Source organism: Enterobacter pseudoroggenkampii, from assembly GCF_026420145.1.
Taxonomy (GTDB): domain Bacteria; phylum Pseudomonadota; class Gammaproteobacteria; order Enterobacterales; family Enterobacteriaceae; genus Enterobacter; species Enterobacter pseudoroggenkampii.
Genome location: NZ_JAPMLV010000002.1, coordinates 115,344 through 346,029 on the forward strand (window position 1 = coordinate 115,344; position 230,686 = coordinate 346,029).

212 protein-coding genes, 4 tRNA genes, 3 pseudogenes, 1 riboswitch and 1 other annotated feature (2 of these 221 only partly in view) are annotated in these 230,686 nt (G+C 56.5%); of the genes and pseudogenes, 95 read left to right on the forward strand and 124 right to left on the reverse strand.

All coding sequences use genetic code 11. The features are described 5' to 3' along the window. The 22 genes from secA to leuO form a co-directional block, all read right to left on the reverse strand. Positions 1-225, reverse strand: partial view of a preprotein translocase subunit SecA gene (gene secA / locus OTG14_RS13765; RefSeq protein WP_267215246.1) — the start only. It extends 2,481 nt beyond the left edge of the window; only the first 225 of its 2,706 coding nucleotides appear in the window; it begins with the start codon at positions 223-225; its stop codon lies beyond the left edge, outside the window. 58 nt (positions 226-283) lie between these two features. Continuing rightward, entirely contained in the window at positions 284-787 is a 504-nt protein-coding gene (gene secM, locus OTG14_RS13770) for a secA translation cis-regulator SecM (protein WP_073961640.1), read from the reverse strand. A gap of 279 nt (positions 788-1,066) precedes the next feature. Then, entirely contained in the window at positions 1,067-1,984 is a 918-nt protein-coding gene (lpxC, locus tag OTG14_RS13775; protein ID WP_008501977.1) for a UDP-3-O-acyl-N-acetylglucosamine deacetylase, read from the reverse strand. Between the two features lie 101 nt (positions 1,985-2,085). After that, on the reverse strand, positions 2,086-3,237 hold the full coding sequence (ftsZ, locus tag OTG14_RS13780) for a cell division protein FtsZ (RefSeq protein WP_267215247.1): 1,152 nt from the start codon (positions 3,235-3,237) through the stop codon (positions 2,086-2,088). 63 nt (positions 3,238-3,300) lie between these two features. Next, a complete protein-coding gene (gene ftsA / locus OTG14_RS13785; protein WP_023334508.1) occupies positions 3,301-4,557 on the reverse strand; it encodes a cell division protein FtsA in 1,257 nt (418 codons plus the stop codon). Further along, complete coding sequence (gene ftsQ, locus OTG14_RS13790) at positions 4,554-5,396, reverse strand: cell division protein FtsQ (RefSeq protein ID WP_024907461.1); 843 nt, start codon at positions 5,394-5,396, stop codon at positions 4,554-4,556. Before ftsQ ends, ftsA begins: the two co-directional genes overlap by 4 nt. A gap of 1 nt (position 5,397) precedes the next feature. Beyond that, positions 5,398-6,318, reverse strand: coding sequence for a D-alanine--D-alanine ligase (locus OTG14_RS13795; protein WP_267215248.1), 921 nt, complete (start codon positions 6,316-6,318; stop codon positions 5,398-5,400). Next, positions 6,311-7,786, reverse strand: coding sequence for a UDP-N-acetylmuramate--L-alanine ligase (murC, locus tag OTG14_RS13800; protein ID WP_032649810.1), 1,476 nt, complete (start codon positions 7,784-7,786; stop codon positions 6,311-6,313). Before murC ends, OTG14_RS13795 begins: the two co-directional genes overlap by 8 nt. 56 nt (positions 7,787-7,842) lie before the next feature. After that, positions 7,843-8,907, reverse strand: coding sequence for an undecaprenyldiphospho-muramoylpentapeptide beta-N-acetylglucosaminyltransferase (gene murG / locus OTG14_RS13805; RefSeq protein WP_023334504.1), 1,065 nt, complete (start codon positions 8,905-8,907; stop codon positions 7,843-7,845). After that, positions 8,904-10,148, reverse strand: coding sequence for a cell division protein FtsW (gene ftsW / locus OTG14_RS13810; protein WP_048989648.1), 1,245 nt, complete (start codon positions 10,146-10,148; stop codon positions 8,904-8,906). The genes murG and ftsW overlap by 4 nt, the downstream gene beginning before the upstream one ends. After that, positions 10,148-11,464, reverse strand: a complete 1,317-nt coding sequence (gene murD / locus OTG14_RS13815) for a UDP-N-acetylmuramoyl-L-alanine--D-glutamate ligase (RefSeq protein WP_267215249.1) — start codon at positions 11,462-11,464, stop codon at positions 10,148-10,150. The genes ftsW and murD overlap by 1 nt, the downstream gene beginning before the upstream one ends. Before the next feature lie 2 nt (positions 11,465-11,466). Then, positions 11,467-12,549 (reverse strand): phospho-N-acetylmuramoyl-pentapeptide-transferase, encoded by a 1,083-nt coding sequence (gene mraY / locus OTG14_RS13820; RefSeq protein WP_008501985.1) that lies wholly within the window; start codon positions 12,547-12,549, stop codon positions 11,467-11,469. Next, entirely contained in the window at positions 12,543-13,901 is a 1,359-nt protein-coding gene (gene murF / locus OTG14_RS13825; protein WP_267215250.1) for a UDP-N-acetylmuramoyl-tripeptide--D-alanyl-D-alanine ligase, read from the reverse strand. Before murF ends, mraY begins: the two co-directional genes overlap by 7 nt. After that, positions 13,898-15,385, reverse strand: coding sequence for a UDP-N-acetylmuramoyl-L-alanyl-D-glutamate--2,6-diaminopimelate ligase (murE, locus tag OTG14_RS13830; protein WP_032649816.1), 1,488 nt, complete (start codon positions 15,383-15,385; stop codon positions 13,898-13,900). Before murE ends, murF begins: the two co-directional genes overlap by 4 nt. After that, positions 15,372-17,138, reverse strand: coding sequence for a peptidoglycan glycosyltransferase FtsI (locus OTG14_RS13835; protein WP_024907454.1), 1,767 nt, complete (start codon positions 17,136-17,138; stop codon positions 15,372-15,374). The genes murE and OTG14_RS13835 overlap by 14 nt, the downstream gene beginning before the upstream one ends. 15 nt (positions 17,139-17,153) lie before the next feature. Then, positions 17,154-17,519 (reverse strand): cell division protein FtsL, encoded by a 366-nt coding sequence (gene ftsL, locus OTG14_RS13840; protein ID WP_008501989.1) that lies wholly within the window; start codon positions 17,517-17,519, stop codon positions 17,154-17,156. Further along, positions 17,516-18,457 (reverse strand): 16S rRNA (cytosine(1402)-N(4))-methyltransferase RsmH, encoded by a 942-nt coding sequence (gene rsmH, locus OTG14_RS13845; RefSeq protein WP_021240527.1) that lies wholly within the window; start codon positions 18,455-18,457, stop codon positions 17,516-17,518. The genes ftsL and rsmH overlap by 4 nt, the downstream gene beginning before the upstream one ends. 2 nt (positions 18,458-18,459) lie before the next feature. Then, positions 18,460-18,918, reverse strand: coding sequence for a division/cell wall cluster transcriptional repressor MraZ (gene mraZ, locus OTG14_RS13850; protein ID WP_021240528.1), 459 nt, complete (start codon positions 18,916-18,918; stop codon positions 18,460-18,462). Between the two features lie 600 nt (positions 18,919-19,518). Then, positions 19,519-20,526, reverse strand: a complete 1,008-nt coding sequence (cra, locus tag OTG14_RS13855; protein WP_008501993.1) for a catabolite repressor/activator — start codon at positions 20,524-20,526, stop codon at positions 19,519-19,521. 179 nt (positions 20,527-20,705) lie between these two features. Beyond that, positions 20,706-21,197 carry an acetolactate synthase small subunit gene (ilvN, locus tag OTG14_RS13860; protein WP_008501994.1) on the reverse strand — a complete coding sequence of 164 codons (492 nt, stop codon included), beginning with the start codon at positions 21,195-21,197 and terminating at the stop codon, positions 20,706-20,708. Position 21,198: 1 nt separating this feature from the next. Next, on the reverse strand, positions 21,199-22,923 hold the full coding sequence (gene ilvI / locus OTG14_RS13865; protein WP_267215251.1) for an acetolactate synthase 3 large subunit: 1,725 nt from the start codon (positions 22,921-22,923) through the stop codon (positions 21,199-21,201). A gap of 380 nt (positions 22,924-23,303) precedes the next feature. Then, positions 23,304-24,248 (reverse strand): transcriptional regulator LeuO, encoded by a 945-nt coding sequence (gene leuO / locus OTG14_RS13870; RefSeq protein WP_267215336.1) that lies wholly within the window; start codon positions 24,246-24,248, stop codon positions 23,304-23,306. Positions 24,249-24,854: 606 nt separating this feature from the next. Here leuO and leuL point away from each other — a divergent pair. From leuL to OTG14_RS13900, 7 genes are all read left to right on the forward strand, one after another. Then, positions 24,855-24,941, forward strand: coding sequence for a leu operon leader peptide (leuL, locus tag OTG14_RS23840; RefSeq protein WP_071787438.1), 87 nt, complete (start codon positions 24,855-24,857; stop codon positions 24,939-24,941). A gap of 91 nt (positions 24,942-25,032) precedes the next feature. Further along, positions 25,033-26,604 carry a 2-isopropylmalate synthase gene (leuA, locus tag OTG14_RS13875; RefSeq protein ID WP_024907451.1) on the forward strand — a complete coding sequence of 524 codons (1,572 nt, stop codon included), beginning with the start codon at positions 25,033-25,035 and terminating at the stop codon, positions 26,602-26,604. Then, on the forward strand, positions 26,604-27,695 hold the full coding sequence (gene leuB / locus OTG14_RS13880; protein WP_063143340.1) for a 3-isopropylmalate dehydrogenase: 1,092 nt from the start codon (positions 26,604-26,606) through the stop codon (positions 27,693-27,695). The genes leuA and leuB overlap by 1 nt, the downstream gene beginning before the upstream one ends. Positions 27,696-27,697: 2 nt before the next feature. After that, on the forward strand, positions 27,698-29,098 hold the full coding sequence (gene leuC, locus OTG14_RS13885; protein WP_032649821.1) for a 3-isopropylmalate dehydratase large subunit: 1,401 nt from the start codon (positions 27,698-27,700) through the stop codon (positions 29,096-29,098). Between the two features lie 10 nt (positions 29,099-29,108). Further along, complete coding sequence (gene leuD / locus OTG14_RS13890) at positions 29,109-29,714, forward strand: 3-isopropylmalate dehydratase small subunit (RefSeq protein ID WP_048989656.1); 606 nt, start codon at positions 29,109-29,111, stop codon at positions 29,712-29,714. 163 nt (positions 29,715-29,877) lie between these two features. Continuing rightward, complete coding sequence (locus tag OTG14_RS13895; protein WP_267215252.1) at positions 29,878-30,768, forward strand: cation diffusion facilitator family transporter; 891 nt, start codon at positions 29,878-29,880, stop codon at positions 30,766-30,768. 106 nt (positions 30,769-30,874) lie between these two features. Next, positions 30,875-31,456, forward strand: a complete 582-nt coding sequence (locus OTG14_RS13900; RefSeq protein ID WP_267215253.1) for a cytochrome b/b6 domain-containing protein — start codon at positions 30,875-30,877, stop codon at positions 31,454-31,456. 48 nt (positions 31,457-31,504) lie between these two features. Here the strand turns inward: OTG14_RS13900 and OTG14_RS13905 are convergent, their stop codons facing one another. Together OTG14_RS13905 and sgrT are read right to left on the reverse strand one after the other, a co-directional pair. Continuing rightward, the gene (locus OTG14_RS13905; RefSeq protein ID WP_267215254.1) at positions 31,505-32,683 is read right to left on the reverse strand and encodes a sugar efflux transporter; all 1,179 of its coding nucleotides are present in this window, start codon (positions 32,681-32,683) and stop codon (positions 31,505-31,507) included. Between the two features lie 120 nt (positions 32,684-32,803). Further along, on the reverse strand, positions 32,804-32,956 hold the full coding sequence (gene sgrT, locus OTG14_RS13910) for a glucose uptake inhibitor SgrT (RefSeq protein WP_032644049.1): 153 nt from the start codon (positions 32,954-32,956) through the stop codon (positions 32,804-32,806). A gap of 88 nt (positions 32,957-33,044) precedes the next feature. Here sgrT and sgrR point away from each other — a divergent pair, with 88 nt between their 5' ends. From sgrR to thiQ, 4 genes are all read left to right on the forward strand, one after another. Beyond that, positions 33,045-34,700, forward strand: coding sequence for an HTH-type transcriptional regulator SgrR (sgrR, locus tag OTG14_RS13915; protein ID WP_267215255.1), 1,656 nt, complete (start codon positions 33,045-33,047; stop codon positions 34,698-34,700). A 36-nt stretch (positions 34,701-34,736) separates the two neighbouring features. Further along, positions 34,737-34,837, forward strand: a riboswitch (TPP riboswitch). Positions 34,838-34,868: 31 nt separating this feature from the next. Next, complete coding sequence (gene thiB, locus OTG14_RS13920; protein WP_090419077.1) at positions 34,869-35,852, forward strand: thiamine ABC transporter substrate binding subunit; 984 nt, start codon at positions 34,869-34,871, stop codon at positions 35,850-35,852. Continuing rightward, positions 35,828-37,438: a thiamine/thiamine pyrophosphate ABC transporter permease ThiP gene (gene thiP, locus OTG14_RS13925; RefSeq protein WP_090419080.1), complete on the forward strand. Its 1,611-nt coding sequence runs from the start codon at positions 35,828-35,830 to the stop codon at positions 37,436-37,438. Before thiB ends, thiP begins: the two co-directional genes overlap by 25 nt. Then, positions 37,422-38,123, forward strand: a complete 702-nt coding sequence (gene thiQ, locus OTG14_RS13930; RefSeq protein WP_024907442.1) for a thiamine ABC transporter ATP-binding protein ThiQ — start codon at positions 37,422-37,424, stop codon at positions 38,121-38,123. Before thiP ends, thiQ begins: the two co-directional genes overlap by 17 nt. A gap of 33 nt (positions 38,124-38,156) precedes the next feature. On the opposite strand, the gene OTG14_RS13935 is transcribed toward thiQ, so the two are convergent. Together OTG14_RS13935 and araC are read right to left on the reverse strand one after the other, a co-directional pair. After that, positions 38,157-38,924, reverse strand: a complete 768-nt coding sequence (locus tag OTG14_RS13935) for a DedA family protein (RefSeq protein ID WP_024907441.1) — start codon at positions 38,922-38,924, stop codon at positions 38,157-38,159. A gap of 128 nt (positions 38,925-39,052) precedes the next feature. Beyond that, entirely contained in the window at positions 39,053-39,898 is an 846-nt protein-coding gene (araC, locus tag OTG14_RS13940) for an arabinose operon transcriptional regulator AraC (protein WP_023310373.1), read from the reverse strand. A 337-nt stretch (positions 39,899-40,235) separates the two neighbouring features. Between araC and araB the strand changes: the two genes are divergently transcribed. The 6 genes from araB (at position 40,236) to rluA (ending at position 50,379) form a co-directional block, all read left to right on the forward strand. Continuing rightward, entirely contained in the window at positions 40,236-41,945 is a 1,710-nt protein-coding gene (gene araB, locus OTG14_RS13945; protein WP_267215256.1) for a ribulokinase, read from the forward strand. A 10-nt stretch (positions 41,946-41,955) separates the two neighbouring features. Further along, a complete protein-coding gene (gene araA / locus OTG14_RS13950) occupies positions 41,956-43,458 on the forward strand; it encodes an L-arabinose isomerase (RefSeq protein ID WP_032649842.1) in 1,503 nt (500 codons plus the stop codon). Positions 43,459-43,544: 86 nt separating this feature from the next. Then, the gene (gene araD, locus OTG14_RS13955) at positions 43,545-44,240 is read left to right on the forward strand and encodes an L-ribulose-5-phosphate 4-epimerase (RefSeq protein WP_024907438.1); all 696 of its coding nucleotides are present in this window, start codon (positions 43,545-43,547) and stop codon (positions 44,238-44,240) included. A gap of 74 nt (positions 44,241-44,314) precedes the next feature. Next, positions 44,315-46,672: a DNA polymerase II gene (polB, locus tag OTG14_RS13960; protein ID WP_267215257.1), complete on the forward strand. Its 2,358-nt coding sequence runs from the start codon at positions 44,315-44,317 to the stop codon at positions 46,670-46,672. A gap of 128 nt (positions 46,673-46,800) precedes the next feature. Continuing rightward, positions 46,801-49,707, forward strand: coding sequence for an RNA polymerase-associated protein RapA (rapA, locus tag OTG14_RS13965; protein WP_267215258.1), 2,907 nt, complete (start codon positions 46,801-46,803; stop codon positions 49,705-49,707). Between the two features lie 12 nt (positions 49,708-49,719). Beyond that, positions 49,720-50,379: a bifunctional tRNA pseudouridine(32) synthase/23S rRNA pseudouridine(746) synthase RluA gene (gene rluA / locus OTG14_RS13970; protein ID WP_008502014.1), complete on the forward strand. Its 660-nt coding sequence runs from the start codon at positions 49,720-49,722 to the stop codon at positions 50,377-50,379. Positions 50,380-50,408: 29 nt separating this feature from the next. On the opposite strand, the gene djlA is transcribed toward rluA, so the two are convergent. After that, entirely contained in the window at positions 50,409-51,224 is an 816-nt protein-coding gene (djlA, locus tag OTG14_RS13975; protein WP_008502016.1) for a co-chaperone DjlA, read from the reverse strand. A 239-nt stretch (positions 51,225-51,463) separates the two neighbouring features. Here djlA and lptD point away from each other — a divergent pair, with 239 nt between their 5' ends. The 6 genes from lptD to apaH are packed head-to-tail and all read left to right on the forward strand — an operon-like array spanning position 51,464 to position 58,199. Next, positions 51,464-53,821, forward strand: a complete 2,358-nt coding sequence (gene lptD / locus OTG14_RS13980) for an LPS assembly protein LptD (protein WP_024907434.1) — start codon at positions 51,464-51,466, stop codon at positions 53,819-53,821. A gap of 53 nt (positions 53,822-53,874) precedes the next feature. Continuing rightward, positions 53,875-55,161, forward strand: a complete 1,287-nt coding sequence (gene surA / locus OTG14_RS13985; RefSeq protein WP_267215259.1) for a peptidylprolyl isomerase SurA — start codon at positions 53,875-53,877, stop codon at positions 55,159-55,161. Then, the gene (gene pdxA / locus OTG14_RS13990; RefSeq protein WP_024907432.1) at positions 55,161-56,147 is read left to right on the forward strand and encodes a 4-hydroxythreonine-4-phosphate dehydrogenase PdxA; all 987 of its coding nucleotides are present in this window, start codon (positions 55,161-55,163) and stop codon (positions 56,145-56,147) included. The genes surA and pdxA overlap by 1 nt, the downstream gene beginning before the upstream one ends. Then, positions 56,144-56,965 carry a 16S rRNA (adenine(1518)-N(6)/adenine(1519)-N(6))-dimethyltransferase RsmA gene (rsmA, locus tag OTG14_RS13995; RefSeq protein ID WP_023310362.1) on the forward strand — a complete coding sequence of 274 codons (822 nt, stop codon included), beginning with the start codon at positions 56,144-56,146 and terminating at the stop codon, positions 56,963-56,965. The genes pdxA and rsmA overlap by 4 nt, the downstream gene beginning before the upstream one ends. Positions 56,966-56,968: 3 nt before the next feature. Continuing rightward, positions 56,969-57,346, forward strand: a complete 378-nt coding sequence (gene apaG / locus OTG14_RS14000) for a Co2+/Mg2+ efflux protein ApaG (RefSeq protein ID WP_267215260.1) — start codon at positions 56,969-56,971, stop codon at positions 57,344-57,346. 4 nt (positions 57,347-57,350) lie between these two features. Then, on the forward strand, positions 57,351-58,199 hold the full coding sequence (apaH, locus tag OTG14_RS14005) for a bis(5'-nucleosyl)-tetraphosphatase (symmetrical) ApaH (protein ID WP_032649852.1): 849 nt from the start codon (positions 57,351-57,353) through the stop codon (positions 58,197-58,199). A gap of 38 nt (positions 58,200-58,237) precedes the next feature. Here the strand turns inward: apaH and folA are convergent, their stop codons facing one another. The 13 genes and pseudogenes from folA to OTG14_RS14070 form a co-directional block, all read right to left on the reverse strand. Next, positions 58,238-58,717, reverse strand: a complete 480-nt coding sequence (folA, locus tag OTG14_RS14010; protein ID WP_008502023.1) for a type 3 dihydrofolate reductase — start codon at positions 58,715-58,717, stop codon at positions 58,238-58,240. A gap of 114 nt (positions 58,718-58,831) precedes the next feature. Beyond that, positions 58,832-60,697 (reverse strand): glutathione-regulated potassium-efflux system protein KefC, encoded by a 1,866-nt coding sequence (kefC, locus tag OTG14_RS14015; RefSeq protein WP_061715984.1) that lies wholly within the window; start codon positions 60,695-60,697, stop codon positions 58,832-58,834. After that, a complete protein-coding gene (gene kefF / locus OTG14_RS14020; protein ID WP_024907429.1) occupies positions 60,690-61,220 on the reverse strand; it encodes a glutathione-regulated potassium-efflux system oxidoreductase KefF in 531 nt (176 codons plus the stop codon). Before kefF ends, kefC begins: the two co-directional genes overlap by 8 nt. 103 nt (positions 61,221-61,323) lie before the next feature. After that, complete coding sequence (locus OTG14_RS14025) at positions 61,324-61,557, reverse strand: YgdI/YgdR family lipoprotein (RefSeq protein ID WP_267215261.1); 234 nt, start codon at positions 61,555-61,557, stop codon at positions 61,324-61,326. Positions 61,558-61,696: 139 nt separating this feature from the next. Continuing rightward, positions 61,697-64,921 carry a carbamoyl-phosphate synthase large subunit gene (carB, locus tag OTG14_RS14030; RefSeq protein WP_024907428.1) on the reverse strand — a complete coding sequence of 1,075 codons (3,225 nt, stop codon included), beginning with the start codon at positions 64,919-64,921 and terminating at the stop codon, positions 61,697-61,699. 18 nt (positions 64,922-64,939) lie between these two features. Next, on the reverse strand, positions 64,940-66,088 hold the full coding sequence (carA, locus tag OTG14_RS14035) for a glutamine-hydrolyzing carbamoyl-phosphate synthase small subunit (protein WP_024907427.1): 1,149 nt from the start codon (positions 66,086-66,088) through the stop codon (positions 64,940-64,942). 454 nt (positions 66,089-66,542) lie between these two features. Then, positions 66,543-67,364 (reverse strand): 4-hydroxy-tetrahydrodipicolinate reductase, encoded by an 822-nt coding sequence (gene dapB, locus OTG14_RS14040; RefSeq protein ID WP_024907426.1) that lies wholly within the window; start codon positions 67,362-67,364, stop codon positions 66,543-66,545. A gap of 205 nt (positions 67,365-67,569) precedes the next feature. After that, positions 67,570-68,520: a 4-hydroxy-3-methylbut-2-enyl diphosphate reductase gene (ispH, locus tag OTG14_RS14045; RefSeq protein WP_024907425.1), complete on the reverse strand. Its 951-nt coding sequence runs from the start codon at positions 68,518-68,520 to the stop codon at positions 67,570-67,572. Between the two features lies 1 nt (position 68,521). Then, positions 68,522-68,971 carry an FKBP-type peptidyl-prolyl cis-trans isomerase gene (gene fkpB, locus OTG14_RS14050; RefSeq protein WP_003856450.1) on the reverse strand — a complete coding sequence of 150 codons (450 nt, stop codon included), beginning with the start codon at positions 68,969-68,971 and terminating at the stop codon, positions 68,522-68,524. 93 nt (positions 68,972-69,064) lie between these two features. After that, entirely contained in the window at positions 69,065-69,565 is a 501-nt protein-coding gene (lspA, locus tag OTG14_RS14055; protein ID WP_008502034.1) for a signal peptidase II, read from the reverse strand. After that, positions 69,565-72,381 carry an isoleucine--tRNA ligase gene (gene ileS / locus OTG14_RS14060; protein WP_061715985.1) on the reverse strand — a complete coding sequence of 939 codons (2,817 nt, stop codon included), beginning with the start codon at positions 72,379-72,381 and terminating at the stop codon, positions 69,565-69,567. The genes lspA and ileS overlap by 1 nt, the downstream gene beginning before the upstream one ends. 45 nt (positions 72,382-72,426) lie before the next feature. Then, positions 72,427-73,353 carry a bifunctional riboflavin kinase/FAD synthetase gene (gene ribF / locus OTG14_RS14065; protein WP_024907423.1) on the reverse strand — a complete coding sequence of 309 codons (927 nt, stop codon included), beginning with the start codon at positions 73,351-73,353 and terminating at the stop codon, positions 72,427-72,429. A gap of 7 nt (positions 73,354-73,360) precedes the next feature. Next, positions 73,361-73,579: pseudogene (locus OTG14_RS14070) on the reverse strand (DUF2575 domain-containing protein). Between the two features lie 101 nt (positions 73,580-73,680). Here OTG14_RS14070 and rpsT point away from each other — a divergent pair. Then, a complete protein-coding gene (rpsT, locus tag OTG14_RS14075) occupies positions 73,681-73,944 on the forward strand; it encodes a 30S ribosomal protein S20 (RefSeq protein WP_003856458.1) in 264 nt (87 codons plus the stop codon). Between the two features lie 57 nt (positions 73,945-74,001). Here the strand turns inward: rpsT and nhaR are convergent, their stop codons facing one another. From nhaR to dnaK, 4 genes are all read right to left on the reverse strand, one after another. Next, positions 74,002-74,901 (reverse strand): transcriptional activator NhaR, encoded by a 900-nt coding sequence (gene nhaR / locus OTG14_RS14080; protein ID WP_003856462.1) that lies wholly within the window; start codon positions 74,899-74,901, stop codon positions 74,002-74,004. A gap of 58 nt (positions 74,902-74,959) precedes the next feature. Then, positions 74,960-76,135, reverse strand: coding sequence for a Na+/H+ antiporter NhaA (nhaA, locus tag OTG14_RS14085; RefSeq protein WP_267215262.1), 1,176 nt, complete (start codon positions 76,133-76,135; stop codon positions 74,960-74,962). Positions 76,136-76,307: 172 nt separating this feature from the next. Next, the gene (dnaJ, locus tag OTG14_RS14090) at positions 76,308-77,453 is read right to left on the reverse strand and encodes a molecular chaperone DnaJ (protein WP_023310347.1); all 1,146 of its coding nucleotides are present in this window, start codon (positions 77,451-77,453) and stop codon (positions 76,308-76,310) included. An 87-nt stretch (positions 77,454-77,540) separates the two neighbouring features. Further along, positions 77,541-79,454: a molecular chaperone DnaK gene (gene dnaK, locus OTG14_RS14095; protein WP_024907421.1), complete on the reverse strand. Its 1,914-nt coding sequence runs from the start codon at positions 79,452-79,454 to the stop codon at positions 77,541-77,543. A 296-nt stretch (positions 79,455-79,750) separates the two neighbouring features. Here dnaK and satP point away from each other — a divergent pair, with 296 nt between their 5' ends. Beyond that, positions 79,751-80,317, forward strand: a complete 567-nt coding sequence (satP, locus tag OTG14_RS14100; protein ID WP_008502042.1) for an acetate uptake transporter — start codon at positions 79,751-79,753, stop codon at positions 80,315-80,317. Here satP and OTG14_RS14105 read toward each other — a convergent pair. From OTG14_RS14105 to tal, 3 genes are all read right to left on the reverse strand, one after another. After that, a complete protein-coding gene (locus OTG14_RS14105; RefSeq protein ID WP_267215263.1) occupies positions 80,294-81,640 on the reverse strand; it encodes an MFS transporter in 1,347 nt (448 codons plus the stop codon). The two genes, satP and OTG14_RS14105, sit on opposite strands and share 24 nt — an antisense overlap. 122 nt (positions 81,641-81,762) lie before the next feature. Next, the gene (mog, locus tag OTG14_RS14110; protein ID WP_061715986.1) at positions 81,763-82,350 is read right to left on the reverse strand and encodes a molybdopterin adenylyltransferase; all 588 of its coding nucleotides are present in this window, start codon (positions 82,348-82,350) and stop codon (positions 81,763-81,765) included. A gap of 110 nt (positions 82,351-82,460) precedes the next feature. Next, positions 82,461-83,414: a transaldolase gene (gene tal, locus OTG14_RS14115; RefSeq protein ID WP_024907418.1), complete on the reverse strand. Its 954-nt coding sequence runs from the start codon at positions 83,412-83,414 to the stop codon at positions 82,461-82,463. 262 nt (positions 83,415-83,676) lie between these two features. Here tal and OTG14_RS14120 point away from each other — a divergent pair, with 262 nt between their 5' ends. Beyond that, complete coding sequence (locus tag OTG14_RS14120) at positions 83,677-85,107, forward strand: alanine/glycine:cation symporter family protein (protein WP_267215264.1); 1,431 nt, start codon at positions 83,677-83,679, stop codon at positions 85,105-85,107. Positions 85,108-85,173: 66 nt separating this feature from the next. Further along, complete coding sequence (yaaA, locus tag OTG14_RS14125) at positions 85,174-85,947, forward strand: peroxide stress protein YaaA (protein ID WP_061715988.1); 774 nt, start codon at positions 85,174-85,176, stop codon at positions 85,945-85,947. A 32-nt stretch (positions 85,948-85,979) separates the two neighbouring features. Here the strand turns inward: yaaA and OTG14_RS14130 are convergent, their stop codons facing one another. From OTG14_RS14130 to yjjY, 7 genes are all read right to left on the reverse strand, one after another. Next, on the reverse strand, positions 85,980-86,282 hold the full coding sequence (locus OTG14_RS14130) for a DUF2502 domain-containing protein (protein ID WP_045327616.1): 303 nt from the start codon (positions 86,280-86,282) through the stop codon (positions 85,980-85,982). Positions 86,283-86,527: 245 nt separating this feature from the next. Continuing rightward, entirely contained in the window at positions 86,528-87,814 is a 1,287-nt protein-coding gene (thrC, locus tag OTG14_RS14135) for a threonine synthase (RefSeq protein WP_024907414.1), read from the reverse strand. A 3-nt stretch (positions 87,815-87,817) separates the two neighbouring features. Beyond that, entirely contained in the window at positions 87,818-88,747 is a 930-nt protein-coding gene (thrB, locus tag OTG14_RS14140) for a homoserine kinase (RefSeq protein WP_032660770.1), read from the reverse strand. Position 88,748: 1 nt separating this feature from the next. After that, a complete protein-coding gene (thrA, locus tag OTG14_RS14145) occupies positions 88,749-91,211 on the reverse strand; it encodes a bifunctional aspartate kinase/homoserine dehydrogenase I (protein WP_267215265.1) in 2,463 nt (820 codons plus the stop codon). Between the two features lie 24 nt (positions 91,212-91,235). Continuing rightward, positions 91,236-91,353, reverse strand: a sequence feature (Thr leader region). Next, complete coding sequence (thrL, locus tag OTG14_RS14150) at positions 91,292-91,360, reverse strand: thr operon leader peptide (protein WP_015572623.1); 69 nt, start codon at positions 91,358-91,360, stop codon at positions 91,292-91,294. (Overlaps the previous feature by 62 nt.) Before the next feature lie 211 nt (positions 91,361-91,571). Continuing rightward, complete coding sequence (locus OTG14_RS14155) at positions 91,572-92,258, reverse strand: tRNA/rRNA methyltransferase (protein WP_267215266.1); 687 nt, start codon at positions 92,256-92,258, stop codon at positions 91,572-91,574. A 399-nt stretch (positions 92,259-92,657) separates the two neighbouring features. Beyond that, positions 92,658-92,798, reverse strand: a complete 141-nt coding sequence (yjjY, locus tag OTG14_RS14160; RefSeq protein WP_085928893.1) for a YjjY family protein — start codon at positions 92,796-92,798, stop codon at positions 92,658-92,660. A 95-nt stretch (positions 92,799-92,893) separates the two neighbouring features. Here yjjY and arcA point away from each other — a divergent pair, with 95 nt between their 5' ends. Beyond that, on the forward strand, positions 92,894-93,610 hold the full coding sequence (arcA, locus tag OTG14_RS14165; protein WP_003856501.1) for a two-component system response regulator ArcA: 717 nt from the start codon (positions 92,894-92,896) through the stop codon (positions 93,608-93,610). 45 nt (positions 93,611-93,655) lie between these two features. Here the strand turns inward: arcA and creD are convergent, their stop codons facing one another. The 4 genes from creD to creA are packed head-to-tail and all read right to left on the reverse strand — an operon-like array spanning position 93,656 to position 97,663. Continuing rightward, a complete protein-coding gene (gene creD / locus OTG14_RS14170) occupies positions 93,656-95,008 on the reverse strand; it encodes a cell envelope integrity protein CreD (protein ID WP_267215267.1) in 1,353 nt (450 codons plus the stop codon). Positions 95,009-95,064: 56 nt separating this feature from the next. Further along, positions 95,065-96,489 carry a two-component system sensor histidine kinase CreC gene (creC, locus tag OTG14_RS14175; RefSeq protein ID WP_267215268.1) on the reverse strand — a complete coding sequence of 475 codons (1,425 nt, stop codon included), beginning with the start codon at positions 96,487-96,489 and terminating at the stop codon, positions 95,065-95,067. Then, positions 96,489-97,178 carry a two-component system response regulator CreB gene (creB, locus tag OTG14_RS14180; RefSeq protein ID WP_267215269.1) on the reverse strand — a complete coding sequence of 230 codons (690 nt, stop codon included), beginning with the start codon at positions 97,176-97,178 and terminating at the stop codon, positions 96,489-96,491. Before creB ends, creC begins: the two co-directional genes overlap by 1 nt. Positions 97,179-97,192: 14 nt before the next feature. After that, positions 97,193-97,663: a protein CreA gene (creA, locus tag OTG14_RS14185; RefSeq protein ID WP_024907407.1), complete on the reverse strand. Its 471-nt coding sequence runs from the start codon at positions 97,661-97,663 to the stop codon at positions 97,193-97,195. A 211-nt stretch (positions 97,664-97,874) separates the two neighbouring features. Here creA and robA point away from each other — a divergent pair, with 211 nt between their 5' ends. Further along, on the forward strand, positions 97,875-98,744 hold the full coding sequence (robA, locus tag OTG14_RS14190; protein ID WP_024907406.1) for an MDR efflux pump AcrAB transcriptional activator RobA: 870 nt from the start codon (positions 97,875-97,877) through the stop codon (positions 98,742-98,744). On the opposite strand, the gene gpmB is transcribed toward robA, so the two are convergent. After that, a complete protein-coding gene (gene gpmB, locus OTG14_RS14195) occupies positions 98,741-99,388 on the reverse strand; it encodes a 2,3-diphosphoglycerate-dependent phosphoglycerate mutase GpmB (RefSeq protein ID WP_048989680.1) in 648 nt (215 codons plus the stop codon). The two genes, robA and gpmB, sit on opposite strands and share 4 nt — an antisense overlap. A 50-nt stretch (positions 99,389-99,438) precedes the next feature. On the opposite strand from gpmB, the gene yjjX reads away from it, so the two are divergent. After that, positions 99,439-99,954, forward strand: a complete 516-nt coding sequence (gene yjjX / locus OTG14_RS14200; protein WP_267215270.1) for an inosine/xanthosine triphosphatase — start codon at positions 99,439-99,441, stop codon at positions 99,952-99,954. Here the strand turns inward: yjjX and trpR are convergent. Further along, complete coding sequence (gene trpR, locus OTG14_RS14205; protein WP_024907404.1) at positions 99,945-100,274, reverse strand: trp operon repressor; 330 nt, start codon at positions 100,272-100,274, stop codon at positions 99,945-99,947. The two genes, yjjX and trpR, sit on opposite strands and share 10 nt — an antisense overlap. A gap of 55 nt (positions 100,275-100,329) precedes the next feature. Then, entirely contained in the window at positions 100,330-102,267 is a 1,938-nt protein-coding gene (sltY, locus tag OTG14_RS14210) for a murein transglycosylase (RefSeq protein ID WP_267215271.1), read from the reverse strand. A gap of 227 nt (positions 102,268-102,494) precedes the next feature. Between sltY and ettA the strand changes: the two genes are divergently transcribed. Beyond that, positions 102,495-104,162, forward strand: a complete 1,668-nt coding sequence (ettA, locus tag OTG14_RS14215; RefSeq protein ID WP_032660788.1) for an energy-dependent translational throttle protein EttA — start codon at positions 102,495-102,497, stop codon at positions 104,160-104,162. 91 nt (positions 104,163-104,253) lie between these two features. Here ettA and OTG14_RS14220 read toward each other — a convergent pair whose 3' ends face one another. Further along, positions 104,254-105,153, reverse strand: a complete 900-nt coding sequence (locus OTG14_RS14220) for a LysR family transcriptional regulator (protein WP_024907402.1) — start codon at positions 105,151-105,153, stop codon at positions 104,254-104,256. Between the two features lie 108 nt (positions 105,154-105,261). Here OTG14_RS14220 and OTG14_RS14225 point away from each other — a divergent pair, with 108 nt between their 5' ends. Then, entirely contained in the window at positions 105,262-106,263 is a 1,002-nt protein-coding gene (locus OTG14_RS14225) for a zinc-binding alcohol dehydrogenase family protein (protein ID WP_157188584.1), read from the forward strand. A 54-nt stretch (positions 106,264-106,317) separates the two neighbouring features. Here OTG14_RS14225 and nadR read toward each other — a convergent pair whose 3' ends face one another. The 3 genes from nadR to serB form a co-directional block, all read right to left on the reverse strand. Then, positions 106,318-107,550: a multifunctional transcriptional regulator/nicotinamide-nucleotide adenylyltransferase/ribosylnicotinamide kinase NadR gene (gene nadR / locus OTG14_RS14230; protein WP_024907400.1), complete on the reverse strand. Its 1,233-nt coding sequence runs from the start codon at positions 107,548-107,550 to the stop codon at positions 106,318-106,320. A gap of 35 nt (positions 107,551-107,585) precedes the next feature. After that, positions 107,586-108,971 carry a DNA repair protein RadA gene (gene radA / locus OTG14_RS14235; RefSeq protein ID WP_014068810.1) on the reverse strand — a complete coding sequence of 462 codons (1,386 nt, stop codon included), beginning with the start codon at positions 108,969-108,971 and terminating at the stop codon, positions 107,586-107,588. A gap of 74 nt (positions 108,972-109,045) precedes the next feature. Continuing rightward, positions 109,046-110,014 carry a phosphoserine phosphatase gene (serB, locus tag OTG14_RS14240; protein WP_267215272.1) on the reverse strand — a complete coding sequence of 323 codons (969 nt, stop codon included), beginning with the start codon at positions 110,012-110,014 and terminating at the stop codon, positions 109,046-109,048. Between the two features lie 117 nt (positions 110,015-110,131). Between serB and OTG14_RS14245 the strand changes: the two genes are divergently transcribed. Both OTG14_RS14245 and lplA read left to right on the forward strand, forming a co-directional pair. After that, positions 110,132-110,776, forward strand: a complete 645-nt coding sequence (locus OTG14_RS14245; RefSeq protein ID WP_061715993.1) for a YtjB family periplasmic protein — start codon at positions 110,132-110,134, stop codon at positions 110,774-110,776. 39 nt (positions 110,777-110,815) lie between these two features. Continuing rightward, positions 110,816-111,832: a lipoate--protein ligase gene (gene lplA / locus OTG14_RS14250; protein ID WP_061715994.1), complete on the forward strand. Its 1,017-nt coding sequence runs from the start codon at positions 110,816-110,818 to the stop codon at positions 111,830-111,832. 61 nt (positions 111,833-111,893) lie between these two features. Here lplA and deoD read toward each other — a convergent pair whose 3' ends face one another. The 4 genes from deoD to deoC form a co-directional block, all read right to left on the reverse strand. Beyond that, entirely contained in the window at positions 111,894-112,616 is a 723-nt protein-coding gene (deoD, locus tag OTG14_RS14255; protein WP_032649888.1) for a purine-nucleoside phosphorylase, read from the reverse strand. An 89-nt stretch (positions 112,617-112,705) separates the two neighbouring features. After that, positions 112,706-113,929 (reverse strand): phosphopentomutase, encoded by a 1,224-nt coding sequence (deoB, locus tag OTG14_RS14260; RefSeq protein WP_048991061.1) that lies wholly within the window; start codon positions 113,927-113,929, stop codon positions 112,706-112,708. A 53-nt stretch (positions 113,930-113,982) separates the two neighbouring features. Further along, a complete protein-coding gene (gene deoA / locus OTG14_RS14265; protein WP_267215273.1) occupies positions 113,983-115,305 on the reverse strand; it encodes a thymidine phosphorylase in 1,323 nt (440 codons plus the stop codon). Between the two features lie 109 nt (positions 115,306-115,414). Further along, positions 115,415-116,194 (reverse strand): deoxyribose-phosphate aldolase, encoded by a 780-nt coding sequence (gene deoC, locus OTG14_RS14270; protein ID WP_003856543.1) that lies wholly within the window; start codon positions 116,192-116,194, stop codon positions 115,415-115,417. A 262-nt stretch (positions 116,195-116,456) separates the two neighbouring features. Here deoC and OTG14_RS14275 point away from each other — a divergent pair, with 262 nt between their 5' ends. Both OTG14_RS14275 and OTG14_RS14280 read left to right on the forward strand, forming a co-directional pair. Next, positions 116,457-118,004: a YjjI family glycine radical enzyme gene (locus OTG14_RS14275; protein ID WP_267215274.1), complete on the forward strand. Its 1,548-nt coding sequence runs from the start codon at positions 116,457-116,459 to the stop codon at positions 118,002-118,004. Then, entirely contained in the window at positions 117,979-118,839 is an 861-nt protein-coding gene (locus OTG14_RS14280) for a YjjW family glycine radical enzyme activase (protein WP_248272771.1), read from the forward strand. Before OTG14_RS14275 ends, OTG14_RS14280 begins: the two co-directional genes overlap by 26 nt. Here OTG14_RS14280 and OTG14_RS14285 read toward each other — a convergent pair. From OTG14_RS14285 to OTG14_RS14320, 8 genes are all read right to left on the reverse strand, one after another. Beyond that, positions 118,834-119,616 carry a TatD family hydrolase gene (locus tag OTG14_RS14285; RefSeq protein WP_024908267.1) on the reverse strand — a complete coding sequence of 261 codons (783 nt, stop codon included), beginning with the start codon at positions 119,614-119,616 and terminating at the stop codon, positions 118,834-118,836. The genes OTG14_RS14280 and OTG14_RS14285 overlap by 6 nt on opposite strands. After that, the gene (locus OTG14_RS14290) at positions 119,613-120,665 is read right to left on the reverse strand and encodes a patatin-like phospholipase family protein (RefSeq protein WP_024908268.1); all 1,053 of its coding nucleotides are present in this window, start codon (positions 120,663-120,665) and stop codon (positions 119,613-119,615) included. The genes OTG14_RS14285 and OTG14_RS14290 overlap by 4 nt, the downstream gene beginning before the upstream one ends. Positions 120,666-120,785: 120 nt before the next feature. Further along, positions 120,786-120,947: a DUF1328 domain-containing protein gene (locus tag OTG14_RS14295; protein WP_003856556.1), complete on the reverse strand. Its 162-nt coding sequence runs from the start codon at positions 120,945-120,947 to the stop codon at positions 120,786-120,788. Positions 120,948-121,074: 127 nt separating this feature from the next. Beyond that, positions 121,075-121,692, reverse strand: a complete 618-nt coding sequence (gene osmY / locus OTG14_RS14300) for a molecular chaperone OsmY (protein ID WP_008502075.1) — start codon at positions 121,690-121,692, stop codon at positions 121,075-121,077. Positions 121,693-121,991: 299 nt separating this feature from the next. Next, positions 121,992-123,581: a peptide chain release factor 3 gene (prfC, locus tag OTG14_RS14305; protein ID WP_024908269.1), complete on the reverse strand. Its 1,590-nt coding sequence runs from the start codon at positions 123,579-123,581 to the stop codon at positions 121,992-121,994. 91 nt (positions 123,582-123,672) lie between these two features. Further along, positions 123,673-124,350, reverse strand: coding sequence for a pyrimidine 5'-nucleotidase (gene yjjG / locus OTG14_RS14310; protein ID WP_267215275.1), 678 nt, complete (start codon positions 124,348-124,350; stop codon positions 123,673-123,675). 20 nt (positions 124,351-124,370) lie between these two features. Then, the gene (gene rimI / locus OTG14_RS14315) at positions 124,371-124,814 is read right to left on the reverse strand and encodes a ribosomal protein S18-alanine N-acetyltransferase (RefSeq protein WP_023334424.1); all 444 of its coding nucleotides are present in this window, start codon (positions 124,812-124,814) and stop codon (positions 124,371-124,373) included. Further along, positions 124,783-125,196, reverse strand: coding sequence for a DNA polymerase III subunit psi (locus OTG14_RS14320; protein WP_032649897.1), 414 nt, complete (start codon positions 125,194-125,196; stop codon positions 124,783-124,785). The genes rimI and OTG14_RS14320 overlap by 32 nt, the downstream gene beginning before the upstream one ends. Before the next feature lie 102 nt (positions 125,197-125,298). On the opposite strand from OTG14_RS14320, the gene rsmC reads away from it, so the two are divergent. The 4 genes from rsmC to OTG14_RS14340 all read left to right on the forward strand — a co-directional run bounded on the left by rsmC (position 125,299) and on the right by OTG14_RS14340 (position 126,833). Beyond that, positions 125,299-126,327 carry a 16S rRNA (guanine(1207)-N(2))-methyltransferase RsmC gene (rsmC, locus tag OTG14_RS14325; protein ID WP_267215276.1) on the forward strand — a complete coding sequence of 343 codons (1,029 nt, stop codon included), beginning with the start codon at positions 125,299-125,301 and terminating at the stop codon, positions 126,325-126,327. Between the two features lie 171 nt (positions 126,328-126,498). Then, positions 126,499-126,585 (forward strand) — tRNA-Leu (locus tag OTG14_RS14330). 28 nt (positions 126,586-126,613) lie between these two features. After that, positions 126,614-126,700: transfer RNA gene (locus tag OTG14_RS14335), tRNA-Leu, on the forward strand. A gap of 47 nt (positions 126,701-126,747) precedes the next feature. Then, positions 126,748-126,833: transfer RNA gene (locus OTG14_RS14340), tRNA-Leu, on the forward strand. Positions 126,834-126,871: 38 nt separating this feature from the next. On the opposite strand, the gene OTG14_RS14345 is transcribed toward OTG14_RS14340, so the two are convergent. Then, positions 126,872-127,141 carry a DUF1435 domain-containing protein gene (locus OTG14_RS14345; RefSeq protein ID WP_048991757.1) on the reverse strand — a complete coding sequence of 90 codons (270 nt, stop codon included), beginning with the start codon at positions 127,139-127,141 and terminating at the stop codon, positions 126,872-126,874. Positions 127,142-127,356: 215 nt separating this feature from the next. On the opposite strand from OTG14_RS14345, the gene OTG14_RS14350 reads away from it, so the two are divergent. Both OTG14_RS14350 and fhuF read left to right on the forward strand, forming a co-directional pair. Continuing rightward, the gene (locus OTG14_RS14350) at positions 127,357-128,421 is read left to right on the forward strand and encodes a GGDEF domain-containing protein (protein WP_032649902.1); all 1,065 of its coding nucleotides are present in this window, start codon (positions 127,357-127,359) and stop codon (positions 128,419-128,421) included. Between the two features lie 95 nt (positions 128,422-128,516). Further along, a complete protein-coding gene (gene fhuF, locus OTG14_RS14355; protein WP_267215277.1) occupies positions 128,517-129,305 on the forward strand; it encodes a siderophore-iron reductase FhuF in 789 nt (262 codons plus the stop codon). 83 nt (positions 129,306-129,388) lie between these two features. Here fhuF and OTG14_RS14360 read toward each other — a convergent pair whose 3' ends face one another. Continuing rightward, positions 129,389-130,735 carry a PTS sugar transporter subunit IIC gene (locus OTG14_RS14360; RefSeq protein ID WP_208763495.1) on the reverse strand — a complete coding sequence of 449 codons (1,347 nt, stop codon included), beginning with the start codon at positions 130,733-130,735 and terminating at the stop codon, positions 129,389-129,391. Positions 130,736-131,063: 328 nt separating this feature from the next. Between OTG14_RS14360 and OTG14_RS14365 the strand changes: the two genes are divergently transcribed. Then, complete coding sequence (locus tag OTG14_RS14365; protein WP_008502085.1) at positions 131,064-131,522, forward strand: YbaK/EbsC family protein; 459 nt, start codon at positions 131,064-131,066, stop codon at positions 131,520-131,522. Positions 131,523-131,560: 38 nt separating this feature from the next. On the opposite strand, the gene bglJ is transcribed toward OTG14_RS14365, so the two are convergent. Further along, the gene (gene bglJ, locus OTG14_RS14370) at positions 131,561-132,196 is read right to left on the reverse strand and encodes a DNA-binding transcriptional activator BglJ (protein ID WP_024908276.1); all 636 of its coding nucleotides are present in this window, start codon (positions 132,194-132,196) and stop codon (positions 131,561-131,563) included. Further along, on the reverse strand, positions 132,193-132,930 hold the full coding sequence (locus OTG14_RS14375; RefSeq protein WP_024908277.1) for a helix-turn-helix transcriptional regulator: 738 nt from the start codon (positions 132,928-132,930) through the stop codon (positions 132,193-132,195). The genes bglJ and OTG14_RS14375 overlap by 4 nt, the downstream gene beginning before the upstream one ends. A gap of 411 nt (positions 132,931-133,341) precedes the next feature. Between OTG14_RS14375 and OTG14_RS14380 the strand changes: the two genes are divergently transcribed. The 10 genes from OTG14_RS14380 to OTG14_RS14425 all read left to right on the forward strand — a co-directional run bounded on the left by OTG14_RS14380 (position 133,342) and on the right by OTG14_RS14425 (position 141,355). Beyond that, positions 133,342-134,118: a threonine/serine exporter family protein gene (locus OTG14_RS14380; RefSeq protein ID WP_024908278.1), complete on the forward strand. Its 777-nt coding sequence runs from the start codon at positions 133,342-133,344 to the stop codon at positions 134,116-134,118. Then, positions 134,109-134,582, forward strand: a complete 474-nt coding sequence (locus tag OTG14_RS14385; RefSeq protein WP_024908279.1) for a threonine/serine exporter — start codon at positions 134,109-134,111, stop codon at positions 134,580-134,582. The genes OTG14_RS14380 and OTG14_RS14385 overlap by 10 nt, the downstream gene beginning before the upstream one ends. A gap of 67 nt (positions 134,583-134,649) precedes the next feature. Next, on the forward strand, positions 134,650-135,291 hold the full coding sequence (locus OTG14_RS14390) for a TetR/AcrR family transcriptional regulator (RefSeq protein WP_024908280.1): 642 nt from the start codon (positions 134,650-134,652) through the stop codon (positions 135,289-135,291). 41 nt (positions 135,292-135,332) lie between these two features. Then, positions 135,333-135,785, forward strand: coding sequence for a MarR family winged helix-turn-helix transcriptional regulator (locus OTG14_RS14395; protein WP_023293337.1), 453 nt, complete (start codon positions 135,333-135,335; stop codon positions 135,783-135,785). 83 nt (positions 135,786-135,868) lie between these two features. Next, positions 135,869-136,297, forward strand: coding sequence for an organic hydroperoxide resistance protein (locus OTG14_RS14400; RefSeq protein WP_006174091.1), 429 nt, complete (start codon positions 135,869-135,871; stop codon positions 136,295-136,297). Positions 136,298-136,432: 135 nt separating this feature from the next. Beyond that, a complete protein-coding gene (gene dnaT, locus OTG14_RS14405) occupies positions 136,433-136,978 on the forward strand; it encodes a primosomal protein DnaT (protein WP_024908281.1) in 546 nt (181 codons plus the stop codon). After that, the gene (gene dnaC / locus OTG14_RS14410) at positions 136,975-137,712 is read left to right on the forward strand and encodes a replicative helicase loader DnaC (RefSeq protein ID WP_013095461.1); all 738 of its coding nucleotides are present in this window, start codon (positions 136,975-136,977) and stop codon (positions 137,710-137,712) included. The genes dnaT and dnaC overlap by 4 nt, the downstream gene beginning before the upstream one ends. An 83-nt stretch (positions 137,713-137,795) precedes the next feature. Then, the gene (locus OTG14_RS14415) at positions 137,796-138,278 is read left to right on the forward strand and encodes a YjjA family protein (protein ID WP_267215278.1); all 483 of its coding nucleotides are present in this window, start codon (positions 137,796-137,798) and stop codon (positions 138,276-138,278) included. Between the two features lie 270 nt (positions 138,279-138,548). After that, the gene (gene opgB / locus OTG14_RS14420; protein WP_267215279.1) at positions 138,549-140,840 is read left to right on the forward strand and encodes a phosphatidylglycerol--membrane-oligosaccharide glycerophosphotransferase; all 2,292 of its coding nucleotides are present in this window, start codon (positions 138,549-138,551) and stop codon (positions 140,838-140,840) included. Beyond that, on the forward strand, positions 140,840-141,355 hold the full coding sequence (locus tag OTG14_RS14425; protein ID WP_090419156.1) for a GNAT family N-acetyltransferase: 516 nt from the start codon (positions 140,840-140,842) through the stop codon (positions 141,353-141,355). Before opgB ends, OTG14_RS14425 begins: the two co-directional genes overlap by 1 nt. A gap of 92 nt (positions 141,356-141,447) precedes the next feature. Here OTG14_RS14425 and tsr read toward each other — a convergent pair whose 3' ends face one another. Both tsr and hpaR read right to left on the reverse strand, forming a co-directional pair. Further along, on the reverse strand, positions 141,448-143,112 hold the full coding sequence (tsr, locus tag OTG14_RS14430; protein WP_048991744.1) for a methyl-accepting chemotaxis protein: 1,665 nt from the start codon (positions 143,110-143,112) through the stop codon (positions 141,448-141,450). Between the two features lie 83 nt (positions 143,113-143,195). Next, a complete protein-coding gene (hpaR, locus tag OTG14_RS14435; protein ID WP_023334396.1) occupies positions 143,196-143,636 on the reverse strand; it encodes a homoprotocatechuate degradation operon regulator HpaR in 441 nt (146 codons plus the stop codon). 270 nt (positions 143,637-143,906) lie between these two features. Between hpaR and hpaG the strand changes: the two genes are divergently transcribed. From hpaG to yjiA, 14 genes are all read left to right on the forward strand, one after another. Next, positions 143,907-145,184 carry a 4-hydroxyphenylacetate degradation bifunctional isomerase/decarboxylase gene (gene hpaG, locus OTG14_RS14440; RefSeq protein ID WP_267215280.1) on the forward strand — a complete coding sequence of 426 codons (1,278 nt, stop codon included), beginning with the start codon at positions 143,907-143,909 and terminating at the stop codon, positions 145,182-145,184. Beyond that, the gene (gene hpaE / locus OTG14_RS14445) at positions 145,181-146,647 is read left to right on the forward strand and encodes a 5-carboxymethyl-2-hydroxymuconate semialdehyde dehydrogenase (protein ID WP_063614415.1); all 1,467 of its coding nucleotides are present in this window, start codon (positions 145,181-145,183) and stop codon (positions 146,645-146,647) included. Before hpaG ends, hpaE begins: the two co-directional genes overlap by 4 nt. 2 nt (positions 146,648-146,649) lie before the next feature. Beyond that, the gene (hpaD, locus tag OTG14_RS14450; RefSeq protein WP_267215281.1) at positions 146,650-147,501 is read left to right on the forward strand and encodes a 3,4-dihydroxyphenylacetate 2,3-dioxygenase; all 852 of its coding nucleotides are present in this window, start codon (positions 146,650-146,652) and stop codon (positions 147,499-147,501) included. A gap of 9 nt (positions 147,502-147,510) precedes the next feature. Then, complete coding sequence (locus OTG14_RS14455) at positions 147,511-147,891, forward strand: 5-carboxymethyl-2-hydroxymuconate Delta-isomerase (RefSeq protein ID WP_024908289.1); 381 nt, start codon at positions 147,511-147,513, stop codon at positions 147,889-147,891. A gap of 64 nt (positions 147,892-147,955) precedes the next feature. Continuing rightward, a complete protein-coding gene (hpaH, locus tag OTG14_RS14460) occupies positions 147,956-148,759 on the forward strand; it encodes a 2-oxo-hept-4-ene-1,7-dioate hydratase (protein WP_267215282.1) in 804 nt (267 codons plus the stop codon). A 9-nt stretch (positions 148,760-148,768) separates the two neighbouring features. Continuing rightward, positions 148,769-149,566 carry a 4-hydroxy-2-oxoheptanedioate aldolase gene (gene hpaI, locus OTG14_RS14465; RefSeq protein ID WP_267215283.1) on the forward strand — a complete coding sequence of 266 codons (798 nt, stop codon included), beginning with the start codon at positions 148,769-148,771 and terminating at the stop codon, positions 149,564-149,566. Between the two features lie 21 nt (positions 149,567-149,587). Next, complete coding sequence (gene hpaX, locus OTG14_RS14470; protein WP_267215284.1) at positions 149,588-150,940, forward strand: 4-hydroxyphenylacetate permease; 1,353 nt, start codon at positions 149,588-149,590, stop codon at positions 150,938-150,940. Continuing rightward, positions 150,912-151,802 carry a 4-hydroxyphenylacetate catabolism regulatory protein HpaA gene (gene hpaA / locus OTG14_RS14475; RefSeq protein WP_024908293.1) on the forward strand — a complete coding sequence of 297 codons (891 nt, stop codon included), beginning with the start codon at positions 150,912-150,914 and terminating at the stop codon, positions 151,800-151,802. The genes hpaX and hpaA overlap by 29 nt, the downstream gene beginning before the upstream one ends. 196 nt (positions 151,803-151,998) lie before the next feature. Then, complete coding sequence (gene hpaB, locus OTG14_RS14480; RefSeq protein WP_267215285.1) at positions 151,999-153,561, forward strand: 4-hydroxyphenylacetate 3-monooxygenase, oxygenase component; 1,563 nt, start codon at positions 151,999-152,001, stop codon at positions 153,559-153,561. Between the two features lie 17 nt (positions 153,562-153,578). After that, positions 153,579-154,091, forward strand: coding sequence for a 4-hydroxyphenylacetate 3-monooxygenase reductase subunit (locus OTG14_RS14485; protein WP_024908295.1), 513 nt, complete (start codon positions 153,579-153,581; stop codon positions 154,089-154,091). Between the two features lie 178 nt (positions 154,092-154,269). Then, a complete protein-coding gene (locus OTG14_RS14490) occupies positions 154,270-155,187 on the forward strand; it encodes a helix-turn-helix transcriptional regulator (RefSeq protein ID WP_267215286.1) in 918 nt (305 codons plus the stop codon). A 191-nt stretch (positions 155,188-155,378) separates the two neighbouring features. Continuing rightward, positions 155,379-157,532 carry a carbon starvation CstA family protein gene (locus OTG14_RS14495; RefSeq protein WP_024908297.1) on the forward strand — a complete coding sequence of 718 codons (2,154 nt, stop codon included), beginning with the start codon at positions 155,379-155,381 and terminating at the stop codon, positions 157,530-157,532. 65 nt (positions 157,533-157,597) lie between these two features. Next, on the forward strand, positions 157,598-157,801 hold the full coding sequence (locus OTG14_RS14500) for a YbdD/YjiX family protein (RefSeq protein WP_003856610.1): 204 nt from the start codon (positions 157,598-157,600) through the stop codon (positions 157,799-157,801). A 10-nt stretch (positions 157,802-157,811) separates the two neighbouring features. Further along, positions 157,812-158,765 carry a GTPase gene (gene yjiA, locus OTG14_RS14505; RefSeq protein WP_090419174.1) on the forward strand — a complete coding sequence of 318 codons (954 nt, stop codon included), beginning with the start codon at positions 157,812-157,814 and terminating at the stop codon, positions 158,763-158,765. A gap of 289 nt (positions 158,766-159,054) precedes the next feature. Here the strand turns inward: yjiA and OTG14_RS14510 are convergent, their stop codons facing one another. Beyond that, positions 159,055-160,413, reverse strand: coding sequence for an esterase-like activity of phytase family protein (locus OTG14_RS14510; RefSeq protein ID WP_267215287.1), 1,359 nt, complete (start codon positions 160,411-160,413; stop codon positions 159,055-159,057). Between the two features lie 411 nt (positions 160,414-160,824). Between OTG14_RS14510 and OTG14_RS14515 the strand changes: the two genes are divergently transcribed. Both OTG14_RS14515 and OTG14_RS14520 read left to right on the forward strand, forming a co-directional pair. Further along, on the forward strand, positions 160,825-161,370 hold the full coding sequence (locus OTG14_RS14515; protein ID WP_047746519.1) for a YfaZ family outer membrane protein: 546 nt from the start codon (positions 160,825-160,827) through the stop codon (positions 161,368-161,370). Then, a complete protein-coding gene (locus OTG14_RS14520) occupies positions 161,370-161,690 on the forward strand; it encodes a hypothetical protein (protein ID WP_048992924.1) in 321 nt (106 codons plus the stop codon). The genes OTG14_RS14515 and OTG14_RS14520 overlap by 1 nt, the downstream gene beginning before the upstream one ends. Positions 161,691-161,735: 45 nt before the next feature. Here OTG14_RS14520 and OTG14_RS14525 read toward each other — a convergent pair whose 3' ends face one another. Then, positions 161,736-163,106, reverse strand: coding sequence for an NAD-dependent succinate-semialdehyde dehydrogenase (locus tag OTG14_RS14525; RefSeq protein WP_267215288.1), 1,371 nt, complete (start codon positions 163,104-163,106; stop codon positions 161,736-161,738). A gap of 150 nt (positions 163,107-163,256) precedes the next feature. Between OTG14_RS14525 and OTG14_RS14530 the strand changes: the two genes are divergently transcribed. After that, the gene (locus tag OTG14_RS14530) at positions 163,257-164,000 is read left to right on the forward strand and encodes a helix-turn-helix domain-containing protein (protein ID WP_032649933.1); all 744 of its coding nucleotides are present in this window, start codon (positions 163,257-163,259) and stop codon (positions 163,998-164,000) included. A 47-nt stretch (positions 164,001-164,047) separates the two neighbouring features. Further along, a complete protein-coding gene (locus tag OTG14_RS14535; protein WP_248272785.1) occupies positions 164,048-164,674 on the forward strand; it encodes a LysE family translocator in 627 nt (208 codons plus the stop codon). Between the two features lie 21 nt (positions 164,675-164,695). On the opposite strand, the gene tssD is transcribed toward OTG14_RS14535, so the two are convergent. The 3 genes from tssD to OTG14_RS14550 are packed head-to-tail and all read right to left on the reverse strand — an operon-like array spanning position 164,696 to position 166,062. Next, complete coding sequence (tssD, locus tag OTG14_RS14540; protein ID WP_024908304.1) at positions 164,696-165,187, reverse strand: type VI secretion system tube protein TssD; 492 nt, start codon at positions 165,185-165,187, stop codon at positions 164,696-164,698. Next, positions 165,188-165,700 (reverse strand): hypothetical protein, encoded by a 513-nt coding sequence (locus tag OTG14_RS14545; protein WP_267215289.1) that lies wholly within the window; start codon positions 165,698-165,700, stop codon positions 165,188-165,190. After that, positions 165,700-166,062 (reverse strand): tlde1 domain-containing protein, encoded by a 363-nt coding sequence (locus OTG14_RS14550; protein ID WP_090419189.1) that lies wholly within the window; start codon positions 166,060-166,062, stop codon positions 165,700-165,702. The genes OTG14_RS14545 and OTG14_RS14550 overlap by 1 nt, the downstream gene beginning before the upstream one ends. Positions 166,063-166,304: 242 nt before the next feature. On the opposite strand from OTG14_RS14550, the gene OTG14_RS14555 reads away from it, so the two are divergent. Further along, on the forward strand, positions 166,305-167,573 hold the full coding sequence (locus OTG14_RS14555; protein ID WP_267215290.1) for a DUF445 domain-containing protein: 1,269 nt from the start codon (positions 166,305-166,307) through the stop codon (positions 167,571-167,573). Here OTG14_RS14555 and OTG14_RS14560 read toward each other — a convergent pair. After that, complete coding sequence (locus OTG14_RS14560; protein ID WP_267215291.1) at positions 167,563-168,426, reverse strand: LysR substrate-binding domain-containing protein; 864 nt, start codon at positions 168,424-168,426, stop codon at positions 167,563-167,565. The two genes, OTG14_RS14555 and OTG14_RS14560, sit on opposite strands and share 11 nt — an antisense overlap. Positions 168,427-168,523: 97 nt before the next feature. Here OTG14_RS14560 and OTG14_RS14565 point away from each other — a divergent pair, with 97 nt between their 5' ends. Further along, positions 168,524-168,832: a carboxymuconolactone decarboxylase family protein gene (locus OTG14_RS14565; RefSeq protein ID WP_061716019.1), complete on the forward strand. Its 309-nt coding sequence runs from the start codon at positions 168,524-168,526 to the stop codon at positions 168,830-168,832. Further along, the gene (locus tag OTG14_RS14570; protein WP_061716020.1) at positions 168,832-169,212 is read left to right on the forward strand and encodes a tautomerase family protein; all 381 of its coding nucleotides are present in this window, start codon (positions 168,832-168,834) and stop codon (positions 169,210-169,212) included. Before OTG14_RS14565 ends, OTG14_RS14570 begins: the two co-directional genes overlap by 1 nt. Here OTG14_RS14570 and OTG14_RS14575 read toward each other — a convergent pair. From OTG14_RS14575 to OTG14_RS14605, 7 genes are all read right to left on the reverse strand, one after another. Beyond that, positions 169,203-170,267: a DUF2955 domain-containing protein gene (locus OTG14_RS14575; protein WP_267215292.1), complete on the reverse strand. Its 1,065-nt coding sequence runs from the start codon at positions 170,265-170,267 to the stop codon at positions 169,203-169,205. The two genes, OTG14_RS14570 and OTG14_RS14575, sit on opposite strands and share 10 nt — an antisense overlap. A gap of 4 nt (positions 170,268-170,271) precedes the next feature. Then, positions 170,272-171,339 (reverse strand): HlyD family secretion protein, encoded by a 1,068-nt coding sequence (locus OTG14_RS14580; protein WP_267215337.1) that lies wholly within the window; start codon positions 171,337-171,339, stop codon positions 170,272-170,274. Further along, positions 171,336-171,806 carry a MarR family winged helix-turn-helix transcriptional regulator gene (locus OTG14_RS14585; protein WP_024908312.1) on the reverse strand — a complete coding sequence of 157 codons (471 nt, stop codon included), beginning with the start codon at positions 171,804-171,806 and terminating at the stop codon, positions 171,336-171,338. Before OTG14_RS14585 ends, OTG14_RS14580 begins: the two co-directional genes overlap by 4 nt. 150 nt (positions 171,807-171,956) lie before the next feature. Further along, a complete protein-coding gene (locus OTG14_RS14590) occupies positions 171,957-172,652 on the reverse strand; it encodes an ArsR/SmtB family transcription factor (RefSeq protein ID WP_267215293.1) in 696 nt (231 codons plus the stop codon). Next, complete coding sequence (locus OTG14_RS14595; protein ID WP_208763481.1) at positions 172,645-173,022, reverse strand: amino acid-binding protein; 378 nt, start codon at positions 173,020-173,022, stop codon at positions 172,645-172,647. Before OTG14_RS14595 ends, OTG14_RS14590 begins: the two co-directional genes overlap by 8 nt. Then, positions 173,015-173,338, reverse strand: a complete 324-nt coding sequence (locus OTG14_RS14600; RefSeq protein WP_126545533.1) for an antibiotic biosynthesis monooxygenase family protein — start codon at positions 173,336-173,338, stop codon at positions 173,015-173,017. Before OTG14_RS14600 ends, OTG14_RS14595 begins: the two co-directional genes overlap by 8 nt. 152 nt (positions 173,339-173,490) lie before the next feature. Further along, positions 173,491-174,906, reverse strand: a complete 1,416-nt coding sequence (locus OTG14_RS14605) for an aldehyde dehydrogenase family protein (RefSeq protein WP_267215294.1) — start codon at positions 174,904-174,906, stop codon at positions 173,491-173,493. Positions 174,907-175,006: 100 nt separating this feature from the next. Here OTG14_RS14605 and OTG14_RS14610 point away from each other — a divergent pair, with 100 nt between their 5' ends. After that, on the forward strand, positions 175,007-175,909 hold the full coding sequence (locus OTG14_RS14610) for a LysR family transcriptional regulator (RefSeq protein WP_048992906.1): 903 nt from the start codon (positions 175,007-175,009) through the stop codon (positions 175,907-175,909). Here the strand turns inward: OTG14_RS14610 and OTG14_RS14615 are convergent. After that, complete coding sequence (locus OTG14_RS14615; protein ID WP_024909883.1) at positions 175,896-176,375, reverse strand: carboxymuconolactone decarboxylase family protein; 480 nt, start codon at positions 176,373-176,375, stop codon at positions 175,896-175,898. The genes OTG14_RS14610 and OTG14_RS14615 overlap by 14 nt on opposite strands. Before the next feature lie 101 nt (positions 176,376-176,476). Between OTG14_RS14615 and pdxR the strand changes: the two genes are divergently transcribed. Further along, complete coding sequence (gene pdxR, locus OTG14_RS14620; protein WP_267215295.1) at positions 176,477-177,865, forward strand: MocR-like pyridoxine biosynthesis transcription factor PdxR; 1,389 nt, start codon at positions 176,477-176,479, stop codon at positions 177,863-177,865. Positions 177,866-177,905: 40 nt separating this feature from the next. Here the strand turns inward: pdxR and OTG14_RS14625 are convergent, their stop codons facing one another. After that, positions 177,906-178,067 (reverse strand): DUF1127 domain-containing protein, encoded by a 162-nt coding sequence (locus OTG14_RS14625; RefSeq protein WP_032645487.1) that lies wholly within the window; start codon positions 178,065-178,067, stop codon positions 177,906-177,908. Positions 178,068-178,243: 176 nt separating this feature from the next. Between OTG14_RS14625 and OTG14_RS14630 the strand changes: the two genes are divergently transcribed. Next, positions 178,244-179,662 carry an aminotransferase-like domain-containing protein gene (locus OTG14_RS14630; RefSeq protein WP_024909502.1) on the forward strand — a complete coding sequence of 473 codons (1,419 nt, stop codon included), beginning with the start codon at positions 178,244-178,246 and terminating at the stop codon, positions 179,660-179,662. 61 nt (positions 179,663-179,723) lie between these two features. Here OTG14_RS14630 and OTG14_RS14635 read toward each other — a convergent pair whose 3' ends face one another. Both OTG14_RS14635 and OTG14_RS14640 read right to left on the reverse strand, forming a co-directional pair. Then, the gene (locus tag OTG14_RS14635; protein ID WP_061716027.1) at positions 179,724-180,845 is read right to left on the reverse strand and encodes a ribosomal protein uL16 3-hydroxylase; all 1,122 of its coding nucleotides are present in this window, start codon (positions 180,843-180,845) and stop codon (positions 179,724-179,726) included. A gap of 135 nt (positions 180,846-180,980) precedes the next feature. Next, positions 180,981-181,583, reverse strand: coding sequence for an ATP-dependent Clp protease proteolytic subunit (locus OTG14_RS14640; RefSeq protein WP_024909504.1), 603 nt, complete (start codon positions 181,581-181,583; stop codon positions 180,981-180,983). Between the two features lie 283 nt (positions 181,584-181,866). On the opposite strand from OTG14_RS14640, the gene OTG14_RS14645 reads away from it, so the two are divergent. Beyond that, positions 181,867-182,484: a response regulator transcription factor gene (locus OTG14_RS14645; RefSeq protein ID WP_048028672.1), complete on the forward strand. Its 618-nt coding sequence runs from the start codon at positions 181,867-181,869 to the stop codon at positions 182,482-182,484. A gap of 3 nt (positions 182,485-182,487) precedes the next feature. Here the strand turns inward: OTG14_RS14645 and OTG14_RS14650 are convergent, their stop codons facing one another. From OTG14_RS14650 to OTG14_RS14670, 5 genes are all read right to left on the reverse strand, one after another. Next, positions 182,488-188,070, reverse strand: coding sequence for a trifunctional serine/threonine-protein kinase/ATP-binding protein/sensor histidine kinase (locus tag OTG14_RS14650; protein WP_267215296.1), 5,583 nt, complete (start codon positions 188,068-188,070; stop codon positions 182,488-182,490). 9 nt (positions 188,071-188,079) lie between these two features. After that, positions 188,080-188,460 carry a response regulator transcription factor gene (locus OTG14_RS14655; protein ID WP_008501346.1) on the reverse strand — a complete coding sequence of 127 codons (381 nt, stop codon included), beginning with the start codon at positions 188,458-188,460 and terminating at the stop codon, positions 188,080-188,082. A 20-nt stretch (positions 188,461-188,480) separates the two neighbouring features. Continuing rightward, entirely contained in the window at positions 188,481-188,744 is a 264-nt protein-coding gene (locus OTG14_RS14660; RefSeq protein ID WP_024909507.1) for a XapX domain-containing protein, read from the reverse strand. Beyond that, positions 188,741-188,962, reverse strand: a complete 222-nt coding sequence (locus OTG14_RS14665) for a DUF1427 family protein (protein WP_219366719.1) — start codon at positions 188,960-188,962, stop codon at positions 188,741-188,743. The genes OTG14_RS14660 and OTG14_RS14665 overlap by 4 nt, the downstream gene beginning before the upstream one ends. 61 nt (positions 188,963-189,023) lie before the next feature. Then, positions 189,024-189,710 carry a hydrolase gene (locus tag OTG14_RS14670; protein ID WP_008501349.1) on the reverse strand — a complete coding sequence of 229 codons (687 nt, stop codon included), beginning with the start codon at positions 189,708-189,710 and terminating at the stop codon, positions 189,024-189,026. A gap of 219 nt (positions 189,711-189,929) precedes the next feature. Here OTG14_RS14670 and OTG14_RS14675 point away from each other — a divergent pair, with 219 nt between their 5' ends. Genes OTG14_RS14675 through OTG14_RS14690 form a run of 4 tightly spaced genes read left to right on the forward strand, consistent with a single transcriptional unit; the run spans position 189,930 to position 194,676 of the window. After that, a complete protein-coding gene (locus OTG14_RS14675; RefSeq protein ID WP_267215297.1) occupies positions 189,930-191,801 on the forward strand; it encodes an amidohydrolase in 1,872 nt (623 codons plus the stop codon). Then, positions 191,801-192,208, forward strand: a complete 408-nt coding sequence (locus tag OTG14_RS14680) for a DoxX family protein (protein WP_248272796.1) — start codon at positions 191,801-191,803, stop codon at positions 192,206-192,208. The genes OTG14_RS14675 and OTG14_RS14680 overlap by 1 nt, the downstream gene beginning before the upstream one ends. Beyond that, positions 192,205-193,824 carry an MFS transporter gene (locus OTG14_RS14685; RefSeq protein WP_024909511.1) on the forward strand — a complete coding sequence of 540 codons (1,620 nt, stop codon included), beginning with the start codon at positions 192,205-192,207 and terminating at the stop codon, positions 193,822-193,824. Before OTG14_RS14680 ends, OTG14_RS14685 begins: the two co-directional genes overlap by 4 nt. Positions 193,825-193,854: 30 nt before the next feature. Beyond that, positions 193,855-194,676: an alpha/beta fold hydrolase gene (locus OTG14_RS14690; RefSeq protein WP_039265314.1), complete on the forward strand. Its 822-nt coding sequence runs from the start codon at positions 193,855-193,857 to the stop codon at positions 194,674-194,676. Positions 194,677-194,717: 41 nt separating this feature from the next. Here OTG14_RS14690 and OTG14_RS14695 read toward each other — a convergent pair whose 3' ends face one another. Next, on the reverse strand, positions 194,718-196,112 hold the full coding sequence (locus OTG14_RS14695; protein WP_267215298.1) for an MFS transporter: 1,395 nt from the start codon (positions 196,110-196,112) through the stop codon (positions 194,718-194,720). A gap of 50 nt (positions 196,113-196,162) precedes the next feature. Then, positions 196,163-197,251 carry a cellulase family glycosylhydrolase gene (locus OTG14_RS14700; RefSeq protein WP_267215299.1) on the reverse strand — a complete coding sequence of 363 codons (1,089 nt, stop codon included), beginning with the start codon at positions 197,249-197,251 and terminating at the stop codon, positions 196,163-196,165. A 185-nt stretch (positions 197,252-197,436) separates the two neighbouring features. Between OTG14_RS14700 and OTG14_RS14705 the strand changes: the two genes are divergently transcribed. Beyond that, positions 197,437-198,444, forward strand: coding sequence for a LacI family DNA-binding transcriptional regulator (locus tag OTG14_RS14705; RefSeq protein ID WP_214580047.1), 1,008 nt, complete (start codon positions 197,437-197,439; stop codon positions 198,442-198,444). Here the strand turns inward: OTG14_RS14705 and fosA are convergent. Continuing rightward, a complete protein-coding gene (fosA, locus tag OTG14_RS14710) occupies positions 198,430-198,855 on the reverse strand; it encodes a FosA/FosA2 family fosfomycin resistance glutathione transferase (protein WP_061716035.1) in 426 nt (141 codons plus the stop codon). The genes OTG14_RS14705 and fosA overlap by 15 nt on opposite strands. Positions 198,856-199,054: 199 nt before the next feature. Here fosA and trpS point away from each other — a divergent pair, with 199 nt between their 5' ends. The 5 genes from trpS (at position 199,055) to OTG14_RS14735 (ending at position 202,224) form a co-directional block, all read left to right on the forward strand. Continuing rightward, the gene (gene trpS / locus OTG14_RS14715) at positions 199,055-200,059 is read left to right on the forward strand and encodes a tryptophan--tRNA ligase (RefSeq protein ID WP_267215300.1); all 1,005 of its coding nucleotides are present in this window, start codon (positions 199,055-199,057) and stop codon (positions 200,057-200,059) included. Positions 200,060-200,231: 172 nt separating this feature from the next. Next, positions 200,232-200,915: a hypothetical protein gene (locus OTG14_RS14720; protein WP_208763468.1), complete on the forward strand. Its 684-nt coding sequence runs from the start codon at positions 200,232-200,234 to the stop codon at positions 200,913-200,915. Further along, positions 200,908-201,255, forward strand: coding sequence for a hypothetical protein (locus OTG14_RS14725; protein ID WP_248272803.1), 348 nt, complete (start codon positions 200,908-200,910; stop codon positions 201,253-201,255). The genes OTG14_RS14720 and OTG14_RS14725 overlap by 8 nt, the downstream gene beginning before the upstream one ends. Positions 201,256-201,257: 2 nt before the next feature. Then, a complete protein-coding gene (locus tag OTG14_RS14730) occupies positions 201,258-201,737 on the forward strand; it encodes an Hcp family type VI secretion system effector (protein ID WP_267215301.1) in 480 nt (159 codons plus the stop codon). A 115-nt stretch (positions 201,738-201,852) separates the two neighbouring features. Continuing rightward, positions 201,853-202,224 carry a hypothetical protein gene (locus OTG14_RS14735; RefSeq protein ID WP_248272805.1) on the forward strand — a complete coding sequence of 124 codons (372 nt, stop codon included), beginning with the start codon at positions 201,853-201,855 and terminating at the stop codon, positions 202,222-202,224. A 74-nt stretch (positions 202,225-202,298) separates the two neighbouring features. Here the strand turns inward: OTG14_RS14735 and OTG14_RS14740 are convergent. Then, a pseudogene (locus OTG14_RS14740) lies at positions 202,299-202,771 on the reverse strand (SymE family type I addiction module toxin). 300 nt (positions 202,772-203,071) lie between these two features. Here OTG14_RS14740 and OTG14_RS14745 point away from each other — a divergent pair. Continuing rightward, positions 203,072-203,275 (forward strand): annotated as a pseudogene (locus OTG14_RS14745) (phosphorothioated DNA-binding restriction endonuclease family protein); the annotation flags it as partial. Positions 203,276-203,453: 178 nt separating this feature from the next. Further along, on the forward strand, positions 203,454-203,816 hold the full coding sequence (queD, locus tag OTG14_RS14750; protein WP_248272806.1) for a 6-carboxytetrahydropterin synthase QueD: 363 nt from the start codon (positions 203,454-203,456) through the stop codon (positions 203,814-203,816). A gap of 35 nt (positions 203,817-203,851) precedes the next feature. Here queD and dpdD read toward each other — a convergent pair whose 3' ends face one another. The 15 genes from dpdD to rraB form a co-directional block, all read right to left on the reverse strand. Further along, positions 203,852-206,023: a protein DpdD gene (gene dpdD, locus OTG14_RS14755; RefSeq protein ID WP_248272807.1), complete on the reverse strand. Its 2,172-nt coding sequence runs from the start codon at positions 206,021-206,023 to the stop codon at positions 203,852-203,854. Then, the gene (gene dpdK / locus OTG14_RS14760; RefSeq protein WP_248272808.1) at positions 206,023-206,568 is read right to left on the reverse strand and encodes a phospholipase D-like domain-containing protein DpdK; all 546 of its coding nucleotides are present in this window, start codon (positions 206,566-206,568) and stop codon (positions 206,023-206,025) included. The genes dpdD and dpdK overlap by 1 nt, the downstream gene beginning before the upstream one ends. Beyond that, positions 206,565-211,079: a protein DpdJ gene (dpdJ, locus tag OTG14_RS14765; RefSeq protein ID WP_267215302.1), complete on the reverse strand. Its 4,515-nt coding sequence runs from the start codon at positions 211,077-211,079 to the stop codon at positions 206,565-206,567. Before dpdJ ends, dpdK begins: the two co-directional genes overlap by 4 nt. After that, positions 211,079-211,816 carry a protein DpdI gene (gene dpdI, locus OTG14_RS14770; protein ID WP_267215303.1) on the reverse strand — a complete coding sequence of 246 codons (738 nt, stop codon included), beginning with the start codon at positions 211,814-211,816 and terminating at the stop codon, positions 211,079-211,081. Before dpdI ends, dpdJ begins: the two co-directional genes overlap by 1 nt. Beyond that, positions 211,800-214,952, reverse strand: coding sequence for a protein DpdH (dpdH, locus tag OTG14_RS14775; RefSeq protein ID WP_342453703.1), 3,153 nt, complete (start codon positions 214,950-214,952; stop codon positions 211,800-211,802). The genes dpdI and dpdH overlap by 17 nt, the downstream gene beginning before the upstream one ends. Before the next feature lie 2 nt (positions 214,953-214,954). Beyond that, positions 214,955-215,854: a protein DpdG gene (dpdG, locus tag OTG14_RS14780; RefSeq protein WP_267215305.1), complete on the reverse strand. Its 900-nt coding sequence runs from the start codon at positions 215,852-215,854 to the stop codon at positions 214,955-214,957. Then, the gene (gene dpdF, locus OTG14_RS14785) at positions 215,854-218,304 is read right to left on the reverse strand and encodes a protein DpdF (RefSeq protein ID WP_267215306.1); all 2,451 of its coding nucleotides are present in this window, start codon (positions 218,302-218,304) and stop codon (positions 215,854-215,856) included. The genes dpdG and dpdF overlap by 1 nt, the downstream gene beginning before the upstream one ends. A gap of 12 nt (positions 218,305-218,316) precedes the next feature. After that, positions 218,317-221,367 carry a protein DpdE gene (dpdE, locus tag OTG14_RS14790; RefSeq protein WP_248272815.1) on the reverse strand — a complete coding sequence of 1,017 codons (3,051 nt, stop codon included), beginning with the start codon at positions 221,365-221,367 and terminating at the stop codon, positions 218,317-218,319. 302 nt (positions 221,368-221,669) lie between these two features. After that, entirely contained in the window at positions 221,670-222,797 is a 1,128-nt protein-coding gene (gene dbpB, locus OTG14_RS14795) for a DGQHR domain-containing protein DpdB (RefSeq protein WP_248272816.1), read from the reverse strand. Next, positions 222,794-224,044 (reverse strand): tRNA-guanine transglycosylase DpdA, encoded by a 1,251-nt coding sequence (dpdA, locus tag OTG14_RS14800; protein ID WP_248272817.1) that lies wholly within the window; start codon positions 224,042-224,044, stop codon positions 222,794-222,796. Before dpdA ends, dbpB begins: the two co-directional genes overlap by 4 nt. Before the next feature lie 73 nt (positions 224,045-224,117). Continuing rightward, on the reverse strand, positions 224,118-225,074 hold the full coding sequence (locus OTG14_RS14805; protein ID WP_267215307.1) for a hypothetical protein: 957 nt from the start codon (positions 225,072-225,074) through the stop codon (positions 224,118-224,120). 681 nt (positions 225,075-225,755) lie between these two features. After that, positions 225,756-225,840 (reverse strand) — tRNA-Leu (locus tag OTG14_RS14810). 106 nt (positions 225,841-225,946) lie between these two features. After that, positions 225,947-226,669 carry a topoisomerase II gene (locus tag OTG14_RS14815; RefSeq protein WP_248272819.1) on the reverse strand — a complete coding sequence of 241 codons (723 nt, stop codon included), beginning with the start codon at positions 226,667-226,669 and terminating at the stop codon, positions 225,947-225,949. Between the two features lie 30 nt (positions 226,670-226,699). Beyond that, positions 226,700-227,458, reverse strand: a complete 759-nt coding sequence (gene miaE, locus OTG14_RS14820) for a tRNA isopentenyl-2-thiomethyl-A-37 hydroxylase MiaE (RefSeq protein WP_248272820.1) — start codon at positions 227,456-227,458, stop codon at positions 226,700-226,702. Positions 227,459-227,504: 46 nt separating this feature from the next. Next, the gene (gene rraB, locus OTG14_RS14825; protein WP_023324077.1) at positions 227,505-227,930 is read right to left on the reverse strand and encodes a ribonuclease E inhibitor RraB; all 426 of its coding nucleotides are present in this window, start codon (positions 227,928-227,930) and stop codon (positions 227,505-227,507) included. Positions 227,931-228,029: 99 nt separating this feature from the next. Between rraB and argL the strand changes: the two genes are divergently transcribed. From argL to xynR, 5 genes are all read left to right on the forward strand, one after another. After that, on the forward strand, positions 228,030-228,125 hold the full coding sequence (argL, locus tag OTG14_RS14830) for a putative translational regulatory protein ArgL (protein ID WP_213014347.1): 96 nt from the start codon (positions 228,030-228,032) through the stop codon (positions 228,123-228,125). Beyond that, entirely contained in the window at positions 228,095-229,099 is a 1,005-nt protein-coding gene (argF, locus tag OTG14_RS14835) for an ornithine carbamoyltransferase (protein ID WP_248272821.1), read from the forward strand. Before argL ends, argF begins: the two co-directional genes overlap by 31 nt. 278 nt (positions 229,100-229,377) lie before the next feature. Next, a complete protein-coding gene (locus OTG14_RS14840) occupies positions 229,378-229,740 on the forward strand; it encodes a CHAP domain-containing protein (protein WP_248165870.1) in 363 nt (120 codons plus the stop codon). 1 nt (position 229,741) lies between these two features. After that, positions 229,742-230,176: a DUF3828 domain-containing protein gene (locus tag OTG14_RS14845; RefSeq protein ID WP_090419287.1), complete on the forward strand. Its 435-nt coding sequence runs from the start codon at positions 229,742-229,744 to the stop codon at positions 230,174-230,176. Positions 230,177-230,351: 175 nt separating this feature from the next. Continuing rightward, positions 230,352-230,686 carry the 5' portion of a DNA-binding transcriptional repressor XynR gene (gene xynR, locus OTG14_RS14850; RefSeq protein ID WP_267215308.1) on the forward strand. Its footprint extends 424 nt past the window's final position, so only the first 335 of its 759 coding nucleotides appear in the window; the start codon lies at positions 230,352-230,354; its stop codon lies beyond the right edge, outside the window.

The window sequence follows — 230,686 nt, forward strand, 5'->3', positions numbered from 1 at the left end:
ACTTGCTTCACGCACAACAGCAAACGCTTCCGGGATCAGGCTTTCTAAGGTTTCGCCTTTTTCCAGACGCGCACGGAATTCCGCCGTTTTCGCTTTCAGCTCATCATCAGAGAGCTTCTCCATCGCCGGTTCCATACCGTTGATGACAGCAACAGCTTTGCGCATACGGCGCAGGGTACGATCGTTACGACTACCAAAAACTTTAGTTAACAATTTGATTAGCATAATAAATTCTCAAACGCCCCATCGTGGGCAGATAAATTAAGGTATTGAAAAAGTTAATTTAGCTGAGGCGTTGCGGCCCGGCACGAATGCCGTGAGTCTGGCTAATCCAGGTTGAAACAGAGAATGAGACAGGCGGAACGAGCGCGAGCTGCGTCGTCTGGCGAACCATAACCGGCGGCTGGCTGTCCTGCGTGAGCAGAGCGTTGAGCGTGTCCAGCAGCGCAAGATGCTGTGCCTGCACCGGAAGCGTCTCTTCCGCCACAGGCATGGCCTGTGGTGCCATCGCGAAGGAGAGATGACGGATAACCGTGCGGATAGCGTGCTGGTGCCAGTAATCAACGGAGAAATTCGGGCGGCGGCTGGCTTCAAGCCACGCGAGGTTTGTAAAGTTAACCCGCGTGTTGAGATCGTGTTTGGTGGTAGAGGTTTTCGCGGGCGTCGCCGCTTCGGCACTGTTGCTGAGCGCAGGCAAGCCGAAACTCGCCGCGACCATCCCTAATAAGAGATGCGGCCAGAAGTAACGTCTGCCAAATTGTCGCCAGCGCGTCAGTATTCCGCTCACCTGCTCCACCCAATAAGCCAGCCTTGCAGAGGCTGAGTTCAGTTATTCTTTTTAGCGCCCAGATAGTACCACTAAAGCTAATGTACATCAGCAGGAATGAGGTGCCGCCGCGGGGAAAAACGGTCAAGAATGCAGCTAACGCACACATTTTCTGCGTAAGACAAACGAGAGATAACGCCGGGGCAAACGAAGAAGGGTAAAAATAAAAACGACTGGTCTTCCTGGTCGGAGAGAGTACCAGGTTAACCAGTCGATTTTTTTACGAAACGGTCTGAACCGTTACGCCAGAACCATGCTTGGTGCTTTGAAAGCCAGCGGCAGTTCAGCTTCGTCTTCGAAGGTCACATATTCCCAGGCTTCCTGTTTTGCCAGGACGGCCTGCAACAGTTTGTTGTTCAGCGCATGACCGGATTTGAACGCGGTAAATGCACCAATGATGTTGTGACCACACATGAACAGGTCGCCGATAGCATCCAGCATTTTGTGACGAACGAATTCATCTTCGAAACGCAGGCCGTCTTCGTTCAGTACGCGATAATCGTCAACAACGATGGCACAATCGAAGCTGCCGCCCAGGCACAGGCCGCGGGACTGCAGATATTCGATATCACGCATGAAGCCAAATGTACGGGCTCGGCTGATCTGGCGCATAAACGCATCCGCAGAGAAGTTCATCGCATAGCGTTGGGTGCTGGAGTCAATCGCCGGATGGTTAAAGTCGATGGTAAAGTCCAACGAGAAACCATTGTACGGTTTGAATTCAGCCCACTTGTCGCCATCTTCGACGCGAACGGTCTCTTTGATGCGTACAAATTTCTTCGCGCAGTTCAGTTCTTCGATGCCGGCATCCAGCAACAGATAGACGAACGGTGCAGCACTGCCATCCATAATCGGGATTTCTGGCGCATCGACTTCAACAATAATGTTGTCGATACCCAGCCCCGCCAGGGCGGCGTTCAGGTGCTCTACGGTAGAAATCCGCACGTCATGCTCGTTCACCAGACAAGTACAGAGCATAGTATCACGCACAGATTTGGCATCGGCCGGAAAATCTACCGGTGGATTCAAGTCGGTGCGACGATAGATGACCCCGGTATTGGCCGGCGCAGGGCGTAACGTCAGCGTGACTTTCTTGCCGGTATGTAAACCGACACCTGTCGCCTGAACGATACGTTTAAGTGTCCTTTGTTTGATCATCGTATAATCTCGCCAAATTAACTATCCAACCGAGAGTGTATATCACTAACGGTGGGCCAGTTTAGCACAAAGAGCGCAAATCCCCTAATTCCAGCCAATTCTTAGTCAGCTTGCTTACGCAGGAACGCCGGGATATCCAGATAATCTGGCTCTTTCGCCGTTTGCGGCGTTGGGTCGTTCACCACTTTCGCGGCCGGTTTCTGCTCCTGAGTCAGAGGAGACATACCGTGCTGCTGGTAACGATCCATTACCGGTTGCTGAGCCTGCTTGTTGGTCACTAAGGTGATCTCAGGACGTTTGTCCATACCGATACCGGTCGCAACAACGGTAACACGCAGCTCGTCGTTCATTTCAGGGTCAAGGGAAGTACCGATTACCACGGTAGCGTTGTCAGAGGCGAACGCACGGATAGTGTTACCCACGGTTTCGAACTCATCCAGACGCAGGTCAAAGCCAGCGGTAATGTTGACCAGCACGCCGCGCGCACCAGACAGATCGATATCTTCCAGCAGTGGAGAAGAGATAGCCATTTCAGCCGCTTCTTCTGCACGGTCTTCACCGCTCGCCACGCCAGAGCCCATCATCGCGTAGCCCATTTCGGACATCACGGTGCGAACGTCTGCAAAGTCAACGTTCATCAGGCCAGGACGGGTAATCAGTTCAGCGATACCCTGAACCGCACCTTTCAGCACGTCGTTTGCTGCACCGAATGCGTCCAGCAGGGAGATACCGCGACCCAGAACTTTCAACAGCTTATCGTTCGGGATGGTGATCAGCGAGTCCACATGCTTGGACAGCTCGGTGATACCCTGCTCCGCGAAAGCCATACGCTTCTTGCCTTCAAAGTTGAAAGGCTTGGTCACGACAGCAACGGTCAGGATACCTAAATCTTTTGCCACTTCAGCCACAACAGGTGCTGCGCCGGTACCGGTACCGCCACCCATACCTGCTGCGATGAAGACCATGTCCGCACCTTCCAGTGCAGCGCGCAGGGCTTCACGATCTTCTTCAGCCGCATTGCGACCCACTTCCGGGTTAGCCCCTGCTCCCAGCCCTTTGGTGATACCACCGCCGATCTGGATAGTCTGGCCTACAGCCGTTTTACGCAGTGCCTGTGCATCGGTGTTAACTGCGAAGAACTCAACACCCTCAATGCGTTCACGCACCATATGCTCTACGGCGTTACCGCCGCCGCCACCGACGCCGATGACTTTAATCACCGCGTCGTTGGTCAGTTCCATAGGTTCAAACATAATTTCTCTCTCCGTTGTGCCTGTCGCCCGAGACCGCTAATTCTCTCCGGTCTCTTAAAAAAATTAAAACTCTTTTCGCAACCAGTTGTTCAGTCGTTTGACCCACGACCCCACTGAGACGCGTTTTTCCACTTCTGCTTCACCACTGAGATGAGATTCCTTCCCGTAGTGGAGCAGGCCCACGGCCGTTGAATAATACGGCTCCTGAGCATAATCCGTTAAACCGGTGATATTCAGCGGCGCACCAATACGCACCTGCGTATGGAACACGCGCTGTGCACAGGCCGCAAGACCTTCAATTTGCGCTGCGCCGCCGGTTAATACAATCCCCGCCGCAAGATGATGTTTAACGCCCTGCTGACGAAGCTGTTCCTGTAACTGTAAAATCTCTTCGTTGACCAGGTTGAGCAGCTCGGTATAGCGCGGCTCAATCACCTCTGCCAACGTCTGGCGCTGCAGGCTGCGCGGTGGACGACCACCAACGCTCGGCACTTCAACGCTCTCATCTTTGCCAACAATAGACCCCAGCGCACAGCCGTGGCGCACTTTAATCGCTTCTGCATCGCTCGGCGGCGTACCAAAAGCGTAAGCAATATCGCTGGTCACGACGTTCCCTGCGTACGGGATCACTTTGGTGTGGCGCAACGCACCGCCGGTATATACGGCGATATCCATTGTACCACCACCAATATCGACCACACAGACACCCAGTTCACGTTCATCTTCGGTCAGCACGGAATAACTTGCCGCCAGACCCGCGAAAATAAGTTGGTCAACTTTCAGGCCACAACGTTCAACGGCTTTTACAATGTTCTTCGCCATATCGTTGTGACATGTGATCAGGTGCACTTTTGCCTGCATACGTACGCCGGAAAGACCCACCGGGTTCTTAATCCCTTCCTGGTAGTCAATCGCATATTCCTGCGGGATGACATGCAGCACGCGATGCTCATCGCGGACGCGCACGGACTTCGCCGTGTGCACGACGTTTTCAACGTCTTCCTGCGTCACTTCTTCCTCAGAAATCGGCACCATACCAATTTCGTTCTGGCAGCTAATGTGCTTACCAGAAAGGGCCAGATAGACAGAAGAAATCTGGCAATCTGCCATCAATTCAGCCTGATCGATGGCGCGCTGAACGCATTTCACCACCGATTCAAGATCGTTTACCCCACCTTTATCCATACCACGGGACGGGCAACTGCCTACGCCAATGATATTGACCATACCGTCGGGCAGAACTTCCCCTACTAAAGCGGCAACCTTCGCGGTGCCAATCTCCAGTCCAACTACCAGTTTTCTGTCCGTCGCCTTGATCATTGTTGTTCTGCCTGTACCTGTGCCTGATTCTGTTGCTGATTAGGTTCCTCGACCGGAGCCGGTACCCAACCGACTGCTGCGCCTGAGTCATAGCGCAAATCAACGTAGCTTATCCGTTTGCCGTCAGTCTGTGCCTGCTGCTGTAAAACCGGGTAAAGTTCGACAAAACGCGCCAGACGCTTCATTGTGTCTCCGCGTCCCAGGTTGAGCTTAATGCCGTTCGTTAACGTCAGCTGCCAGGAACGGCGCGCCGTCATGGCAGCATCTTTTAACGTAAACCTGTCCTTCGCCAGCACCTGACCCATCTCGCGAAAACCCTGTAACACTTCGTTTTCGCTGCCTTCAGGGCCATACAACATCGGTAAATTTTGCTTGTTGACACGATCGGTCGGGACGCTGAAGGAATTTCCGTCTACGTCAACCATGTGCTGATCATTCCAACGCGCAATGGGCACATATTCAACCAGATGAATCTTCAATTCATCAGGCCATTGCTTTCTTACGCTCGCCTGTTTTATCCATGGCAGACGTTCTATCTGGCTCTGGATAATATTGACGTCCTGCGTCATAAAGGTGCCAGGCGAGCCCAGCGCCAGTATTGACTGACGAATATCGTCGTTACGCGTGTAGTGGCGCTCGCCGGTGACCACCAGCTTAGAGAGCGGCAACCGCTGCGCATCTTCCATCCAGCCCAGGACCATCCAGCCGCTGATAAACACAGTGCACAACACCCCGAGCAGGAAAATGATGCCTGCAAGACGCGTTCCATTACTGCGGCGTGAAGAGGTGTATTCGTCCTCGTCATCGCGGTTGCGCGTGTTCAATGCAGCCTGAGACATATCAGCCCGCCTGGTCCAGAATGCGTACGACTAACTGCGAGAAACTCATCCCCGCCTGACGTGCAGCCATCGGCACAAGGCTGTGACTGGTCATTCCCGGAGAGGTATTGGCTTCCAGCAAATAAAATTGCCCATCACTGTCCTGCATCACGTCGATGCGTCCCCAGCCGCGGCAACCCAGAACATGCCAGGCTTTAAGCACCAGGGACTGTAAATCTGCTTCACGCTCGGCTTCAAGACCACAAGGGCAGAAATATTGCGTCTCATCAGAGAGATACTTCGCCTCATAATCATAGAAGGTTCCGGCCGGTTGGATACGGATTGACGGTAAAATTTCTTCGCCAAGCATCGCGACGGTAAATTCTGGCCCGCTGAGCCATTTTTCAATCAGAACTTCTTCATCATGTTGAAATGCCAGTGCTAAAGCGGACGAAAAATCTTCAGCTTTGTCGACTTTGGACATTCCCACACTGGAGCCTTCCCGGCTGGGCTTTACAATAACCGGTAAGCCCAGTTCAGCAATGCGTGTATTAACGCTATCCGGCAGGCCCAATTTAAATTCGCGACGCGTCAGCGCAACCCATGGCGCAACGGGTAACCCCGCGCCCTGCCACAGGAGTTTGCTGCGCAGTTTATCCATAGAGATAGCGGAGGCCATCACGCCGCTGCCGGTGTACGGCATGCCGATCAAATCCAGAAGCCCCTGCAGGGTGCCATCTTCACCGCCGCGACCATGCAAAGCGATAAAGACTTTATCGAAACCCATGGCTTTTAATTGCGTCAAGTCGACCTCTTTTGGGTCGACCAGGTGCGCATTGACGCCCCCTTCACGCAGGCCCGCGAGCACAGCCGCGCCGGAATTCAGGGAAACCTCACGCTCTGCTGAGGCTCCGCCAGACAGGACAGCAATCTTATCAGCCATGATGCTCATCCTCCTGAGTTTGCGGCTTCAGTTTGATTTCAGCTAAGGTACGGGCGATTTTGCCGATATTTCCCGCCCCCTGAATCAGAATCAGATCGTTACCTGTCAGGACCGGTGCCAGAATTTCCGCCACCTGTGCAGGGTCAGAAACCAGAATAGGGTCCACTTTACCGCGTCCACGGATGGTTCGACATAAAGAACGACTGTCTGCGCCCGGAATCGGAGTTTCGCCCGCTGAATAAACATCCAGCATTAACAGTGTATCGACCTGTGAAAGGACGCTGGCGAAATCGTCGTACAGATCGCGCGTACGCGTGAAGCGGTGCGGCTGGAAGATCATCACCAGATTCTTGTCAGGCCAGCCTGCACGTGCGGCTTTGATGGTGGCGTCCACTTCGGTCGGATGGTGGCCGTAGTCGTCCACCAGCATCGCTGTGCCGGCTTTACCGTTCACGGCGTCCAGCGGGAATTCACCGAGGAAGTCGAAGCGACGGCCGGTGCCCTGGAAGCTTTCCAGCGCGCGCAGAATCGCATCATCATCAATGCCTTCTTCCGTCGCGACGGCCACTGCCGCTGCGGCATTGAGGGCGTTATGACGACCTGGCGCATTCAGCGTGACGTGCAGCAGTTCTTTGTCCTGACGCGCCAGCGTGAAATGCCCCTGCGCACCAATCTGTTTGTACTCTTCCACGCGAACGTCAGCGTCTTCGCTGAAGCCGTAAGTGGTGATTTGACGACCCACGCGCGGCAGCAGCTCGCGGATCACCGGATCGTCTACGCACATCACCGCGCGTCCATAGAACGGCAGGTTGTGCAGGAAGTTGATGAAGGTCTGCTTTAGGTTTTCGAAGTCGCCCTGGTAGGTATCCATATGGTCAGCTTCGATGTTGGTGACAATCGCCACCATTGGCTGCAGGTGCAGGAACGACGCGTCGCTCTCATCCGCTTCGGCAATCAGATAACGGCTGTGGCCCAGACGCGCATGTACGCCTGCGGCTTTGACCAGACCGCCGTTGACGAAGGTCGGATCGAGACCCGCTTCCGCATAAATACTGGAGACCATCGCCGTGGTCGTGGTTTTACCGTGGGTCCCGGCAATAGCGATGCCGTGACGGAAACGCATCAGTTCCGCCAGCATTTCTGCACGGCGGATCACCGGAATGCGCGCTTCATGCGCGGCAACGATTTCCGGATTGTCAGAGGAGATGGCGCTTGAGACCACCACCACGCTCGCATCGCGCACGTTTTCCGGACGATGGTTGAAATAGATAGTCGCCCCAAGCGACGCCAGCTGCTGCGTAACAGGGTTTGGCGCCAGGTCAGACCCGCTGATCTGATAGCCTTCGTTAGCTAACACTTCGGCAATACCGCCCATGCCAGCACCACCGATGCCAACAAAGTGAATGTGCCGGACGCGACGCATCTCGGGCACGATTGAACGCAGTTTTGCCAGTTGTTGTGTATTCATTCTCTAAACGCCATCGACTACTTAAAATTCGTGCCGCGCTTCACGCGCTGCGAGGGTTAAGCCTGGGCTGCCAGGCTCACTTCTTTTGCCACCCGTTCCGTCGCATCAGGGATAGCGGCCGCGCGCGCGCGTTGCGCCATCTCCAGCAGTGCGTCTCTGTTCCAGCCCGCCAGGGTGGTGGCGACCGCGTCGGCGGTAAATTGTGGCTGTTCAAATATCTTCGCGGCACCGGCTTTCTCAAGCGGCAGCGCATTCCAGTACTGCTGTCTGTCTTTGTGCTGGAAAGGCACAAACAGGGCAGGCAGACCGGCGGCGGCGATCTCGCTCACCGTCAGGGCGCCTGAACGACAGACCACGACATCGGCCCAGGCATACGCTGCCGCCATGTCGTCGATAAACTCTGTGACTTTATGCTGCGGCTGACCTTCGTCTGCGTAAGCCTGCTCAACGGTCTGCTGAGCGCCTTTTCCGCTCTGGTGCCAGATCGTCACGGCATCCCCCAGCTTTGCGGCAACCTGCGGCATCGTCTGGTTTAGGATGCGCGCGCCCTGAGAGCCGCCGACGACCAGTACACGCACCGGCCCTTCACGGCCCGTCAGACGAGCGTCCGGCAGCGGCAGCGCCAGCACGTCCACACGCACCGGGTTACCTACGACGTCCGCTTTCGGGAACGCGCCGGGAAACGCCTGCATAACTTTGGTGGCGATTTTCGCCAGCCACTTGTTGGTCAGACCGGCAATACCGTTCTGCTCATGCAGCACAACGGGAATACCTAACGACCACGCCGCCAGCCCGCCAGGACCCGAGACATAGCCGCCCATGCCCAGCACCACATCCGGCTTAAAGCGCTTCATGATGGTGCGCGCCTGACGCCAGGCGTTAAAAATACGCACCGGTGCCAGCAGCATTGCCTTGAGGCCTTTGCCCCGAAGGCCGGAAATACGAATAAAGTCGATCTCGATACCGTGCTTCGGTACCAGATCGGCTTCCATGCGGTCTGCGGTTCCCAGCCAGCGTACCTGCCAGCCCTGATCCATTAAATGGTGCGCAACCGCCAGTCCCGGGAACACGTGTCCGCCGGTACCGCCTGCCATCACCATTAACCGCTTCGGTTGATTCATCGTGAACCTCGTGTAAACGCCTGGGCTTTTTCCAGACGCGTCTCATAATCTATACGCAACAAAAACATGATGGCCGTCGACATAATCAACAGACTGGAACCACCATAACTGATCAACGGCAACGTCAGACCTTTGGTCGGCAGCATACCCGCTGCGGCCCCGACGTTAACCAATGCCTGGAAGCTAAACCAGATACCAATTGAACAGGCTAAGAATCCTGAGAAGCGGTGATCGATCTCCAGCGCTTTCCGGCCGATGGACATGGCGCGGAAAGCGACGAAGAATACCATTAATAGCGCTAATACCACACCGATATAACCCAGTTCTTCCGCAATAATGGAGAAGATGAAGTCAGTGTGCGCTTCCGGTAAATACTCCAGTTTCTGTACCGAGTTACCCAGACCCTGTCCCCAGACTTCGCCGCGACCAAAGGCCATCAGCGACTGAGTCAGCTGATAACCGCTGCCGAACGGATCTTCCCACGGGTTCCAGAACGAGGTTACACGGCGAATACGGTAAGGCTCGGCGAGGATCAGCAGCACAACCGCCGAAATCCCCATTCCGATGATAGCGATGAACTGCCACAGCTTCGCGCCCGCCAGGAACAGCATCGCCAGGGTGGTAACGAACAGCACGACAACGGTACCGAGGTCAGGCTGCGCCAGCAGTAATACCGCCAGCACCAGAATCACGCCCATCGGTTTTAAGAAGCCGCGCAGGTTGTTACGCACTTCATCTACCTTACGCACCAGGTAGTTAGCCAGGTAGCAGAACAGGGAGAGCTTGGTAAATTCCGCAGGTTGAATACGCAGCGGGCCAAAGGCGATCCAGCGCGATGCCCCGTTAACAGAGCTCCCCACCACCAGTACGATCAGCAGCATAATAATCGAGGCGATCAGCATCGCCGTACTGTGCCGCTGCCAGAACTCCATTGGCAGACGCAAGGTCACCAGCGCCAGGCAAAACGCCAGGATGATGTACAGACCATCACGCTTGGCAAACAGGAAAGGATCGTTCGCCAGACGCTGCCCGACAGGCATTGAGGCTGACGTCACCATAATAAAGCCGACCGCTGCCAGCCCCATCGTGAGCCAGAACAGCGTGCGATCGTACATGACCAGGCTATCGTTATCTTTTTGACGAGAGCCCATCACCCAGCCTTTGAGTGCCGCAAACAACCACACCAGGATCCCAAATCCTGGCAGGCGCGGCATTTTCAGGCGAGGGAGAGATAAACGCATCAGCCTAACTCCTTCGCCAGGCGGGTAAAGACATCACCACGCTGTTCGAAATTCTTGAATTGATCGAGGCTGGCGCAGGCCGGAGAGAGCAGCACCATATCGCCTGGCTTCACGCGAGGAGCAATCAGCCGCATCGCCTGTTCCATGGTTTCGGTTTGCTCGGCGACCTCAGGGCGCAGTGCAGCCAGCTCGCTGCCGTCACGGCCGAAGCAGTACAGACGGACGTTATCACCGGAAAGATACGGTTTCAGGGAGGAGAAATCCGCTGATTTACCGTCGCCGCCCAGCAGCAAATGCAGCGTGCCGTCAACGTGCAGGCCGTTCAGCGCGGCCTCCGTGCTGCCCACGTTGGTGGCTTTAGAATCGTTGATCCAGCGTACGCCGTTGTGCTCCAGCGCCAGCTGGAAACGGTGTGCCAGCCCAGAAAACGTGGTTAATGCTTTCAGGCTGGAGGAGCGTGGCAACCCTACTACATCTGCCAGCGCCAGCGCCGCCAGGGCATTGGTATAGTTGTGCTGACCAGTGAGCTTCATCTCTTTCACGTTCAGCACTTTCTCACCCTTCACGCGCAGCCAGGTTTCGCCCAGCTGGCGGTTCAGGTGGTAATCCCCCATCGTAATACCGAAGCTGATGCAGCGATCGTCTGCGCCACGCACCGGCATGGTCAGCGCATCATCGGCATTCACTACGCAGACTTTGGCATTCTCATAAACGCGCAGCTTGGCGGCACGGTACTGCTGCAGACCAAATGGATATCTGTCCATGTGATCTTCAGTCACGTTGAGGATTGTCGCAGCCGCAGCGTGCAGGCTGGAGGTTGTTTCCAGCTGGAAGCTGGAAAGCTCGAGAACATACAGCTCACAGCCTTTGTCCAGCAGCATCAGAGCGGGTAAACCAATGTTACCGCCAACGCCGACGTTCATGCCCGCCGCTTTCGCCATTTCACCCACCAGGGTAGTGACGGTGCTTTTACCGTTAGAACCGGTAATGGCGATAACGGGCGCCTGCGCTTCGCGGCAGAACAGCTCAATATCGCCGATAATCTCAACGCCCGCATCCGCGGCAGCGCTCAGTGAAGGATGCGCCAGCGCCATTCCCGGGCTGGCGACAATCAGATCGGCTGCCAGCAGCCAGTCATCATTCAGACCACCAAGGTGGCGTTCAACCTGTTCAGGCAGTTTGTCCAGACCCGGCGGAGAGACACGCGTATCCATCACGCGCGGCGTCACGCCACGCGCGAGGAAAAAGTCCACGCAGGAGAGTCCCGTAAGACCCAACCCGATGATAACGACTTTTTTGCCCTGGTAATCTGCCATGATTAACGTACCTTCAGCGTTGCCAGGCCAATCAGCACCAGCATCAGCGAAATAATCCAGAAGCGCACAATCACGCGCGGCTCCGGCCAGCCTTTCAGTTCATAGTGGTGGTGAATCGGCGCCATACGGAAGATGCGCTGACCGCGCAGCTTGAAGGAACCGACCTGCAAAATCACCGACAGGGTTTCAACCACAAACACACCGCCCATGATCACCAGCAGGAACTCCTGACGCAGCAGTACGGCGATAATGCCGAGCGCACCGCCCAAAGCCAGAGAACCGACGTCCCCCATAAAGACCTGCGCCGGATAAGTGTTGAACCACAGGAAGCCCAGCCCCGCGCCGACAATCGCCGTACAGACGATCACCAGCTCACCCGCGTGGCGCAGATAAGGGATGTGCAGGTAGTTCGCAAAGTTCATGTTACCGGTCGCCCATGCCACCAGCGCAAAACCGGCGGCGACAAAGACGGTTGGCATAATGGCCAGGCCATCCAGACCGTCGGTCAGGTTTACGGCGTTGCCGGTACCGACAATCACAAAGTAGGCCAGCAGGATGTAGAACAGCCCCAGTTGTGGCATCACGTCCTTAAAGAACGGCACGACCAGCTCGGTGGCTGGCGTATCTTTCCCGGCCAGATACAGCGCGAAGGCCACGCCCAGCGCAATCACCGACATCCAGAAATATTTCCAGCGGGCAATCAGGCCTTTGGTGTCTTTACGAACAACTTTGCGGTAATCATCAACAAAACCGATGATCCCGTAACCCACCAGTACCGTCAGAACGCACCAGACGTACGGGTTGGAGGGATAGGCCCACAGCAGCACGGAAACGACGATGGCGGTCAGGATCATGATCCCGCCCATGGTCGGCGTGCCGCGTTTGCTGAAGTGCGATTCCGGACCGTCGTTACGTACAACCTGACCGAAAGAGAGTTTTTGCAGACGGGCAATCATGCGCGGGCCCATCCACAACGAGATGAACAGCGCAGTCAGCAGGCTGACGATGGCGCGAAACGTCAGATATGAAAAGACGTTAAAGCCTGAATAATATTTGACCAAATGTTCGGCCAGCCAAACTAACATGTCCCGTTCTCCTGTAATGCGTGCACAACCTCTTCCATGGCGGCACTACGTGAACCTTTCACTAACACAGTCACAATTTGTTTTTCTGCAATCAACGCTTTGAGGCGCTCTATCAACGCGGCTTTGTCAGCAAAATGCTCGCCAACGCCGCTGGCATAGCTAATCGCCTGGCTCAGTTTTCCTGCGCTCAGCACACAGTCCAGCCCCGCCGCTTTCGCCGCTTCACCGACCTGGGTATGACAGGCTTCGCTTTCGTCGCCCAGCTCTGCCATATCGCCAACTACCATGATGCGATAGCCCGGCATTTCAGATAACACCTGCACTGCCGCCGTCATCGAGCCAACGTTCGCGTTGTAGGAGTCATCCAGCAGCAGCTTATTTTCCGAAAGCTGAATCGGGAACAGACGTCCCGGCACGGCTTTCAGGTTCGCCAGGCCGGTTTTAATCGCTTCATTCGACGCGCCCACCGCCGTCGACAACGCCGCCGCCGCAAGCGCATTGGCGATGTTATGGCGACCCGGCAGCGGCAGCAGCACATCGACACCACCCGTTGGGGTGGTGAGGGTGAATTCTGTGCCGTGCGACGTCACATGGATATTGGTCGCGGTAAAATCACTGTTGACCGCATTCGGCGAGAAGCGCCAGGTTTTACGCGAACCAATAATGCTCTGCCAGTTCAGCCAGTCGTTGTTATCGGCGTTCAGGATGGCGATACCGTCATCCGGCAGGCCGGTGTAAATCTCACCTTTGGCTTTTGCTACGCCTTCCAGCGAGCCAAAGCCTTCCAGATGCGCAGCCGCGAGGTTATTCACCAGTGCGGCTTCCGGGCGAGTCAGGCTCACGGTCCAGGCGATTTCGCCCTGGTGGTTTGCCCCTAACTCGATCACCGCAAATTCATGTTCTTTGGTCAGGCGGAGTAATGTCATCGGCACGCCGATGTCATTATTGAGGTTGCCCGCGGTATAAAGCGTATTCCCACACTGGCTGAGGATCGCCGCCGTCATCTCTTTCACCGACGTCTTGCCTGATGATCCGGTCAGGGCGACAACGCGCGCAGGGACCTGCTGACGGACCCAGGCGGCCAGCTCACCGAACGCGAGACGCGTATCTTTCACCACAATTTGCGGGAGATCGATATCCAGCTTGCGGCTGACCAGCAGCGCACCGGCGCCGTTCTCTTTGGCCTGTTCAGCAAAATCATGCGCGTCAAAACGCTCGCCTTTCAGCGCCACAAACAGACAGCCTGCGGTGATTTTGCGGGTGTCCGTCGTGACGGCATCAATCGTCAGGTCTTGCCCGTGCAGGTCGCCCTGCAGAATGGCAGCGGCCTGGCTTAACGTGATGCTAATCATGCCACGACTCCCAGCAGACGTGCTGCCGTTACGCGGTCCGAGTAGTCCAGACGGCGATTGCCAACGATCTGATAATCTTCATGGCCTTTACCCGCCAGCAGGACAACATCATTCTCCCGCGCCTGCATGATGGTGTTAGTCACGGCTTCCGCACGGCCTTCCACCACGCGAGCGCGGCCCGCGTCCAGCATGCCCGCCAGAATGTCATTGATGATGGCGCGCGGCTCTTCCGTACGCGGGTTGTCATCGGTGACTACCGGAATATCTGCAAACTGCTCGGCAATAGCCCCCATCAGCGGGCGTTTGCCTTTGTCGCGATCGCCGCCGCAGCCAAACACGCACCAGAGCTTCCCTGTGCAGTGCAGGCGCGCCGCTTCCAGCGCTTTTTCCAGCGCGTCCGGCGTGTGGGCATAATCAACCACAACGGTCGGTTTGCCCGGCGCGCTGAACACTTCCATACGGCCGCAAACCGGCTGCAGCCGCGCTGAGGTTTTCAGCAGCTCAGCCATTGGATACCCCAGCGCGAGCAGCGTCGCCAGCGCCAGCAGCAGGTTGCTGACGTTAAACGCGCCCATCAGGCGGCTTTCAATTTCGCCTTCACCCCAGGAAGAGGCAAAGCGGATTGTCGCCCCACTGTCGTGGTAATTCACTTCAACCGCCTTCAGCCAGCGGCCGTGGCAGTTTGGATTGATATGGTCTTCCATCGACACTGCAACCGCATCCGGCAGCTTCGCCAGCCAGCGGCGGCCCACTTCGTCGTCGGCGTTGATGATGGCTTGTCCGTAATGGTGAGTAGAGAACAGCAGCCATTTCGCGGCTTCGTAATGCTCCATATCACCATGATAATCAAGATGATCGCGGCTCAGATTGGTAAACACGGAAGCGGCAAATTTCAGCGCCGCGACGCGGTGCTGTACCAGACCGTGCGAAGAGACCTCCATCGCAGCAAAGGTTGCCCCCTGCCCTGCCAGACCGGCAAGCACATGCTGTACGTCTACCGCGGAGCCGGTGGTGTTTTCCGTTGGGCTCACTTTGCCCAGCAGGCCATTACCCACGGTCCCCATCACCGCACCGGTTTCACCCAGCAGCTGGGCCCACTGCGCCATCAGCTGCGTGGTGGTGGTTTTACCGTTGGTACCCGTCACGCCAACCAGGCGCAGCTGGTCGGAAGGTTCGTGATAAAAACGCCCCGCCAGTGCGGAAAGACGCTCGTTTAACTGGCTGAGATAGATAACCGGCACCCCGTGCATTTCACGGATCTCACCGTCGGTTGCCTCATCTTTAGCCTCAGCAATAATGGCAGCCACACCTTGCGCAATCGCCTGCGGGATATAACGACGCCCGTCCGCCTGATGACCGACCACCGCCACAAAAAGATCGCCAGAAGCAGCCACGCGGCTGTCCAGTATCATCTCTCGCAGTGCTCGCTCCGGTGCATTTGGCACCCACGGAGCGAGAAGGTCGCGCAAATTACGATCTGCCACCTGTACCCTCGCCTTGATTAATTACAAATTCACTTTTTTCGCCCGTCGCCAGCGCATCCGGTTCAATGTTCATGGTACGTAACACGCCGCCCATGATAGCCCCGAACACAGGCGCGGAGACGGCGCCGCCGTAGTATTTACCCGCCTGTGGATCGTTAATCACGACCACCAGCGCAAAACGCGGATTGCTTGCAGGCGCAACGCCTGCGGTATAGGCAATGTATTTGTTGATATAGCGGCCATCAGGCCCCACTTTTTTCGCCGTACCGGTCTTGATAGCGATGCGATAACCTTTGATTGCCGCCTTCACGCCGCCGCCGCCGGGCAGCGCCACGCTTTCCATCATATGAACAACAGTACGGACGGTCGATTCCGGGAAGATACGTTCACCGGGAACCGGTGGATCAACTTTGGTAATCGACAGCGGACGATAAACGCCATAGCTGCCGATCGTTGCGTAGACTCGCGCTAACTGTAACGGTGTCACCATTAGCCCGTAGCCGAAAGAGAAGGTGGCCCTCTCTATGTCAGACCACCGTTGTTTTTGAGGATATAAGCCACTGCGTTCTCCGACCAACCCCAAATTGGTCGCCTTTCCAAGCCCAAAACGTGAGTAAGTCTCTACTAACGCTGAGGACGGCATCGCTAACGCCAGCTTTGAAACACCGACGTTACTCGACTTCTGTAACACCCCGGTCAGGGTCAATTCGCTGTAGCGCGCCACATCTTTGATTTCGTGACCGTTAATTCGGTAAGGAATGGTATTCAGTACGGTATTTTCATTAACGATACCGCGCTGAAGTGCAGTCATGACGACCATCGGCTTAACGGTCGAACCCGGTTCGAACACGTCGGTGATGGTACGGTTACGCATAATATCCTTTTGCGTACCGGTAAGATTGTTAGGGTTGTAGGACGGGCTATTGGCCATCGCCAGCACTTCACCCGTGTTGACATCAACTAACACGGCACTGCCCGATTCCGCTTTGTTAAAGGCCACGGCGTTGTTCAGCTCGCGGTAAACCAGCGCCTGTAACCGCTCATCGATACTCAGCGCAAGGTTGTGTGCTGCCTGGCTGTCCGTTGAGGAAATATCCTCGATCACGCGACCATAGCGGTCTTTACGCACAATGCGCTCACCGGGCTGGCCGGTCAGCCATTTATCAAAGCTTTTTTCAACGCCCTCAATCCCCTGGCTATCAACGTTAGTAAAGCCAATGAGGTGAGCAGTCACTTCGCCGGAGGGATAGTACCGGCGGGATTCTTCACGCAGATGGATCCCCGGCAGCTTCAATTTTTTGATGTAGTCTGCCATGTCAGGATTCACCTGACGCGCCAGATAGATAAAGCGCCCTCTCGGGTTGGTATTCACGCGTGAAGATAACTGGTCCAGCGGCATCTTCAGCGCATCCGCAAGGGCCTTCCATCGGTTATCAAGCGTGATGCCGCCAGCATCATGCAGTTCTTTCGGATCGGCCCAGATAGCCTTCACCGGCACGCTCACCGCCAGCGGACGACCCGAGCGGTCGGTGATCATCCCACGGGATGTCGACACTTCCTGGACGCGCAGAGAGCGCATATCGCCCTGGCGTACCAGCATGTCAGGGGCGACGATTTGTAGCCAGGCCACGCGTCCGAGCAGGAAACCCAGCGCCAGTAAAATGCAGCCGCAAAGCAACGCAAAACGCCAACTGACAAAGTTGGCCTGTTCTTCCTGACGTTTTGGTTTTAGCGTTTTTGCCGCTGCTTTCATGCGTCGCGTTTTCCCTTATTTTTGTACTACGATATTTTCCTGCGAAGGATCAACATGCTGCAGCTGCAGCTTTTCCGTTGCGATCCGTTCAACCCGGCTATGATCGCCGAGCGCGTTTTCTTCAAGGATCAGATTTCGCCATTCAATATCCAGCGCATCGCGTTCCAGTACCATCTGCTCGCGTTGCGCAGTCAATAAACGTGTATGGTGGGCGGTGGTCACCACCGTAACTGCCGTGACAATGATGCAAATGAACAGACAGAGTGGCAGTTTCCCAAACCGCAAAAGATCGTCGCCGATCACGCCAGGCAAGGCATGGCGCTCGTTGCTTCCTAACGAATCCTTAACTTTGCTTAGGGTCTCTGTCACTCTGCCGATCATGCGTTCGTCCTCTCTGCAACACGCAGCACTGAACTACGGGCGCGTGGATTCTCTGCCACTTCTTCTTCGCCCGGCATCAACTTGCCTAATGCTCGCAACTGACGGCCACCCAGCTTCCTGAGTTGTTCTTCCGTCATCGGCAGCCCCGCTGGCACCTGCGGACCGCGGCTTTGTTCACGCATGAAGCGTTTCACAATACGGTCTTCCAGCGAATGGAAGCTGATGATGGATAACCGCCCACCCGGGGCCAGCACGTCGAGCGAGCTTTTTAGCGCCAGCTCTATTTCCTCCAGTTCACTGTTTACCCAGATGCGAACCGCCTGGAAGGTACGAGTCGCGGGATGTTTGTGCTTATCCTTCACCGGTGTCGCCGCCGCGATCACTTCGGCCAACTCTTTAGTGCGGGTCATTGGCTCAATGCGATTGCGCTCGACGATGGCGCGCGCAATACGTTTGCCAAAGCGCTCTTCGCCGAACGTTTTGATGACCCATGCAATATCGGCTTCGTCAGCGGTCTGTAGCCACTCAGCGGCAGACTGACCGCGCGTCGGGTCCATCCGCATGTCCAGCGGACCATCACGCATAAAGGAGAAACCACGTTCAGCATCATCAAGTTGGGGTGAAGAGACGCCAAGATCGAGAAGAATCCCGTCGATCTTGCCCGTCAGGCCGCGTTCAGCGACATAATCCGCGAGCGCAGAGAAAGGTCCATGCACGATGGAAAAGCGTGGGTCATTGATGGTCTGTGCAACGGCAATAGCCTGCGGATCGCGATCGATTGCCAGCAGACGTCCTTCCTCTCCAAGCTGGGAGAGAATCAAACGTGAGTGACCACCGCGACCAAACGTGCCATCAATGTAGATGCCATCCGGACGAATATTCAGGCCGTTTACGGCCTCGTCCAGTAACACCGTTTTATGTTTATAATTTTCCATCATATTTATAGAGACAAGTCCTGCAGCCGTTCCGATAATGTCGCGGAATCAGACTGCTCAGCGTCGATATCTTCCTTGACCTGTTGATACCAGGTCGTTTCATCCCACAGTTCAAACTTGTTGAACTGCCCGACCAGCATCACTTCTTTGGTCAGACCGGCATGTTGCCGCAACACAGGGGCAATCAGTAATCGCCCTGCGTTATCCATCTGACATTCACTGGCATGTCCCAATAACAGCCGCTGTACGCGGCGTTCCTGCGGGTTCATGCTCGACAGTCGCGACAGCTTTTGCTCAATAATTTCCCATTCAGGCAAGGGGTAAAGCAGCAGGCAGGGGGAGTTAATGTCAATGGTGCAAACCATTTGACCCGCAGCGTTCTCAATCAGCTGGTCGCGGTATCGGGTTGGTACCGATAAACGCCCTTTGCTGTCGAGATTGACTAACGTAGCTCCACGGAACATGCCAGTCTCACCCCTCCTCACCACTTTAACCCACAAATTCCCACCTAAAGGAGTTTACGGAGCGAGGGAAAAGCTTGTCAAGCCAGGACTCTCCATATAAGGACTCGGAAGCCCTCTATTTACAGAGATAAACAGTCCTGGTTAATAACTGCACAACTGGCGAGGCAAAATTAACGTTATGAATATTTGTAAGAAAAAAACCGAATATGCACACTAGCGTTAAAGCTCACTCAATATCATCGCAGATAAATATAAAGTGTCAGTTTGCGACGCGGGCAGCATTTTATGACAGATTCTCAGGGGATAACAGCGCCAGATTCACCCAGGCACTCGGTAAGCTCAGCGGTTGCCACGTAAGCTGGCAAAGGAGGAGGAAAAACGTCTGATTATTCATCGACCGAAAAGGGTTTGTAACAAAATAATACAAAGAATGCCGTTTAAAATCGACCGGACGTTCTTAAAAAGACAATTTAAAAGCCAGAATGAATTAAGAAAAATAGGTGATTAGGATCCCTCAAGAATTATCCTAATTTCTCTCCGGGAATTATCTGCACGAATTATCGCAACAAAAGGGGGCAGATTTCGCCGCCCCGGTCATTTTCATTTTTGGCGGCTTAAAATTCCGCGATGGTAGAGATTACGTTTGATACGCGTCAGGCCCGGTTTCGGCTTGCGCGGCTCATCCAGGCTTGCCAGCACAATCTCCAGCACGCGTTCAGCCACATCGCGGTGACGCTGTGCTACCGCCAGCACCGGGCACTGGAGGAAGTCGAGCAGCTCGTTATCCCCGAACGTGGCAATCGCCAGGTCGGAGGGCAGTTTACCTTCCCGGCGTAAGGTCACGTCCATGACGCCCTGCAACAGCGCAAACGACGTGGTGAACAACGCCTGAGGCATCGGATGCGTTTCCAGCCATTTCTCGAACAGCTGCGCGGCGGCTTCACGCTCGTAGCTGTTGGCATAGAGGTAGTGAACCTCGCGCGGATCGTCTTTCCAGGCGGTTCTGAATCCCTGCTCACGCAGGAAGCTCACGGAAAGCTCGGGCAACGCGCCAAGATACAGCACCGTTTCCGCGGGGAACGTTCTCAACTCTGCGGCCAGCATTTCTGCATCATCCTGATCCGCACCCACCACGCTGGTGAAATGCTCGCGATCGAGCGCGCGATCCAGCGCCACAATTGGGAACGGGTCATTCGCCCAGCGCTGGTAGAACGGATGCTCTGGCGGCAAGGAGGTCGACACGATAATGGCATCCACCTGACGCTGGAGCAGATGCTCAATGCAGCGCATCTCGTTATCGGGCTGGTCTTCTGAGCAGGCAATCAGCAACTGATAGCCGCGCTGACGCGCCTGACGTTCAAGATAGTTGGCGATACGGGTATAGCTGGTGTTTTCCAGGTCAGGGATCACCAGACCAATAGAGCGGGTACGCCCGGCACGCAGACCGGCTGCGACAGCATTCGGATGGTAGTTATGCTCACGAACCACCGCCATAACTTTTTCAACGGTCTTGTCGCTAACACGGTACTGCTTTGCTTTACCGTTAATCACATAGCTGGCCGTTGTTCGTGACACGCCGGCTAGCCGGGCGATTTCATCCAGTTTCACAATTGCCCCTTAAAAAAAGAAAAGAGTCCATGGCCCTGTCAAGGTTATGGTTAAATCTTTTAACATCTAAACGCAGAAAAGCCTTCGCGGCAACCGCTTTTATCTGCGTTGTCGGCTGATTACGCAAAAAAAAGCCCGGCTTTGGTGACCGGGCAGAAAGAGGCGAACCTTTTTGACAACTAACGCATGATTTTCTCGCCGCGTGACAGACCGACTACACCCGATCTCGCGACCTCGACAATTTTTGCGACATCCCGCACTGACGCCAGGAAAGCATCCAGCTTGTCGCTTGTCCCAACCAGCTGAACCGTATAAAGAGAAGGGGTGACGTCAATAATCTGTCCGCGGAAAATATCCGCATTGCGTTTAACTTCTTCACGCCCGTAGCCGCTGGCCTGGATTTTCACCAGCATGACCTCTCGTTCAACGTAGGCCCCCTGCCCCAGCTCGCTCACGCGCAGCACATCAACCAGCTTATGCAGCTGTTTCTCAATCTGCTCAAGCACTTTGGCATCGCCGACGGTTTGGATCGTCATGCGCGACAGCGTCGGGTCTTCCGTCGGGGCAACGGTCAGGCTTTCAATGTTATAGCCGCGCTGCGCAAAAAGACCAATGACGCGCGACAGTGCGCCAGACTCGTTTTCCAGTAAAACAGATAATATCCGGCGCATATCAGGTTCTCTCCGTTTTGCTTAACCACATTTCATCCATACCACCACCACGAATATGCATCGGATAAACGTGTTCGGTCCCATCAACAATCACATCCATAAAGACGAGGCGGTTGTTTTTAACGTGCTCAAGCGCTTGCGCGAGCTTCGCTTCCAGCTCAGCCGGATCGGTTACCCGCATGCCTACATGGCCGTAAGCTTCAGCAAGACGAACAAAGTCCGGCAGCGATTTCATGTATGACTGAGAATGACGGCCAGAGTAGATCATATCCTGCCACTGCTTCACCATACCGAGATACCCGTTATTCAGGTTCAGCACCAGTACCGGCAGTTCATATTGCAGCGCGGTAGACAGCTCCTGAATGTTCATCTGAATACTGCCATCACCGGTCACGCAGACGACGGTTTCATTCGGCAACGCCAGCTTCACGCCCAGCGCGGCAGGCAGACCAAAGCCCATGGTTCCTAAACCACCGGAGTTGATCCAGTGTCGCGGTTTATCAAACGGGTAATACAGGGCGGCAAACATCTGGTGCTGCCCTACGTCTGAGGTTACGTACGCTTCACCTTTCGTCAGTCGCCACACCGCTTCGATGACCGCCTGCGGCTTATTGCTTTCGCTTTGCGTGTCATATTTCAGGCACTGACGCGCGCGCCACTGTTCAATCTGCTGCCACCAGTCGCGGATCTCATCCAGCGGCTGGGTTGCACTCTCCTGGGTCAGCAGGTCCAGCATTTGCTCCAGAACCTGACGAGCATCACCGACGATCGGCACATCAGCCGCCACTGTTTTTGAAATTGACGTAGGATCGATATCAATGTGCAGCACGGTGGCGTTCGGGCAATACTTTGCCAGGTTGTTGGTGGTGCGATCGTCAAAGCGCACGCCGACGGCAAAGATGACATCGGAATGATGCATCGTCATGTTGGCTTCATAGGTACCGTGCATACCCAGCATCCCCAGCGCCTGACGATGGGTGGCAGGGAATGCCCCCAGCCCCATCAATGACGATGCAACTGGCAGGTTAAGTTTTTCAATCAGTTCACGGAGCTGGACTTCGCAGGCAGAGTTGATCGCCCCGCCACCGACATAGACCACCGGTTTTTTGGCTGCCAGCAGCGTTTGCAATGCCCGCTTGATCTGACCTTTATGCCCCTGCGTTGTTGGGTTATAAGAGCGCATGCTGACCGATTCCGGCCAGACATAAGGCAGCTTGTTTGCCGGGTTCAGGATATCTTTAGGCAGATCGACCACCACCGGTCCCGGGCGTCCGCTTGCTGCCAGCCAGAAGGCTTTTTTCAGTACGCCGGGAATGTCTTCTGTTTGCTTGACCAGGAAGCTGTGCTTCACAACGGGACGCGAAATCCCGACCATGTCGCACTCCTGAAAAGCATCGTAGCCAATCAGTGAGGTTGCCACCTGCCCGGAGAGGATCACCAGCGGGATAGAGTCCATATAGGCCGTCGCAATGCCGGTAATGGCGTTTGTCGCGCCGGGGCCGGACGTGACTAACACCACGCCCACTTCACCCGTCGCACGCGCCAGGCCGTCAGCCATGTGCACCGCCGCCTGCTCGTGACGTACCAGAACATGGTCAATGCCCCCTACCGTATGCAGCGCATCATAAATATCGAGGACCGCACCGCCAGGGTAGCCGAACACTTGCTTTACGCCCTGATCGATCAGCGACCGAACGACCATTTCCGCGCCAGACAACATCTCCATGCTTTGCCTCCAGGCATTTTGTTATAGACGGACTGCCGAATTCATTTCCGCACCGTCTTACGATTGGGATAAACCAATCTTATATTTTGCAGAGTGTTCTTTACCTTAACCGCTCGTTATGAGGCAGGCAATTAGCAAACCCGGGTAGATAAACGGCGCGTAAAGCAGAAAAAGCAGGCGTTAACAGGAGATATGGTTAATTCCTCTGGGAATAGAGGATGGGGTGATAAATCATCGCTGAAAAGCGCGACAATGCAGGAAATCATCTATTTTTGCGTGCCGGAGAGCAGCCCGAAAAAAAGCACCACAGAATAAAATAGCAATTATCTAAAAGAACTCAGGATAAATCACATAAACCGATGCGATTTATCCTGATGCGCTTACCGGCGACAGATGCCAACCAGCAACTCTTCCATCCACTGATGCCCTTTATCCCGACCCGCCGCTTCATGCCAGGAAAGATAACAGGTACGGCTATTTAGCTTGAGCGGCAGAGGTAAAATTTGCAGGTTTAACGGGTCAGAAAACTCTTCTGCCAGCCAGCGCGGCGCAATCGCCACCAGTTGCGTCTGGGAGACCACGTTTAATACGCTAACCATGGCCATGCCCTGATAGGCCACGCTCGACTGTTTATCCGCAGTGTCATACCACGGCAGGCTAAAGGAAGCATATCTGTCGAGTGCAACAACGGCGTGCTGCTCGTTATAAACATCGCTTTCTAGCAGCGGAGAATTCAGGCGCGGATGTTTTTTACTGGCGACCAGAACCATTTCATCTTTAAACAGCGGCACACAGGAAAATTCTGGACGACGGAACTCTTCATACCCCAGAACGAATTCGATCTCCTGATAGCGTAACTGATGTTCCGTGTTTTGATTCAGGGATGATTTAAAAACCAGATTGATATTTGGTGCGATCTCTTCAACTTTATTATAAATAATCGACGTTAAATAATTATCTAATGGGCTACAGACGCAAAGATGGAATACGCGCTCGCTGCTTAAGGGTTCAAAGCCCGAGCCCGGCAGCTCGTTTTGTACCAACTGCAACGCCTGGCGGATGGAGCCGAACAGCTGGAATGCGCGCGCCGTAGGCTGGATCCCTCTTCCGTAACGAACAAACAATTCGTCGTTAAACATGACCTTAAGCCTGGCAACGGCATTACTCACAGCAGGTTGTGACATCCCCAAGGCCTGGGCCGCGCGGGTAATATTCTGTTCCTGCATGACAGCATCAAACACCGTCAGAAGATTAAGATCCACCGTGCGTAACTGCGGTTTAATCCCATCAGTAGCTTGAGGTTTTTTAATATTATTTTCTGACACTTCTGACTCCACTGTCACGCTACACTCCCTTTGCTCACGTACGGTAATCATCTCGAAAATATGATTTACCATGCAAATACGATCAGCAAAAGAGAATTATTTAAAATTCGGAATATATAAAGACTCTATAATAACGAAAATTAATGAGCGCAAATGATATGTTTGACTTTAGGATTTGAATGAAACCATAAACCAAACAAATATACAATTGCCATCAGGTTAATGATGACTTAAGTATTATTAAACTGTTATTGCTATCGCCCTACAGTTAGTTAACAACCTGTTATATCTGTTCGCTTTTCAGCATTATGGAACAGATTCACTGCATTTATAACTTAATGATATTAAAACCTTTTAATCACAACGCATTCTCTTCAGGACATTTCACTCATTTTTAAACAATTATATTTATTTGTTTCTGCAACTCTTTTCTTAAGTCCAAAATTAGACAATTAGTCGGGTCGCGAAAGCTAAAACCAGCACAATTAGCTAAAGTGAATACCCTGCTGATTCCGTCTGTCGGGCCCGTTTTCATCGTCAGGGGTTGACATGAACGGCCGTATCCAGTACCACTAAAAGCATATTGAATTTAACGGAGCACGATTCATGATTCGCACCATTCGTTTCACCGGTCTACTACTACTAAACGCATTCACTGTGCGCGGTAGACTGGCGGGCGAAATTCAGCGTTGAATCGTCACCAGTAAGACTAAAAACCCGCGCCACTGCGCGGGTTTTTTTATGCTCGTAGCAAGGCGCCCTAAGACTGACAAGGACCTAACCCATGAGCCAGCAAGTCATTATTTTCGATACTACTTTACGTGACGGTGAACAGGCATTGCAGGCAAGCCTGAGTGTAAAAGAGAAACTGCAGATCGCGCTGGCTCTCGAACGTATGGGTGTCGACGTGATGGAGGTCGGTTTCCCGGTCTCGTCTCCGGGTGATTTCGAATCCGTCCAGACTATCGCCCGCACCATTAAAAACAGCCGCGTTTGCGCCCTGGCGCGCTGCGTAGAGAAAGACATCGACGTTGCTGCCGAGTCATTGAAAGTGGCCGAAGCGTTCCGTATCCACACCTTTATTGCAACCTCACCTATGCACATCGCCACCAAGCTGCGCAGCACGCTGGATGAAGTGATTGAGCGCGCGGTGTATATGGTGAAACGCGCACGCAACTACACCGATGACGTTGAATTCTCCTGTGAAGATGCGGGCCGTACGCCAATCGAAGACCTGGCGCGCGTCGTGGAAGCCGCCATCAACGCGGGTGCGAAAACCATCAACATCCCTGACACCGTCGGCTACACCATGCCGTTTGAGTTCTCCAACATCATTACCGGACTGTACGACCGCGTACCCAATATTGATAAGGCAATTATCTCCGTCCACACCCACGATGATTTGGGTCTGGCCGTGGGTAATGCCATCGCCGCCGTCCACGCCGGTGCGCGTCAGGTAGAAGGTGCGATGAACGGTATCGGCGAACGCGCGGGCAACTGTTCGCTGGAAGAAGTGATCATGGCGATCAAAGTGCGCAAAGACATCATGGACGTGCATACCCGCATCAATCACAACGAAATCTGGCGCACCAGCCAGACCGTCAGCCAGATTTGCAACATGCCCATTCCGGCTAACAAAGCGATTGTCGGCACTGGCGCCTTCGCGCACTCCTCCGGTATTCACCAGGATGGCGTCCTGAAGAACCGCGAAAACTACGAAATCATGACCCCGGAATCCATCGGCCTGAACCAGGTGCAGCTGAACCTGACCTCCCGTTCCGGTCGCGCGGCGGTTAAACACCGTATGGAAGAGATGGGCTATAAGGACAGCGATTACAACATGGATCAGCTGTACGACGCGTTCCTGAAGCTGGCCGACAAAAAAGGTCAGGTGTTCGACTACGACCTGGAAGCGCTGGCCTTTATTAACAAGCAGCAGGAAGAGCCAGAGCACTTCCGTCTGGATTACTTCAACGTGCAGTCCGGCTCCAGCAACATCGCCACCGCCTCGGTCAAGCTGGCCTGCGGTGATGAAATTAAAGCAGAGGCCGCGAACGGTAACGGCCCTGTCGATGCCATCTACCAGGCGATTAACCGCGTCACCGAGTACGACGTGGAGCTGGTGAAGTATGACCTGACGGCCAAGGGCCACGGCAAAGATGCACTGGGTCAGGTCGACATTGTTGTTACCCACAATGGCCGCCGCTTCCATGGCGTGGGCCTGGCGACCGATATCGTTGAATCCTCCGCGAAAGCGATGGTGCATGTTCTGAACAACATCTGGCGCGCCGCCGAAGTCGAAAAAGAGTTGCAACGCAAAGCTCAGAATAAAGAGAACAACAAGGAAACCGTGTAATGTCGAAGAATTACCATATTGCTGTGTTACCGGGCGACGGTATTGGTCCGGAAGTGATGGCACAGGCGCTGAAAGTACTGGAAGCCGTTCGCGTGCGTTTTGCGATGAAAATCACCACCAGCCACTACGACGTGGGCGGTATTGCGATTGATAACCACGGGACGCCACTGCCGAAAGCGACCGTGGAAGGCTGCGAAAATGCCGATGCCGTGCTGTTTGGTTCCGTCGGTGGCCCAAAATGGGAACACCTGCCGCCAGCAGAGCAGCCAGAGCGCGGCGCGCTGCTGCCGCTGCGTAAACATTTCAAGCTGTTCAGCAACCTGCGTCCGGCGAAGCTGTATCAGGGTCTGGAAGAGTTCTGCCCGCTGCGCGCGGATATCGCCGCCAACGGTTTCGACATTCTCTGCGTGCGTGAACTGACCGGCGGGATCTACTTTGGTCAACCAAAAGGGCGCGAAGGCAGCGGACAACACGAGAAAGCGTTCGACACCGAGGTGTATCACCGTTTCGAAATCGAACGTATCGCTCACATCGCGTTCGAGTCGGCGCGCAAACGCCGCCATAAGGTGACCTCCATTGATAAAGCGAACGTGCTGCAGTCCTCCATTTTGTGGCGCGAGATTGTGAGTGAAGTCGCTAAGCAGTACCCGGACGTTGCGCTGTCGCACATGTACATCGACAACGCGACCATGCAGCTGATTAAGGATCCGTCCCAGTTTGACGTGCTGCTGTGCTCCAACCTGTTCGGCGATATTCTCTCTGACGAGTGCGCGATGATCACCGGCTCCATGGGAATGCTGCCATCTGCAAGCCTGAATGAAGAAGGCTTTGGCCTGTATGAGCCTGCGGGCGGCTCCGCGCCGGATATCGCAGGCAAGAACATTGCCAACCCGATCGCCCAGATCCTCTCTCTGGCCCTGCTGCTGCGCTACAGCCTGGATGCAGGCGATGCGGCAACCGCAATTGAGAACGCCATTAACCGGGCGTTAGAAGAAGGCGTCCGTACCGGCGATTTAGCACGCGGCACGGCGGCAGTCAGTACCGATGAAATGGGCGACATCATTGCCCGCTATGTCGCTGAAGGGGTGTAATCATGGCTAAGACGTTATATGAAAAGTTGTTCGATGCGCACGTTGTTTACGAGGCACCAAACGAAACCCCGCTGCTGTACATTGACCGTCATCTGGTACACGAAGTGACCTCACCTCAGGCATTTGACGGCCTGCGCGCGCACAAGCGTCCGGTACGTCAGCCGGGTAAAACCTTCGCGACGATGGATCACAACGTTTCCACCCAGACCAAAGACATTAACGCCTCGGGTGAGATGGCCCGTATCCAGATGCAGGAGCTGATTAAGAACTGCAATGAATTTGGCGTTGAGCTGTACGACCTGAACCATCCGTATCAGGGCATCGTCCACGTGATGGGGCCTGAGCAAGGGATCACCCTGCCGGGCATGACCATCGTCTGCGGTGACTCCCATACCGCGACCCACGGCGCGTTTGGCGCTCTGGCATTCGGGATTGGCACGTCCGAAGTGGAACATGTGCTGGCAACGCAGACCCTGAAGCAGGGCCGCGCCAAAACCATGAAGATTGAGGTGAAGGGTAAAGCGGCACCTGGCATTACCGCGAAAGACATCGTGCTGGCCATCATCGGTAAAACCGGCAGCGCAGGCGGTACCGGCCACGTCGTTGAGTTCTGCGGCGACGCTATTCAGGCACTGAGTATGGAAGGTCGCATGACCCTGTGCAACATGGCCATTGAGATGGGCGCAAAAGCCGGGCTGGTCGCGCCGGACGAAACCACCTTCAACTATGTGAAGGGTCGTCTGCACGCGCCGAAAGGTCAGGATTTTGACGACGCGGTAGCCTACTGGAAAACCCTGACAACCGACGATGGGGCAACGTTTGATACCGTTGTCACGCTGCAGGCAGAAGAGATTGCGCCTCAGGTGACCTGGGGCACCAACCCGGGTCAGGTGATTTCCGTCAACGACAGCATCCCTGACCCGGCCTCCTTCGCCGATCCGGTCGAGCGCGCCAGTGCGGAAAAAGCGCTGGCCTATATGGGGCTGAAGCCCGGCGTGCCGTTGACCGATGTCGCCATTGATAAAGTGTTTATCGGCTCCTGCACCAACTCCCGTATCGAAGATTTGCGTGCCGCCGCCGAAATTGCCAAAGGTCGTAAAGTGGCACCAGGCGTGCAGGCGCTGGTGGTTCCTGGCTCCGGTCCGGTGAAGGCCCAGGCGGAAGCCGAAGGTCTGGATAAGATCTTTATCGAAGCGGGCTTCGAGTGGCGTCTGCCTGGCTGCTCCATGTGTCTGGCGATGAACAATGACCGCCTGAATCCGGGTGAGCGCTGCGCCTCCACCAGTAACCGTAACTTTGAAGGTCGTCAGGGCCGCGGCGGTCGCACCCATCTGGTCAGCCCGGCAATGGCCGCCGCTGCGGCAGTCACCGGCCATTTCGCCGATATTCGCAGCCTGAAATAAGGAGACAATCATGGCAGAGAAATTTACCCAACATACGGGCCGGGTTGTCCCGCTGGACGCCGCTAACGTCGATACTGACGCTATTATTCCAAAACAATTTCTGCAGAAGGTGACGCGTACCGGTTTCGGCGCGCACCTGTTTAACGACTGGCGTTTCCTCGACGATAAGGGCGAAGTGCCTAATCCGGAATTCGTGTTGAACTTCCCGGAATACAAAGGCGCCTCCATTTTGCTGGCGCGGGAAAACTTTGGCTGCGGCTCATCCCGTGAACACGCGCCGTGGGCGCTCACCGACTACGGCTTTAAGGTGGTCATTGCCCCAAGCTTCGCGGATATCTTCTACGGCAACAGCTTCAACAACCAGCTTCTGCCGGTGACGCTGAGCGATGAACAGGTCGACGAATTGTTCGCGCTGGTTAAGGCGAATCCGGGCATTTCGTTTGAAGTGGATCTGGAAGCCGAAGTGGTGAAAGCCGGGGATAAGACCTACAGCTTCAGCATTGATGCCTTCCGCCGTCACTGCATGCTGAACGGTCTGGATAGCATTGGTTTAACTCTCCAGCACGAAGCGGCGATTGCCACGTACGAACAAAAACAACCCGCATTTATGAAATAATCCTCCGGCCTGCAGTGTACTCTGCAGGCCGTGTTTTATCCCAATGCCAATCTTCCATCTGTAAATACTTCGCAAACCCAGCCAATAATAACGTTATATTTAATGTCAATTTAATGTTCCCTGAGCAGAATAATCGCTCAATCAGCTGGTAGCGGAACTTATCATGGAAAAGAAAAATAGCAATGAGTCTCATCTCCGTTCTCATGAAATACAAAAATGCACAATAGTGAGCGTGATAACAAATAGTTTACTCACCGGCTTTCAGATAGTTGCAGGAATATTCTCCGGATCACAGGGATTAATTTCTGATGGGATTCATTCTCTTTCCGATTTATCCTCTGACTTTGTCGTTCTGATTGCAAATAAAAAGAGTCAGAAAGCCTCTGATATCGATCATCATTACGGTCATCTGCGTTTCGAAAACGGTGCAAAGCTCATTATTGGCGCTATTCTGCTGCTTGTGGGAGTCGGAATGCTCTGGTCCGCAGGGAATAAACTGCTTCACCCCGAGACGCATCAGCTAGTGAAAGGGGCCGCTCTGTGGGTGGCGATACTGGCGCTGGTGGTGAAGGAAAGCCTTTTCAGATACATGTATGCCACGGGAAAACGTATTCAGTCCTCTCTGCTGATAGCCAATGCCTGGCATGCCCGCTCTGACGCAGCCTCGTCAGTGGTTGTCGCCATCGGTATTGCCGGGAATTTAGTGGGTTTTCACGCGATGGACCTGATTGCGGCCCTGATTGTTGGGATATTTATCGCCCATATGGGTTACAAATTCTCTGCCGATGCCCTGCACGACCTGATGGACCGTTCGCTTGAACCCGAGCTGGAGCACGATATCAAAATGTGTCTTCTCTCAACCGAGGGTGTTACCGGACTCCATGATTTAAAAACCCGTAAAATGGGCGATTTAGCCCTTGTCGATGTCCATCTGGAAGTTAACGGCGAATTAAGCGTAAAAGAAGGGCATCAGATTGCCGTCAATGCCAGAAACAACGTGATGCAAAAATTCAATGTGCTGAACGTGATGACGCATATTGATCCTGCTCGCTAATCGGAACGCATAAATACAGTGTGACGCAACCCACCGTTAAGGTTTCGTTAATTAATCTGCGTCACACTGCATCGCATCAGCTCTCTCATTATTGAGGTAAAAAGCGATGAACCCAACGCTACGCAATACGCTTCCCCATAAAGAAACACCCTTTTTTCGCGTACTGCACATTCTTGTGGCCGTTCTGGTGCTGGTCCAGATCATCAATTCTAATTTCACCGAAAGTGAAGCCCTCCACGACTCCGGGCTGAACGGAATTGTCACCTGGATGCATATTATTTCCGGGTTTGGTTTAATTTTTTGTGGCATTGCCATGATGGCATGGATGTTAACCCAGCGCGGATTTAAATATTACTTCGCCTGGCTGGCGCTGGATTTTCGCGGAATCGTTGACGATATTCGCACCCTCACGCAGCGCCAGCTTCCTGACGCGCATGCCGGCGGTATGGCGGCAACGGTGCAAGGTTTGGGCGTGCTGGCGCTGCTGGGCGTTGCACTCTGCGGCGCGGCCTGGTTCGTGCTGAACGCCACGCTCGGACCCGTTTCGTCCGTCACAGAATCCGCCTTAAATTTGCATAAATTTCTGACGGTCTTTGTTGAGACATATTTCTGGGCACACGGTTTCATGGGCCTCGTTCATATGTACCTGACGCTACGCGCGCAGCGTAAGTATCAGTGTTCAGAATAATACGGTTCGCAGAGCCCGGCGTTCCCGGGCTCCGTTTCATTCATCCGATCACACGTCTTTTACGCGGCAGGTCAGCAGAAGCGTCACGACAGAGAGCGCCGCAATCATCCAGTAGACAGACGCATGCCCATAGCTTTGCGCCAGCGCCCCCTGAATCACGCCTGCCAGAATCACCCCGGTTGAAATACTGTTGGTAAAAAGCGTGGTCGCCGAGCCGGCACGACCGGGCATGAGATCCTGAAACCAGAGCATGCCGATCCCGGCAACAATCCCGATAAACACGGCGTTAAACAGCTGCAGCGCCAGCAACGCTTCACGCGAATGGAAAAGGATCAGCCCCGCGTAGAACACCACTCCGGCCGCCACGGCAACGATCATCATCCGACGCTTTCCAAAGCGCTTAACGTAGTAACCCGCCAGAATCATCGCCGGAATCTCCAGCCCGGCAGCGGTTCCCATTAAGATCCCCGCGAGTTTGTCCGGTAAACCCAGATCGCTGCTGATCCACAGCGGCATATCGATAATGTACATCGTGTTGCAGGTCCACATCAGCGTGGAGGCAATAAACAGCATGCGAACGTTTTTATCCTGCCAGCCGCTCACCTCGGTGACAGGTTTATCCGTTGCCTGTTCAACGCGCGCCACGGACGGCAGCGCGAAGGCAATCAATGCCAGGCTGATGACAAAAATCCCGGCGGCGATGGAGAACATGGTGGTAAAGCCGTAGTTCAACGCCAGCATGAAGGCCAGCGGCGGGCCAATGACCCACGCCAGCGAGAGCTGGGCACGCATCACCGAGCTGAACATCACCACTTCCCGCGCCGAGTTATCCGCATATTCACGGGCCAGCGCGAACAGCTGCGGCATGGCGGTGTTCGCCAGTGACGCCAGCAGCACGCCGAAGGTAATGAGCGTCAGATAATGACGGTTAAAGGCGAAGAGCAGCGCATTGCCCACCGCCATGGTGCAGCAAAAGAGGATCAGCCTGCGGCGATCGCCCTGGCTGTCCGATCGTTTCGCCAGCGCGAGGCTGACCAGGATCCCGGCAATGGCGTTAACGGTATAAAACAGGCCGACCCAAAACGGCTGTGCCCCCACCTCGCGGCTGAGAAACAGGCTCAGCGTCGGCGCCTGCAACGCCCCCGCCACGCCCATCATAAAGGCCACCAGCATAAAAGCGGCATACACGCCGTTCAGGCGTCGCCCCATCGTCATCAACCACAGCATGCGCAAGTCCTTGTGAAAGCGAATCAAAATCGGGTGAAAGAATAAACGAAAAAAGCCAGCAAAAACATTTTGCTGGCGGGTGATAAGCACCAATACTCAGTCACACATGATCGAGGCGAGTTAGCGGGAAGAGGTCGGTGTTGTAACGTCCCACTGCATCAATTCTTCTAACGTTTTCAGCCGTTGCTCTGCACACTGGCGGGCCAGCCAGGACGATCCTTTTGTCGCTGAAAAGTACTGCTGATAAAACTGACGTGCGGTAGACCTCTTCATAATTTACCTCCTCACTTCATCGAGGAGAATTATTGGCCTAATATAGGGATAAATAAATTGCTGGTTTTTTGTCAGGAGTTCCCCTTTTATGCCTTCCGGTCGTCTGCAACAACAGTTTATCCGCCTCTGGCAGTGCTGCGAGGGGCAATCGCAGGAGACCACGCTCAACGAGCTGGCTGACCTGCTTAGCTGTTCCCGCCGTCATATGCGTACGCTGCTCAACACCATGCAGCAGCAGGGTTGGTTAAGTTGGGAAGCTGAGGCGGGACGCGGCAAACGTTCGCGGTTGACCTTTCTCTATACCGGGCTGGCGTTGCAGCAGCAGCGCGCGGAAGACCTGCTCGAGCAGGACCGCATCGATCAGCTGGTTCAGCTGGTGGGCGACAAAGCCGCCGTGCGCCAGATGCTGGTTTCCCATCTCGGACGCAGTTTTCGTCAGGGACGACACATCCTGCGGGTGCTCTACTATCGCCCAATGAAAAATCTGCTGCCCGGCACGGCCTTACGTCGCTCAGAAACCCATATGGCCCGGCAAATTTTCAGCGGTCTGACGCGGATAAATGAGGAAAACGGGGAACTGGAAGCGGATATCGCGCACCACTGGCAGCAACTTTCTCCGCTTCACTGGCGCTTCTTTTTACGCCCCGGCATTCACTTTCACCATGGTCGCGAGCTGGAGATGCACGACGTCATCGCCTCTCTGGAACGCGTCCGAAGGCTGCCGCTCTACTCGCATATTTCGCGTATCCACTCCCCCACGGCCTGGACGCTGGACATCGAGCTGTCGCAGCAGGATAAGTGGCTTCCCTGGCTGCTGGGCTACGTGCCGTCGATGATTTTGCCCGGCGAGTGGGAATCGATGAACAATTTTGCCAGCCTGCCGATTGGCACCGGGCCCTACTCCGTGTCCCGCAATAACAGCAACCAGCTGAAAATCCGCGCGTTCGATGACTACTTTGGCTATCGGGCGCTGATCGACGAAGTCAACGTGTGGGTATTGCCGGATCTCAATGAAGACCTGAGCTGCGGGCTGACGCTTGAAGGCCCCACCACGGGAGAAAAAGCCGTGGAGAGTCGCCTGGAGGAGGGATGCTACTATCTCCTCTTTGATCGCCGCACCCACCGCGGGGCAAACCAGGCCGTCCGCAAGTGGATCAGCCACGTGTTGTCCCCTGCCAATCTGATCTACCATGCGGAAGCGCAGTACCAGACATACTGGTTCCCGGCGTACGGCCTGCTTCCGCGCTGGCACCACGCCCGCCCGTCGCACTGCGACAAGCCCGCAGGGCTGGAGTCCATCACCCTGACCTACTACCGCGAGCACGTGGAGCATCGTTTTATCGCCAGAATCATGACCCGACTGCTGGCGGCCGAAGGAGTAACGCTGGAGGTCAGGGAAGTTGACTATGACGAATGGCACCAGGGGGATATCACCAGTGATATCTGGCTTAACAGCGCCAACTTCACCCTGCCGCTCGATTTCTCGCTCTTCTCGCACCTGTATGAAGTCCCGCTGATCCAGCACTGCATCGAACGGGACTGGCAGCAGGACGCCGCCCTGTGGCGCGCGGGCGAGATGAATTTAGCCGCGTGGTGCCAGGCGTTACTTGCCGAACAGGCGATCGTGCCGTTGATCCACCACTGGCTGATGATCCAGGGCCAGCGCAGCATGCGCGGCCTGCGGATGAATACCCTGGGCTGGTTTGATTTTAAATCCGCCTGGTTTGCGCCCCCGGAGCCATAACGCTTTCGTAATATTCACCAAATCATTACAATAGCGCCGTTCTCAACGGGGTGCTGCATCACAGATGTGCGCTGAGATAATACCCGTCGAACCTGATCCGGATAACGCCGGCGAAGGGATTTGAGGCTGTCGCTCAAAATCCTTTGCCACTCAACTTTGAGGTGCAAAGTGTTAAAAAAAGTTCTCCCCCTGCTGGCGCTTTTTGCGCTGCCTGCTTTTGCGAAGCCCGTCCTGACGGTCTACACCTATGACTCCTTCTCTGCCGACTGGGGCCCGGGCCCGGTGGTCAAAAAAGCCTTTGAAGCCGACTGCAACTGCGAGCTGAAGTTCGTGGCGCTGGAAGATGGCGTTTCGCTGCTCAACCGTCTGCGCATGGAAGGGAAAAACAGCAAGGCTGACGTGGTGCTCGGGCTGGATAACAACCTGCTGGAAGCCGCCTCGCAGACCAAACTGTTTGCCAAAAGCGGCGTCGCGTCGGATGCCGTTAACGTGCCTGGCGGCTGGAAGAACGACACCTTTGTGCCGTTCGATTACGGCTACTTTGCTTTTGTTTATGACAAAAATAAGCTGAAAAACCCGCCGAAGAGTCTGAAAGAGCTGGTGGAAAGTGACCAGAAATGGCGCGTGATTTATGAAGATCCGCGGACCAGCACCCCGGGCCTCGGTCTGCTGCTGTGGATGCAAAAGGTCTACGGGGATAAAGCACCGGAAGCGTGGCAGAAGCTGGCCGCCAAAACCGTCACCGTGACCAAGGGCTGGAGCGAAGCCTATGGTCTGTTCCTGAAAGGTGAAAGCGACCTGGTGCTGAGCTACACCACCTCTCCGGCCTACCACATCATCGCCGAGAAGAAAGACAACTACGCTGCGGCGAATTTCGCTGAAGGGCACTATCTGCAGGTGGAAGTGGCCGCGCGTACCGCCGCCAGCAAACAGCCGGAGCTGGCCGAGAAGTTCCTGAAGTTCATGGTTTCACCGGCGTTCCAGAATGCGATTCCCGCAGGCAACTGGATGTATCCGGTCACTAACGTTGCGCTGCCAGCAGGTTTTGAGCAGCTGACCAAACCAACAACCTCGCTGGAGTTTACGCCGCAGCAGGTCGCCGCGCAGCGTGCCGCATGGGTAAGTGAATGGCAACGCGCCGTCAGCCGTTGATTCCCGGCTGGCTACTTCCCGGGCTGCTCGCCGCCATAGTGATGGTGGTGGTCAGCCTGGGGGCTTTTCTTGCACTGTGGTTCAACGCGCCAGAGAGCGATCTGCTCGCCCTCTGGCACGACAGTTACCTCTGGCACGTAATCCGGTTCTCCTTCTGGCAGGCGTTTCTTTCTGCCCTGCTCTCGGTGATCCCGGCCATTTTTCTGGCGCGCGCCCTGTATCGGCGGCGTTTTCCCGGCAGGCAGGCCCTGCTGCGCCTGTGCGCCATGACGCTGATACTGCCCGTGCTGGTGGCGGTATTCGGCATTTTGAGCGTTTACGGTCGCCAGGGCTGGCTGGCATCGCTGTTCGGCCAGCTTGGTCTGGAATGGTCATTCTCGCCTTACGGACTGCAGGGCATCCTGCTGGCACACGTCTTTTTCAATATGCCGATGGCAACGCGCCTCTTCTTGCAGGCGCTGGAGAACATTCCCGGCGAGCAGCGCCAGGTTGCCGCCCAGCTCGGCATGCGCGGCGTGTCGTTCTTCCGCTTTGTCGAATGGCCGTGGCTGCGCCGCCAGATCCCGCCCGTGGCGGCATTAATCTTCATGCTCTGCTTTGCCAGCTTTGCCACCGTGCTGTCGCTCGGCGGCGGGCCGCAGGCCACCACCATTGAGCTGGCGATTTACCAGGCGCTGAGTTACGACTACGATCCCGGTCGCGCCGCGCTGCTGGCGATAGTCCAGATGACATGCTGCCTTGCCCTGGTCCTGTTGAGCCAGCGGCTGAGTAAAGCCATTCCTGCAGGCAGTCACCAAATAACCGGCTGGCGCGATCCGCAGGACAGCCTGCACAGCCGCGTCAGCGATTTTATCCTGATCGGGCTGGCACTCCTGCTTCTGTTGCCGCCGCTGCTGGCCGTTATCGTTGACGGACTGAACCTCAATCTCCTGTCTGTCCTGCAACAGCCCGTCCTCTGGCAAGCCACCTGGACCTCGCTGCGTATCGCGCTGGCTGCCGGATTACTGTGCGTCATCCTGACCATGATGCTGCTGTGGAGCAGCCGTGAGCTTTACGCCCGCCAGGCGCAAAAAGCCGGACAAATGCTGGAGCTGACGGGCATGCTGATTCTGGCGATGCCGGGGATCGTGCTGGCGACGGGCTTCTTTTTGCTGTTCAACAGCACCATCGGCCTGCCGGAAAGCGCCGACGGCATCGTGATCTTTACCAACGCCTTAATGGCCATCCCTTATGCGCTCAAGGTGCTGGAAAACCCGATGCGCGACGTCAACAGCCGCTACAGTTTGCTGTGCCAGTCGCTGGGCATGCAGGGCTGGCAGCGGCTGAAGGTGGTCGAACTGCGCGCGCTAAAACGTCCGCTGGCACAGGCGCTGGCGTTTGCCTGCGTGCTCTCTATTGGAGACTTTGGGGTCGTGGCGCTGTTCGGCAATGACGATTTCCGCACGCTGCCCTACTGGCTCTATCAGCAAATCGGCTCTTACCGCAGTCAGGACGGCGCGGTCACCGCGCTGTTACTGCTGCTGCTGTGCTTTGCCTTATTTACCGTTATCGAGAAACTTCCGGGGCGTGATGTTAAAACTGACTGATGTAACCTGGCTTTATCAGCATCTGCCGATGCGCTTCACGCTCTCCGTGCGCCAGGGAGAGATGATCGCCGTGCTTGGCCCAAGCGGCGCAGGAAAAAGCACGCTGCTTAATCTGGTTGCGGGTTTTCTGCAGCCGGCAAGCGGATCGATCGTCATAGATAACCGGGATCATACCCACACGCCGCCCGCAAAACGTCCTGTCTCAATGCTGTTTCAGGAAAACAACCTGTTTACCCACCTGACGGTGCGGCAAAACATCGCGCTGGGAATGCACCCGGGACTCAGGCTGAACGATGACCAGCGCCATAAGCTGGAGATCATTGCCGCACAGATGGGGATCACCGGGTTTATCGACAGGCTGCCGGGCGAGCTCTCCGGCGGCCAGCGTCAGCGCGTGGCGCTGGCGCGTTGTCTGGTGCGCGAACAGCCGATACTGCTGCTGGATGAGCCGTTCTCGGCGCTCGATCCCGCGCTGCGTCAGGAGATGCTGGCCCTGGTGCAGGAGGTCTGTCAACGCCAGCAGCTGACGATGCTGATGGTTTCGCACAGTATTGAGGATGCCGCACGGATTGCGCCGCGATCGGTGGTCGTTGCTGAAGGGCGAATTGCGTGGGATGGGAAGACGGAAGAGCTGCTCAGTGGTCAAGCGGGGGCGTCTTCACTGTTAGGCATTCGCGCGGTCTGATGCCCTCTCCCACGGGGAGAGGGGAAATAGTCCTTAACGACTGACCACTTTCAATAAAATCTCACCGTACACCGGCATCAGCGGGTGACGAATCAGCGCCACCAGCGCCACCGCCGCCACGCCCAGCGTCAGCGGGGCAAGCCAGAGCAGGCGAGTACGCGGGAGGTAGCGCGTCAGGCGATCGATATTCGCTTTCCCGCTACGCCACAGCCGCCAGCAGAGCCATGCCGCCAGCCACAGTAGCACAGCCGTGCCCAGCAGCAACCACTTAAACTCACCGCTTTGCATACCGTCAGGAATATCAATGGCAGCACCCGCGAGGATCCCCGGCAGGAAGTAGAACGGCGGCCAGAAGACACAGCCGATAATGTTCGGTACCACGAATTTCGCGACGGGCAGATCCAGCATCCCCGCCACCATCGGCACCAGCGGACGCGTTGGCCCAACGAAGCGGCCGACGAGGATGGTAAACATGCTGTGCTGGTGCAGCGCATGCTCGGTCTTATCCAGCAAGGCTTTGTTCTTTTTCATAAACGACCAGCGGTGCAGCGGCTTCTTAAAGCGCCAGCCCAGCCAGAAGGAGATCCAGTCGCCCAGCAGGCAGCCGATAATCCCGGCCAGCCACGCCTGCCAGAAATTGACCTCGCCGCTGCCGATCAGCGCGCCAAGCCCCGCCATCATCACGGTGCCGGGCAGGATCAGCCCAACCAGCGCCAGCGACTCCAGAAACGCCACCAGCGCCACGGCGATGAGTGAGTACATAACGGACTGGGTAATAAAATGTTCCAGCAATGCCTGCATAACTATTCCGGTCAGAAAACGAATCAGCGATTCTGCTTAGCGCCCCGCACCGCGTCAAGGCAACAATTGTCTGAATAGTTTACAGGTTGCTTCCCGCATTCACCTGTTTGTTTATCTTTTTTTACCGTTTATTCACATCCCGCGCGGAATTCACTCGGGCTGGCACCGGTACATTTTTTAAATACCCGGGAGAAATAGAGCTGATCCTCAAAGCCCACGTTGCGCCCCACGGTGGCGATGGGCATCCGGGTGGTGCTGAGCAGCAGCTTCGCCTGGCTGATCCGCTGGTCCTCGCGCCAGCTCAACACGCTGACGCCCAGCTGCTGGCGAAACAGATGCGACAGACGCGACGGCGAAAGGCAGACGTGCTGGGCAACGCTGGCGATATCAAACTGGCTGTCAGCAAGGTGGTCGCTGATGTACTGGCAGGCGTCGCGCACGCGGTTATCCAGCGGCGGGTTAAGCGACTCGTTAATTGCCTCCATCCGTCGCAGCAGCAGCTGTTCGAGCAGGTTAATCGCCAGCAGTTCAGCGTAACGACCACCGGCCTGTCCCGCCTCGATAATCTGCGCAAAAAGCTCGCGAAACTGCGCCAGATGAACCTCATCCGGGCGATAAAAACCGGTGTGCGCAAAAATAGCCGGCCAGGAAAGCCACTCCTGCCAGTAGGCGCGCGGACGGAAGTAGACCCACTGGTGATACCACTCTTTGGCATCCGGATGACGGCCATAGTGGTGGATCTCCCCCGGCGGGAACAGCAGGATATCGCCGGGGCGGCAGACAAACTGCTGGTCACCGTTCTTGATGATCCCTTCCCCTCGCACGGTCAGGTTGAGGATATATCCTTTCATCCCAAGCGGTCGGTCGACGTAAAAGTCGAGATATCCCTCAGCCTCGATAGGGGTCAGTCCCGCCACAAGGTGCGCGTTAAACGAGTATCCCGGCAGCAGGGGATCGTTTTGCGTTTCGGCCATAGATTCAGTTCTCCCAAGGGTCCTGAAGGAAACCAATTGTCCATATCATTAAAAGCAGCTTAAAAATGGCCCGCGAAAAGATCCAAAAAGCATCACGCCGCTTTTACATCCGCCATGTTTCAGCCTTTCCCCCTGATTTCTCCGCCTGAGCAGGTAGATAAGCAGTAACAAAAGTGTCTATAAGTGCGGCAGAAATGTCCACATTGAATATTTGCACGGCGTCACACTTTCCGTTGTAACAGCAATTTAGTCCATAAGATTAGCGGATCCTGCCTGACGACTTTTGTCCCCAGTCTCTAATGTTCTTCCATACCTCTTTTTTCGATGGAGCAACACCATGGCAATTGCGATTGGCCTCGATTTTGGCAGCGACTCGGTTCGCGCGCTGGCAGTGGACTGTACGTCCGGCCAGGAGATAGCAACCAGCGTTGAGTGGTACCCGCGCTGGCAAGAGGGGCGCTACTGCGATGCGCCAAACAACCAGTTCCGCCACCACCCGCGTGACTACATTGAGTCGATGGAAGCGGCGATCAAAACCGTCCTGGCTGAACTGTCGGACGCCCAGCGGGCTGAGATTGTCGGCATTGGCGTCGACAGCACCGGCTCCACGCCGGCCCCTGTGGATGCCGAAGGCCGCGTGCTGGCGCTGCGTCCTGAGTTTGCCGACAACCCGAACGCCATGTTCGTGCTGTGGAAAGACCATACCGCCGTGGAAGAGGCCGAAGCCATTACCCGCCTGTGCCATCAGCCGGGCAAAACGGACTACTCGCGCTACATCGGCGGAATTTATTCCAGCGAATGGTTCTGGGCCAAGATCCTCCACGTCACCCGTGCCGACGCCGCCGTCGCGCAGGCTGCGGCGTCATGGGTTGAGCTGTGCGACTGGGTGCCTGCCCTGCTCTCCGGCACCACGCGTCCACAGGATATACGCCGCGGTCGCTGCAGCGCCGGGCATAAATCCCTGTGGCATGAAAGCTGGGGCGGCCTGCCTCCGGTCGCGTTCTTCGATGAGCTCGACCCGATCATCAACAAGAGCCTGACATACCCGCTGTTTACCGACACCTTTACCGCCGATATTCCCGTAGGCACCCTCTGTGAGGAGTGGGCGACGCGTCTCGGTCTGCCGCAGAACGTGGCGATCTCCGGCGGCGCGTTTGATTGCCATATGGGCGCCGTGGGCGCGGGCGCGCAGCCAAACACGCTGGTCAAAGTCATCGGGACCTCCACCTGCGACATCCTGACGGCGGATAAAGCCACCGTCGGCGACCGCGCGGTGAAAGGCATCTGTGGCCAGGTTGACGGCAGCGTGGTGCCGGACTTCATCGGTCTGGAGGCCGGTCAGTCCGCGTTTGGCGATATCTACGCCTGGTTTGGCCGCGTGCTGGGCTGGCCGCTGGATCGGCTGGCGGCGGCGCATCCTGAACTGAAAACCCAGATAGCCGAGAGCAAAAAGCAGCTTCTGCCGCAGCTCACCGAAGCCTGGGCCAAAAATCCGTCTCTCGAACATTTGCCGGTGGTGCTGGACTGGTTTAACGGCCGCCGCACGCCGTTTGCCAACCAGCGTCTGAAAGGGGTGATCGCGGATCTCAACCTGGCGACCGACGCGCCTGCGCTGTTCGGCGGACTGATTGCCGCCACCGCCTTTGGTGCCCGCGCCATTATGGAGTGCTTCACCGAGCAGGGCATCGACGTGAACAACGTGATGGCGCTGGGCGGTATCGCCCGTAAAAACCCGGTGATCATGCAGGCCTGCTGCGACGTGCTGAACCGTCCGCTGCAGATTGTGGCCTCCGATCAGTGCTGCGCGCTGGGCGCGGCGATTTTCGCCGCCGTGGCCGCAGGCGTTCATGCGGATATCCCGACCGCGCAGCAGCACATGGCGAGCGCCGTCGAAAACACACTCCAGCCGCGTACTCAACAGGCACAACGCTTTGAACAGCTTTATCAGCGCTACCAGCAATGGGCAAAAAGCGCCGAACTTCACTATCTCCCTGTCGCCGCCCCGGCCAAAAGCACCGCGGACACTACGGCAACCCTGACCCATTAAGGACACGATGATGACCATTTTTAATAATTATGAAGTGTGGTTTGTGATTGGCAGCCAGCATCTGTATGGACCGGAAGCACTGCAGCAGGTGACGAAACATGCGGAGCACGTCGTTAACGCGCTGAACGCGGAAGCCAAACTGCCGTGCAAACTGGTGCTGAAACCGCTGGGCACGACGCCGGATGAAATTACCCACATCTGCCGCGACGCCAACTACGACGATAAATGCGCCGGCCTGGTGGTGTGGCTGCACACCTTCTCTCCCGCCAAAATGTGGATCAACGGCCTGTCTATCCTCAACAAACCGCTGCTGCAGTTCCATACCCAGTTCAACGCCTCCCTGCCGTGGGACAGTATCGACATGGACTTTATGAACCTGAACCAGACCGCGCACGGCGGCCGCGAGTTCGGCTTCATCGGCGCGCGTATGCGTCAGCAGCACGCGGTGGTCACCGGCCACTGGCAGGATGGCAAGGCGCAACAGCGTATCGGCTCCTGGATGCGTCAGGCGGTCTCTAAACAGGACACCCGCCACCTGAAAGTGGTACGTTTCGGGGACAACATGCGTGAAGTGGCGGTCACCGACGGCGACAAAGTGGCCGCGCAGATCAAGTTCGGCTTCTCCGTGAATACCTGGGCCGTGGGCGACCTGGTGCAGGTGGTGAATGAAATCAGCGACGGCGACGTGAGCGCGCTGGTGGACGAGTACGAAAGCAGCTACCGCCTGACGCCTGCGGCACAAATCAACGGCGACAAGCGTCAGAACGTGCTGGACGCGGCGCGCATCGAGCTGGGCATGAAGCGCTTCCTGGAACAGGGCGGCTTCCACGCCTTTACCACCACCTTTGAAGATCTCCACGGCCTGAAACAGCTGCCGGGTCTGGCGGTACAACGTCTGATGCAGCAGGGCTACGGCTTTGCGGGCGAAGGCGACTGGAAAACTGCCGCTCTGCTTCGCATCATGAAGGTGATGTCGACCGGTCTGCAGGGCGGCACCTCCTTTATGGAGGACTACACCTACCACTTCGAAAACGGCAACGACCTGGTGCTCGGCTCGCACATGCTGGAAGTGTGTCCTTCCATCGCGGTAGAGGAAAAACCGATCCTCGACGTGCAGTACCTCGGCATCGGCGGTAAAGCCGATCCGGCGCGTCTGATCTTCAACACCCGCACGGGCCCGGCCATCAACGCCAGCCTGATCGACCTTGGCGATCGTTTCCGCCTGCTGGTGAACTGCGTCGATGCGGTTGAAACGCCACATTCTCTGCCGAAACTGCCGGTCGCCAACGCCCTGTGGAAAGCACAGCCTGACCTGCCAACCGCCTCAGAGGCCTGGATCCTGGCCGGCGGCGCGCACCACACGGTGTTCAGCCACGCGCTGGATCTGAACGACATGCGTCAGTTCGCCGAGCTGCACGACATCGAGCTTACCGTGATTGATAACGATACCCGCCTGCCCGCCTTCAAAGACGCGCTGCGCTGGAATGAAGTCTATTACGGTTCAAAACGCTAAGCCCTGAATGCCCGGTGGCACTGCGTTTACCGGGCCTACGGTTTCGTAGGCCGGATAAGCGAAGCGCCATCCGGCAGGAGACAACTATGTTAGACGATCTCAAACGTCAGGTGCTCGAAGCCAACCTGGCGCTGCCGAAACATAATCTGGTGACCCTGACCTGGGGCAACGTCAGCGCCGTTGATCGGGAAAAAGGCGTGTTCGTGATTAAGCCTTCCGGCGTGGATTACACGGTGATGACCGCAGACGATATGGTGGTTGTCAGCCTCGAGACCGGCGAAGTGGTGGAAGGCAACAAAAAACCGTCCTCCGATACGCCCACTCACCGCCTGCTCTATCGGTCATTCCCGACCATCGGCGGCATCGTGCATACCCATTCGCGCCATGCCACCATCTGGGCGCAGGCGGGCCAGTCCATCCCGGCGACCGGTACCACCCACGCGGACTACTTTTACGGCACCATCCCCTGCACGCGTCTGATGACCGATGCAGAAATCAACGGCGAGTATGAGTGGGAAACCGGCAACGTGATCGTTGAGACCTTCGAAAAACAGGGGATCGACGCGGCGCAGATGCCCGGCGTGCTGGTGCACTCCCACGGCCCGTTTGCCTGGGGGAAAAACGCGGAGGACGCGGTGCATAACGCCATCGTGCTCGAAGAGATCGCCTATATGGGGATCTTCTGTCGCCAGCTGGCACCGCAGCTGCCGGATATGCAGCAAACCCTGCTGGATAAGCATTACCTGCGCAAGCACGGCGCGAAGGCCTACTACGGGCAGTAAGCTGTATATAAACCCAGCATTAAAATCTTAACCAGGCTATAATCAGGCCTGGTTTTGTTTTCTGGGATAACGGCGTGGCGCAGGCGCAAGAAGGTTTTTTACTGACCCGACACTGGCGGGATACCCCTCAGGGCACCGAGGTCGCGTTCTGGCTGGCGACGGACAACGGTCCGCTGCAGGTGACGCTGCCCCCGCAGGAATCCGTGGCCTTTATTCCTGAAGTCCACGTCGAGAAGGCGAAACAGCTGCTGCGCGGCGAAAACGGCTGGCGCATTACCCCGCTTGAACTGAAGGATTTCCACCGCCAGCCGGTTTACGGCCTCTACTGTCGCGCCCATCGCCAGCTGATGCGCTATGAAAAACTGCTCCGCGAGGCGGGCGTGACGCTCTACGAAGCCGATATCCGCCCGCCGGAGCGCTTTCTGATGGAGCGGTTTATTACCGCCCCCGTCTGGGTCGACGGCACCGCGCATAGCGGCAGCCTCGTTAACGCTCGGCTGAAGCCGAACCCGCACTACCGCCCACCGCTGAAGTGGGTCTCCCTGGATATCGAAACCACCCGTCACGGCGAACTGTACTGCATTGGCCTGGAAGGCTGCGGCGATCGGGTTGTCTATATGCTTGGGCCGCCGAATGGTGATGCCTCCGCGCTGGATTTCCGGCTTGAGTACGTCAACAGCCGCCCGCAGCTGCTGGAGAAGCTTAACCAGTGGTTTGCCGACTACGATCCCGATGTTCTGATCGGCTGGAACGTGGTGCAGTTTGACCTGCGCGTGCTGCAAAAACACGCCGAGCGCTACCGCATCCCGCTGATGCTCGGGCGCGGCAACAGCGAGCTGGAATGGCGCGAACACGGTTTTAAGAACGGCGTTTTCTTCGCACAGGCGAACGGCCGCCTGATTATCGACGGCATCGAGGCGCTCAAATCCGCCTTCTGGAGCTTCTCTTCCTTCTCCCTTGAAGCAGTGGCGCAGGAGCTGCTTGGCGAAGGTAAATCCATCGATAACCCCTGGGACAGAATGGACGAGATCGACCGGCGCTTTAACGAAGACAAGCCCGCGCTCGCCACCTATAACCTGAAAGACTGCGAGCTGGTCACGCAGATATTCCACAGAACCGAGATTATGCCCTTCCTGCTGGAGCGCGCGACGGTTAACGGCCTGGCGGTCGACAGACATGGTGGTTCGGTTGCCGCCTTTAGCCATCTCTACTTTCCCCGAATGCACCGGGCAGGTTATGTCGCCCCTAACCTCGGGGAGGTGCCGCCGCAGGCCAGCCCCGGCGGCTACGTCATGGATTCCCGGCCAGGATTGTATGACTCCGTTCTGGTCCTGGACTACAAAAGTCTGTACCCGTCGATAATCCGCACCTTCCTGATCGATCCCGTCGGGCTGGTTGAGGGCCTGGCCCAGCCGGATGATGAGCACAGCACCGAAGGCTTCCTCGGCGCACGCTTCTCGCGGGAAAAACACTGTCTGCCTGACATTGTGGGAAACATCTGGCACGGCCGCGACGAGGCCAAGCGCCACGGTAACAAGCCGCTATCACAGGCGCTGAAAATCATCATGAACGCCTTTTACGGCGTGCTGGGCACCAGCGCCTGCCGCTTCTTTGACCCGCGCCTGGCGTCGTCGATCACCATGCGCGGGCACGAGATCATGCGCCAGACCAAAGCGCTGATTGAATCCCGGGGCTATGACGTCATCTACGGCGACACCGACTCCACCTTTGTATGGCTTAAGGGCGCGCATTCGGAAGAAGACGCCGCGCAAATCGGTAAAGCGCTGGTCGCCTTCGTGAACGACTGGTGGCAGGAACATCTGCAGAAAGCGCGGTTAACCAGCGCGCTGGAGCTGGAATTTGAAACCCATTTCGCCCGCTTTTTAATGCCCACCATTCGCGGTACCGATCAGGGCAGCAAGAAGCGCTACGCCGGGCTGATTCAGGAAGGCGACGCGCAGCGGATGGTTTTTAAAGGGCTCGAGACAGTGCGTACCGACTGGACGCCGCTGGCGCAGCAGTTCCAGCAGACGCTCTATCTTCGGGTGTTCCGCCATGAGCCCTATCAGGACTATGTGCGCGAGACGATAGCCAGCCTGATGGCGGGCGAACTTGACGCGCAGCTGGTGTACCGCAAGCGCCTGCGCCGCCCGCTGGCGGAGTACCAGCGTAACGTTCCTCCGCACGTACGCGCCGCGCGTCTCGCGGATGAAGAAAACGTCCGCCGCGGCCGCGCGCCGCAGTATCAAAACCGGGGAACCATCAAATACGTCTGGACCATTAGCGGCCCGGAACCCGTGGATTATCAGCGTTCTCCGCTGGATTACGAACACTATCTGACGCGTCAGCTTCAGCCGGTTGCCGACGGAATTTTGCCCTTCATCGACGATGATTTTGCTACACTAGTGACAGGGCAACTTGGCCTATTTTGACGCGTGACGAAATGGCTGCCATCCAGTACCATAGCGCCCTTTCCATTCCCGGACCCATTTTTCGATGACCGTCTTTTTTGACGGGGGTCGAACTATTGCCTGCAATTAAAGATTAGAGCCGAACAACTATGCCTTTTACACTTGGTCAACGCTGGATCAGCGATACAGAAAGCGAACTTGGATTAGGAACCGTCGTAGCAATTGATACGCGTATGGTTACCCTCCTCTTCCCAGCCACCGGTGAAAACCGTCTGTACGCTCGCAATGACTCCCCTGTCACCCGCGTGATGTTTAATCCGGGTGACACCGTGACCAGCCATGACGGCTGGCAGCTCAAGATTGAAGACGTAAAAGAAGAGAATGGACTGCTCGCCTACATCGGGACTCGTCTGGACACCGACGAGGCCAATGTCATCCTGCGCGAAGTGCTGCTCGACAGCAAGCTGGTGTTCAGCAAGCCGCAGGACCGCCTGTTTGCCGGGCAAATCGACCGTATGGATCGCTTCTCGCTGCGCTATCGCGCGCGTAAGTTCCAGAGTGAACAGTACCGCATGCCGTGGAGCGGCCTGCGCGGCCAGCGCACCAGCCTGATCCCCCACCAGCTGAACATCGCCCATGACGTGGGCCGTCGTCACGCGCCGCGCGTGCTGCTGGCAGATGAAGTGGGTCTGGGTAAAACCATCGAAGCGGGCATGATCCTGCATCAACAGCTGCTTTCCGGCGCCGCCGAACGCGTGCTGATTGTGGTGCCAGAAACCCTGCAGCACCAGTGGCTGGTTGAGATGCTGCGCCGCTTTAACCTGCGTTTCTCGCTGTTCGATGACGAACGCTACGCCGAAGCGCAGCACGATGCGGACAACCCGTTTGAAACCGAACAGCTGGTGATTTGCTCTCTGGACTTCGTGCGCCGCAGCAAGCAGCGTCTTGAGCACCTGTGCGATGCCGAATGGGATCTGATGGTGGTCGACGAAGCGCACCACCTGGTCTGGAGCGAAGATGCGCCGAGCCGCGAATATATGGCTATCGAGCAGCTTGCCGAACGCGTGCCTGGCGTCCTGCTGCTGACCGCAACGCCGGAGCAGCTGGGTCTGGAAAGCCACTTCGCCCGTCTTCGCCTGCTCGATCCAAACCGTTTCCACGACTTTGCGCAGTTCGTGGAAGAACAGAATAACTACCGTCCGGTGGCGGATGCCGTCGCCATGCTGCTGGCGGGCAAGCGTCTTTCAAATGACGAACTCAACACCCTGAGCGATCTGATCGGCGAGCAGGATATCGAGCCGCTTTTGCAGGCCGCGAACAGCGAGAGCGACAACGCGGAATCCGCGCGCAAAGAGCTGATCGACATGCTGATGGACCGCCACGGCACCAGCCGCGTGCTGTTCCGAAACACCCGTAACGGCGTCAAAGGCTTCCCGAAACGCGAGCTGCACACCATCAAGTTACCGCTGCCGACGCAGTATCAGACGGCGATTAAAGTCTCCGGCATTATGGGCGCGCGCAAAACGCAGGAAGAGCGCGCCCGCGACATGCTTTATCCGGAACAAATCTACCAGGAATTTGAAGGCGATACCGGCACCTGGTGGAACTTCGATCCGCGCGTGGAGTGGCTGATGGGCTACCTGACCGCGCACCGCTCCCAGAAAGTGCTGGTGATCTGCGCCAAAGCGGCCACCGCGCTTCAGCTGGAGCAGGTCCTGCGCGAGCGCGAAGGTATTCGTGCCGCCGTGTTCCACGAAGGCATGTCCATCGTCGAGCGCGACCGCGCCGCGGCGTGGTTCGGCGAAGAGGACAGCGGCGCGCAGGTTCTGCTGTGCTCGGAAATCGGCTCTGAAGGCCGTAACTTCCAGTTCGCCAGCAACCTGGTGATGTTCGATCTGCCGTTTAACCCGGATCTGCTGGAGCAGCGTATCGGCCGTCTGGACCGTATTGGTCAGGCGCATGATATTCAGATCCACGTGCCGTATCTGGAAAAAACCGCGCAGTCCGTGCTGGTACGCTGGTTCCACGAAGGTCTGGACGCGTTTGAACATACCTGCCCGACGGGCCGCACCATTTACGATCAGGTTCATGGCGATCTGATCGGCTACCTGGCCGCGCCGGAAAACACCGACGGCTTTGACGGTCTGATTAAGTCCTGCCGCGAGAAGCACGACGCGCTGAAAGCGCAGCTGGAACAGGGTCGCGATCGCCTGCTGGAGATCCATTCCAACGGCGGTGAAAAAGCGCAGGCGCTTGCTGAGAGTATTGAAGAGCAAGATGATGACACCAGTCTGATCAGCTTCTCCATGAACTTGTTCGACATTGTCGGCATCAACCAGGACGACCGTGGCGAGAACCTGATAGTCCTGACCCCGTCCGATCACATGCTGGTACCGGATTTCCCGGGCCTGCCGGAAGATGGCTGTACGATCACCTTCGAGCGTGACGTGGCGTTGTCCCGTGAAGATGCCCAGTTCATCACCTGGGAACACCCGCTGATCCGCAATGGGCTGGATCTGATCCTCTCCGGCGATACCGGCAGCAGCACGATCTCCCTGCTGAAAAACAAGGCGCTGCCGGTGGGGACGCTGCTGCTGGAGCTGATTTACGTTGTGGAAGCACAGGCGCCGAAGCAGCTGCAGCTCACCCGTTTCCTGCCGCCGACGCCGGTCCGTCTGCTGCTGGATAAAAACGGCACGAACCTGGCCGGACAGGTCGAGTTCGAAAGCTTCAACCGCCAGCTGAGCGCGGTGAACCGCCATACCGGCAGCAAGCTGGTTAACGCGGTCCAGCAGGACGTGCACGCTATTCTGCAGCAGGGCGAAACCCAGATTGAGAAAGCGGCCAGAGCGCTGATCGATGTCGCACGCGCGGAAGCCGACGAGAAACTGTCTGCGGAGCTGTCGCGTCTGGAAGCGCTGAAGGCCGTGAACCCTAACATCCGTGACGACGAGCTGGCGGCGATTGAAAGCAACCGTCAGCAGGTGCTGGAAAGCCTCAACCAGGCTAGCTGGCGTCTGGATGCCCTGCGTCTTATCGTTGTGACGCATCAGTAACCGGAGCGCAAGATGGTGATGGAGCCGTACAATCCGCCGCAGGATCCCTGGCTGGTCATTCTGTATCAGGATGAACACATTATGGTGGTCAACAAGCCCAGCGGGCTGTTGTCCGTGCCGGGGCGTCTGGATGAGCACAAAGACAGCGTGATGACGCGCATTCAGCGCGATTATCCTCAGGCGGAGTCTGTCCATCGCCTGGACATGGCCACCAGCGGCGTGATTGTGGTGGCGCTGAATAAGGCGGCGGAACGCGAGCTGAAGCGCCAGTTCCGCGAGCGCGAGCCGAAAAAGCAGTATGTCGCCCGCGTCTGGGGTCACCCCGCGCAGGCGGAAGGGCTGGTGGATTTACCGCTGATCTGCGACTGGCCAAACCGGCCAAAGCAGAAGGTGTGCTACGAAACCGGCAAGGCCGCGCAGACCGAGTATGAAGTGCTGGAGTACGCGCCGGATAATACCGCGCGCGTCCTGCTTAAGCCGATTACCGGTCGCTCACACCAGCTGCGTGTGCATATGCTTGCCCTGGGTCATCCGATTCTGGGTGACCGGTTTTACGCGCCGCCTGAAGCGCTGGCCTTAGCGCCACGTCTGCAGCTGCACGCGCAGACGCTCACCATCACCCATCCGGCCTTTGGTAACGCGATGACGTTTAAAGCCCCGGTGGACTTCTAAAAAAAAGCCCGACACCGTCGGGCTTTTTCTTATTTGAAACCTTTCTTCTCTTTAATGAGCTCGTACGCCTTCTGGATTTCCTGCGCTTTTTGCTTCGCCATCTCCATCATTTCTGGCGGCAGGCCTTTCGCGACCAGTTTGTCCGGATGGTGCTCGCTCATGAGCTTACGATAGGCACGTTTAATCGTGGTCTGATCGTCAGAGGGCTTTACGCCAAGCACGTTGCAGGCATCTTCCAGCGTCGGTCCACGCTGCGCCTGCTGCCAGGCCCCGCCGGACGACTGCTGGTGATAGCCGCCGCCAAACTGCGCCCCGCCCTGCATCATGCGCAGGAACTGGTCGAACTGCATGCGGGAGATGCCCAGCTCTTCCGCAATGACGTACAGCACATCACGTTCATTAGGGTGAAGTGAACCGTCGGCGAAGGCCGCCTGGATTTGAATTTCCAGAAACATCCGAATTAAATCAAAACGTCCAAAACAGATGCTGCGGAACTGACGCATTTTTTCGCGAAGCGGATAGTTATCCGATTTACCGATGCGAAACGCATTTTGCGCCTCCAGGCGGGAGTCACCGTGCAGGTTCATACGATCCATAAAAACGCTGGCAATCTGAATATCGGCTTCTGTTACGCGCCCTTTGGATTTGGTTAAGTGCCCCATGACCTCAAAGGTGGTGGAGAAAAAGAGTGACTGACGCTCGCGCTGATTGGCAAACCAGGCCATTTTGCGGCTGCGCGCCTTATCAAACATATGGCCGATAATAAGCCCAAGCACAATCCCCCAGAACCCGGCACCCATGATGATGGCGAACGCAACGCCGATTATTTTACCCCAATACTGCATATACTCCCCGGATAGTCATATTCCTGGCCGACGCAACGTCATCATCACTGTGTTCAAGTCACGGTCAATTGAAGGACATCGCCTATAATTTGCTTTATCATACTCGTCATTCGATAGCGAGCCTAACACTCTGGCACGCAAACGGGCAGGATTAACGCTGGTACTGCGCAGATGAGTAAGATAGTCTCTGAGCGTTTGTAAGCCGTAGCCACTGATGACGGAACAATAAAATACAACGTATGAAAAAACGTATCCCCACCCTTCTGGCCACAATGATTGGCTCCGCCCTGTATAGTCAACAGGGGCTGGCGGCCGATCTCGCCTCGCAGTGTATGCTTGGCGTCCCAAGTTATAATCGCCCACTGGTGAGTGGCGATACAAATAGCTTGCCGGTAACCATTACTGCCGACAGTTCGAAAGGGACTTACCCTGACAATGCCACGTTTACGGGCAATGTGGATATTAACCAGGGTAATAGCCGCCTGCAGGCAGATGAAGTGCAATTGCACCAGAAACAGCCGGAAGGTGCGGCCGAGCCGGTACGAACGGTGGATGCGCTGGGTAATGTGCACTATGACGACAATCAGGTCATCCTGAAAGGTCCGAAAGCCTGGTCAAACCTGAATACTAAAGATACTAACGTCTGGGAAGGTGATTACCAGATGGTGGGTCGCCAGGGGCGCGGTGACGCAGACCTGATGAAACAGCGCGGCGAAAACCGCTATACGATCCTGGAAAATGGTACATTCACGTCGTGTCTGCCGGGTTCAAATACCTGGAGCGTGGTTGGAAGCGAGGTTATCCATGACCGCGAAGAACAGGTCGCAGAGATCTGGAACGCCCGCTTCAAACTGGGTCCAGTGCCCATATTCTACAGCCCTTATCTGCAGCTTCCCGTGGGTGACAAACGTCGCTCCGGTTTCCTGATCCCAAATGCCAAATACAGCACCACGAACTACTTTGAGTTCTACCTGCCGTATTACTGGAACATCGCGCCAAACATGGATGCGACGATCACGCCGCACTATATCCACAAGCGCGGCAACATCATGTGGGAGAACGAGTTCCGCTATCTGACACACGCTGGTGCAGGTCTGATGGAGCTGGATTACCTGCCGTCGGATAAAGTCTTCCAGGATGAGCATCCGACCGAAGGTAATAAACACCGCTGGATGTATTTCTGGCAACATTCCGGTGTGATGGATCAGGTCTGGCGTTTCAACGTCAACTACACCAAGGTGAGTGACCCGAACTACTTCAACGATTTCTCGTCAAAATACGGTTCGAGTACTGACGGTTATGCCACGCAGATCTTCAGCGCAGGCTATGCGGTGCAGAACTTTGATGCGACAGTAACAAGCAAGCAGTTCCAGGTATTTGATAGCCAAACGGCGAGTACCTATGGCGCTGAGCCACAACTGGACGTTAACTGGTACCAGAATGACGTGGGTCCATTCGACACCCGTATTTATGGTCAGGCGGTGCATTTTGTAAACACAAATTCCAATATGCCGGAAGCCACCCGCGTTCACCTGGAGCCCGTAATCAACCTGCCATGGTCAAATGACTGGGCAAGTCTGAACACGGAAGCTAAGCTGATGGCGACACACTATCAGCAGAAAAATATCGATGATTACAACGCGAATCCAAACAATACCGGTCACCTGGAAGAATCCGTAAACCGTACGCTTCCGCAGTTCAAAATGGACGGCAAGCTGATCTTCGAACGCAATATGGGTCTACTGGCGGATGGCTATACCCAGACGCTGGAGCCACGTATGCAGTATTTGTACGTGCCTTATCGCGATCAGAGCAATATTAATAACTACGACTCCTCGTTACTGCAGTCTGACTATAGCGGCCTGTTCCGCGACCGTACCTACGGTGGCCTTGACCGCATCGCCTCGGCAAACCAGGTAACGACCGGGGTCACATCGCGCGTTTATGATGATGCTGCCGTTGAACGTTTTAACGTTTCTGTTGGTCAAATCTACTATTTCACCGAGTCTCGCACGGGCGATGACAATATTAAGTGGGAGAAAGATAACAAGACAGGTTCGCTGATTTGGGCTGGTGACACCTACTGGCGTATGACCGACCGTTGGGGTCTGCGCGGTGGCGTGCAATATGACACCCGTCTCGACAATATCGCCAACAGTACAGCAGCCATTGAGTATCGCCGGGATGAAGACCGTATGGTGCAGTTGACCTATCGTTATGCCAGCCCGGAATATATTCAGGCCACATTGCCAAACTACGGCAATGGAGAACAGTATAAAGACGGTATTTCGCAGGTCGGTGGTGCAGCAAGCTGGCCAATCGCCGATCGCTGGTCAGTCGTTGGCGCTTACTACTTTGACACCAACACTCATAAAGCAGCTGACCAGATGGTGGGTCTGCAATATAACTCCTGCTGTTACGCGCTGCGTGTCGGTTACGAACGTAAGCTTAACGGCTGGGATACTAACAACAATCAGAGCAAATACGATAACGTGATTGGCTTTAACTTCGAGCTACGCGGCCTGAGTTCCAACTACGGTCTGGGTACGCAGAAAATGCTGCGCTCGAATATTCTGCCATACCGTACTTCCTTGTAATGTGCTTGATTTGCAACGTAATCCGCTTTGCGGTTAATTGAAATGGAAAAAGTATGAAGAACTGGAAAACGCTGCTGCTCGGTGTCGCTATGGTTGCGAATACCAGCTTCGCGGCCCCCCAGGTTGTTGATAAAGTCGCTGCTGTGGTTAACAACGGCGTCGTGCTTGAAAGTGACGTTGACGGTCTGATGAAATCGGTGAAGCTCAATTCGGGCGAAGCCGGTCAACAGCTTCCGGATGACGCCACGCTGCGCCACCAGATCCTGGAGCGTCTGATCATGGATCAGATCGTTCTGCAGATGGGGCAGAAAATGGGTGTGAAGGTCACTGACGAGCAGCTCGATCAGGCGATCGCTAACATCGCGAAGCAGAACAATATGTCTTTAGATCAGATGCGCAGCCGTCTGGCCTATGACGGCATCAGCTACGCCACCTACCGTAATCAGATCCGTAAAGAGATGCTGATTTCAGAAGTACGTAACAACGAAGTGCGTCGCCGCGTCACTATCCTGCCTCAGGAAGTGGACGCGCTGGCAAAACAGGTGGGTAACCAGAACGATGCGAGCACAGAGCTGAATCTGAGCCACATTTTGATTCCACTGCCAGAGAACCCAACGTCCGATCAGGCTGCGGAAGCAGAAAGCCAGGCGCGTTCTATTGTTGAACAGGCGCGTAACGGCGGCGACTTTGGCAAGCTGGCCATCACCTACTCCGCTGACCAACAGGCGCTGAAAGGCGGCCAGATGGGCTGGGGACGTATTCAGGAGCTGCCATCCATCTTTGCCCAGGCGCTGAGCACGGCGAAGAAAGGGGATATCGTCGGTCCTATCCGTTCAGGCGTGGGCTTCCACATTCTGAAGGTGAACGATCTGCGCGGCCAGAGCCAAAATATCTCCGTCACCGAAGTTCACGCTCGCCACATTCTGCTGAAACCGTCACCGGTCATGACTGACGATCAGGCGCGTGCGAAGCTGGAACAGATCGCAGCAGACATTAAGAGCGGTAAAACCTCGTTTGCTAAGGCCGCAAAAGAGTTCTCTCAGGATCCAGGCTCTGCTAACCAGGGCGGCGATCTGGGCTGGGCGGCTGCGGATATTTACGATCCTGCCTTCCGTGACGCGTTGATGAAGCTGAACAAAGGCCAGATGAGCACGCCGGTCCACTCTTCGTTTGGCTGGCATCTGATCGAGCTGATGGACACCCGTAACGTTGATAAAACGGATGCGGCACAGAAAGACAGAGCCTACCGTATGCTGTTTAACCGTAAGTTCTCTGAAGAAGCAGCCACCTGGATGCAGGAACAACGCGCCAGTGCTTACGTGAAAGTGCTGAGCAACTAATGAAACAGCATCGTGTTGTTATCACGCCCGGCGAACCCGCCGGGATTGGGCCTGACCTCGTTGTCCAGCTCGCCCAGCTCAGCTGGCCGGTAGAACTGGTTGTCTGCGCCGATGCAACACTGTTACAAGACCGGGCAACACTGCTCGGTCTGCCTTTAACGCTCATCCCTTACGTTGAAGGCCAACAGCCTGCACCACAGCAAGCCGGTACGCTTACCCTTCTCTCTGTTCCCCTTCGAACGCCGGTCATTCCGGGTCAGCTCAGCACGGAAAACGGCCACTATGTCGTTGAAACCCTTGCGCGCGCCTGCGACGGTTGCCTGAAGGGCGAATTTGCCGCTCTGATTACCGGCCCCGTTCACAAAGGCGTGATCAACGAAGCGGGCATACCGTTTACCGGGCATACGGAGTTCTTCGAAGAGCGCTCGCACAGTCCGAAAGTGGTGATGATGCTGGCGACCGAAGCGATGCGCGTTGCCCTGGTGACTACCCATCTGCCGATCAAAGCGATTCCGGACGCGATCACCCCCGATCTCCTGCGCGAGATCATCGGGATTTTGCATCACGATCTGCAGACAAAATTTGGGATCCCGCAGCCGCATGTGTTGGTTTGTGGCCTGAATCCGCACGCCGGTGAAGGCGGGCACATGGGCACCGAAGAGATCGACACCATTATTCCGGTGCTCAACGAAATGCGGGCGAAGGGGATGAACCTCAGCGGGCCGCTGCCTGCAGATACCCTTTTCCAGCCAAAATACCTGGATAATGCCGACGCCGTGCTCGCGATGTACCACGATCAGGGCCTGCCCGTGCTAAAATACCAGGGCTTTGGCCGCGGGGTGAATATCACCCTCGGTTTACCCTTTATTCGAACGTCCGTTGACCACGGTACTGCGCTTGATCTGGCAGGCCAGGGGAAGGCGGATGTCGGCAGTTTTATTACGGCGCTTAATCTCGCCATCAAAATGATTGTTAATACTCAATGACTAATCGAGTCCATCAGGGCCACTTAGCCCGTAAACGTTTCGGGCAAAACTTCCTTAACGATCAGTTCGTGATCGAAAGCATTGTCTCGGCTATTAATCCGCAAAAAGGCCAGGCGATGGTCGAAATCGGCCCAGGCCTTGCTGCACTGACCGAACCGGTAGGCGAACGCCTCGACGAACTGACCGTCATCGAACTGGACCGCGATCTGGCCGCACGCCTGCAAACGCACCCGTTCCTCGGGCCGAAGCTGACCATCTATCAGCAGGATGCCATGACCATGAACTTTGGCGAACTGTCGGAAAAAATGGGCCAGCCGCTGCGCGTTTTCGGCAACCTGCCGTACAACATCTCCACGCCGCTCATGTTCCACCTCTTTAGCTATACTGATGCCATTGCCGACATGCACTTCATGTTGCAAAAAGAGGTTGTTAACCGTCTGGTTGCAGGCCCGAACAGTAAAGCGTATGGTCGTTTAAGCGTGATGGCACAATATTACTGCAACGTGATCCCGGTACTCGAAGTACCGCCGTCAGCGTTCACACCACCACCGAAAGTGGATTCAGCGGTTGTGCGCCTTGTGCCGCACAAGACGAAACCGTATCCGGTTAAAGATCTGCGCGTACTGAGCCGCATTACCACAGAAGCCTTTAACCAGCGCCGTAAAACGATCCGTAACAGCCTGAGCAATTCGTTTACCGTAGAGGTGTTAGCCGAGCTGGGGATCGACCCGGCAATGCGTGCGGAGAATATTTCCGTAGAGCAGTACTGCAAGCTGGCTAATTACATCAGCGATAATGCGCCGCCGAAGGAGAGTTAAGCCATGATTGATTCGCCCCGCGTATGTGTCCATGTACAAAGCGTCTATGTTGAATCACAGTCCTCTCCGGACGAAGATCGTTTTGTTTTCGCTTATACCGTGACCATTCGTAATCTGGGGCGGATGCCCGTGCAGCTGCGCGGGCGCTACTGGCTAATCACTAACGGCAATGGCCGCGAAATTGAAGTTCAGGGCGAAGGTGTGGTCGGTGAACAGCCCCACATCGCCCCTGGCGAAGAGTACCAGTACACCAGCGGCGCGGTAATTGAAACGCCGATGGGTACCATGCAAGGCCATTATGAAATGGTCGACGTCGATGGCAACGGATTCCGCGTTGCCATTCCTGTGTTCCGTCTCGCCGTAACCACATTCATTCATTAATCTAATGTCTACATATCTGATTGGCGACGTTCACGGTTGCTACGATGAACTGATCGCATTATTAAAACAGGTCGACTTTACGCCAGGACAGGACACGCTCTGGCTGACGGGCGATTTAGTCGCGCGTGGCCCCGGCTCCCTTGAAGTGTTACGTTTCGTCAAATCGCTGGGCGACAGCGTGCGCATGGTGCTGGGTAACCACGATCTGCATCTGCTGGCGGTTTTCGCCGGGATCAGCCGCAACAAGCCTAAAGATCGCCTCACACCACTGCTGGATGCGCCGGACGCGGACGATCTGATTAACTGGCTGCGCCGTCAGCCCCTGCTGCAGATCGACGAAGAGAAAAAGCTGGTCATGGCGCATGCCGGGATCACGCCACAATGGGATCTTGAGACGGCGAAAACCTGCGCGCGTGACGTTGAGGCGGTGCTGGCGAGCGACTCGTATCCTTTCTTCCTTGATGCCATGTACGGCGATATGCCGAACCACTGGAGCGAGGATCTCAGCGGTCTGGCCCGCCTGCGCTTTATCACCAACGCGTTCACCCGCATGCGTTTCTGCTTCCCGAACGGGCAGCTGGATATGTATTCCAAAGAGACGCCGGAAAGCGCGCCCGCCCCGCTGAAACCGTGGTTTGCCATACCGGGACCGGTGACCAGCGAGTACAGCGTGGTATTTGGTCACTGGGCAGCACTGGAAGGAAAAGGAACGCCGGAAGGGATTTACGGCCTGGATACCGGATGCTGCTGGGGTGGGGAATTAACCTGCTTACGCTGGGAAGATAAAGCTTACTTTGTGCAGCCGTCCAACCGACAGCTGGACTTAGGAGAAGGCGAGGCCGTTGCCTCCTGATAATGATTCCCTCTCCCGGCCGGGAGAGGGAAAATCACTTAACGACGTTCCAGAATCTCGAAGCAGTAGCTGTGGGAGTTCTGTGCATCCGCGTCGTGGAATTCGCTGAATACCGATTCCCACTCGTCCGGATCGTAGTCCGGGAAATGGGTATCCCCTTCCACTTCTGCATCAATGTGGGTCAGATACAGCTTCTGCGCTTTTGGCAGGAACTGCTCGTACACACGCCCACCGCCAATCACCATAATCTCTTCGGCATTGCCGCATGCAGCAATCGCCTCGTCTACTGATTTTACCCATTCGACGCGATCGTCAGTGCCTGGCTGGCTGCTGATAACGATATTCTTACGGCCCGGCAATGGACGACCAATCGACTCCCAGGTCAGGCGGCCCATCACTACCGGCTTGTTTAACGTAGTACGTTTAAACCATGCGAGATCGGCAGGCAGGTTCCACGGCATGGCATTTTCCATACCGATAACGCGGTCCACTGCCAGCGCTGCAATCAGACTGATCATTGAAAATTTCCCGGATGCAAAAAATTGCCGCCACTATACGGAAAGCTTAATCTTTCGTCGACTGGCGGCAGGGTAAAGATAAAGAAATTTTTTAATATTGCTGGCAACTCCACTTCACGCGGAAGGTTTACTCTCGGGCTCGTCAGCCGGATCGCCGGTATGCTTGCCCTCTTCCGTGCCCTGCCAGCCGTGGCGCTGGATCAGCGACAGGTGGTTACGGTCCTCGTTAATGATTTCCGTCAGCATCGCGCTGGTGCGTTTAAACACCGCCGCGCGCTCGGTGGCCGTACTGCCCGCCATCGCCGCCATCTCTTCAACCATCTCGGTATTAAAGCGACGGAACAGGTCCGCCCGTTCGCGCGCTTCGTACGCGCCAAGCCCCAGGTTTTCCAGCGCCATACGGCCAGACTTCAGCGCACCTTCGAACGTTTCACGCTCCGGTGCGTCTACGCCCGCCTGTCGCAGCCTGATGTAGTGATCCACATCGCGCGCGCGGGAGATAATGGTCAGTTCCGGGAAATGCTCTTTAACCAGTTCCACCATCTGCATGCTGGTCTCCGGATCGTCAATGGCGTTAATCAATACCTCGGCTTTTGCCGCCCCGGCGGATTCCAGCAGATCGACGCGGGTGGCATCCCCGTAAAACACCTTCATATCAAATTTACGCAGGGTATCGACATGGTCGGGATCGTGATCGAGGATGACCATCTTCACGCCGCTGGAGAGTAATAAACGCCCGACGATCTGCCCGTAGCGACCAAATCCGGCGATGATGACGCGCGGCTGCTCCTCATCAATCTCATCGGCTTCGCGCTCCTGCTCGCTGTCCGATTTTTCCAGACGCGTCAGCACCACCAGCAGCACAGGCGTCGCCGCCATCGACAGTGCGACCGCCAGCGTCAGCGCTTTCGCCCACTCGGGATCGAGCACGTTTGCCATCTGCGCGGCGCCAAAGACCACGAACGCAAATTCACTCCCCTGCCCCAGCAGCACGGCAAACCAGCGGCGCTGCCTGGTCGGCACGTTTAATGGACGCGCAATCAGCCACAGCATCACCATTTTAATGATCAGGAAGCCGACGAGCAGGATGACGATCCGCAGCGGGTGCGTCACCAGCGTGCCGAAGTCGACGGACATCCCCACACCAATGAAAAACAGCCCCAGCAGTAACCCTTTGAACGGCTCGATATCGCTTTCCAGCGCGTGACGATATTCAGAACTCGCCAGCAGAACGCCTGCGAGGAACGCCCCCATCGCCATCGACAGCCCGGCCTCTTCCAGCAGCAGACCGAAGCCAAACACCAGGAACAGCGCCACGGCGCTGAACACTTCGCGCAGGCCCGAGCGGGCAACGAACCGCAGCAGCGGACGGGTGACGTAGCGACCAAGCAGCACCACCAGCGCCAGCGCGCCCGCCACCTTCAGCGCCGACAGCGCGAAAGCGCCCAGCGTGGTAGAGGAACCGCTGGCCGCCAGCAGCGGGATCATCGCCACCAGCGGGATAGCGGCAATATCCTGGAACAGCAGCACCGAGAACGCGCTACGTCCCATCTGGGATACCGTCAGATTTCGTTCGTTCATCGCCTGCATGGCAATGGCCGTTGAGGAGAGCGCCAGGGTCATGCCGATGAGCTCTGCCACTTTCCAGTCCATGCCCAGCAGGATGCAGAACCCGCCCAGCAGCAGGCCGCAGGCCACCATCTGCAGTGCCCCACCGCCAAATACCGATGCGCGAAGCTTCCACAACCGCTGCGGATCGAGCTCCAGGCCAATCACAAAGAGCATCAGCACAACGCCGATTTCAGCGAAATGGAGAATCGCCTCTGCATCCGTCACCAGTCGAAAACCCCACGGCCCAATGACGCAGCCCGCAATCAGGTAGCCGAGAACAGAGCCCAACCCCAGGCGTACCGCCACGGGCACAATCAGCGCCGCCGCGCCGAGGTAAATCAGCGCCTGTATCAGCGTATGGCTATCCATGGTGCGCCTCCTGCCACTCAAGTAAGCGTTGTTTATAATGGCGAGCCTGCGCCTGCAGCGTTTCATCGTCGCAGACAAACGTGCAGTGCATCGCAAACGGCGGGAGCCAGTTCAGACCGCAATACAGCGCAGTCGCCTGCAGCGGCTGTGCCAGGACGTCAAAACCCGGGAAGGAACCGATATCAAAGTGGCTTTCCCCGCCGCCGGTGGTGACCGCCCACATCAGGCTTTTCCCTTTTAGCGCATTGCCGTTGTGGCCATACGCCCAGCCGTGGGAGAAGACTTTATCAATCCACAGCTTCAGGAGCGGGGGCGTGCTATACCACTGCATGGGATGCTGCCAGATAATCAGATCGGCACGGGAAAGCGCCTCCTGTTCGGCGGCGATATCGATATTAAAATCGGGATAGAGTTGATAGAGGGAACGTATCTCTACGTTATCAAGCGTCCTTACCTGCTCAAGCATCCGCTTATTCGCATGCGAGTGCTGCGGATAAGGATGGGCATAAATTATCAGAATCATTGATTAGCCTGTTGTTACTGCTTTCTTTTAACAAAAGAGTGTAGTCAGTAATTCAACAGGCTAATAGTGAATATTATTGACGGGCTTACGTCAGAATTCTGAATTAGTTATCCAGCTCGCCCATCGATTTCACCTGGTCACGGTTGATCTGCTCGGTTTGACCGGTTTCGGCGTTTTTGTACGACACCAGATCGGTATCGTCATCCACCTGCGGTTTTCCGTCGGTAACAATGGTTTTGCCATCGGTGGTTTTTACGGCCTGATTGGACGAACAGCCCGCAACGGTAAACATTGTCGTGGCAGCCAGAACGGAAGCGATCAGTAATTTATTTTGCATGGTGTTTTCCCCTGCTCTCAGTTGAATTTCGTTATCGACCTAATGATTTTAGGCTAACTGACTGAAAGCGGATGAAAAACCAGAAGGTTCTGAAGATGGGGAGAATGCCCGGCAGCCGAACGGCACCGGGCATTTTTACTTACTTGCTAATCTGCGCGTGCATTTCCTGCACTGAAATCACCTTCTCGGTAGCATCCGCGTTCAGCGCCATGGCCGTTGCGAAACCGCCGTTCAGGGTGGTGTCGTAGTGCACTTTGTACTGCAGCGCGCTGCGGCGAATCAGCTTGGAGTCTTCGATCGCCTGGCGGCCTGCGGTGGTGTTGATGATGTAGGTGTATTCGCCATTCTTGATACGATCCTGAATGTGCGGACGACCTTCATGCACCTTGTTCACCAGACGCGGGTTGATGCCGGCTTCGCCCAGCACAATCGCCGTACCGTGGGTTGCATCCAGCTCGAAGCCCTGTTTCAGCAGCTTGGCGGCCAGGTCAACCACGCGCTCTTTGTCGCCTTCACGAACGGAGAGCAGCGCACGGCCTGATTTTCTCATGGTGGAGCTACTGCCCAGCTGTGCCTTCGCGAACGCTTCAGCGAAGGTGCGGCCTACGCCCATCACTTCCCCGGTAGAGCGCATTTCTGGCCCTAACAGCGGGTCAACGCCCGGGAATTTGTTGAACGGCAGCACCACTTCTTTCACCGAGTAGTACGGTGGAATGATCTCTTTGGTCACACCTTGCTGCGCCAGCGTCTGGCCCGCCATCACGCGCGCCGCCACTTTCGCCAGCGGTACGCCGGTGGCTTTGGAGACGAACGGTACGGTACGTGCCGCACGCGGGTTCACTTCAATCAGGTAGACTTCGTTGTCTTTCACCGCGAACTGGACGTTCATCAGACCGCGAACCTGCAGCTCGAAGGCCAGCTTCTGCACCTGCTGGCGCATCACGTCCTGAATCTCCTGACTCAGCGTGTAGGCTGGCAGAGAACAGGCTGAGTCACCGGAGTGTACGCCTGCCTGCTCGATGTGCTCCATGATGCCGCCAATCAGCACCATTTCGCCGTCGCAGATGGCGTCCACGTCCACTTCAACCGCGTCGTCGAGGAAGCGGTCGAGCAGCACTGGCGCATCGTTGGACACGCTTACCGCGGTCTGGAAGTAGCGGCGCAGGTCGGCTTCGTCATACACGATTTCCATCGCGCGGCCGCCCAGTACGTACGAAGGACGCACCACCAGCGGGTAGCCAATCTCTTTCGCCTTCTCAACGGCCATCTCAATGGCGGTGACGGTGGCGTTCGCCGGCTGTTTCAGCTTCAGACGGTCAACCGCCTGCTGGAAACGCTCACGGTCTTCCGCACGGTCAATCGCATCCGGGCTGGTACCAATAACCGGCACGCCTGCAGCTTCCAGCGCGCGCGCCAGCTTCAGCGGGGTCTGGCCGCCGTACTGCACGATAACGCCTTTTGGCTTCTCGATGCGCACGATTTCCAGCACGTCTTCCAGGGTTACCGGCTCGAAGTAGAGGCGGTCAGAGGTGTCGTAGTCGGTCGATACGGTTTCCGGGTTACAGTTGACCATGATGGTCTCGTAACCGTCTTCACGCAGCGCCAGGGAGGCGTGCACGCAGCAGTAGTCGAACTCAATACCCTGGCCGATACGGTTTGGACCGCCGCCCAGCACCATAATCTTGTCGCGGTCGACGGACGGGTTCGCTTCGCACTCGTCTTCATAGGTGGAGTACATGTAGGCGGTGTCGGTCGAGAATTCTGCCGCGCAGGTGTCCACGCGCTTGTAGACCGGGTGCAGGTCATACTGGTCGCGCAGCTTGCGGATTTCCGCTTCACGCACGCCCGCCAGCTTAGCCAGACGCGCATCGGCGAAGCCTTTACGCTTCAGCACGCGCAGGAAGTCAGCGTCCAGGCCGGTGATGCCCAGCTCAGCCACCTGCTCTTCCAGACGCACCAGCTCTTCAATCTGCACCAGGAACCAGCGGTCGATGTTGGTCAGGTTGAACACGCCGTCGACGGACAGCCCCGCACGGAAGGCATCGGCGATGTACCAGATACGCTCTGCGCCCGCGTCCTTCAGCTCGCGGCGGATTTTCGTCAGCGCTTCCGGGTCGTCCAGGCTCACTTTCGGGTCGAAGCCGGTCGCGCCCACTTCGAGACCGCGCAGCGCTTTCTGCAGGGATTCCTGCTGCGTGCGGCCAATCGCCATCACTTCACCGACAGATTTCATCTGGGTGGTCAGACGGTCGTTCGCGCCTGCAAATTTCTCGAAGTTGAAGCGTGGAATTTTGGTGACAACGTAGTCGATGGACGGCTCGAAGGACGCAGGGGTGCGGCCACCGGTGATGTCGTTCATCAGCTCGTCGAGGGTGTAGCCCACCGCCAGTTTCGCCGCCACTTTCGCAATCGGGAAGCCGGTCGCTTTAGAGGCCAGCGCGGAGGAACGGGACACGCGCGGGTTCATTTCGATAACAATCAGACGGCCGGTTTTCGGGTTAACGGAGAACTGCACGTTAGAACCGCCGGTTTCCACGCCGATTTCACGCAGTACCGCCATCGAGGCGTTACGCATGATTTGATACTCTTTGTCGGTCAGGGTCTGAGCTGGCGCAACGGTGATGGAGTCACCGGTGTGGATACCCATCGCATCGAAGTTTTCGATAGAGCAGACGATGATGCAGTTGTCGTTTTTATCACGCACCACTTCCATCTCGTACTCTTTCCAGCCAATCAGCGATTCATCAATCAGCAGCTCTTTGGTTGGGGAGAGATCCAGACCGCGTTCGCAAATCTCTTCGAACTCTTCGCGGTTGTAGGCGATGCCGCCGCCGGTGCCGCCCATGGTGAACGATGGACGGATGATGCACGGATAGCCCACGTCAGCCGCAACGGCCAGCGCTTCTTCCATGTTGTGTGCGATACCGGAGCGCGCGGTGTCGAGGCCGATTTTCTTCATCGCCACGTCGAAGCGGCGACGGTCTTCTGCTTTATCAATCGCGTCGGCGGTCGCACCAATCATGGTCACGCCGAACTCGGCCAGCACGCCCTGACGCTCCAGCTCCAGCGCACAGTTCAGCGCCGTCTGGCCGCCCATGGTTGGCAGCACTGCGTCCGGACGCTCTTTCTCGATGATTTTACGCACCACTTCCCAGTGAATCGGCTCGATGTAGGTTGCATCAGCCATTTCCGGGTCGGTCATGATGGTCGCCGGGTTAGAGTTCACCAGGATAACGCGGTAACCCTCTTCGCGCAGGGCTTTACACGCCTGCGCGCCGGAGTAGTCGAATTCACAGGCCTGGCCGATCACGATCGGGCCAGCGCCAAGGATCAGGATGCTTTTTATGTCTGTACGTTTTGGCATTGTCTTCTCGGCTCCTGATTATTTAGCGGTCTTACGGTATTGCTCGATAAGTTCGATGAAGTGATCGAACAGCGGCGCGGCGTCGTGTGGGCCCGGGCTGGCTTCCGGGTGGCCCTGGAAGCTGAACGCTGGCTTATCGGTACGGTGGATGCCCTGCAGGGTGCCATCGAACAGCGACTTGTGGGTCACGCGCAGGTTAGCCGGCATTGAGGCTTCATCGACGGCAAAGCCGTGGTTCTGCGCGGTGATCATCACCGTGTTGTTATCGATGTCTTTCACCGGGTGGTTACCACCGTGGTGGCCGAACTTCATCTTAACGGTGTTCGCACCGCTCGCCAGGGCCAGCAGCTGATGGCCGAGACAGATGCCGAATACCGGGATGTCGGTTTCCAGGAAGGACTTAATGGCGGCGATAGCGTAATCGCACGGCGCCGGGTCGCCAGGGCCGTTGGACAGGAAAATACCGTCCGGATTCATCTTCAGCACGTCTTCGGCAGACGTTTGTGCCGGCACCACCGTCAGGCGGCAGCCGCGGTCAACCAGCATGCGCAGGATGTTGCGCTTGGCGCCGAAATCGTAGGCCACCACGTGGAACGGCAGCTCGCTCTCTTTTTTCGCTTCCGGCAGGTCGCCTGAAAGCGTCCAGCTACCCTGAGTCCAGCTGTAGGCTTCAGCGGTAGTCACTTCTTTCGCCAGGTCCATGCCGTTCAGGCCCGGGAAGGCTTTCGCTTTTTCCAGCGCCAGCGTCGCATCGAGGTTATCACCCGCGATGATGCAGCCGTTCTGTGCACCTTTCTCGCGCAGCAGACGCGTTAACTTACGGGTATCGATATCGGCAATCGCCACGATGTTATGGCGCTTCAGGTAAGAAGAGAGGTCTTCGGTATTGCGGAAATTGCTGGCAATCAGCGGCAGGTCGCGAATGACCAGGCCTTGCGCATGTACCTGAGAAGATTCTTCGTCAGCAGCATTGGTGCCGACATTGCCGATATGAGGATAAGTAAGAGTAACGATTTGGCGAGAATAGGAAGGATCAGTGAGGATTTCTTGATAACCGGTCATTGAAGTATTGAAAACGACTTCCCCAACCGCCGAACCCGTTGCCCCTATGGCCCGACCGATAAACTGGGTTCCGTCTTCCAGAACCAATAGCGCTGACTTAATCAAAACACCCTCCAGAGAATATTCACTCACTTTATTTGCATATTAATTCATAACCATGTCATGGATCAATGCAAATGTGTTGCCAGCGGATTTTTGGCAAACGGCGGCATTCTGGGGATTTGGTGGGTAAAAGTCAACTTAAAACGGATATTTTGTTTAGTCTTTTGCAGGCCTGGCGAGAGGAATGAGGCTTAAGCGACAAAAAGATCAGGTAAATCACTGCGGAAAACGCTTGCGCGCCTGGTTTAATAAAAAATCAGCGGATGGAGCATCATAAAGTGGACCAAATGGTCAAAATTTACATTTCAGCAACGTTAATACGCAGCAATAGATAGGTTTTTATAGGCTTATAGCCTGATTAACATTGAAACAGTCAAAATAAAAGGGCAATAAAATATTGCCCTATGCAATCAAACAATTACGACTGCAATAACCACATCACGATGGGTAATAATGCTTACAAATTGTTGAGATCGAGCACATCTCGCATATCAAAAAGGCCATCTTTCTTATTTTTCAGCCACAAAGCGGAGCGTACGGCGCCGTTAGCAAATGTCATTCGGCTGGAGGCTTTATGCGTAATCTCGACACGTTCACCAATATCGGCGAACATCGCCGTGTGTTCGCCGACAATGTCACCCGCTCGCACGGTGGCGAAACCAATGGTGCCCGGTACGCGTTCGCCGGTGTGACCTTCGCGGGTATAGACCGCGCACTCTTTTAAATCTTTATCGAGTGCATGCGCAATCGCTTCGCCCATCGCCAGCGCCGTACCTGATGGCGCATCAACTTTGTAACGGTGGTGAGCTTCTACGATCTCAATATCGGTATAGTTGCCCATCACCTTCGCGGCCTTCTCCAGCAGCTTCAGCATGACGTTAACGCCCACGCTGAAGTTTGCGGCGAAGACAATCGCAATCTCTTTTGATGCATCCTGGATAGCCTGCTTGCCCGCGTCGTCAAAACCGGTGGTGCCGATCACCATCCCCTTGCCGTGCTGACGGCAAAACGCCAGATGCGTGAGCGTCCCTTCCGGGCGGGTAAAATCGATGAAGACATCGAAGTCCTCTTTTACCGCCTCCAGGCTGCTTTGCACGGTAACGCCCGTGTGGCCTGCGCCCGCCAGCTCACCGGCATCGGTCCCCAGAAGTGAAGAACCTTCACGCTCCAGGGCCGCGCCAAGCGCGACGCCATCCATCTGAAGAGCCGCCTGAATAAGCTGACGGCCCATACGTCCACCCGCGCCCGCAATGGCGACACGGATCTGTGCATCATGCATAGTTATTCTCTTACGTTAAAATGATGTAAACCGTTTTCAGATTAACCAGCCTTGAGAAGCACTGCCAACTGAAAACACCGATAATTAGAATTTAACGTGAAACCGACTTAAATATCAGTAAAAGACATGATTTTGTCGTCACGATAAAGTAACGGTTAAAAAAAAGGCCAGCACAGGAGGTGCTGGCCTTTCATCAGAAAAGGGACTATTCGACTTCGCGGGCATCAATGCGCAGTTCTTTCGGGACTTCGAAAACGATGTTCTCCTCACGTCCTTCCAGCGGCACCGCTTCGCCACCGCCCAGCTCCTGCAAACGGGAAATGACGTTCTGAACCAGAATATCTGGCGCAGACGCCCCGGCCGTCACGCCGACACAGGCCGCATGCTTAACCCACGCTTCCTGAATATCCGACGCGTCATCAATCAGGAACGCTGCCTTCCCCATGCGCTGCGCCAGTTCGGCCAGGCGATTGGAGTTAGACGAGTTTTTGGAGCCGACCACCAGCACCACATCCGCCTGTTCAGCCAGTGCGCGCACCGCTTCCTGACGGTTAGTGGTCGCATAGCAGATATCATCTTTACGCGGACCGACGATTTTCGGGAAGCGCTGACGCAGGGCGTCAATCACGTCTGAGGTATCGTCTACGGAGAGCGTCGTCTGGGTCATAAACGACAGACGGGCTTCATTTTTCACGTTCAGCGTCAGGACATCTTCAGGCGACTCGACCAGATACATCCCCCCTTCCGGGTTGCTGTACTGGCCCATGGTGCCTTCAACTTCCGGATGACCGGCATGGCCAATCAGAATCGACTCTTCACCACGACGGCTGGCGCGCGCCACTTCCATATGCACCTTGGTCACCAGTGGACAGGTGGCATCGAATACGGTCAGATCGCGGCTTTTCGCTTCGTTACGTACCGCCTGGGAGACGCCGTGCGCGGAGAAGATCAGGATTGCACCGTCCGGCACTTCGCTGATCTGCTCAATAAAGATGGCGCCGCGCTCGCGCAGGCTGTCAACCACGTAGCGGTTATGCACCACTTCGTGACGTACATAAATCGGCGCGCCGTAAATCTCCAGCGCGTTTTCAACAATGCTGATAGCGCGGTCTACACCGGCGCAAAAGCCGCGCGGGTTAGCCAACAGGATCTGCATTTCAGGCCTCCAGTGCAGGATCGATTTCCAGCACTTCAACATCAAAATGAACGGTACGCCCGGCAAGCGGATGGTTGAAATCAACGGTAATCGAGTCGCCGTTGATTTCGCGGATCACGCCAGGCATTTCGCTGCCGTCCATAGCGGTAAAGAGCATAATCGCCCCGATTTCCGGTTCGCCCGCGTCCATGAACTCACGGCGCGAGAAATACTGGATCAGATCGGGACTTGGCACGCCAAACGCGGCATCCGGCTCCAGCGAAAAGGCTTTTTTCTCACCCTCTTTCAGACCGAGAAGCTGCTGCTCAAGACCTTCAGACAGGGAAGTATCGCCAAGACGAAACAGGGCCGGTTTGCCGTTATTGCGGGTGGATTCGGCCGTTGAGCCATCATCCAGCTTCAGCGTGAAGTGAACGAGAACCGCGCTGTTGCTCTGTACGGATTTAGACATGCAAATTGCTCGCTTGTTTTGCCCGGTGGCGCTGCGCTTGCCGGGCCTACATTAACCGTAGGCCGGGTAAGCGCAGCGCCCCCCGGCTGGTTTTTACGCCTGCTCTTTCGCGGCGGGTTTCGGCAGGAAGCCTTCCAGCACGATTAACGCCGCACCGATGCAAATTGCGCTATCGGCGAGGTTAAAGGTCGCGAAGTGCCAGTCGCCGACGTAGAAGTCGATCATATCGACCACAAAGCCGTGCCACAGGCGGTCAAACAGGTTGCCCAGCGCGCCGCCAATGATCAGCGCGTAGGCGATGTTATTCAGCTTTTGCGTCGCCTTCGAGCGGTACATCAGCACAGCCAGGATCACGCAGATACCAAGAGCGATACCCGCAAAGAACCAGCGCTGCCAGCCACCGCTATCGGCAAGGAAACTGAACGCTGCGCCGTAGTTACGTGCGTAGTGCAGGTTAAGTGACGGGAACAGCGGGACCGTCTCCCCCAGAGCAAAATTCTGGAGGATCAGGAACTTGCTGCCCAGATCGATAATCAGCACCACCACAACCAGCCACAGCCAGCGCAGTCCTGTTGAACAGAGAGTTTTACTCATCAGGCAAACTTACGTTTTTCGCCGTCACCGGCGACGTTGCTTACACAGCGTCCGCAGATGTCTGCGTGTTCCGCCACCTGACCGACATCGGTGGTGTAATGCCAGCAGCGCGGGCATTTCTCACCGTCGGCTTTGCTCAGCGCGACTTTCAGTCCTTTGAGCAGTTCGCTCTGCTGAGCATCAGCAGAAGCCTCGGCATAATCCGCAACTTTCGCACCGGAGGTCAACAGGACAAATCGTAATTCATCGCCCAGCGCCGTCAGCTTCGCCGCCAGCTCCGGTTCAGCGTACAGCGTGACTGCTGCTTCCAGAGAGCCGCCGACTTTCTTGTCTGCACGCGCCTGCTCGATAACCTTGTTCACTTCGCCACGCACTTTCAGCAGCTCGTCCCAGAAGGCATCGTTCATCGCTTCGGTGCTGGAGAGGTCGAACAGATCTTCGTACCACTCGCCGGTGAAGACATACTTCTCACGATCGCCCGGCAGGTAACCCCAGATTTCATCCGCGGTGAAGGACATGATCGGCGCCATCCAGCGTACCAGCGCTTCTGCGATATGGAACAGCGCGGTCTGGCAGCTACGACGCGCCACGCTATCCGCTTTCGCGGTGTACTGGCGGTCTTTGATGATGTCGAGGTAGAACGAGCCCATCTCAATGGAGCAGAAGCGCATCAGGCGCTGCACCACTTCGTGGAAGTCATAAGACTCATAGGCCTTCAGGATATCTTCCTGCGCCGCTTTCGCGCAGCCTACCGCCCAGCGGTCCAGCACGACCATCTCTTCCGGTTTCACCATGTCTTTTGCCGGATCGAACCCGTTCAGGTTCGCCAGCAGGAAGCGCGCGGTGTTACGGATACGACGATAGCTGTCGGCAGCACGTTTCAGGATCTCGTCAGATACCGCCATTTCGCCGGTGTAGTCGGTCGACGCCACCCACAGACGCAGAATGTCTGCGCCCAGCTTGTTCATCACGTCCTGCGGAGAAACGGTGTTACCGATAGATTTGGACATCTTACGGCCCTGACCATCCACGGTGAAGCCGTGAGTCAGTACCTGACGGTAAGGCGCTTTACCCTTCATGGCGGTAGAGATCATCAGAGATGACATGAACCAGCCGCGGTGTTGGTCAGAGCCTTCCAGATACATATCGGCAGCGTGGCCAGCAAACTCCGGACGCACGTCAACCACGGAGGAGTGGGTCGATCCGGAATCAAACCACACGTCCAGGGTATCCGGCACTTTCTCGTAGCTGTCAGCGTCAGCGCCCAGGATGTCGCGGGCGTCGAGATCCCACCACGCCTGAATGCCGTCAACTTCGACGCGCTTCGCCACTTCTTCCATCAGTTCCAGGGTGTTCGGGTGCAGCTCCTGCGTCTCTTTATGTACGAACAGAGACATCGGTACGCCCCAGGTACGCTGACGGGAGATACACCAGTCAGGACGGTTAGCCACCATGGATTCGATACGCGCCTGGCCCCAGTCAGGGATCCACTGCACGCCTTTGATCTCTTTCAGAGACTGCTCGCGCAGGCCCTTCTGATCCATGCTGACGAACCACTGCGGGGTCGCACGGAAGATGATCGGGGTCTTGTGACGCCAGCAGCACGGATAGCTGTGCTGCATTTTTTCAACGTGCAGCAACGCGCCGCTGGTGCGCAGCATGTCGACGATGATGTCGTTCGCTTTGAAGACGTTGATGCCGTCCAGCGCCGGGTAGGTGCCAGGCAGGTAAGATCCGTCCGGGCCCACCGGGTTAGCGATTTCAAGACCGTACTTCAGGCTGATGTTGTAGTCGTCAGGACCGTGGCCACCGGCGGTATGCACCGCACCGGTACCCGCTTCCAGCGTCACGTGGTCGCCCAGAATCGCCGGAACGTCGAAGTCCAGGAACGGGTGCTTGAAGCGCATCAGCTCCAGCGCGTCACCTTTCACGGTGCCCAGCACGGTGTAGTCGGTGATATGCGCACGCTTCAGCACGCTTTCAACCAGATCTTTCGCCAGGATAACCGCCTGACCTTCAACCTGAACCAGCGCGTATTCGAACTCACCGGACAGGGAGATCGCGCGGTTCGCAGGCAGGGTCCACGGGGTGGTGGTCCAGATCACCAGCGAGATTGGGCCGTTTACTGAGGAGACGCCAAATTTGGCTTTCACCGCATCCTGATCGACGGCCTGGAAGGCCACGTCGATAGATGGAGAGGTTTTGTCGTAATACTCCACTTCCGCTTCTGCCAGCGCAGAGCGGCAGTCCACGCACCAGTGCACCGGCTTAGCGCCTTTGTGCAGGTGGCCGTTACCGATAATTTTACCCAGCGCACGAATGATGTTGGCTTCGGTTTTGAAGTCCATGGTCAGGTACGGGTGCGACCAGTCGCCCAGCACGCCCAGACGGATGAAGTCAGCGCGCTGACCGTCAACCTGCGTAGCGGCGTATTCGCGGCACTTCGCACGGAACTCGGCGGCGGTGAACTTCTCACCCGGCTTGCCAAACTCTTGCTCCACTTTCAGCTCGATTGGCAGACCGTGGCAGTCCCAGCCCGGAACGTAAGGCGAGTCATATCCCGCGAGGCCTTTGGACTTCACGATAATGTCTTTCAGAATCTTGTTAACCGAGTGACCAATATGAATGCTGCCATTCGCATATGGAGGGCCATCATGCAGAATGAAGGATTTTTTGCCTTTTTTGGCTGCACGAATGATGCCGTACAGGTCATCATCGGTCCAACGCGCCAGCATTCCCGGTTCGCGCTTGGCGAGATCGCCGCGCATCGGGAACCCTGTTTCCGGCAAATTCAGGGTTGATTTATAGTCACTCATCAGATTCTCGGTTCCGTATTTATCACGTAGGCAGTTAAGCCGGGTTCAAAGCCCAAAAAACTCGCGGGCCGTCAATTCATCTCGCGCAATTTGCGCTTTGAGTTCATCCAGCGAACCAAATCGCTGCTCGTTGCGTATTTTTTTACGCAGTATCACATCTATATGGCGACCATACAGGTCCATTACAACGTCCAGCAGGTGCACTTCCAGCTGTTGACGCACACCGGCGACGGTCGGACGCGTGCCAATATTGGCGACGCCGTAAAACGGCTTATCGCCCAGTCCTGCCACTTCCACCGCATACACCCCTTTAACCGGGGAAACCTGACGACGCAGCGGTATATTCGCCGTCGGGAAGCCTATCGTGCGGCCCAGCGCATCGCCATGGACCACGCGGCCAGAGATGGTGAACGGATGCCCCAGCAGGGTTTCCGCCGTCTCCAGCTCGTCATCGGCCAGTGCCCGGCGAACCGCCGTGCTGCTGACGCGCACGCCGCCCTCACAGAAGGTCATCGCGCTGGTGACGTCAAACCCGTACTCCAGACCAGCCTTCTGTAATAGCAAGAAATCGCCCTGACGACCAGCGCCAAAGCGGAAATCATCGCCCACGGCGAGAAACTGTACGCCAAGACGCTTAACCAGCAGGTCGCTGACAAAATTTTGTGCTGTCAGCGCGGCAAAGCGGCGATCGAAACGTACACACAATACGTAGTCCACACCGGACTCTGCCAGGTAGCGCAACTTCTCGCGCAGGCGAGTGAGACGGGCGGGAGATTTATCACCCGCGAACAGCTCCAGCGGCTGCGGTTCGAAAATCATCACCACAACGGGCAGGCCACGGGCCTCCCCTTCTTTACGCAATCCCTGCAACAGCGCCTGATGACCACGATGCACGCCGTCGAAATTACCAATGGTCAGCACGCACCCGTGTGGCGCGCTACTGAGATTATGTATGCCGCGTATCAGCTTCATGTCTGGCTCAAAACAGTGAAAATCGCCAAAGTATACCTTGTACAACGGTTAAGGTTAACCGGCGATTGTTCGTGCAAAACAGAAAGCCGTAATGATTTCATCAGGCTGACCTTTCGCAGCGAAAAAATCTGCTCGTGAACTGCGATTTTTATGCCGAAAGGCTGTATTCAGGGAAGACAAGCTGGTAGAATCCTGCGCCATCACTACGTAACGTAGCGTCGCTAATTAACGGCGCTTATTTGCACAAATCCATTGACAAAAGAAGGCAAAGAGGGCATATTCCTCGGCCTTTGAATTGTCCACATAGATCATATTTGGGAGTTGGACTTGGCTAATATCAAATCAGCTAAGAAACGTGCCGTTCAGTCTGAAAAGGCTCGTAAGCACAACGCAAGCCGTCGCTCTATGATGCGTACTTTCATCAAGAAAGTATACGCAGCAATCGAAGCAGGCGACAAAGCTGCAGCGCAGAACGCATTTAACGAAATGCAACCAATCGTGGATCGTCAGGCTGCTAAAGGTCTGATCCACAAAAACAAAGCAGCGCGTCATAAAGCAAACCTGACTGCGCAGATCAACAAACTGGCTTAATCGCTACTTGTTGTTGCTTGTTTAAAGAACCCGCTTAACGCGGGTTTTTTTATGTCTTCAGATTGCCGGTGGCGTAAACAGCGCTGAATAGTCGCGGTTACAGATTCGCTGTACCGCCGGGTGCTGAATCATTCTTTCGGCAAATATGGCGTGATACTCCTCCATCACGTTATCCACTCTGCCTATCTCCGTAATCTTATCGTCCGAATAGAGATCGTGCGCGTACAGCGTCGGCGCAACGAAGATCGCGTTATGCGCTTCGCCAAAGGCTTTCATCAGCGCCGCATCGTCGAACTCACCGAGTATCTCCACGTTCAGCCCCTGCGAGTTAAACCAGTTCAGCAGCTTGCGTCCGAGCATGGAGCGCCTTCCCGGCACCAGCAGGCGACGCTCTTCCAGGCACGCGGGGAACGGTTTTTCCGGCGGCGGATTAATACACCAGAAGCTGACGCCGCATTCGCCAATCTTCACCGAGAACAGCCCTTCCTGCTGGGTGGAGTCAATCGGGCAGTCCGAGATAATCATATCCAGCTTGTGCTGGCTGAGCTGTTCCAGCAGCATCTCATGGGTGGATTCAAAGCAGCGCAGATGGATTTGCTCATCTTCCACCACCGCCGCATCCAGCACGCCGCTCACCAGCCGCTTGGACAGCGCATCCGCCACGCCAACATCAAAGAGCAGGTTCGACTCTTTGCGGTAGTTGACGATATCCAGCATCTCCTGGCTCAGGGTGAACATTTTGTCCGCATAGCGGAAAACCAGCTCACCCAGTTCGCTGGGTTCAATCCCACGCCCCTTACGCTTGAACAGCTTACCCTGCAGGCGCTCTTCCAGCGCCTTGATTTGCCCGGTGATGGTTTGCGGCGTCAGGTAGAGCGCCTCTGCCGCCCCCACCACCGAGCCCTGTTTATAGACGTGCCAGAAGTAGTAAAGATGGTTGTAATTCAAATGAGACATCGCGTCTTCTCTCCCTGAGTGTGTATCGGGAGAAGGATCGCCTCCTCCCGGTGTTCCGTTATGCCTGGACGGCCTGTCCGGACAATTTCACCTTCAACAAGGTATAACCGATTACCGCGGCCAGTAATGACCCGATGAGGATGCCGAGTTTCGCCCAGACGATAAGCTCAGGCGCATGCGCACCAAACGCCAGCGTCGAGATAAAGATCGACATCGTAAACCCGATGCCACACAGCACGCCGACGGCCATAATCTGCTTAAAGGTGGTGCCGTGCGGCAAAGAGGCCAGCTTCAGCTTCGTCGCCACCCAGCAGAAGAGGCTAATACCCAGCGGCTTGCCGATAAACAGCCCGGCAATAATGCCCAGCGGCAGCACGGACGTTAGCCCGTCCAGCGTCACGCCACCCAGCGACACACCGGCGTTGGCAAACGCAAACAGCGGCAGGATCATAAAGGCGACCCACGGGTGCAGCACATGCTCCAGCTGTTTGGCAGGCGACTTGCCGTCCTGCGGCTTCAGCGGTACGAAGAAGCCGACGATCACGCCCGCCAGCGTGGCGTGCACGCCTGATTTCAGCACCGCCGTCCATAGCACCATCCCCACGAGGATGTATATACCGATACGGCGAACATTGAAGATGTTCAGCAGCGCCAGCACCGCAATCGCCCCGGCGGCCACGCTCAGGGACAGGATCGACAGATCGCTGGTGTAGAACAGTGCGATAATCACAATGGCACCCAGGTCATCGATGATCGCCAGCGCCATCAGGAAGATTTTCAGGGCCACCGGCACGCGGCTTCCCAGCAATGCCAGCACCCCGAGCGCAAAGGCGATATCCGTCGCAGCCGGGATCGCCCAGCCGTGACGTGCAATCGGATCCTGCCAGGTGAACGCCAGGAAGAGCAGCGCCGGCACCACCATCCCGCCGAGCGCAGCAATCACCGGAAACGCCGCGCGCTGGCGGCTGGCAAGCGAGCCCAGTACCAGCTCACGCTTAACCTCAAGCCCGATGAGCAGGAAGAACACCGCCATCAGCGCATCGTTGATCCACAGCAGCATGTTCTTGTTAATTTCCAGCGCCCCGACCTTCAGCTCAACGGGCGTTTCCAGAAATGCATGGTAGAGTTCCTGCGTGATGCCAAGGTTAGCCAGCACCATCGCGGCCGCAGCGGCAATAATCAGGATCACGCCACCGGACGCCTCACTGCTAAAAAAACGGTGTAGTAATTTCACTTTAATTCTCTCTGTTACAACAATACCTCGATAAAACCATAATACCAAGCCAAATAGCTCGGCAAAAACAGATTAATATTGAGTATAGATTCAGTTTTACCGAGCAATACCCGTAAATAGAAAAAGCCCGGAATCGCTTCCGGGCTTTTGCGGATGAAAATCTGAGAACAGATTAACGGGTCAAATCATCGAAGAATTTTTTGACGCCATCGAAGAAGCTTTTGGAACGCGGGCTGTTTTTCTCACCCGTCGGGCCACCAAAGCTCTCCTGCAGCTCTTTCAGCAGCTGTTTCTGCTTGTCGTTCAGGCCAACCGGCGTTTCAACGACGACGCGGCACAGCAGGTCGCCCTGCGCACCACCGCGAACGGACTTAACGCCTTTCCCGCGCATGCGGAACAGCTTACCGGTCTGGGTTTCACCAGGCACTTTCAGGTTCACGCGGCCATCCAGCGTCGGTACTTCGATTTCACCACCGAGTGCCGCCATCGCGAAGTTGATCGGCACTTCGCAGTACAGGTTATTACCTTCGCGCTCGAAGATGGCGTGCTGCTTCACCTGCACCTGAACGTACAGATCGCCTGCCGGTGCGCCGTGTTCACCTGCTTCACCTTCACCCGCCAGACGAATGCGGTCGCCCGTATCGACGCCAGCCGGGATTTTAACGGAGAGGGTCTTGGTTTTCTCAACGCGACCGTGGCCGTGGCATTTGGTGCACGGATCTTTAATCAGCGTACCGCGACCGTGGCAGTGCGGACAGGCCTGCTGTACCGCGAAGAAGCCCTGACGCATCTGTACCTGACCAGAGCCGTGACAGGTTGGACAGGTCTGAGGCTGTGTACCTGCTTTCGCGCCGCTGCCGTGGCAAACGTCACACTCTTCCAGCGTCGGAATACGGATCTCTTTGGTGACACCGCGAACGGCCTCTTCCAGCGTCAGCTCCATGTTGTAGCGCAGGTCCGCGCCGCGCGCCGCGCGCTGACGACCACGGCCACCGCCGAAGATGTCGCCAAACACATCGCCAAAGATATCGCTGAAGTCAGCGCCGCCGCCAAAGCCGCCGCCACCGAATCCACCGCCGCCCATGCCGCCCTGTTCAAAGGCTGCGTGACCGTACTGGTCATAGGCCGCACGTTTTTGTGCATCGGTCAGGACTTCGTAGGCTTCTTTGATCTCTTTAAATTTGGCTTCAGCCTCTTTATCACCCTGGTTACGGTCCGGGTGGAATTTCATGGCCAGGCGCTTATACGCCTTTTTGATTTCACGCTCTTCCGCAGTTTTCGGAACGCCTAAAATCTCGTAATAGTCTTGCTTTGCCATTGGTTTTTTTAAGCCCCTTAACATGCGAGCACGGGCGTGGAGAGTTCTCCTACGCCCGTGCCGATTAATTACCCTGCATCAGGGCGATTATTTTTTATCTTTAACTTCTTCGAACTCAGCGTCGACAACGTCGTCGTCTTTCGCGTTGTTCGCCGAAGCGTCAGCGCCCGCCTGCTGTTGAGCGTGCTGCTGCTGAGCGATTTCCATCAGCTTCTGAGAAGCCTGCGCCAGTTCCTGCATCTTCGCTTCGATGTCCGCTTTGTCTTCACCTTTCAGTGAGGATTCCAGCGCACTCAGTGCAGCTTCGATAGCAGTCTTGTCTTCCGCTGGCAGTTTATCGCCTGCTTCTTCAACCTGCTTACGGGTGCTGTGCAGCAGATGGTCACCCTGGTTACGGGTCTGAACCAGCTCTTCGAACTTACGGTCGGATTCCGCGTTAGCTTCGGCATCGCGAACCATTTTTTCGATTTCCGCTTCGTTCAGGCCAGAAGATGCCTTGATGGTGATCTTCTGCTCTTTACCGCTGTTTTTGTCTTTCGCAGACACGTGCAGGATACCGTCAGCATCGATGTCGAAGGTCACTTCGATCTGCGGCATGCCGCGCGGTGCCGGGTTAATACCGTCCAGGTTGAACTGACCCAGAGATTTGTTATCCGCCGCACGCTTACGCTCACCCTGAATCACATGGATGGTTACCGCAGACTGGTTGTCTTCAGCGGTAGAGAACACCTGGCTGTGTTTCGTCGGGATGGTGGTGTTTTTGTTGATGAGCGCAGTCATCACACCGCCCATGGTTTCGATACCCAGAGACAGCGGGGTAACGTCCAGCAGCAGTACGTCTTTAACTTCACCGGTCAGTACGCCACCCTGAACCGCAGCACCGATTGCAACTGCTTCGTCCGGGTTAACGTCTTTACGTGGCTCTTTACCAAAGAACTCAGCCACTTTCTTCTGAACCATTGGCATACGGGTCTGACCACCGACCAGGATAACGTCCTGGATATCGGATACGGACAGGCCAGCATCCTGCAGAGCAACTTTCAGCGGCTCGATAGAACGGTTCACCAGGTCTTCTACCAGGCTTTCCAGTTTCGCACGGGTCACTTTAATGTTCATGTGTTTAGGACCGGTCGCGTCTGCAGTGATGTATGGCAGGTTCACATCGGTCTGCTGAGCGGAAGACAGCTCGATCTTCGCTTTCTCAGCGGCTTCTTTCAGGCGCTGCATAGCCAGCGGGTCGTTACGCAGGTCAATGCCCTGATCTTTCTTGAACTCGTCAACGAGGTAGTTGATCAGACGGGTATCGAAGTCTTCACCACCCAGGTGGGTATCACCGTTGGTTGCCAGAACTTCGAAGGTTTTTTCGCCGTCAACTTCGTCGATTTCGATAATAGAGATATCGAAGGTACCACCACCCAGGTCGTAAACCGCGATAGTACGGTTGCCAACTTCTTTATCCAGACCGTAAGCCAGTGCAGCCGCGGTTGGTTCGTTGATGATACGTTTTACTTCCAGACCTGCGATACGGCCAGCATCTTTGGTTGCCTGACGCTGAGCATCGTTGAAGTAGGCAGGTACGGTGATAACAGCTTCAGTTACCGGCTCACCCAGGTAATCTTCAGCGGTTTTCTTCATTTTCTTCAGCACTTCAGCAGAAATCTGCGGTGGTGCAGTTTTAGCGCCTTTCACATCAAGCCATGCATCGCCGTTATCTGCCGCGATGATTTTGTAAGGCATGATGGAAACGTCACGCTGAACTTCTTCGTCCTGGAAGCGGCGACCGATCAGGCGTTTAATCGCAAACAGGGTGTTTTGCGGGTTTGTCACTGCCTGACGTTTAGCCGGCTGACCAACCAGAGTTTCACCATCCTGGGTATAAGCAATGATAGAAGGCGTGGTGCGATCGCCCTCGGCGTTCTCCAGCACGCGTGCAGTAGTGCCATCCATAATCGCTACACAAGAGTTGGTAGTACCCAGGTCGATACCAATAATTTTACCCATCTAAACGTCTCCACTAAAAATTCAGTCAACATGTGGTTGTGTACCTGTAATAAGGGCAGAACGTGCTTTTTCAACTGCCCAGATTTGATTTTTTTCAGGTCCACACACTGCGGTTGACTACAAGATGGGGTCGCGACGGCATCCATCAAGGGGGAATGATAAAAAAAATTTTAATTTCACCCTGATGAGATCATAGACGCCATCGATTGCGCCCATTATGATGCCGCGCCCAGTCAGGGAGAACTGACGCGGGTTTAACCATTTCACCATATTAATGATGATTTTTTTGAGGACTTATGGGCAACACTAAGTTGGCTAATCCGGCTCCGCTGGGCCTGATGGGTTTTGGCATGACCACTATCCTGCTGAACCTGCACAATATCGGGATGTTCCCGATGGATGGCATCATCCTGGCGATGGGCATTTTTTACGGCGGTATCGCGCAAATCTTCGCGGGCCTGCTGGAATATAAGAAAGGCAATACCTTCGGCTTAACCGCCTTCACCTCTTACGGTTCTTTCTGGCTGACCCTGGTTGCCATTCTGCTGCTGCCTAAAATGGGCATGGCTGACGCGGCAAACGCCCACTTCCTGGGCGTTTACCTGGGCCTGTGGGGCGTCTTCACCCTGTTCATGTTCTTCGGTACCCTGAAAGGCAACCGCATGCTGCAGTTCGTCTTCCTGAGCCTGACCGTCCTGTTCGCCCTGCTGGCGATTGGTCATCTGGTGGATAACGAAGGCATCGTTCATGTTGCAGGCTGGATTGGTCTGGTTTGCGGCGCAAGCGCTATCTACCTGGCAATGGGTGAAGTGCTGAACGAGCAGTTTGACCGCACCGTTTTACCGATTGGTGAAAAACACTGATCCCTCTGTCGTGCCCGCCCCGCGGGCACCACAATACCCCCCCTCGCGGCCACGACATTCCCCCGCCTGACGAAGCCAAAATCCTAATACCAGCCCCATCACCGACAGCGCCAGCACGTACCAGGCCGGAGCCAGGGGAGACACGCCCATCAGCACGGTGACCGCAATCGGCGTTAGCCCGCCGAAAATGGCATACGACACGTTATAAGAGAACGAGATCCCGGTGAAACGAACTTCCGGCGGGAAAGCTCGCACCATGACGTAAGGCACAGCCCCCACTACGCCCACGCACAGCCCTACCACGCCGTACAGCAGGAACAGCTGTTCAGGATGGCTGCCCGCAAGATGGTAAAACGCCCAGCTTGATGCGGCCAGTAGCAGGCTACCGATGATAAAGGTAACGCTGGCACCAAAACGATCCGCCGCCAGCCCGGCGGCCAGACAGCCAAAGCAGAGCATGATTGTCGCGATACTGTTCGCCTGTAACGTCACAGCAGGGGCGAAACCGTACTGCTTTTGCAGCCAGACCGGGGACATCAATATCACCACCACAATGCCCGCCGAGAGCAGCCAGGTCAGCAGCATCGATACCACCACCGCTTTTTTATGGCGTACCACAACCGCCTTCACCGGCAGCTCCTGCGCCAGCGCTTTGCGCTGCTGCATCTCGAGGAAAATCGGCGTCTCCTGCAGCCAGCGGCGCAGGTACATCGCGACCAGACCAAACGCTCCGCCCAGCAGGAACGGAATACGCCAGCCCCAGTCGTGCACGGCCTGCTGCGTCATGCTGGTATTCACAATTGTTGCGACCACCGAGCCGAGCAGGATCCCGACCGTCAGCCCCGCCGTTAAGGTTCCGCAGGCGATACCAATGCGGCGCACGGGAACATGTTCCGCGACAAACACCCACGCGCCCGGCACTTCACCGCCAATCGCCGCCCCCTGCAGGACGCGCATCAGCAACAGCAGCAACGGCGCGAGAATGCCCATCGAGGCATAGGTAGGCAGCAGACCAATGGCCAGCGTCGGCACGGCCATCAGCAGGATGCTAAGGGTAAACATCTTCTTACGGCCGACCAGATCGCCAAAGTGGGCCATGATGATGCCGCCCAGCGGACGCGCCAGATACCCGGCGGCAAATATGCCGAAGGTTTGCACCTGACGCAGCCACTCCGGGATATCTGCCGGGAAGAAGAGCTCCCCCACCACGGCGGCGAAGAAGACGAAGATGATAAAGTCGTAAAACTCCAGCGCGCCGCCCAGGGCCGCGAGCGTGAGGGTTTTGTAGTCCTGTCGATTCAGAGGTCGGGTGTTATGTGACATAGCGAACCATTATGCGTGTGTTGTGGATTTATTTTTACAGCATTCGTAAAGAAAAAATTACTATACCGTAAAAGCTTCACCACGCTATCGCCGCTTCAGCTAATGTCACATATTGGTTAATTTCAGGAGATTGTTTCGCGATGTGCGTTTTTCGGGCGAAAAGCTGCTACCACTTTCTCATCGGTTTCCACATAGGGACCGTCAAGCAGCTGTATACAATACGGTACACTTGCAAAGATGCCATGAACGAGGACGCTGCCATCTTCTGCTTTAAGCCCTTCCAGCGTCTCTTTAATCGACTTCGGCTGGCCCGGCAGGTTCAGGATCAACGCCTGCTTGCGGATCACCCCCACCTGGCGGGAAAGAATGGCCGTCGGAACAAAGTGTAGACTGATCTGGCGCATCTGTTCGCCGAAGCCAGGCATTTCGCGATCGGCGATAGCCAGCGTCGCGTCCGGCGTCACGTCGCGGCGCGCGGGGCCGGTTCCGCCCGTCGTCAGAACAAGGTGGCAGCTCATCTCATCCACCAGCTCGCAAAGCGTCTGCTCGATGATCGGCTGTTCGTCAGGGATCAGGCGGGTCTGAATGTCAAAGGGGGTGGTCAGCGCGCTGCTCAACCACGCTTCCAGAGCGGGGATGCCTTTATCCTGGTAAACACCGCTGGAGGCGCGGTCAGAAATCGACACTAAGCCGATGCGTAAGGTATTCATATCCATTCCATTCAAAGAGTACTGATTAAAGGGAATGATACACGCAGAGAGGAGATTCAGACAGGGGACGAAAGAAGTCGCGTGACCGGGAGCCCGGTCACGCAGAATGATTACAGCAGGTCGCCGATCATTTTTTCCAGTTTGCCCTGGTCAACAGCAAACTTACGGATACCGTCCGCCAGTTTGTCTACAGCCATTGGATCCTGGTTGTGCTGCCACAGGAACTCGGATTCCGTGATGCGCTCTGGGCGCGCTTTCACTTCACCGGTGTAAGACAGTTTACGCTCCAGAGTACCTTCGCTTTCAGCCAGCTCTTTCAGCAGTGCAGGCGCGATGGTCAGGCGGTCACAGCCAGCCAGCTCGATGATTTCACCGACGTTACGGAAGCTTGCGCCCATAACCACAGTCTCATAGCCGTGCTGTTTGTAGTATTCGTAGATTTCAGTCACAGAAATCACGCCTGGATCTTCAGCCGGTGCGTACTCTTTTTTATCGGTGTTGGCTTTGTACCAGTCCAGAATACGGCCCACGAACGGAGAAATCAGGTATACGCCTGCTTCTGCACATGCACGCGCCTGCGCGAAGGAGAACAGCAGGGTCAGGTTACAGTTGATACCGTCTTTTTCCAGCTGCTCTGCCGCGCGAATACCCTGCCAGGTAGAAGCCAGTTTGATCAGGATACGGTCGTTGCTGATGCCCGCGTCGTTGTACATTTTGATCAGACGTTTCGCTTTGGCGATAGACGCTTCGGTGTCGTAGGAGAGACGCGCATCCACTTCGGTAGAGATACGGCCAGGAACCAGTTTCAGGATTTCCAGACCGATGTTCACTGCCAGTTTGTCGGTGGCATCCACAACCTGCTGCGCGCGGTCGTTGCTCTGTGCTTTCGCCCAGGTCACTGCGTCGTCAATCAGTTTGCGATACTCAGGGATCTGTGCGGCGTTAAGGATCAGAGAAGGGTTGGTTGTGGCATCCTGCGGCTGGTACAGCTTCATTGCCGCGATATCTCCGGTGTCAGCTACGACAGTGGTGAACTGACGAAGGGAGGTCAATTTATCCGTCATGATAGTGTTTCTCTTTTAACGTGCCCTGGATAATTCACGCTACCGACAGCATGCCTGCAGCGGAAAAATGACAGGTTTACTTGTTAGGGGGATGTAACCGGTCTGCCCTGATGATAACACGACGGAGGGGTAGCGCAACCGCAGACAGTGCGCTTAGGCAGAGTATGGTAAACTCGGAAGATTAACAGGCTGCTAAGCAACAGCATGCCCAATCAGTGGTAGCGCTTACATATTCACATTGGCATCAACAAGAGGGACGTTAATGCCTGATTTCTTTTTCTTTATTAACGAAGTCCTCTGGGGTTCGATAATGATTTACCTGCTTCTGGGAGCAGGTATTTGGTTTACGCTACGCAGTGGGTTTATCCAGTTTCGCTATATTCGCAAGTTTGGCAGAAGTCTGAAAAACAGCGTTACGCCCCAGCCGGGTGGATTAACGTCGTTCCAGGCGCTCTGTACCAGCCTGGCGGCACGTCTCGGCAGCGGCAATCTGGCGGGCGTTGCGCTGGCCATCAGCGCCGGTGGGCCAGGCGCGGTCTTCTGGATGTGGGTGACGGCGCTACTCGGAATGGCCACCTCCTTTGCCGAAAGTTCGCTTGCACAACTCTATAAAGAGAAAGATAAACACGGCCAGTTTCGCGGTGGTCCTGCCTGGTACATGGCGCGTGGCCTGGGGATGCGCTGGATGGGCGTCCTGTTCTCGGTTTTTTTACTGCTCGCGTACGGCCTCATTTTTAATACCGTCCAGGCAAATTCTGTCGCCAATGCCCTGAGCTACGCCTTCTCCTGCCCGGAGTGGGTCGCCGGTATTGCTTTAGCCCTCATCGTTCTGCTCACCATTTCTGCCGGTCTTAAGGGCATCGCCCGCCTGATGCAGTGGCTGGTGCCCATTATGGCGTTGCTCTGGGTTGCCGCGAGCCTGTTTGTTGCCGCACTGCATCTCGAGCAGGTGCCGGGCGTGATTGCCACCATCGTCAAAAGCGCCTTTGGCTGGCGCGAAGTGGCCTCCGGGGCGCTGGGCTACACCTTCAGCCAGGCGCTGATGGCGGGCTTTCAGCGGGGCATGTTCTCCAATGAAGCCGGTATGGGGTCAACCCCCAACGCGGCCGCCGCCGCCTCTTCCTGGCCGCCGCACCCGGCCGCACAAGGCATTGTGCAGATGATTGGCGTCTTTACCGATACCATTATCATCTGTTCCGCCAGCGCCATGATTTTGCTGCTGGCAGGCCCCGTCCCACATTCCTCAGGAACCGCCGGGATACAGCTTCTCCAGCAGGCGCTGGTGAACCTGACCGGCGGCTGGGGTGCAGGGTTTGTCTCGCTCATTCTGATCTTGTTTGCCTTCAGCTCGATAGTGGTGAATTACCTCTACGCCGAAAATAACCTTATTTTCCTGAAGCTCGACTCCCGCGCTGCAATCGGAACCCTGCGTCTCGGGGTCGTCCTGATGGTGATAGCAGGCTCCCTGCTCAGTATGCCGCTGGTCTGGCAGCTGGCCGATATCATTATGGCGCTGATGGCGATCACTAACCTCACGGCAATCCTGCTGCTCTCGCCCGTGGTGACCCTGATTGCCAGAGACTATCTTCGTCAGCGCAAACTGGGTGTTCCGCCGGTATTTGATCCCGCCCGCTATCCCGATATTAAGGCGCAGCTTGCCCCCGGCACGTGGGATGATTTGCCGCGGCAATAACAGCTATCGATCAATTCGGGGCGATTTTTTGCTAAAGTCGCTCTAAATTTCCTGCAAGGACTGGATATGCTGATTCTGATTTCACCTGCAAAAACGCTCGACTACCAGAGCCCACTCGCCACCGAGCGCTATACCCAGCCTGAACTGCTGGACTACTCGCAACAGCTGATCCGCGAAGCGCGCAAGCTCTCTGCACCGCAGATCGCCTCACTGATGAGCATCAGCGACAAGCTGGCCGATCTGAACGCGACCCGCTTTCACGAGTGGCACCCGGATTTCACCCCCTCTAACGCTCGCCAGGCGATTCTGGCGTTTAAAGGCGATGTCTATACCGGCCTGCAGGCGGAAGATTTTAGCGAAGCCGATTTCGATTTTGCCCAGCAGCATCTGCGCATGCTGTCGGGTCTGTACGGCGTACTGCGCCCGCTGGATCTGATGCAGCCCTATCGTCTGGAGATGGGGATTCGTCTGGAGAATGCCAAAGGCAAAGATCTGTACCATTTCTGGGGCGATATCATCACCGATAAGCTGAACGCGGCACTGCGCGCTCAGGGCGATAACGTGGTGATTAACCTGGCATCCGATGAATACTACAAGTCAGTGAAGCCGAAAAAGCTGGATGCAGAGATTATCAAACCGGTGTTCCTCGACGAGAAGAACGGTAAGTTCAAGGTGATCAGCTTCTACGCCAAGAAAGCGCGTGGCCTGATGAGCCGCTACATCATCCAGAACCGTCTGACGAAGCCGGAGCAGCTGACCGCCTTCAACAGCGAAGGCTATTTCTTTGACGAGGCGTCGTCAGGGAAAGGCGAGCTGGTGTTTAAGCGCCACGAGCAGTAAAAACAAACCCCGCCAGCTGGCGGGGTTTTGCATTAATGGTGTTTCCAGTCAGGGCCGCGATCGTCGCGGTGGTCATCGTGGTGATGGTCGTCATGGCGATCGTCATGTTTACGATGCTCATCATGCGGACGCCAGTGGTTATCGCGCCAGTCATAATGCGCTTTCCACCAGTCGTGGTCGCGCCAGCGGCCGCCGTCCCAGTAGTGACCGTTATTATCCTGGTCGCCAATCTGCAGTTTGACCGCAGGCACAAGGGTGATTTCGGATGCCTGTACCGCCATGGGAGCGACCAGCATCAGTGAAAGCGCAATCAGCACAGGTTTCAGTGTAGACATCGGTGACTCCTTATTATCTTTGCCCAACGTGGGCCGATGTAAGGAGAGTACGCGAGGGGAACGGGGGATGTTATTCTCTGCAATCCTAAACGCTAAGTGACCGCATTTATTGGGAATTTCTGCTTTTTCCCTGCTATTTTTCTCCTTAATTTCTTCACAAAAAAGCCGGGTGGCGGCTTCGCCTTACCCGGCCTACTTTCTGAGCCGTTGTAGGTCGGGTAAGGCGTAGCCGCACCCGACAAAAATTATGCTCGGGTCATCATCAGCTTACGCAGCGCGGCAAAGTCTGCCGGCAGCTCATGTGACAGCAGCGGCAGGTCGGCACGCTCGGCCAGCTCTTTCGGCAGCGGCAGCGTTTCGCCCAGGATCGCTTCCACGCTCTCTTTAAACTTCGCCGGATGCGCGGTGCCCAGGAACAGGCCATATTCACCCGGGTTAAGCTGGTCGCGCAGCGCGCGGTAAGCAATCGCCGCATGCGGTTCAGAGGTATACCCCACCGCCTTCAGCTCGCGCATGGTCGCTTTGGTGGTTTCATCCGTCACCGCGGCGTAGCCCAGATCGCCCAGACGCCAGATCTTACGGCGGAACAGCTCTTCCACGCGTGGCCAGTTGTTCGGCTGGCTCACGTCCATGGCGTTAGAGAGCGTTGCCTGCGTGGCGTTCGGCGCCCACTTCCCGTCTTTCAGGAAGCGCGGCACGGTGTCGTTAGCGTTGGTGGCGGCGATAAAGCGTTTCACCGGCAGACCCAGGGATTTCGCCAGCAGGCCAGCCGTCAGGTCACCAAAGTTACCGCTCGGCACGGAGATCACCAGCTGGTTACGCGCTTCCTGCGGCAGCTGCGCCACCGCTTCGAAGTAGTAGCAGATCTGCGCCAGCAGACGGCTGATGTTGATAGAGTTGGCAGAGTTCAGACCCAGGGCCACCTTCAGCTCTTCGTCGTCGAAGGCCTGCTTGACCAGCGCCTGACAGGCATCGAAATCACCGTCAATTGCCACGGTTTCAATGTTGCCGCCGAGCGTACAGAACAGTTTTTCCTGCAGCGGGCTGATTTTGCCTTTCGGATAGAGGATCACCACGCGGACGTTTTTCAGGCCGTAGAACGCGTGCGCCACCGCCGCACCGGTATCCCCGGAGGTCGCGGTCAGGATGGTCACCGGCTTGTCGCCGCTGATGTGGGTCAGCATCTGCGCCATAAAGCGGCCGCCGAAGTCTTTGAACGCCAGGGTCGGGCCGTGGAACAGCTCCAGGCAGCCAACGTCAGGCTCCACCTGCTTCACCGGTGCCGGGAAAGCGAACGCCGCACGCACGCGCTCTTCCAGCAGCTCCTGAGGGATTTCGTCGCCGATAAACGCCGAAAGAATTTTAGTGCTGCGGGTGACAAAGTCCTGCTTCAGCAGTTCGTCGATGTCGGTCAGGTGGAATTCCGGCAGGTCATGCGGGAAGAACAGCCCCTGGTTTTTGCCCAGCCCCTGAGTGACCGCCTGCGCGAAGCTGACCTGCTCGTTATGATCTTTAAGGTTATAGAGTTTCATTGATTATCCCAGTACTCGTGCGCCAGCCGTGTCCAGACGGCAAATATGAACAAAGCCTTCCTGATTTTGCAGGTAGTGTTTAGAGAGCCAGTCCGCCACGCGCTGCGCGGTATCAGGTTTGTCGCACAGGGCGAACAGCGTCGGCCCGGAGCCGGAGATGCCGCACGCCTGCGCGCCGATATCCATCGATGCCTGTCGCGCCTCGTTAAAGCCGGGCAGCAGCTTCGTGCGGTACGGCTCGGCAATGACGTCCTTCATCAGTTTGGCCGCCAGCTGCGGCTGGCGGGTGTAGCAGGCGTGGATAAAGCCCGCCAGATGACGCCCGTGGGCAATACAGTCCTGACGACGATACTGCGCGGGCAGGATCGCACGCGCTTCCGCGGTTGAAACCTTGATACCCGGATAGGCCAGCACCCACAGCCACTCATCAAACCCTGGCACCTGCTGGCTGATGATGCCATTTTCTTCGATCATCAGCTGCATGCCGCCGAGGAAGCACGGCGCCACGTTGTCATAGTGAATGCTGCCGGAGATGCGCCCTTCCAGCTCGCCCATTAACCCCAGCAGGCGGTTGTTGTTCAGCGGCTTGCCGCAGTGCTCGTTCATCGCCACCAGCGCGGCGACCACCGAGCAGGCGCTGGAGCCCAGACCTGAGCCGATCGGCATACTTTTTTCCAGCGTCATGGCAACCGGCACGTTTTTGCCGATCTCCTGACAGAAGCGTTCCCAGCACTGATAGACGATATTTTCGCGCGGCTCAGACGGCAGTTTGCTGGCGAAGCGGCCCACGTTGTTCAGGCTGAAGCTGTCTGCCGCTTCAACCGTAACCGTATCGCCCAGCAGCGAACCATCCACCGGCGTCACCGCCGCACCCAGCACATCAAATCCGACGCTCATATTCGCGCTGGAAGCCGGGGCATAAACTTTGACCATGTTAAACTCCTAACTTCCATGACAGGGTACGCAGCAGATCGGCAAACACACCCGCCGCCGTAACATCGTTCCCTGCGCCATAGCCGCGAAGCACCAGCGGCAGTGGCTGATAATAGTGGCTGTAAAACGCGAGGGCGTTTTCGCCGTTTTTGACTTTGTACAGCGGGTCGTTGCCATCCACTTCAGCAATCTTCACCCGGCACACGCCATCTTCTTCAATGTTGCCAACATAGCGCAATACCTTACCTTCATCACGGGCTTTTGCAACGCGTGCGGCAAACGCGTCGTCAAGCTGCGGCAAACTGGCCATAAAGGCAGCGACATCACCGCTGCTGTCAAATTCTGCCGGCAGGACAGGCTCAATCACGATATCCGAAAGCTCAAGCTCGCGGCCCGTTTCGCGGGCGAGGATCAGCAGCTTGCGCGCCACGTCCATACCGGAAAGGTCATCACGCGGATCCGGCTCGGTATAGCCCAGCTCGCGCGCGGCGCGGGTGGCTTCCGAGAGGCTCATCCCCTCATCCAGCTTGCCGAAGATAAACGACAGCGAGCCGGAGAGAATGCCGGAGAAACGCTGCAGTTCGTCGCCCGCGTTAAGCAGGTTCTGCAGGTTCTCAATAACCGGCAGGCCTGCCCCAACGTTGGTGTCGTACAGGAACTTGCGGCGCGACTTGCTCGCCGCCAGACGCAGCTGGTGGTAGTAATCCATCGACGAGGTGTTGGCCTTTTTATTCGGCGTCACCACGTGGAAACCTTCGCGCAGGAAGTCCGCGTACTGATCGGCTACCGCCTGGTTCGAGGTGCAGTCGACGATGACCGGGTTAAGCAGGTGATACTCTTTTACCAGACGGATCAGGCGGCCCAGGTTGAACGGCTCTTTCGCCTCCTTCATCTCGGCCTGCCAGTTTTCCAGGTTCAGGCCGTGGACGTTGGTCAGCAGCGCTTTGGAATTCGCGATCCCGCAGACGCGCAGGTCGATGTGTTTCTTCTTCAGCCATTCCTGCTGACGCTTAACCTGCTCCAGCAGCGCGCCGCCGACGCCGCCGACGCCAATCAGGAACAGCTCGATAACCTGATCGGTGTTGAACAACATCTGGTGAACCACGCGTACGCCAGTGGTCGCGTCATCGTTGTCCACGACAACAGAAATTGAACGCTCAGACGAGCCCTGGGCAATCGCCACGATATTGATATTGGCGCGCGCCAGTGCGGCAAAGAATTTGGCGGAGATACCGCGCATGGTACGCATACCGTCGCCCACCACGGAGATGATCGCCAGACGCTCCTGAATAGAGAGCGGCTCCAGCAGCTCTTCTTTCAGCTCCAGATAGAACTCTTCCTCCAGCGCGCGACGGGCGCGCAGGCAGTCGGCCTGAGGCACGCAGAAGCTGATGCTGTATTCGGAAGAGGACTGGGTGATCAGCACAACAGAGATACCGTTGCGGGACATGGCCGCAAACACGCGCGCCGCCATGCCGACCATCCCCTTCATCCCCGGACCGGAGACGCTGAACATCGCCATGTTGTTGAGGTTGGAGATGCCTTTCACCGGCAGGCCGTCCTCATCGGTGCTCGCGCCAATCAGCGTACCCGGCGCCTGCGGGTTACCGGTATTTTTAATCAGGCAAGGGATCTGGAACTGGGCAATCGGGGAGATGGTACGCGGGTGAAGCACTTTGGCGCCGAAGTAGGAAAGCTCCATTGCTTCCTGGTACGACATCGACTTCAGCAGCCTGGCGTCCGGTACCTGGCGCGGGTCGCAGGTATAGACGCCGTCGACGTCAGTCCAGATCTCACAACAGTCCGCGCGTAAACAGGCGGCCAGCACGGCGGCGGAATAGTCGGAGCCGTTACGGCCCAGCACCACCAGCTCGCCCTTCTCGTTACCGGCGGTGAAGCCAGCCATCAGGATCATGTGGTCAGACGGAATTTTGCTGGCGGCGATACGGCGGGTTGATTCGGCAATATCAACGGTGGATTCGAGGTAGTGGCCCACCGCCAGCAGTTTTTCAACGGGATCGATCACGGTCACGCTATGGCCGCGCGCTTCCAGCACGCCCGCCATGATGGCGATAGAGAGTTTTTCGCCCCGGCAGATCAGCGCCGCGTTGATGCTGTCCGGACACTGGCCGAGAAGGCTGATGCCGTGCAGGACGTGTTTGATTTGGGCAAATTCCTGCTCAACGAAAGACTTCAGCTGAGCGTGCGGGAAGCCAGGCAGCGCCTCTGCCAGCCCTTGCAGCAGGTCAGCGAAGATACGCTCTGCGTCGCTGATGTTCGGGAGTGCATCCTGGCCACCGATGGTTTTTTCAATCATCGCCACCAGATGGTTCGTGATTTTTGCCGGGGCAGAGAGCACGGTCGCAACCTGCCCCTGCCTGGCGTTGCTTTCCAGGATATCGGCAACACGCAGAAAACGTTCTGCATTTGCCACTGATGTACCGCCGAACTTCAACACTCGCATGGTTCTACCTCGTTTCCTTTAGCCGAAAAAAAAGCCCGCACTGTCTAGGTGCGGGCTTTTTTTTGTTTTTCCTGTACGCGTCAGCCCGCATCGTTACCTGTGGTAATGATGATGGTTGTGGTAATGGTGGTGATGCTGATGCGTTTCATGGATGTTGTGTACTCTGTCATTATTATCTGTCTGTGCTGTATTCTTTTAGGGTTAAAGGATCGGGCACCTTAAGTCAACGAATTTTTAATTTGATCACAATTCGGGAGACTCTCACGTCCCGCTGCCGTCGGATTTATTTTCATCCGAATACCCCAAAAGCAACCCTTAGCATCAGATGATTACACCATAATAAAAATGTATTACAGCACTTTATTCGGCCAATTTTTTTTCAATATCGTGCAGCAAACGGTGCAGCATTGCCGTGTCGCGTTGCTCAAGACGGCCCAAACGCTGCTGTAACCAGTCGACCATTTTTTGATCGTCAGCCACACCCAGCTGCATGAGCAGGTTTTCCACGCGCGCGCGAAGTGCAGCCAGCTGGTTTTCATCGGTACCTGTAACAGGCGACTGCGGAATTTGTATTAAGGATGCTAATTGATAGCAATAGACCATCACCGCCTGGCCTAAATTGAGAGAAGGGTAATCTGCAACCATCGGCGCGCCTGTCAGCACATCCGCCAGTTCCAGTTCTTCATTGGTCAGCCCAGAATCTTCACGCCCAAACACCAGCGCCGATTTCTCCAGCCACTGGCTTTTCTCGCTCAGCATCGGCACCAGCTCCGCTGGCGTGGCATAGTAGTGAAACTTCGCCCGGCTGCGCGCCGTGGTTGCGACGGTAAACGAAATATCATGCAGCGCGTCGGCAAGCGTAGCGTAAGTTGTTATATTATCTAGAATATCTCCCGATCCGTGCGCCACCCAACGGGCGGCTGGCTCCAGGTGCGCCGTGCTGTCCACGATACGCAAATCGGTAAAACCCATGGTCTTCATAGCACGCGCCGCTGCGCCTATATTTTCTGCTCTGGCTGGGGCAACCAGTACAATCGACAGATGCATTTATGCTCTCTTTTTAATCAGTTAGCCGGTAAAAATGTGATGCACTTCAACATATTACGCAGCGCGAATTTACAAAATTGCAACACAAATCACCGAAATAGCGTTTCATAACAAATTAAAAACGCTAAACTATTCTGTGTCTGAACAATCAGTTAGAATGTTAACAGAACACTATTATCCTTATGTTTTATAATGATAATAGCGACATGAATACCCTATTCTGATTGGATTCGCTTCGTTTATAAATCAATGTCCGCAACTAGTTGGTTTATTGAAAAATTGTGACAAAGGCTAGCATTCGGCTACGATGATTTCATCAAACTGTTAACGTGCTACAATTGAACTTGATATATGTCAACGAAGCGTAGTTTTATTGGGTGTCTGGTGTCACTTAGCCTGTTATGTTGCTGTTAAAATGGTTAGGATGACAGCCGTTTTTGACACTGTCGGGTCCAAAGGGAAAGTACCCAAGACCAAGCTAATGATGTTGTTGACGTTGATGGAAAGTGCATCAAGAACGCAATTACGTACTTTAGTCACGTTAAGCCGATCATGTTAATTTGCGACATGCATCAGGCAGGTCAGGGACTTTTGTACTTCCTGTTTCGATTTAGTTGGCAATTTAGGTAGCAAACATGCAGACCCCGCACATTCTTATCGTTGAAGACGAGTTGGTAACACGCAACACGTTAAAGAGCATTTTCGAAGCAGAAGGCTACGATGTCTTTGAAGCGACCGATGGCGCAGAGATGCATCAGATCCTTTCTGAAAATGATATCAACCTGGTGATCATGGATATTAACCTGCCGGGCAAAAACGGTCTTCTTCTGGCGCGCGAACTGCGCGAGCAGGCGAACGTCGCGTTAATGTTCCTGACGGGCCGTGATAACGAAGTTGATAAAATTCTTGGCCTGGAAATCGGTGCGGATGACTACATCACCAAGCCGTTCAATCCTCGCGAGTTAACCATTCGTGCACGCAACCTGCTGTCCCGCACCATGAACCTGGGTACGGTCAGCGAAGAGCGTCGTAGCGTAGATAGCTACAAATTCAACGGCTGGGAACTTGATATCAATAGCCGTTCACTGATTAGCCCGAACGGTGAGCAGTATAAACTGCCGCGCAGTGAATTCCGCGCGATGCTGCACTTCTGCGAAAACCCGGGCAAAATTCAGTCCCGTGCAGAGCTGCTGAAGAAAATGACCGGCCGTGAGCTGAAACCGCACGACCGTACCGTAGACGTGACCATCCGTCGTATTCGTAAGCACTTCGAATCTACGCCAGATACGCCGGAAATCATCGCCACGATCCACGGCGAAGGGTACCGTTTCTGCGGTGACCTGCAGGAATAATCCCGCAGTTAACGCATTAAAAAACGGCGCATTTGCGCCGTTTTTTTATTTCCAGATCCGCATCGTGTCGTTATCAGGCTCTGCGGGTGGCTCAGGTCGCTTCGGCTGAGAGAGCGAGTACCAGTCGAAATGTCGGGTCAGGTACATCACGGCGAACAGCGCCAGCGCGAGAACCGCTGACCCCAACAGCAGCGCGCTGTCCTCCGAGCGCAGCAGGAACCACATCACGACATCCAGCCCGAGCAGTGCCAGCACAAACAGCCCGCTGCGCTTCCAGCTTTTCAGCACGGCCTGCAGGTACATTCCGTTCATCGCTGCGCCCACCAGACTTGCAACAACCCAGGCTGGTGTAAACCCGACGTGTTCAGACAGCGCCAGCAGCACCAGATAGAACAGGACCAGCGACAGCCCCACCAGCAGATACTGCATCGGGTGAAGGCGTAATCCGGTTAAGGTTTCGAAGACAAAGAAGGCCATAAACGTCAGCGCAATCAGCAAAATAGCGTACTTGATCGCACGGTCAGTCAGCTGATACTGATCGGCGGGCGTGGCTACCGTGACGCTAAAGGCCGGGAGCGCCTCCCACTCCGGCGACTCCTTGTCGTAGAACCAGCTCTCAAGGTTATTTGCAAACCAGCTGCTCTGCCAGTTCGCCTGGAAACCAGACTCGCCTATCTGATGCTTAACAGGGAGATAATCGCCCATAAAACCCGGATGCGGCCAGTTGCTGTTAAGCGTCATTTCGCTATTACGCCCTACCGGTACCACCGCAAAACTGCCGGTTCCGGCCAGAGTGAGGGACATCTCAAGCGTAAACGTTTTGGCTTCCAGCGCTTTGTCGGTCAGCGGGATGTGGATCCCCGCAAGCGCCCCGTAGACGCCTGAACCGGGTTCCACGCTTAGCGTCTCACCATTGATTTTAGAGATACTGACCGTGCCAATGCCCCGCGCGTCGCCAACGCCCGTCACGATAAACGGCTGCCCTGTCGCGATCGTTTCCCCTTTCAGCTGCTTCAGCTCGTCGGTATTAAACTGCGCTTTGATCTTCAGGTCAGTGTTCCAGATTTGCCCGTCATAGATGCCAATATTGCGGGACTCCACGCGCTGGTTCCCTTCCACAACCAGAGATTCCGGCAGAATGAAGTGCATATAGCTTTTCTTGTACTCGACCTTCTTCTCGTCCTCTATCTTGTAAAAAATCTCCGTCATCGGAATCGCAATCATCGGACCGACCAGCTTTTGCGGTCCGCTGGTACTCTGGCGAAGCGTATTTTCGACATCGTTGCGGTAGCTCTCCCGCTCTGATATCAGGTTACTGACCATAAAAAGCGGGACTAACAGCAGCAGAATGCACCCCAGCAGGGTGCTTACTTTCCAGAACAGGGGGGATTTCATCATTACGTCTCCTTTGTGATGAGGAGAGCGTAACCAGGCTGTGTGGGGTCAGTTTGAAGTTATGTGAAGGGACGGTGAAGTGTCAGCGTGGCCATCACGCCGCCTTCATCACGATTACGCAATGTAATCTCTCCCTGATGCAGACGCGCCACCTCCTGGACAAACGCCAGCCCGAGCCCGCTGCTCTTCAACCCGTTCTCGCGCGGCAGGGAATAAAAACGCTCAAAAATTCGCTCCAGCGCGTAATCCGGGATCCCGCTTCCGCTGTCGGTGACGAGAAGCTGTATCTGCCCGTGCTCCTCCCGGGCCGCCAGTTCAATGGCACCGCCCTGAGGTGTAAAATCGATAGCGTTATCCAGCAAATTGCCGAGCGCCTGTTCGAGCAGATCGGGATCGCCTTCAACATGAAGCGAAGCGGGCTGGAGGGTCAGCGCAATCTCTTTTGCCGCCAGCACCGCCGAGCGCGCATCGGCAAGCCGCGTAAACAGCAGATCGACGCGGACGGTCTGAGGCGTAATCTCGACCCGATTTTCAAGCCGCGCCTGAGTGAGCAGTTTTTCAACCAGCGACTGCATGCGCGCGTTTTGCACCAGAATATTATCGATAAACCGCGCGGCCACCTGCGGCGGCGGCTGCTCGGAGAGAATTTCCGCCGCGCCGCGTATGGCGGCGATGGGGCTTTTCAGTTCGTGGGTCAGCGCATGGACATAGCGTTCAATGTAGTTTTTCCCTTCAAGGCGAATGCGCATATTCTCCAGCGCCTGGGCCAGCTTGTGCAGTTCGCTGCTGCCAGGATTAGGCAGCGGGAGAGGCGTATCCGTGGTCACCGAGTCGGCATAGCGCGATAACGTACCGATAGATCGATTGATCCACCATGCCACGACGAGGCCAATCAGCAGGGCAATGCCGAGCAGCGCCCCGCCAGCCCACAGTATCCGTCGCTCGCTGCGGTGAATCACCGGCGCCATCGCGCTGTTCGGTTTCCCCACCGACAGCACGCCGATAATCTTGCCCTGATCCACAACCGGCGCGGCAACATACATCACCGTACTCTCCGGATCGTCGGGATGGCTCTGGGTACTGCGCGCGCCGTATTCGCCGCGAAGCGTCAGCCAGACATCGTTCCAGCGCGAGTAATCTTGCCCCACGGCCAGACCGGCGGAATCAAACACGACCCTGCCCCGCGCATCGGTCATGTAGACGTGATACTCGTTACGCACTTTATGGATCCCGCCGATATTGGCGCGGAAAGGGCGCTGATGAAGCTGGGAAAAGGACTGTGCCAGCTTGCCCTGCTGCGCGTGACCCGAAAGCAAATCATCACGTCCGATTTCGGCCAACAGGGTCGCGGTATCGATTAACGTGCCCTCGGTTGCCCTACGCACCCCAGGCTTTACTTCCTGAACAAAGATCGACAGCACAAACCACGCGGCGATGGCCACGATCAGGAAGTATCCCAGCAATAGCCGCATACCAATGCGCATCAGTAAAGGCCCAGACTGTAGCCCATACCGCGATGGGTGCTGATGGGTGACAGTTCTTCGTTCACCGCCCGCAGCTTGGCACGCAGGTTTTTGATGTGGGTGTCCACGGTACGATCGAAGCTGTCGCCGTCTTCACCCCATACCTTGTCCATGAGCTGCTGACGCGAAAAGACCCGCCCGGGCGCCTGTAACAAGGTTTTGAGCAGCAAGAATTCGTAGCGGGTCAGGGGCAGTGCTTCCCCGCACCAGCTGATTCGCGCGGCAGGTTCGTTCAGTTCAAACTGCCCGATACGTAACGTTTCTGATGGTGCGGCGGATTTTTGCATGCGCCGTAAAATCGTCCGCACCCGGGCGCAGACTTCACGAGGGGAGAAAGGTTTCGCAACGTAGTCATCAGCGCCCATTTCCAGGCCAAGCAGCTTGTCTACCTCATCACTGCGCGCCGTCAGAAACAGCACGGGCAGTGAGGGATGCTGCGCCAGCAGCTGGCGACAAAGCTCAAATCCACTGATGTCCGGCAGTCCGACATCCAGAATGGCAAGCGCCGGAACCTGCCGCCGCGCCTCCTCCAGCACGGGTAAACCGCGTTCAAACGCCTTTACCGCGAATCCTTCCTGCTGAAGCATGTAGATCAGCGTATCGGCGATACTGGTTTCGTCTTCAACCAGCCAGACCACAGGTTGTTGCATGATTCATCCCTGAATTACTGCCAAGGCATAATTGGCACCGCGCTGATCGCGTTTTTCGGTGAGCCTTCCACCACTTTATCGGAATAGGCGAGGTAAGCCAGCGTGTTGCGTTTGGCATCATAAAAACGCACCACCTGCAGCTTTTTAAACACCAGCGAGGTCCGTTTCTGGAATACCACGTCGCCCTGCGCTTTGCCGTTTTTAATTTTATCGCTTAGCTCAACCGGCCCCACCTGCTGACACGAAATCGCCGCATCGGAGGTGTCTTCCGCCAGTCCCAGCCCGCCTTTGATACCGCCCGTTTTCGCGCGGCTGACATAGCAGGTGACGTTTTTCACGTCCGGATCGTCAAACGCCTCCACCACGATTTTGTGGTCCGGGCCAAACATTTTGAACACGGTATCGACGGAGCCAATCTGCTCAGCCTGCGCCGCGCGCCCGACCATCAGCATCAACGCGGTGAAGATCAAAGTCTTGTATTTCATATTGTTACCATTCTTTAAAATTACATTGAGCAATTATTCAACACTTTAGATAAAAATGTAGCAAGATCACAGGATTAGAATATATCTGCCTGTAATGTGCTCTAAAAAGCATGAATGCGCAAAAAAAACACTGAATGCTAAAACATCAAAAAATGCTATTATCCGCTAACCTGTTATCAGGCACCTGCTGTTTTAAGGATGAGGATAGTATATGGATCAGGCTGGAATTATTCGCGACCTGCTCACCTGGCTGGAAGGTCATCTCGACCAGCCTTTGTCACTGGATAATGTGGCGGCTAAAGCAGGCTATTCCAAGTGGCATCTGCAAAGGATGTTCAAGGATGTCACCGGTCATGCTATCGGGGCCTATATTCGCGCGCGTCGTTTATCAAAATCTGCTGTGGCACTGCGCCTGACGGCGCGGCCAATTCTGGATATTGCCCTGCAATATCGTTTCGATTCGCAGCAGACCTTCACCCGCGCCTTTAAAAAACAGTTCTCGTTGACGCCAGCGCTTTATCGTCGCTCGCCTGACTGGAGCTCGTTTGGCATGCGTCCGCCGCTGCGTCTGGGCGAATTCGCGATGCCGAAATATGAAATTATTACCCTGCCGGAAACCCATCTGATCGGCACAACGCAGAGCTACTCCTGTTCACTGGAGCAGATTTCCGAGTTCCGTCATCAGATGCGCGTCCAGTTCTGGCGCGACTTCCTGAGCCACGCGCCGGCGATCCCGCCGATTCTGTATGGTCTCAACGAAACGCACCCGAGCCAGGAAAAAGACGACGAGCAGGAGGTGTTCTACACCACCGCGCTGACGCCGGATATGGCCAATGGCTACATTCAGGGTTCGAAGCCTGTCGTGCTGGAAGGCGGCGAATACGTGATGTTCGCCTATGAAGGGCTGGGAACGGGAGTTCAGGAGTTCATCCTGACCGTTTACGGAACCTGCATGCCGATGCTGAATCTGAATCGCCGTAAAGGTCAGGACATTGAGCGCTACTACCCGGCGCAGGATGCCAAACCGGAAGAAGGCCCAATCAATCTGCGTATGGAATTCTTGATTCCGATACGCCGTTAACGCTGCAGTTCGTCAAGCGCAGGGGCATCGAGATGCGAAATGTCCCCTGCCATCTCCACGACCCAACCTGACGCCAGCCACGCGCTTTCCTGATAATCAATCCGGGAAATGGAGCAGTTGCGCAGACGCAAACGGCGCTCGGCGTAAGCCGGTAACCCCAGAATGGTGCTCACCAGGCAACCCAACGCAATCCCGTGACTCACCAGCAGCGGACGGCTTCCTGCCGGGAGCTTCAGGCATTCCGCCAGTGCGGCATGCATACGTACGCTGAGCTCCTGCATAGATTCGCCCTCAGGAATACGGCCATCTTCGGTACCGTTCACCAGCGTGCGGCGCCAGCCCTCTTCCTTTTCCGTCAGCGTATCGATATGGCGTTTTTCCAGCACGCCCATATCCAACTCGCGCAGGCGCGGCTCAAGCATGACGTCACAGCCGCAGGCGTCCGCGATGATGCGCGCCGTCTGCTGTGTGCGACCTAAATCGCTGGTAATCACGTGGGTTATGCCCAGCGTTCTGGCGCGTTCCGCCACCTGCCACGCTTGCTGCACACCCTTCTCAGTGAGAGGACTATCTGACTGGCCTTGAATACGTCGCTCGGCGTTCCACTGCGTTTCACCGTGGCGAACAAGGTATACCTGTAACATGCTTTTTTTCCGTTATACTGCGATGAGTTTTTTTTGAATCGAGCTTAATTATGCACCATGTTGTCTCTGCTACCACTAATCCTGCCAAAATTCAGGCAATTCTAAGGGCATTTGACGAGATCTTCGGCGCAGGATCCTGCCATATTGAGGCCATCGGCGTCGAGAGTGGCGTGCCTGAACAGCCGTTTGGCAGCGAGGAAACGCGCGCTGGCGCACGAAATCGCGTGGCAAACGCTAAGGCCGCGGCACCGAATGCTGACTTTTGGGTAGCGATTGAAGCCGGTATCGACGAAGGCGCAACTTTTAGCTGGGTGGTGATCGAAAGCCGTGAACAGCGCGGTGAAGCGCGTTCGGCCACCCTTCCGCTGCCGGAGATCATTCTGGAAAAAGTCCGTGCGGGTGAAGCGCTCGGGCCGGTAATGTCGCAGTACACCGGCATCGATGAGATTGGTCGTAAAGAAGGGGCGATTGGCGTCTTTACCGCAGGCGCGCTGACGCGTTCAGGCGTTTACCACCAGGCGGTGATTTTGGCGTTAAGCCCGTTCCATAACACGATTTATCGTTGATCGCTTAATAAGACTGACTCGAGCCACTGGCGCAGCTCAACCGGCGCCGACTTCAGGCTGTTCGAGCCGCGGGTGATCGTTGCAATGCCCGCGCCGAGCTCATTCTTCAGCTCGCGCTGGCTCATCTCGCCGCGCAGCAGCTCTTCAATGATCCGCACGCGCGTGCCCAGCGCCTCGCGCTCGTCCGGCGTGAGCATCAGCTGCATCAGGGGTAAATGCAGATCCTGTTCGTAAGACTGGCGAAGCAGCTCCACAAAACGAAGCCACTCCTGATGACGTTGTTCGGCCATTGCCGAGGAATACGGGGAATGCTGGGTCATGTTATGCTGCCTCTTGTACTCATTAGCGAGTACAGCATAACACAACCCACGCCGATCAGTAACGTCTCTGCCACTCAGCATCGCTCATCAGGGTATCTTTCTGCCCCATGAAGTAGCGATAGTAGGCGTCATAGGCCAGCACGTTCTTCACGTAGCCGCGCGTTTCCGAGAACGGGATGCTCTCGACAAACGCCACGGCGTCGATGCGCCCGGCGCTGTTGCCGAGCCAGGTGCGCACACGTCCAGGCCCCGCGTTATACGCCGCCGACGAGAAGATGCGGTTATTGCCAAACTGCTGATACACGTACTGCAGGTAGCTGGTACCGATGTTGATGTTGGTATCCGGATCGAGAAGCTGTGACGGGCTGCTGTACCCAGGGATATTAAACATCTTCACCGTGTGCGTCGCCGTGCCCGGCATAATCTGCATCAGGCCGCTGGCGCCCACCGGGGAACGGACTTTCGGGTTCCATGCGCTCTCCTGACGGGCAATCGCCATCGCGTAGCTTTGCGGGATATCTTTGCCGCTGGTATAGCGATCGAATAGATCTTTGTACGCCAGCGGGAAACGCTCTTCCAGATGATCCCAGAGCTTGCCGGCGATCGTCGCCTGCACGCTGAGATCCCACCAGTGATTATCAAAGGCATAGCGAGCAAGCTGGGCTTTTTCGTCGGTGGTGCGGCTGGTCACCAGATTCGCCCACTCGCTGCGCGCGGTGTTATCCATATTCCAGTACATCAGCTCGCGAACGCGCGCCATTTCTGGCCCCTGCGTCAGCGCCGGGTTCGCGTTAGCGGGCGCTTTATCAATGCGGAAGGTATACTCCTCGCCCAGGCGCTGCGCGGCCGCCATCGGGTAGAACCCGCGCTGCTGCATCAGCGTATGGAGGATCTCTTTTGCTTCATCATCACGACCGCGCTCCAACAGCAGATCGGCCTGCCAGTAGCGCCATTCGTCTTTCTCTTTAGCCTCCATTGGCAACCGCGCGAGCCAGGTATTGAGCCCACGGCGATCGCCCGTGCCCAGCGCCATGCGCACGCGGCGTTCCACCAGCGACGTGGAGTTCGAACGCATAATGGCATCGTCACGCCAGCGCGCCTGTTCATCGGTCACATCGGTACCCATCAGTCGCCACGCCACGATATCGCGCAGCTCCTGGGTTTGCTCCTCATTAAGCTGCTGCGCCTGCACCAGCTGCGGGATCATCAGCCGCGCGTTTTCCACGTCGTCACGCGCCACGCTGGCAAAGGCCACCGCCGCCATCTGGCGGGTAAAATCGGTCGCGCCCGTACTGCGGGCAAAGGTCAGCACACTGTTCGGATCGTTAGCCAGCGAGATAACCGCGGTGGAGATTGTCTGGTAATCGGACGGCATCTGCCCCGCCAGCGTGGTCACCAGACGCGTGTTACCGGCTTTCATCGCCAGACGGATGCGCTCAAGGTAGGACAGCGGATCCTGTTTACCGGAAGCACGCCATGCGCCAAACAGGGAATCACAGGCGTTCGGCTGGTTTTTCCCGGTCAGCCAGAGCTCTTTCGCCCCGGCCCAGGCCTCTTCCTGCTGGCCGGTCGCCCATTTCGCGTAGTAGTAGTTACACTGGGCTTCGGTGGCGTTCGGCTTTTCAGGACTAAACGCCAGCAGTCCACGCCAGTCTTCGCGACGCGCCAGCTCATTCACAAAACGAGACTGGAGATTTCGGGCTGGCGGCAGGGTCGGGTTCGCCTGAATGAAGTTATTCACGGTGACGGTAGGCTGGTTCATCAGATCGTCAGTAATCTGGCGATACTCCAGATACGGATACAGCGGATAATCCTTTAGCGTCGGCATCAGCGCCTGCACGGTATCCATCTGCTTGTTGTCCCACGCCTGTTTAATCTGGGCGTAGCGGTTACGTTGTTCATCCAGTGAATCGGCATGCACCGACTGGCTTACCGCCATTACGCATACGCTGGCAGCCAGCAGACGCCAGACCACCCGTTTGGCTTTTTCCACAAGCTCTTCCTCATTGTTTTTTCGTCAATTGCAGCGTCTTGCCACGTCAAAGTCTAATTAACTTATGCTAACCAGGCATCCTTCAACGCGCCACGTCATGGACACTTTTTTACCTTTCTTGCGCGTTTTAACACTCCCGACGTTCCTGGCTGGGATTAGGCCGTGAAAAAGGCTACACTTCGAGGCTGAAATTCCTTCTCATTACGATAAAAGAGGCGAAGTCCAACGTGGCTCAATTCGTTTATACCATGCATCGTGTCGGCAAAGTTGTCCCGCCGAAACGTCATATTCTTAAAAATATCTCGCTGAGCTTCTTCCCGGGCGCAAAAATCGGTGTTCTGGGTCTCAACGGTGCCGGTAAGTCCACCCTGCTGCGCATCATGGCCGGCATTGATACAGACATCGAAGGTGAAGCCCGTCCGCAGCCTGGCATCAAGATCGGCTACCTGCCGCAGGAACCTCAGCTGAATCCGGAACACACCGTGCGTGAGTCCGTTGAAGAAGCGGTTTCCGAAGTGGTTAACGCCCTGAAAGGTCTGGATGAAGTGTATGCCAAATACGCCGAGCCGGATGCGGACTTCGACAAGCTGGCCGCGCAGCAGGGCAAGTATGAAGAGATTATCCAGGCGCACGACGGTCACAACCTGAACGTGCAGCTGGAGCGCGCGGCTGATGCCCTGCGTCTGCCGGACTGGGATGCGAAAATCGCGAACCTCTCCGGTGGTGAACGCCGCCGCGTGGCGCTGTGCCGCCTGCTGCTGGAAAAACCAGACATGCTGCTGCTCGACGAACCGACCAACCACCTGGATGCGGAATCCGTGGCGTGGCTGGAGCGCTTCCTGCACGACTTCGAAGGCACCGTTGTGGCGATCACCCACGACCGTTACTTCCTCGATAACGTCGCCGGCTGGATCCTGGAGCTGGACCGCGGCGAAGGTATTCCGTGGGAAGGCAACTACTCCTCCTGGCTGGAGCAGAAAGATCAGCGTCTGGCGCAGGAAGCGTCTCAGGAAGCGGCGCGTCGTAAGTCTATCGAGAAAGAGCTGGAGTGGGTGCGTCAGGGCGCGAAAGGCCGTCAGTCTAAGGGCAAAGCCCGTCTGGCACGCTTCGAAGAGCTGAACAACACCGAATACCAGAAACGTAACGAAACCAACGAACTGTTTATTCCACCTGGAGCACGTCTGGGGGATAAAGTGGTTGAAGTCAGCAACCTGCGTAAGTCTTACGGCGACCGCCTGCTGATCGACGACCTGAGCTTCTCCGTACCGAAAGGCGCTATCGTCGGCATCATTGGTCCGAACGGCGCGGGTAAATCAACCCTGTTCCGCATGATGTCCGGTCAGGAACAGCCTGATAGCGGCTCAATCACCCTGGGTGAAACCGTGAAGCTGGCCTCCGTTGACCAGTTCCGTGACGCGATGGATAACAGCAAAACCGTGTGGGAAGAAGTCTCCGGCGGTCTGGATATCATGCGTATCGGCAACACCGAGATGCCAAGCCGCGCCTACGTTGGTCGCTTTAACTTTAAAGGCACCGATCAGGGCAAACGCGTGGGCGAGCTGTCCGGCGGTGAGCGCGGTCGTCTGCACCTGGCGAAGCTGCTGCAGGTGGGCGGTAACGTTCTGCTGCTCGATGAACCAACCAACGACCTGGATATCGAAACCCTGCGCGCGCTGGAAAACGCCCTGCTGGAGTTCCCGGGCTGCGCGATGGTTATCTCGCACGACCGCTGGTTCCTGGACCGTATCGCGACCCACATCCTGGACTACCAGGACGAAGGTAAAGTGGAGTTCTTCGAAGGTAACTTCACCGAATACGAAGAGTACAAGAAACGCACGCTGGGCGCCGACGCGCTGGAGCCGAAGCGTATTAAGTACAAGCGTATTGCGAAATAAAAGCAAAACGGCAACTTCGGTTGCCGTTTTTTATGTTTGTACCCTCTCCCCGTGGGAGAGGGCCAGGGTGAGGGCATCAGGCCGCACAAAATCACCCACCCACGTAATACCGCTTCACCTCATCAAACTGCATTGCAAAGTCGATATAGCTCATCAGCGCGGGTGAGTTGAGCTTACGGCTCGGATAGGCCAGCCACAGGTCGTTTCCTTCAACGTTCCACTCCGGCAGTACCTGCACCAGCGCCCCTTTCTCGACCTTATCTTCCAGCAAAAAAGCCGGAAGGAGCGTAATCCCCGCACCGGCAATCGCACATTCGCGGGCGTATACCAGGTTATCGGTCATGTGCGCGTTATCCGGCAGGTAGCGGTAATCCTCGCTCTCGCTTCGCAGAAGCCACTCTGACCACGCCCGATGCGTAATGCTGCGGTGCTCCACCAGCTGACGGGGATGCGTCAGCGGCGCCCGGCGCGCCAGATAGTCCGGCGAAGCCAGCATGTAGCGCGGGCAGTGCCCGATCATGCGGCCAATCAGGGAGGAGTCCTGCGGCTTGCCGGTACGCAGCGCCACGTCAAACCCGGCCTCGACCAGGTCCACCACGTCATCAGAGATCGACACGTCCAGCGAAACCTCAGGATAGCGAAGCTGGAACTCGGCATTCATATGTGCCAGCAGCGTCGCCCCAATCCCAGCCGGACAGGTGATGCGCAGCCGCCCGCTCGGGTTTTCGCGCAGGCGCTGAATGGCGTACTCCGCCCGCTCGCTGGCCGCCAGCATTTCGCGGCAGTGCACCAGATAGTGCTCGCCCGCAAACGTGAGGCTGATCCTGCGCGTGGTGCGGTTGAGCAGGCGGATACCCACCTGCTGCTCCAGCTGGCTAATTCGCTGGCTGACGCTGGATTTCGGCAGTTCCGCTTTCTGCGCCGCCGCGGTAAAGCTGCCCATCTCCGCCACCAGCGCGAACAGCGCCATATCCTGCAGCTGCTTAAACATGATTGTTCATCCTGTACGAACGCTGAGTTCTTGATTGTCCATCTTATCATGCAGCTGGCCACTTAATAGACTAGCCTCAACAAAACGCATGCCATTGAGGAGCACACCATGTCAGTGAAAGCCATTGCCGTTAACCCTGAAAATCCCTCTACCTTCATTGAAATCACCCCGCCGATGCCGCAGCCCGGCGAGCACGATCTGCTGGTGGAGGTGAAGGCCGTCTCCGTTAACCCGGTCGATACCAAAGTCCACGCGGGCATTGCCAGGAACGGGCTGAACGCGCCGCGCATTCTCGGGTGGGATGCCAGCGGGATCGTCAAAGCCGTTGGGACGGGCGTGACCGGATTCAAGCCGGGAGATGAAGTGTGGTACGCGGGCGACATCACCCGTCCGGGCAGCAACACCACACACCAGCTGATCGATGCGCGCATTGTCGGGCATAAACCGGCAAGCCTCGGCTGGGCGGCTGCCGCTGCGCTACCGTTGACCGCACTCACCGCGTGGGAAGGCCTCTTTGAACGGCTGAACATTCAGGATGCCGGTACGGACAAAACCCTGCTGATCATCGGCGGTGCGGGCGGGGTGGGATCGCTGGCGATCCCGTTCGCGAAGCACAACAGCAAGGTGAAAATCATCGCAACCGCGTCGCGCGAAGATTCAGCCCAGTGGTGCCGCGATCGCGGTGCAGATGTGGTGGTGAACTACCGCGATCTGAAAGGCGAACTGGCGAAACACGGGCTGACCTTTGTGGATTATATTTTCATCCTCAACGATACCGACGGGCACTGGGATGCGGTCAGCGAACTGATTGCGCCTCAGGGGCATATCTGTTCTATCGTCGAGAATGAACGTCCGCTGAACCAGGACAAGCTGAAGTCGAAATCCGCCGCGCTGCACTGGGAATTTATGTACACCCGCAGCATGTACCAGACCGCTGATATGGCGCGTCAGGGTGAGATCCTCAATGAGGTGGCGAAGCTGGTGGATAACGGCGTGGTGGAAAGCTCGCTGAGTGAAACGCTGCACGGGCTGAGCGTGGAAAGCATTACCGAGGCGCACCGTAAGGTGCTGGACGGGCATATGCGCGGGAAAGTGGTGGTTGAGTATTGAGTGGCCTGATGCCCTCACCCCGGCCCTCTCCCACAGGGAGAGGGAGGTTAACGCTTACCCCTGCTCTCCCATCATCTCCTTCACCAGCTCGACGCAGCGCAGGAAACGGGAGTCGTAGTCCGACTCTTCCACGTGCACAAACTCAACGTTGTTTTCGTTGAGCATCTCCACCAGCATGGACTGGAACTCCCGCCGGTCCACGGAGCTGCCGAGGCTGCGCATGCCGTCGGCCACCCACGGGGTGTTGTTTTCCAGCAGGATCACCAGGTCAAAACGGTATTCGTCAATCAGCGCCTGCACGAACGGGTGCTCGCGCCCTTCGTATTTTTTACAGAACGCCTGCGTAGTGACAAAATCGGTATCGATAAACGCTACCTTGTTGGCGTATTTCACCGCGAAATCAATGTACTGGGCATGACCGAGCGCGATTTTGTCGTAGTCGGAATACTGCAGCGCCATCTCATCACCGCCCAGATGGGAGAAGACATAGTCGCGTCCGTACTCCCACGCGCTGGTGGTATTGAAGATGTTCGCCAGCTTGTTGACCAGCGTTGATTTCCCGCTCGACTCGCCGCCCAGGATCGCGACGGTGCGCACAAAGAACGGCTTCACTTCGGTCGGAATGTAATCCCAGTAGCGGAACGGGTTTTCGCGGATCTGCGCTCCGCTGATGTTCATGAAGGTGCGCTTCGGATCGATCAGTACCGTCTCGATGCCCAAATGCTCGCGGAACTGCGGCGCATCGGACTCTTCAGAGGTGTAGATCCAGTTAGGCGCAATGCCCTTCTCTTCCATAAACGCTTTGATGCCGTTGCTCCACACGTCCCAGCCGTGCGGGTACGGCTCCATACCTTCTTCGTTGAAGGCATGAATACGAATGTTTTTCTGGTACTTGAAGGTCTGAAGCAGCCAGCGCAGGCGGTCCGGCACGGTCGGCTGCTGCGACATGGCGCTCTCTTCAAACAGCTGACGGTCGCGGGTTTCGTCATAGCCCATGATGATGTGCAGCTCGTCCACCTGGCTACAGGCGCGCTGGATCAGATAGATATGCCCGGTATGCAGCGGGTAAAATTTGCCGAACACCACGCCGATGTTCTTTTGCATACGCGGGAATTCCAGCCCCAGAAAGCGGTGCAGCGCTTCGAGCTTCTGCGCGCTGGGGCTTTTGATTTTGGCGTTCAGCAGTTGGCTCAGGTAGCCTTTGGTCATGCCGCTGGCGTCTGCCACCTGCTGCAGCGTGCAGCCCTTCTGGCGGATAGCGGTCTTGATGTAGTCAAATGATGACATAAATTACGGTGCCTCCTGCAAAATCGAATACGTAATTATAAGTCGTCAAAGACATTTAACGCATCTGCGAGTTTCTTCACGCCAAAAACCTGCATCCCTTCCGGGATTTTTTTCGGCACGTTGGCGGCGGGAACGATCGCGCGACGGAAACCGTGTTTTGCCGCCTCGGAGATACGCTCCTGGCCGCTGGGCACCGGACGGATTTCCCCGGCAAGGCCCACTTCGCCGAAGACGACCAGATCCTGCGGCAGCGGTCTGTCGCGCAGGCTGGAGACCATCGCCAGCAGCAGCGCCAGGTCTGCGCTGGTCTCAGTGACTTTGACGCCGCCGACCACGTTCACAAAGACGTCCTGATCCGCCATCTGCAGCCCGCCGTGACGGTGCAGCACCGCCAGCAGGATCGCCAGACGGTTCTGTTCCAGACCGACCGCCACGCGCCGCGGGTTGCCCATCATCGACACGTCCACCAGCGCCTGAATTTCGACAAGCAGCGGGCGCGTCCCTTCCCATAGCACCATCACCGAGCTGCCGGAGGTGATCTCATCGCCACGGCTCAGGAAGATGGCCGACGGGTTGCTGACTTCGCGCAGCCCCTGCTCGGTCATGGCAAACACGCCCAGTTCGTTCACCGCCCCAAAGCGGTTTTTATGGCTGCGCAGGGTACGGAAGCGGGAGTCCGCGTCGCCGTCGAGCATCACGGAGCAGTCGATACAGTGTTCGAGCACCTTTGGCCCGGCCAGCGAGCCGTCTTTGGTCACATGACCCACCATCACAATCGCCACGCCGCGCGTTTTGGCAAAGCGCGTCAGGTAGGCCGCGGTTTCACGCACCTGCGCGACGCTGCCCGGCGAGGACTGGATGTCCGCCATGTGCATCACCTGGATGGAGTCGATCACCATCAGCTTCGGCTGCTCTTCTTCGGCGATCATGCAGATCTGCTCGATGCTGGTTTCCGACAGCATGTTCAGATTACCGGTCGGCAGGCCCAGACGGTGCGCGCGCATCGCCACCTGCTGCAGGGACTCTTCCCCCGTGACGTAGAGGGTTTTCATCTGTTCGGCGAGCTTGCAGAGCGTTTGCAGCAGCAGGGTTGACTTGCCCGCGCCCGGGTTACCGCCGATAAGAATCGCGCTGCCCGGCACTACGCCGCCTCCGAGCACGCGGTCAAACTCTTTGAACCCGGTGGAGAAGCGCGGCAGCTCTTCGAGGCTGATGTCCGAGAGCTTCTGGACTTTCGCTACGCCCGCATTGCCCGCGTAGCCGCTCAGGCGTTCATTGCGCGCCACGCTCGGCGAAGCCGCCACACCACGCACTTCGGTGATGGTGTTCCAGGCATGGCAGGCGCTGCATTGCCCCTGCCAGCGCGGATAATCCGCACCACATTCATTACAGACAAATGCGCGTTTTGGAGCTTTCGCCACGGTTTACCTCGTTATTTCTGTGCGGCCTGCGAGCCGGGTGGCGCTTACGCTTACCCGGCCTACAAAGCAGACCGTTATTTCTGATTAAGGCTGCCGGAGAGAATGCAGAACACCCCCATCAGGTCAGCGTGACGGATAGTCACTTCCGTCTTTTCATTCACTTTTGGCTTGGCGTGGTAGGCAATGCCCAGCCCGGCCGCTTTGATCATCGGCAGGTCGTTCGCGCCGTCCCCGATAGCGACGGTCTGGACAACCGGAATTTCATATTTTTCCGCCAGACGCGTCAGCGTATTGGCTTTGTACTGGGCATCCACGATATCGCCGATCACCTGGCCGGTCAGCTTGCCGTCCATGATCTCCAGCTCGTTGGCCACCACGGTGGTCAGATGCAGTTTTTCCCGCAGATAATCCGCGAAGAAGGTGAAGCCACCGGAGGCGATCGCCACTTTCCAGCCCAGCGACTGCAGCTTCAGCACCAGCTGCGTTAGCCCTGGCATCAGCGGCAGCACGTCGCGCACCTGGCGCAGAATGTTAGCATCGGCCCCTTTCAGGGTCGCCACGCGCTGTCTCAGGCTGGCGGTGAAGTCCAGCTCGCCCCGCATCGCACGCTCGGTCACTTCCGCCACCAGCTTGCCGCTGCCCGCCAGCTTCGCAATTTCGTCGATACACTCGATCTGAATGGCGGTAGAGTCCATGTCCATCACCAGCAGGCCCGGCGTTTTCAGATGCGGAATTTTACCCAGCGGCGCGACGTCCAGCCCGGCGTCATGCGCCAGACGCGTTGCGCGCTGCGTCAGAGAGCCCGCCAGGCGAATAACCTGGTAGTCTTCCACGCACCAGGCGGCGACGATGACCATCGCCGCCCCCAGCTTGCTTTGATACTGGGTCAGGCGTTGCTTATCCAGACCGCGTCCGTAGAGGAGCCAGCCGCTACGACCGGCGTGGTAATCCAGAGGCATCACCTCATCGCCACTTAAAGAGAGCGGCAATCCTGGCCATAAAGAGACATCCGTTGGCAGGTCACACCAGGTAATGTTCGGCATTAAAGCTCCTGTAGTTTCGTTCGCGCCTGAAGGTTGCAGAGGGAAAATAACGCATGAGGCTACCCTGTAACCATCACTTCTGGCAACATTAAGCCGTAAATTTTCAGCAGGTGGAATATGGCTCGCGCAAAACTGAAATTCCGGCTCCATCGCGCCGTGATTGTCCTCTCCTGTCTCGCACTGTTAGTGGTGCTGATGCAAGGGGCATCCTGGTTTAGCCAGAACCATCAACGGCAACGCAACCCGCAGTTTGAAGAGCTGGCCCGCACGCTGGCACGCCAGGTGACGCTCAACGTCGCGCCATCCATGCGTACTGAAACGCCGGACGATAAGCGGATAGGCCAGGTTTTACGCCAGCTCACGGAGAACAGCCGCATTCTTGATGCCGGCGTCTATGATGAGCAAGGTAACCTGATTGCCCGCGCGGGCGAGCACGTCGACGTGCGCGACAGGCTAGCGCTGGACGGTAAAAAAGCCGGGGGCTATTTTAACCAGCAGATCGTCGAACCTATTCAGGGAAAGAATGGTCCGCTTGGCTACCTGCGCCTGACTCTCGATACCCACACCCTGCCCACTGAAGCCAAACAGGTCGATAATACCACCAATATTCTGCGCCTGATGCTGCTGCTTTCACTCGCCATCGGCGTTGTGCTGGCACGCACCCTGCTTCGGGGCAAGCGCTCGCGCTGGCAGCAATCCCCGTTCCTGCTGACCGCCAGCAAATCCGTCCCTGAAGACGAAGAGAGCGAGAAGAAAGAATAGTGATAAAGTAGGCGAACGATTCGGAAAAGGAACTTTGCCATGACGACGTTACGCCTGCTTATCTCTGACTCTTACGATCCCTGGTTTAATCTCGCGGTAGAAGAGTGCATCTTCCGCCAGATGCCCGCCACCCAGCGCGTACTGTTTCTCTGGCGTAACGCCGATACGGTGGTCATTGGTCGTGCGCAAAACCCGTGGAAAGAGTGCAACACCCGGCGTATGGAAGAGGACAACGTCCGCCTGGCGCGCCGGAGCAGCGGCGGCGGCGCGGTGTTCCACGATCTGGGCAATACCTGCTTTACCTTTATGGCAGGAAAACCGGAGTACGACAAAACCATCTCTACTTCCATTGTCCTCAATGCGCTGAATTCACTCGGCGTGAAGGCTGAAGCTTCCGGACGTAACGATCTGGTGGTCAAAACCCCGGAGGGCGACCGGAAGGTCTCCGGCTCCGCCTACCGCGAAACGATGGATCGCGGGTTCCACCACGGCACCCTGTTGCTGAATGCCGATCTGAGCCGTCTGGCGAACTACCTGAATCCGGACAAGAAAAAGCTCCAGGCTAAGGGGATTACCTCCGTGCGCGGGCGCGTGGCGAATCTGGTGGAGCTGCTGCCGGGGATTACGCACGAGCAGATTTGCGATGCGATCCGTGACGCGTTCTTTGAACATTACGGCGAGCGCGTGAAAGCCGAAGTGATCTCTCCTGACAAAACCCCGGACCTGCCCAACTTTGCGGAAACCTTCGCCCGCCAGAGCAGCTGGGAGTGGAACTTCGGCCAGGCTCCTGCGTTTTCCCATCTGCTGGATGAGCGTTTTACCTGGGGCGGCGTGGAGCTGCATTTTGACGTGGAGAAAGGCCATATCACCCGCACGCAGGTGTTTACCGATAGCCTGAATCCGGCACCGTTAGAGGCGCTGGCGGCACGTTTGCAGGGCTGTTTATACCGGGCGGATATGCTGCAGCAAGAATGCGACGCGTTGATTGGGGATTTCCCGGAGCAGGAAAAAGAGTTAAGGGATTTGTCAGCATGGATTGCGCAGGCCGTACGTTAAGTGCGGTTTGGTGCCCTCACCCCGGCCCTCTCCCACAGGGAGAGGGAGGGAAGAGACAGAATTACTCTTTATCGCCCAGCAGAACGGATTCCAGCGCGATTTTGATCATGTCGTTGAAGGTCGTCTGACGCTCAGCGGCGGTGGTCTGCTCGTGGGTACGGATATGGTCGGACACGGTGCAGATGGTGAGCGCTTTCGCACCAAACTCCGCCGCAACGCCGTAGATGCCCGCAGCTTCCATTTCCACGCCCAGGATGCCGTATTTTTCCATCACGTCGAACATCTCACCGCCGTCTGGTGCATAGAACAGGTCAGCAGAGAAGAGGTTACCCACGCGCGCGTCAACGCCCAGCGCTTTTGCCGCGTCAACCGCGTCACGCACCATGCCGAAGTCTGCAATTGCCGCGAAGTCATGGTCTTTGAAACGCATGCGGTTAACTTTGGAATCGGTGCAGGCACCCATACCAATAACGATGTCGCGCAGCTTAACGTCCATACGCACCGCGCCGCAGGAGCCAACGCGGATGATTTTCTTCACGCCGAAGTCGGTGATCAGCTCTTTGGTGTAGATAGAGCAGGATGGGATACCCATACCGTGGCCCATGACGGAGATTTTGCGGCCTTTATAGGTACCGGTGAAGCCCAGCATGCCGCGAACGTTGTTCACTTCACGCACGTCTTCGAGGAAGGTTTCTGCAATGTGCTTCGCGCGCAGCGGGTCGCCCGGCATCAATACGACGTCAGCGAAATCACCCATTTCTGCATTAATGTGAGGAGTTGCCATCTTCAGTTCCTTTTACATTGTTTATTCTTTTCACCCTCTCCCTGTGGGAGAGGGCCGGGGTGAGGGCATCAGACCGCACCCTACATGATTCAGAACATGGCCTTGCCATATTCCATGTCAGACGTACCAAAGTATTTCGCGATAGTCTGGCCGATGTCCGCGAAGGTTTCACGGTGACCGAGCGAGCCCGGCTTCACTTTCGGGCCGTACACCAGCACCGGAATGTGCTCACGGGTGTGGTCGGTCCCGGTCCAGGTTGGGTCACAGCCGTGGTCCGCGGTCAGGATCAGAATGTCATCTTCACCCACCAGCTCCATCAGCTCCGGCAGACGGCGGTCGAACAGCTCAAGACCCGCAGCATAACCCGCGACGTCGCGACGGTGCCCCCAGGAGGAGTCGAAGTCCACGAAGTTGGTGAAGACAATGGTCTTGTCGCCCGCTTCTTTCATCTCTTTGATGGTGGCATCGAACAGCGCATCCAGACCGGTGGCTTTGACCTTTTTGGTGATGCCGCAGTTGGCGTAGATGTCCGCGATTTTACCCACGGACACCACGTGACCGTCTTTCTCATCGACCAGCTTCTGCAGCACTGTCGGTGCCGGTGGCTCAACGGCCAGGTCATGACGGTTACCGGTACGCTGGAAGTTTCCCGCTTTGTCGCCGATAAACGGACGCGCGATCACGCGGCCAATGTTGTAGCCGCCTTCGGTCAGCTCTTCGCGGGCGATTTCGCACAGCTCGTAGAGTTTATCCAGGCCAAACGTCTCTTCGTGGCAGGCAATCTGGAACACGGAGTCAGCAGAGGTGTAGAAAATCGGCTTGCCGGTTTTCATATGCTCTTCGCCGAGCTGGTCCAGAATCACGGTACCGGAAGAGTGGCAGTTACCGAGGTAGCCCGGCAGGTTGGCACGCTTCACTAGCTTATCGAGCAGCTCCTGCGGGAAGCTGTTCTCGTGATCGGAGAAGTAACCCCAGTCGAACAGCACCGGCACACCTGCGATTTCCCAGTGGCCAGACGGGGTGTCTTTACCGGAGGAGAGCTCGTGCGCCCAGGCATAGGCGCCCACGACTTCCGCGTTGCCGTCCATACCGGCTGCGATTTTACCGGTAGAGCCTTCATGCGCTTTCACCAGCCCGAGGCGGGTCAGGTTAGGTAGAGTCAGAGGGCCTTTACGACCGTTGTCCGCTTCGCCTTTCGCACAGGCTTCCGCGATGTGACCCATGGTATCGGAACCCACGTCACCAAAACGTTCTGCATCTTCGGTTGCGCCGATGCCGAATGAGTCCAGCACCATAATAAATGCACGTTTCATAATTGTTCTCCGTACGTAGTGCTTCAAAAATTATCGATCAGATCAGTATACCGCTATTCGGTGATACGGCGATAGACAGTCGGTGTGGTTTCCGGTGCTTTATCGTCAAGCGTGATGGCCGCTTTCACCGCTTTCGCCGCTTCCTGCCAGCTGGCTTCGTCTTTGGCGTGGATCACCGCCAGCGGACGTTGGCCGTCAACGCTGTCGCCCAGACGGGCCATATCGGTAAAGCCGACGCTGTAATCAATGGTGTCTGAAGCCTGACGACGGCCGCCGCCCATTGAGACCACTGCCATGCCGAGGGCACGGGTGTCCATGGCGGAGACAAACCCTTCGCTATCGGCATACACCGCTTTGCTGAGCGTCGCGGTTGGCAGGTACTTCGCGTAATTTTCGACGAAATCGGTCGGGCCTTTTTGTGCCGCGACCATGCGGCCGAAGATCTCCGCCGCTTTGCCGTTGTCCAGCACCGCCTGCAGCTTCGCGCGGGCGTCGGCGTCGTCTTTGGCGAGCTTGCCGGAGATTAACATCTCCACGCACAGCGCCATGGTGACGTCGAACAGACGCGGGTTACGGTATTCCCCGGTGAGGAACTGGACGGCTTCACGCACTTCGACGGCGTTACCGGCGCTGGAAGCCAGCACCTGGTTCATATCGGTGAGCAGTGCGGTAGTGCGCACGCCTGCGCCGTTGGAGACGCCAACGATCGCTTCGGCCAGCGCCTCAGAGAGTTCATAGGTTGGCATAAACGCGCCGCTGCCTACCTTCACGTCCATCACCAGCGCGTCCAGCCCTTCTGCCAGCTTCTTCGCCAGGATAGAGGCGGTGATCAGCGGGATGGAGTCAACGGTCGCGGTGATGTCGCGGGTCGCGTAGAAACGCTTGTCTGCCGGAGCAAGAGAGCTGGTCTGGCCGATAATCGCCACACCAACGTCTTTAATAATGTCGCGGAAGCGGTTGTCATCCGGGAAGATATCGAAGCCCGGAATAGCTTCCAGTTTGTCGAGCGTACCGCCGGTGTGGCCCAGGCCGCGCCCGGAGATCATCGGGATGTAACCGCCACAGGCTGCCACCATTGGGCCGAGCATCAGGGAGGTCACGTCACCCACGCCGCCGGTGGAGTGTTTATCCACAATCGGGCCGTTAGGGTTGAGGCTTTTCCAGTCCAGAACGGTTCCTGAATCTCGCATCGCCATGGTCAGCGACACGCGCTCAGGCATCGACATATCGTGGAAGAAAATGGTCATCGCCAGAGCCGCAATCTGCCCTTCTGAGACGGTGTTATCACGAATGCCGTTAATGAAGAAGCGGATCTCTTCGTCGCTTAATGCATGACCATCACGTTTTTTACGAATAATTTCTTGTGCGAGAAACACGGTAACCTCCATGCGGAATCGGGGGAGTTGTGGCGGGTGGCGCTACGCTTACCCGCCCTACGATCCTGTAGGCCGGATAAGCGAAGCGTCATCCGGCGTTGTCTGGCAATCAGTAGCTGCTTGCGCTCTTACCGTCGCCGTGACCCAGCGCCTTCAGCAGGCTAGCCAGCAGGCTGGACGCACCGAAACGGTAGTGACGGGAATCGGCCCAGTCGGCGCCGAACAGTTCGTCAGCAATCGCCAGGAACTGCTGCGCGTCTTCGGCGGTACGCACGCCGCCCGCAGGTTTGAAGCCTACGGTTTTGGAGACGCCCATGTCGCGGATCACTTCCATCATGATGCGCGCGCTTTCCGGGGTGGCGTTAACCGGCACTTTACCGGTAGAGGTTTTAATGAAATCCGCACCGGCTTTGATGGAGATTTCAGATGCCTTACGAATCAGCGCCTCTTCTTTCAGCTCGCCGGTTTCGATGATCACTTTAAGCAGCACGTTTGCCGCCGCACACGCGTCTTTACAGGCCTTCACCAGGTCAAAACCGACCTGCTCATTGCCGGCGATCAGCGCGCGGTACGGGAACACCACGTCAACTTCGTCTGCACCGTAAGCAATCGCCGCGCGGGTTTCTGCCAGCGCAATCTCGATATCGTCGTTGCCGTGCGGGAAGTTAGTCACGGTTGCAATGCGCACGTCCGGCGTGCCCTGCTCTTTCAGAGTTTTACGGGCAATCGGGATAAAGCGCGGGTAGATACAAACGGCTGCGGTGTTACCCACTGGCGTTTTCGCCTGATGGCACAGGGCGATGACTTTCTCATTGGTGTCGTCATCGTTCAGGGTAGTCAGGTCCATCAGTTTCAACGCGCGCAGGCTGCTTGCAGTTAAATCGGTCATAACAATCTCCAACGGCAGTGCCGTATAAATTTTACCTTGCGGGTCTGTGAGTATTCTAACATCCACCCGCATCCACACTTCGACATTCATCACAGTTAATGAAAACTGCGTACAAATTTGCATTACTGTAATGAGATCTTCTTCAAACTTTAGTGCGCAAATTGCCGACTAAAGCAGCAATACCCCCTGTGGGATCAAAAGCGCCAACAGGCAGGCTTTCTACAATCCGTTCATCATCCGCAGAACATTCAAGGAAGCGAATATGCCCCACTCCAGCCCCGACGCCCTGCAGCAACGTTGCCAGCAGATTGTGACAAGCCCGGTGTTATCCGCGGAACAAAAACGTCATTTTCTGGCGCTGGAAGCGGAAAACAACCTGCCGTATCCGGCACTTCCTGAAGCTGCGCGCGCCGCGCTGGACGAGGGGTTTATCTGCGACATGTTCGAAGGCCATGCGCCTTACAAACCCCGTTACGTTCTGCCGGATTACGCAAAATTTCTGGCTAACGGTTCAGAATGGCTGGAGCTGGAAGGGGCAAAAGATCTCGACGATGCCCTCTCGCTGCTAACCATCCTTTATCACCACGTTCCGTCCGTCACATCGATGCCGGTCTATCTCGGCCAGCTTGATGCGCTGCTGCAACCATATGTTAGAATTCTAACACAAGAAGAAATCAATAGCCGAATAAAACGTTTCTGGCGCTATCTTGACCGTACGCTGCCGGATGCCTTTATGCATGCCAATATCGGGCCGGAAGATACGCCCATCACCCGTGCCATTCTGCGTGCCGATGCAGAGCTGAAGCAGGTCGCGCCGAACCTGACCTTTATTTATGATCCAGAGGCCACCCCGGACGACCTGCTGCTTGAGGTGGCAAAAAACATATGTGAATGCAGTAAACCGCACATTTCTAATGGCCCGGTGAATGATAAAATTTTCACAAAAGGTCGTTATGGCGTGGTGAGCTGTTACAACTCCCTGCCTCTGGCTGGCGGTGGCAGCACCCTGGTGCGCCTTAACCTCAAAGCCATTGCTGAATGCAGCACGTCCATTGAAGACTTCTTCACCCGCACGCTCCCGCACTATTGCCAGCAGCAAATGGCCATCATCGATGCACGCTGTGGTTTCCTGTACGAGCAATCTGGCTTCTTTGAGAATAGCTTCCTGGTAAAAGAGGGGCTGATTGATGCCGATCGGTTTGTGCCGATGTTTGGCATGTACGGTCTGGCGGAAGCGGTAAACGTGCTCTGTGAGAAAGCTGGCATCGCGGGACGTTACGGCAAAGATGAGCAGGCCAACGCGCTGGGCTATCGCATCAGCGAACAGCTTGCGGTGTTTGTCGAAAACACGCCGGTGAAGCACGGCTGGAAGCAGCGCGCGATGCTTCACGCGCAGTCGGGGATCAGCTCCGACTCCGGCACCACGCCGGGCGCGCGCCTGCCCTACGGCGACGAGCCGGATCCCATCAGCCACCTGCTGGCGGTAGCTCCCCATCACAAGCACTACTCTTCCGGGATAAGCGATATCCTGACGCTGGATGAGACGGTAAAACGCAACCCGCAGGCGGTGGTTCAGCTGTGCCTGGGCGCGTTCAGGGCGGGTATGCGCGAGTTTACCGCCAACGTGGCGGGTAACGATCTGGTGCGCGTCACCGGGTATATGGTGCGGCTATCGGATCTGGAGAAATACCGGGAAGCAGGGTCGAGAACGAACACCACGTGGCTGGGGGAAGAAGCCGCACGCAATACCCGCATTCTGGAACGTCAGCCGCGCGTGATTAGCCATGAACAGCAGATGCGCTTTAGTTAGTCAGGTCATTCCTTTTTCCTGCGTGGACGGGCCGGGCAGCCGCCTGGCCCTGTTCCTGCAGGGCTGTAACCTGCGCTGTAAAACCTGCCACAACCCGTGGACGATTGGCCGCTGCAACGACTGCGGGGACTGTGTGCCCCACTGTCCGCACGATGCGCTGACCATTCAGGCCGGGCGCGTCTGGTGGCAGGAGAGCGACTGCCAGCAGTGCGACACCTGTCTGCACCTGTGTCAGCAGCAGGCAACGCCTATGGCGCACCGCTTCAGCGTGGAAGAGATCCTCGCTCAGATCCGCAAATCCGCACCGTTTATCGAAGGGATCACCGTCAGCGGTGGTGAAGCCACAACGCAATTACCGTTTTTGATCGCCCTGTTCACCGCGATCAAAGCCGATCCTGCCCTGCGCCACCTCACCTGTCTGGTCGACAGCAACGGTCTGTTAAGCGAAACCGGCTGGGAAAAGCTGCTGCCGGTACTGGATGGCGCGATGCTGGATCTGAAGGCGTGGGACAATGAGCATCACCGTTTTCTGACCGGGCGCGAAAACCCGCAGATTAAACAGAGTATTCGCTGGCTGGCACAGCATCAACGGCTGACTGAATTGAGGCTCCTGGTGATCCCAGAGCAATGTGATTATCTGGAACATCTGAAACCGCTGACAACGTTTATCCACGGGCTGGGGAATATTCCGGTGCGTATTAACGCGTTTCAAGCGCATGGCGTGTACGGTGAGGCGGCATCATGGCGCAGCGCCACGCCCGAGGACGTTGAACCGCTGGCGCGGGCGCTGGAAAAACAGAAGATAACGGTGATCCGCCCGGCGCTTTACCTATAGCGTGATACCAAATACCGACCGCGTATTTTCCAGCAGCGCATCGGCAATCACCTCTTCAGGCTCTTTTCGCAGTTCACACAGGGTGGCAAACACGCGCGCCGCCTGTTCCGGGCGATTCGGCTGACCCTGAAAACCATTCAGTGGCATATCCGGCGCGTCGGTTTCCAGCAGAAGCGCCGACAGCGGCAGCTGCGCCATCACGTCCCGGGTTTTACTGGCGCGCGGATAGGTGATGGTGCCACCGACGCCGATTTTATAGCCCAGCTCAATAAAACGCTGCGCCTGCTGCAGGCTGCCGGAGAAACCGTGCACGACGCCCCTGCGCGGCAGATCGATGCGCTTCAGGTGCATTGCCAGCTTATCGTGCGTGCGTCTTGAATGGAGGATCACCGGCAGATCGTGACGCTTCGCCAGCCTGAGCTGCGCGTCGAGGATCGTCTGCTGGCGCTCAAACTGCGGGTTCTCGCGATAAAGATCGAGGCCGATCTCCCCGATGGCGACAAGCTTGTCGCCTGCGGTCTGCACTATCTCATCAAGTCTCTCTATGTGCTCATCACGATGCCGCTCAATCACGATCGGATGCAGGCCGAGCGCCGCATAGAGCGCGGGGTGCCGTGCAGAAAGATCCAGCACGCGGGAAAAGTACGCCGCTTCCACTGACGGCACAATGATGGCCTGAACGCCTGCGTCAGCGGCTTTCGCAATGCTTTGCGCTTCCTCCCCCGTAAACGGCGGGAAATCAAAGTGGCAGTGGGTATCGACAAAGCGGTGCGTCACGCCAGATCCTCGTTATCCAGTAAAGCGTCATTCGCCTGCGGAATATCCACCAGCGGCATCGTCAGGGCATCGTTAGCGACAATCGCAGGCGGCGTAATAATGCGTTTATGGCGATGAAGCGGCGGTTGCTCCGCCAGCATTTTCCCCACCGTTGCCAGGAAGTAGCGCCCGCACAGCCGTCCCGTTTTGTAATCCATGCGCAGCGCAGGGACGCGGCTGCCCAAGGCCATGCTCAGCAGCGGCTTAGGCGGATAGATTTCAAAAATACGCAGCTTACCCGGCGGTTTTTCAATGAAGCGCTGCATCGCGCCGTAGGTGGTTTCATGCTGCTTCGCGATGTTCACCAGCGGCTGCAGGCTGCTGTCGCCCAACCAGCGCTCCATCCGTTTAAACCACTGCGGCGTGTAATACATTTGCGACGGTACGGTACGGATCACCACAATGGTTTTCGCCCCGCGACGGGCGGCTTCCTGCACCGGTACCGCGTCACTGATCCCCCCGTCCAGATAGCTAATGCCGTCCAGCAGCGCACCGGTACGATAAAAACCGGGGATCGCGCTGGAGGCACGGATGATGTCCAGCCAGTTCTCTTTCTGAGGCGAAAAATAGCCCGGCGAATAGTCATCCCCCCGGCTGGCGCACATCCAGAATTCTTTGCCGCTATCAAACAGACGGGCCGCGGTGTCCATGGCCAGCGGCATCTGGCTGGAGGTCGACTCCAGCAGCCAGTCGAGATCGATCAGGTTACCGCCGCGCACAAAGCGCACCGGATTAAAAAACTCTTTCGCCGTGGTATAGCGCATGATGACCTTTCGCGCGTAGCCGGGCTGGTTGCAGACATAGGCAGAAAGGTTCTGCGCCCCGGCAGACGTGCCGAAGTAGAGGTCAAACGGGTTGAACTGCGCGCGCATAAATTCGTCCAGCACGCCGGCGGTGAAAATGCCGCGCTGTCCTCCACCTTCGCAGACCAGCGCGAGTTGACCTGCGCGAAACGGTTTTAACGTCAGCGGCGCAATATTGCCGAGCGTAACGGGAATTCGTTGCCCCACCTCTGCTTTCCTGTTTTGATTATTTTATAACACCACAGTAACGCACCCGACCTGTTACGCAAATAAGAAAAAGCCAGTCACTGCGACTGGCTTTTTTTTGTTGAAGGAATATTGCGTTTGCTACGGACGTCTACGACCCGTAAACAGGCTGACCAGGAACAGAATAATACCCACAACGAAGACAATTTTAGCTGCCCATGCCGCTGTACCTGCCAGTCCACCAAAGCCCAATGCGGCGGCAATTAACGCGATAACCAGAAATATAATGCCCCAACGAAACATAAGCTTCTCCTTTACCATAGTTAATGTCGGCCGCTAAACGTGAGCGCTCAGGTCACTCACCGGCGTTTTTCCAGAGTCGTTCTTATATCGCCCGCAGGTGTTAGCCAGGCGGGCGAATGGTCCAGATTTACTTCGTTTTCAGATCGTTTTTAACGCTTTTCACACCATCAATCGCTTTCGCAATGGACTCGGCACGTTCACTTTGCGCCTGCGAATCTACCGTACCGGAAAGCTGAACCACACCATCGGTGGTTTCTACTTTCACCTTACGGGACGGCACGATGTCATCTGCTAAAAGTTTAGCTTTGATTTCACTGGTGGTGGCGGCATCACCGGCGTAACCTTTCACCGACGCGTTTTTGCCGTCACGGACGTGCAGTTTATCGCTGACGGAGGCAACACCTTCGACGCCTTTCGCCACTTTCACCGCCTGTTCTGCCTGAGCCTGGCTTTCAACAAAGCCGCTCAGCGTGACCACTTTCTTGTCGGTCTTAACGGAAATATCGGTGCTCTTAATGGCTTCATCATCCACCAGTGCGGCTTTCACTTTTGCTGTGATTGAGCTGTCATCCATGAAGTTGCCGACTTTATTCATAGAGCTATCGATTTTTTGCCCTGCGCTATCGGCCGTGGATTGTGCTTTATCCATGGTGCTGCTTTCCGCGAGGGCGGAGCCGCTCACCAGAACGCTACCCAGGGTTACAGCCAGCAGAGTTTTAGAAATCTTCAGTCTTGTCATATTCATCGATCTATTCCTGTGTTGACCCGTTATTCGGGCTACGCACTTCCTTAGTAGTGATATATATTGCGAATAAACACACGGGCAAAATGGATAACCTAAAGTCATGCATTGAACAGTTAATTTATCCACGCCCGGTGTTAAACACTGAGTTAAATATAGATCACTCTCACAGAGCCGCTTTCAGAATTGGGTAAAAAACGCGCGAATAGCGTGAAATTGCGTTGAATTAAGAACATTCCGCAAGGGATTAATAAGACAGGAATTAAAGAAGAGCACGGCGGCAGCCGTGCTCTGAGAGGGGATTAGTGCTCGCGGGTTTTACGGAACTGAACGTCGGGATAACGTTCCTGCGTCAGGTTCAGGTTCACCATGGTTGGCGCGATATAGGTCAGGTTATCGCCACCATCCAGCGCCAGCTGAACTTCATTCTTACGCTTAAACTCTTCGAATTTCTTCACGTCAGAACACTCAACCCAGCGCGCGGTCGCGACGTTCACCGACTCGTAAATCGCTTCCACGTTGTATTCGCTCTTCAGACGCGCGACAACCACGTCAAACTGCAGCACGCCGACCGCGCCAACGATCAGATCGTTGTTCGCGATTGGGCGGAAGACCTGCACGGCGCCCTCCTCGGAGAGCTGCACCAGGCCTTTCAGCAGCTGTTTCTGCTTCAGCGGATCGCGCAGACGGATACGACGGAACAGCTCCGGCGCAAAGTTCGGAATGCCGGTGAACTTCATCATTTCGCCCTGGGTGAAGGTATCGCCGATCTGAATAGTGCCATGGTTGTGCAGACCGATGATGTCACCCGGATAGGCTTCTTCAACGTGCGAACGGTCACCCGCCATAAAGGTCAGGGCGTCGGAGATCACCACATCTTTCCCGGTACGCACCTGGCGCAGCTTCATGCCCTTTTCATACTTACCGGACACCACGCGCATAAAGGCCACGCGGTCGCGGTGTTTCGGGTCCATGTTGGCCTGAATTTTGAACACGAAGCCGGTGAATTTCTCTTCCTGCGCTTCCACTTCACGGGTATCGGTTTTACGCGGCATCGGACGCGGCGCCCACTCCACCAGACCGTCCAGCATGTGGTCAACGCCGAAGTTACCCAGTGCGGTACCGAAGAAGACCGGAGTGATTTCACCGCTCAGGAACAGCTCTTTGTCGAACTCGTGAGACGCGCCCTTCACCAGCTCCAGCTCGTCGCGCAGCTGCGCGGCCAGCTCTTCGCCAACCGCCGCGTCCAGATCCGGGTTGTCCAGACCTTTCACGATGCGCACTTCCTGAATGGTGTGGCCTTTACCGGTCTGATACAGGTAAGTTTCGTCTTTATAGAGGTGATAAACCCCTTTGAACAGCTTACCGCAGCCGATTGGCCAGGTGATTGGAGCACAGGCGATCTTCAGCTCGTTTTCCACTTCATCCATCACTTCCATCGGATCGCGGATGTCACGGTCGAGTTTGTTCATAAAGGTGAGGATCGGCGTATCGCGCAGACGGGTGACTTCCATCAGCTTACGGGTCCTGTCTTCGACACCTTTCGCGGCGTCGATCACCATCAGACAGCAGTCCACCGCCGTCAGGGTACGGTAGGTATCTTCGGAGAAGTCTTCGTGCCCCGGGGTGTCCAGCAGGTTCACCAGGCAGTCGTGATACGGGAACTGCATCACGGAGGTGGTAATCGAAATACCACGCTGCTTTTCCATCTCCATCCAGTCAGATTTTGCATGCTGGCTGGAGCCACGGCCTTTCACGGTACCCGCAGTCTGGATCGCCTGTCCGAACAGCAACACCTTCTCAGTGATGGTCGTTTTACCGGCATCCGGGTGCGAGATAATGGCAAAAGTGCGGCGCTTGGCCACCTCTTGCAGATAAGGAGACAACGTCATAATTAAATCTTCTTTTATAAGCGCGGCAGCACGCCACGCATCATGGAATACAAAATTGCGGCTATTTTACCCATCAACGGGGGGCAGGCAATCATTGTTTACACAGGAGTTGCTCCAGTTCGTTCAACGACGTCACGGTCCAGGTCGGCTCGATGCCTTCAGGCTTCACGCGGCCATGCGCGTTAAGCCAGACGGTCGACAGACCGGCCTTCATGCCGCCCAGAATATCTGACTCTGCCGTATCCCCCACCATCAGGACGCGATCGCGGTCGGGATTACCGGCCTGCGCCAGCGCATAATCGAAAATTCGCGGATCCGGTTTAGGTACACCCACCTCTTCCGAGATCACCAGCGCGTCGAAATGATCGCGCAGACCGGTGCGCTCGAGGCGGATCTGCTGCAGGGCGGTAAAACCGTTGGTGATGATCCCCAGTTTTACCTTACCTTTCAACGCGTTCAGCAGGGAAACCGCGCCCGGCAGTGGCGCGCAGATATCCGTCATCGCGTTCAGAAACGCCTCGTTCAGCGTCCCCGGACTGACCTTTAAACGTTCCGCCCAGACGTCAAAGCGCTGGTGCTGAAGCTGTAACGCGGTGATGGCACCGTTCTGGTAATCCACCCACAGCGGCTTGTTGACCGCCTGATAGTCCTGAAAATCTTCAGCGGTGAAGGTCACGCTATAGTCGAGAAACATCCGCTGCAGGCCGCCGAACGAATCGAACGTAAACAGCGTTTCGTCGGCATCAAAGAAAATCCAGTCCCATTTCATCGTTACAACCTTATTTTTTATTATCCAATCGGCAGAGCCATTATGATGGCGTCTTCACGTCCCTCTGCGGTGGGGTAGTAGTTACGGCGGATTGTCGCCTCGTTAAAGCCTAAGCTTTCATAGAGCGCGATGGCGGCGACATTCGACGCGCGCACCTCCAGCCACAGGGTGAAAACGTCACGGGTTTCGAGCTCACGGATGAGGTGCTCAAGCAGTTCTCTTCCCAGCCCACGGCGCTGAAACGCGGGATCAACCGCGATATTAAACAGCGTCGCCTCATCAAGAACAACCTGCGTGATCGCGAAAGCGGCCATGGTGCCGTCAACGTCCAGGCGGTAGTTCAGATACCGTTCGCCCTGATTGCTGGCGAAGGTTTTTTCGCTCCACGGAAACGCGTGGGCGCGTGTTTCAATCGCAAACGCTGTGGTCAGGTCAGGCGTCGTGAGGGAAGAAATCGTGTTCATATTCGCAGATTTGTTGCCATAGCGCGCTGCGCGCTTTTGGGTTGGCTTTCAGTTCGTCCAGCGCTGGCGAGCAGATCTGGCTCCCCTGGAGGGGGATCTCGTTTGTCTCTCCGATACGCCAGCTGTTACAGCGGCTATCAGGAGGCAGCATCGCGACACGCTCTGGCGTCAGCGGTAAAACCTGGTCGGCCGTCAGCTTCAGGCTGCGAAGGACATCATCGATCAGGGGTTCATTCAGGGCAGGCAGTTCTTCCGCCACCATCACCAGCCGAACGTGCGCCGGGATGGAGATAGCGATTTCGCCCTGAAACGCCGTCGGGCGACGCAAAGCCCACTGGGTGATGCCCAGCTGCTGCAACTGCCAGTCTCGTCGGGATGTCATAGGGAAAACTCCTGTCTCTCAGGCGCGCAAATATAGCAAATGTGTCGAAAGTGCGCCATCTACCTACTATAATCCCCGCCTGAGTTTATTGAGGAACAATTCATGTCTGCATTTACCCCGGCAAGTGAAGTCTTGCTGCGTCACAGTGATGATTTCGAAGAAAGCCGTATTCTGTTTGCCGGAGATATGCAGGATGACCTGCCCGCGCGTTTCGACTGTGCTGAAAGCCGTGCCCACACCCAATATTACCACCACTGGCAGGTGCTGAGCCGTCAGATGGGCGAGCGCGCGCGCTTTAGCCTGGTGGCGGAGCAGAGCGATATCGCCGACTGCGATACGCTGATTTACTACTGGCCGAAGAATAAACCGGAAGCCCAGTTCCAGCTGATGAACCTGCTCTCCCTGCTTCCGGTCGGCTGCGATATTTTCGTGGTAGGAGAGAACCGCAGCGGCGTGCGTAGCGCTGAACAGATGCTGGAAGACTACGCGCCGCTGAATAAAGTCGACAGCGCTCGCCGCTGTGGTCTGTACCACGGACGACTGGAAAAACAGACAACGTTTGATGCGCAGGCTTACTGGGATGAATACCAGCTTGACGGCCTGACCATCAAAACCCTGCCGGGCGTGTTCAGCCGTGACGCGCTGGATACGGGCAGCAAGCTGCTGCTCTCCACTCTGACGCCGCACACCAAAGGCAAAGTGCTGGACGTAGGCTGCGGCGCGGCCGTGCTCTCTACCGTGCTCGCCAGCCATTCGCCAAAGGTGCGCTTAACCCTGTGTGACGTTAGCGCCCCGGCGGTTGAGGCCAGCCGCGCAACGCTTGCCGCAAACGGCATTGAAGGCGAGGTGATTGCCAGCAACGTCTTCTCTGACGTCACCGGTCGCTTCGACATGATCATCTCCAACCCACCGTTCCACGACGGTATGGAAACCAGCCTTGAAGCGGCACAAACGCTGATCCGTGGCGCAACCCGTCACCTTAACAGCGGCGGCGAGCTGCGTATCGTTGCGAACGCCTTCCTGGCGTACCCGAAAGTGCTGGACGAAACCTTTGGCTTCCACGAAGTGATCGCGCAGACCGGCCGCTTTAAGGTCTATCGTACCGTGATGACGCGCCAGGCCAAAAAGTAATCTAACTCCTGCAGGCCGGATAAGCGCAATCACTATCCGGCAAGCAGGCGTCTCAGTTCCGGCCATTTTTGCAGCAATCAATAAAAGGTGAGCACTTTTCAGTTGACGTAAAGCTGAAAACATCTAGAATGCGCCTCCGTGGTTACGATACTTTTAAAGTATCGATGGTATGCGAAGGTGGCGGAATTGGTAGACGCGCTAGCTTCAGGTGTTAGTGTCCTTACGGATGTGGGGGTTCGAGTCCCCCCCCTCGCACCATAAATCACGATGATATTGCTCGCACTGGGCGAAGGTGGCGGAATTGGTAGACGCGCTAGCTTCAGGTGTTAGTGTCCTTACGGATGTGGGGGTTCGAGTCCCCCCCCTCGCACCAACGAGGCGATATCAACATAGTAATGATGTAAATAGTAAGATGACTGTGCGAAGGTGGCGGAATTGGTAGACGCGCTAGCTTCAGGTGTTAGTGTCCTTAGGATGTGGGGGTTCGAGTCCCCCCCCTCGCACCAATTATCTTACAACCCCTCTGAATATCTTCTTTTCCCTGTTATTTCAAACTCATCAGTATCACCAGAATTCCACTGACCAGTGCTACGCAGGATGGCAGTAAAACAAAGTGACGTAGTTGCTTATGCCAGATCATGCCTGACGTGACTAACAGTCCTGATACAATGATGGCTTTCCAGGTATCGAGAGAGAGATCGGCAAACGTCAAACCGCAGAGAATGGCTCCCGGTAGCAATACCCCCCAACAACTTCCCAGCGCCCTGTTCAACATGATCTGCCCTCTCACAACGATAATGATAACCAATATCATATGACAGGAATTATCATTTGTCAGCTGAATGAATCAAAATCCATCGACCTTTACCTTTCCCGTAATGACAGGAATTGCCTAAGGTGATAAATTGCGCACCTGTTAACAACGTCTAAAGATTTTCTGATAATTACTCTTTGCGCTTTTTGCATATTTAATTGCGAAACGACATCTATTTATTTGTTTTAATTAAATTTTAATAAAAATACACGACTATGACATCACAATCCTGGCGGTCTTTGGTTCACAGAAAATATCAATTATCGTTACGTTTATTTTTATTTCTGAACGCAACATCGGCAGTGTTCTCGGTAACAAACCCGCTCAATTCTGTACGACTGTTTTCCGCCCCTCTGATTGCTATATTCTCCATCAGTACCGGCCTGTTCGTCTGGCACTGGAGAAAGCGCGCGCGGAAGATAAATATTCCTGTCGTTTCAGGGATCTTCGGTATTTTGTGGGCCTGGCAAATTGTCTCCAAATTCGCCTTAATTACCCACGATCATGCGACGTATTTGTTAATCGCCCTTTTAACGGTGCTTTTTATCGGCACGCTGGCGTTCGCCAGTAATATCAAAGCCTTTACGCTACATTCATTGCCCACCTTTATTGTCTGCCTGTGGTTAAGCGATCACGATATATGGCTGCGAATGACCTATTCTTTCGCACTTCCTGTGGTGGCAATTGCTATTCATAACATTTTGCAAAGACGCAACGACCGTTTTGCTCAGGAGCTCCTTTCTCGCCTTCTGGAGGAACGGGAAACCCTTACCGATCTCAGCATGATGGACCCGCTTACCGGGCTCTATAATCGTCGCGGTCTGCAAAGCCGTCTGGAGAATTTGCCCACGGTAGAGAATGGTGAGCACTTTGTCCTGCTGATGGATATCGACCACTTCAAAGCCTATAACGACCATTACGGCCATATGATGGGCGACCAGGCGCTGAAGCGCGTCTCTGCGGCAATCCGCGATGCCGTGCGTTCTCGCGATATTGTGGCGCGTTTTGGTGGGGAAGAGTTTATGGTGCTGCTGACCAACATTTCACTCGAACATGCCCGCCAGACAGCCGAGCGGATCCGTCAGAAAGTCTACGATTTGAAAATTCCGCATCTGTTTAACGAAAGCGTTGCGACAAACGTCACCATCAGCATTGGTATTGCCATTTTCGAGGATGAAGACGTGGAAGGCGCGCTGGAAAAAGCGGACAAAGCCCTCTACGAAGCAAAGCATATGGGCCGCAATAACATTCTGTTGAGTGAAGAGATTCAGACGGCGTAAACATCACGGCGATGCCACCAGGACAAAAGTCTTGCCATTGGTATGAGCAATAGTTAGGATTGGCAATCATTATCATTTAGATTTCTATCTATACTATGGCCACGCATACCGCACACATCGTCGAACCCCTCCTCTGGCGAGCGCCCCTCACCAGCGGGAATGCTTCGCTTGCGGATGCCATACGGGATAAGATTGCGGAAACGCGCGCCCACCTGCTGGACTTTATCCGGCTTGATGAAGCCCCCCCGAACCACGCCATGACGCTCTCAGAGTGGCGCCAACCGGCAAAACTGCAATCGCTGCTGGCCACCTATTCCGACCATATCTATCGCAATCAGCCCACCCTTACGCGGGAAAATAAACCCCTGCTCTCACTCTGGGCACAGTGGTATATCGGGCTGATGGTGCCTCCCCTCATGCTGGCGCTCTTAACACAGAAGAGCATGCTGGAACTCTCGCCGGATAATTTCCACGTCGAGTTTCACGAAACCGGGCGTGCAGCCTGCTTCTGGATTGATCTTCACGAAGACCAGAATGCGGAACGCCTGACGGCTCAGGAGCGTATGGAACAGCTTATCACTCAGGCCCTGATCCCGGTGGTGGAAGCGCTGGAAGCGACGGGAGAGATTAACGGGAAGCTTATCTGGAGCAATACGGGCTATTTAATCCACTGGTATTTAACGGAAATGAAGCCGCTTCTCGGTGATGAGAACGTTGACGCCCTGCGTCAGTCCTGCTTCTTTGCAAAACAGCTTTCCGATGGCCGTGACAACCCGTTGTTCCGAACCGTCGTGCTCCGTGATGGACTTCTGGTTCGTCGCACCTGCTGCCAGCGCTATCGCCTGCCGGACGTTAAGCAGTGCGGGGATTGCACGCTGAAGTAGAGCAGTGAATTGCCCGGTGGCGCGTCGCTTACCGGGCCTACAAAAACAAAAAACGGCAACCTGCGTTGCCGTTTTGCTTTTACCTAAGCCACCTGCTGATTGTCCTCTTCAGCATTACGCTGCGCTTCTTCCGCTTCCTGCTCCAGCAGCTGCTTCTCATACACTTTGAAGAACGGGAAGTAGATGATCGCCGATACGCAGGCCAGAATCACAACCAGAATAGCCGCGCGGAAGTCCCAGCCCAGAGCCCACGCTGCGCCTATCGGCGCCGGTGCCGTCCAGGGAACGACCGAGATGACGCGCCCAATCAAATCAAACGTCATCGCCGCCCACGCCAGCACGGCGTTAACCATCGGTGCCAGCAGGAACGGAATAAAGAACACCGGGTTCATCACGATTGGTGTACCGAAAATGACAGGTTCGTTGATGTTAAAGAAGCTGGGCACCACGCTCAAACGCCCGATAGAGCGTAAATGCGCTGAACGGCTACGCAGATAGCAAATCACCAGCCCCATCGTCGCGCCCGATCCGCCAATCACGATAAAGAACGTCCAGAACGCCTCCATAAAAATATGCGGCAGAGGCTGGCTGGCGGCCAGCGCGGTCTGGTTAGCGCCCAGGTTAGTCAGCCAGAACATCTGCAACATCCCGGAGACGATGGCGGCGCCGTGGATCCCGGCAAACCACAGCAGATGACCAATCAACACCGCCAGCAGGATCGCAGGCAGTGAATCCGCCGCGGAAACCAGCGGTTTAAAGACCGACATAATGGCCTGCGGGATCAGCATGCCAAACTGAGACTGAATGACCAGGCTCAGAGGATAGAGCGTTAACACCACCACCAGCACCGGGATCAGCAGATCAAAAGAGTTTTTGATCATCGGAGGAACCTGGTCTGGCAGGCGAATACCGATGTTATGCGCCTTGAGGAAACGCATCATCTCAACGCAGTAGATCGCCACCAGAATCGCGGTAAAAATCCCCGTTCCCCCCAGGCTGTCGACAGGAAGCGTGCCTTTGGTTTTCGGTGCCGCGACCAGCAGAAACGCCATCAGCGACAGCATGGCGCACATGAACGGGTCTAACTGGTGCGATTTGACATAGTGTTTGCCAAGGTTATAGGCAATGGCCGCACAGATATAAATGGACATAATGCCCATCGTCATATCAAACGGCGTCAGGATTTGGCCTTCAAACTGCTTCGCCATATCCAGCCAGGCGCGGGCGAAACCCCACGTGGTATCAGGCGAAAAAGGTGGGTAAGCGAACACTAACAAAAATGAACCCACAATCATAAATGGCATCGCGGAGATGAACCCATCACGAATAGCCATGACATGACGCTGGGAAGAGATCCGCCCGGCAATCGGGCTCACGTAATTTTCAACGAAACGGAATATCAGGTTAAACGCAGCATGGTTGGCAGACATGGCAGATCTCCTGTCAGACGTTTGTTACGGGCACTTTCGCGCCGCACGTTGTTCCATAAATCAGCTTCACAACCTTGCTGGCTTGTGTACCAGTGGTACTGCTCAGACGAAATGGTTTCATATTTGGCTCTTATTATTGGATACAGGGGACGTTACGTACTCAGTATTAATCGACGCATCACGCCCTGCAACCGGTTACTGTAACCGGTTTCTGTGAATGTGAAGAGGATCCAGAAATCAGCCGTTCGGGATATTTGTTACTTAAGAGATATTTACAGAGCATAAATTCTTATGACAGATTACGCAGGATATTTGTCAGGAGGAAACAATGAGTTTGCAGTCTGTACAGCAGTTTTTTGCCGACAACGCGCCGGATATAGACGTAATTGAACTTAGCCAGAGTACCGCTACCGTTGCGTTGGCTGCTGCCGCCCATCGTGTTGAACCGGGACAAATCGCCAAGACCTTGTCACTCAAGGTGAAAAATGAGGTGATTCTGGTGGTGGCGAAAGGCGATGCGCGCCTGGATAACAAAAAGCTGAAAGACACGTTTGGTGCGAAAGCGCGCATGCTCAGCAGTGATGAAGTGGTGACCATCACCGGTCATCCCGTTGGCGGCGTGTGCCCGTTCGGGCTGGAAAATCCGCTCGCGGTTTACTGCGATATTTCATTAAAGCAGTACGCCGAAGTCCTGCCCGCCGCAGGCGCAATTCATAGTGCCGTGCGTATTTCACCTGACAGAATGGCAGAGCTGACTTCCGCAAAGTGGGTTGACGTTTGCATCTGATTGATGCGCCAGAGCCTGTCTGGCGCGCAGCGGGCTGGCTATAAAAAGGTCGGCTTGCTGAGTGCCGAACTTCGCGGTTCTCTTGCCGGAAGGTGAGTAATAATATCCGCCGCATCGAGCAACCCGACGTCAGAGCTCACCCCCAGCTTCACCATCGCATTAAACTTATGCGCCCGAATGGTCTTAATATTGCGTTCAAGCTGCGCCGCGATTTGAGGAATAGAATAGCCGCAAGACATATAACGCAATATTGCCCGTTCCGTTGGGCTTAACATTCTGTTTTGACTCCGGTACCAGTGATTCATCATATTGTCATTGATGCGCAGCGTTTCACTCAACAACACCATAAGTTCCTGCTGCAGGTGCTCAAGCGACAGCGATTTACTGACCACACCGTGAAGGCGTGACGGTGAAAGATGGCTAACTAACCGTGCTTCCGTCTCATCAGCGACCAGGATAATGCGCTGGATATGACCATGCGTAAACGCGAGCTCCCGCAGGTGCGCCAGACAGTTACGGCGCTCCTCTCGTGCATCGGAAAGTGAATAGATCAGCGAGAAAAAATTGACGTGCTGAAGTGCTTTCTTGAAGCTGTCAAATTCGCTAAACAGATGCAGCTGATAGTGATTCAGGCCGGGCATCGCAAATAAATGCTGTAGCCCAACAGCACTCATCGTGCAATTTTCGACGATGGCGATATGTCGTGTTGAATCGGTTTTTTCCATTCCTCAAACTCTCCATAGGCTGACATCAAATTCAGCTCTCTCATTCCCTGCGTACTGTTGATCCAGGCGTACATATCGGCATTACTACGTAAAGATAGCCGCCGCATCGCACTGTTTTTCTGCGCACTGATGGTTTTATTGCTCTTCTTCAGCAATGTGGCGATTTGGTTAATCCCCCATCCTTTACCTAACAGACGCAGTACCTTGCGTTCGGAGTGCGTGAGTGCGATAACGTGTTCGTCTTCATCCTCCGTACTTTGAGGCTCCGGGGTTAATAACGTCTGGCTTATCCGCTCTGCCCGCTCGCTACCTGCCCGAATCGCGTTAACCACGCCTTCAATGGGCTCCATATCAGACAGCAACGTGCTTTCCGGGCGCATAAGCAACTCAACCGCAATAGGGTAAAGCGGCCGCGAGACTAAAAAGATCCAGTGAATGTCCCGGTATTGGTTCAATAAACCGTAATACTCTTCGAGGGTTCCCCGAGGATTTCTGTATTCACCTGAAATATCGGCAATAATGACATCTGCGCGGCGTAGCTGGAGCAGTGTTAACTCCTGCAATGAGCGACAATAGGTCAATTCAAAATCCGGGAAATGGCGTGCCATCACGCCCCCTAACCCGTTTTGCATCACGGGCATCCGGCTAATGACAACGCCATACTTACCATGCAATGACAACATAGACCCTCCGTGTCCATTCTTCATTTGATGAGTAACGTTAAAACGTACCAATGTATGAGTATTTTCGTCCCTGAGTGTAAAACTGATTAATACAAGCAGAAGATGAGATATGTTCTTAGTATAAGAAATGCCTAAAACAACGGTAATATCTCATAAAGCGCAAATAAATTTAATTGCGGAGCCATTAAAATAACGACAATATAAAATTAGAATAACTAAATACAAATATTCTATATTTTTATATTTATAATTCACCGCATTGATAAATTAATCCAACGCCCCTTTCGTGATACGGGCTGAAACTGTTTGCACAAACCTTGATCTGGCCCACAGCAAGAGGGACTGCACTTTGTGCTAAAAGTACTCACTACGGGCTAACCGGCAACCTATCCATCTTTTTCAGGACAATACATGCAGGCAGATCGGTCAACGCAGCGTGCTATCACGCGGCTATGTATAAAGTGCGGTCTTTTTCTGCTCCAGCACGGCGCGGAAAGCGCGCTGGTTGAGGAGCTCTCCACCCGGCTGGGAGTGGCGCTGGGTATGGATAGCGTTGAAAGCGCAATCTCATCTAACGCCATTGTGCTGACCACGATCAAAGACGGTCAGTGCCTGACCTCCACACGCAAAAACCATGACCGCGGTATTAACATGCACGTCGTGACCGAAGTGCAGCACATCGTCATCCTTGCTGAACACAAGCTTCTCGATCTCCATGAAATTGAAAAACGGTTCAACCAGATCAAGCCATTACGTTATCCGCGCTGGCTCGTTGTGTTAATGGTAGGGCTCTCTTGCGCCTGCTTTTGTAAGCTCAATAAAGGCGGCTGGGACGGCGCGCTCGTCACCTTTTTTGCCAGCAGTATCGCCATGTATGTTCGCCAGCTGCTCACGCACCGGCAGCTGCACCCGCAAATTAACTTCTGCATTACCGCGTTTGTCGCCACCACGGTTTCCGGCCTGCTTCTGCGCCTGCCGCAGTTTGCCAACACCCCAACCGTTGCCATGGCCGCCAGCGTGCTTCTGCTGGTCCCGGGCTTTCCGCTGATCAACGCCGTCGCCGACATGTTTAAAGGGCACATCAATACCGGTCTGGCACGCTGGGCTATCGCCAGCCTGCTGACGCTGGCGACCTGCATCGGCGTGGTCATGGCCATGACTCTCTGGGGGTTACGCGGATGGGCGTGATAGATTTTCTGCTGGCGCTGGCACAGGACATGCTTCTGGCCGCCATTCCTGCCGTCGGCTTTGCGATGGTATTTAACGTACCGCAACGCGCGCTGCCGTGGTGCGCGCTGCTGGGTGCGATTGGCCATGGCTCGCGAATGGTGATGATGACCGCGGGTTTTAACATCGAATGGTCAACATTCATCGCTTCCATGCTGGTCGGCAGTATCGGCATCCAGTGGTCGCGCTGGTATCTGGCGCATCCCAAAGTGTTCACCGTTGCCGCGGTGATCCCGATGTTCCCAGGCATATCTGCGTATACAGCGATGATTTCCGCAGTGAAAATCAGCCATTTTGGCTACACCGAGCCTCAGATGATCCTCCTCCTGAGCAACTTTCTTAAGGCGTCATCCATCGTCGGCGCGCTCTCCATCGGGCTGTCGATCCCCGGACTGTGGCTGTACCGCAAACGCCCACGCGTTTGATATTTGTATTATTTCGCTGCCGTGGAGATAATTCTTCTGGTCCGTTTGGTGAAAATAAGGAAAGGATGTGGCTAACCCTGGCAGCGAACACCCCGAGCACAGTGAAGAATCCAGCCTGAAAGAGAAAATCTTTCAGAGCGCCATCGCGCTTTTTGCCGAGTATGGATTGAACGGTGCACGGATGGAGCAGATCGCAGAGAAAGCGGGCACCACCAAACGCATGGTGGTTTACCATTTCAAGAATAAAGAGAACCTCTATCTCCTGGTTCTGGAACATGTTTACACCCAGATTCGCGCCGGTGAAAAAGCGCTAAGCCTGACGGGAATGCCCCCGGTCGAAGCGCTGGTCAATCTGGTTGAAGCCACCTTTGACTACCATGCCGACCACCCTGACTACATCCGGATTATCTGCATGGAAAACATGCAGCGCGGCCGCTTTATGCAGCAGTCGAGCTATCTCCGCCAGGTCAACCGAAGCGCGCTCGACCTGCTGGAGGAGATCCTGCGCCGGGGCAAAGAAAAACAGCTCTTCAGTGAGACGGTAGACGCCCGCGATCTTCATCGTCTGATAAGCAGCTTCAGCTTTCACTACGTTGCCAACAGCTACACCTTTACGCTGTTGTTTGAAGAAGGCGCAGACGAGCAGGCTCAGCGTCAGCACTACCGCAAAATGGCCGTTCAGGTGGCGCTCCGCTATACTTGCCCATAAAATTGCTTGCAATCAAATCGTGCACTATCTATATTCATTTCATGAACGCGAAAACGAACGACGCAACCGCTGCGCTCAAGCTGGATAACCAGCTCTGCTTTGCCCTCTATTCGGCAAACCTGGCGCTTAACAAGCTGTACCGGCAGCTGCTGGCACCGCTGAACCTGACCTACCCGCAATATCTGGTGATGCTGGTGCTGTGGGAGCAGGATGATATGACGGTGTCGGACATCGGTGAACGGCTGTTTCTGGACTCTGCAACCCTGACGCCGCTGTTGAAGCGGCTGGAAAGCGCCGGGCTCATCAACCGCCACCGTTCACGCAAAGATGAACGCCAGGTCGCCGTCACCCTGAGTGAAGCGGGACGTGAGCTCCAGCAGCAGGCATTGGGTATCCCCCATGCGGTGGGTTGCGCAGCGCAGTGTGATACCGACACCCTGCTGGCGCTCAAACAGCAGCTCGAACTTTTGCGGCAACAGCTACACCGCGCGTAAAGCTATACTTTACGCGTGATTATTTACTCATATATATCGCACGCTATTTAATAGCGCACATTAAACAAGATGAGGAACCTGCCATGTCTTTAGAAAAAGTCGTTTATACCGCCAAAGCCAAAGCCACCGGAGGCCGTGACGGCCGAGCCACCTCTTCCGATGGCGTACTGGACGTAAAACTGGGCGTGCCAAAAGAGATGGGCGGCATGGGGGGAGACGTGACGAACCCTGAGCAGCTGTTTGCTGCCGGCTACTCTGCCTGCTTCCTGGGCGCGATGAAGTTTGTGGCAGCGCGCGACAAATTCACCCTGCCAAAAGAGGCCTTTATTGAAGGCGAAGTCGGCATTGGCCCACTGCCAACCGGTTTTGGTATTGAAGCAAAACTGAACATCCACGTTGAAGGTATGGATCCTGCGGAAGCCAAAAAGCTGGTCGATGCGGCGCACATTGTTTGCCCGTACTCTAACGCGACCCGCGGCAACATTGACGTGACGCTGAACATCATCGCGTAATCCCTTCTGTTCCCTCTCCCTGTGGGAGAGGGTCAGGGTGAGGCATCAGCCCTCACTTTACCCCTCCTTTCCTTTCCCCTCTCTGTGCTACCATAAGTCCATATCACGCCCGTAGTAATCAGTAGAGTAAGCGTTATGTCCTCCAGACTTCTGACCACCAGCATTGCTGGCATTGATGCCTTTATGCGCGACCCACGCGGTGTGTTGACTCACGCCGAAGGCGGCACGGTTGCGGTTTTTGCCGACAACGCGCCGGCGTTTTACGCAATCACACCGGAACGTCTGGCACAGCTTCTGGAGATCGAAGCACAAGTGTCACGCCCGGCGAGCGATGTCACGCTGGATAGCCAGTTCTTTGATGAACCGGTTAACGTTCCCGTGACCGTTCCGATGGGCAAATTTGCCCTCTATGCGGGCTGGCAACCGGATGCGGATTTCCAGCGGCAGGCCGCGCTGTGGGGCATTGCGTTAACCCAACCCGCCACCGCGGAAGAGCTCGCCGCGTTTACCGCCTGGTGGCAGGCAGAAGGGAAAGTGTTCACCCACATTCAGTGGCAGCAAAAGCTCGCGCGTCATCTCCAGATTACCCGCGCCGGCAACAACGGCCAGCCAAAACGTGATATCAATGCGTTTTCAGAACCGGATAAACAGATCCCCAGCGGATTCCGAGGTGCGAAATGAAGAACGTCGGCGACCTGATGAAACGTCTGCAAAAAATGATGCCTGCCAACGTGAAGCCCGCTTTCACCACCGGTGAAGAGCTGCTGGCATGGCAAAAAGAGCAAGGTGAGATCCGCGCCGCCGCGCTCGCCCGCGAAAACCGGGCGATGAAAATGCAGCGCACCTTTAACCGTTCCGGTATCCGTCCCCTGCACCAGAACTGCTCGTTCGATAACTATAAAATCGAGACCAACGGGCAGATGAACGCGCTGGCCGCCGCACGGCAGTACGTGGATGAATTCGACGGCAATATCGCCAGCTTCATCTTTAGCGGCAAGCCGGGCACCGGAAAAAACCACCTTGCTGCCGCCATCTGCAACGAGCTGCTTCTGCGCGGTAAATCGGTTCTTATCATCACCGTGGCCGATATCATGTCTGCGATGAAAGACACCTTCAGCAACCGCGAAACCAGCGAAGAACAGCTGCTTAACGATCTGAGTAATGTCGACCTGCTGGTCATCGACGAGATTGGCGTTCAGACGGAATCGCGCTATGAAAAAGTGATCATCAACCAGATTGTCGATCGCCGCTCCTCGTCCAAGCGCCCCACCGGCATGCTGACGAACCACAATATTGACGAGATGACCCGCCTGCTGGGGGAACGCGTCATGGACCGCATGAAGCTGGGTAACAGCCTGTATGTCATCTTCGACTGGGAAAGTTACCGCAGCCGCGTCACCGGCAAAGAGTATTAAGACAGTTCCAGGAATCGCCGAGAGGTCGCAGGTATATACTGGAACCCCTTCGGCCCAAAACGGACCTTTTTGAGAGAGCCATGATGAAAAAACAGATTATTGTCAGCACCTTTTTAGGCGCGCTGCTGGTAACCGGTGCAGCGCAGGCGGCGTCCTGGCAGGAGTCCCTGTCAAGCGCAGCAAACGAGCTGACCAAAGAGAGCAGCAGCACGCAGGGCGGACTCTCCGCCTCTTCCCTCACCAGCCTGCTGGGCAACAGCGGTCAGAGCCTGAGCGCGGGCACGATGAACAACGCGGCGGGGATTCTGGAATATTGTGCGAAGCAAAAGCTGGCCTCCGTGACCGACGCGCAAAACGTGAAAAACCAGGTGCTGGGTAAACTGGGTCTGGATACCCAGGAGCAGAAAGCGGACACCAACTATATGGACGGCATTCAGGGCCTGCTTAACGCGCAGAACGGCCAGCAGCTTAACCTGAGCACCCTCGGCAACTCCTCTCTGGCCAAACAGGTGAAAACCAAAGCCTGCGATCTGGTGCTGAAACAAGGCGTTAATTTCATCTCCTGATCCACCCCATTTTCTGCCACAACACGCCGCGTTTAATGCGATAGTCTTGCAGCGCGGCGCTAAATGAGCGTTTTTCCCACCTGCCACCGTCTCATCGTCCGTTTGTCAGGATGTGCACACCTTCATAAAAACGATTTTCTAAACCAAATCCTAACAACAGCACACTTTCGTGACACTAAAATTGCAGCTTAACGACATCGCAATTACATTGTATGACCCAAAAAATAAACAGTTAGCCAGCGAAGCATCTGGCGTCACGAGGATATGCTGTTGTCTGAATTCATGTCTCTTATCCTTTTTCTGGCTTCTGTCGGCGTTTACGCCTGCAAAGCCGGCCGTCACACCTGGTGGTTTATCGCCACGCTGGTTGTCCTCGGCATTTTTATTATTTTAAACATTACCTTATACGCCAGCGATTACTTTACCGGTGACGGCATTAACGATGCAGTGCTCTACACGCTGACAAACAGCCTGACGGGCGCGGGTGTCAGCAAGTACATTCTTCCGGGGCTCGGCCTTGTCGTCGCGCTGGTCACCATTTTTGGCGCGCTGGCCTGGGTGCTGCGTCGACGTCGCCATCATCCACACCATCATGGCTACAGCCTGCTGGCGTTATTCCTGGCGCTGGCCTCCGTCGACGCCAGCCCGGCGTTCCATCAGATCACCGAACTGGTGAAATCCCAGTCGCGCGACGGCGATCCGGATTTCACGGCTTACTACAAAGAGCCGTCGAAAACGATCGCCAACCCGACGCTCAATCTGGTCTATATCTACGGTGAAAGTCTGGAGCGCACGTACTTTGATAACGATGCCTTCCCGGACCTGACGCCAGATCTGGGTGCGCTGAAAAATGAAGGTCTCGATTTCAGCCACACCATGCAGTTGCCCGGTACGGATTACACGATTGCCGGGATGGTTGCCTCCCAGTGCGGTATCCCGCTGTTCGCGCCTTTTGAAGGTAACGCCTCTGCCTCGATGTCGACCTTCTTCCCGCAGAATATTTGCCTCGGCGATATCCTGAAAAACTCCGGTTACGAAAACTATTTTGTGCAGGGGGCAAACCTGCGCTTCGCCGGAAAAGATGTGTTCCTGAAATCCCACGGTTTTGATCACCTGTATGGCTCAGAAGAGTTAAAAACGACGGTTGCCGACCCAAACTACCGCAACGACTGGGGCTTTTATGACGATACGGTACTCGACGAAACCTGGAAGAAATTCGAGGAGCTGTCCCGCGCGGGCAAGCGTTTCTCTCTCTTTGCGCTGACGGTGGACACTCACCATCCTGACGGGTTCGTCTCGCGCAGCTGTAAACGCAAAAGCTATAACGTTGATGGCAAAAACAACAAGTCTTTCAGCGCCGTCACCTGCAGTCAGGAGCACATTGCCGCGCTGGTCGAGAAAATCAAAGCCTCGCCCTGGTTTAAAAACACCGTCATCGTCGTTTCGTCTGACCATCTGGCGATGAAAAACAGTGCCTGGGATCAGCTCAACAAGCAGGATCGCAGCAATCTGTTCTTCGTCCTGCGCGGCGACCAGCCGCAACAGGAGGAGATTGCCACCAAACGCAACTCCATGGATAACGGCGCCACCGTGCTGGACATCCTGGGCGGCGACAACTTTATTGGCCTGGGCCGCAGCACGCTGTCGGGGCAATCCCTGTCGGAAGTGTTCCTCAACATGAAGGAAAAAATCCTCGCCTGGAAGCCCGACATCATCCGCCTGTGGAACTTCCCGAAAGAGATGAAGGACTTCACCGTCGATCGGGATAAAAACACCATTGCCTTCTCGGGCAGCAACTTCCGTCTGCCGCTGCTGGTGCGCGTGTCGGAGGGACGCGTTGAGCCCCTGCCGGAAAGCGAATATTCCGCGCCGCTGCGCTATCAGCTGGCCGATTTTGCGCCACGCGATAATTTCGTCTGGGTCGACAGATGTTACAAGATGGGCCAGCTCTGGTCGCAGCCGCTGGCGCTCTCTACCGACTGGTGCGTCTCTCAGGGTCAGCTTGGCGGGGAGCAAACCGTACAGCACGTGGATAAAGCCCAGTGGAAAGGCAAAACCGCGTTTAAAGATACGGTAATTGATACGGCGCGCTATCAGCACAACATCGACATGCTGAAAATCAGCGACAACGATATTCGCTACAAAGCGGACAGCTTTATCTTTAACGTGGCCGGCGCGCCGGAAGAAGTGAAGCAGTTTAGCGGCATCTCGCGGCCGGAGTCCTGGGGACGCTGGTCAAACGCGCAGCTGGGCAATGAGGTGAAAATTGAGTACACCCATCCGCTGCCGGAACAGTTCGACCTGGTGATCACCGCCAGAGCGTATGGCCCTAACGCTAACAAGCCCGTACCGGTGCGCGTGGGCGATCGGGAGCAGACGCTGACGCTCGGGAACGACGTGAGCACGCATACGCTGCATTTTGAGAATCCTTCGCGCAGCAATACCCTGGTGATCGTCCCGCCGGATCCGCAGTCCACCAATGAAGGGAATATTCTTGGCCATTCACCGCGCGAGCTCGGAATTGGCATGGTCGAAATTAAAATTGTGAGTCGAGCAGGCTAATGGTCGACCTTAACATCACCCTTCGACCCACACGTCCCGGCGACGTTGCCGCCCTGCCCGCCATTGAACGCGCGGCGGGCGAGCGCTTTCGTGAAGACCCGGAGCTCGCCTGGCTTGCCGACGGTGAAGTCATTTCTGCTGAGAAGCACCTTGAGTATGTCGAACGTGGGCTAAGCTGGCTGGCGCGGGTGAACGACCGCCCCGTGGGGTTTATCCTCACCGAAGCGCACTCTTCGTCGCTGTTTATCGTGGAGCTTTCGGTCGATCTGAACTGGCAGGGAAAAGGGATTGGCCGGCAGCTTATCGCCTGTGCGGCTGACCATGCCCGCACGCTGGGGCTGACGTCGCTGACGTTGACGACGTTCCGGGACGTACCGTGGAACGCGCCGTTCTATGCAAAGCTAGGGTTTAAAAAAATGACGACGCTGACGCCTGAACTGCGTCAGAAAAGGGAAGAAGAGACAGCGCACGGTTTCGCGTATGAAACGCGCTGCGCCATGCGCCTGCCTCTGTAATATCGCCCGGTGGCACTGCGCTTACCGGGCCTACAAAACCCTGAACCGTAGGCCGGGTAAGGCGCAGCCGTCACCCGGCACAACGCACAGAGTTAGAACGTTTCCCAGTTATCGCCTGAATCGACCGTCGCGGTTTTACGCGCCATCACCGGCGTGGAAACCGCTTTAGCCGCAGCGAATTCGCGCGCTTTCATCTGCTCCTGCTGAATGCGGAACACCGCCACGGCCTGAGTCAGGCGGCTCGCCTGCTCTTCCAGTGCGGCCGCAGCCGCGGCAGACTCTTCAACCAGCGAGGCGTTCTGCTGGGTCACGCGATCCATCTCAGCTACCGCCAGACCCACCTGGTCGATACCGCGGCTCTGCTCGTCAGACGCAGAGGCGATTTCACCCATGATGTCCGTTACGCGGGTCACCGCGTTCACGATCTCACCCATGGTTTCACCGGCGCTTTCTACCAGCGTTGAACCCACTTCCACGCGACCCACGGAGTCTTCAATCAGGCTCTTGATTTCACGAGCCGCCTGGGCACTGCGCTGGGCCAGGTTACGCACTTCACCGGCCACCACCGCAAAGCCACGGCCCTGCTCGCCCGCACGCGCCGCTTCTACCGCCGCGTTCAGTGCCAGGATGTTGGTCTGGAAAGCAATGCCGTCGATCACGCTGATAATGTCGGCAATTTTCTGCGAGCTGCCCGCGATATCGCGCATGGTCTGCACCACGTTATCCACCACTTTGCCGCCTTTCTGCGCGGTTTCGGAGGCGCTCAGGGCAAGATGGCTCGCCTGACGGGCGTTCTCGGCGTTCTGCTTAACGGTCGCCGTCAGCTGCTCCATGCTGGCAGCGGTCTCTTCCAGGGAAGCGGCCTGCTGTTCAGTACGGGAGGAGAGGTCGTTATTGCCCATCGCGATTTCACTCGCGCCGCTGTAGATCGCGTTCGCGCCGTTACGCACGTCGCCAACGGTACGCACCAGCTCACCCTGCATATGGCGCAGCGAGTCGGCCAGTTCACCCATTTCGTTGGTGCCCTGAACCTCAATACGCTTCACCAGGTCGCCGCTGGCGATATGGCGAATGTTGTCGATCAGACGATTCAGCGGGGAGATCAGCGTCTGCTTGATGTTGAGCCAGACGGCCACGATCACCACCAGCACGGCAATCAGGACGCTAATCAGCACCCAGATAGCCTGGCTGAAGGAGCTGTTGCTGTCTTCGACCGCCATCTGGTACAGCTTGTCGTTCTGCTGCAGGTAGCTCACGTACTGCTTCTCAAAACCGTCCTGATAGCTCTGGGTCGGCTGGTCGAAGAAGGCGTTGATTTTGCCCGCGCCCAGCAGCTGGATCAGCTCCGCCAGCGCGCCGTGGTAAATATCATAGTTACGCTTGATCTCCATCGCTTCCGCGTCGTTTTGACGCGGATCGCGCGGCAGGGCTTCGTAGGCAGCCCAGTTTTTTTCCGCCTGTTTCAGAGACGTAGACGCGATTTGCATCAAATCGTTAACGGTCGCGCCGCTGCCGATATTGCTCTGATCCATCATGTAGCGGATACCCGCGCGGTTCAGGGTATTACGGGTTTGCAGCAACGCTACCCAGCTGGCGTTCAGCGTGGACTGTTGCTGGCGAATGGTTTGCAGGACGGTGAAATTCTCTTTGTCATTCTTCAGAGCATTAAAGAAAAGACCACCGGATGTGAGTTGTAAAAGGCCAAATATCGCTAAAACCAGCATTAAGCTGGTGACAATCTTGATACGGTTTAACATGTTTTCTCTTTCCTCAGGCAGATACAGAATTTTCGGCCTGGAAAGGGAAAACTTTACGAAAATCATCCTGGAATTTGGGGTTTTTACTCTTCTTCCCGCGCTGCGTTATGCCGGTTTCCGAGTTCAATAAACTCTTCCAGCAGCGCCGTCAGCTGTTTCATCTTCTCCGGCGTATATTCCGCCTCAATCTGCTGATACGCCTCTTCGACCTGCGCCTGAGCGTGTTCATACAGCGCATTCCCCTCTTTGGTCAGCGACACGTACAGCTTGCGCTGGTCGTTCACCGGCTTTAGGCGCAGCACCAGGCCGTCACGCTCCATGCGCGTCAGAATACCGGTCAGGCTCGGGCGCAAAATGCAGGTGCGAAACGCCAGATCGTGAAAATCCATCGACGGATGTTCAGCCAGCACGCGCACAATGCGCCACTGCTGCTCGGTCAGATTATGGCGCTTCACGATCGGGCGGAAGTAGGACATCGCCGCTTCCCGCGCCTGCAGCAGCGCGATGGTTAATGAATCATGCATAGCCTCTTCCCTTCACATCATTAACAAGTAAACAATCACTAAAAGATGTTTTTATAAACAACACGTTTTCCATCAAAAAGTCTAACAGAAACCCATCAATTTTATTAACACACTGATTTTAATATACATAAAAAATAATATGTAAATTTATTGTTATTCATATCACAAATTTTTCACTTCTGATTGCGAAATGAACAGCAAAAGCATAAAACCAGATCATTAACATATTAATGAAATCCAAACAGGACATCCGGCCTGAGGAGTATGTGAATGAAAGGTACCGTTTTTGCCGTCGCCCTCAACCATCAAAGCCAGCGTGAAGCCTGGCGTGAGGCGTTTGAAAAAGCCCCCTACAACACGCCGCCGAAAACGGCGGTGTGGTTTATCAAACCGCATAACACCGTGATTCGCGCGGGCGAGCCCATTCCGTTCCCGCATGGGGAAACGGTGCTCAGCGGCGCCACGGTGGCGCTGGTCGTGGGCAAAACCGCCAGCAAGGTGCGCGTGGAGGACGCTGCGGAGCACATCGCGGGGTATGCGCTGGCCAACGAGGTGAGCCTGCCGGAAGAGAGCTTCTATCGCCCGGCCATCAAGGCCAAATGTCGTGACGGATTCTGTCCGCTCGGCGAACTTGTCGCCGTTGATAACGTAGATAACCTGACCATCATCACCGAGATCAACGGCCGCGAAGCGGACCACTGGAACACCGCCGATCTTCAGCGTAACGCTGCCGAACTGCTGAGCGCCCTGAGCGAGTTCGCCACCCTCAATCCCGGCGATGCTATCCTGCTCGGTACCCCTCACAGCCGCGTTGAGATCCGCCCGGGCGATCGCGTGCGTATTCTGGCGGAAGGCTTTCCGCCGCTGGAAAACCCGGTGGTGGATGAGCGCAACGTCACTATTGCGCACAGCAGGCCGCCGCACGCCACGCTGTTTGCCCTCGGTCTGAACTATGCCGACCACGCCAGCGAGTTGGACTTCAAGCCGCCCACCGAGCCGCTGGTCTTTATCAAAGCGCCAAACACCTTCAACGGTGACAACCAGACGTCGGTGCGTCCGAACAATATCGAATACATGCATTACGAAGCGGAGCTGGTGGTGGTCATCGGTAAAACCGCGCGTAAGGTCAGTGAAGCCGATGCGATGGACTATGTTGCGGGCTACACGGTCTGCAACGACTACGCCATCCGCGACTACCTGGAAAACTACTACCGCCCGAACCTGCGGGTGAAAAGCCGCGACGGGCTGACCCCCATTTCCCCAAACATCGTGCCAAAAGCAGCCATTCCCGACCCGCACAACCTCGCCCTGCGCACCTTCGTTAACGGCGAGCTGCGTCAGGAAGGCACCACGGCGGATCTGATCTTCAACATCCCGTACCTGATTGCGTACCTGAGCGACTTTATGACCCTGCAGCCGGGCGACATGATTGCCACCGGCACGCCGAAGGGGCTCTCCGACGTGGTGCCGGGCGATGAGGTGGTGGTGGAAGTGGAAGGCGTGGGACGCCTGGTGAACCGAATTGTGAGTGAGGATATGGCAAAATGAAAAAGATAAACCATTGGATCAACGGTAAAAACGTCGCGGGCAGCGACTACTTCCACACTACTAACCCGGCCTCCGGCGAGGTCCTGGCAGAAGTGGCCTCCGGCGGCGAAGCCGAAATCCATCAGGCCGTTGCCGCCGCCAAAGAGGCGTTCCCGAAGTGGGCCAACCTGCCGATGAAGGAGCGCGCGCGCCTGATGCGTCGTCTGGGTGACCTAATCGACCAGAACGTGCCCGAGATCGCCGCCATGGAAACCGCCGACACCGGCCTGCCGATCCACCAGACCAAAAACGTGCTGATCCCGCGCGCCTCGCACAACTTCGAGTTCTTCGCCGAAGTGTGCCAGCAGATGAACGGCAAAACCTACCCGGTCGACGACAAGATGCTCAACTACACCCTGGTGCAGCCGGTGGGCGTCTGCGCGCTGGTGTCGCCGTGGAACGTGCCGTTTATGACCGCCACCTGGAAGGTCGCGCCCTGTCTGGCCTTAGGTAATACCGCCGTGCTGAAGATGTCCGAACTCTCCCCGCTGACCGCCGACCGTCTGGGCGAGCTGGCCCTCGAAGCGGGGATTCCGGCGGGCGTGCTGAACGTGGTGCAGGGCTACGGCGCGACGGCAGGCGACGCGCTGGTGCGCCATCACGACGTGCGCGCGGTCTCCTTCACCGGCGGCACCGCCACCGGGCGCAACATCATGAAAAATGCCGGGCTGAAGAAATACTCCATGGAGCTGGGCGGCAAATCCCCGGTACTGATTTTTGAAGACGCGGATATCGAGCGCGCGCTGGACGCCGCCCTGTTCACCATCTTCTCCATCAACGGTGAGCGCTGCACCGCGGGCTCGCGCATCTTTATCCAGCAGAGCATCTACCCGGAATTCGTGAAGCGCTTTGCCGAGCGAGCCAACCGCCTGCGCGTGGGCGACCCGACCGATCCGACCACCCAGATTGGCGCGCTCATCAGCCAACAGCACTGGGAGAAGGTCTCCGGCTATATCCGCCTCGGCATTGAGGAAGGCGCAACCCTACTGGCGGGCGGCCCGGACAAACCGACCGACCTGCCTGCACACCTGAAAGGCGGCAACTTCCTGCGCCCGACCGTGCTGGCGGACGTTGATAACCGCATGCGCGTGGCGCAGGAGGAGATCTTCGGGCCGGTGGCCTGCCTGCTGCCGTTCAAGGACGAAGCGGAAGGGCTGCGCCTGGCCAACGACGTGGAGTACGGCCTGGCGTCGTACATCTGGACCCAGGACGTCAGCAAGGTGCTGCGCCTGGCGCGCAATATCGAAGCGGGCATGGTGTTCGTCAACACCCAGAACGTGCGCGACCTGCGCCAGCCGTTTGGCGGCGTGAAGGCCTCTGGCACCGGCCGCGAGGGGGGCGAGTACAGCTTCGAGGTGTTCGCGGAGATGAAGAACGTCTGCATCTCCATGGGCGACCATCCGATTCCAAAGTGGGGGATCTGAAAATGGGTAAATTAGCGTTAGCGGCAAAAATCACCCACGTGCCGTCGATGTACCTTTCCGAGCTGCCGGGCAAAAACCACGGCTGCCGCCAGTCGGCCATCGACGGGCATAAAGAGATCAGCAAGCGCTGCCGCGAACTGGGCGTGGACACCATCATCGTGTTCGATACCCACTGGCTGGTGAATAGCGCCTACCACATCAACTGCGCGGACCATTTTTCAGGCGTCTACACCAGCAACGAGCTGCCGCACTTTATCCGCGATATGACCTACGACTACGACGGCAACCCGGCACTCGGCCAACTGATTGCCGACGAGGCGGTGAAGCTCGGCGTGCGTGCCAAAGCGCACAACATCCCGAGCCTCAAGCTGGAGTACGGCACGCTGGTGCCGATGCGCTACATGAACCCGGATAAGCACTTCAAAGTGATCTCCATCTCGGCGTTCTGCACGGTTCACGACTTCGCCGACAGCCGCAGGCTGGGCGAAGCCATCGTCAGCGCCATCGAAAAATACGACGGCACCGTGGCGGTGCTCGCCAGCGGCTCGCTGTCGCACCGCTTTATCGACGACCAGCGCGCGGAAGAAGGGATGAACAGCTATACCCGCGAATTCGACCGCCAGATGGACGAGCGCGTGGTGAAGCTGTGGCGCGAGGGTCAGTTTAAGGAGTTTTGCAGCATGCTGCCGGAGTACGCCGACTACTGCTACGGCGAGGGCAACATGCACGACACGGTGATGCTGCTGGGCATGCTCGGCTGGGACAAATACGACGGCAAGGTGGAGTTTCTCACCGAACTGTTCGCCAGCTCCGGCACCGGCCAGGTCAACGCCGTTTTCCCCCTGCCCGCGTAAGGAGCCACCATGCCGCACTTTATTGCTGAATGTACCGACAACATCCGCCAGCAGGCCGACCTGCCGGGGCTGTTCGCCAAAGTGAACGAGGCGCTCGCCGCCACGGGCATCTTCCCGCTCGGCGGTATCCGCAGCCGCGCCCACTGGCTGGACACCTGGCAGATGGCCGACGGCAAGCATGATTACGCCTTTGTCCATATGACGCTGAAGATTGGCGCGGGGCGCAGCCTGGAGAGCCGGGAAGCCGTGGGGGAGATGCTTTTTGGGCTGATCAAAGCGCACTTTGCGGAACTGATGGCGAGCCGCTACCTGGCGCTGTCGTTTGAGCTCGACGAACTGCACCCGACGCTCAATTACAAACAGAACAACGTGCACGCGTTGTTTAAGTAATACCGCACGGTCTGTCCCCTCTCCCACAGGGAGAGGGAGAAAAAACATAAAACAGGATATCGCCATGCTCGATAAACACACCCATACCCTGATCGCCCATCGTCTGCATCAGGCGGAACAGTCCCGGGAGCAGATCCGCGCGATCTCGCTGGACTATCCGGAGATTACGATTGAAGACGCCTACGCCGTCCAGCGCGAATGGGTGAGCCTGAAGATCGCCGAAGGCCGCGTGCTGAAGGGCCACAAGATCGGCCTCACCTCTAAAGCGATGCAGGCCAGCTCGCAGATCAGCGAGCCGGACTACGGCGCGCTGCTGGACGACATGTTCTTCCATGACGGCAGCGACATTCCCGTCGATCGCTTCATCGTCCCGCGCATTGAAGTGGAGCTGGCCTTCGTGCTGGCAAAACCGCTGCGCGGCCCGAACTGCACGATCTTCGACGTCTATAACGCCACGGATTACGTCATCCCCGCGCTGGAGCTGATCGACGCCCGCTGCCACAACGTCGACCCGGAGACCCAGCGTCCGCGCAAGGTCTTCGACACCATCTCCGATAACGCCGCCAACGCGGGCGTGATCCTCGGCGGCCGTCCGATTAAGCCCGACGAGCTGGATCTGCGCTGGATCTCCGCCCTGCTCTACCGCAACAGCGTGATCGAAGAGACCGGCGTGGCCGCAGGCGTCCTGAACCACCCGGCCAACGGCGTGGCGTGGCTGGCCAACAAGCTTGCGCCGTACGACGTGCAGCTTGAGCCTGGTCAGATCATTCTCGGCGGCTCGTTTACCCGCCCGGTGCCCGCCAGCAGGGGCGACACCTTCCACGTCGATTACGGCAACATGGGCTCCATCAGCTGCCGCTTTGTCTAGGAGAGCACGATGCAAAACGCATTTAAAGCGGCGCTGAAAGCAGGCCGTCCGCAAATTGGGTTATGGCTGGGGCTGACCAGCAGCTACAGCGCCGAGCTGCTGGCCGGAGCAGGCTTCGACTGGCTGCTGATCGACGGCGAACACGCGCCGAACAGCGTGCAGACCGTCTTAACCCAGCTGCAGGCTATCGCCCCTTATCCGAGCCAGCCGGTGGTCCGCCCGTCGTGGAACGACCCGGTACAAATCAAACAGCTGCTGGACGTGGGTGCGCAAACCCTGCTGGTGCCGATGGTGCAAAACGTCGACGAAGCGCGGCTGGCGGTACGTGCCACCCGCTACCCGCCTGCGGGCATTCGCGGCGTCGGCAGCGCCCTGGCGCGGGCGTCGCGCTGGAACCGCATTCCGGACTACCTCCAGCAGGCCAACGACGCCATGTGCGTGCTGGTACAGATCGAAACCCGCGAGGCGCTGAAAAACCTGCCGCAGATCCTGGACGTGGAAGGCGTCGACGGCGTGTTTATCGGCCCGGCGGATCTGAGCGCCGACATGGGCTTTGCCGGCAATCCGCAGCACCCTGAAGTGCAGGCCGCCATCGAGCAGGCGATCGCGCAGATACGCGCTGCCGGTAAGGCCCCCGGCATCCTGATGGCGAACGAGCAGCTGGCTAAACGCTACCTCGAACTCGGCGCGCGGTTTGTCGCCGTCGGCGTCGACACCACCCTGCTCGCCCGCGGCGCGGAAGCGCTGGCGGCACGTTTTATCGAACAACCGGTTACGTCAGTTAATAACAATAAATCCGTCTACTAAACGTAAGATCTGGAGCGCACCATGACGACCTCTACCCTGCAAACTCATGATAATAAAGCTGTTGAACACCGCGTAATTCACAAGCTGTTCCGGCGTCTGATCGTCTTTCTCTTTATCCTGTTTGTCTTCTCGTTCCTCGATCGCATCAACATCGGCTTCGCCGGGCTGACGATGGGTAAAGATCTGGGCCTCACGTCAACCATGTTTGGCCTGGCCGCGACGCTGTTTTACGTCACCTACGTGCTGTGCGGCATCCCGAGCAACATCATGCTGGCGAAGATCGGCGCGCGACGCTGGATCGCCGGGATCATGGTGGTGTGGGGTGTTGCCTCCACCTGCACCATGTTCGCCACCAGCCCCGAAACCCTCTACGTCCTGCGCATGCTGGTGGGCATTGCCGAAGCCGGCTTCCTGCCGGGGATCCTGGTCTATCTCACCTGGTGGTTCCCGGCGTATCACCGCGCCCGCGCCAACGCGCTGTTTATGATTGCCATGCCGGTGACCATGATGCTCGGTTCGATCCTCTCCGGGTACATTCTGGCGATGGACGGACTGTGGAACCTCAAGGGCTGGCAGTGGCTGTTCCTGCTGGAGGGGCTGCCGTCGGTGGTGCTCGGCGTGGTGACCTGGTTTTACCTCAACGACACGCCGGACCAGGCCACCTGGCTGGATGACGACGAAAAACAGGCGCTGAAAACGATGATCGCCCGCGAGCAGGAGGTGGCCGTAACGCAGCCTGCCTCGGCACGCTCTACCCTGCGCGAAGTGCTGACCCCGGCGGTGCTGCTCTACACGCTGGCCTACTTCTGCCTGACCAACACGCTGAGCGCGATCAACATCTGGACGCCGCAGATCCTGCAAAGCTTCAACACGGGAAGCAGCAACATCGTCATCGGCCTGCTGGCGGCGATCCCGCAGTTCTGCACCATCCTCGGGATGATCTGGTGGAGCCGCCGCTCCGACAGGCTGAAAGAGCGAAAAAAGCACACCATCCTGCCGTATCTGTTCGCGGCGGCGGGATGGATGCTGGCCTCCGCGACGGATCACAGCCTGATCCAGCTACTTGGCATCATCATGGCCTCAACCGGATCGTTTACCGCCATGGCGATATTCTGGACCACGCCGGATCGGGTTATTAGCCTGCAGTCCCGCGCGGTGGCGCTGGCGGTGATCAACGCCATCGGCAACGTCGGATCCGCCGTCAGCCCATTGCTGATTGGGATCCTGCGCGACGCGACCGGCAGCTTCAGCTCGGGGCTGTGGTTCGTGGCCGGGCTGCTGGTGGTCGGCGCGCTGGTGCTGACGCGCATTCCGATGACGCAGCGGGATCAACAGAGGAACGCTCATGTGCCAGAGCCCTATCGCCAACATTGATATCAGCAAGGAGTACGACGAAAGTCTGGGCACCGACGATGTGCACTACCAGTCGTTCGCCCGCATGGCGGCCTTTTTTGGCCGCGACATGCAGGCGCATCGTCACGACCAGTACTTTCAGATGCACTTTCTCGATACCGGGCAGATTGAGCTCCAGCTCGACGATCACCGCTACTCGGTGCAGGCCCCGCTGTTCGTCCTCACGCCGCCGTCGGTGCCGCACGCGTTTATCACCGAATCCGACAGCGACGGGCACGTGCTGACGGTGCGTGAGGATCTGATCTGGCCGCTGCTGGAGGTGCTTTACCCCGGCACGCGGGAGGCGTTCGGCCTGCCGGGGATCTGTCTTTCGCTTTCCGACAGGCCGGACGAGCTGGCGGCGCTGAAGCACTACTGGCAGCTGATTGCCCGGGAATCCACGGAGCAGCTGCCCGGGCGCGAGCATACCCTGGTCCTGCTGGCGCAGGCGGTGTTTACCCTGCTGCTGCGCAACGCGAAGCTCGACGACCACGCCTCAGGCGGCATGCGCGGCGAGCTGAAGCTGTTCCAGCGCTTTACCCAGCTGATCGACACCCACTACCACCAGCACTGGACGGTGCCGGAATACGCCAGCGAGCTGCACCTGACCGAATCCCGCCTGACCGATATCTGTCGCCGCTTCGCCAACCGCCCGCCAAAACGCCTGATCTTCGACCGCCAGCTGCGGGAGGCCAGGCGCTTGCTGCTCTTCTCCGACAGCACCGTCAGCGAGATTGCCTGGCAGCTGGGGTTCAAAGATCCGGCCTATTTCGCCCGCTTTTTTAACCGCTTAGTGGGGTGCTCGCCCAGCGCGTATCGGGCGCAGAAAGTACCGGTTTCCTGAACGCATCACGGTTCGTAGGGCGGGTAAGCGCAGCGCCACCCGCCGAAAAGCCGCACAGATCACAAAATCCAATCCCGCCCGAAAAGTACCCGCCGTTGTCCCAATCGTCCCTTCACGTTACGTCCCTCTCAGGCTTCAATTAAACAACAAAAACAAAACATAAATTTAACAACCCTATTCCGATACGAGGTCCCCTATGAAGCCTGAAGAGTTCCGCGCTGATGCCAAACGCCCGTTAACCGGCGAAGAGTATTTAAAAAGCCTGCAGGACGGTCGTGAGATTTATATCTACGGCGAGCGCGTCAAAGACGTCACCACCCATCCGGCGTTTCGCAATGCGGCGGCCTCCATCGCGCAGATGTACGACGCGCTGCACAAGCCGGACATGCAGGACACGCTCTGCTGGGGCACCGACACCGGAAGCGGCGGCTATACCCACAAGTTCTTCCGCGTGGCGAAAAGCGCCGACGACCTGCGCCAGCAGCGCGATGCCATCGCCGAGTGGTCGCGCCTGAGCTACGGCTGGATGGGCCGCACGCCGGACTACAAAGCCGCGTTCGGCTGCGCGCTGGGCGCCAACCCGGCCTTCTACGGCCAGTTCGAACAGAACGCCCGGAACTGGTACACCCGCATTCAGGAAACCGGCCTGTACTTCAACCACGCCATCGTTAACCCGCCAATCGACCGCCACAAGCCGGCGGACGAGGTAAAAGACGTCTACATCAAGCTGGAGAAGGAGACCGACGCCGGGATTATCGTCAGCGGCGCGAAAGTGGTGGCAACCAACTCGGCGCTGACCCACTACAACATGATCGGCTTCGGTTCCGCGCAGGTGATGGGCGAAAACCCGGACTTCGCGCTGATGTTCGTCGCGCCGATGGATGCCGAGGGCGTGAAGCTGATCTCCCGTGCCTCCTACGAGATGGTGGCAGGCGCAACCGGATCCCCGTACGACTACCCGCTCTCCAGCCGCTTCGACGAGAACGACGCCATCCTGGTGATGGATCACGTGCTGATCCCGTGGGAAAACGTGCTGATCTACCGCGATTTCGACCGCTGCCGTCGCTGGACGATGGAAGGCGGTTTCGCCCGCATGTACCCGCTGCAGGCCTGCGTGCGTCTGGCGGTGAAGCTCGACTTTATCACCGCCCTGCTGAAGAAATCCCTGGAGTGCACCGGTACCCTGGAGTTCCGCGGCGTGCAGGCGGATCTCGGCGAAGTGGTGGCCTGGCGCAATATGTTCTGGGCGCTGAGCGACTCCATGTGTTCCGAAGCCATCCCGTGGGTCAACGGTGCGTATCTGCCGGATCACGCCGCGCTGCAGACCTACCGCGTGATGGCGCCGATGGCCTACGCCAAGATCAAGAACATCATCGAGCGTAACGTCACCTCCGGGCTGATCTACCTGCCGTCCAGCGCCCGGGATCTGAACAACCCGCAGATCGACCAGTATCTGGCGAAATATGTGCGCGGCTCCAACGGCATGGATCACGTCGAACGCATCAAGATTTTGAAGCTGATGTGGGACGCCATCGGCAGCGAGTTTGGCGGTCGTCACGAGCTGTACGAAATTAACTACTCCGGTAGCCAGGATGAGATCCGCCTGCAGTGTCTGCGCCAGGCGCAGAGCTCCGGCAACATGGACAAGATGATGGCGATGGTCGACCGCTGCATGTCCGAATACGATCAGCACGGCTGGACCGTACCGCACCTGCACAACAACAGCGATATCAACATGCTCGACAAGCTGCTGAAATAGCGCAGCGGGAGGTTGCAATGCATTCAGATGAACAACGCCTGCGTTTTCGCGACGCAATGAGTAGCCTGTCGGCGGCGGTCAATGTGATCACCACCGAGGGTGAGGCCGGACGCTGCGGCATCACCGCTACCGCCGTCTGCTCGGTCACGGACACGCCGCCGTCAGTGATGGTGTGTATCAACGCCAACAGCGCCATGAATCCGGTATTTCAGGGTAACGGCAGGCTGTGCGTTAACGTGCTGAACCACGAGCAGGAGATCATGGCTCGCCATTTCGCCGGGATGACCGGAATAACGATGGAGGAGCGCTTTGCCCTCTCCTGCTGGCAAAAAGGCCCGCTGGCGCAGCCGGTACTCAAGGGCGCGCTGGCCAGCCTTGAAGGCGAGATTAGCCAGGTGCAAACCATCGGCACGCATCTTGTCTACCTTGTTGAAATTAAAAACATCATCCTGAGTGACGCAGGACACGGCCTGATCTACTTCAGGCGCCGTTTCCACCCGGTTATGCTGGAGGCGGAAGCCGCCTTGTAATCCCCCTCGCGCTGGCCTTTTTTTCCGGCCAGCGCCGCTTTCTACAAAAACTCCTAAGGTTTCCGCTAAATCACGCCGTTATATAACCATAAGAGAAATTTTCTATGCCTGAATACTGACATTTTGTGTCAGTGCACCCGCATCATTCAGCGCATACCTAAATATACAGGATGACCTTATGGCTAAAACGACGCGGAGCCGCTCGGCTGAACGTCTGGTCGATATTCTGGTTGAGCTACATTTAAACGGTGTGGTAAACCGCAGTGCGCTAATGGAGAAATTCAAAATTACCGAGCGCACCGTCTACCGGGATTTAAATGCCCTCTCTCCCATTGTTGAACATACCGGTAACGGGCTATATCGACTGATCCATTCGGCACAATCGCCCGGCGGACAAGGCTTACATCACACTCTTGCTAACTTCCTGAATGCTGATAGCTTTTTCCCTGAAAGAAATACGGAATTCTGGCAGGATCTTGAAACGCGCGTTGACGAAAACCATATTCTTATTCTTGCGAATGAAGCCGAACACACGGTACAACGTGATATTCGCCGTCATTTAACGAAAATCGAGAGATCGATTAAAAACCATAATGTTTGTCAGATTGTTTATAAGGGGAAAACCCGTCTGATTAATCCCTATAAACTCATTAACAAAAAAAATATATGGTATTTACAAGCCACCGAAAATAGCCGCCTGAAATCCTTCTCATTGAGTCAGATTAGCTGGTTTGATATTCAGAAAACGACCTTCACCCCGGAAGAAAATGTCCTTGCGCTGCTGGAAAAAAGCCTCGACCCCTGGGTCTCTGAAAATACTTTCGCGGTGAAAATATTCATCAAAGATAATATTTCACATTACTTCCTGCGTCGCGATCTTCTGCCAGAACAAGAGCTGCTGGCGGAGCAACAGGGCGGCGTCACGCTGCGCTGCCAGGCGGCCCACGAGAACCAGATCCTGCCACTGCTGTTCTACTGGCTGCCTCATATTCAGATTCTGGAGCCGAACTGGCTGAAGGAAAAACTGCTCGGAACGCTGGAGCACTATCTGGCGGTGGAGCGCAACCCGAATAATCAAGTGATCTCAATCACATAATTTCGCCCCCTGGCGGCGAGCCGGAACCGCTCGTCGCCGCCTTTGACCGCTCACCTGTCACTTTCAACCACTCATTCATTTACCTTCCTTTACACGCGCGAGGATCTGGCACGATCGCTCCAGCATTAATCAATACCTCCTCACAACGAACCCTGACCCTTTTTTCTTTACATAAAAAACCAGGTCTTACTATGGATACTAAAAAACTACTTAAGCACGTGCCCTGGGCCTTACTCGGGATCCTCGGCGCTTTTTGTCTGGCGGTTGTCGCATTACGCCGGGGCGAACACGTAAGCGCCCTGTGGATCGTGGTCGCGTCCGTTTCCGTCTATCTTGTTGCTTATCGCTACTACAGCTTGTACATCGCGCAGAAGGTTATGAAGCTCGACCCGACGCGCGCCACTCCGGCGGTCATTAACAATGACGGCCTGAACTACGTGCCAACCAACCGCTACGTGCTGTTTGGTCACCACTTTGCCGCTATCGCCGGTGCAGGCCCGCTGGTGGGCCCGGTGCTGGCCGCGCAGATGGGCTACCTGCCGGGTACCCTGTGGCTGCTCGCCGGCGTGGTGCTGGCGGGTGCGGTGCAAGACTTTATGGTGCTGTTTATCTCTTCTCGCCGTAACGGCGCCTCTCTGGGTGAGATGGTCAAAGAAGAGATGGGCCGCGTGCCGGGGACTATCGCCCTGTTCGGCTGCTTCCTGATTATGATCATCATCCTCGCGGTGCTGGCCCTGATCGTGGTGAAAGCGCTGGCCGAAAGCCCGTGGGGTGTCTTCACCGTCTGCTCAACCGTGCCGATTGCGCTGTTCATGGGTATCTACATGCGCTTCCTGCGTCCGGGACGCGTGGGTGAGGTGTCGGTGATTGGTATCGTGCTGCTGGTGGCCTCCATCTACTTCGGCGGCGTGATTGCGCACGACCCGTACTGGGGTCCGGCGCTGACCTTCAAGGACACCACCATTACCTTCGCGCTGATTGGCTATGCGTTTATCTCCGCGCTGCTGCCGGTCTGGCTGATTCTGGCCCCGCGCGACTACCTGGCGACCTTCCTGAAAATCGGCGTTATCGTCGGTCTGGCGATCGGCATCCTGCTGATCAACCCGGATCTGAAAATGCCTGCGGTAACGCAGTACATCGACGGTACCGGCCCGCTGTGGAAAGGCGCCCTGTTCCCGTTCCTGTTCATCACCATTGCCTGCGGTGCGGTCTCCGGCTTCCACGCCCTGATCTCCTCCGGTACTACGCCTAAGCTGCTGGCGAACGAGAAAGACGCGCGTCTGATCGGCTACGGCGCGATGCTGATGGAGTCCTTCGTGGCGATCATGGCGCTGGTTGCCGCGTCCATCATCGAACCGGGTCTGTACTTCGCGATGAACACCCCGCCGGCGGGTCTCGGCATCACCATGCCAAACCTGCACGAGATGGGCGGTGACAACGCGGCGCTGATTATGGCGCAGCTGAAAGACGCCAGCGCACACGCGGCGGCGACCGTCAGCTCCTGGGGCTTCGTGATTTCGCCTGAGCAGATCATGCAGACCGCGAAAGACATCGGCGAACCGTCCGTGCTGAACCGCGCAGGTGGCGCTCCTACACTGGCTGTCGGTATCGCACACGTGTTCCACAAAGTGCTGCCGTGGGCGGACATGGGCTTCTGGTACCACTTCGGTATTCTGTTCGAAGCGCTGTTCATCCTGACCGCGCTGGACGCCGGTACCCGTGCGGGCCGCTTCATGCTGCAGGATTTGCTCGGTAACTTCGTGCCGTTCCTGAAGAAAACCGACTCTCTGGTAGCGGGCATCCTGGGTACGGCGGGCTGCGTCGGCCTGTGGGGCTACCTGCTGTATCAGGGCGTTGTCGACCCACTGGGCGGCGTGAAGAGCCTGTGGCCGCTGTTCGGTATCTCTAACCAGATGCTGGCTGCCGTGGCGCTGGTGCTCGGTACCGTGGTACTGGTGAAGATGAAGCGCACTAAATACATCTGGGTCACCGTGGTTCCTGCGCTGTGGCTGCTGCTCTGCACCACCTGGGCGCTTGGCCTGAAGCTGTTCAGCGCCAACCCGCAGCTGGAAGGCTTCTTCTTCATGGCTAACCAGTACAAAGAGAAGATTGCCGCAGGCGGCGCGGATCTGACCGCGCAACAGATTGCCAACATGAACCATATCGTGGTGAACAACTACACCAACGCGGGTCTGAGCATTCTGTTCCTGGTGGTGGTGTACAGCATTATCTTCTACGGCATCAAAACCTGGTTGAAAGTGCGTAACGCTGAAGGCCGTACGGATAAAGAAACCCCGTACGTGCCGGTGCCGGAAGGCGGCGTGAAGACCTCTTCACACCATTAATCCAGCATGTAACTGTAGGCCCGGATCGCTGCGCGCCACCGGGCTTTTTCTTATCAGGACAGGTTATGTTTGGTAACTTAGGCGAAGCAAAAAAATACCTCGGTCAGGCGGCGAAAATGCTGATTGGCATTCCGGACTATGACAACTACGTTGAGCATATGAAGACCAACCATCCGGATAAGCCGTACATGACCTACACCGAATTCTTCCGCGAGCGTCAGGAAGCGCGCTACGGCGGAAGTGGAGAAGGCGGCGTCCGCTGCTGCTAAAGGAGAGACCATGACCCCGATTGCCGTTACCCTGCTGACCGGTTTCCTCGGCGCCGGTAAAACCACCCTGCTGCGCCACATCCTGAATGAACAGCACGGCTTTAAAATCGCCGTCATCGAAAACGAATTTGGCGAAGCCTCCGTAGACGACCAGCTGATTGGCGATCGCGCCACGCAGATCAAAACCCTGACCAACGGCTGTATCTGCTGCACCCGCTCTAACGAGCTGGAAGACGCCCTGCTGGACCTGCTCGACAGCCGCGATCGCGGTGAAATCGACTTTGACCGCCTGGTGATCGAGTGCACCGGCATGGCCGACCCCGGCCCGATTATTCAGACCTTTTTCTCTCATGAGATCCTTTGCCAGCGCTATCTGCTGGACGGCGTCATTGCCCTGGTCGATGCGGTCCACGCCGATGAGCAGATGAATCAGTTCACCATCGCCCAGTCTCAGGTGGGCTACGCCGACCGCATCCTGCTGACCAAAACCGACGTGGCGGGCGAAAGCGTTAAGCTTCGCGAGCGCCTGACGCGCATCAACTCCCGCGCGCCGATTTACACGGTGACGCACGGCGATATCGACCTGTCTCAGCTGTTCAACACCAACGGCTTTATGCTGGAGGAGAACGTCACCGCAAAACCGCGCTTCCACTTTATGGGAGACAAGCAAAACGACGTGGCGTCGATTGTGGTGGAACTGGACTACCCGGTGGACATCAGCGAGGTTTCGCGCGTGATGGAGAACCTGCTGCTGTCGTTTGCCGACAAGCTGCTGCGCTACAAAGGGATGCTGTGGATTGACGGCGAACCCAACCGCCTGCTGTTCCAGGGCGTTCAGCGCCTGTACAGCGCCGACTGGGACAGACCGTGGGGCGATGAAGTACCGCGCAGCGTGATGGTGTTTATTGGTATACAGCTGCCGGAAGAGGAGATTCGGGCGGCGTTTGCGGGTCTGAAGAAATAGCCGCCATGCATCCCCTCTCCTCTGTGGGGCTGAGGGATCCCCACAAAATATTGCCTGCACAGACGGCCCCCTCTCCCTTGAGGGAGAGGGCGGAGGTAACATCCCTGTAAAGCCCGCCTTCTCGGCGCATCCCTGCGCCTCGCCCCGGCCTGCAGGAAACGACTCAGCGATTTACAGCCGGACCAGGTCGTCGCTATAAGCCCGTCATTTTTGTAACTACTCTCGTCGCTTTCAGTAAAAAAAATTACTGGAGATTCCTCAGTCTGTGGGGAGAGGGTAAGTAGAAAACTTATTTCACCGCCTCCGGCAGCGTCACAATCCACAGCTCGCTGTCGGACTCCGGCTTCTTCAGCGGCTTCACGCTGAGCGTGGTTTCCACCGGCTTATCATCCAGCGTCAGCTTGCCTTCCGCGTTCACCCGATAATCCTTGAGCTTTTTGCCCTCGACCGGGTTTTGCATCGCCACCTTCACGCCAAAGTCGTTATCGTTCGCCACCGCAAGCGTTTTGCTGTCGATAAGCGCCAGCCCTTCGGCCTTCTCCTGCTGCCAGCCCAGCGCGCGCAAATCGACCACCTGCGTTTTTGCTCCAAGGGTAATCCCGCGCTGCGCCAGGGTTTTCTCATCATCAAACTCCGGGTACTCGCCCGGCTTGTCAAAGGCGGAAAGATCGCTCGCCTTGCTGAGATCCACCTTGTAAATCAGGTTACGCATCCCGTCGTTTTTATCGCTTCCCTGCTCAATCAGCAGGATGTGCTGATTATCGAGCGCCACGATGTCGCCGATTTTGGCGTCGCTGTTTTTATCGTAGGCCGCGCTGTCGATGGGGTAACCGTACATCGCGGTTTTGCCGGTCGCCGGGTCGAAGCTCACCAGTCGGGTGAACAGCGCCTGCTTTTTGCTTTTACCGTCGATGTCCAGCGTGCTTTGCACGGCGGCGATAATCCGCCCGTCCGGCATTCGGGTCAGGCCTTCAAAGCCCCGGTTGGGCTGGCGCCATTTGATGATGTTTGGCAGACCGCCCGCGATGGATTTTTCGCCTTCCGCGGCCTGCGGCCCGTGGATCACCAGGATCTTGCCTTTGCTGTCGACGTTAATCAGGAACGGGCCGTACTCGTCGCACAGCCAGTAGCCGCCTTTGCCGTCCGGCGTGATGCCTTCCGTATCCAGTCCGCGGTTGTCACCCTTGAGCGTCTTTAAGGTATCGCTGAAGGCCACTTCATTGGTGGAGCCAATCACGCCGCTTTGCAGCGGCAGACCGTTAATCTCGCCTTTATCGTCATGCAGCGGGCGGGCATCAACCGCCTCCGCTTTGCCGTTCTGAACGCGGATGGTCATCAGCAGCGGCGCGAAATCTGGCGTGACAAAAATTTTGGCTTCGTTTTTACCCATTTTTGGCGCATCGGCGTTGGGACCGCGATCGGTCACGGTCGCAAACGTCAGGGCATCGCCCTGCTTGCCCGTAAACAGCAGGCCAGAGCCAATCCCCACCGGGAGCCCGTTCGGGAACGCATCGGCAAACGCGCCGCTGTATTTCACATGGGAGCCGTCAGGGAAGCTAACGACATAGCGCTCAGCGGTAGGTTGTGCCGCCAGGCCAGAGAAAGAGAGCGCACAACCGATAAGCACAGGAATAATTTTTCTTTTCATATTGTTAGCATCCAGTTAGTGAAGCCAACAACGTAAAGAATAAACGTGTCAGAAAAATGACATGGAAAGGCAACCGGCATGGGCGAGTGAACGTATATTCATTGCCCGGAAATGTAAGGTTGTGTTGTATTGTGTGACAACTGAAATATTTTTGGAAATTATTAGAAACTCAATTAATTCACCTCTAATCACTATCCCTTCTTCGTTCAGTTTATGTTTAGTCAAAAAATTAAACGGTTCCTAAACACCAAAACATCACCCGTTGACACCCCGGCGATCAAACAGCATTGCAACAACTTCTATAAAAAACTTAACAATATCAGCATAAAACAGCGATTTTTATCACATTTGCAGTCATAAACATCGCTTGTTAAGGTGCCCCCAGATGAATTTAATGACGAGGCATAAAACATGAAAAAACTGAATATCCTTCTTCTTTCTGCTCTGACCGCCCTCTCGGGTTCCGCTCTGGCAATGGGCGGCAGCATTGAGCAGGGTAAAAACTTTACCAACCTCAACCTCGAAATGGGTAAATCCTCATCCGGTCTGTATGCCGAAAGCAACTGGCTTAAAAACACCGATGACGGTACCCAGACCGGCGGCGTGGGCGCAGGCTACAACCTGGAAGTGGGCCCGGTGATGCTGAACGCAGGTGCGAAAGCTATCTACATCGGCCCGAAAAAAGGCGATAACGGCGTGGCGTTCCCAATCGGTGGCGGCGTAAACGTAGCCCTGACCGACAGCATCCACGTGTACGGTGAAGGCTACGTGGCGCCAGAAGGGCTGAACAACAGCGTGAAAAACTACGTGGAAGCCAACGGCGGCGTAAGCTGGACGCCGATCGCGCCGGTGACCCTGAAAGTGGGCTACCGCCACGTGAGCGTTGATGGCAAAGACGGTCGTCCGAACCATACGCTTATTGACGGCGCATATGTTGGCGGTGGAGTCACCTTCTGATGAAACACCGCATGACCGCGCTTTGCGTTCTGAGCCTCACGCTGATGCTCACCGGCTGCGTCCAGTACAAATGGGTGAAACCGGGCGTCAGCGACGTGGAAATGAATAAAAAGCTCACGGAATGCGAAGCGCAGGCACTGATCGACCTTCCCCCGGATAACGTGGTGACCGGTTCGAGCTCGGAAAAAACGGACAAATCGAAAAAGAAAAAGGATATTTCCACGAGCTACACGGTTGAAGACGCGAATGAATATCGCCGGGATACGCTGGTTGACAGCTGCATGTTTAAAAGCGGCTGGGACAAGATCGAAGTGCAATAATCCCCTTAAAAAAACCTGCCGGCTGGCAGGTTTTTTTATGACCTCTTACTTACGCACCACCACCAGCTTCTGGTTCACAAACTCTTTGATCCCCAGATCCGACAGCTCGCGTCCGTAACCGGAGCGCTTCACGCCGCCGAACGGCAGCTCTGGCGCGGTATCGGTAAGCCAGTTGATGTACACCATCCCGGTCTCGATCCGGGACGCCATTTTCTTCGCGCGCTCGATATCCTGGCTGAATACCGCCCCGCCCAGGCCGTAGTGGGAGTCGTTCGCCAGCGCGACCGCCTCGTCGTCGTTTTTCACCACGTATATCTGCGCCACCGGGCCGAAGAACTCTTCGAAGTACGCCGGGTTGTCGCGCGAGATGTTCGTCAGGATCGTCGGCTCGAAGAAACTCCCGTCGCGCTGCACCGGCTTGCCGCCATAGTGCAGCGTGGCGCCGCTTTTCACCGCCTCGTTAACCTGTTTGGTCAGTGTTTCAAGCGCATCTTTCGACGACAGCGGCCCCAGCGTGGTGCTTTCGTCCAGCGGATCGCCAATCTTCACCTGCTTAAACGCTTCGGTGAATTTGCTCAGGAAAGCATCCGCAATCTTTTCATGCAGGATAAAGCGCTTCGCCGCGGTGCAGACCTGCCCGGCGTTGTTGAGGCGCGCATTCACACCAATCTTCACGGCTTTGTCCAGGTCCGCATCGTCCAGCACCACGAAGACGTCGTTACCGCCCAGCTCCAGCGTGGATTTCTTAATGTGCTTCGCCGCTTGTGCGGCCACCACGCTGCCGGCTTTTTCGGAGCCGGTTAATGCGGCGCCCTGCACGCGATCGTCGGCAATGATGTTCGCCACCTGCTCGGACGAAATAAACAGGTTGGTCCACGCCCCTTCTGGTGCGCCCGCCTCGCGCACCAGATGGGCAAAGGTCTCAGCGCAGTGCGGCACAATGCTGGCATGCTTGGCGATCACCGGGTTGCCCGCCGCCAGGTTCGGCGCCAGGACGCGCATCAGCTGATAATACGGGAAGTTCCACGGCTCAACGGCCATCAGCACGCCGATGGGGTGATGCTCCACCCACGCTTCCCCAAGCTCAGAGTCGTACTTCACCGGGGCCAGGAACTGCTTCGCATTGTCGGCGTAATAGCGGGCGATCTGCGCGCACAGCTTCACCTCGCCGCGGCTCTGTTCGATGAGCTTACCCATCTCCTGGCTGGCGATTTTCGCCAGATCCTCGATGCGCTCGTCGATCAGGTCGGCAAGCTTATGCAGCACCGGCAGGCGCTGGCTGATGTCGCCTTTCGCCCAGTCCGAATGGTAAAGCGCATCGGCCGCCTTCAGGGCCGCTTCAATATCCGCGTCGGTATGTGAGGGGTATTCTTTGATGAGCTGGTTAGTGGCAGGATTTACTGTCTGATAAGCCATGTCGAATCTCCTTGTTTTACCGCTTAGGGTATTAAGGGTAGTCAACATGACTGGCTGTGGACGTAAAGTTGGGTATATCCGGAAGGTTCTTAATGAAGCGCTGCCAGACGGTTCGCTGACGTGGTATAAAAACGTCCTGAAGGAGTTCATATGACCGATACCCGACACATCCGGCAGACTTTTCACCGCGCCTCAGGCCTTGAGCTGCGCAGCACGTGGCAGAGCACGCAGGCGTATAAACGTCATTGTCACCCGCAGCTCTCCATCGGCGCGATTGTGGAAGGCCAGACCTGCTGCGTGTGTCATGACAGAGAATACATCCTTAACCCCGGGGACCTCATTGTGATCCCGGCCTATGCGCCGCACAGCTGCAACCCCGTCGCCGGGCAACCGCGCAGCTACCATATGCTCTATATCGACACCGATCTTCCTCTGGCGCTCCAGGTGATTCGCGACCGTACGCTCTTTAAGCGCTACCTTGAGATTGTTGAGACGATGTCGCCTGCCTCCGTGGACACGCTGCTTTCAGCCCTGCCCCGCCGCCTGGAAAACGCAGATGCGCTTCGCTCAACCAGTCAGCACGTGCGGCAGGCGTTTCTTGCCGACCTGGCCGCACCGCCTTCGCTTGACGAACTTGCCCAACGATTCTCGCTGCGCAAAGAGACGCTGATCCGCACCTTCCGGCAGGACACCGGCCTGACGCCGGGCAGCTTCCTCAACATCTCCCGCGTGGAGTTCGCCAAAGCGCGGCTACGTGCCGGGGATGACATCGCCGACGTGGGCTACCAGAGCGGCTTTGCCGACCAGAGCCATTTTCATAAGACCTTCGTCAGCTATACCGCCGCCACGCCGCGCCAGTACGCCACTGGCCGATCAATATCCGACAATAAATAGCGTTTGCATCACCGTAGTCTGACCTCAGATTGTTAACCGAGGTTGCTATGGAACTGTTCTTCCCTTCCGCTTTTCTCGCTCTGGCGCTGGCGCATTTTGTCGCCCTGTTAAGCCCGGGTCCGGACTTCTTCCTGCTGGTGGGCTACGCGGCGCGCTACCGACTGCGCGGCAGCGCCGGATTGTGCGTCGGCATCGCCGCGGGCAACGCGCTCTATATTGTTCTGGTCATTATCGGCTGGAGCGCGCTGCGCCAGTTTGCCTGGCTGTTTACGCTGATAGAGCTTTGCGGCGCGCTGTACCTGCTGTGGATCGGCTCGCATCTGGTACGCAGCCAACCGCAGGCGCTGAGGCTGAATGAAACCCGTCAGCGCTGCCCTTCGCTGCGAAAGCAGATCCTGCTGGGGCTCGGCTCGGCGCTGCTTAATCCGAAGAACGCGCTTTTTTATCTGGCCCTGATGACGTCGCTACTGGGGCCGAACGTGACGCTGCTTCAGCAGGTGACCTGCGGCGTCTGGATGGTGACGGTAGTGCTGGTGTGGGATCTGGCTCTGGTGTCGCTGATGGGGCTATCGGCGGTGCAACAGAAGCTCAGCCGTGCGCTGTGGCTGATAGAGCGCACGGCGGGGGTGGTGCTGATGGGGTTTGGCGGGTGGGTGCTGTGGCGGGTGATATGAAAGAATCTTATCAGCCGTTTTCTATGCCCCTAACCGATAATCCCAGTCATCCGAGTGAATAACGTTACCGTCACGGTAATGCCAGGTAATCTTTTTATAACGAAGCAAAACAAGCTCAAGATGACCCTGTTTTTCATGGTAAGTCTCTTTCACGTCATGCATTAATGAAAACACCGTGACGACCTTCACCGCTTCCAGCGTTATCGTGAAATAGATTTCTTCCTGACCGGCATCATTGATTCTGTACAGGTCGATAGTCGCTTTCCTGAACGTACCGCCCGTGCTGAGTGCTTTATAGAGAAAAACACTGGAGGCATCTATTTCTTTCTCAATAAGAAAGGGACGATGCTGGCGTTTGCTCAATGCTCTGCCATTATGCAGGTCATAATTATAGCTTACGTTATGATAGAGCCCTAAAACCTCAATCTGGTTTTCACGGTCTTTAACTTTCACGCTGCCTTTTATGTTATTACCCGCATCGTCAGTTAATGACATATATCCCGGAATGGCCATTTACATATCCTTATCGAATGGAACAGAGTGTTCAACAGTTGAGATCATAACGGCGAGACATCTTTGACCCTGCGGGGTTGTTATTTTAAACATTTCCCTGATTGAATCCACAAAGAGCTTATTACCCTCTGCTTCCGTTTCTGGATAACTGGCAAAAGCACAGATTTGTTGAATAGTGAGTAAGGGCTTATCGTCTTTTAAAATGGCTAAAACGCCTGCAGGATTATGAGGGATAGCTTCAGAAAGCGCTGCTTTTAAGTCTTCAGCCGTACTGGCGTCCACGCCCGACTCAAGAGCACTCGCGACAGCTAACCATTTCTGATTTCCTTTGCTAATCTCTGGGATAACATGATTCCACCATTCCGACTCATCGCTATCATTAGCATATAATTGTGCAACAACATGCCTGGCGCCTTTGCCGTTTATCATCTGCAAGATCTGTTCAGGAGTGTGTTTTTTGGCAAATAAACCCATCGGTAAGCACAAGAAGAATAGCGCAATAATATACTTCATTATCGCACCACCAGTATTGTATCACCCGAATCATAAATCAAATGACGCTTGTCCTGACCGTTCATAATGATGCAACCTGCTGACGCAGAACCTGGTGGCTGACCTTTTTTATCACCATGAATTTGAAAATGATCTCTACCAAAGGTATTGGTCCCCGCTATAGGCTCAAGAATAATGGCCTCAGCACTTTTATGATTATTCCACCCGGCAGTAAAATAAATACCTCTGGGAATAGGCCCTCTGTTTCGTTGACTTTCACACTCTGGCTTATCTTTCGATTCACCCGCACCGCTGTAGCAGTTAGCGACAAACACACCATTATGGCTCAATACCCCCGTCGAAACTTTATACTCCCATGTCATCGATACCGTCTCCTTTCATAAATAGTCCTTTATCTTATGGCTAACAGGAGCGTTAAAATGACTACGACGGTCACAAAACATTACGTCCGAAAATAAATAAGCACAAAAAATATAGAAAAATTAATAATAGATAATTTAGATGTATCTATTTTTTATATAGACGACATTTGTTCACACTGAGAATGCGTCTCCCCCTTACACCAGTTTTGCACTTTTGGTTCACTTGCCTCTATCCTTAACCCATGGAAAAAATAGCTGAACTCAAACGCGCCAAGCTGCTGGCGCTGGCGCTGCTGCTGGTTGCCGCCGCGGCGTTTATCACCACCCTGTTCCTGCCGCAGACCTTCTGGGTGCGCGGCGTCAAGGCCATTGCCGAGGCGGCAATGGTCGGCGCGCTGGCTGACTGGTTTGCGGTCGTCGCGCTGTTCCGCCGGGTGCCGATTCCCTTTATCTCCCGCCATACGGCGATCATCCCGCGCAATAAAGACCGGATCGGCGACAATCTCGGCCAGTTTGTGCAGGAGAAATTTCTCGATACCCAGTCGCTGGTGGCGTTGATCCGCCGCTATGAGCCCGCGCAGATGATTGGTGCCTGGTTCAGCAAGCCCGACAACGCCCAGCGCGTCGGGCTGCATCTGATGCAGGTGATGAGCGGTTTTCTCGAGCTGACCGACGACGGGCGCATTCAACGCCTGCTCAAACGCGCGGTGCATAAGGCCATCGACAAGGTCGACTTCACTGAAACCAGCGCCGTGATGCTGGAGAGCATGACCAAAAACAACCGCCATCAGGTGCTGCTGGACACCATCATCAACCGGCTGATTACCCTCATTCAGCGGGAAAGCACGCGGGAGTTTATCGCCGACCAGATCGTCCACTGGCTCAAAACCGAGCATCCGCGCAAGGCGATGGTGCTGCCCACCGAGTGGCTGGGCGATCAAAGCGCGGAGATGGTGTCAAACGCGGTGAACACGCTGCTGGACGATATCAGCCACGACCGCACGCACCAGATCCGCCAGGCGTTTGACCGCGCCACGCTGAAGCTTATCGACAACCTGAAAAACGATCCGGACATGACGGCAAAAGCCGACAACATCAAGCACTACCTGAAAAACGATGAGGCGTTTAACCGCTATCTGGGTGAGATGTGGGCCGACCTGCGCCAGTGGCTGAAGGCGGACATGCAGAGTGAGGACTCGCGCGTGAAGCAGCGCATCGCCAACGCCGGGCTTTGGTTCGGTGAAACGCTGACGAACGATGCGAACCTGCAGGCCTCGCTGAACGAGCATCTGGAGCAGGCCGCGCACCGCCTCGCGCCGGATTTTGCCGCGTTCCTGACACGCCACATCAGCGACACGGTGAAAAGCTGGGATGCCAAAGACATGTCCCGCCAGATTGAGCTGAACATTGGCAAGGATCTGCAGTTTATCCGCGTCAACGGCACCCTGGTGGGCGGGACGATTGGCCTGATCCTGTTTTTACTCTCGCAAATCCCGACGCTTATCCATTGAGCGTCCTGAGGATCAGCGCCTTCATGCTGGAAATAGCGGCATTGGCGGAGGCGCTTCCCTGATGCAGCGCTATTCCCAACTCTCCTGTATCTGGCAACAGGCGGCTGTCGACCTGTAACGTCTCGGGCAGGCCAATACGCGTGCGGAGCGTAATACCCAGCCCCGCGCTGACGCCCGCCCACAGTCCGCTCAGGCTATAGCTGGTAAAAGCGATACGCCAGGGAATACCTGCGGCATCCAGCGCTGCGATAGCCCGGCTTCGCAAGAGGCAGGGGGCGTCAAACATCACCAGCGGCAGCGGCTCACCTCGGTGCAGAAGTACCTCAATGTCCTCGCTGGACCGGCAAATCCACTTTAGCGGCTCGCTTCGCACATAGTCGCCTTCTCGTCCTTCCTGCCAGACCAGCGCCAGATCGAGTTCGTTTGCCGCCACGCCCCGCAGCAGCGGCGGGTTGCGATCGACGCGCGCGATCATGCGAAGCTCAGGGTGTTGTCTGTGAAAATCGCCGATAACCTGCGGCATCACGGATTCCCCAAAGTCCTCCTGCATACCCAGACGCACCTCGCCCTGCAGCAACTCCCCCCTGATAGCCCGGAGCGCTTCATCATTTAATGCCAGCATGCGTCGGGCGTAGCTCAGCAGAATTTCACCCTCCCGGGTCAGAGCCAGCGTACGCCCCTGCTTCACGGTGAGCGCCACGCCGCACTGCTGCTCCAGCTTTTTTAGCTGGGCGCTGACCGCAGAGGTGGACCGACACAGCCTGTACGCCGCCTCGGCAAAGCTGGTGGATTGAATACCCTCCACAAAGCTGCGCAGCGCGTCCAGGTCTAATGCTGAAAAGCGTTTATCCATATCATCCTCATTTTCAGGACATTTAGTCCTGAACATTGTGATTTTATTTATGGTGGCAGCCTGCGAGAGTGATTTCCAGACGACAGGAGGAATAAAAATGAGCACAACACTGAATCGCGACACGCTTGCGCAGGTCTCCCCTAAGCTGGCGGAACTCAGCCAGCAGGTGCTGTTTGGCGATATCTGGCAGCGTTCGCAGCTTGCTCCGCGGGATCGCAGCCTGATCACGCTTGCCGCCCTGGCCGCCCTGGGGCGTACCGCGCAGCTTCCCTGGCATATCGACTTTGCCCGACAAAACGGCGTGACGGACGACGAGATTGCCGAAGCGTTTACCCATCTGGCGTTTTACGCAGGCTGGCCGGCAGCCGTCAGCGCCCTGACCTGCCTGGCAGAGGAGAAACAATAATGCCGTTTGTTCGCATCATGACGGGTGGCCGCTATAGCGAGATGCAGAAAAAACAGATTTCGGACATTCTGCACCAGGCGCTGACGGAAACCTTCGCCGTTCCCGCGCAGGACCGGTTTCATTTTTTTGAATGCTTCGCTGCCGGGGATCGATACGTTGATCGGCACTATCTCAGCCCGGGCAGAACGGAGGGGGCAATACTGTTCAATATCGTGGCCGGTAAGCCGAGGAGCGATGAACAAAAAGCGGCGCTCTACCGCCAGTTGGCTGCGCAACTGAATGAGAAGATGGGCATCAATGGTGGGGACGTGATGGTCGTTATCCAGTTTACTGCCGCTGAAGACTGGAGCTTCAGCGGCGGCATACGCTATCAGCCCTGAATGACGTAGCGCGTCGCCTCGAAGCGGTTCAGGATCAGGTGCACCAGAAAGACCATCGTCAGCGTCGCCACCAGCGAAAAGGTGACGGAGGTGATGCGGTACAGATCGCTGAACACCAGGTCAGTGTCCGGGTGCATGTTCTGCCCGAACATAATGCCGATGGTGGTGATGCTGGAGAACCCCACGCCTGCGCCCACCTTCTCCATCACGTGGAGTCGTGCGCCAAACGCCAGCCCGAGGCCGATCAGCGGCATCATCAATAGCATATGGCTGCTGTGATCGTAGAGGATCAGCTGCACCACCAGAATATAGAGGCAGCCCAGCACCACGCCGACCACGCGCCAGATGGAGCTCATCACCGAACCGCGATAGTGCATCGGGAACAGGATTAAAATCCCCGCCATCAGCGCCGAAAGCGAATCGCTTAAGTCGCTGATCTGAAAAACGATGAATATCAGCGTCGCGACGGTACCGGAGAGCAGCGACTCGTGGCGCACGCGGGCGTCGTCTTTCTCAATCAGCGGCGGCGGCTTGCGGGGCTCCACGTCCGGCAGGAGATATTTCATCAGCGCGCTCAGGCATACCGCCATCACGCTCGCTTCGATGTTGGAAAACAGCAGCGTGTGCCAGTTGGTGGTGGGGTAGCTCATAAAGTTGAGCATCACGCTCTGGCACACCACGCCCATGGACCCGAACAAAAACAGCGGCCCTTTACTCATAAAGCGAAAGCGCATCACGTACAGGGCAAACACCACCAGCGTCATGATGACCGGCCACTGCGACAGATAGCCGATGATAATCACCATTTCAACGCAGTTTAGCGCGGCGCTGAAGATAAACTGCTTCGCCACGTGGCGGTTAAACACCGGCACCAGCGACAGCAGCATAATCGGGTAGACCACGAAAAACACGCCGTAGCTGGTGTTGTAGAAGCTGGAGATGCTGAGCGCAATCATCCCGGCAAAGACGATGCGCAGGGTCTGGCGAAAGTCGTTTGCCGTATAGACGATGTTGCCGTGCGGGGTAAACACCCGCGCCAGGGTAGTAATAGACATCGAACTAATAAACATAGTGCAGCAGGCTCACCAGGTGGATCTGCATCCCGGAGAAGAAGCGCGCAAACGGTCCTTCGCTGTTGTAGAGCTGCACGGTCGCGCGGGCGCCGGTCGGCAGATGCTTCGGCAGCGCCTCGTCCAGCGTCACGTGAATGCGCATGCGCTGAGCGTCGCGCACCCAGCGGTTGGAGGTTTCCGGCTCGGAGAGCTGGCCGTTAACCGCCTCCTGACCGGCAAGGATCCCCGCGTCGCTGCTGGTGACGTGGGCGCGGAAAACGTGCCCCGGGAAGGCGTCGAACACCACGGCGGCGTCGGTGCCCTGACGGGTATGGCGCAGGCTCTTCTCGCGGAAATCGGCCACGATGTCGGTCTGGTTGTTCACCAGAGCCAGCGCGGCTGAGCCCGAGGAGGCGTAAAAGCCCGGGCTTAACTGCAGGTTACTGACCGTGCCGTCCGCCTGGGCGTAAACCTTCGTCCAGCCAAGATTGAGTTCCGCTTCATCCAGCGCGTTGCGGTATTTTTGCAGCGTCACGTTGCGGTGCTCGTCCCGCTCGCCGCGCTGAATGCGCAGGTTCTGGATGTTGGCCTGAATTGAGCTGACGGACTGTTCGCTGTTCTGCCAGGTCGTACGGACCTTATCCAGATCTGCCTGCGAGACGTTCTGCAGCGTGCTCAGCTTCTGGTAGCGATCAAAGGTTACTTTGTCGTTACGCGCGGTCAGCACGGCGGTTTTCAGGCTGGCCTGCGCGGCGGCGATCTGCGCGTCCAACTGTTCGTTAGACAGGCGAGCCTGCTCAAGCGCGATTTGCGCAGCTTCCACCTTATTGCGAAACGGCGTGTCGTCGAGCTCAAACAGCAGATCGCCTCTCTTCACCTGGCTGTTGTTGTGGACATGTACCGCCGCAATGTAACCGGAGACGCGCGGAGACACCGGCGTCACCACGCGCATCACGGTGGAGTCCGGCGTCAGCGGGATCCAGATATCCGCGACGATAAAGTAGACAAACATCAGCAGGAAAGAGGCAATACTCACCCTTACCCAGCGGGCAAACTTTTGTTCAGGGGTCATTATTTTTCGGTCTTGTTATCTTCTTCGCGGATTGTCCGCAAATTGCAGGCGATTTGATTCAGGGTAGCGCTGAAAATGTCGAGATGTTCCGGCGCGATGTTTTGCGATACGCGCGCCTGATACGTCTCAATCACCTGAGTGAGCCTTTGTAACAGGGCTTTTCCCTCAGGCGTCAGCGTCAGAAGCCGGATGCGCTTGTCATAAGGCGATACGGCGCGCAGCAGGTATCCCTGCTTTTCCAGCTGTGTCAGGGTGCGCATCAGCGGCGGCAGTTCAATGCCCTGCACCTCCGCCAGCTCACTCATTGAGACGTTATCCCCGAGCTGATGCAGCTGCATCATCACCGTCCAGCTCGACTGGGTTAACCCGGTATCGAGAATGGCCTCGTCGATGACGGCACGCCACTGGCGCACGATCATCGCCATCCGCATGCCCATCGGCCTGCGGCAGAACAGTTCTTCTTCACTCATGGGGAAACCTCTCGTCACACGCGGTCAAGATAATAGTTATCAGGGTAAGTATCAAGAAACGAGAGGCGAAAGCGCAGGAATTGCGAAAAGGGTGTTCTCCCTCTCCCTGTGGGAGAGGGTCGGGGTGAGGGCATCAGCCCGCAGCGGCGTTTAGCGGCTAAAATGCTTCCTGAAGGCGGCCTTTCCCGACGCCGTCACCACCACCTCCCGATACCCCGCCACCCGCTGGATCCAGCCTTTATTTTCCAGATGATCGAGCAGCAACGCGCCGGCTTCTCCGCCCAGGTGAAACCGCCGCTCGCTCCAGTCCAGGCAGGCGCAGCAGGCCTTCCGGCGCGGATGCGCGCTTAACGAAATGCCGAGCGTCAGGAACTGCTCCCGGCCATAGAGTGTCAACGCTGAACCGTCAGCCTCCAGCCAGCCTTCCGCCTGCATGAAATCATAGATCTGCACCGCCACCGCGCCTGCGAGATGGTCATAGCAGGTCCGGGCTTCACGCATGGCTTTCGGCGCGGTGGTTTCCGGCGGGATAATGCGGCTCCACGAAAGCCCCATCATCTGCTCCACCAGCGCCGCCACGTCGTGCCCGGCAAGACGATAATAGCGATGCCGCCCTTGCGACAGGCAGGTTATCAGTTGCCCTTCAAGCAGCCGGGCGAGATGCCCGCTGGCGGTCGACGGTGCGACATCTGCCGCCGCGCTCAGTTCAGTGGCCGTCCACGCCCGCCCATCCATTAGCGCACAGAGCATCTTCACGCGCGACGGATCGGCCATTGCAGCCGCCACCGCGGCAATCGCCTTTTCCAGCATCGCGCTGTTGTCAGGGGGTAAATTCGTCTTAAGCATGGGCCGCCCAGGGTTCAGTGATCTCAGCGGCCAGCTTATCATTATCCGTCAGCAGAATAAGGTGATTCGCATGGTCGCTGTACTGGGCCAGGATAGACACACCGCGTGCCGCCAGCGCCGCCGCGATCTCGCCCAGCTCGCCAGGACGCTCCTGCTTAAGCTTTCTGATCACCGGCTTTCGCACCGCCTGCACGATAAACCCGGCGTCGAGCAGCACGCGTCGCGCTTTTTCCCCGTCTTCCATCAGGAAATGGGCATCTGTACCAAAAACGCCACCGCCCTCCAGCCCCACGCCGTTGCGGCCCAGCAGCTGTCCAAAGCGCGCCAGCTCACCCGGGATATCGCGAAAAATGACATGAACGTCATACATCGGCATGCCCTCCGGTTTCAGAGGTATATTCCCGCACGACCTGCGCCACCCGAATGCGGTAGTACGCAAAAATCGACTCCCGCCCTTCGGCCTGCGCCGCCTGATGAAAGACGTTCTGCTTCCAGCGGCGGACGGCCTCTTCATCCCGCCACCAGGAAAGGGAGAGGATTTTGCCGTCGGTCGTCAGGCTCTGGAACCGCTCGATATCAATAAAGCCGTCGATGTCGGCCAGCAGCGGCTTAAGTTCGGCGGCCAGCTGGAGATAGCGCGCCTGATGAGCGGGCTCGGCTTTAGCTTCGAAAAGGACTGCGATCATGATGGTCTCTCCGTTGTGATGTTGGGGAGAGAATGCAGGATGGAAAAGCACGATGCTTCGGCAAGGAGCGAAGTGTTGTGCCGGATGGCGCTGCGCTTATCCGGCCTACGGGCTCATGTAGGCCCGGTAAGCGCAGCGCCACCGGGCAGGTTTTATCCCACAATCGACCGCGGCTCCATAAACGCCCGGATCCCCCACTCGCCCATCTCGCGCCCCAAACCGGAGTGCTTAAACCCGCCGAACGGCGCCTTCGGTTCATGGGCCAGGGTGTTCACCAGCACGCGACCGGAAACAATCTGCTGCGCCACGCGTCGCGCGCGGTCCACATCGCCGCCCAGCACCATCGCGCTCAGGCCGTAGTCGGTGTCGTTGGCAATGGCGATCGCCTCCGCCTCGTCCTGATAAGGGATTACGCACAGCACCGGGCCGAAGATCTCGTCGCGGGCAACGGTCATCCAGTTGTTCACGTCGGCAAACAGCGTCGGACGCACAAACCAGCCGTCCTGCGTGCCTTCCGGCCGCCCTTCACCGCCCGCCAGCAGGCGTGCCCCCTCTTCGAGGCCTTTACGGATATAGCCCTGCACCCGCTGCCACTGCCTTTCGCTGACCATCGGGCCGACGTCAGTCGCACTGTTGCGCGGGTCGCCGGAGTTCACCGCCGCCACGGCCTGCGCCAGCCCGGTTTCGATCTCCGCCTTGAGCGAGTAAGGCACCAGAATGCGCGCCCCGGCCACGCACGCCTGCCCGCTGTTCATAAACCCGGCCTGAATCACCAGCGGGATCGCCTGCGCCAGATCCACATCATCCAGCAGGATCGTCGGCGATTTACCGCCCAACTCCAGGGTCACGCGCTTAAAGCTTTCCGCCGCGTTGCGCAGGATCGCCTTGCCGGTATTCGTGGAGCCGGTAAACGAGATTTTTGCCACGTCCGGATGGCGGCTAATGGTTTCACCTACCGTCTCGCCGCGCCCGGTGACGATGTTAAACACGCCCGGCGGCAGCGCGGCATCGCGCAGCGCTTCAGTGACAATCCGCGTTTGCAGGGCGCTCATTTCGCTCGGCTTGATCACCGCCGTGCAGCCCGCGGCGAGCGCGGCCGCCAGTTTGCCGCAGATAAACCCGGCATCGCTGTTCCACGGCGTAATCAGCCCGGCCACGCCGAGCGGCGTCATCTGCACCGTGGCTGCGCCCGCGGGGGTGACGAATTCAAACGCCTCCAGCGCCTCGATAGCCTGAGCAATCACCTCCGCCGGATAGCTGGCCATCCACGCCGAGCGCGAGGCGGGCGCGCCGTACTCTTCAATGACCGCCTCCAGCAGATCGTCGTGGCGAGCGGCCACGGCGGCGTGCATGCGCTTCAGCGCCGCGATGCGTTCCTGCTTTGTGGTCTGCGACCACGCCGGAAACGCCGCTTTCGCCGCCGCAATGGCGCGCTCTGCGTCGACCTCATCCGCCAGAAGAACCTGGCCGATGACCCGCGCCGTCGCCGGGTTGTACAAATCAAACCACTCGGTGCCGTGCGGGGTAACAAACTCGCCGTTAATAAAGATCTGTTCGATAGTGTGCATATAACCCTCCTCAGGCTGTGTGAGACCAGTCTGTCACGGCTTCTCCGTTGCGATAATCCACGCTATGCTGCAAGGGTTGTTTCGATTTTCAGGATAATCTATGCATCGTTCAGGTCTGACAGAGCTGGAAGTGGTAATGGCGGTGGTGCGGCGCGGCAGCTTTCGCGCCGCGGCGCAGGAGCTGGGGATGTCCGCCACGGCGGTAAGCAATGCCATCGCCGGACTGGAGAGCCGCCTTGAGACGCGGCTTTTCAACCGCACCACCCGCAGCGTGGCGCTCACCGACGCCGGACAGCGCTACGTGGCACGTATCGGCCCGGCCCTGCAGGAGATCCGTCTCGCCGGGGAAGAGATCCACAGCGACACCGGAGAACCCGCCGGCACGCTGCGTCTGAACGTGCCAAACCATATCGGCACCCTGTTTCTGGACCAGCTGCTGATCGACTTTATGATCCGCTACCCGAAGATGCGCGTAGAGACCGTCAGCGAAGCGCGAATGATCGACATCGTCGCGGAAGGCTATGACGCGGGGATCCGCCTTGAGGAGTCTGTGCCGCAGGACATGATTGCCGTACCGCTGACCGGGGAGATCCGCCAGCTGGTCACCGCCACGCCGGACTATTTTGCACGTCACGGCATTCCGCAGACGCCGGACGATCTGCTTTCACATCAGGGGATCGGCATGCGGATGGCCCACGGCGGGATCTACCGCTGGGAGCTGGCGCGTCGGGGTGAAACGTACGCCCTTGCCGTACCGCCGCGTTTTGCGACGTCCGATCTTTTTGCCTCGATCCGCGCCGTGAAAGCGGGGTTAGGGGTGGGATTTTTACCGGAACTGTATATCCGTGAAGAGCTTGAACGTGGAGAACTGATGAGCGTCCTAAACGACTGGGCGCAGCCGTTTGCCGGGCTGCGCCTGTACTACCCCGGCCATCGCCACGTCCCGCCGGGACTGCGGGCGCTGGTGGCGATGGTTCGCGAGCGCGGGATTATTCCAGGTTAGCCTTATTCAGCCCGTAAGCCGCGTCCAGCGCGCCGGGTTCCATGCGGGAGGTGATCCCCAGACGGTTCCAGGCGTTGATCGCCACGATGGCGAAGTTCAGCTCTGAAATCTCCACGTCCGAGAAGTGCTCCGCCACGCTGCGGTAGAGCGCATCGCTGACACCGTGAACGCCAATCTGGGTCAGCGCTTCGGTGAAGGCCAGCGCGGCTTTCTCGCGGGCGCTGAACAGCGGGGACTCGCGCCAGGCCGCCAGATGGTACAGGCGCAGCTCGCGCTCGCCGGCGATTTTCGCCTCTTTTGAGTGCATATCCAGACAGAACGTACAGCCGTTCAGCTGCGACACGCGAATGTCGATCAGGTGTTTCAGCGCCGGGTCGATGGAGGTTTTTGCTACCTCCATGCTCAGGGCAGACAGCGCGTTGGCGAGGGCAGGTGTAACTTTATGGTGGTTAACGCGAGTGCTCATGGTCTTTCCTCTTTTTGTGCGGCATGTGCCGTGCGATGAGGCAAATCTACGCCGTTCATGACATAGTAAAAAGATACAAAAAGCGTGAAATGAGGTAGGACATGAAGCCGGGCTATCACGAGATTTATTCCCGCTACCGCGACAACATCATGCGCGGCGTGCTGAAGCCGGGCGACAGGGTGCCTGCCATCCGCGTGCTGGCGGAAGAGCTGAAGGTGGCGCGTAAAACCGTCGAAACGGCGTACGCCATTCTGACGGGTGAAGGGTATCTGGTGAGCCAGGGCGCGCGCGGCACGCGGGTTAACCCGGACTTACTGCTGCCGGATAAGACTGCCCCTGCGGAGCAGCCTACCGGAGCGCTTCCGGCCTCGCTCATCAGCCAGCGCGAGCGGGCGGGGTTTCTGCGCCCCGGCATCCCTGCCCTCGACAGTTTTCCGTATAAAAAATGGCTGCTGCTGGCAGGCCAGGCGACGCGGGCTATGCGACAGGAGGAGATGCTCAACCCGCCCGTTCTGGGCTGGTATCCGCTGCGCCAGGCCATCGCCAGCTACCTCAACATCTCGCGCGGGCTCTCCTGCACCGCCGAGCAGGTGCTGATCACCAGCGGCTACAGCGGCAGCCTGCGGCTGATCCTCGATACCCTTGCCAGCCGCAGCGACAAGGTGGTGTTTGAAGATCCGGGCTATTTTATGGGCCAGCAGCTGCTCAAGCGGATCGTGCCGCGCCTGCACACCGTGCCGGTCGATCGCTGCGGCATCGACACGGACTACCTGCTGCGCCACCATCGCGACGCCCGTTTTGCCATCGTCACCCCGTCGCACCAGAGCCCGCTGGCGGTCACGCTCTCCCTGCCGCGTAAACAGCAGCTGCTCGACTGGGCCAGCCAGAACGAGGCGTGGATTATCGAAGACGATTACGACGGGGAGTTTCACTACACCCGCAAGGTGCTGCCGTCGCTGAAAAGCCTCGACCAACACGACCGGGTGATTTTTATGGGCACCTTCAGTAAAACCATCATGCCGTCGCTGCGCATGGGCTACGTGGTGATGCCCGCCAGCACCGTCGGAGCCTTTACCGACTGCGCGGACATCACCACCAGCGGCCAGCCGGTGCTGACGCAAAAGATCCTCACCGCGTTTCTCAACGAAGGGCATTTTTTCCGTCACCTGAAAAAGATGCGCGCGCTGTATCAGACCCGCCGCGACTGGATGATTGCCGCCCTGCGCGAGGTGTATGGCGATCTGTTTTTCACCGAGCAAAACGACGGTGGAATGCATATCGTGGCGTTCCTGACCAAAGGAAGCCGTGACCGGGAAGTGGCGCGCTGCTGGCAGGAACAGCAGCTCCAGGTCAATGCGCTTTCGGAGTGGTATCGCGGTTCCGGGAAGCGCTACGGGCTGGTGATGGGCTATAACAACGTGCGGTCGTATGAAGAGGCGGTGGCGCTGCTGGAAAGGCCGAAGCGGCAGACGTTTGAGCTGTTGCGCTGAACATCGCCGGGTGGCGGCTTCGCCTTACCCGGCCTACGGTTTAAATATCATTGCGGGACAACCCAACGTCCTTGAGCTGCTCGTCGCTCATCTGGCTCAATATGCGGCGGGTACGGTTGATGCGATACCAGTTGCAGATCGTTTTCCCGATCCAGACGAACACAATAAACGGACGTTTTGAACGATTCTCGTAGAATTCCATGATGCTCTCCTCACTGTGTCAGTGGGGTTATCATCCCGGAAATACACCCGTGCAATACAGATGCAAAAACACCTTTTGTTTAACATACAGATCCGCTAAAACAGTATCTGCATGGCAATTTTCGCAGCAATCTGTACTGGTTTTATAATCTGTATGGTGAAAACAAAGGATACAGCATGACACGCTACCAACATCTGGCCAATCTTCTGGCTGAACGCATTGAGCAAGGGCTGTATCGCAGCGGCGAACGTCTGCCGTCGGTGCGCACGCTGAGTCAGGAGCACGGCGTGAGCATCAGCACCATACAGCAGGCCTACCAGATCCTCGAAAACCTCCAGCTGATCACGCCTCAGCCGCGCTCCGGCTATTTTGTCTCACCGCGCAAAGCCCAGCCGCCCGTCCCGGCGATGACGCGCCCGGTGCAGCGCCCCGTGGACGTTACCCAGTGGGATGAGGTGATGATGCTGCTGGACGCCCGCGCCGACAAAGAGATGATCTCCTTTGGCGGCGGTTCGCCGGACATTAACCAGCCGAGCCTGAAGCCCCTGTGGCGCGAGATGAGCCGCATTGCGCAGCATAATCCCGGCGAGATGCTGAGCTATGACGTGCTCGACGGGCGCCTGGAGCTGCGTGAGCAGATCGCCCGCCTGATGCTCGACGGCGGCTCCACCGTCTCGGCAAGCGACATTGTCATTACCAACGGCTGCCACGGCGCGCTGTCTATCGCCCTGCTCTCGGTGTGTAAACCGGGGGATATCGTGGCGGTGGAATCTCCGTCGTTTCACGGCACCATGCAGATGCTGCGCGGGTTTGACATCAAGGCAATTGAAATTCCTACCGATCCCGAGACCGGGATCAGCATCGAAGCGTTAGAGCTGGCAATGGAGCAGTGGCCGATCAAGGCGGTGATCCTGGTGCCCAACTGCAATAATCCGCTCGGATTTATCATGCCGGAAGCGCGGAAAAAGCAGGTGCTGGCCCTCGCCCAGCGGCACGATATCGTGATTGTCGAGGATGACATTTACGGCGAGCTGGCGGCGGAGTACCCGCGCCCGCGCACCATTCATTCGATGGATATCGACGGCCGCGTGATCCTCTGCAGCTCGTTTACCAAAACCGTGGCGCCAGGCCTGCGCGTCGGCTGGATTGTGCCGGGACGCTACTACGACCGGGTGATGCACATGAAATACGCCGCGGGCGGGTTTAACGTGCCGGGAACGCAGATGGCGGTGGCGGCGTTTATTCGCGACGGGCATTACCATCGCCACGTGCGCCGTATGCGCCAGATTTATCAGCAAAATATGGAAACCTACACCTGCTGGGTGCGGCAGTATTTTCCGGCAGAGATTTGCGTCACGCGCCCACAGGGCAGCTTCCTGCTGTGGATTGAGCTGCCGGAGAAGGTCGATATGGTGTGCGTCAGCAAGCAGCTGTGCCGGCTGAAGATCCAGGCCGCGGCCGGGTCGCTGTTTTCCGCCTCCGGGAAGTACCGCAACTGCCTGCGGATCAACGTGGCGCTGCCGCCGACGGACAAAAATCGCGAGGCGCTGAAGAAGCTGGGTGAAGCGATTGTGATTGCGATGGAGGAGGGCTAGTGCGGCCTGATGCCCTCACCCCGACCCTCTCCCACAGGGAGAGGGAGAAAACCGTGCCGCACTACTCGTCGAAGTACCAGTACCCCTGGTTAATCAGCCCGGTGAGCTCCTCGACAAACGCCGGGTTTTTCAGCGCATCGCCCAGCTCGGCCTGACCGAGTTCGGTGAAGCGGCACAGCGCATCCGCCGCCTTCGCGTCAACCGTCTCCAGCTGTTCGCTGTTGATGAAGAAGCTGCCGTTGATGTTCAGCACGCGCAGGCCGCTCAGGCGAGACAGCGTTTCGCCGCCCTGCAGCGCGTCCAGCACCTCTTCCGGCGCGTACGGCGGCTCGGCGGCGGCGATATCCAGCTCGTGGCGCGGCGTGGAGACAAAGCTGCCGAACCATTTTGTGAAATCATCCGGCTTGCTAATCATGTCGATCATCATCTGACGAATGCGATCGAGCTCGTACTGCTCGACGCGGCCAGGATGTTCACGACAGGTCAGATCCGGATCGCTGTAGTGCTCACCGCCCAGATCGTTTTCCAGCGCGTAATCGGCGAAGCTGCTGATCAGATCGCGACCGTTCGGCCCGCGGAAGCCGACGGAGTAGTTAAGCGCCGTTTCATGGGTAAAACCGTCGTGCGGGAAGCCAGGCGGAATGTAGAGAATATCGCCCGGGGCCAGGTCTTCGTCAATGATCGGCTCGAACGGATCCACGTGCAGCAGCGCCGGATGCGGGCAGAACTGACGCATCGGCAGCTTGTCACCCACGCGCCAGCGGCGGCTGCCCATCCCCTGAATGATAAACACGTCGTACTGATCGATATGCGGACCCACGCCGCCGCCCGGCACGGAGAAGGAGATCATCAGATCGTCCAGACGCCAGTCCGGCAGAACGCGGAACGGACGCACCAGCTCCGCGGCGGGCATATGCCAGTGGTTCACCGCCTGCGCCAGCAGCGACCAGCCGGTTTCGCCCAGATCGTCAAAGTGCTCGAATGGGCCATTGCTGGCCTGCCATTTGCCGTTGAAATGGCTCACCAGACGGCTATCGACCTCCGGCTCCATCGCCAGCCCCGCCAGCTCGTCCGGGGTAATCGGGTCGACAAAGTTCGGGAAGGCATTTTTCAGCACGACGGGTTGTTTTTGCCAGTATTTCTCAAGAAATTCCGGCCAGTTCAGGTTCAGTTGATACGCCATGGGTAGCACCAGTAAGAGGGGAAACAGGCGCGATTATAGGCAAGAAGGCAGAGGGGGAACTTGTCATGGGTCAAACCCGCACGTGTAGGTCGGGTAAGGCGAAGCCGCCACCCGACACAAACACGCCGCGAAAACTTAATCCAGCTTCAGTTCGTCATAATGGGTAATCAGTTTACCCACGATACCGTAGTCCAGCGCTTCCGCCGGCGACATCCAGAAGTTGCGGTCGGTGTCTTTTTTCACTTTTTCCAGCGGCTGGCCGGTAGCGTCGGCGATCAGCTTGTTTACGCGATCCAGCATGCGGATGATCTCGCGCGCTTCGATCTCAATATCCGTCGCCTGACCGCGCACGCCGCCCAGCGGCTGGTGGATCATAAAGCGGGTATTTGGCAGCGAGTAGCGGTGCTCTTTTTTCGCGGCCAGGAAGATGGTGATCCCGGCGCTCGCCACCCAGCCGGTGCCGATCACGTGCACTTCCGGGCGAATGAATTTGATGAAGTCGTGGATGGTGTCGCCCGCTTCCACGTGACCGCCCTGGCTGTTGATGTACAGCTTGATCGGATCGTTGCTGACGCTTTGCAGCAGGATCATCTGGGTGATCACTTTCTGCGCCAGCTCCTGGTTGATCTCACCGGAAATCACAATCGAACGAGACTCCAGCAGTTTTTGCTGCAGAGCGCCCGCGCCGTTTGACCCTTCCGCTTTTTCCTTGTCGCTTTCTTTCAGTGTGTAGTGCATTGTTATGTCCTCAGCATTTAGCGCTCAAAACCAGAGTGTAGCCTGTTTTACCGATCAAAGTCCTCACCGGCAAATTACGAGGGAGCCCATGCACATTGCCCATGTTGCACGCGTTTCGTTCTTTCACCGCCCCCGCCCGGATCGCTATACTTCATATGATTATCATATTGTTAAATGATAATTATATTTAATGTGTTAAGATGAAAGTCAGCATAAACAGTCCCTTACGTCACTCCTGGGGCTGTTTGCATCCTCGACATGTAAAACAGCACCGGGGCGGTGAATGGAACACATTGTGTATGTGGTTGATGACGATGACGCAGTCAGACAGTCCGTGATCGGGCTGCTGGAATCCGCAGACTTAAACGCCATCGGCTTTTCATCGGCAGAAGCGTTTCTTCAGCACCGCTTTGAAGAGCTCCCCTCGTGCGTGGTCCTCGATATGCAGATGCCCACCATCTCGGGTTTTGAGGTGGCAGATGCCCTCAAGGACAGCGGGCGCGAGATCCCGATTATTTTTCTCACCGGCCACGGCACCATTCCGATGTCGGTGCGCGCCATTAAAGGCGGCGCGTACGAATTTCTTACCAAACCCGTCGAATCCACCGCGCTTATCGACGCCATTGAGTCCGCGCTGCAGCTGGCGGAAAACAACGCCGAGCGCAATAAAGAGCACTACGCCCTGAAGCAGCGCCATCTCTCCCTCACTCCGCGCGAACACGAGGTGCTCACGCTGGCGATAAGCGGCATGCTGAACAAGCAGATTGCCGCCGAGCTGGGCGTCAGCGAGATCACGGTGAAAGTGCATCGCCGCCGCGTAATGGAGAAAATGCAGGTGCGCTCCGTGGCAGAGCTGGTCAGGGCCGTTGAGCGCCTGACCAAAAGCCAGCCTGCGGAGTAACGTTTACCCTTCCTGTACCGCCAGCGGCAGCGCAAAGGCAAACACCGTGCCGTACGGCTCCCGGCGGCGCGCGCTCAGCTTCCCGCAGTGGCGCTCAATGATGCTGGCGCTGATGGTCAGCCCCATCCCCATCCCCTGTGGCTTGGTGGAATAGAACGAGTCAAAAATCTGCTCCAGCCGCTCGGGCTCAATGCCGCTCCCGGTATCGGCGATCTCAACGATCGCTTTCCCGTCCGCGTTGCTGGTGCTGAGGGTGATGGTGCAGGCGCGATCCTTCACCTCGGCCATCGCCTCAACGGCGTTCATCACCAGGTTAAGCAGCACCTGCTGGATCTGCACGCTATCGCCGGTGATAAAGCTGTCCTGCGCCTTCAACAGGTAATCAACGCTAATGTGTCGCTGCTCCAGCTCGCTGCGGGAGAGCGCGATGATATGGTGGATCAGATAGTGGAGATCGATGCGCGAGAAGGTGGGATCCTGCTTGCGCGTCAGGGACTGGATGCTGCGAATGATCTCCCCCGCCCGCGCGCCTTCCGCGGCGATCTCTTCCAGCCCTTCCCGCACTTTATCCAGTCGGGCCGGCTCCCGGCTGAGCCAGCGCAGGCTCGCTCCGGCGTTAGAGACGATCGACATCAGCGGCTGGTTGATCTCATGGGCGATAGAGGAGGTCAGCTGCCCGACGGTGGTGGCGCGGGACACCCTCGCCAGATCAGCCTGCGCCACCCGCATGGCATCCTCCGCGGCGCGCTGGCTGGTGATATCGGTGATGATGCCGTAATACTCATTCACCTCGCTGCCCACGCCCACCGGATCGCCAATCCCGAGGATATAGCGCGTAGAACCGTCGGTACGCTTCACCCGAAACTCCGCGCGCATGGAGAGCCCTTCGCGCACGCTCTGCGTGACGATGGTGCTGATGCGGGCATAGTCGTCTTCATGGACGAAGGTCAAAAACTCCGCCATGGAGATCATCTTTTGCTGCTCGGGCAGGCCGAGGATGCGGGCGTACTCCTCCGAGACAAACATCAGATCCTGCTCCAGCTCCCAGCGCCAGCTGCCGGTGTGGCTGATCTGCTCGCCCAGCATCAGCGAGGTCTGGCTGGCGCGCAGCTCTTTTTCCACCCGACGGCGCTGGATGTTCTCCCCCAGCAGCTCGGCGTACAGCCGCGCCGTCTCCAGGGAGACCGCAGCCTGCGCCCCCAGCAGGCTCACCACGCGAGAATGCTCGGCGGTGAAGACTTCCGGCATCAGGCGGTTTTCCAGGTAGAGCACGCCCACCAGCCGCGCCTGCTTGAACATCGGGACGCACATGACGGCCGCTCCCGAGGTCACCAGATAGGGATCCTGACTGAAGGGGTGAAACTCCTCCGGCTTACCGGTGCGAATCTCCTGCCCGGTACGGATCACCGCCGCCAGCACCGACAGGGGCATGTCGGTCGCCGTCGGCACGTCCTTCAGGATCCGCACCCGCACGCCTTCGGTGCTGGTCCAGGCGCTGGCCTCGATCTCCGGGATCAGGTTATCGCTGATGCGAAGCAGCAGGCCGCGCTGCGCCCCGGCGCGTTCGAGGAGGATCGTCATCAGGTTTTCGATTAAGCGCTCGAGATTGATCTCTTCCGACAGCGCGCGGGAGGCTTTGATGACGCTCTGCAGATCGCGGATCGTCTCGTTCTGAGCGAACGCCACCGTGTCATAGGCGCTCGCCTGCCCGGAGGCCAGCAGATGCGGGAAATCCTGCTCCAGCTGGCGCACCTTGGCCTGCGCGCCCGCCCGGCCCCAGGCGGCAATTGCGCCACGGAAGTGTGCGTCCGAGGCGGTTGGATAGCCGCAGGCCAGCGCAAAGCGGCCCGCCAGCTCGTGGGCCAGGGCATTAATCGGATTAAACCCGCCCTCGCGGGAGAGCCGGACCGCCTTCTCATACTGCTCAAGCGCGATGCTGTTCATCCCGTCCAGACGCACGATTTCGGCGTAGATCAGCGCCTCTTTATCCGCGAACGTGCCGGGATTAATGCGCGCCCAGAGGGCGATTTTGTCGTAGTGGGCGTGAATGCTGCGACGGTGGTTCGCCGAGAAGGTCTCCGGCGTTAGCTGACGCGAAAGCGCCAGGGCGCTGTAAAGATGGTAATCCAGCAGATGGATGTGCCCCGGCGCAGACCACGCGTACCACCCCGCCATCTCGAGATCCGCCTGCGCGTCGGCATACTCGCCGCAGGTAAAGTGCGCCATGCCGCGGTAGAGCCAGTACCAGAACAGCATGGTGGAGGTCTGCTCCGGCGCCTGCTCCGGCGACGCGGGAAGCAGCGCCTCCGGCAGCACCTGCGATGCGGTCCACGTGCCGATAACCGGCGTGCGCAGGAACTCAACGTAGCCGCGCTGGACCATCAAGATGGTCTCCACGTCCTGGAAGTGGGTTTTACGCACGAACGCCAGGCCGCGATCGATGCTGGTCAGCACCCCGTCCAGGTGATCGCCCCGGGAGAGGAAGTTAATCACCTGGTGGCAGGCCGCAAAGCAGGCCATCGTCATATCCCCGTGGGTCACCGCCGAGGTAAAGCAGGCCTTCGCGCACTCGATGGTAAACGATAAAGGCTGGGTCCAGACGCTGAGCTGGTCAAGCGGCAGCAGGGTTTTGGCTTCGAACGCGTCGTAGCCGTGGCGATTCACCAGCTCGCGGGCCAGGGTGCCGTACAGGAAGCCGAGGCGATACTCGGCGTAGCGGTGGCCCATCAGCACGCCAAACCAGGCCATCGCCGTGGTGGAGGCGCCGGTAATACCGTGGTCGAGCGTCAGGTGCATCATGCGGCAAAGCAGTAAAAAGTGCAGGCGCGGACAGATGAAGCTGGCGCAAATGCTGGCGCTGTAGAGCAGGTTCATCACCGCTTCGGTTTCCGGGTTATCCATCCGCGAGAGCGGGGCAAACAGGGTTTGCGGCGCGTCGCCCGCGCGATTACAGAAGTGTTCCCAGGCCTCGTCGCAGTCGGCATCTTCCGGATAGCGGCCGATCTGAATACCAAATACCCCCAGCCAGCAGAGCGCCGCCTCCAGCGCCAGACGGCTATCCGACTGGCGAATGTACACTTCCACCAGCAGATTGGCCGCCAGCGCCTTTTCGGTCAGCCCGCCGGGGCAGCCGAGAATGGCGTCACACAGCTCGCGGGTGCGCTCCAGGTGCCCCAGCGCAAACTCGCAGCCCGCCTCTTCGATATCGAGCATAAAGTCTGACACCGTCCCGGCGTTGCCCAGCGCTCGGGCAGTCTGGATATAGCTCAGCGCCGAAAGGTAATCCCCCGAACGCTTCGCGCGTCGCGCGGCCAGCAGGCTCAGCTCGCGGAACATCTGGCGCTGCGGGGCAGGCTGGATGCTGTCCAGCGCGGCCGTGACGTGATGTACGGCGCGGAACAGCAGCTCGTTCCCCGCCGCCTGCCGCGCGGCGTCGGCCAGCAGGCTGGCGGTAGTCAGATTAAGATGGCTTTTCTCATGCCGATCCAGCAGCGCAAAGGCGGCCTCCTGCACCCGGTCGTGGGTGAAGGAGTACGCTTTCTCCGTCAGCACGATCAGCTGCGCCATGACCGCCGGATGCAGCGCGTAGCGCATTTCCGCCATCGATATACCGACAACGCGGCAGATCATCTCCATTTCGCCCGTGCCGCCGAGGCAGGCAAGGCTGCCCAGCAGGCGACGAGTCTCGTCGGGCAACTCTTCCAGCTTCTCCAGCACCAGGGTGACGACGTTTTCGGTGTAATGCCGGGCGCGAATCGCCTGCAGATCGTAGTGCCACTTGTCCTGATATTTGTTGTGCACCACCAGCCCGTCATCGACGATGCGGCGGAAAAATTCGTGTACAAAGAGCGGGTTGCCCCCGGTCTTTTCATGGATCAGCGTGGCGAGGTCGGTCGTCGCCGTGCTGCGGGTACGAAATACCGTCCCCAGCCAGCGGGAGACGGCTTTGACAGAGAGCGCCTGCGGGACAATTTCGCTCGCGTGCTGCGCCGCCTCCGGCAGGCTCGCCAGCTGCTGTTGCAGCGTGGGTTCGGACAGCGAACCAATGTCGCGATGAGCGACCACCACCAGCAGCGGGATCGCGCCGCAGTTCACCAGCAGATAGTTGAGCGTATGCAGGCTGGCGGCGTCGCTCCACTGGAGATCGTCGAGCACCAGCACCAGCGGGCAGCCCTGCGAGGCAAAGGTTTTCACCAGCGCCAGCACCATATGGCTGAAGCGCGCCCAGGCATCAATGGAAAACGTATCCGCCGGGAAGCGCGGTTTGCGCTCAAGCAGCAGGCCCAGTTCGGGCACGAGGCTCACGGCCAGCGCCTCGTGTCCTTCCAGGGCGCGAGAAAGACGGATTTTCCACTTCGCCACCTCGTCAGCCGGCAGGCCCAGCAGGTGCAGGGTCAGGGGGCGGAATGCAGAGCTTAATACGCCGTAGGGCAATGACGGTGAAAACTGATCCACTTTGCCCACCGCCAGCAGCACCGTACGCTGCTGGAGCGTTTTTAACGCCGTCGCAATGATGGAGGATTTGCCGATCCCCGACGGCCCGCCGATGGTCACCAGCTCCGGCACGCGGTTCTGCCCCACCCGCTCAAACGCGGCAATGACGTCATTCGCCTGCGGATGCGTCGCGAACAGCGAGTCCGCCAGAAGGATCGCCGGGGTGCGGTCCTGCTGGCCGGGGGTAAAGGCGACGATCTCGCCCTCACCGGTCAACGTCGCCTGGCAGCGGCGGAGGTCGGCAATCAGCCCGTCAACCGTCTGGTAGCGGTTATCGGGGTGCTTCTCCAGCAGCTTCAGGATGATGGTCGACAGCATTCCCGGCACGTCAGGGCGTATCGCATCCGGGGCCAGCGGCGCCGAGGCAATATGGTAGTGCGCCCAGTTGGTCCGATCGTCCTCCCCCAGTTCAAACGGCAGGCGTCCGGTCAGGAGTTCATACAGCACCACGCCGAGGCTGTAGAGATCGCTGCGGCCATCGACAGGGCGCTGGGTGCGGGAGGTGTGCTCCGGGGACATATACGCCGGCGTGCCGCCTGAAACGGCAAGCCGGGTCTGCGCGAAGGCGCCGGAGAGGCTGCATGAAAGGCCAAAGCTGCCCAGACGGCAGGTGGCATCGTGATGAACAAAAATATTGCCGGGCTTGATATCGCCGTGGATCAGGTTTTGCAGATGCATCTGGCGCAGAGGAACGCAGATCTGGATCGCCAGCTCGATAAAGCGCGCGATCCCCGAGATCGCCCTGCCCGCGCGCCGCGCCAGCAGCTCAAACGAAAACGGGGCGTACACCAGCGCGAAGCGTCCCCGGTACTGGGTGGACGCGACGGCGCGAATGGCCCAGCTATCCTGCAGCGCGTCACGCAGCGCAAACTCGTTTTTCAGCAGCCGGGTGGCCCGCTCTTCCTCTTCATCACTGACCGCGGTGGCGATAATGAACGAGCCGCCGGAATGAGGATGTCGCGCGTGCATCCAGGCGATTCCGCCCTCCTGCGCCAGCACGGTAAAAATCACATCCTCTTTAAGGACAAAAACCCGCCCCTGGTGAAGATTTCCCTGGGCGGGCCAGAATGCAGGCTGCTCGTGTTCGTTCATCCGCGATCCTTATTGTCGGCGGGCCAGCTCCCGCTGAATATGATCCAGCAGAATATCGATGTTAATCGGCTTACGCAAAAAAGCAGCGGCGCCCAGACCGAGAGCGTACCGCTGCATATTTTCATCAGCATGACCGGAGATAAAAAGCACGGGCGGAGGCGGTACGGCCAGCAGCCGCAGCTTGTCAAACAGCTCAAGGCCGCTCATGCCCCGGAGCTTGATATCGGTGATCACCAGCGCCGCGCCGGACAGGGCAAGCGGATGGCTCAGAAATACCTCTGCCGAATCAAACGTGTCGGTTGAATAGCCTTCCGACTCCAGGAGATTACTCAACCCGCTGCGGACGGAACGTTCGTCATCAATGATGGCAATGCGCCACGGCAGCGTCATGCTGTTTTTCCTCTAACCAGTCATTTAACGTCGCGAGGGTCCTTCGCAGGCGCAGGGGGCGCCGTGCCGCTGATTTTCGGTACGCATTCGTGACGAAACCAGGCGAGGGTGAGCGGTTCGCGACTCAGTAAACGTCGTCCCACCGGGATAAGCTGTTCGCCCACCAGCATGCCGAACAGGCCAAGCAGGGCGACAACCGGCGGTGCCGGGGAATGGACGTCGAGCAGAGCGTAAATTACCCCAGCAACCACGCCGCACACCAGCGAAATTATCCATGCTTTCATGATGACGCTCCCGTCTGCGATGCCGCCTGCGGAACGGTCACCTGAGGAGGAGGCGCAGCGTCGCGGGATAACAGATGCCGCGTCGCCTGTTCGCCCGCCAGCATCCCCAGCAGGCCAATCAGCGCCAGCGCGGGCGGCGCGGGAGAGCGCACCTTCAGCACGGCATACATCAGGCCAATCAGCACGCCTGCGGCAAGGGATATCAGCCCAGTACTCATTGTGAACTCCAGAGAAAGAGGCAGCGGCGAGCCGGATGAGGGACCAGCCCGCCAGCGGAACTTAGCGAGCCGGGACCGGCGCTAAGGTGCGGTGCTCGCTCTTCTGGCGAGACGGCGCTTTGTGCACCATGGTGTAGGCGTAATCCACGCCCATGCCGTACGCGCCGGAATGCTCGCGCACGATGTCCATCACCGCGGTGTAGGTCTCTTTACGCGCCCAGTCGCGCTGCCACTCCAGCATCACCTGCTGCCAGGTCACCGGGATCACGCCCGCCTGGATCATGCGCTGCATCGCGTAGTCGTGGGCTTCTTTGGAGGTGCCGCCGGACGCGTCCGCCACCATATAAATTTCGTAGTCGCCTTCCAGCATCGCGCACAGGGCAAAGCTGTTGTTGCACACTTCGGTCCACAGACCGGCCACCACGACCTTCTTCTTGCCGTTGGCCTTCAGCGCGTCGCGCACCTTCTGGTCGTCCCAGGAGTTCATGGAGGTACGCTCCAGAATGTCCTGACCCGGGAACACGTCCAGCAGTTCCGGATAGGTATTGCCGGAGAAGCTTTCGGTCTCTACGGTGGTGATGATGGTCGGGATGTTGAACACCTTAGCCGCTTTCGCCAGCGCCACGGTGTTGTTTTTCAGCACCTGGCGGTCAATCGACTGCACGCCAAACGCCATCTGAGGCTGGTGATCGATAAAGATGATCTGACAGTTCGCAGGGGTTAACACTTCGAGCTTTGAAGAGGTCATAGCATTTTCCAGTGGTTAAGGGTAGAAATCGCCGCGAGTGCCACGGCGATAAAGTCACCCTCATCCTGCGGTTTTCCTTCTCCGCGCGTAATTATCTCTTCGTATAGTTAACCTTAGGTATAGTTATACTTTGGTATACCTATCCTATTGTATAACTGGATCTTTGCCGAAACCGGTTCCCATAATCCTGACCATTCCCCTCTCAGTCAGGAGCAGTTTATGGTTACCCCAGGTAAAGCCGATCTCATTCTGGTTAACGGCCAGTTTCACACCGTCGATCGCGAGAATCCTGTCGCGGAAGCCGTTGCCGTGCGCGACGGAAAATTTCTGGAAGTGGGTACCGTCGCCGAGGTGATGCAACACCACGGCGACGGCACCAAAGTGGTGGATTTGAAAGGCCACACTGCCATCCCCGGCCTCAACGACTCGCACCTGCATCTGATCCGCGGCGGGCTGAACTACAACCTCGAGCTGCGCTGGGAAGGCGTGCCGTCCCTGGACGACGCCCTGCGGATGCTGAAAGAGCAGGCGCTGCGTACCCCGTCGCCCCAGTGGGTGCGCGTGGTCGGCGGCTGGACCGAGTTCCAGTTTGCCGAGCGCCGCATGCCGACTCTCGACGAAATTAACGACGCCGCGCCGGATACCCCGGTCTTCATCCTGCACCTGTACGACCGCGCCCTGCTCAACCGCGCCGCACTGAAGGTGGTCGGCTACACCAAAGATACGCCAAACCCGCCGGGCGGCGAGATCCAGCGCGACGCCAACGGCAACCCGACCGGAATGCTGATTGCCCGTCCGAACGCCATGATCCTCTACGCCACGCTGGCGAAAGGGCCGAAGCTGCCGCTGGAGCAGCAGGTTAACTCCACCCGCCAGTTCATGCGCGAGCTCAACCGTCTGGGGCTGACCAGCGCCATCGACGCGGGCGGCGGCTTCCAGAACTACCCGGAAGATTACGAGGTGATCGCCGAGCTGCACGCGAAAAAGCAGATGACCATCCGCATCGCCTACAACCTGTTTACCCAGCGTCCGGGCCACGAGCTGGAAGACTTTGAAAAATGGACCGACATGCTCACGCCGGGCCAGGGCAGCGACTTCTTCCGCCACAACGGCGCGGGCGAAATGCTGGTCTTCTCCGCCGCCGATTTTGAAGACTTCCTCGAGCCGCGCCCGGATCTCGCGCCGGGCATGGAGGACGAGCTGGAGCGCGTGGTGCGCCATCTGGTGGAGCACCGCTGGCCGTTCCGCCTGCACGCCACCTATAACGAATCCATCAGCCGCATGCTGGACGTCTTCGAGAAGGTGAACCGCGACATTCCGTTCAACGGCCTGCACTGGTTCTTCGACCATGCGGAAACCGTCACCCAGGCCAACATCGACCGCATTAAAGAACTCGGCGGCGGCATTGCCGTCCAGCACCGCATGGCCTTCCAGGGCGAGTACTTTGCCGAGCGCTACGGCATCGAAGCCACCCGCCACACGCCGCCGGTGGCGAAAATGCTCGAGACCGGCGTACCGGTGGGCTTAGGGACGGACGCCACCCGCGTGGCAAGCTACAACCCGTGGACCGCGCTCTACTGGCTGGTCTCCGGCCGCACCGTCGGCGGGATGCAGATGTACGACCACAGCGCCCGTCTGGACCGCGATACGGCCCTGATGCTCTGGACCCAGGGCAGCGCGTGGTTCTCCAGCGAGCAGAACCAGAAGGGGCAGATCAAGGTCGGCCAGCTCGCCGACCTGGCAGTGCTGAGCAAAGACTACTTCCGCGTGCCGGAAGAGGAGATCAAGGGCATCGAGTCCGTTCTCACGGTGGTCAACGGCGATATCGTCTACGCCGCGGGCAGCTTTGGCCCGCTCGCGCCGCCGGCCATCCCGGTCCTGCCCGAGTGGTCACCGGTGGTCAAGGTGCCTGGCCACTACCGCAGCGCGCCGCCGCAGGCCGCACGCGTGGGTATGAGTGTGGCTCACCACTGCAGCGGCCCGTGCGGGGTTCACAGCCACCAGCACGATTTCGCCCGCACGTCAGCGATGCCGGTGTCCGACGATAACGCTTTCTGGGGGGCGCTGGGCTGCAGCTGCTTTGCATTCTGATGAAAAACACCACTATGCCGCCCCGGATCGACCTGGGGCTGTTCTTCCTGCGCCTGACCGGCAGCCTGCTGCTGCTCTACGTGCACGGCCTGCCGAAGGTGCTGCACTTCAGCGAAGAGCTGACGCGCATTGAAGATCCGTTCGGCTTCGGGCCTTACGCGAGCCTGATCCCGGCGATTGTCGCCGAGGTGATCTGCCCGCTGTTGATCATTGCGGGCGTCTACACCCGCCTGGCGTGCCTGCCGATTATCGCCGTGCTGCTGGTGGCGATGCTGGCGGTCCACCCGAACTGGTCGATTGCCGAAGGGCAGTTTGGCTGGCTGCTGATGATTATCTTCACCACTCTCGCCCTCACCGGGCCGGGCCAGTGGCGGCTGCAGCGTAGGGCAACGGAGAGGTTTGCATGACCCAGGTTAACGACGTTCGCGACGCACACGTCGAGACGACGCCCGCACCGACGGTTTCACCCTGGCAGCCGCTGAGCCAGCCGGTGTTCCGAATGCTGTGGATCGCCACGGTGGTCTCTAACGTCGGCTCATGGATGAGCGACGTCGGCATCAACTGGAGCATGCTGACCCTGAGCGCCGACCCGCTGGATATCGCGCTGGTGCAGGCGGCCAGCAGCCTGCCAATGTTCCTCTTCGCCCTGCCGTCCGGGGTGATGGCGGACATCGTTGACCGGCGTAAATACCTGCTCTTCTCCCAGCTGTGGGTGTTCATCGCCGCCGCCGGGCTGACGGCGCTCTCCTTCACCGGACACGTCACCCCCACCGTGCTGCTGGTGGCGACGTTTCTGCTGAGCGTAGGGGCGGCGATGAGCTCGCCGCCGTTCCAGGCCGTGGTGCCCGATCTGGTGAGCAAGCCGGAGCTGGGCGCCGCCGTGGCGCTGAACTCGCTGGGGGTGAACATCAGCCGGGCGATTGGCCCCGCGCTGGGTGGTTTCCTGCTGTCGCTCGCTGGGCCGTGGATGGTGTTTGCCCTGAACGCGCTGTCCGTGGTGGGCGTGGCGTGGGTGCTGTGGCGCTGGCGCCCGGCCCCGTCCATTCAGCGTCTGCCGCCGGAGCACTTCTTCTCTGCGGTGCGCACAGGCATCCGCTACGTGCACGCCGCCCCGGTGCTGCGCAACGTGCTGGTGCGTACGGTGGCCTTCTTCGTTTTCGGCAGCGCGGGCTGGGCGCTGCTGCCGCTGGTGGCGCGCCGCGAGCTGGGCCTGGGCCCGGCGGGCTACGGCGTGATGCTGGCGTGCATTGGCCTGGGGGCGATTGCCGGGGCCATCCTGCTGCCGCGCCTGCGCCAGCGGCTGAACGCCGACCGCCTGATGGTGGCCGCGAGCCTGGTCTTTGCCCTCACCATGCTGGCGCTGGCGTTTGTGCGCCACGTCTGGCTGCTCAACCTGTTTGAGTTCTTCACCGGCTTCGCGTGGATTGCGGTGCTCTCGACGCTGAACCTCGGCGCGCAGCGCAGCGCCGCCCGCTGGGTGAAGGCCCGCGCGCTGGCGGTCTACCTGACGGTATTCTTCGGCTCGATGACCACGGGCAGCGCCATCTGGGGGCAGATAGCCTCCCGGTTTGGCACCCCGACCGCGCTGGTTGTCGCCACGCTGGGGATGGTGCTGGCAAGCGCCACCGTGTTCCGCTGGAAGCTGGAGAAAGACCCGGAATTGAACCTCGACCTGAGCGGCCAGCCGCTGGACGGCGTGGAGATCGACCTGCCGAACGAGCGCGGTCCGGTGCTGGTCTCGCACGAGTACATCATCGACCCGCACAACGCGAAGGCCTTCCTGGAGGCGGTACACGAGCTGCGCCGGGTGCGACGCCGCGCCGGGGCGATGAGCTGGGCGGTATACGAAGATATCGAGCGCCCCGGCCTGTTTATCGAGACCTTCCTGATGGGCTCGTGGATTGAGCATCTGCGCCAGCAGGAGCGCCACACCATGAATGACCTCCTGCTGCAGAGCCGCGTTCTGGCTTTTCATCAGGGCACAACATCACCGGCAATTCGTTATCTGGTCGCGCCGGTATAACCATAACCATCACCTGCACAGGAACACACTATGGCAACGTTTAAGGCAAAAGACGGCACGCAGATTTACTACAAAGAAGGCGGCGCGGGCAAACCGGTTCTCTTCAGCCACGGCTGGCCGCTGGACGGCGACATGTGGGACAGCCAGCTGAACTACCTGGCCGAGCGCGGCTTCCGCGCCATCGCCTTTGACCGCCGCGGCTTTGGCCGCTCGGATCAGCCGTGGAACGGTTACGACTACGACACCTTTGCGTCCGACATTAACGACCTGATCACCACCCTGGACCTCCAGGACGTGACGCTGGTGGGCTTCTCCATGGGCGGCGGCGACGTGACCCGCTACATCAACAACTACGGCAGCGCGCGTGTGGCCGGTCTGGCGCTGCTGGGCGCGGTCACGCCGATCTTCGGCAAATCCGACACCTTCCCGCAGGGTGTGGATCAGAGCGTGTTCGACGGCATTCGCGACGGACTGCGTAAAGATCGCGCCCAGTTCATCAGCGACTTCGCCACCCCGTTCTACGGCACCAACGCCGGACAGACCGTTTCCGCCGGTGCCCTGACGCAGACGCTGAACATCGCCCTGCTGGCCTCCCTGAAGGGTACCATCGACTGCGTGACCGCCTTCGGCGAAACCGACTTCCGCCCGGATATGGCGAAAATCGATGTGCCGACGCTGGTGATCCACGGCAGCAACGACCAGATCGTGCCGTTTGAAAGCACCGGCAAGCTGGCGGCAGAGATGATCAAAAACGCCACGCTGAAGGTGTACGACAACGCGCCGCACGGCTTCGCGCTGACCCACCAGGACCAGCTTAACGAAGATCTGCTGGCGTTTGTGAAGTCGCTGTAAGTCTTAAAAAGCGAAGCCTGATGGCGCTTCGCTTATCAGGCCTACAAGGGCTGGTCCTGTAGGCCGGGTAAGGCGCAGCCGCCACCCGGCGCTTTCGCAGACGCGTTCCGCTCCGCCAGCAGCCGACAAATCTCCGCATGCTTCTCCTCGGTAAAGGTAAAGCGCGACATAAAGCCCATGCGGATCAGCGAGCCTATCGCCGGCAGCAGGCAAATCCCGAAGAACAGCCCCGACAGCACGCTCTCGCTCTGAATTTGCGCCTGCGGCACGTAGCCGATCATCGTCAGGAACACCCCGATTAACCCGCCGCCTACCGCCACCGACATCTTGCCGGTAAAGGTCTGCCCGGAGAAGGTGATCGCCGCGCATCGCTTGTGGGTGTGGTACTCCGCGTACTCGATGGTGTCGGCAATCATCGACGAGGTGAGGATGTTGGTCATCATCACGAACAGCGTGCTCAGGCCGAGCAGAATAAACAGCATCGTCACATGCTGATAGCCAACAAACCACATCACCACGCGCACCGCCACGTCCAGCCCGCAGAGGATCATAAACAGCTTCCGCTTCTGCATCCGGCGCGTCAGCATCGGGGCGACCAGGCATAGCACCGCCGCGACAATCCCCATCACGCCAATCGCCATCTGCAGGCTGCCGTCGCCCAGGTTGTTGATAAAGAAGTAGATATAGAGACCGCCCGCCACGTTGTGAAACACGCAGAAGAAGAACGACAGCAGGACGATAAACAGCGGCTTGTTCTGGCGCAGGTTGTGGAAGGTGTCGCGGATGGTCACCTTTTCCGGGCTCGGCGGCACGCGCTCTTTGATCTGCATGAAACCGTTAAGCATCAACGGCAGGCCCACCAGCATCATCACCAGCGCCGCCATAAAGTAGCCTTTGTCATTGCTGTACTGGGCGAAGTAGGCCGCCAGCTTCGGGAAGAAGATGTTGGCGCAGGCAATCCCGGCGTTCACCCCGAGCATCGCCGCCGTCACCGCGCGGGTGCGCTGCCCGGAGTCGTTGGTCATCACCGACGACATCGACCAGAACGGGATATCGGAGATGGCGTACAGCGTCCCCCACAGGATGTAGGTCACCCCGGCGTAGAGGATTTTGGTGGTCATGTCCGCTTCGATTTTATAGAACGATAGCAGCGTGACGCCGGTGATCAGCAGCGGGGCGATCAGCAAAAAGTGGCGAAACTTGCCGAACCGGCTGTTAATGGTGTCCATAATGCTGGCAAACAGCGGATCGTGAACCGCGTCCCACGCGCGGGCAATCAGGAAGATGGTGCTCGCCGCCAGTGCCGAGATCCCCAGCACGTCGGTGTAAAAATAGTTAATAAACGAACCCACTAAACCAAAGCTAAAACACTGACCTAAACCATAACCAAAATAAGACCACAGCTCGCGAGACGGGATTTTCATTGTCATTGCCATTGTTATATGCCTGCCTGGTTGCCCGGCGGTGGACCGCCGGGTCGATATTATTAGCCTTGTGCCTTCGGGGCGATCTTGCGCAGCTGCTGCATCAGGGCGATTTCACGGCGCGAGAACGGAATGCCGTTCTCCTCGAACACGTCGTGGAACCAGAGGCGGCAGTAGTCCGTGGACTCTTTCATCACCACCGGCCACGGCAGCCACGTCTGGGTTTTGCCGCGCACCAGCCCCCACTGATACGGCGCGACCTTCGCCGCGTACATTAGCGGAAGCTGCTCTTCGATGGTGCTGCCCACGTGGCGCGCCAGCCATTCGGTGCAGAACAGTGGGCGACCAAGCTTTTGCAGATGCTGGATAATCGCCGTCATGCGCCCGGTGTGGGTGTAGGCGTGGAAGCTCACCACGTCCGAGAGCGCCAGCGCGGTCTGGTCCAGCGGATGCTGGAAGAACGTCTCGCCCTCCTCTTCCGGCGGCAGGCGCCACGCGCAGACGGTGAGCGGCTGGGTCGGGTCTTCTTCACGCACCCACTGGAACGCCAGCTTCATCAACTCGTGGGCGCAGGTCTCCAGCTTCGCGTCGTACTGCACCTCCTGCGTGCCCGTCGCGAAAATGCCGCGGTTGCCCGGCTCGTTGTAGAGATCCCACAGCAGCACGCGCCTGTCGTCGCGGAACTGGCGGACAACGTCGCGGATATAGCGCTCAATGTCTGCCCAGCAGTCCGGATCGCACACCTTGTCGCGCCCCGGACTCGCCGCCGCCTGGCTGTTGTGCTTGCCCGGCACCGGCGGCTTTTGCGGGCCGAGGTACGGCTCGTCGCCGGAGAAGCCGCAGTCGTCCATCAGGGTCAGCATGGTGCTGAAGCCGCGACCGTCGGCAATCGTCAAAAAGCGGTCGATGCGCGCCATCAGCCCGTCGCGGTCGTGCTCCCAGACGATAAACGGCAGGTTGATGCGCAGGGTGTTGTAGCCCGCCTCCGCCGCCCAGCCCAGCTCGCGGTCAATCGTCCCGGCGTCGAAGGTCTCCGCCTGCCAGATATCGGTCCAGTTCACCGCCGTCGACGGCAGATAGTTAAACCCGCACAGCCAGCCCTTCTGCTGATACCACGCCTGTGCCTGCTCCCTGCTCCACTGCTCTTTCATTACGCGTCCTCTTACTGATAATATTTAGCTAATAAATATTAGTTGCGGGATAAATGCGCAATTTCTCGCACGAAGAAAAGCGATGCCCCTCACAAAGTTCACGCTTCGATGAATGAGAAACGTGATCGACGGCGCTAAAGCGTGCGGTTAGGGTATGATGCGAATTCGCGAAAGGGAGAGGACGGATGAAGCGAAAAACGAAAGTGACGATGAACGATATTGCGCGGGCGGCGGGCGTGTCGCAGGCGACGGTATCGCTGGTGCTTAACCAGTCCCGCAACATCAAGCTCAGCGACGACACCCGCCAGCGGGTGATTGGCGTCGCCACCGAGCTAGGCTACGACCGCCTCCCCGCCGTTCACGCCCCGCGCAACCAGGAAGAGATCGCCCTGCTGGTCAGCTCCATGCAGAGCTTCGACCCGTTTATCGACGCCATCAGCCAGGCGCGGGAAGCCGCGTGGCGCAACGAGACCCTGCTCACCGTCTACGACTACGGCGACGACATTGAGCTGGCGCTGAACATCATCCGCCAGCTGGAGAAGCGCAACTGCATCGGGATTATTCTCGCGTCTCCGGTCACCACGCTGGTGGACATGACGGCCTTCCAGGACTGCACCCGCATCCCGCTGGTGCTGCTCAACCAGCGCGATCCCGGCTCGCCGCTGCTGCCGTCGTTTATTCCGGACGACTATGCCAACGCCTTCCAGGTGACTAAACACCTCATCGCCTGCGGGGCGACGCGCATCGCCCACATCACCGGCGAGAGCTGGATGGAGGCCTCGCGCCAGCGTCTGGCGGGCTACCAGGCCGCGCTGCAGCAGGCCGGACTGGCGTGCGACGACGACCTGGTGCGCCAGACCAACTGGCAGTTCAGCGAGTCCTTTACCGCCACCACCTCCCTGCTGGAACTGGCCGAGCGCCCGGACGCCATCTTCTGCGCCAGCGACTGGCTGGCGATTGGCTGCTATCAGGCGCTGGCGGTGAACGGCGTGCGCATCCCGCAGGACATGCTGCTGGCGGGCTACGACGACCAGAAGATCTCCGAACAGCTCACCCCGCCGCTGACCAGTATCCAGCTGCCCTACAGCGAGCTGGGACGGCTGGCGGTGGAGTACCTGTGCAATCAGGAAGATGCCGCCACGCACGTGACGCTGGCAGGCAGGCTGAAGGTGCGCGCCTCAAGCCTCGTCTGAGGTAAACACCATGCCTGCATAGGGCTTCTCGCGACACGCCGCCAGCCGCGCGGCGAGGCTGCCCACGTGCAGCTCCAGCTTGTGGCCGTCCGGGTCGAGAAAATAGAACGACGCCCCCTCGCTTTTGTTCTGCTTCCAGACGGTAACGCCCGCCTGCTCTAGCTTTTGCGAGAACGGTGCGAAATCCGCCTCCGCCACGGTAAACGCGTAGTGGGTGTAGTCGCTCTCCTGCGGCGGCACGAACCGGCGCGCCTCGTCGTACGACAGGCAGACCCACAGATCGCCGCAGGTGAGATAGGCCCCGGTATTCCAGCGGGCGTGCAAGGTCAGCCCCAGCAGCTCGTGCCAGAAGGAGATGCTTTTTTGCAGGTCGCTGACCGCGAGGGTCAGGTGGTTGAGAGATTGCAGCATGACGTGCCCTTTTGTTTTTCGCGCCGGACGTGGTACGGTAAAAGCATGAACATAAACCACGCCGTGCTCACCGTAAACCGCTGGTGGCTGCCTTCTTAAAGGCGGCACGGAGTAGTTTTCCCCATTTTCAGATAGCCGCCGAAAGGCGGCTTTCACATTTCTAAGACCCCTTTCGGCAACTGCCCATTAAGGAGTCTTTATGAACACACCTACCATCCTCACCGGCGATCGCCCAACCGGCCCGCTGCACCTCGGGCACTTCGTCGGATCGCTGCGCCAGCGCGTGGCGCTCCAGCATACGCACAACCAGTTTGTGCTGATTGCCGACCTGCAGGGGCTGACCGACAACGGCAGCAACCCGCAAAAAATCCGCGACAACATCCCCGAAGTGCTGGCCGACTACCTCGCCGCCGGCATCGACCCGAACCTGACCACCATCTGCCTGCAGTCCGCCCTGCCAGCCCTCGCCGAGCTGACGATGCTGTATATGAACATCGTCACCGTCGCCCGCGTGGAGCGTAACCCGACGGTGAAAAACGAGATCGCGCAGAAGGGCTTCGCCCGCTCGCTGCCGGTCGGGTTTATGGCCTACCCCATCAGCCAGGCGGCGGACATCACCGCGTTCAAGGCCGAGTGCGTGCCCGTCGGCGACGACCAGCTGCCGATGATTGAGCAGACTAACGAGATTGTGCACAAGATGAACAGCCTGCTGCCCGCCCCGGTGCTGCGCCACTGCAAGGCGATGCTGAGCGACACCAGCCGCCTGCCCGGCATCGACGGCAGCGCCAAGATGTCGAAATCGCTGGGCAACACGCTGCACCTTTCGGCCAGCGAAGAGACCATTCACCGTGCGGTCAGCGCCATGTACACCGACCCGAACCACCTGAAGGTGAGCGCCCCGGGGCAGATTGAGGGGAACGTGGTGTTTACCTACCTCGACGCGTTTCATCCGGACAAGGAGAAAGTGGCGGCGATGAAGGCTCACTATCAGGCGGGCGGGCTGGGTGACCGGGTGTGCAAGAACGAGCTGGAAGCGTGTTTGCAGGAACTGATTTCGCCGATGCGGGAGCGGAGGGCGATATACATGCAGGATAAGGGAGAGTTGATGGCGATGCTGAAGCGCGGGACCGAACGGGCGCAGGGGGTGACGCAGGCGACGTTGAGGGAGGTGAAGGTGGGACTGGGGGTGCCGGTGTTTAGTTAAAGTCAATTTAGCGGTGGAATGCGGGGGGTTAGCATGAAGCCGCTAATTATCTCATTAAAGATAAAATTGATACCTATAACAATTCTTAATTTCTTGTTTAGATAAAATAAATTGCTTCAGTCACATTAATATTACATTGATAAATCCTTTATTGCGCATTTAAAGGATTATTATGGCCGATGTAGAAGATATAGCCCGGAGATTATGCAACATAATAGCTTCTCCTGATACAGTTACTGGGCTTATAAATGGAGGGCTATCTGTACCGCTAGATTATGGATATCTGATTTATGGTATCTTTGACACGGATACCAGGTATGCTCGTGAAACTCAACGAATACGAATGCTCACTGCCATAAAAAACGACATTTTGAATTACGAGAACATTGTCAATGCAGTTAAAGCCATATTCGAAGCGTTCAACAGATATTTAACTGAGGCGGAGCAGGATAAAATATACAGATCTGTAATGACTTCAATCGCAGGTAGAGTATCAACCAATATTATTGCATCTACTATCGCGAAACATGTTATTGAAAGAACGTCCTTCACGTTTCATGTTTTTAAAGGGAAAGGCAACCCAATCACGGCACTGAGCACGCTCCTTTTGTTTGGGGGAATGGCTGAACGATCAATCAGAACATCTGACAGACTCAAAGCCGAAGCCCCAGAGGTATATCAACTACTAAGACCCAGAGACTACGACCTACTTTATTTTCTGTTCGCTGATGCCGTACAGCCTTTCGTAGATGCTATCCATGTAGGTTATTCAGAAGGAAAATCTGTATTTAATCAGATCATGAAGAAAGTTAATGAAAAACTAACTGCACACACTACGGCAGGCGCGTATGAGTAAGTTTATCATCCCCATTATAAACCTGCTTCTTTGCTCATATTTAGTTTTAGCCTATATCCTTAGCTGGGTTGAATTCGAAACCTGGCATGATAAAACAATCGCCTTTTGCATCATTACCCTAAGCGCTTACATTATTTCATTAATAATGAATAAATTACTGCCAGGAAAGATACATATTTTTGGCGGGATCCTGGATGTGTTATCAGGTCCCTTACTGATCATCGGTGCATTTGCTTGTATAGCTGTACTTGAACCCTGGCCGCTGAAAATTATTGGCTTATTCATATGGGTCGTGGCGATGTTGCACCTACCTTCTTTTGTAAATATAGATGAGGAATAATTATGTCAAATCCAGCGTATCTTTGGTTAACCGATGCTAATGGTTCACCCGTCGTAGGAGGTTCCATGGTGTCCGGTCGGTTTGGTGCTATTGAATTAAAGGCAGTCGCTCATCACCTCACCATTCCTGTGAGTGAAAATACAGGCCGACTAACAGGTACCCGCGTACATACACCGATTGCCATTCAGAAAGAGTTTGATAAAACGACACCGGTTCTCATCAGGGCACTGTGTGAAAACCAAACGCTAAAATCGGCTACGATAAAAATGTACCAAATTGATGATGCAGGAATCGAGAGAGAATATTTCAACATTATCCTGGAGAATGTAAAAATCACGGGTATCACGCCAAATCTGTTCCCGGGTTCTGGAACAGGAACGCATACAGAGACGATCGAGCTGAGATATGAGGCAATCACCTGGAAACACTGTGACGGGAATATCGTTTACAGAGATGCCTGGAATCATATGGCGATAGCCTGAACCGACTTTAAAATTTCTCGGGCCGGGGTAACGTTGTGCTTGTCGGTCCGACCAAGCGGAACGTCGCCGGGAAGCGCTGGCGATTATTTCTACCGCTTTAAAGGAGAGCATCATTATGGAACCCACACTCTCTCAAGTCATTGAGGTTGTTCGAAACTCCTCAGGTGAGCATCGTAAACCTATCGATAGCAATACGTTGATTGAGGCCGATTTGCATATTTGCGGTATCGATGGCGAAGACCTACTGGAAGACTGCGAAGAAGCGTTTGGCGTTCAGCTTGCCACGGAAGAAGATGGCTACAGGAAAACGTTCTCTCTCGCAGAGAATGAGTATCTGTTTACGGGTGAAGGCATAGACTTTTTTGGCATCTGTCGGTTTATCCGCAGGATACGTGGCATACCCGAACCTGTTATATGTGATTTAACCGTCGGCAAACTTCACGCTGCGCTGGTTAACGCGGTGAAAGAGCAGGTTAAGCGTGGTTGATTTTTACTTAAAACGGGCATGAGATGACATGCCCGTTTTATTGCTTCAAGTATTACATGAGGTGGGAAGCACGGTTACTCCGACATCGCCTGCCCTGTTCCACGCTTAACAGCCGGTATATCGCCTGTATCATTCAGCGCTCCCGGAAATGTTTTCAGCCACTGTGCGACTTTCTGCTTATTTATATTCACCACGCTCATACCTTCCAGGCATCCCCATAATTCTCTTGTATGCTGTGGCGTAATCACAATGCAGTCTTTCATAGCGCGGATTTTCACGGCATACCGTTGATAAAACCTGCACGGGTTAACCAGTCGCCACCCAGCAGAAGATATTTCATATCGATGCGCGCATACAGTTCGCAGCAGGCGGCCCTGTCCAGCGGTGTTTCCGCGCGGGGATGAATGGGTGCCGCGTTGGGCGGGTTACCGTGCAGACGGCGGGCGCTGTTTTTGCGTACCAGTTCGCGGTTTTCAATCATGCCGGTGAAAGCGTCTGATTCTGTTTTGCAAACAGTAAACTCTGGCTTAAAATTCGTCGCAGCCATTTTCAACTCCTCGATAGTTGGTTGTGGTTAGCGGTATGGGGGTGTTGCAGCACCTTCATATCGCGAATTGTTCATTAAATATTCTTCAATATTTCCTTTGCCGTTCGGCGTAATTTGTGGTGCTCATTATACCGTGCTGAATATAAACACAGCGGTTTGGTGCGGGGTAAATTTGAAATTTGCGAGGGGGATTCAGGAAATAGTGTTGTGTGCGGTAAGCTCATGTTTTTGTTGATTGTGGGTTGATTGGTCTGGTTTTTTCGAGCATCATCGCAATTATTTACCTTCTTCCGTAACGCGATGGCTTCCAGCAGAACTCTCGAACAGGCAATTGCCGACATCACTATCTGGCGCAAAGGCGAACAGCGCGCGCCGCATAAACCTTTATTGCTTCTGTACGTGCTGGCGAATTATCAGCAGGGGCATGCGTGACTGTTTGATTATGGAACCGAAGTTCACGAACAGTTGCTTAGCCTGCTAGAACGCTTTGGCCCACAGAGGAAGGCACATTAACCAGTAATTTAGTTTCATGTTCAGCCTGCATATAGGCTCACACTCGAAAACAGGTCGAGTAGGCTCGAGCTGAATATTTTTTCTATCAATAAGGTAGTGGTGGCTAACTCAGAAATACTAGGAAATCCTAGCTGTTATTGTTACTGTATAACAAAAAAATGAGGTAACCATGAATACTACATTATACAAAGATTTCAGTTTTGAAGCCGCACACCGTCTTCCCAATGTTCCGGAAGGCCATAAATGCGGCCGACTACACGGACACTCCTTTGTCGTGCGCCTTGAGATTACCGGTGAAGTTGATAAACACACAGGCTGGATTATTGATTTCGCTGAACTCAAGGCCATTTTCAAGCCGACGCTAGACCGCCTGGATCATTACTATCTCAATGATATTCCTGGATTGGAGAATCCCACCAGCGAAGTGCTTGCTGAATGGATTTGGAATCAGATTAAGCCGAAACTCCCAATCCTTAGCGCAGTCGTCGTTAAAGAAACATGCTCTGCAGGCTGCATTTATCGCGGTGAATAATAGACAAGGAATAGCAGGTGCTATTCCTTGCTAAATCAGACCAGTTCTCGAATAAAGGCAGCAACCATGCTTGAGGCTCCCTTGCCTGCCGGATAAATAATATCCTCGCGGCAACTGGTTACCGTATAAAACGCCTGATGTTTTGAGCTACCGCTGGTGAAGATAAAGTAGTCAGCTTTTCTCGCAACATTGATCAGCGCATCCGTGGCCACATGATCAGCATTAAGTTCAATAGACAGCCCCGGATACAACTTCATCAGCGCCTCTCTACCGCGTCGGGCGGCGGTTTCCGTCAGGCTATAAATCACCAGTTTTTTCCCGCTGAGATCGCGATGTAACGGAGAGGCTACCCCCGCTGGCGTGATTTCCGTCGGGAAGGTGTTGCCGGCGTCATTACCCAGGTAGAGTCGTTCCACCATGCGAGCCAAAAGCTGCATGCTGTTGTCAAGCCTTTCCCAACGACGCACCAGCATCTCCTGAACGCCCACCCAGTAGCGTAACCGGCGAGCATCATCGCCACTCACCCGATCATACAGAACCTCAGCAATATCAAGCGCGTACTCCACCGTACGTGATGATTCATTCTTCCCGCACAGCTCCTCGATAGCGTCAAGCGCGTCAAGATACTCCTTGTGACTGAAGCTACCGGAAAGCAGCGTATCAAGGATCATACCGCCAAGTCGGACATCCTCAACGGAACTAACACCTTCCAGCGCAAGCAGCGTCAGCCATTCTGACCATAAAGAGGAGGAAACGCTGACGCCATACTCATTAAGCCATTGCAGCACGTTAGGTAAACCGTCACGCAGCGCCTGACCCAGCATGCCAGTCGGTTGTTGGCCCAGCAGTTGCATCCACTGCTGCTCATCAAAGGTCGCAGGGAGCCAGTCCATATACTGTATCGTCAACTGCTGACGTAATGATTCATACTGCTGGCTGTCCGTCGCCTGCTGAACGTCAAGCAGCCAATGATGCCAGCCATAACCCTGTGGTTCACAGCGTTTCTTTAGCCCCAGCCAGGCGTCCCAGTACTTCGGCGTTGCCCGCAACGCCTGTTGCGTGACCTCTGGCATAGCGCTCATTTGAGCAAAAATTTCGCTCTCGCGCTCCACGTCCGCGATGAAGGCTTCGGCTAATAAGGCTATCGCATCGTCAACGCTCAACAACGTCACTACCGGGGCCTGGATCAGTTTCTGTTCGGCATCCTGCGCAACAACTGGCAGCGCGCTGACATCATTGGCCCAATCCTCAACCTGTTGAATCCAACCCTGCTGCAGGACAGGGCTAGCCGTTTGCCACCCATTAATGCCCAGCAGTGCCGCCCCCATCGCCCAAAGCTGCCAATCCGGGAGGAAGTTGTCGTGATGGGCAAACCCTGGCTTTGTTTTGTACAGCGGCAGCATATCAAGCGCCAGTCGGCGGGCACCATCCCTTAAATCCTCCGGGAAGTTCGCCTTCTGAATGGCATTCATCATGTAATGCCCGGTCGAACGCAAAAGCAGGCGCTGAATACGTTCAGGCACTCGCCCCTGAAGCAGCACGTCCAGGCGGGGGAAGGTCAGTATCGCTTCCCATTTCGCCGAGGCAGCCATCCCCTGGAGTTCGAGAAACAGCAGGTTCAGAGGCGACAGTGCCTGATTTCCCCGAAGCTCCTGCAGGTAAAGCTCAGCGGCTTTTCCATCATGGGCATGACAGGCAGTGTAAAAGTCACGCAGGATACGCCCTGTCTGTCGGCTAATCAGCGTATTCAGCACCGGTCGTTGACGGAAGAGTTCCATGACCGTTTCCAGCATGGCATAAACTCTTTTCGTCCGCTCTCCCCGCAACTTCGCGGCCTCTTCTGCCGTTGTCACGGCAACCTGTAAAAAATGGAAAGACAGGATCCCATTAGGAGATCGCTCAAGCAGCAATTGCTCCCCTGGCTCGGTTGGGTGATAGAGCATTTTGATATCCGCACTCGTATCCGCAGAGCCCAACGCTGCCGTCAGCACCCGCCGCAATTCCTCAAGACTGCGCCCGTTTTGCGCCAGGCCATAAAATACCGTCCGCCCTTTGCGGGCTGAAGGAATGATGCAGGGCATCTGCTGCGCGTTGGCCTTTTGGATTAGCGTATTGATTTGCGGCGTGTTGTACTCCCCGCGCATCGCCTTACCGAAATCCAGATATGTATCGTCAGCATAAAATTTTTCCAGCCAATCTGCCTGCATCAGAACGCTTCCTGTGATCCACTAAAATGGTACTGACTTTCGAATGCCGTTATCGCCTCGCCGATCATATGCGGATCGCAGCTCAGTTCGACATACTCTTCGTTTCGATTGACACCGCTCCACGTAAAATTCATGGAGCCCTTCAGGAAGAAATGCGACGTTAACAACCCTTTGGTATGCAGTTGATCGCGTATTTCCAGACGGTATTCCGCATGGCTATTGAGCCGATTCTCCAGCCCTTTCATAAAGCTGCGGTTTTGCGGTAAATCGCGCGTCACCAACGACAGTTGCGCCCCGTTGTTGATGGCGCTGGCCAGCAACTCTATAAAGTCGACCTCGCGCCCTCCCCAGGCCGGCTCAATGCTGTCCCAGCTTCCGGCGCGATTATCCAATAGCATAAAGTTGCTTACCCAGGGAGATACCAGCCAGATAGGTTCAGGCTGCAGAATCAATCCCACCAGCTGCGCGCTCAGCACCTCTCTAAGGACTCGCTGCCCGGTCGCGCCGTGGAGGAAAATCTGGCGCTGGTTGGCTTTCGTTGTCATTGCACCATCTCCGCGAGTTCAATACGTAATATCAACTGATCCTGCTCACGTCGGACCTCACCCAAGCGCGGATACAGCAAAAGGCCCAGATGATCAACGGCTTCAAGCTGCACCGTCGTTATCACTTGATGGAGCTGGCTAAGCTGCTCTCGAGGCAGAATCAGCTCTGCACGCCCGTTTTTACGCAGCGCGACATGTAACAATGCTAACCAGTCGGGCCGAACGAGAGACAGTTTTTCAATGCGCTCGCTGAACAGCGCCCCCGCCAACAGGCGTTCAGTCACCACGGCACGCGAGCAGAACATATTATAGAAACCAAGCTCAGCCTGACGAATCGTGTACCCACGCGGCCATAGTAAATTCTGATTCCGGCACTGCAAGCCAAAGATAACCGCCGCTTCTGAATCCGCCCCTCGGGCCTTAACGGCCAGCGCGTGCGCCATCGTATTCAGCGTAAACTCAACGCCAGACAGCGCCTCAAGCGAGGTCCACTCCGTCAGCAGCTGGTGAAGCTGGTCATCAGTGTCATCCCCGCTGCCAGCTCGCAGCAGACGCGAATACAGTACCGTAGTGAAGCTATGGGACAGGCGAAAACCGCGGCGTGAAAGCTGCAGATGCAGATTTTTATTCGCCTCTCGACGCGCGTCCATATTACTGGCCTCGCGCACGTCCCTTACGGCCTGGCGCAACGTCTCATCGGTTTGAAGCAGCGCCAGCACCATGCGCAGGTCATAATCGATCTGCTCATAGTCACTGGCAGAAAGATTTCGCACCAATACATTCAGGAAGGTGACGGGATCTTCCGCCCATTTTTGCTGCAGCCTGATCAGGATCCCACTGCCACCTGATTCAATTTCACAGAGCCAGATTTCCAGTATTTCTTCCCCGGTTCGAGAATCTTTCGACCAGAGGGAATCGGTCACCACCGCGCGTTCATCAACGTCCGGAAGGTGTGTGCTCAACGTCTGTTGGACACCAGCTGCCAGAGTATCCGCCAGCACCTGGCGCGCCCAGTCAACAAAGCCCTCAAGCTCGTCTACCGGCTTCCATAGCGCATCGGCGCAATCGAGCAGCAACTGTTGGATCTCCGGACGAATCAGCAGTTCACGTAAGTTAAGCTGCAGCGCCTGATCGCCACCGTTGGCGTTGTTGGCATCAGGCTGGAACAGGCTCGCAGGAATATCAACGAGCCTCTCCATCCCTTGCGCTGTCCCCATGACTCGCAGCGCTGAGACAACGGAGGCACTGCTTCCCGCCGCCAGCGTTTCGGCCAACAGCGTCATAAAGCATTCAATCACCCAATCAGCTTTAAAACTGTCGAACTCAAATTCCGGAAATTGTCTGACTGTATGCTGGAAATAAACCGGCCGCAGGCCACGCAGAATATCGTCTTGCTGTAGCAAGCTCAGGACATTTTCATTCGGGAGGCGAAAACGCAGGCGCATGGCGTCGACCCACTGTCGACTGCCTACTCCGACCTTTTCCCCCTCTTTCACCCAGCTAAATTCAACGTGGGCCCGATCACGATTCTGGAAGCGTATCGATGCCTGCGATGCCGTTGAAAAACGCACGAGCTCCAGCGGAGTCATATGCTGATGGTTGAAAAAGGTAACGTCAGAGAGCGTGCCTTTCCAGGCACCTTTTGGTACCCCATCCGGATGGGCAACATGGGGGTTGATTAAGCTCAACGCCCACTGCAACTGAGCGTTACTTTTATCCGTCAGTTTGCGGATATCCGCACGTGTCGTCAGCACCTTCATGGGTTTAATGATCGTGATCATCTTTCCATGGTGTTCCACCGTACACTCTTCCTGATAGCTGTCGCCAAATGCCTCCGCTACCGGAAAATCAACGTACTGACGGCCATCGGTCGCCACCGGCACGTAGGTTTCAGGTACCAGCCAGTCGGTACTGCTGTTTGATCTAATCGCATACCGCTTTGACAGTCGTCCTGGGGCAAACTCTCGCATTCCTTGCCAGAAAGAGAGCGTTTCCCACTGTTCTACATTATCGCGGCCGCGCATCAGACGAATATCCAATTCCGGCAGATTCAGTTCACTAAACAGGTTTTGCGGAATAAATTCCGGTGCGGGAGAGGTCGTTTTATACTGCTCACCGTCGTCATCAGCCTGTGGTGCGCGCAGGGCCGCCCACTCAACGCCATTCACCGCCCAGTGTGACTTCAGGTTGCGTAAAATGGTTGGTAGAAACTCCAGCATAATCGAACGCGGCGGGCTCCAGAGAATGCTCTGAATGGCATTTTCGGGCAGTTGCAGCGCATCCTGTAGATAGCGAATCAGTTCATTCTGCTTTCTGCCCCCCTTTAGCACCTCTTCAATCAGGGTAATCAGCGGGGTGTAATAACGTTTAAATTTCTGCGAATCGCGCTCCGGTTTCCTGAGCATGCCGCAGACATCCTTGAATGACCCGGTCTTGCTAATCCAGTCGAGCGTCGCCATCGCTGCCTGCATCTTCTGTACATGTTGGTTACCCAGCGGCAGCCCCTGGCGTTTGATCTCAGGGTTCATCAACCCTTCGTAGCGCTGGAATGCGACCCGGTCGCGGCCAAATTCAGATAGCACCACCAGCATCCACGGACGCATACCGCGAGGGCGACCGGCACGCCCTTTACGCTGCAGATAAGAGGCTACATCGTTCGGCGCCTTATGCTGCAAAACGGCACCGACCAGAGGATCGTTATACCCCACTTCCAGCGATGAAGTGGCAACCACGACATCCGCCTGCGCATTGACCCCGGCATCCTGGCTTGACGTGCGTGAAATCACCTTGTTCTGAGAGAGATCATGGCCGATATCCATCGCCGCTTTCCAGTTCTGGCCCAGTTCGATCTTTGTACGTTCATCGCTTCTGAAATCGTACGGGTTACGCAGCGCCGCCAGCGGGGCGTGATCGATACGTGGAGGGATCGTCGTTTCCCAGCCTTCCGCATCGCTGAGGTCGTGATAGAGGCGGTTATTACCGTCGAGGGTATCGGTAAAAATAAAGGTTTTCGTGCCCCACGTACCTCTGGATTTATCCGCATCGCAGTCCAGCATGCGGGACATCAGCATCGTGGCCTGAATGGTGGTAGACAGTAACGCCGTCTCAGATACCGGATCACCGCGCAGCGCCAGCAGGTACTCGGCCCCCTCTTCGATCATGTCATCCGGTTCGGGTTCAATAAGGGCCACCTCTTCTTCGGGAGCCCCCACCAGATTCGCGAAGAAATGCTGAGCATCCGCCAGGGTAGCGGATAGCCCCACGAAGTGCGGCAGGCAGTCCGTACGCTGCATCCAGCGGCGCAACAAAAGCGCCGTTTGCGCTCCGGTCGTACCGCTGTAGGTATGAACTTCATCCAGCAGGACTAGCGTCGGCCCTTGACCTTCCCCCACGCCAAACAGATGGTTGCTCCAGTCGGAGTTCATCTGAAGGTTGAGCATTTCCGTGGTGGTAAACAGAATATCTGGCCCGTTGCCTTTGGCCTGTTGGGTACTGCGAGTGAGCAGGATCTCGCTGTCATCCAGTTGATGATGGCACTGGGTACAGGTCAGCACTTCATGAAGAGAGAAGATATCATCGCGTCGCCATTCCAGTGTGCCACCGCATTGCTGCTGCGGGTCTTGCGGATGGGGCTGCTGGCATTTCATCAGCCCGAAGGGCAGGCCTGATTTGCCTTTGACGTCTTTTCTACTCCACTCCGCCTTTACTGGCGTATCGCCGAAGAATGCGGCAATACGGATTTTGCGCCCCGCATTGGCCTGCATGTATCCATCCAGCTTACGGCACTGGGCAAACGTCTCAGCGAACTGATCTTTAAGCAACTCTGTGCGCGGGTAGATCGCCAGAATACGCACCTTGCGCGCAGAATTACGGCAGATCTCATCCGCAAGGCTGGTGAGTGCAGGAAGATAGAACGACAGGGTTTTACCACTCCCCGTACCGGCACAGACGATGGTCGCACTGGCGGTTTTGCTGTTGCCCTGATGCATGCGCCAGTGCTGGATGATGCGCTCAGTTGAGCGTGCTTGGAACTTCGCCAGCCGAAACGGCTTCGCGGATGCCAGCGCCTGCCGCATGATCTCGCACATACTCGGGCTCAGTTTCAGCCGCATCTTCCAGTCAGCGATCAATGCTTCCGGTTCAGCAACGCGCTGCGGATAGCTACGCGGACGGCGAATAAAGCGATAATCAGAGACCAGCGTTTTACTCTCTTCCAGCGACTTATTGGGCATCCACTGACGTAGGTTACGCAGCAGATGTACCGTTTCCCCCATGCGGGTGCGCCAGACCGGCCGACCACTAATATGGGGCACCTGGATTAGCATCCCGGTATCCAGCAACCCCTCCAGCACCTCTTCAGGATCGTCATCAGGCGCTATCCGAGCAATAATCTCCAGCAGTTCCTCGAGATTAAAAAAACCGCCGGTATCACCCCATACCAGCAGCACATTTTCCTGCTCTTCCAGCGCATCCAGCACGCGATGCAGTAGAGATAGTTCGACTTCCGCCATCACATCATTCTCTTACGGGTAACGTTGAAGGACTGGAGCAGCGCTTTTTCTTTTAGCCAGGACAGCACCTCTGGCGTCAGCAGCGCCAGTGAGGCCTGATGTTGTTTATCGAGAGCATCGAAGAATCGCAGAACATCATCAGGAGCGTTGAATTCCATCCCCTTTTTCAGTTCAACCATCTCGTCGCAGTACCCCTGTAGCTTTTTGACAACCGCCTGGCTATCCGGCGCGCTGGTCTTCTGGCGATTAAAGTTATCAAGGGCGTTACGGTAGCTGGTGTACGCCATGGTGTTGCCGAGCGTTTTCTGCTGCTCAAGAAAGACGGGCGCGAGCACCGCGCGCGCTTCCAGTTCTGCCACAAACGCCGCCCAGGCCTGCACGACTTTCTCGCTGATACGATCATGCACGCCCGACAGGCGGACCAGCAGTTCGCCCAGACCGTTCTGTTCGATGCGCTCTCCGCTGTCTTTGAAGCTTGCGGTCAAGGCCTGCAGTTCAGCCCGCACACCAAAAAATGCGGCGGCATTTTCCTGGAAATCGAGCTGCTCCTGCAATTCTGGCAGTGTTTTCAGTACCTTCAGCTGAGCGCAGGCTTTTTGCAGCGGCTCGGCGACATCCAGCAACCTATCGCGGATCGTCCGGTACTGTTCGTAGACATCCTGCATGGATTGCAGCTGCTCTTTTAACTGGTACTGCTCCCGTAATCCGGCAAGCTGTGTCTTAAGCGTTGTCATCATGTTTCCCTGCGGCCTGCTGCAACTCCTCCAGAACCAGATCGAGTTCCTGCAGCGTGGTGTCAATCTGAGCCCGACATTCGTTAATCCGGTGCCCGCCGTGGCTATTGTTGTAGGCGGCGATCGCGCCAGATACCCGTTTATACATCAGTTGCCAGTACTGCATCGCGATCATTAGCCGGGTAATTAAGGCACCGTCCAGTTCACAAAGTGACTGCCATTGACGTTGCGTATCTTCCGATTGCGTAATGCCTCGCAATTTAGTAATGGTCAGCCATACGCCGCCTTCGGTGAGCCCGGTAAGAGATTCCATCAGAGTGAGGCTGTCAGGCGTCATATCAGCGGGATAGTCACCGCTGTCCGCCAGCGACTTCACTTGCTGGGTCATACCGCTGATGAGGTCAGCAAAATCATCCGCATTTTTACAGTCCGCGAATAGCTCGGCCGCGCCCACCTCCGAACGAATTTCAGACAGTGATTTTTTCACAACCGACGCCAGGCTGCCGTCCGGTTTCGCTTTCATCGCCGTTTGCAGTGCGGTGTGCAACACATCGCCTTCCAGCGCATGATCGTTTAGCGCCACCAGCGACAACCAGTTAGCCTGAGCTTCATCCCAGCGCGCGAGGGCGTCCTTACGGAGTTCGATAATCGATGGCGTCAGGCCGGTGCGGAACTGTTTTTTCAGCGCGGCGCTTTTTTGCAGCAGTCGCCCCAGCATCTCAGTCACCCCACCGCTGGTTTTCATGCCCAGCGAGCGAGCGAGCTTAAGGTGTTCGCCCAGCAGCAGCGGCAGATCGTTGCGCTTATGTTTAACCAACTCCGCCAGCGCATAGCTAACCCAGCGATCGCAGAAGCTCTGGATAACCAGATAGTCCTCTTTACCCTGCGGATAGCTCCAATCTTCGGTTTTTCCCTTCGTTTCCCGATAGTAGCCAAAGCGGGCCAGCGCCATTGCGGCATCCGTCAGGATCACGGAACGCTTTTCGTATTCCGATTGTGGAATAAATTTCACAACGTGTACGCCACGGTTACCCTGTGCTTCAGGCAGTTCAATATTCACAAACCCCGTATTACCGGCATACAGCGTTGGTCGTGTACTTGTCCCCGCCCAGGAAAAAACGACCCGCTTTTCAAAGAAATAAGCTAAAGCTGCGCGGATAAAGCGCGCAGAATCGCGATCCAGCTTGACCCCTTTGAGCATCCAGTCGCCCACGGCGGCATCCAGTTCTCTGATCGCCAGCGTGTCTTTATCCTCGGGCACCGCTTGTGGCGCGGGGGTCGGCTTCTCGTTGACGACTTTCTTTTTCTTAACGTCTTCTTTAACTTCTTGGCTATGGATGCTTGGTGGTTCAGACGGAGTTTCCCCAACGGGCTCACTCTTGGTGTTTTCCAACACCTGAGCCAGATCAGCGAAATCAAAAGTACGGGCGACATCAGGCGGCAGCGCGCTGCTCAGGGTCGATCCGGAATTCGCCGGATATCCCCACAGCGCTACCACGGACTCCGCGCGTTCAACGTCCACCAACCCCTGACGGAACAGCCAACTACGCAGTCCCGCCGGAGCTGCAATATCGGCCAGACGTGCCGGCGGGAAGTGCTCCTCTTCGGCGTCACGACGGCAATGCTGCAGCACCCGCAGCAGCAACTGGTTAATGATCTGACGGGGATTGAATTTCAACTCATTGCGATCGTCGCGGCAGAAGCTTTCCGCCAGCGCGTGAATCGCGCGAGCATTGAAGGGAAACAGCGAGAACCCCTGGCTACTGCGGCCAAAAACTTCAACCATTTCATCGCCATCAGCGGTTGCTTCCCAGTCTGGCGGCCAGTGCGATTTATCCTCGGTACTTTCCCAACGCTGCAGTAAGGCCTCGCTGCCAAAACGGGCGGCGTTGATATAGCGGCCGCAAAAATCGACGATACGCTGCCGGGTCTCTTCGCGACCGCCCCCCACTTCTTCAATCACCCACTCGCCTTTCGCGCGGTCCAGCATCCCCTGACGACGACGAGCATAGCCCTGATAACCATCGGTGACCGCAATCGCGGAGCACACCGGGCAGAGCACCGCTTTACCGTCACGGATACCTTCCCTCTCAAGGCTGTCGATCAGCACATCTTCAATGGCCGTGATCAGCGACATGTCCTCAACCAACACCATCAGCGTCATCTGCTTTTCATGCAGCGCTTCACGGATTTGGGTGAACAGATCGGAAAAGCTGCGTCCCCGGAAGTTGAAGAGTTGGTTGAACAGCGCCTGTGTCGCTTTTCCCAGTACCAGATTCAGGATCTCCGAAGCATCTTTACGCCCATCCTCATGGGTGTTGAGGCGGCTTTTCTGGATGTACTGACGCGCCGGTAAGCTGAGGTCATTGATGTTAAAGCTGAAGTCCAGATCGCTGGCCTGAAGCTGCTGCTCCCCTTCGTCCAGATCGTTGCTGTTTGCACCATTGGTCAGGCGGCTGGCCAGACGGAAAAGGCAGTGCTCGTCTTTTAGCAAAAACTGTTTGAAATAGGTGTCGTTGATCAGCGTCGCCAGCGCTTTATCTTCCGCATGCACGTTGATTTTTTGCAGGCGGATCGCTTCCGGCTTCATCATATGCTGCTGCTCAGGCGAACAACCTTGCATCCGTTTTTTGAGCGCTTCCATATCCAGCTTGTTGCGCTCATGGAGGTTACGCAACTCCTGGCCCATCAGCATCAACAGCCACTCGGCAATCTCGCGAGGCGTACGCTTTTCTGACACTTTGTTGATGTCTTCCCGGGCTTCATCAAAAATCTGCCCTTCCAGCCCTTTGAGCATCAGCGTCAGTACTTCGCGCAGGCTGGCGCTTTTGGGAATACGCACGATATGCCATTGGTTATTTTTATATTCCGGGCGCAGGCGCAGCTTGGCATCGAGCCAGCGAATGATATGCGATTTGCCGACGCCGGCCTTGCCCACAATAGGGATAGGACGCGGGGTGGCGAGGAAATGGTTTAGTAGATCCTCTTCCTTACCGTACCCTTGCCTGTTGCCGTCTTTATCCATGCGCAGCAGGCGAACCGGTTGGTGCACGGCCAGCAGCGTATGTTCCGCCAACTCTTCCGCCTCGGTGCGGATACAATCGATAATATTTTGCGAGGAAGGCCAGTATTCCATCATCTTCATTTTCGTGCCTCCCCGAGGCTAACGGTACTGATACGACGCTGAGAGCCGTCCGTGTCCTGCAGTATCCAGTCATCAGGATCATCAGATAGGGTGTTGAACGTTAACTGCATGGTCAGTTCAAGGCGCAGTAACGCCTGACTCAGCGATGCGCTGATGATACGCCCCTCCAGCGACTGCCAGTTTTCGGCGATAATCAGCGGTTCAACGAGCTCACGGTATTTTCCTCGGTCCAGCATCGGTAATTGCTCCGCCAGCCGATCAAGGAACTGTTGAATTGGCGTGGCCGGGGCCAGTTGCAGGTTATCCAGCACCCCTTCAATCGCACGCGTAGGGTCCATCACCCAGCCATCCAGATACGGCTCGGTAAAACCGAGGAAGTAGGCGTAATCAAGGAACGGTTCCGCTTCGTTACTGGTGTTAAGATTACGTCGCCCCACGCCAGCCATTTTATCGTTAATCATCGGCCCGACCGCCGTTGGCACGGCATCTTTGGTCAGTAGTCCATTGCCGCGCAGGGTATATTTATCCTGCGCCAGCACCGAGGTCACGCTCATTAAAAACGGTTGGCCGCGGGTCCCCGTCAGCAGCGGGACCGTCTTTTCGGTGTTGATCAGGGTGCGCAGCACACGGCTCGGCAGATCGCGTTCGCTGCACAGCGGCGACTGCTGGCTAAGGCCGGCCTCTTCCACCTTCCACAGCCCCTCTTTAGCCCAGAACGAAATTTCAACAGGCAGCCTTTTACTCGCTCCGGTAGACCCAGGCAGCATCTCTGGCCTGAGCAGGTCGACCAATGCCGTCTTAGAAATCGGCTCCCCCATCCGTCTGTTCAGCACACGATCGATCATACACAGCAGACGAATCTGGCTTCCTGCGGCGGCGTTGTTTGTGATTGCCACTAGAAAATGCTCCTTTGAAATTGTTCTAACGTCACGGCGCCCTGATCGACTTCCCACCATCGGCGACCACGATAGCCCGGCTCCTGCAACTGTTCAGGGGCGACGATAATTCGGTTGATGCTGGCAAAAATATCCAGCTCAGGCAGGGCTTCCCCAGGAAGAACCAACACCAGTTCATGCCAGCGGTTGTTCTCTTCATCAGGCGCCAGCGAGCACCAGAACGGTAGCCCGGCGGGCAGCACCGCGCTCAACAGGCTCAACGTACTCTGACTTGCCCGGATCGCCTGAACCTGTTGACCGGCCAGCAGGCGCGCGACCCAGTCTGTCCACTGACGCAGCAGCAGTCGGCTGGTCAGAGTGGTCTGGTAGCGCACGCGCCGATCGTATCCCACTGACGCATGTGAAACATTGCCGATAACATGAGCGATTCGCCCAAGAGTAGGAGTAAACGGCGGCCGCCCCTGCTCACGGCAGGCAGGGCACCCGCCACACGCCTGCTCGGGTACGTAGCCGTCAAGGGTATAAAACTCGGCTAACTGCTGGCACAGCGGGTTAGACAAATTGTTTAACCATTCGCTCAGCACGCTAAAGCCGCGCTGGCGCATGGAGAGTTCATGTGCACGATGCGCCTGAATGCCGGCTTGCCACTGCGTTTCATCGAGATGCCCGTCACGGCGAACAGAAACCTGAATATGGCTGAAATAGTCGTCGAACCAGGCCTGCACCTTCTCATCATCGCGCTCGTCCGCGCTGATAGTGCTTAAATCCGGCGCGGGGTAGGCGATATCGATAAACCCGGCTCGCTGCATCAATAGCAGGGTACGCAGGTTCCAGTCGACGTTACCCTGTGAATCCATACGGATATCGTGGTGCTTAGCCCGTAACGGCACGGTAAAGAAGCCTGGCCGATGTTGTTTACGATGCTGGTGCATTTTCGACCAGCGCAAGAAGCCCTTACCAGCGCCAATCAATTTGGTGCGGTTTAAGGTGCGCGCCACCCGCAACTGCTGATGGTAGAAAATAATCTGGGCAACCGAAGCGTTGCCGTCACGCCCGCCACGACCGCTTTCCTGATAGAGGCGATCGAGGTTTTCCGGCACCGCCACATGCAGCACCGTGCGGACATTGCTTTTGTCCATCCCTACGCCGAAGGCCGACGTGGCGATCATGATATCCAGCGCATCGTCACGCCAGGCATGAATCAGTCCTTCGCGTTCATGCATTGGGGTGGCGCCATGGAACAAACCGCAGCGGCGGTAGCCACGTTCACGCAGGTACTGATGCCAGAACTTCGCCTGCTCCACTTCAGTGGTGTAAATAATCATCGGCGCCGGCAGACGAGCGATGGCTGCTTCCACCTGAACCAGATAATCGTCATAGTGAGCGGCTTCGCTGACAAACCAGGCGGGCTCCGGGCGCAAAAAACTACCGTTAATATCAATAACGGCGTCCGCACGTGAACTCGCAAACAGCGCTTTTAACGTATCCTGCGTACTTTGGCTGAAGGTCGCGGACAGCAGAACCACTTTGATGGGATCCGGTGAGGTCGCCATCAGCGATTTCACCAGCGGTGCCAGCAACTGAAACTCTGGGCGGAATTCCGCCCCCCACTGATCGATCAGGTGCGCTTCGTCCACCATCACCGCGCCAAGCAGGCCGCGCTGGGCCAGTGAAAAGAGTTGCAGCAGCAGCCCACCGGTTGCCGCCTCTGGGGAGCAAAACAGCACCCGCTGCTCGCCCGCAGCCAGTCGCGCCTTCATCTCACTGCGCGCCTCGGGGCCAAGCCCACTATGCCAGACGTAACTCCCGCCGTGATCCTCGCCTGCCCGCTGCATCACCTCTTTCGCACGCAGCGCTTGTTCAATCGCCAACGCCACGGTAGGGACAATCACCAGCGTCAGGTGCCGGCGGGGTGATGTCAGCATCTGGGCATGAATAACAAAGGTTTTCCCCGCCCCAGTAGGCAGATTCACCAACAGCGTCTTATCCTGCGGGCTGGTCAGTACCGTACGCACCGCCTGCTGCTGCCCGACGGAGGTGTAGTGCGTGTAACGCGGATCATTGAGTACAGCGGGGAGAATCGTATCCAGGGGAGGAGACTCAAGAAAACGGCGCTTTTCTCCCTGCCATACCGCAAGCAAATTCGCATCCAGCGCTTCAGCACCACGCTCCAGCAGGAGTTCGCCGGGATAATCCCGATGCCGGTACAGACCAAAACGGCTCAGTGCGGCATTTTCCGTTAGATGCCGATACGGAAGCATTAACGGAACCAGACCGTGCACCCGAGCGCACTGCAAAGCATCATAGAACGCATGCAGGCGGTCGCTCTCTCCAGCCTGATCATCGTCCAGACAGTACAGGAGGCGGGTAAAAAATTGCCCGCTAATCCCGTCTTTTTCATCGTGCTCGCCGTTCAGCACCGCACGGAGTTGTAGCCACTGAGTATCCATTTATGCGTCCGTTTACAACATGTCCCGGGTACAAAGCACTATCGCTTTCACGGCCAGCAACTGATGGCGCACGGATTGTTCGCCGTAGGATTGCTGCAGTTGTTGGTAGGCCTGCTCTTTCACGGCAAGGACGGTAGCCTTCCAGTTGAACGGTTCAAACCAGTCCGGCATTTGCGTCCACACCTCTTCACGCAGGTTGATATCCTGGAACAACACGTTGCCGTCCTCATCGTATGGCTTATCCAGCAGGGAAACGACAATCTGTGGTTCCGCGCGGTTCCCGCTGTCATCCAGCCAGAATTGATTCACCACCGGGCTGAAGCGCTCATCGCCACTGCGCTGCGCCGTCAGAGAATCCTCACCGTCGTGCTGCGCTTCGGTTAACCACTGGAAATGAAAATAGGTGCGCGGCTGCTTTAGAGGGAGAGAGGTCAACACCCGCAGCAGCGCCATCGTGGCGCCCCGCGGATCGGCCTGCATGAGCTGCCAGACCGTTTCCACGAAGGGCTGACCATAGCGTAATGGATACACCAGCTTGTGGCTGCTCGCCTCCGTACGCGACAAGCTCATCATCGCTGTCGATGGCGGATATCCTTCCGAAAAATCGAGCCCGATCAGGCAGTTGTCGACAAAGGTTTTCACATCGACCAGCGTCTGACGCTGATTCTGTCCGCGTTCAAAGCACAGGCGGAAACCGCCTTCTTCATATTTCTCACGCTTGAAGCCCAGCGCATTGCGTATCCACCTCAGCATATCGGCAGCCTGAGCATCGGCATCTTCTTCTTTATCCGCCAGTTGCTCGGAGAACTCACGAGCCGCAATCACCTCGTGCTCCATCGACAGCAGGTTCTCCTGCGCCAATACCCGCTTACGTTCCTGATTAACAAAGCCGTCTTCACCAGCCAGATGTGCGATTTTTTCACGGAATACCGCAGGCCCCTGGTTGGCGTAGTCTCGCCAGACGGCATCGAGTTGTTCCGTCAGAACAAACTGCAGGCTGGCAACGCTGCGCTTGAACAGTCCGGTCCCCTCATCCAGCAGCGTCAACCAGTCGGCAGTCAGGCCTTCACGCTCCGGCAATAGCACCAGACTTTTCACCGGCTTAACGTGAAGGTTACCGCAGTAACGGTTAAAACGTCCCAGTCGCTGCTCAAACCGGTTGAAGTCGCGGCTTACGCTATAGTGAATGGCCAGGCGACGCTTGCCGTGCAGGTTCAGTCCATCTTCACCCCGTTTATCGCAAATCAGTACCTGCCAGGTGTCATCCAGCAGTTCCGTTTGCAAAAGCACCTCAGGCGTATGACGAACGACCTGCCAGGGTGCCTGAATCGCCAGTTTGGTGGACAGGTGTGCGGCTTCCGGGTTTTCACTGCAGAAGATTACCGCCTTACCTTCTGGATTGGTTTCAAACCAGCGGGTTAAGGATGCCATTAACACCGTATCTTTTGCACGTTGCTCCTGCTGAGCCACCTCAATAATTTGTTCGAGGAAACGGAATTCCTCGTCGCTGCCGGCACCAATGGTCTGGCACTCTTTAGCGCGGCGAGATAGAGTCAACGGACTGAGGAACAGCGCATCCACCCAGTCAGCCAACATATCGGCATTCAGATGCCGATAACGTTCAGGGTTGCGCAGAGAAGCCTCGCGGTAGGCTTCAAGGATTTCATCCAGCGTGACCTGTTCGGCGCTGACCGGCCAGGTGACTTTTTCCAGACCGTCCAGCCCTGGGAACAGGCAGATGAGCGAAGGATCTTCACGACGGTTGCGCAGCAGGCGATGAAACAGGCGATAGTGCTCCCCGATCCAGTAGCGTAGCGCCAGAATGCTTTCCGTTCGTTCTGCGCTTTCATCAGGCGCAAAGAAGTCCACGTGCGGGCGTAACGTGTCGATCAATGCCTGCAAACGGGCATCATCCGCGAACAAATCGCTCAATTCATTCAGACTTTCTTCCAGCATCATGTTCGGGGTGTCTGGCGTCAGGGCGCTGTAGATCCCGCCTAATCGCTCACGCTCGGACACGCGCTGCATAAATTTCTCGACGCCCTGCTGGTTGAGTTGCCATGCCTGCGGACTGATACAGTGCAGCATCGCCAGGAAGTTACGCTCGTTACCATGCATCGGTGTCCCGGACAGAATCAGCGCGATGTGCGCCTGATGGCACAAGACCGCCATCGCCTGATATTGCGCGCGGTCGCCAGCATCGTGAGACCAGGCGAGTGCGGCTAACTGGTGCGCTTCATCAATCACGACCAGCGTTGGGCGCCAGTCGAGCAGTTCAGGATCGTCAATCTCATCAGGTTGGCACAGACGAATCTGATGATGACGCCCGCCACGCATCACATCCTGCAGCGCAAAACGGTCAATCAACTCCTGCATCCACTGCCCGTGCAGGGCGCCAGGCACCACGACTAGCACTCGAGCATCAAGTTTGCACTCCAGCACGTGCTCACGGATCACAAACCCGGCTTCGATGGTTTTACCCAATCCAACTTCATCAGCCAGCAAGTATTTAGGATTCGGATCCTGCAAAATCCGTCGTACAACCGCAATCTGATGCGGTTCTATCTCGACGCGACTGCTGATAAGAGAAGACATTGAACGACAGGCCGCCCGTTGGTTAACCCAGGCGCTAATGAATCGCTCTCTCAGCGGATAGAAATAGGGGGCATCATTTGAACGGGCCGCCAGAAAATGAGCCGGGTTCATCGCCTGCCCCTGCCCATAGTTGGGATAGTACATCTCTGCTAGATCAACGACCGCGTGATCGCCAGAGCGAATAATCAGTAAGTGCTTATTATTCGGTCGGGGCCCGCCATAGCGGCCTCGGCACCAGATTCCGCTATCAGGAGAGCGAAAATAAACGGTGCTTTCTTCATAGAGCGTCGCTGCCGTCAGTGCGCGGATATCCACCTCCTGACGGTTAATCTCCTCCTCTAAAGGAGAGTAGAACCAGGCAATCTCGGCACGCTCAGTTGAGAGAATACTCACAATTTTAGCAATACCGTCAAATAATGGCGATATTACCAGGTCACCTTCAGAAAACGCGACAGTATGTGTAGTCATTATGATTTTTAAACAGTCAGGAAGTGAAAGTAATTCGCAAAACACGAATGAATCTATAATGAATATACGGCGAATGGGCCAATGAAGCAAATCTGCAGAAGGGAGAGGTCGGGCCACTACGTAAATTGGTAGGTGATCTCGGTCACAAAATTTAGATATTTAAATCAATCAGTTAATACAGTCAAATTAAAAAAAGTTAAATACCCCTTATCTACATTCCCACTAGTTTCACCATGAAATTATTTCATTAAAAAAATAAAGCCTCCATTTAACAATATGAGGCTTTAGATTTAACTTAAATTTTAAATGTCAGCATTAGCTACTTTAATATAATTGGTTACCAGATAATCAGTAACCAAAGATATATCTTTTGAAAGATTCTGCAGCTCATTCCATTTACGAACAACAGGCTGCCCATCAATATCTGTGCCGAAGTTCCACACGCCACTACTCCATGCACAAAGCGGCTTAATACGGTTTAACTCTTCGACAAAACGAGTATAGGAAGGGATCTCAGTCCAGCCTGGTTCACCTTTATAGTCCTGATGAACCTGATCGATTTCATCCATCAAGCTGCCAAGCGCAAGAATACCAACGCCATGTAGCAAGCGGGAATAACGAGGTTTTTTATCCCAGTCATCAGTAAAGACAGTTTCCACAGCCGACCAGAAGTTATTCAGTAGTTTCACCATTTTCCCTTCATCCCCCAACCCTGTCGCCGGGTCACGGAAGCGATACAATGCTCCCTCGCGAAGACTGGCATCGATCATTTTGATCATCGAGTTGTCAGCAATAACCCCATCAGGATTGGTCGCCGTTTTGATGCGCCCTGCAAGTGGACCTTCGCCGAAGTTCAGTCGTTGAGTCAGCAGTGAAGGAAACTTACGCATTTGCAGATCGGATGGCAAACGACCGTGGGTATGCGGTGCCAGTTCGTATAACAACGTTTTGGGCAACGGTTTTGTGGAGTTAACCAGCATGAACTGTTCACGCTGTTCTTCTGCATCATTAGCGATAAATGCAGATACCGGCATCATAAACGAGTCGATTTCCGCATCCCGCAAAGCAGCGGTACGTTGTTGACCATCCACAATAAAACCTGGCTTCTCAAAATCCTTATCTTCGGAGAAAGGTATTACCAGATGCCCCATGTCGCCATTTTCTGTAAGTGGTTCAAAACGCACACGCTTATCAAAAGCGATAATCACCGGGTTTGGTATCATCGGGTTTGCGCTCTCAATATAGCGCTGAATTTCGCGAATATGGTTACGTACTTCTGGACGCTGATAGCCAACCAAATTCTCTTCGCCGCGACGAATACGGGAAATCGCTGCAATTTTGCTGATCTGTTTACCTTCTATCGCAAGGCTATAGAGTTGCCTCTCCTCACCCTGTCGGATTCGCAGGGCGGGAACACGATATTCACTCATGACAGTTCCTCTGAGCGTAATGACAATGTGTGCTGTAAACGGTTGTACAACACCTGAATATTATGGAAACCGCGGCGACGGTTGCGTTCTGCGCCGCGGAAAATGATGACGTTGATGCCAATTGCCTTGCAGATATTGCACTTGCATTGCTTCCATGGACGATCACCCAGCGTACGTTCGTAGTCAGCACGGATTTTTTCGGCTTCTTTCTCGCCCGAATGAAGACGTTCATATGCCAGTACCGTTTCCAGCGCCTTCTCAAGGGACAAAGCCCCTTTATCGTATTCGAACAGGGCATTCATGGCATCCTTTTCAAGATGCCGCGCAATATCCTGATCAATCACACCAGATTTAATTTTGCGACTCAAACTTGGATTCGCATCAAACTGAGGGACACGCACAGCGGTATAGGCTGGGCCATCAGGCGTGTGGTAGTTATTTTTCCGATCTTTGAAGGCCTGCTGCAGCGGTGTGGTCGAGTCAATACTGGTCACACCAAACTTAATAAAGTCGGCGAAACTCTCTGGACGAGCAATACCTAACAAGTGAACACGTGTATCACTTTTCAGCAGCGGTTTAATCTCTTCGAGAGTCTCAAGGATCTGCGCCGTTTTCAACGGCACCATCCCCCCCATGGTGATATTTTTGTATCCCATGGCCAGCAGAGCCTCTACTGACTGACGGTAGGAGGTTTTGCTCCATCCATGTGCAACGCCAAAGGCGGTGAAGCAGGACTTTTGAGACTTGTTTAAAAACTCTTGAGCCAAGGTCAGCGTGATATCCTGACGTCGACGACATTCAGCCAACACTTCTCCACTGAATATCTCACCAGGTTTCTCATAGCCAAAAACAATATGATCAAGAGAAACACCATGGTTAAATCGGGAGGTTTCGTAGAATTCAATGACCTCTTCCACTCGGTATGGCGGCACATCTTGGTTAACATAGGTGAAGGCTCCGCAATCACCCATAGTTTCCATATTTTCCGGCAAGCGGAAGAAATGCTTCATGCCATTACGGAAGTAGCGTAAGCGCTGGGCTCGCGTATATTTACTTTCTCCACTGCCAAGACCGTCAACTACTGCTTTCGAAACCAGCATGCCGTCATAAGGCCGAGAAAATACCTCATGTGGATAATGATCGTCACGCTGACGAACGCGATGTTCGTTTCGCGTTTCATGGAAGAAGTCGAAACTAGGATCTATAAAATCCTGACTATCCGGGAAAAAATATTTAAGCTTCGACAACTTACTCTCCTGTGACGCCACTGCAAAGCCTCAAAAAACGGAAGATTCTATCATGAAAACCTGACCAGTGGCATCAAGCTTTGCTACCCGTCAAACTCTTGAAAATCGCACGGAACCGCTTTTCCTCGAATGAATTCCCTGAGTCACGAAACTCGCGCAGGGCCTGTGTTGCACTGATACTTGGTTGATGTTGCAAAATTTTCAAAATGTACAACTTAACTTCTTCAGAACTACGTCTAATTCCTTTTTTTACTTCTCGCGCAGGCAATTCGTTTAATTCAGTTGATAACCTGTGAGAAAAATCACTTAAATTATCCAAGCCTCTTTCAGTAAACTCACGAATAATATGTTTTGCCATACTAACATTTAGCATGAGCATATTGCACTTTAACCATTGAGCCATATCATGGTTAGTTTTAAATAAATAACTCATCAGCCTGTCGTTAATTACCTTTGATGTGATAATTAGCAATTGCTTTTTAGAATCAACCAGATACTCAAGACCATTAATGATATCTAATTCAATGGCATTGATATAATCAGGAGAACCACAAATAATATAATAGTGATCCTTGTTTTTTTTCATCAAATTTTTAATTGATGAAGGATGCTCAGAAATGAATGGAGATCTCTCTGTTAATTCTTTCCACCATGTTCTATGGAAAGATTTCCCTACATATTCACGAGAGTATAGCGGTATTGATTCATCATACCCGATCGCAAATGTTGCTTTATAGGGTACGACTTGATCAGTATAGTGAAGCAGGCCAAGACCAGCAGAAACAACCCATAAATCAACATGATAGGATTTTAGTATTTCTTTAGCAGTAGCCCAGTGCCCCCCCTTATACAGATCTACAGCACATACGGTAGCAGATGTTTTTAGGGATTCATTTAAAGCATTACACCAAGAGTTCACCAATACATTTGAGGGGGTCTGCCCAGAGGTATAGTGGGCTAAACTCAATATAGCCTTGCCATCACTGTTTTTACCATTTGTGCAAGTTGTTATTAAATTGACGTTACTCACAATCGCTCTCCTGAAACTGTGCAGCCAAAGCTACCTCAGAAAAAGAGATGTTGCAAGAAACGAATTGCTACTCACCGTGATTTTTTTGGTTGGTTATTGTTAGTGAGCAACATACTCAAAGTATTCATCTTGTAAGTTCGTGCATTTATGGCATCGTCTCAAAATTCCTTTCTCTTCCAATGAAAGGCAAAAAGCCCTACAACTCTCAAGTAATTTTGTTGAGTCTTCACTTTTATCCATTGAAATCAATGCCCTGGCAAGGGTGTCATAGCTAAATCCGCCAGTCGAATGCGAAACAATGCTCATAGCAAGTTGGGTATCGAAAGTCTTCATAGTGCATCTCTTAAAAGGAAGCCTGATCTATTTATAAAAAACAATGGGAAACTATTCAAGAATACATTATCGATTCTTGTTTTGTTTACCAAACACACTGAAGATTTATGATAAGGGCAATCAGACTAATTCTTCTCAACCAACATGCATTCAGGAAGAACTCTCAAATCGATTGATTCATCTTCAAAAGAACAGCTTTAAGGATATAAGCAGCCTACGCAATTGAATTGATCTACTCCTGGAATAAAATTGTAAGTTTTTTCAAAGACAAAGAAACGGTAAAGCTTGTAGTAACTGGATTTCAGACACAAAAAAAGCCGCCCTTAAGCGACTTTGATTTGCATCTTTTGGTGCCGAAGGCCGGACTCGAACCGGCACGTATTTCTACGGTTGATTTTGAATCAACTGCGTCTACCGATTTCGCCACTTCGGCACTGAAGGGGATGCGGAAACGTTGTGGATTATACCTGTCGCGCGCCGCCATGCAAGCGACGACGCGCTAAACCCGCGCTAAGTGCCCAAAAAACCAGCGCCCTTTGTCACTCCAGCTCAGACACCGCCAGCCGAATCACCCTCGCCGCCTTCTGCTCCGGCAGCGCCAGCACCTTCGCCCACATCTCCTGCACCATATCGCAAGAGAGCTTCTCTTTGCCCGCCGCCTTCTCCGGCATCTGCAGCAACTGGATGTCCTCACCGTATTTGTCGGCAAGCGCCTTCATAATCGGCCGCACATCCTCGACAGCCGCTTCGCGTTCGGCTGGGGTCACGGTGTGGCGATTTTTGCCGTAGGCCGCGCGCATCATGTCGGCGTCGGCCTGCATGCGCCGTGCCATCAGGTCTTTATCCAGCATGCGCATCGGGTTGATGCCACCCTTCACCATCGGGTAGAGGAAGCGGAAGCAGGCGTCGTCGCTCACTTTCTGGATGGCGGCGGTCTGCTCCATGTTGATGGTCATGTAGTTCACCACGTTGGCGTCCGGGGCGTTTTGCAGGCGCGACATCTGCAGATGCAGGATCTGCGGCTGGATGGTGTCGATAATCTGCTGCTCCGGCTCGCCCGCTTTTTGCAGGGCGGCCATCTGGTCGAGGATGCGCTGATGCAGAACAGGCTCCTGCTCCTTAATCACCTGCCAGGCGGGCATCGCGTTGAGGGTGGTATCAATCTGGTGTTCGGGGGCACGCTGCTTATCGAAGAATACCCAGAACGCCACGGCGGCGGCCGCGACGACGACAATCACAATACGGGTCCACGTTTTATTCATCTCGCATCCTTATCCTTTCGCTATGCCGGTTTACACCGGCACGCCGCTGTGGAAGCGAAACTCGTGGTCCGGTGTCGAGATAAGTGTGGCTTCAATTTCGCCAAAAAGCTGTATGCGCGGTGAGATATCGTCGTCGCTCACCTGCCGGGCAAGCGTCAGGTAGTCCTGATAGTGGCGCGCTTCCGAGCGCAGCAGCGAGAGATAGAACTTCTGCAGGTCGTCGTCGAGGAACGGTGCCAGCGCGGCGAAGCGTTCGCAGGAGCGGGCTTCGATGTAGGCGCCGCAGATGAGTTTGTCGATCAGCGTCAGCGGTTCGTGGGTGCGTACTTCCTTCAGCATCCCTTTGGCGTAGCGGCTGGCGGTGATTTTGACGTACGGAATGTCGCGGGCCAGCATCGCCTCACGCACCTGCCAGAAGTGGTGCAGCTCCTCTTTGATCAGCAGCACCATACTGTCGATGAGCGCCTGGCCCCACGGGTCGTCGGTTTTGGGCATCACGCTTTTGCCAATCTGCCTGTGCAGGGCGATGAAGTCCGGCTCCGGGCCGTCGCGGAAGGTGAACAGTTCGTAGGGTTTGAGCCAGTCGAGCAGCGCGTCGGCACCGCTTTCGTCGGCGACGTATTTACGCACCAGCAGCAGCGCGGTCTGGGCGGCCTTGAGCTCGCACACCATGTGGTCGGTGAGCAGCAGCGGCAGGTTCGCCGGGTCGCGGGCTTTATCAATCCATGCTTGCGGGGTCGGGCACTGGAGGAAGTTGAGTACGGGGGCAAGTATCTGCGGGTAATCCATGGTTCTGCCTTGAAAAAGCGGTGGCGCGCGCCACCGCCTGAATCACTTAGTGACGCACGCCGTCGTCGTCTTCGTCGATGTAATCTTCGTCGTCGCCTTCTTCGCCGTCTTCACCGTTCGGATCTTCGAAGTAGGTTCCCCAGCCGTCGTATTCCACGTCAAACTTCTCGGCCAGGTTCATCAGCTGTTCGACCTGCGCGTCGATCAGCTCCGCCTTCAGCGCGCCTTCGCTCAGGATGTCGCAGCAGATGACGGTGTCGCCCTCTTCCACTTCCAGCTCTTCCGGCTCGGTCACTTCGTAACCCAGCTTGAAGGCTTCCACGGCCATTTTTTCCAGCGCGTCGAAATCATCCGCAGAGAAATGGTGCTCGATGGTGTACAGCGCGTCCGGATCGCTACCGTCTTCCAGCAGCTCTTCAATAATCAGACGCGTCTCTTCGCGTTGCTCTTCCAGTAATTCCGGGTTTGCCATGGCTCAATCCTCTTTAAAGTGCGGCAGATACTTCTATTTTCACACACGGACGGGTTTGCCTCCACCTTTGTTGGAAAGATTTGTGAAACGGGGTTGCAAATGAATAATTACACATATAAAGTGAATTTTAATTCAATAAGTGGCGTTCGCCATGTGAGGATAAAATGTCTGATCTGTACAAGAAACACTTTCTGAAATTGCTCGACTTTACCCCTGCACAGTTCACTTCTCTGCTGACCCTTGCCGCACAGCTCAAAGCCGATAAAAAAAATGGCAAGGAAGTACAAATGCTTACCGGTAAAAACATCGCGCTCATCTTCGAAAAAGACTCGACCCGTACCCGTTGCTCTTTCGAAGTTGCCGCATTTGACCAGGGCGCGCGCGTTACCTATTTAGGGCCGAGCGGCAGCCAGATTGGGCATAAAGAGTCAATTAAGGACACCGCGCGCGTGCTCGGGCGGATGTACGACGGCATTCAGTATCGCGGCCATGGCCAGGAAGTCGTCGAGACTCTGGCGCAGTATGCGGGCGTGCCGGTGTGGAACGGGCTGACCAACGAGTTCCATCCAACCCAACTGCTGGCGGACCTGCTGACCATGCAGGAGCACCTGCCGGGCAAGGCGTTTAACGAGATGACGCTGGTCTATGCGGGCGACGCGCGCAACAACATGGGCAACTCGATGCTGGAAGCGGCGGCGCTGACCGGGCTGGATCTGCGTCTGGTGGCCCCGAAGGCCTGCTGGCCGGAAGAGAGCCTGGTGGCGGAGTGCAGCGCGCTGGCGGAGAAGCACGGCGGGAAAATCACCCTGACGGAAGACGTGGCGGCGGGCGTGAAGGGAGCGGACTTTATCTATACCGACGTGTGGGTCTCGATGGGTGAAGCCAAAGAGAAGTGGGCGGAGCGGATTGCGCTGCTGCGTGGGTATCAGGTGAACGCGCAGATGATGGCGCTGACCGGCAACCCGGACGTGAAGTTCCTGCACTGTCTGCCCGCGTTCCATGACGACCAGACTACGCTCGGCAAGCAGATGGCGACGGAGTTCGATCTGCACGGCGGGATGGAAGTAACGGACGAGGTGTTTGAGTCGGCGGCGAGCATCGTGTTCGACCAGGCAGAAAACCGGATGCATACGATTAAGGCGGTGATGGTGGCGACGCTTGGGGAGTGATTGACTCCTCTGCGGTCTGGTGCCCTCACCCCGGCCCTCTCCCACAGGGAGAGGGAGCAAACACTAAAAAACGACAACAGGGTTGTCGTCAGGAAGAAGAATTCATTTTACTGACGCTTTCTCAGATAGACATTAACCATAATAAGAATTTATGTTTTTATTAACCATTATTTATTGAGTAGATAATGGTTAATATCAGGTCATTATCATTTACAAAACACCGTATATTATCGGCGTAATATTTCCTTATTGCTGCATTTCGTTAATAAGGATTATTTATGTCATGGAATAAGCATGAAGCTGTGTCATACGCCCGTAGCCACGCACTAACCCATACTGGACACTATTGCGCTCGCGCAATCGCCGCCGCCATTCGAGCCGGAGGGCTTAAAATCGAAGGGGCAAACGCTAAGGACTTCTGGCGTTCTCTTGAAAAAGCAGGGTTCTCAAAAGTCTATGGCACCCCCATAGAGGGGGATATCGCGGTGATTGATGCCTTGCCCGGCCCGAATCAGTACGGTCATGTCTGTATTTACGATGGCGCTGGAACCTGGTATTCAGATTTTAAACAGAGAACAATGTACCCGGGGCCAACGTATCGCCAACTCCAGCCAGTCGTCACCTTATACAGGCATTATTAATATGAATAAGCTCATCTTAATTTTATTATTCAGCACAGCAGCATTGGGGGCCGAAGATTTTCAGATACCGATGCAGCGCGCCCTTGAATTCAATCGCTGGTACGTCAAACAAGTGAACAATGATCGTTATCCCATCCAACAGGGAAATGAAATCGATAAGTTCGTTACGGCCAGCACCATGAAAAAATTACGTCATGCAGTCGATCCCCGTTATGCCGACGCTGAATTTTACGAGGCTGATTTTTTTATGAAATCGCAGTATATCGGCGAGGACTGGGCTGAGAATGTGGCTATTGATTCGTATGATTCAGACCCGGTCTGTGTAAACGTGAATATCACGTTTGGCAAAAAGACCCAGCACACAGTCATTGATTGCATGGTTAAAGAAGATGGGGTCTGGAAAATCCAGTCTGTCGCCGCTCGGGATAATAATTGATGTCCCCCGCTAACAATAATGTAGCCGCCTTTGTTGCCGGGTGGCGCTGCGGCCTGATGCCCTCACCCCGGCCCTCTCCCACAGGGAGAGGGAGAACACCGGCTCCATTTCATTGATTTTTCACCCCGAAAAAGGTACGTTTTCGCCTTAATTCCAGCGTGGACATACCAGCATTATGCCGATTATTCAGTCTGTTGAACGTGCGTTGCAGATCCTCGACCTGTTCAACGAGCAGGCCACCGAGCTTAAGATCACCGACATCAGCAAACTGATGGGGCTGAGCAAAAGTACCCTCCACTCGCTGCTGAAAACCCTGCAGCTTCACGGCTATATCGATCAGAACCCGGAGAACGGCAAATATCGCCTCGGCATGAAGCTGGTCGAGCGCGGTCATTTCGTCGTGGGCTCCATCGATATTCGTCAGAAGGCGAAAGGCTGGCTGACGGAGCTGTCCCAGCGGACCGGGCAGACCACCCATCTGGGGATCCTGGACGGGCGTGAAGGGGTTTA

What these genes read in the sequence shown, in the direction of transcription:
- surA (WP_267215259.1), top strand. Translation starts at nt 53,875, where the DNA reads ATGAAGAACTGGAAAACGCTGCTGCTCGGTGTCGCTATGGTTGCGAAT.
- hpaH (WP_267215282.1), top strand. Translation starts at nt 147,956, where the DNA reads ATGCTCGATAAACACACCCATACCCTGATCGCCCATCGTCTGCATCAG.
- mraZ (WP_021240528.1), bottom strand. Translation starts at nt 18,918, where the DNA reads ATGTTCCGTGGAGCTACGTTAGTCAATCTCGACAGCAAAGGGCGTTTA.
- OTG14_RS14695 (WP_267215298.1), bottom strand. Translation starts at nt 196,112, where the DNA reads ATGGCAATGACAATGAAAATCCCGTCTCGCGAGCTGTGGTCTTATTTT.
- leuD (WP_048989656.1), top strand. Translation starts at nt 29,109, where the DNA reads ATGGCAGAGAAATTTACCCAACATACGGGCCGGGTTGTCCCGCTGGAC.
- carB (WP_024907428.1), bottom strand. Translation starts at nt 64,921, where the DNA reads ATGCCAAAACGTACAGACATAAAAAGCATCCTGATCCTTGGCGCTGGC.
- OTG14_RS14645 (WP_048028672.1), top strand. Translation starts at nt 181,867, where the DNA reads ATGGAACACATTGTGTATGTGGTTGATGACGATGACGCAGTCAGACAG.
- OTG14_RS14455 (WP_024908289.1), top strand. Translation starts at nt 147,511, where the DNA reads ATGCCGCACTTTATTGCTGAATGTACCGACAACATCCGCCAGCAGGCC.
- OTG14_RS14510 (WP_267215287.1), bottom strand. Translation starts at nt 160,413, where the DNA reads ATGAAAAGAAAAATTATTCCTGTGCTTATCGGTTGTGCGCTCTCTTTC.
- thiP (WP_090419080.1), top strand. Translation starts at nt 35,828, where the DNA reads ATGGCAACGCGCCGTCAGCCGTTGATTCCCGGCTGGCTACTTCCCGGG.
- OTG14_RS14600 (WP_126545533.1), bottom strand. Translation starts at nt 173,338, where the DNA reads ATGATCGCAGTCCTTTTCGAAGCTAAAGCCGAGCCCGCTCATCAGGCG.
- OTG14_RS14535 (WP_248272785.1), top strand. Translation starts at nt 164,048, where the DNA reads ATGGAACTGTTCTTCCCTTCCGCTTTTCTCGCTCTGGCGCTGGCGCAT.
- apaG (WP_267215260.1), top strand. Translation starts at nt 56,969, where the DNA reads ATGATTGATTCGCCCCGCGTATGTGTCCATGTACAAAGCGTCTATGTT.
- hpaE (WP_063614415.1), top strand. Translation starts at nt 145,181, where the DNA reads ATGAAAAAGATAAACCATTGGATCAACGGTAAAAACGTCGCGGGCAGC.
- murF (WP_267215250.1), bottom strand. Translation starts at nt 13,901, where the DNA reads ATGATTAGCATCACGTTAAGCCAGGCCGCTGCCATTCTGCAGGGCGAC.
- dpdE (WP_248272815.1), bottom strand. Translation starts at nt 221,367, where the DNA reads ATGACTACACATACTGTCGCGTTTTCTGAAGGTGACCTGGTAATATCG.
- dnaT (WP_024908281.1), top strand. Translation starts at nt 136,433, where the DNA reads ATGTCCTCCAGACTTCTGACCACCAGCATTGCTGGCATTGATGCCTTT.
- OTG14_RS13900 (WP_267215253.1), top strand. Translation starts at nt 30,875, where the DNA reads ATGAACCCAACGCTACGCAATACGCTTCCCCATAAAGAAACACCCTTT.
- serB (WP_267215272.1), bottom strand. Translation starts at nt 110,014, where the DNA reads ATGCCGAACATTACCTGGTGTGACCTGCCAACGGATGTCTCTTTATGG.
- OTG14_RS14275 (WP_267215274.1), top strand. Translation starts at nt 116,457, where the DNA reads ATGCCCCACTCCAGCCCCGACGCCCTGCAGCAACGTTGCCAGCAGATT.
- hpaB (WP_267215285.1), top strand. Translation starts at nt 151,999, where the DNA reads ATGAAGCCTGAAGAGTTCCGCGCTGATGCCAAACGCCCGTTAACCGGC.
- rraB (WP_023324077.1), bottom strand. Translation starts at nt 227,930, where the DNA reads ATGGCAAACCCGGAATTACTGGAAGAGCAACGCGAAGAGACGCGTCTG.
- mraY (WP_008501985.1), bottom strand. Translation starts at nt 12,549, where the DNA reads ATGTTAGTTTGGCTGGCCGAACATTTGGTCAAATATTATTCAGGCTTT.
- OTG14_RS14345 (WP_048991757.1), bottom strand. Translation starts at nt 127,141, where the DNA reads ATGATATTGGTTATCATTATCGTTGTGAGAGGGCAGATCATGTTGAAC.
- araB (WP_267215256.1), top strand. Translation starts at nt 40,236, where the DNA reads ATGGCAATTGCGATTGGCCTCGATTTTGGCAGCGACTCGGTTCGCGCG.
- ftsZ (WP_267215247.1), bottom strand. Translation starts at nt 3,237, where the DNA reads ATGTTTGAACCTATGGAACTGACCAACGACGCGGTGATTAAAGTCATC.
- fhuF (WP_267215277.1), top strand. Translation starts at nt 128,517, where the DNA reads ATGGCCACGCATACCGCACACATCGTCGAACCCCTCCTCTGGCGAGCG.
- thiQ (WP_024907442.1), top strand. Translation starts at nt 37,422, where the DNA reads ATGTTAAAACTGACTGATGTAACCTGGCTTTATCAGCATCTGCCGATG.
- OTG14_RS14560 (WP_267215291.1), bottom strand. Translation starts at nt 168,426, where the DNA reads ATGGATAAACGCTTTTCAGCATTAGACCTGGACGCGCTGCGCAGCTTT.
- OTG14_RS14595 (WP_208763481.1), bottom strand. Translation starts at nt 173,022, where the DNA reads ATGTATGACGTTCATGTCATTTTTCGCGATATCCCGGGTGAGCTGGCG.
- OTG14_RS14220 (WP_024907402.1), bottom strand. Translation starts at nt 105,153, where the DNA reads ATGTTTAAGCAGCTGCAGGATATGGCGCTGTTCGCGCTGGTGGCGGAG.
- rsmH (WP_021240527.1), bottom strand. Translation starts at nt 18,457, where the DNA reads ATGATGGAAAATTATAAACATAAAACGGTGTTACTGGACGAGGCCGTA.
- OTG14_RS14380 (WP_024908278.1), top strand. Translation starts at nt 133,342, where the DNA reads ATGCAGGCAGATCGGTCAACGCAGCGTGCTATCACGCGGCTATGTATA.
- creD (WP_267215267.1), bottom strand. Translation starts at nt 95,008, where the DNA reads ATGATGAAATCCCCCCTGTTCTGGAAAGTAAGCACCCTGCTGGGGTGC.
- OTG14_RS14415 (WP_267215278.1), top strand. Translation starts at nt 137,796, where the DNA reads ATGAAAAAACAGATTATTGTCAGCACCTTTTTAGGCGCGCTGCTGGTA.
- OTG14_RS14690 (WP_039265314.1), top strand. Translation starts at nt 193,855, where the DNA reads ATGGCAACGTTTAAGGCAAAAGACGGCACGCAGATTTACTACAAAGAA.
- OTG14_RS14350 (WP_032649902.1), top strand. Translation starts at nt 127,357, where the DNA reads ATGACATCACAATCCTGGCGGTCTTTGGTTCACAGAAAATATCAATTA.
- OTG14_RS14665 (WP_219366719.1), bottom strand. Translation starts at nt 188,962, where the DNA reads ATGAGTACTGGGCTGATATCCCTTGCCGCAGGCGTGCTGATTGGCCTG.
- rimI (WP_023334424.1), bottom strand. Translation starts at nt 124,814, where the DNA reads ATGAACACGATTTCTTCCCTCACGACGCCTGACCTGACCACAGCGTTT.
- OTG14_RS14385 (WP_024908279.1), top strand. Translation starts at nt 134,109, where the DNA reads ATGGGCGTGATAGATTTTCTGCTGGCGCTGGCACAGGACATGCTTCTG.
- yaaA (WP_061715988.1), top strand. Translation starts at nt 85,174, where the DNA reads ATGCTGATTCTGATTTCACCTGCAAAAACGCTCGACTACCAGAGCCCA.
- apaH (WP_032649852.1), top strand. Translation starts at nt 57,351, where the DNA reads ATGTCTACATATCTGATTGGCGACGTTCACGGTTGCTACGATGAACTG.
- OTG14_RS14525 (WP_267215288.1), bottom strand. Translation starts at nt 163,106, where the DNA reads ATGGCTTATCAGACAGTAAATCCTGCCACTAACCAGCTCATCAAAGAA.
- OTG14_RS14705 (WP_214580047.1), top strand. Translation starts at nt 197,437, where the DNA reads ATGAAGCGAAAAACGAAAGTGACGATGAACGATATTGCGCGGGCGGCG.
- OTG14_RS14570 (WP_061716020.1), top strand. Translation starts at nt 168,832, where the DNA reads ATGCCGTTTGTTCGCATCATGACGGGTGGCCGCTATAGCGAGATGCAG.
- OTG14_RS14520 (WP_048992924.1), top strand. Translation starts at nt 161,370, where the DNA reads ATGAAACACCGCATGACCGCGCTTTGCGTTCTGAGCCTCACGCTGATG.
- araD (WP_024907438.1), top strand. Translation starts at nt 43,545, where the DNA reads ATGTTAGACGATCTCAAACGTCAGGTGCTCGAAGCCAACCTGGCGCTG.
- hpaX (WP_267215284.1), top strand. Translation starts at nt 149,588, where the DNA reads ATGACGACCTCTACCCTGCAAACTCATGATAATAAAGCTGTTGAACAC.
- hpaG (WP_267215280.1), top strand. Translation starts at nt 143,907, where the DNA reads ATGAAAGGTACCGTTTTTGCCGTCGCCCTCAACCATCAAAGCCAGCGT.
- OTG14_RS14685 (WP_024909511.1), top strand. Translation starts at nt 192,205, where the DNA reads ATGACCCAGGTTAACGACGTTCGCGACGCACACGTCGAGACGACGCCC.
- OTG14_RS14845 (WP_090419287.1), top strand. Translation starts at nt 229,742, where the DNA reads ATGAATAAGCTCATCTTAATTTTATTATTCAGCACAGCAGCATTGGGG.
- OTG14_RS14630 (WP_024909502.1), top strand. Translation starts at nt 178,244, where the DNA reads ATGACACGCTACCAACATCTGGCCAATCTTCTGGCTGAACGCATTGAG.
- lpxC (WP_008501977.1), bottom strand. Translation starts at nt 1,984, where the DNA reads ATGATCAAACAAAGGACACTTAAACGTATCGTTCAGGCGACAGGTGTC.
- OTG14_RS14320 (WP_032649897.1), bottom strand. Translation starts at nt 125,196, where the DNA reads ATGACATCCCGACGAGACTGGCAGTTGCAGCAGCTGGGCATCACCCAG.
- dpdH (WP_342453703.1), bottom strand. Translation starts at nt 214,952, where the DNA reads ATGATGGAATACTGGCCTTCCTCGCAAAATATTATCGATTGTATCCGC.
- OTG14_RS14105 (WP_267215263.1), bottom strand. Translation starts at nt 81,640, where the DNA reads ATGTCACATAACACCCGACCTCTGAATCGACAGGACTACAAAACCCTC.
- dnaK (WP_024907421.1), bottom strand. Translation starts at nt 79,454, where the DNA reads ATGGGTAAAATTATTGGTATCGACCTGGGTACTACCAACTCTTGTGTA.
- murG (WP_023334504.1), bottom strand. Translation starts at nt 8,907, where the DNA reads ATGAATCAACCGAAGCGGTTAATGGTGATGGCAGGCGGTACCGGCGGA.
- OTG14_RS14605 (WP_267215294.1), bottom strand. Translation starts at nt 174,906, where the DNA reads ATGCACACTATCGAACAGATCTTTATTAACGGCGAGTTTGTTACCCCG.
- leuB (WP_063143340.1), top strand. Translation starts at nt 26,604, where the DNA reads ATGTCGAAGAATTACCATATTGCTGTGTTACCGGGCGACGGTATTGGT.
- dnaC (WP_013095461.1), top strand. Translation starts at nt 136,975, where the DNA reads ATGAAGAACGTCGGCGACCTGATGAAACGTCTGCAAAAAATGATGCCT.
- thrB (WP_032660770.1), bottom strand. Translation starts at nt 88,747, where the DNA reads ATGGTCAAAGTTTATGCCCCGGCTTCCAGCGCGAATATGAGCGTCGGA.
- OTG14_RS14735 (WP_248272805.1), top strand. Translation starts at nt 201,853, where the DNA reads ATGGAACCCACACTCTCTCAAGTCATTGAGGTTGTTCGAAACTCCTCA.
- nhaR (WP_003856462.1), bottom strand. Translation starts at nt 74,901, where the DNA reads ATGTCTCATTTGAATTACAACCATCTTTACTACTTCTGGCACGTCTAT.
- murD (WP_267215249.1), bottom strand. Translation starts at nt 11,464, where the DNA reads ATGGCAGATTACCAGGGCAAAAAAGTCGTTATCATCGGGTTGGGTCTT.
- lptD (WP_024907434.1), top strand. Translation starts at nt 51,464, where the DNA reads ATGAAAAAACGTATCCCCACCCTTCTGGCCACAATGATTGGCTCCGCC.
- sgrR (WP_267215255.1), top strand. Translation starts at nt 33,045, where the DNA reads ATGCCTTCCGGTCGTCTGCAACAACAGTTTATCCGCCTCTGGCAGTGC.
- ileS (WP_061715985.1), bottom strand. Translation starts at nt 72,381, where the DNA reads ATGAGTGACTATAAATCAACCCTGAATTTGCCGGAAACAGGGTTCCCG.
- OTG14_RS14615 (WP_024909883.1), bottom strand. Translation starts at nt 176,375, where the DNA reads ATGAGCACTCGCGTTAACCACCATAAAGTTACACCTGCCCTCGCCAAC.
- folA (WP_008502023.1), bottom strand. Translation starts at nt 58,717, where the DNA reads ATGATCAGTCTGATTGCAGCGCTGGCAGTGGACCGCGTTATCGGTATG.
- OTG14_RS14365 (WP_008502085.1), top strand. Translation starts at nt 131,064, where the DNA reads ATGAGTTTGCAGTCTGTACAGCAGTTTTTTGCCGACAACGCGCCGGAT.
- hpaR (WP_023334396.1), bottom strand. Translation starts at nt 143,636, where the DNA reads ATGCATGATTCATTAACCATCGCGCTGCTGCAGGCGCGGGAAGCGGCG.
- queD (WP_248272806.1), top strand. Translation starts at nt 203,454, where the DNA reads ATGAATACTACATTATACAAAGATTTCAGTTTTGAAGCCGCACACCGT.
- OTG14_RS14675 (WP_267215297.1), top strand. Translation starts at nt 189,930, where the DNA reads ATGGTTACCCCAGGTAAAGCCGATCTCATTCTGGTTAACGGCCAGTTT.
- OTG14_RS14425 (WP_090419156.1), top strand. Translation starts at nt 140,840, where the DNA reads ATGGTCGACCTTAACATCACCCTTCGACCCACACGTCCCGGCGACGTT.
- thrA (WP_267215265.1), bottom strand. Translation starts at nt 91,211, where the DNA reads ATGCGAGTGTTGAAGTTCGGCGGTACATCAGTGGCAAATGCAGAACGT.
- OTG14_RS14725 (WP_248272803.1), top strand. Translation starts at nt 200,908, where the DNA reads ATGAGTAAGTTTATCATCCCCATTATAAACCTGCTTCTTTGCTCATAT.
- gpmB (WP_048989680.1), bottom strand. Translation starts at nt 99,388, where the DNA reads ATGTTACAGGTATACCTTGTTCGCCACGGTGAAACGCAGTGGAACGCC.
- kefF (WP_024907429.1), bottom strand. Translation starts at nt 61,220, where the DNA reads ATGATTCTGATAATTTATGCCCATCCTTATCCGCAGCACTCGCATGCG.
- deoC (WP_003856543.1), bottom strand. Translation starts at nt 116,194, where the DNA reads ATGACCGATTTAACTGCAAGCAGCCTGCGCGCGTTGAAACTGATGGAC.
- OTG14_RS14590 (WP_267215293.1), bottom strand. Translation starts at nt 172,652, where the DNA reads ATGCTTAAGACGAATTTACCCCCTGACAACAGCGCGATGCTGGAAAAG.
- OTG14_RS13835 (WP_024907454.1), bottom strand. Translation starts at nt 17,138, where the DNA reads ATGAAAGCAGCGGCAAAAACGCTAAAACCAAAACGTCAGGAAGAACAG.
- dpdF (WP_267215306.1), bottom strand. Translation starts at nt 218,304, where the DNA reads ATGGATACTCAGTGGCTACAACTCCGTGCGGTGCTGAACGGCGAGCAC.
- OTG14_RS14360 (WP_208763495.1), bottom strand. Translation starts at nt 130,735, where the DNA reads ATGTCTGCCAACCATGCTGCGTTTAACCTGATATTCCGTTTCGTTGAA.
- thrC (WP_024907414.1), bottom strand. Translation starts at nt 87,814, where the DNA reads ATGAAACTCTATAACCTTAAAGATCATAACGAGCAGGTCAGCTTCGCG.
- trpS (WP_267215300.1), top strand. Translation starts at nt 199,055, where the DNA reads ATGAACACACCTACCATCCTCACCGGCGATCGCCCAACCGGCCCGCTG.
- OTG14_RS14680 (WP_248272796.1), top strand. Translation starts at nt 191,801, where the DNA reads ATGAAAAACACCACTATGCCGCCCCGGATCGACCTGGGGCTGTTCTTC.
- OTG14_RS14515 (WP_047746519.1), top strand. Translation starts at nt 160,825, where the DNA reads ATGAAAAAACTGAATATCCTTCTTCTTTCTGCTCTGACCGCCCTCTCG.
- yjjG (WP_267215275.1), bottom strand. Translation starts at nt 124,350, where the DNA reads ATGAAATGGGACTGGATTTTCTTTGATGCCGACGAAACGCTGTTTACG.
- OTG14_RS13895 (WP_267215252.1), top strand. Translation starts at nt 29,878, where the DNA reads ATGGAAAAGAAAAATAGCAATGAGTCTCATCTCCGTTCTCATGAAATA.
- OTG14_RS14700 (WP_267215299.1), bottom strand. Translation starts at nt 197,251, where the DNA reads ATGAAAGAGCAGTGGAGCAGGGAGCAGGCACAGGCGTGGTATCAGCAG.
- OTG14_RS14670 (WP_008501349.1), bottom strand. Translation starts at nt 189,710, where the DNA reads ATGACCTCTTCAAAGCTCGAAGTGTTAACCCCTGCGAACTGTCAGATC.
- OTG14_RS14400 (WP_006174091.1), top strand. Translation starts at nt 135,869, where the DNA reads ATGTCTTTAGAAAAAGTCGTTTATACCGCCAAAGCCAAAGCCACCGGA.
- bglJ (WP_024908276.1), bottom strand. Translation starts at nt 132,196, where the DNA reads ATGAGTGCTGTTGGGCTACAGCATTTATTTGCGATGCCCGGCCTGAAT.
- OTG14_RS14650 (WP_267215296.1), bottom strand. Translation starts at nt 188,070, where the DNA reads ATGAACGAACACGAGCAGCCTGCATTCTGGCCCGCCCAGGGAAATCTT.
- murC (WP_032649810.1), bottom strand. Translation starts at nt 7,786, where the DNA reads ATGAATACACAACAACTGGCAAAACTGCGTTCAATCGTGCCCGAGATG.
- djlA (WP_008502016.1), bottom strand. Translation starts at nt 51,224, where the DNA reads ATGCAGTATTGGGGTAAAATAATCGGCGTTGCGTTCGCCATCATCATG.
- OTG14_RS14485 (WP_024908295.1), top strand. Translation starts at nt 153,579, where the DNA reads ATGCATTCAGATGAACAACGCCTGCGTTTTCGCGACGCAATGAGTAGC.
- lplA (WP_061715994.1), top strand. Translation starts at nt 110,816, where the DNA reads ATGACGACGTTACGCCTGCTTATCTCTGACTCTTACGATCCCTGGTTT.
- creA (WP_024907407.1), bottom strand. Translation starts at nt 97,663, where the DNA reads ATGAAATACAAGACTTTGATCTTCACCGCGTTGATGCTGATGGTCGGG.
- creB (WP_267215269.1), bottom strand. Translation starts at nt 97,178, where the DNA reads ATGCAACAACCTGTGGTCTGGCTGGTTGAAGACGAAACCAGTATCGCC.
- rsmC (WP_267215276.1), top strand. Translation starts at nt 125,299, where the DNA reads ATGTCTGCATTTACCCCGGCAAGTGAAGTCTTGCTGCGTCACAGTGAT.
- OTG14_RS14635 (WP_061716027.1), bottom strand. Translation starts at nt 180,845, where the DNA reads ATGGCGTATCAACTGAACCTGAACTGGCCGGAATTTCTTGAGAAATAC.
- OTG14_RS14555 (WP_267215290.1), top strand. Translation starts at nt 166,305, where the DNA reads ATGGAAAAAATAGCTGAACTCAAACGCGCCAAGCTGCTGGCGCTGGCG.
- OTG14_RS13905 (WP_267215254.1), bottom strand. Translation starts at nt 32,683, where the DNA reads ATGCTGTGGTTGATGACGATGGGGCGACGCCTGAACGGCGTGTATGCC.
- pdxR (WP_267215295.1), top strand. Translation starts at nt 176,477, where the DNA reads ATGAAGCCGGGCTATCACGAGATTTATTCCCGCTACCGCGACAACATC.
- nadR (WP_024907400.1), bottom strand. Translation starts at nt 107,550, where the DNA reads ATGTCATCATTTGACTACATCAAGACCGCTATCCGCCAGAAGGGCTGC.
- tal (WP_024907418.1), bottom strand. Translation starts at nt 83,414, where the DNA reads ATGACGGATAAATTGACCTCCCTTCGTCAGTTCACCACTGTCGTAGCT.
- dpdJ (WP_267215302.1), bottom strand. Translation starts at nt 211,079, where the DNA reads ATGGCGGAAGTCGAACTATCTCTACTGCATCGCGTGCTGGATGCGCTG.
- OTG14_RS14375 (WP_024908277.1), bottom strand. Translation starts at nt 132,930, where the DNA reads ATGTTGTCATTGCATGGTAAGTATGGCGTTGTCATTAGCCGGATGCCC.
- OTG14_RS14530 (WP_032649933.1), top strand. Translation starts at nt 163,257, where the DNA reads ATGACCGATACCCGACACATCCGGCAGACTTTTCACCGCGCCTCAGGC.
- OTG14_RS14640 (WP_024909504.1), bottom strand. Translation starts at nt 181,583, where the DNA reads ATGCACTACACACTGAAAGAAAGCGACAAGGAAAAAGCGGAAGGGTCA.
- hpaD (WP_267215281.1), top strand. Translation starts at nt 146,650, where the DNA reads ATGGGTAAATTAGCGTTAGCGGCAAAAATCACCCACGTGCCGTCGATG.
- dapB (WP_024907426.1), bottom strand. Translation starts at nt 67,364, where the DNA reads ATGCATGATGCACAGATCCGTGTCGCCATTGCGGGCGCGGGTGGACGT.
- tsr (WP_048991744.1), bottom strand. Translation starts at nt 143,112, where the DNA reads ATGTTAAACCGTATCAAGATTGTCACCAGCTTAATGCTGGTTTTAGCG.
- ftsA (WP_023334508.1), bottom strand. Translation starts at nt 4,557, where the DNA reads ATGATCAAGGCGACGGACAGAAAACTGGTAGTTGGACTGGAGATTGGC.
- trpR (WP_024907404.1), bottom strand. Translation starts at nt 100,274, where the DNA reads ATGACCCAGCATTCCCCGTATTCCTCGGCAATGGCCGAACAACGTCAT.
- prfC (WP_024908269.1), bottom strand. Translation starts at nt 123,581, where the DNA reads ATGACGTTGTCTCCTTATCTGCAAGAGGTGGCCAAGCGCCGCACTTTT.
- OTG14_RS14245 (WP_061715993.1), top strand. Translation starts at nt 110,132, where the DNA reads ATGGCTCGCGCAAAACTGAAATTCCGGCTCCATCGCGCCGTGATTGTC.
- dpdK (WP_248272808.1), bottom strand. Translation starts at nt 206,568, where the DNA reads ATGACAACGAAAGCCAACCAGCGCCAGATTTTCCTCCACGGCGCGACC.
- ilvN (WP_008501994.1), bottom strand. Translation starts at nt 21,197, where the DNA reads ATGCGCCGGATATTATCTGTTTTACTGGAAAACGAGTCTGGCGCACTG.
- robA (WP_024907406.1), top strand. Translation starts at nt 97,875, where the DNA reads ATGGATCAGGCTGGAATTATTCGCGACCTGCTCACCTGGCTGGAAGGT.
- osmY (WP_008502075.1), bottom strand. Translation starts at nt 121,692, where the DNA reads ATGAATATGACAAGACTGAAGATTTCTAAAACTCTGCTGGCTGTAACC.
- OTG14_RS14495 (WP_024908297.1), top strand. Translation starts at nt 155,379, where the DNA reads ATGGATACTAAAAAACTACTTAAGCACGTGCCCTGGGCCTTACTCGGG.
- OTG14_RS14225 (WP_157188584.1), top strand. Translation starts at nt 105,262, where the DNA reads ATGTCAGTGAAAGCCATTGCCGTTAACCCTGAAAATCCCTCTACCTTC.
- OTG14_RS14500 (WP_003856610.1), top strand. Translation starts at nt 157,598, where the DNA reads ATGTTTGGTAACTTAGGCGAAGCAAAAAAATACCTCGGTCAGGCGGCG.
- dpdD (WP_248272807.1), bottom strand. Translation starts at nt 206,023, where the DNA reads ATGCAGGCAGATTGGCTGGAAAAATTTTATGCTGACGATACATATCTG.
- fkpB (WP_003856450.1), bottom strand. Translation starts at nt 68,971, where the DNA reads ATGTCTAAATCCGTACAGAGCAACAGCGCGGTTCTCGTTCACTTCACG.
- tssD (WP_024908304.1), bottom strand. Translation starts at nt 165,187, where the DNA reads ATGGCCATTCCGGGATATATGTCATTAACTGACGATGCGGGTAATAAC.
- rapA (WP_267215258.1), top strand. Translation starts at nt 46,801, where the DNA reads ATGCCTTTTACACTTGGTCAACGCTGGATCAGCGATACAGAAAGCGAA.
- deoB (WP_048991061.1), bottom strand. Translation starts at nt 113,929, where the DNA reads ATGAAACGTGCATTTATTATGGTGCTGGACTCATTCGGCATCGGCGCA.
- OTG14_RS14610 (WP_048992906.1), top strand. Translation starts at nt 175,007, where the DNA reads ATGCATCGTTCAGGTCTGACAGAGCTGGAAGTGGTAATGGCGGTGGTG.
- lspA (WP_008502034.1), bottom strand. Translation starts at nt 69,565, where the DNA reads ATGAGTAAAACTCTCTGTTCAACAGGACTGCGCTGGCTGTGGCTGGTT.
- ftsQ (WP_024907461.1), bottom strand. Translation starts at nt 5,396, where the DNA reads ATGTCTCAGGCTGCATTGAACACGCGCAACCGCGATGACGAGGACGAA.
- sgrT (WP_032644049.1), bottom strand. Translation starts at nt 32,956, where the DNA reads ATGAAGAGGTCTACCGCACGTCAGTTTTATCAGCAGTACTTTTCAGCG.
- OTG14_RS14130 (WP_045327616.1), bottom strand. Translation starts at nt 86,282, where the DNA reads ATGTCTACACTGAAACCTGTGCTGATTGCGCTTTCACTGATGCTGGTC.
- araA (WP_032649842.1), top strand. Translation starts at nt 41,956, where the DNA reads ATGACCATTTTTAATAATTATGAAGTGTGGTTTGTGATTGGCAGCCAG.
- OTG14_RS14840 (WP_248165870.1), top strand. Translation starts at nt 229,378, where the DNA reads ATGTCATGGAATAAGCATGAAGCTGTGTCATACGCCCGTAGCCACGCA.
- ftsW (WP_048989648.1), bottom strand. Translation starts at nt 10,148, where the DNA reads ATGCGTTTATCTCTCCCTCGCCTGAAAATGCCGCGCCTGCCAGGATTT.
- yjjX (WP_267215270.1), top strand. Translation starts at nt 99,439, where the DNA reads ATGCACCATGTTGTCTCTGCTACCACTAATCCTGCCAAAATTCAGGCA.
- argF (WP_248272821.1), top strand. Translation starts at nt 228,095, where the DNA reads ATGTCTGATCTGTACAAGAAACACTTTCTGAAATTGCTCGACTTTACC.
- OTG14_RS14730 (WP_267215301.1), top strand. Translation starts at nt 201,258, where the DNA reads ATGTCAAATCCAGCGTATCTTTGGTTAACCGATGCTAATGGTTCACCC.
- OTG14_RS14545 (WP_267215289.1), bottom strand. Translation starts at nt 165,700, where the DNA reads ATGAAGTATATTATTGCGCTATTCTTCTTGTGCTTACCGATGGGTTTA.
- OTG14_RS14660 (WP_024909507.1), bottom strand. Translation starts at nt 188,744, where the DNA reads ATGAAAGCATGGATAATTTCGCTGGTGTGCGGCGTGGTTGCTGGGGTA.
- OTG14_RS14490 (WP_267215286.1), top strand. Translation starts at nt 154,270, where the DNA reads ATGGCTAAAACGACGCGGAGCCGCTCGGCTGAACGTCTGGTCGATATT.
- leuC (WP_032649821.1), top strand. Translation starts at nt 27,698, where the DNA reads ATGGCTAAGACGTTATATGAAAAGTTGTTCGATGCGCACGTTGTTTAC.
- deoD (WP_032649888.1), bottom strand. Translation starts at nt 112,616, where the DNA reads ATGGCAACTCCTCACATTAATGCAGAAATGGGTGATTTCGCTGACGTC.
- hpaA (WP_024908293.1), top strand. Translation starts at nt 150,912, where the DNA reads ATGTGCCAGAGCCCTATCGCCAACATTGATATCAGCAAGGAGTACGAC.
- dpdI (WP_267215303.1), bottom strand. Translation starts at nt 211,816, where the DNA reads ATGATGACAACGCTTAAGACACAGCTTGCCGGATTACGGGAGCAGTAC.
- ilvI (WP_267215251.1), bottom strand. Translation starts at nt 22,923, where the DNA reads ATGGAGATGTTGTCTGGCGCGGAAATGGTCGTTCGGTCGCTGATCGAT.
- leuL (WP_071787438.1), top strand. Translation starts at nt 24,855, where the DNA reads ATGATTCGCACCATTCGTTTCACCGGTCTACTACTACTAAACGCATTC.
- rsmA (WP_023310362.1), top strand. Translation starts at nt 56,144, where the DNA reads ATGACTAATCGAGTCCATCAGGGCCACTTAGCCCGTAAACGTTTCGGG.
- OTG14_RS14815 (WP_248272819.1), bottom strand. Translation starts at nt 226,669, where the DNA reads ATGAATAAAACGTGGACCCGTATTGTGATTGTCGTCGTCGCGGCCGCC.
- OTG14_RS14575 (WP_267215292.1), bottom strand. Translation starts at nt 170,267, where the DNA reads ATGTCTATTACTACCCTGGCGCGGGTGTTTACCCCGCACGGCAACATC.
- fosA (WP_061716035.1), bottom strand. Translation starts at nt 198,855, where the DNA reads ATGCTGCAATCTCTCAACCACCTGACCCTCGCGGTCAGCGACCTGCAA.
- OTG14_RS14025 (WP_267215261.1), bottom strand. Translation starts at nt 61,557, where the DNA reads ATGCAAAATAAATTACTGATCGCTTCCGTTCTGGCTGCCACGACAATG.
- OTG14_RS14295 (WP_003856556.1), bottom strand. Translation starts at nt 120,947, where the DNA reads ATGTTTCGTTGGGGCATTATATTTCTGGTTATCGCGTTAATTGCCGCC.
- arcA (WP_003856501.1), top strand. Translation starts at nt 92,894, where the DNA reads ATGCAGACCCCGCACATTCTTATCGTTGAAGACGAGTTGGTAACACGC.
- OTG14_RS14720 (WP_208763468.1), top strand. Translation starts at nt 200,232, where the DNA reads ATGGCCGATGTAGAAGATATAGCCCGGAGATTATGCAACATAATAGCT.
- OTG14_RS14550 (WP_090419189.1), bottom strand. Translation starts at nt 166,062, where the DNA reads ATGACATGGGAGTATAAAGTTTCGACGGGGGTATTGAGCCATAATGGT.
- OTG14_RS14280 (WP_248272771.1), top strand. Translation starts at nt 117,979, where the DNA reads ATGAACAGCAGATGCGCTTTAGTTAGTCAGGTCATTCCTTTTTCCTGC.
- ftsL (WP_008501989.1), bottom strand. Translation starts at nt 17,519, where the DNA reads ATGATCGGCAGAGTGACAGAGACCCTAAGCAAAGTTAAGGATTCGTTA.
- argL (WP_213014347.1), top strand. Translation starts at nt 228,030, where the DNA reads ATGAATAATTACACATATAAAGTGAATTTTAATTCAATAAGTGGCGTT.
- satP (WP_008502042.1), top strand. Translation starts at nt 79,751, where the DNA reads ATGGGCAACACTAAGTTGGCTAATCCGGCTCCGCTGGGCCTGATGGGT.
- OTG14_RS14655 (WP_008501346.1), bottom strand. Translation starts at nt 188,460, where the DNA reads ATGACGCTGCCGTGGCGCATTGCCATCATTGATGACGAACGTTCCGTC.
- rluA (WP_008502014.1), top strand. Translation starts at nt 49,720, where the DNA reads ATGGTGATGGAGCCGTACAATCCGCCGCAGGATCCCTGGCTGGTCATT.
- ribF (WP_024907423.1), bottom strand. Translation starts at nt 73,353, where the DNA reads ATGAAGCTGATACGCGGCATACATAATCTCAGTAGCGCGCCACACGGG.
- dnaJ (WP_023310347.1), bottom strand. Translation starts at nt 77,453, where the DNA reads ATGGCAAAGCAAGACTATTACGAGATTTTAGGCGTTCCGAAAACTGCG.
- OTG14_RS14155 (WP_267215266.1), bottom strand. Translation starts at nt 92,258, where the DNA reads ATGCATCTGTCGATTGTACTGGTTGCCCCAGCCAGAGCAGAAAATATA.
- OTG14_RS13795 (WP_267215248.1), bottom strand. Translation starts at nt 6,318, where the DNA reads ATGGCTGATAAGATTGCTGTCCTGTCTGGCGGAGCCTCAGCAGAGCGT.
- araC (WP_023310373.1), bottom strand. Translation starts at nt 39,898, where the DNA reads ATGGCCGAAACGCAAAACGATCCCCTGCTGCCGGGATACTCGTTTAAC.
- hpaI (WP_267215283.1), top strand. Translation starts at nt 148,769, where the DNA reads ATGCAAAACGCATTTAAAGCGGCGCTGAAAGCAGGCCGTCCGCAAATT.
- OTG14_RS14565 (WP_061716019.1), top strand. Translation starts at nt 168,524, where the DNA reads ATGAGCACAACACTGAATCGCGACACGCTTGCGCAGGTCTCCCCTAAG.
- mog (WP_061715986.1), bottom strand. Translation starts at nt 82,350, where the DNA reads ATGAATACCTTACGCATCGGCTTAGTGTCGATTTCTGACCGCGCCTCC.
- ispH (WP_024907425.1), bottom strand. Translation starts at nt 68,520, where the DNA reads ATGCAGATCCTGTTGGCTAACCCGCGCGGCTTTTGCGCCGGTGTAGAC.
- leuA (WP_024907451.1), top strand. Translation starts at nt 25,033, where the DNA reads ATGAGCCAGCAAGTCATTATTTTCGATACTACTTTACGTGACGGTGAA.
- dbpB (WP_248272816.1), bottom strand. Translation starts at nt 222,797, where the DNA reads ATGAGTGAATATCGTGTTCCCGCCCTGCGAATCCGACAGGGTGAGGAG.
- OTG14_RS13935 (WP_024907441.1), bottom strand. Translation starts at nt 38,924, where the DNA reads ATGCAGGCATTGCTGGAACATTTTATTACCCAGTCCGTTATGTACTCA.
- kefC (WP_061715984.1), bottom strand. Translation starts at nt 60,697, where the DNA reads ATGGATAGCCATACGCTGATACAGGCGCTGATTTACCTCGGCGCGGCG.
- miaE (WP_248272820.1), bottom strand. Translation starts at nt 227,458, where the DNA reads ATGGATTACCCGCAGATACTTGCCCCCGTACTCAACTTCCTCCAGTGC.
- OTG14_RS14625 (WP_032645487.1), bottom strand. Translation starts at nt 178,067, where the DNA reads ATGGAATTCTACGAGAATCGTTCAAAACGTCCGTTTATTGTGTTCGTC.
- pdxA (WP_024907432.1), top strand. Translation starts at nt 55,161, where the DNA reads ATGAAACAGCATCGTGTTGTTATCACGCCCGGCGAACCCGCCGGGATT.
- creC (WP_267215268.1), bottom strand. Translation starts at nt 96,489, where the DNA reads ATGCGCATTGGTATGCGGCTATTGCTGGGATACTTCCTGATCGTGGCC.
- yjiA (WP_090419174.1), top strand. Translation starts at nt 157,812, where the DNA reads ATGACCCCGATTGCCGTTACCCTGCTGACCGGTTTCCTCGGCGCCGGT.
- OTG14_RS14585 (WP_024908312.1), bottom strand. Translation starts at nt 171,806, where the DNA reads ATGAGTGAAGAAGAACTGTTCTGCCGCAGGCCGATGGGCATGCGGATG.
- OTG14_RS14395 (WP_023293337.1), top strand. Translation starts at nt 135,333, where the DNA reads ATGAACGCGAAAACGAACGACGCAACCGCTGCGCTCAAGCTGGATAAC.
- OTG14_RS14120 (WP_267215264.1), top strand. Translation starts at nt 83,677, where the DNA reads ATGCCTGATTTCTTTTTCTTTATTAACGAAGTCCTCTGGGGTTCGATA.